We start from the raw sequence: 230,686 nt of genomic DNA, 5'->3' as shown, positions 1-230,686 counted from the left end.
GCAACGACCCGAGGCGCTCCAGCGGCGGCGCATCCTTGTAGGGCGCGGTCATCTGCGCCAACTGGTCACTCTGCCAAAAGTCGAAAATGGGCAATGCCAGCGTATTGATCACGCCTGTCAGCCCCACCACCAACACCCAGGCGAGGGTGACGATGCCGAGCACGTTATGCAGGTCCAGCCACTTCAAGCGTGAACTGCGCCCGTTGCGCACGGTGGCAAAGTCCAGCTTGCGCATGAACGGTGTGTACACCACCACGCCGGACACCAGCGCCGCGACCAACAGCAGCCCCATGAAACCGAGGAACAGATAACCGGGCAACCCCATGAATAAATCGGTATGCAGGCGCAACATCAGGTTCATGAACCCTTCGTCTGGCGGCACCGCGGGAAATAACTCGCCAGTGCGTGTATCGAACGACTGCGAATGCCCCTCGATCGGTGGCGGCATAATGCTCGTTGCCGTGTACACCGTACCGAGCGGACTTTCCGGATCGAAACCGACAAAACGCACGACCTCCCCCGGCTGCGCCACCAATGCTCTGGCAATGACGGTGTCGTAGTCGATTCGTGGTGTATCGGCGGTCAGCGGGCGCAGGGGCGGCGGCGGCTCGAAGTAGTGCTCAATCTCTTCATGAAAGATCAGTGGCAGCCCCGTCAGGCACAGCAACAACAGGAAAACGGTAGCGATCAGGCTGGTCCATTTGTGGACCAGAAACCAGATACGCAAGGTGCGTGCAGTCATGCTCGGTGGTTTTCCTTAAAGCGCCAGGCTCGCCGCGCGTCACGAGGCACGGCGAGCCCCCAGGCGGTATCAGTATTTCCAGGTAACAGACGCTACCAGGTTACGCGGGGCGCCGTAGCTGGCGGTCGTGGCACTGTTGTACAGCGATAGCAGGTATTTGCGATCGGTGACGTTGTTCAGGTTCAGCGACGTGCTCCAGTTGCTGTCGATGTCATAGCTGGCCATGAAATCGAGCAACGCGTAGGCGTTCTGGTGGATGGCACTGTTCGTGTCGTTTTCCACTGCACTCTGCCAGCTTACCCGTGTACCGATCTTGGCTTGGGGCAAACTTGGCAAGCGATAGGTGAGCATGCCGCGCACGCTATGAGTTGGCACATACTTACGTGCCTTGTCGCCATCGTCGTTGTCGATGCGCACGTAGGTATACCCGGCGAGCACGTCCAGGCCGGGTAGCGCTTCGCCAGAGGCTTGCAGCTCTACTCCGTGACTCTTGTAATCCATGGGGTCGTAAACGGACCGGCCACCCACCAGGCCGACATACTCCGCGACATTCTGCTGTTCGGTCTTGAACGCCGCGGCGGTGACGTTGAGGCGGTCATCCAGCAAGCTGCCCTTCACACCGGCTTCCATGCTTTTGCCTTCAAGCGGAGCAAGCAGTTTGCCGTCCCTGCCCAGGTTGTACTGAGCGCTGTAGATTTTCGTCCAGCTGCCATACACGCTCCACTGCTTGTCCAGGTCGTAGACCAGGCCGGTGTAAGGCGTCACCTTGCCATGTGCGCGGGTGTAGTAGTCGGAACCATAGCTGTCGCCGGAAGCGTCCAGGCTGATCATCCGCGCGCCGGCGATCCAGTGAAGATCATCGGCCAGACTGAATCGGGCACCGGCGTACACGCTTTTCTGAGTGTCCGTGAAATTCTGGGTATTGGCGTCGCTGGTAAACAGGAACGACGGATGCGCCAGATTGCCCGCCAGCACATCCGAGAATGAAACGTCGTAGTAGCCATCTGCAGCCGCATCGTATTCCCGGGCCTTCTGATGGGTGCGGCCATAGGCGGCACCGAGGGTCAACTCATGCTCTCGGCCAAACAGGCTGAACGGGCCGGAGACCTTGGCCTCGCCCAGCAACTGATGAGCCTCGCTGGTGGTATTGGCAGCAAACACTGAGGCGTCATCACCGCTGACCCCGGCGACATACATCATGTTGGTGTCTTGCTTTTCGGTGATGCCCGTGGCGGTGACCGTAGCGTTCCAGCCGTTGCCAAAATCATGCTTGAGCTCAGCGAATGTGCGCTGGGTACGCAGGTTCCAATAGGTCCATGGCTGGCCGATGCTGGAGCTGCGGCTGCCATAGTGAATGGCGTTGCCATCGTTATCCACCAACGGCAAGTTACCCCAGGTGCTGCCGTTTGAATTGCTGTCGTGCTGGGAGAAACCCACGGTTACGGTGTCGGCATCGGACACATCGAACGCCAACAACCCGGCAGCGACGTTGCGCTCATGGCTGTATCGATCCATCCACGAGTTGCCCTTGTCGTGGGAGTAAATGAAGCGGCCGCGTACGTTGCCGGTATCCGTCAACGGGCCGGAAACGTCCACGTCCACACGACGGCCATCCCATGAGCTGACGCTGGTATCGATTTGCGCCTGGAAGGTCTCGGTCGGACGTTTGCGTACGAAATTGACCGTGGCCGACGGGTTGCCAGCCCCGCTCATCAAACCATTGGCGCCATGCAGGATGTCGATCTGCTCGAACTCGGCCAAGTCCTGATCACCGACCAATACGGTTCCCACGAAGGGCATGCCCACGCCATCGTATTGAAAATTGTTGATATCGAAGCCGCGCGAGGTGAATTCCGTACGATCGGTTTCGGTTTGCTCCACGGTCACCGAGGGCGCAGCACGCAGCGCATCCTTGATGCCCGTAATCTTGAAGTCATCCAGGGCTTGCCGAGTGATGGTGGTCACGGCCTGCGGGGTTTCCTTGTCCGTCAAGCCCAGACGGGTAGTGCTGGACGACGGGTTGCTTTTGTAGCCCACGGTTGGACCGTCAATAGGTTCACTACTCGCTTCGATCTGGGTAGTCGGCAACGTCAAGTCTTCGGTGGCGTGAACGAGGGACGCAGCGCTGCAAGCGCCAGCAAGCAACAGACTGGCAGAAAAGTGATGTTTCAAAACGAGGATTCCTACGACGAGTGGGTCAAGCGCGTTAACATTTCGAGAATGCTAATAGGAATCTAACTCAATTACCAAGTTATGTCGGACATTTTTTTCACATTTCGAAACATTTACCGTCGGGTACATTTGGCTACATTTTGGCGTTTCAACATGAGGAGGTGCGGAACACTGAAGATTCGCCCTTGAGGAGGTTTCGGCCGCGGCTCAGGCCGCGAGATTGAATGAGGGCGACTGATTCTGCACCGAGTGGCTCCGACTCCACATCGAGCCATGTACTACCCAGTAGATTCGTCGGGAGCTGAAGCTGATGAAGCGCGAAGGCCTGTCAGCAACCTCACTCCAGTAAGAACCCATCCGCACACTCCTTTTTTATGGGCACAAGGGTATTCACATGCCTCAGAAAGAAGGTTCAGGAACAGCGTCTGACCGAGATTGGCTGGGGAGCCAGGGCGCTAGTACCGTAGTCGTGGAAGGAATCACCGGGGTCAATTCATGAACTCCGGCCGAAGACCGCAAAGAAGATTGATGCCTGCGTTGGAGCTATCGCTAAACGGCAAAATGGAAAAGATCTGGGGGGGCGGCTCTTTTTTTCGAGCTCAATAAAAAACCCCGTAGACGTTAATCTACGGGGTTTCTAAGAGTGGAGGCCGAGGTCGGAATCGAACCGGCGTAGGCGGATTTGCAATCCGCTGCATAACCATTTTGCTACTCGGCCTCAAACGATCAATGCCCTACAACCGACATTCACCGCATACAAACTTGAGTGGGCTATGTGAAGCTTGCCTCTACTCTATCTCATTGAAAACATTGAAGTTTTTAATGCTTCAGTGCGTTCGATGGGCGCAATTATGTACTCATTTGCCAGGGCTTGCAACCCCTTGATTTCAAAAAATATTCTCTCAAGGGGCAGGCATTCCTGGTGGGCTACCCTACCGCCCGGCTTCTTCCTTGTCACGGATAACCTGCAATTGATACTGCGGGTCCGCCTTGATCTGCTGTTCGGTAAACGGCAGCGGGCTGAGTTTTTTCTCGGAAAACGCCTGGGTCTGGTCCTTGAAGTATTTCGACGCGGGGTCGCTGGACAAGGAGAATGCCAGCACACCTTCGGCATTGGGCCCCTTCTCGTCGAACGTCACGATCTGCAAGTAGCTGCTGCCGCTGACTACCTCGCGCTTGCCATCGGCCCGAGGCACGCTTTGCATGGCGTTATAAACGCCCAGCTCTTGCGGGCCGCCGTGGATCGGTGTCTGGCCCGAGACCTGAATATCCCCCCAGCGGCTGTCCGCCGTCAGCCCGCGCTTGGCCACGTCGGCGGCTGACGCGAGCATCGCTTCATGCAGTGCCTTGGCCACGTTTGCCCGATCGACCGCCAGCCCACGTGGTGTGGTCAGGGGTTGTGCCGGATCGAAACCCACCTTCCACGCGTCCGGCGCTTGCGCCAGTTGCTCCGCCAGGTTGATGAAGTGCACCAGGCCCAGGCCGCTGTCGAGGTTGGCGCGCTGGTCCCAGTTTTTCAGGCTGTCGCACACCGATTTCACGCTGGCATCGGCACCCGCGCAGAACTTCAGCAAGTCCGGCATCACCTGGCTGGCAAGATACACCTGGTTGTCCATGACCATATTCTGCAGGTCGGCGACCTTGATCGGTTGCTTGTCGAGCTCCTGCAAGCGTTGCAAGGCAAAGCGCGCACGCGGGCCCAAGCCGATCTTGTCCTGGCTGATAACGGGCGAGAACCCGGTCAAGGGTGCCTTGGGGTTGACCAGCCAGGCCGAGTCGTTGGAGTGCTGCACGTAGTCGGTGCGCTCCAGTTGCGGCAGTTGCTCGGCGGGGAAGATCCCGGCCTGGGCGGCACGCGGGTCCACGTCCCAGGCGCAGGCGCTGCGAGAGCCGTCGAGCATGATGAATTGCAGCCCGACCCGTGGGTCACTGCACTGTGCGAGTTTTTTCGCGCTGACGTTCGGCACCACCGACAGGTTCATGTACAGGCTTTGACCCTGGTCATCCGCTGCCACCGTGTTGACCCACGGGATACCTTGCAGGGTGTGTACCGAGGTTTGCAGTTCCTTGAGGTTCGCCGCGCGGTTCATCGCATACCACTGTTGCAGCACACGGTCGTTGCCCAGGTTGGCATCCCGCAGGCTGAAGGCATATTTGGCGTCCCAGTCGAGTTTGCCCGGCCATTGCACGATGGGGCCGAACTGCGAGCTGTAGACCGTGCGGGACTGTTCCCGGGTACCGCCGTCGGCAGTTTTTACCGCTACCTTGATCGTGGTTTTATCCATGGGCACGGACTTGCCGTCCAGCAAATAGCGAGTCGGGTCCTTGGGGTCCAGAGTCAGGCGATACAGGGTGAAGTGCTTGGATGTATCAACGGTGTGCGTCCATGCAACGTGCTGGTTGAAGCCGATATTGATCACCGGCAGGCCCGGCAACGCAGCGCCCATCACATCCAGCTGGCCGGGGATGGTCAGGTGCATCTCGTAGAAACGCATGCCGCCCACCCACGGAAAATGCGGGTTGGCCAGCAGCATGCCGCGGCCGTTGAACGAACGGTCACGCCCCACCGCCACCGCGTTGCTGCCACGGTCCAGGGCGAAACGTTGCTGGTTGGCCGCCGCAACCTCAAACGCCTTGCTGTCCACCTGGGCGACGGTGTTGGGCGGCGTGGCCCCCACCAGGGCCTCGGCAAATTGCCCGACGCCACCTTCCACCAGCAGCCGGCGGGTCAGCTTGACCAGGTCTTCGGCCGTGATCGGCCGTACCCAGGCCGCCTGGCACTGCGCCGGCAAACCCTGGGCAGTGCGCTCCTTGAGGTAGTGGTTGTAACCGGCAACATACCCTTCAATGCGCTGCTGCATCGCCGGGGGCTGGGCCTTCCAGAATGCCGCAACGGCCTGGGGGGTGTTCAGCCAGGTGAAGAACACGTCGTTGGCAAGGTTGTTACGCCCTTCCAGGGTCGCCTGCTCGGGACCAAAGTACCTGGCACGCTCGCCATTGACCGTTACCACCTCATTGGCCAGCAGGCACAGGTTGTCCTGGGCATAGGCATAACCGATGCCGAACCCCAGCCCACGCTCATCGTTGGCCCGGATATGCGGGACACCAAAGCTGGTGCGACGGATCTCGGCGGTGGCCTGTTGCTCCTGCACCCGCGCCGTGGCCGAAAGACTCAGCCCCAGCAACGCCCCTGCCACACACACCCTGAACAACCCGTTGGAAATAATCACGCAGACTCCACAGCCAAATTAAACACCGCGACGAGGGACAGCTTCGCCAACACCTCAGTTAAGACGTAAATACCGGGAATAATTTTAGCAGCCGCAGGCGTTTATTCGGACAGGTCGGTATGTCTCCAGGATGTTACCGACAAAATTTCTACATCCCCCGCTTCATGATTTGTGCAGCTCGTACGTCTTATTAACTAAGAGCGCCATCATTTTCCTGATCAGGCTCTGATAAGGAGTTTCTGCATGTACAACTCGCAACTGCCCACGGAAGGACACTCACCCATGCATGACGGAGGTTTTGCCACCGGCAACCAGGCGTTCGGCAAGGCGCCGGAACATGGCAACCAGCGTATTCGTCATTTGCTCAAATGCTTTGGCCTGCGCACCAGCCTGATCCGGCTGAAGGTCATCGACGCCCTGCTGACCGCCGCCGACAACCAGCGCACCCTCGGCGTGCGCGGCGTGCACAGCCATTTGCTGGAGCTGGGCATCCCGTTGTCGTTTCTCAGCGTGCGCGAGGTGCTCAAGCGCCTGTGCACCGAAGGCGTGATCACCCTCAACGCCGACAAGAGCTACAGCCTGCACGAGCAGGCTGCCAAAGTCCTGGAAGGCCGGGCCTGACTCAAAGGTTAGGCTTGACCTTGCGACGCATCACACCGTTGATCACCACCACGGTTACCGCAACCGCAATCGCGATGTACTGGAACGTCTTTTCGCTGATGACCCCGTTGTTCTGCAAGTAGGACAGGCCAAACATCGTCCCCAGCACCAGCAGGGAGATCAGAATCGAGTATTTCAAACGTTGCTTTTGGGTCATGACAGGTTCCTGAAGCTAAAAAATTGTGTCCACTTTGTATCGACTACCACACCAAGCACATACCTGTTAGCGGGGATGGATTGGGGTCGGCGGGGTCTCATGTTACAGGCGATGAAAAACTTTGGCTTGCCCAACGCCTGATTGAACCTGAGAGCCCCCTAGAGGATTTTGAAATGCTTCGTCGAATCACACTGCTGATTCCCTTGCTGATCATGTTGAGCATGAGCGGCTGCATTATTTTCCCCCACGGCGGCGGCGGTTGGCATGACCATCGCTACAGCGAAGGCGGACCGGGGTATTACCATCGCTGATCGGTCATCCGTACATTTTCTGACATCTTGAACACTTTACAGGCGGAGCCATTCCCCCTGCTTCCGACACTCAGCAAGAGCGTCCAGGAAGCAGGGAGGTTTTCCTGAAAGGCGCATTCCTGAATGAGCGTGCCTAAAGGTGTTCACGATGATAGTCAGCAACTCGGTTCCTTCCTCCACTGCATACCCACCACCGCCCCCTCCTCCGATACCACTCCCCGATATACCGTCATACCCCGATGAAATATTGCAAAGCGCAACGGACATTCCGGACCCCGCGGCTGACACACCGCCCCCCAATGGCCCGAAAGCCTTGGAGACCGCGCTGGCTGACCGAAAAAACTGGCAGGCACTGGCGCAGCAGCTCACTCATGTCGCCACGTTGGCAGGACCGAACGCGCCGTTTCTGGTGGTGCGATCTGCGCTGGGAAGCACGCTGATGGACCTCGCGCCCAACTCTTCTTACCCCCCAAATAGTGCTAACGCCGTGAGTCTTGCAAACTTTCTCAAGGCTATGGGCCTGCCCGAGCCAACCACCCATGATGAGCTGATGACCCTGGCGCGCACATCGCTGACACGCTCCCACCCCCATCCATGGGGAAATCTGGGCGGCGCCTTGTCCTGGCCCCTGCCCTTGAGCACACCTCAGCAGAACGAACTGCTCACCGCCGCCAGAGAACATGCCGCTGGCGCTCCGGATGTTCAGCAAGCAAGCCAGCAGCGGGGGCTCCTGGAGTTTCTGAACGGTAACCTGCCGCTCTCCAGCGACGCCTCGAGCGATCCGGCCAAAGCGCTGGAAGCCCTCATCCGTTCCCCCCGAGGCCAGGCGCTGGGAGAGGCCTTGCAGACCAAACTGGAGAGCATTCCGACTGATAGCAGTGTGAATGATCACGTACTGGCAGCCATCAACCTCGATCTGGATCAGGAATCCATCACCCAACCGCATCGCAACAAAGTGGCCGGATTCGACCTGTCACATAAACAATATTGGGGCAAACCCACCTCGGCGATCGTCGCCGGCCTGCGCGAGCACTTGAGTGATACCGGCAAAACCTCACCTGCCAACGCCTCGCTGGGTACGCATCTGCTGTTGATGCGGGCGGCGCCGCAGTTGCTGATCAAGGATATTCCCGACAGCGTGGTCTACGGCAGCCTGGCCTGGGCCAACCTGTGCATCGCGGCGGCCGCCATCGAAGCCAGGTCCCCTGGCAGCGTAGCGAACATGAGTTTTGCCGAAGTGATGATCGCCGCCGACTCAAGTGGGCCCGCGCCCGAAGCTGCCCAAACTGCGGCATTGTTGGACTGGGCCGTGGTCAATGGGGTGCTTGAGGCGAAAGACGACACGCTTTACGAAAAACCAGACATTGATACCGCCATGGACGCGTTCAACTATCAATTGGGCAAGCTGAAACACGCCTCCGGCTTGCTTGACACCCCGATGCCCAGCCGCAAGCAGATGGCGCTGGACCTGCTCAAGGAAAAATTTGGCGAAGGCGTCCCCTTTGAAGAGAAGGTGTTGCTCAAGCCCAACAAAACCGCCAACAAGACGATCCCCACTCGCGGCCCTTATTCCATGCTGGACCTGACCATGCAAGGCGAGAAAATAACGGCATCAGACTGGGAGCTCAAACCTGGAACGCATGGCGTCGATCTTGATGCCTTCGCCGCCTTTACCCATGGCCCCGGCTTTAAAGTCCCCGACACCTTTGACAAAGCCATTAGCCAGACCATAAGCGACTATAAAACCGTCAAGAAATATTCCATCTTGAATGCCCTCGCCAACCTTCCACCGGAGGACAAAGAAAACTTGCGGTTAGGAAAGCTGAACTTCTACAAAGAAAAATCCTACAGAGTCAGCTGGACACCATTCGCGGGAGAAACCCTCTTCCATACAAGCAAAAAAATACTGGTCACCACAAAACACCAGAACAAGCCGTCCACCTATGAGTTCGATACCGAAAAAGGCAGCATCAGGAAAGTCAGCAACGCAATTATCACTCGCCAGGACCAGAAGATCGCCAACGAAGTAACCCGAATAGAAGAGTTCTCCACCTTCGATGCCAAGCGCGACTATATAAAGCAAGAGAACCCGCTCGAGGGATCCAATCCCAACCTGTTCAGGAATTTCCGGGCGGAGTACCTTGCGGATTCAATCGTCGAGGGGCTCGATCTGGAAACCTTCAGGCAACAAGCGGCCGGAAGTACGCCGGATGAGCATAGAAGGACGGTCGCCAGCACCATCGGCAACTTTTTTCTCGACCTTGTTCCGCTCAGGTCGGCCATCGTCAACTTCAGTAATGGCAACTATAAAGATGGGTTCTCTGACCTGGCATTTGATGTGTTCGGCTTTCTCACGGCAGGTGCAGGCGTCGCCGCGAAGGTCGGAAAAACCCTGAGCACTGCCAGCAGCGCGGCCAGCAAAGCCCTCAAGCTGAGCAAGATTTTCGGGGTTACCGCACTCTCGGAACTCAATCCGCTGAGCGGACTTGGCGACCTGGTAGTCGGCGCGGGAAAACTCGCCATCGACGGCGCAAACGCAGCCACCCAGGGCTTGAAAACGCTCAAGGGTACAGCGAGCAACAGCGAGCTTGCCGCCGCCGGCACTCGATATGACGCAGCCGCTACCGGCTCATTCCAGATGGGCGAGCAGACGGTCGAGGGCAGCGCGGTGCAGATCAAGGGCAAGTGGTACGCTTTCGACGCACAAAAGCACCAGCCGTACGGCAGCCCCCTGCAAGCGTTCAGTAGCGCTGATACGCTGGAGCCCTCCCCCAACGCCTATGCCGCTTCGAGCAAGAGCACTCACCGGTTTAACCCGACAAACACCGTCAACCGCCCACCTCGAATCAGGAAGCCGTTACCCGAGGGCCAATACGTGGAAAGTTTGAAAGGAAGGCTCGAAGTCGACCATTTCAAGCTCGACACCCGCCAGGCAACGCTGGATAAGTTTCGGGTGGAAATGGAGGACTATTATGAGGCGATCAAGGATGGAGGCCTTCCGCCGCGCCCTACAATCCCCGATATCCCCGTACCGATCCCCGCAGCCGATCTGATCACGGAGGCATTGAAAGCATCAAACGGCGTGGTGTTTGGAGAGTCTCACTCGCAGATGGCCAGCTTTAAAATGCTGTTCGACAACGTCGATACGCTAAAAAGCCAGGGTGTCAAAAAAGTCTATTTCGAAGGGTATATCGACTACATCGGTGGCCCCGCTGATGATGGAATCGGAATGCTCGGAAACAGCAACACTCGCCGCACGAATCCAACACTGGAGCAACTCAAGAAAAAATTTGAAGACAATGGAATAGAGCTTTTACCCCTCGATCACTATTACCTGACGCGACATAGACACGACAAATCCCGTGATCGCACCCGCACTGGCGTCAACTCTGAAAAGCGGCTCAAGGAGTTCAACTACTACGCTGCGGAAACCATCCAGGCAAACTCCGGCACCGAAAAGTGGGTCGCGTTAGTGGGAAGCGCACACATGAACACCTCCGAAGGTGTTCCGGGCTTGGCGGAACTGACGGAAAGCATCGGCATCGGGGTTTTTGACAACAGGAACATGACCCACAGCAGCATCGGGCTTAAAGCAAAAAACCCTGCGCCAGACCCGAACCGGCCATTACAGCCCAACGATATTCCAGGCGACCTGCGCATCTACGTGAAACCCTGAGCACATCGCAAAGGCCCGGAAAGCCTCCGAGCCTTTGCATGAGGTGTTCACCCTCCATGCACCCAGCGCTGATGCAACCAGCGCGCAAACGCATCCAGGGCAAAGCCCAACAAGCCGATCAGCAGCACCATCGCCATCAGCTCCGAGTAGGCCAGCCGGTCGCGAGTGTCGAGGATGTAATAACCCAGCCCGGCACTGACCCCGAGCATCTCGCACGGCACCAGCACGATCCACAGGATCCCGATGGCCAGGCGCACGCCGGTCAGCACGTGCCCCATGACCCCGGGAATAATCACCCGGCGCAAGGTTTCCCAACGCGTGGCGCTCAGGCTTTTGCTCAGTTGCAACCAGCGCGGATCGAGCTGACGCACACCCGCCGCCGTATTCAGCAGAATCGGCCACACCGCTGCGAACGCCAGCAGGAAGTAGATCGGCTGGTCGCCCACGCCCATCAACATCACCACGATGGGCATCCACGACAGCGGCGAGATCATCCGCAGAAACTGGAACGCCGGCGTGGTTGCCGCCTCCAGCTTGCGCGAACTGCCCACCAGCAAGCCCAGCGGTACACCAATCAACAATGCCAGGAACAGCCCGACGAAGATCCGCTTGAGGCTCACGGCTATGTTCAGGTACAGCTCGCTGCGGCCCAGCAACTCCCACAGGCTGGCGAGGGTCGCCGACAGCGAAAACCGCGCAGACAAACCGTCCGCGCTGCCAAAGACCTTCACCCCCAGCCACCAGAGCAACAACAACCCCGCCAAACCGCTCAAGCCAAGCAACCAGCCCGGCAACCCCAAGGTTTTGCCGTTGTTCAAACGCCAATCTCCTCGTTTCGCTCAAAGCCCTCAGGCAAGCCGAAGGTCTTCATGCCGCCCACCGCCGCGATCGCATTGCGCACGAAGCGGTCGTCCACCAGGTCCTTGGCGACAAACGCCGGGTCCAGGTCGGCGAGGAATTTCTTGTCGCCCTCGATCAGCGTGTCTTTCAGGCGGCGTACCAGTTCCTCGGTGTAGCTGGGGAATGGATACGGCTGGAAGTCGATGCGATGCTCGTCCCAGTTGGCGTGCTGGATCGCGCCGTCAGCCAGGTAAGCCGCACGGTCGCTGGCAGCCGGCGCCAGGACTTTGCGCAGCACTGGTTCGGCATGCGGGGTGTAGCGGTTCTCGCCGTCCTTGGACAGCAGCTTCACCGCCTCTTCACGGTTGTCGCGGGTCCAGACCTGGGCCTTGACGATCGCATTCACCACCTTCTGCGACCATTCCGGGCGGTTGGTCAGGTCATGCTCGTGCATGAACACCACGCAGCACGCATGGTTGCGCCACACGTCGCCGGTAAAGCGCTGTACGCGACCCACATTGAGGTTTTCCGCCAGGGCGTTGAACGGCTCGGCGACGATGTAGCCGTCGATGCGCTTGCTGGCCAGGGCCGGCGGCATGTCCGAGGGCGGCAACACGATCAGGTTGACCTCGTTGGCGGCAATCGCACTGCCGGCGGCACGGGCCACCGGGGTCAGGCCGTTGTCGCGGAACAACTGCTGCACCACCACGTTGTGAATCGAGTACCAGAACGGAATCGCCACCGACTTGCCGCCCAGTTGCTTCACGTCGGTAATGCCCGGCGACACGGTCAAGCCCGAGCCACCCACATGGTTCCAGGCCACGACCTTGGCCGGGACCTTGCTGCCATACCGCGCCCATACGGTCATCGGCGACAGCAGGTGAATCACGTTGACCTGCCCGGAAATGAACGCCTCGATCACCTGCGCCCAACTGCGCAGCAGCACCGGGCGCTCGGCCTTGATGCCTTCGGCCTCGAACAGGCCATTGTTGTGGGCCACCAGCAACGGCGTGGCGTCGGTGATCGGCAAATAGCCGATGCGTACCGGTGCGTCCGGCTCACTGGCCGCCCGGGCCTGCAAGCTGCTCAGCAGTGGCAAGGCTCCGGCGGCACTGAGCACGGCCGAGAGTTTGAGAAAGTCACGGCGCGAGTGAGTGAGGTCATCCAGACACATGGCAAGGCTCCAGCAGTTCAGGGGGTTGGGGGTCAGTGCGGCTCGCCCGCCGTAGGGTTTTGAGAATCTCGATGCGCAGGGTACCGATGGCTTCCACCTGTTCTTCCCGCGGTTGCGGCAAGTCGATGCGCCATTCGCCGAGGGTCCGCGCCGGGCGGTTACCCAGTAGCAGAATCCGGTCGGACAACAGCAGCGCTTCGTCGATATCGTGGGTGATCAGCACCGCCGCCGAACCTTGCTCGCGATTGACCTTGAGCAGCAGGTGCTGCATGTCGGCACGGGTCACTTCATCCAGGGCACCGAAGGGCTCGTCCAGCAGCAATACCTGCGGCTGGCGTGCCAGGCAACGGGCCAGCGCCGTGCGCTGGGCCATGCCGCCGGACAGCGCCGCCGGGAATTGCTGGCGGGCGTGTTCCAGGCCTACGGCGTGGATCGCATGGTCGACGCGGCTGCGACGTTCTTCAGGGCTGAGGTACGGCTGGCGGGCAAAGTCCAGGCCGAAGGCGACGTTCTTTTCCAGGCTCAGCCACGGCAGCAGGCTGGGGTCCTGGAACGCCACCGCCACGCGCGGGTGCGGGCCATTCAACGGCTCGCCCAACAGGCGGATGCTGCCGCCCTGGGGCGCTTGCAAACCGGCGAGCACCCGCAGCAGGCTGGACTTGCCAACGCCGCTGGGGCCGAGGATCGACACCACTTCGCCGGGCTGCAATTGCAGGTCGAAACCTTCCAGCACCGGGTTGCCCGCATAGCCCAGGCAAATTCCCTGGGCGTGCAATACCGCCTGGCTCATAGATTGGCCTGACGGTTCAACTCGGTGCGCAACTGCACCAGGCTCGGGGTCACGATCGGCACAAACGCCGACTCGCGCCAGCGCCGGGCAAAACCGCTGCCGTGGGCCGTCAGGTAGGCCTTGCCGCCGCTGGCTTGCAGCTCCAGTTGCACAGCGCTGGCAGCGATTTCCGCGAGGGCGATGCGCAGGCGGAACAACGGTACCGGCTCAGTGCCGAAGCGGCCGGCCAGCAGGCCTTTCTTCAGGTCGTTGACCGCCTGTTCCAAGGAGGTACGCAACACTTCCAGCTCTTCACGCAATACGGTGCGGCTGGAGCCCAGGTGATTGGCCACCTCCGCCAGCGAGCGCCGCGCCAGGCCGATGGACATGCCGCATTGCAAGCCCAGAAACGCCGGGCGCACGGCCGGCAGGAACTTGCGTGCATCCTCATGCAACAACCAGTCGCGGCTCAGTTCCACGGCTTCAAAGCCGAGGGCTGCGGTATTGCTCGATTGCAGACCCAACAGTTCCAGGTCACGGGAACGTTGCAGCCCGGACACCGAGTCCGGGATCGCCAGGATAAACGGCGCGCCGCCCTGGGCATGCTCGATGGCGGCGGCCACCACAAACCCATTCTTGCGCAGGTTGGTCACCCAGTGCAGGCGGCCATTGAGATTCCAGCCGTCGTCGGTCGGCTCGGCGCTGATTTGCAGCGACTCGATGCCAGACAAAAACTTCATCGCGTTGGACAGCCCGGTCGCCCCGGCCAGCTTGCCGCTCAGCAGGTCCGGCAGCAGTTGCTCGCGCAGGCGCTGGTTCGGGCTTTGCAGCAGGTATTCGATAAACGAGCGTTGGCCCCAGCATACAAATGCCGACGCCAGGGAATGGCTCGCCACATCGGCGATAGCTTCCACCGCGCCGGTGACATCGCCGCCCAGGCCACCGAGGTCCTTGGGCACACCGATACGTAATACATTGGCCTCTGCCAGCCGTGGCAGCACTTCCTGCGGATCGCAACTGCCCACATCCAGGGCCTGCGCTTGAACATCGAGCCAACGGCTCAAGATTGGGTCAAGCATTCATGTTTCTCCTTGTTGCAGCATGTTTACCATCGCGAACGCTTGCGCGCCTTCAGCTAGCCGGTTTTTCCCAACGGTATTGCGCCAGTTCCGGGTTCAACGGGGTACGGGCAAACACGTTGGCGAAGTTACACAGGGTGGCCAGGCTCACACCCAGAATAACCTCAAGGGCATGACCGTCGGTGTAGCCTGCCTCACGGAACGCGGTGTAGCCGGCGTCGCTGACATCACCGCGGGTGGCGATCACTTCACGGGTGAACGCGGCCAGTGTCTCATAACGCTCGTTGGGCAGTTCACCGCGCTGGCGCAGGGCGTCGATCACGTCTTCCGGCAGCTTGGCCTTGTTGCGCGCTACGGCAGTGTGCCCGGCGACGCAGAAATCGCAACCGTGATTGGTGGCGGCAATCAGTTGCACCACTTCGCGGTCGGCCAGGCTCAGGTCAGACTTGGCGTTCAGGCCCGACACGGTGATGTAGGTTTCCAGGGCTGCCGGGGCGTTGGCCAGCACCGCCAACAGATTGGGGATGAACCCGGAACCCTTCAGGGCATTTTCCAGAAAGGGCTTGGCCGCCTCAGGAGCGGTTTCCAGGGTTAGCATCGGTACGCGGGACATGGAGTGGTCTCCTCATGGATTCGTGTACCAAGTCTGTTGGTTATAAAAAATCCGCTCAATAGTCTAAAGTAGCGATTACTTGCTCTAGAGTCTTTCCGTTAGATGAATTCGTCCAGTTCACTCGTCGATTGGTTATTAGATAGCCTTGAACTCAACACCAGCCTGTTTCACGTCGGGCGTTACTGCGGCGACTGGCACGCCAGCACCCATGGCCTGGCAAGCGCGAGTTTTCATCTGGTGGTGCAAGGGCAGTGCTGGATGCACATCGACGGCGACTCGACCCCTTACCCATTGAACAACGGCGATGCAGTCTTCCTGCTGCGAGACCTGGCGTACCGCTTGTCCAGCGATGGCACCGCCACCGGCGCCCAGGAATGCCCGCGCAAACCGATGCTGCCACTGGACAGCCAGGCCAGTGACGGCGTGGGCCTGGTGTGCGGGTTCTTTCACTTCCAGTCCGGGCTGTCGGCGATGATTGTCGACACCCTGCCCGCCTGGATCATCCTGCGGGCCGGTGATCCATCGCTGACCGCCGCGCGCAACCTGTTCGAACTGATCCTGCAGGAATGCGAGCGCACGCCGGCGCCCTCGCCCGCCCTGCTGGAGCGCCTGTGCCACCTGCTGTTCCTGTATGTGCTGCGCCAACAGGTGCTGGACAACACCGACCTCGGCGGCCTGGCGGCGCTGGCTCGGCAACCGGCATTTGCCAACCTGCTGGAGCAGTTGATCGCGCGCCCGGCCGAGCCCTGGACCCTGGAAAGCATGGCGGCCTGCACCGGCCTGTCGCGCTCGGCGTTCTTCAAGCGCTTCAATGAACTGTGCGGGCAGTCGCCGGGGCAAGTGCTGTTGATGATGCGCGTGCGCCACGCCTGCCAGCTGTTCAAGCAGGACCAGACGGTGGCGGACGTGTCCCTCGCCGTGGGATATCAATCGGTGGCGGCGTTTACCCGGGCCTTCCATAAGGTCACCGGCTTCCAGCCCGGCGCCTACCGCAAGGCTCAAGGTTGACGCAGCAACCCATTGCCCGGCCGGGCACACAACTCCACCAGCCAATCGACAAACACCCGCACCCGTTGCGACAGCTGGCGATGCGGCGGGTACAGCGCCGTCAGCGGTAACCTGGGCGGCGGCTGATGCGCCAGCACCTCCACCAGCGTGCCCGCTTCCAACTGGCGAACGGCGTGGTAGTACGGCGTCTGTACCAGGCCGTAACCCGCCTCACAGGCCGCCAGGTAACCATCGGCACTGTTGACCGCCACTTGCTTGGGCAGGTCGACCAAGCGGATGTCGCTGCCGATCTGAAACTCCAGGCCATAGCGTTTGCCGCTGGTGCTGGAGAAATACTCCACCACTTGATGGCCGGCCAACTCATCCAGCGTCGATGGCACGCCGAACTGCTGCAAGTAGCCGGGGCTGGCGCAGGTCACCTGATCCATCATCGCCAGCGGCCGGGCCACCAGCGACTCGTCCAGCGCCAGGCCGCCGCGCAACACGCAATCCACGCCTTCGCGGATCAGGTCCACCGGGCGGTCATTGAGGCCGATTTCCAGATCGATCTGCGGGTAACGCGTGGTGAACTCGGGCATTGCCGGAATTACCAGGAAGCGCCCGATCCCCGACGGCATATCAATGCGCAACGTGCCGCGCGGGTTGCGCCGGCTGGTGGAGAACACCGCCTCGGTTTCCTCAAGGTCCGCCAACAGGCTCACGCAACGCTGGTAGTAAGCGGCGCCGTCCAGGGTCGGGCTGACCTGGCGCGTGGTGCGCTGCAACAGTTGCACCCCCAGGTGCGCCTCCAGTTGCTTGATCAGGATGGTCACCGAGGCACGCGGCAGTTGCAGGCTGTCAGCCGCCTTGGCAAACCCGCCCAGTTCGACAATCCGCACGAACACTCGCATCGCATTAAAACGGTCCACGGGCCGGTTTCCTTCAGGGATTATTTAGAATTTCATAATAGTGATAGCGGTTTTAGCCGGTTTATCCCGCTTTTGTCGAGGGCAACAATGGAGGCCTTCCCACACAGGAGCTGGACCCATGCACACACGTCAACTCGGTAAAAACGGTCCCCAGGTGTCCGCCATCGGCCTCGGCTGCATGGGCATGACCGATTTCTACACCACCGGCACCGACACCACCGAAGCCATCGCCACTCTGCACCGCGCCCTGGAACTGGGGATCAACCTGCTGGACACCGCCGACATGTACGGCCCCCATACCAACGAAGAACTGATTGGCAAGGCCATCGCCGGCAAGCGCGACCAGGTGTTCCTCGCCAGCAAGTTCGGCATCGTGCGTGACCCGGCAAACCCCGCGCTGCGTGGGGTGAATGGCCGTCCCGAGTACATTCGCGACGCCATCGACGGCACCCTGAAACGCCTCGGCGTAGAAACCCTGGACCTCTACTACCAGCACCGCATCGACCCTGAAGTGGCGATTGAAGAAACCGTCGGCGCCATGGCCGAGTTGGTCAAGCAAGGCAAGGTGCGTTACCTGGGCCTGAGTGAAGCGTCGGCGGCCACCCTCGAGCGCGCTCATAAAGTGCATCCCATCAGCGCCCTGCAAAGCGAATATTCGCTGTGGAGCCGTGATCAGGAGGACAACGGTTGCCTCGCCGCCTGCGAACGCCTGGGGATCGCATTTGTGCCTTACAGCCCACTGGGTCGTGGCTTCCTGACCGGCGCGCTGAAAAGCCCGGATGATTTTGCGGCGGATGATTACCGCCGCTTCAGCCCGCGTTTCCAGGGCCAGAACTTTGCGAAGAACCTGCTGCTGGTGGACCAGGTACAAGCCCTGGCCGCCGACAAGGGCGTGACCGCCGGGCAACTGGCGTTGGCCTGGGTGCTGGCGCAAGGGGATTACCTGATCCCGATCCCGGGGACCAAGCAACGCAAGTACCTGGAAGAGAACGTCGCGGCATTGGAGGTCAAGCTCAGCCCGACCGAGTTGGCGGCGCTGGAGGCGATCTTCCCGGCCAATGCAACGGCAGGGCTGCGTTACCCGGAAGCGGTTATGCAGATGCTGGACAAATAGCCCCACTCAATTGCGCTGGCGAAAGTCCGACAGGATGAACGGAGTGTGAGTCCTGAGCCAGGTATCAACCTCATCCAGCGAGCGCAATGGCTCGCTGTGGGACTCAACGCTGTTTCGCGTGACGCTGACGGTGTAGCCGTCGGCGTCCTGGCGCAGGGTGCCAGTGCTCGTGACCGGTTGGCCGCCTTCCTCGGTGAACGAGGTGGCGGTCAATGGCGCCGCAGTTAACGCTTGGGTGGTTCGTGCCCTCAGGGCTTTGCGCTTGGCGGCCAGTTCCTTGGCAACCACGACGCTGCCAATCGCCAACGCCAGGTAAACAAACGCCATGAAGTTGTAGGTCGTACCTCTGACCGTGTGATGCTGGATGCCCAGCCACTTGACGACCTGGTAGATGATCTCGTCCATGCTTTACGGTGGAATCCATTAGAAACTCTGGCCCGTATCAAACACCGCAGCCCCCCAAAATAGAAGCCTTGTGCAGGCTTTTTTATTCATTGCACGTTCTTGCACGATAGTGCCTCAAGCTCGCCCGTCCCAAGCCGATAGCCCTTCGAAGCTCTAACAAAGCCGCGTCGCACAATAAACGCTTCGTAAGGACGACCCCATGCCCTCATTGCGCTCTATCCAAGCCCGCTACACCCTGTTCCTGGTGCTGTTCGTCCTGTTGTTATTCGTCTTGACGGTGGTGGGCATCGGACAGTTGGTGGCCCCCAAGCTGCGCCACACCGAAGAACAGGTGGCTCTCAATCGCATTGCCGAAGTGGCCGAGCAGATCCAGGGCGAACTGAACAAGGTTCAGGCCCAGCAACGCAGCATCACCCAAACCATCCCGCTGCTGGACAGCGACGCCATCGACAAGGTGCTGCCAGGCCTGGTGGACCAGTACGGCGAATTGAAAGTGTTCGGCGGCGGCATCTGGCCCTTGCCCAACCAGCGCACGCCGGGGCGCAACAAGCACAGCACCTTCTGGCACCGCGATGCCTCGGGCAAGCTGGCGGTGAACACCTTCTGGAACAGCGACGCGGCCCCCAACTACTACGACCAGAGCTGGTACAAGGGCGGCCTCGCTTCGCCCCGCGGCCAGTGCGCCTGGGCGGCGGCCTACAAGGATGACGCCAGCCAGGAGCCACGCACCAACTGCGCGATGGCGATCCAGCGTGACGGCGCAGCCTATGGCGTCGCCACCATCGACGTGACCCTGGGCTTCTTCAACGACCTGGTGGCCAGCAAGGAAAAAGACCTCGGCGGGCAGATGCTGATCGTCGAAGGCGACGGCAAGATCATCAGCAACAGCACGCGCATCAGCGGCCCCGTGGTGTTGAAGAACATCAGCGAATTGGCCGGCACCTCGGCCTTTGCCGCCCAGGTCAGCGCCGGCCTGGCCCATCGTGATCAAACCCTGCAACGCAGCGAGTTCGACAACCAGGGCGTGGCCAGCACTTTCTTCATGCGCCCGATCGAAGGCACCCCGTGGTTCCTCGCCACTGCGCTGCCGACCTCGCTGATCACCGCCCAACGTGATGACGTACTGGGCACGTTGGCGATGCTGCAAATCCCGATGATCCTGCTGTTGGTGCTGTTGGCAGTGTACGCCATCCGCCAGCTGGTGCACCGGATGACCGCCCTGAAAACCAATATCGACGCACTGTCCAACGGCGATGCCGACCTGACCCGGCGCATCACCATCCGCGCCGAGGATGAACTGGGGGCGATTGGCCATTCGGTGAACCGCTTTATCGTCTACCTGCAAAACATGATTGGAGAAGTGACCCTGGCCACCGGCGCCATGTCGTCGAGCCTGGCGCAATTGCAGCAGACGTCGGCCCAGACCAACCAGATCCTGGTGCGCCATGCCTCGGAAACCGACCAGACCGTCACGGCCATCACCGAGATGAGTTCCACCGCCGACACCGTGGCCGAGAACGCCGCCGAAACTGCTGCGTTCACCCAGCGCGCCAATGAGCACGCCGACCGTTCGCGGGTGGTGGTCGGCGAAGCTTCCCGCAGCGTCAGCGCGTTGATCGGCGAGGTCTCCAGCGCCACCCACACCGTGGAAAACATGCGCCAGGATGCCGCCCGCATCACCGAAACCCTCGGCGTGATCGGCGCCATCGCCGGCCAGACCAACCTGCTGGCACTCAACGCGGCCATCGAAGCCGCCCGGGCCGGCGAACAAGGCCGGGGTTTTGCGGTGGTGGCCGACGAAGTCCGCGCCCTCGCCGCCCGCACCCAGGCCAGCACCTCGCAGATCAATGAGATGCTGGCGCGCCTGACTACGGGCGTGAGTTCCTCGGTGACGGCCATGGAAGCCACCCAGGCCAGCTGCCAGTCTGCGGCTGACGCCACGGCCCGGGTGAACACGGGATTGGACGAGATGGCCGGCTCCGTCAGCCATATCAACAACCTCAGCACCCAGATCGCCACCGCCGCCGAACAGCAAAGCGCGGTGACCGAGGAAATCAACCGCAGCATGGTGCACATCCGCCACATGGTCGAAGAGCTGGTGCAAAGCGGCCACGCCACGGAGCACAACACCCAGAGCCTGCTGGATGCCAATGGCCGGGTTATTGCATTGATGGGTCGCTTCAAGGTGCGTTGAAAAAATAGCCTGAAAGCTCCCGTGCAATGCGCGGGAGCCGGACTATTCTGACAGTTCGCTCCGCCACACAGGAGGTGTGTCATGCACGCAGTTGAGCACCCGATCCGTCTGGAGCGGATCAGTCAGGAACGCTATATACAAGCCTCTATCGACGATGTTTACGACTACGTTACCCAACCGGATCGCTGGCATGAATGGCATCCGACATCCCTGGGCGCCGACACCGGTATCGCCGGCTCATTGCCTGCCGGTCATCGTTTCACTGAAACCATCGACCTGCTGGGTGTGCGGGTTCCCATGAGCTATCGCGTGCAGATTGCGCAGCGACCGCGGGAGTTCAAGACCGCGTTCACCTCATTGGCGGTCGATGGCTGTATTCATTATCTGCTGCAAGTACAGGGCAACGGCACGCTGTTCAAGCGCATCCTCACCTATGAAACCGAACTGCAACTGACCACCCTGCATGAGCGCATGATCGCACTGTCCAACCAGGCCCTTGATCAGCTCAAGCAGCGCCTGGAATCCCCGCCAGCCTGACAAAACCGTCATATCCCTCTCAGTTTTCCGACAGCACCAGGCGGTTATTCTGGTGCTGTCGGTTTTTCGTAAAACTTCGTAACACACCCGGGAAACCCTTTTCCAAAAAGCAGGGAGAATGCCCCGCTGTTGCCCTTTATCCGATGAGATGACGATGAAAACCACCCTGCGACTGGCCGCACTGTCGGCCCTGCTCATGAGCACCCTGGCCCAGGCTGCCGAGCTGATCCCGATTGACGTGCACCGTGATGCCAACTGCGGTTGCTGCAAAAAGTGGATTGCCCACCTGGAAAGCAACGGGTTCAAGGTCAACGACCATGTGGAAAGCAACATGAGCGAGGTCAAGCAGCGCCTGGGCGTGGCGCCACGCCTGGCGTCTTGCCATACCGGCGTGATCGACGGCAAGTTCGTCGAAGGCCATGTGCCAGCCGACCAGGTCTTGGCCCTGCACAAGCGCGACGACTTGCTGGGCATTGCGGCACCGGGCATGCCCATGGGCTCGCCTGGCATGGAGATGGACGGCAGCAGCGATGCCTATCAGGTCATCGGCCTGACCCGCGATGGCAAAGACGTGGTAGTGGCTGACTATCCGGCACGCTGATTGATGCTTGCCGGTTACCTGGGACTGTTTTTCGCCGCCTTCGGCGCCGCCACGCTGTTGCCGATGCAATCGGAGGCGGTGCTGGTGGGGCTGATGATCAGCGGGCATTACAGCGTGTGGCTGCTGCTCGGGGTTGCAACGGCCGGCAACGTATTGGGCTCGGTGGTCAACTGGCTGCTGGGCCGCTCGGTCGAGCGCTTCAAGGATCGACGCTGGTTTCCGGTCAGCCCCAGGCACCTGGAAAAGGCCCGTACCCATTACCAGCGCTGGGGCCATTGGTCGTTGCTGCTCAGTTGGGTGCCGATCATTGGTGACCCGCTGACCCTGGTGGCCGGGGTCATGCGCGAACCGTTCTGGCGGTTCCTGGTGCTGGTGACCCTGGCCAAAGGGGCGCGCTACGGGGTACTGGCCATGCTCACCCTGCACTGGATTTAATCTCCCGTTAATCCCCTCGCCACAGCATCCGGGCACTGTTCCCGGAGCTCTAACCATGTCCAAGATCCGCTCTCTGTGCGTCGCCAGCCTGTTGCTCGGCAGCGCCCTGCCCGCCTTCGCCGCCGAAGAAGGTCCGACCTACGGCCCCGAGCTGCAAGGCTTCAAATACCCGTACCCGGTAGAGCACTTCACCTTCCAGTCCCAGGGCAAATCCCTGCAGATGGGCTACATGGACGTGCCGGCCAAAGGCAAGGCCAACGGGCGCAGCATCGTGCTGATGCACGGCAAGAACTTCTGCGGCGCCACCTGGGATGAATCGATCAAGGCCCTGAGCGACGCCGGCTACCGGGTGATCGCTCCCGACCAGATCGGTTTCTGCACCTCCAGCAAGCCGGACAATTACCAGTACAGCTTCCAGCAACTGGCGATCAACACCCATCAACTCCTGGAAAAACTTGGTATTCAGAAGGCTACCCTGCTCGGCCATTCCACCGGCGGCATGCTTGCCACACGCTACGCCCTGCTCTATCCGCAGCAAACCGAACAACTTGCACTGGTAAACCCTATTGGCCTGGAAGACTGGAAGGCCATCGGCGTGCCCTACCGCAGCGTTGACCAATGGTACGAGCGCGAGTTGAAACTGACCGCCGAAGGCATCCGCAAATACGAGCTCGACACCTACTACGTCGGCCGCTGGAAGCCTGAATACGACCGCTGGGTCGATATGCTCGCCGGCATGAACAAAGGCCCCGGCCACACCCAGGTGGCGTGGAACTCGGCGCTGATTTACGACATGATCTTCACCCAGCCGGTGTACTACGAGTTCAAGGACCTGCAGATGCCCACCCTGCTGCTGATCGGCACTTCCGACAACACCGCCATTGGCAAAGACCTGGCGCCACCGGCGGTCAAGGCGAAGCTCGGCAACTACGCGGTGCTGGGCAAGCAAGTGGCCAAGCTGATTCCCCACGCCACCCTGGTGGAGTTCCCGGGCCTGGGCCATGCGCCGCAAATGGAAGAGCCGGCACAGTTTCACAAGGCACTGTTGCGAGGGCTGAACGCCCTTTAATCCAACCTTTTTCGAGGCATGCGTGAATGTCGGTACAGATCGCAGTGATTGATGATTGGCAGAATGTGGCCAGTGGCGTGGTGGACTGGTCAGTCCTGGCGTCGGTCGGCCAGGTGCACTTCCTCCACGATTACCCGGCGGACACCGCCACGTTGATCGAGCGTTTGCAGGGGTTCGAGGTGATCTGCGTGATGCGCGAACGCACCACCTTCGACCGGGCTCTGTTGCAAGGCTTGCCCAGGCTCAAGTTGCTGGTGACCGGCGGCATGCGCAACGCCGCCATCGACATTCCTGCGGCCAAGGCCCTGGGTATCCAGGTATGCGGCACTGACAGTTACAAGCACGCGGCCCCGGAACTGACCTGGGCACTGATCATGGCGTCCACCCGCAACCTGCTGGCCGAAGCCAATTCCCTGCGCGCCGGGGGTTGGCAAGTGGGCCTGGGCGGCGATTTGTACGGCAAGACCCTGGGGATTCTCGGGCTGGGCAGCATTGGCCAGAAGGTCGCCAAATTTGGCCAGGCCTTCGGCATGCGCGTAATTGCCTGGAGCGAAAACCTTACTCCAGAGCGCGCTGCCGAAAGCGGCGTGACCTGGGTCAGCAAGCGCGAGTTGTTTGAACAGGCGGACGTGTTGTCGATTCACCTGGTGCTCAGCGACCGCAGCCGCGGGCTGGTGGACGCCGAAGCGTTGGGCTGGATGAAACCTTCGGCGCATTTGGTGAACACGGCACGCGGGCCGATTGTCGATGAGGCCGCCTTGATTGACGCCCTGGCCAATGGCCGGCTGGCGGGCGCGGCACTGGACGTGTACACCCAGGAGCCGCTGCCAGCCGGGCATCCATTCCGCCAGTTGCCCAACGTATTGGCCACCCCTCATGTGGGGTACGTCAGCGAGCAGAACTACCGCCAGTTCTACCAGCAGATGATCGAAGACATCCAAGCCTGGGCCAAAGGAGTGCCCCTTCGCGCACTAAGCTAGTGCACACATTTCACCTCCCACTCCCCCCGTAGCAGCTGTCGAGCCCCAGCGAGGCTGCGTCGGGCGCACTGCCGATCCTGAACCGGAGCGCGCTCGACAGCTGCTACGGGGCTCATGAAAAAAATTTGTCCTACAAAAATACCCCACAGACCCCACAGGCTCTGGGATCTGTCCTAGACTCATGACCGATGGGTCCGATCCAAAACAAAAACCCCGCAAAAAATCGAAACTTTCCAACTCTGCCACAGGTCAGGTTTAAGGTAAGGCGAGTGCTGACGGTTCCCACCGAACGCCCGTCCATCCACTCTATTTAAGACTCCAGCACAACTGGCATAAGGCTTGCCAGTCTGTGTAGCGCTTGTGCGCCTGGCCGCAGGACGCGGTCAACCTTCGCTGATTGCCATATGCCATCAGCCGACCAGAACTCGGGAGAGAACTATGATCAGTGCCGCTGTAGATACTCAGGGAGAGCGTTTTAGTCAGCCGGTTGGCGGGCCGACCTCATTGGCCGACCTTCCCAACACGGTGCGGCCGGTCCCACGTGTGAATCCCAATCGCAAAAAAGTGCTGTTTGTCACTTCCGAACTGGCCGACCTGGTGAAAACCGGCGGCCTGGGCGACGTTTCCGCCGCACTGCCCCGCGCCATGGCGCACCTGCACGATGTGCGCGTGCTGATCCCCGGCTACCCGCAGGTGCTGGACAGCGACAACCCGATTCATATCATCGGTGAGCTGGGGGGCCACGCCGCGCTGCCACCGTGCAAGATCGGGCGCATGGACCTCAAGGACGGCCTGGTTATCTACGTGCTGATCTGCCCCGAGCTTTACGAGCGCGAAGGTACGCCCTACGGCGCCAACAACGGCCGCGACTGGCCCGACAACCATATCCGCTTCGCCCGCCTGGGCCTGGCCGCCGCCGATATTGCCGCCAACCTGGCGCAGATCCACTGGTGCCCGGACCTGGTGCACGCCCATGACTGGCCAGCAGGCCTGGCGCCAGCCTATATGCACTGGCGTGGGTCACGCACTCCAACGCTGTTCACCATTCATAACCTCGCCTACCAGGGCGTGGTCAGCCTCGCCTCGTGCCCGGAGCTGGGGATTCCCGAACACGCCTTGCAACAGGAAGGCATGGAGTTCTACGGCAAGCTGTCATTCCTGAAAGCCGGCATGGCGTATTCCAGCCACATCACCACAGTCAGCGCGACCTATGCCCAGGAAATCACCACCCCTGAATTCGGCTGCGGTCTGGACGGCTTTCTCGCCAGCAAGACCCAGCAAGGCTTGCTCAGCGGCATTCCCAACGGCATTGATGAAAGCTGGGAGTCGTCCACCGACCCGCACCTGACCCACCCTTTCAACATTGGTGACTGGGAAGGCAAGGCCCTGAACGCCGCCCATGTGCGCAACCTGTTTGGCTTGCACGACTCCACCGGCCCGCTGTTCGCCGTGGTATCGCGCCTGGTCTACCAGAAAGGCCTGGACCTGACCGAGGCGGTCGCCAGTTTCATCGTCGAAAATGGCGGCCAGATCGCGATCATCGGTCGCGGCGAGCCTGAAGAAGAACAAGCCATGCGTGCCCTGGCCCTGCGGTTTCCCGGCCAGATCGGCGTGCGCATCGGCTTCAACGAGACCGACGCGCGCCGCATGTTCGCCGGCAGCGACTTCCTGTTGATGCCATCCCGTTACGAACCCTGCGGCCTGAGCCAGATGTACGCCCAGCGCTTCGGCTCGTTGCCGGTCGCTCGCAACACCGGCGGCCTGGCCGACACCATCGAGGATGGCGTCACCGGCTTCCTGTTCAACGAATCCACTGTCGAAAGCTACGAAGCGGCCCTGAGCCGCGCGTTCAAGGTCTTCGCCTTCCCAGGCTTGCTCAACGCCATGCGTTGCCGGGCTATGGCCGCACCGTTCAACTGGTGCCAGGCAGTGGAACCCTATGCCGAACTTTATGAGCAACTGGTAGCGAAAGCGCTGGGAAGATCGGGGAAACAGTAAAAAGAGGTCTTCATAGATGCCGTCACGGACTCTGGAAACCTGGCCCCACGGCGCGATCATGCTGGATGCGGAACACACCCGCTTCGCGTTATGGGCGCCAGACGCGTTTTATGTCAGCGTTGAATTTGAGGAAGGAAAATCGGTAGCGATGCTGCCCCAGGCCGATGGCTGGTTTGTGGTGCAGCTGCAATGCCCGCCGGGCACCCGCTACCGCTACAACATCGACGGCGAACAGGACGTTCCCGACCCGGCTTCCCGGGCACAGGCCACGGACGTTCACGGCTTCAGCGTGGTGGTCGACCCCCTGGCCTATCAGTGGCGCCAAAGCCACTGGCAAGGCCGGCCGTGGCACGAAGCGGTGATCTACGAGATACACGTGGGCGTACTGGGGGGCTACGCCGAGGTCGAGAAACAACTGCCGCGCCTCGCCGAACTGGGGGTCACCGCCATTGAGCTGATGCCCATCGCGCAGTTCCCCGGCGAACGCAACTGGGGTTACGACGGTGTCCTGCCCTACGCTCCCCAATCCTCCTATGGTTCGCCCGAGCAGCTCAAACAGCTGATCGACAGTGCGCACCACTATGGCCTCGCGGTAATCCTCGATGTGGTCTACAACCACTTCGGCCCCGACGGCAACTACCTCGGCACCTACGCCAAGGGTTTCTTTCGCGAAGACGTGCACACGCCCTGGGGCGCGGGCATCGACTTTGATCGCCGGGAGGTCCGGGATTTCTTCATCGACAACGCCCTGATGTGGCTGCTGGAATACCGCTTCGACGGCCTGCGCCTGGACGCCGTGCACGCCATCAACGATCCCGATTTCCTGCAGGAGCTGGCGCAAAAAGTACGCCAGCAAGTCGACACGGGGCGGCATGTGTGGCTGGTGCTGGAAAACGAATTCAACCAGGCCAGCCTGCTGGAAAGCGGTTTCGACGCCCAGTGGAACGATGACGGCCACAACGCCCTGCACGTGCTGCTCACCGGCGAAACCGACGCCTACTACAGCGATTTCGCCCAGGACCCCACGGGAAAACTGGCCCGCTGCCTGAGCGAAGGGTTTATCTACCAGGGCCACACCACGCGCCACGGCCACACGCGCGGCGAACCCAGCGGCCACTTGCCGCCCAGCGCCTTTGTGCTGTTCCTGCAGAACCACGACCAGATCGGCAACCGCGCCCTGGGCGAACGCCTGCATCAACTGTGTTCGCCCCAGGCCCTGAGCGCCGCGACGACCTTGCTGCTGATGTCGCCGATGATCCCGCTGATGTTCATGGGCGATGAAGTCAACGCCGAGGAGCCGTTCCTGTTCTTCACCGACCATCACGGCGAACTGGCCGAGGCGGTACGTGAAGGCCGGCGCAACGAGTTTGCCGACTTTGCCGCGTTCAGCGACCCCGAACGCCGCGAACGCATTCCCGACCCCAACTCCCTGCAAACCTTCCGCCGCTCGGCACCCGCCCTCGCCGACTGCGGCGACTCGCAGCTCTACCGGCACCTGCTGAGCCTGCGCCACCAACATATCGTGCCGCACCTGCCCGGCAGCATGGCCCTGGGTGCGCACGTGCTGGCGGAGGGCGCGGTCACGGCGCGCTGGCGCCTGGGCAATGGCAGCCTGTTGCAGATCGACCTCAACCTGAGCGCCGATTCTCTGAACTACCCGGCTGCCGAGCACCTCCTATTTGTGACGCAGGCCAGCGGGGCCGAACAATTGGCTCCCCTCAGCGCCCGCGTCAGCCTCACCCATTCCCCTGTTGGAGAGCACCCTTGAGCGACGCGCAATTGGAAATACTCGCCAGCCGAGCGGGCCTGGCCGTCGATTGGATCGACGCGAATGGCCGCCCGCAACATGTAAAGCCCGACGCCCTGCGCGCCGTGCTCAAAGGCCTGGGCCACCCGGCCGACAGCGACGCCGAGATCGAAGCCAGCCTGCTGGACCTCGAACGCGTGCAACAAGACAAGCACCTGCCGCCCCTGATGACCGTCGACAGCGGCGCCGGCCTGGACCTGGCGCGCTACTTCGCCCCCGGTACGCCGTGCCAGATTCACCTCGAAGACTCCAGCGTGCTGGACCTGAGCCTGGACGAGAACGCGGTATTGCCCGGCTCGATTCCGGTCGGCTACCAACAAGTGCATATTGCCGACCAGCATTTCACCCTGGCCGTGGCACCGACGCATTGCTACACCGTCGCAGAAGCGGTCGACACCCAGACCGCCCGCGCCTGGGGCCTGAGCGCCCAGCTGTATTCCCTGCGCCGCAGCGGCGACGGCGGCTTCGGCGATACCCAGGCCCTGGAGCAACTGGCCCGCGCCGCTGCCGAACGCGGCGCCGACGCCCTGGCCATCAGCCCCATGCACGCGATGTTCAGCGCCGACACCGAGCGCTTCAGCCCCTATTCCCCGTCCAGCCGCCTGTTCCTCAACAGTTTGTACGCGTCCCCCGGCTGCATCCTCGGCGAACGTGCGGTGCAAACTGCCATCGAAGCCAGCGGGCTGGCCGACGAATTGTATGACCTTGAGCAACAAAGCCTGATCGACTGGCCGGCCGCGGCCAAAGCCAAGCAGCGCCTGTTGCGCACCCTGTATGACGACTTCCGCCAGGGCGACCACCCGCAACATGCCGACTTCCTGAGCTTCCGCCAGGCTGGCGGTGAAGCCCTGGAAAACCACTGCCGCTTCGAAGCCGTACAAGCCGAACGCGCTGCCAACGGCGAGAGCCTCGACTGGCGCCACTGGCCAGAGGACTGGCACAGCCCGCAAAGCCCGGCCCTGGTGCAGTTTGCCGAAGCCAATCGGGACGAAATCGGCTTTTACGCCTTCAGCCAATGGCTGATTGCCCGGTGCCTGGAACGCGCGCAACAAGCGGCGCGCGGCAGCGGCATGGGTGTCGGCCTGATCGCCGACCTCGCAGTGGGCGCCGACGGCGGCGGCAGCCAGGCCTGGAGCCGCCAGGATGAACTGTTGGCGGAACTGACCGTGGGTGCGCCACCTGACATCCTCAACCGTGCCGGCCAGGGCTGGGGTATTTCCGCGTTTTCCCCCGAAGGCCTCAAGCGCAACGGCTTTCGCGCGTTTATCGAAATGCTGCGGGCCAACTTCGCCCACGCCGGCGGCTTGCGCATCGACCATGTGATGGGCCTGCAACGCCTGTGGGTGATCCCGATGGACGCCTCGCCACGGGACGGCGCCTACCTGTATTACCCGGTGGATGACCTGCTGCGGCTGTTGGCCCTGGAGTCGAGCCGCCACCAGGCGATCGTCCTCGGTGAAGACCTCGGCACCGTACCCGACGGCCTGCGGGAAAAACTCATCGCGCGCTCGATCCTCGGCATGCGCGTGCTGCTGTTCGAACAAGACCACGGCGGCCAGTTCAAGCCGATCCTCGATTGGCCGGACAACGCGCTGGCCACCACCAGCACCCACGACCTGCCGACCCTCAACGGTTGGTGGCACAGCCGCGATATCGACTGGAATATCCAGCTGGGCCTGATCGATGCACCCACCGTCGAGCAATGGAGCGAACACCGCCTGCGGGAACGCCAGGCACTGCGCCAGGCCTTGAGCCAGGACCCGCAGAACTTCATCGACGAAGTGCGCAACGAAACCGACCACGTCATCGACGCCAGCGTGCGCTACCTGGGCCACACCCGTGCACCCTTGGTATTGCTGCCGCTGGAGGACGCCCTGGGGGTCGAGGAACAATCCAACCTGCCCGGCACCACCGACACCCACCCGAACTGGCGCCGCCGCCTGCCGGGCGATGCCGCCACCCTGCTCGATGATGAAAACGCGGCCCGCCGCCTTGAGCTGCTGGCCGTGGCGCGCATCCAGGCCCAAGAGCGTGACCGATGAAAGCATTGACGCTACGGGCTACCCAGCGCCTGCAATTTCATAAGGGCTTCACCCTCGACGACGCCGTGCCGCTGGTGCCGTACTTCGCCGAACTGGGCATCAGCCACCTTTACGCCTCGCCATTGCTGAGCGCCCGCGCCGGTTCGATGCACGGCTATGACGTGGTCGATCCCACCACCGTCAATCCCGAGCTGGGCGGCGAACCGGCGCTGCGGCGATTGGTTGCGGCATTGCGCGAACATGACATGGGGCTGATCCTCGATATCGTGTCCAACCACATGGCCGTCGGCGGTGCCGATAATCTGTGGTGGCTGGACTTGCTGGAATGGGGTCGCCTGAGTCCCTACAGCGAATTCTTCGACATTCAATGGCACTCGCCAGACCCGCTGCTCAAGGGCCAACTGCTGATGCCGTTCCTGGGCAGCGACTACGGCGAAGCCCTGCAGTCGGGTGCCCTGCCGCTGCGCTTCGACCCGCAGCGCGGCAGCTTCTACGTCGAGCATTACGAACATCGCTTCCCGATCTGCCCGCGGGAATACGGCGAGCTGGTGCCTGTCAAGTCACTGGCCGATCGTTTCAGCAGCCTGGCCTACCAGCCGGACGCCTATCCCCAGGCCGCCGCGCTGAAACAGGAACTGATCGAGGCCGCCCGCGACCCCGAAACCCTGAAGGCCATCGAAGCGAACCTCGACCTCTACGACGCCCGCCAGCCTGAAGGTTTCGCCCGCCTGCACCACCTGCTGGAACAACAAAGCTATCGCCTGGCCAGCTGGCGCACGGCGGCGGACGATATCAACTGGCGGCGGTTCTTCGACGTCAACGAGCTGGGCGGCCTGCGGGTTGAACGCAGCGCGGTGTTCGAAGCGACCCACGGCAAGATCTTCCAGCTGATCAGCGAAGGCCTGATCGACGGCCTGCGCATCGACCACATCGACGGCCTCGCCGACCCGCGCGGTTACTGCCGCAAGCTGCGCCGCCGGGTGGACTCGCTGGCGAGTGGGCGGCACTTGCCGATCTTCGTCGAGAAGATCCTCGGCGAAGGCGAAACCTTGCGTGAAGACTGGCGCGTGGACGGCACCACCGGCTACGAATTCATGAACCAGCTGTCATTGCTGCAACATGACCCGAAGGGCTTCGAACCCCTGGCCGAGTTATGGACCCGCCACACCGAGCGCCCGTCTTCATTTATCGAAGAAGCCTGGCTGGCCCGGCAGCAGATCCTCAACGGTTCCCTGGCCGGGGATTTTGAAAGTGTGGCCCAGGCCCTGCTGCAAGTGGCTCGGGACGATGTGATGAGCCGCGACCTGACCCTGGGTGCAATTCGCCGCGCGTTGCAGGAACTGATCGTGCATTTCCCGGTGTACCGCACCTACATCAGTGCCCGGGGCCGCAGCGAACTGGATGACGTGTTTTTCCTGCAAGCCCTGGCCGGTGCCCGCAGCACCTTGAGCGAAGGCGACTGGCCGGTGCTCGACTACCTGGAAAAATGGCTCGGCGGCCAACCCTGGCGCGACCGCCCCCTGGGCCGCAAACGCAAGATGCTCAAGCACGCCTGCGTACGCTTCCAGCAACTGACCTCGCCGGCGGCGGCCAAGGCCGTGGAAGACACTGCGTTCTACCGCTCGGGTGTGTTGTTGTCGCGCAATGACGTGGGTTTCAGCACCGAACAATTCAGCGCCCCGCTGGAAGACTTCCACGCGGTCAATCAGCAACGCCTGCGCACCTTCCCCGACAACCTGCTGGCCACCGCCACCCACGACCACAAGCGCGGCGAAGATACCCGTGCGCGCCTGGCTGTGCTCAGCGAGGCCGCCGACTGGTATGCCGAGCAGGTGGAGCAATGGCGCCCCCTTGCCGCCCGCCTGCGCAGCGATGCCAACACGCCGTACGCGGGTGACGAACTGATCCTCTATCAGGTGCTGCTGGGCAGTTGGCCGCTGGACCTGCACCGCGACGATACCGAGGGCCTGGCGGACTATCACCAGCGCCTGTGGCAGTGGCAGCAAAAAGCCCTGCGTGAAGCCAAGCTCAACAGCAGCTGGAGCGCACCCAACGAGTTGTACGAGCAAGGTGTCGAAGCGTTCCTGTCACGGCTGCTGCTGGAGGACGCCGGCAAGACCCTGCGCGATGCCATCGGCGAGGCCGCCCAGGCCATCGCCCCGGCCGGCGCGCTCAACGGGCTGGCGCAATCCTTGCTTCGCCTCACCGTGCCGGGCGTGCCGGACCTGTACCAGGGTGATGAGTTCTGGGACTTCACATTGGTGGACCCTGACAACCGCCGCCCGGTGGACTACCCCGCACGGCGACAGGGCCTGCACACGCCGCCGGACATCGGCGAGCTGATGTTCAACTGGCATGACGGGCGTATAAAACAGGCGTTGATCAGCCAGGTCCTGGGGTTGCGCAAGGCGCATCCGCAACTGTTTCGCCAGGGCACGTACGAGCCTCTGGAAGTGGTGGGCGAACACGCCGAGCGGGTGGTCGCTTTCTACCGCGAATACCAGGGCAAACAGCTGCTGGTGGTGGTGCCACGCTGGCCTCACCGGCTGCTTGAAAACGGTGTGTACCCCCTGATCAACGCGCAGATTTGGGGCGATACCCGGGTCCGATTACCGTTCGCCGCTCCAACCCAAAATTGGAAGGGACTTTTCCGAACAGGCGCAGTCACACCAAACAAGGAGCTCATGATCAGCGCTGCCCTGGGGGATTTCCCGGTCAATGTCTTTATCAATCCTGATGATCAAGAAAGCTGAAATTTTCTGTGAGGAGCATTGCGATGAGTACTGAAGACAAACGCATCCGCGAACTGGCACATCAGATCTGGGAATCTGAAGGTAAACCCCATGGCGAGGACGCACGACACTGGGAAATGGCGCGCAAACTGGCGGAAGCCGAAGCGCTGACGCCATCCAAGGCACCGAAGGCCGCCGCCAAGGCCAAGCCAAAAGCCAAGCCCGCAGCGGCAGCGCCCAAACCGGCAGCCAAGCCAAGCGCAGTGCCGGCGGCGAAGAAGCCTGCTGCGAAGAAGCCCAAGGCCCCCTGACCCAAAGATCCTCCTGCAGGTGCGCCCGCACCGCAGGAGGCTATCCAACTACCGATATCTACCCGGCATCACGCCGGAATGGCCCCGTTCGGCCCGGAAAAACCCTTTTGCAGGAGCATCTCAATGAGCAAACCCAACAAGCCCAACTCGACGCCGGAAAACGAGCCGTCGCGGATTCGTGAAGGTTTGCCCTTCCCTCTCGGCGCGACCTGGGACGGTCTGGGGGTCAACTTTGCGCTGTTCTCGGCCAACGCCACCAAAGTCGAACTGTGCATCTTCGACGACAGCGGCGAAGTCGAGCTGGAGCGCATCGAACTGCCGGAATACACCGACGAGACCTTCCACGGCTACCTGCCCGACGCCCACCCCGGGCTGATCTACGGCTACCGCGTGTACGGTCCCTATGACCCGGCCAACGGTCATCGCTTCAACCACAACAAATTGCTGATCGACCCCTACGCCAAACAGCTGGTGGGCGAGCTCAAATGGTCCGAGGCCCTGTTTGGCTACACCATCGGCCATCCGGACGCCGACCTCAGTTTCGACGAACGCGACAGCGCGCCCTTCGTGCCCAAGTGCAAAGTCATCGACCCGGCCCACACCTGGGGCAACGACCAGCCAGTGCGCACGCCGTGGGATCGCACGATCATTTATGAAACCCACCTGCGCGGCATCACCATGCGCCATCCTTCGGTGCCTGAGGAAGTGCGCGGCACCTGCGCCGGGCTGATGGTCGACGATGTGCTCAAGCACATTCGCCAGTTGGGTGTCTCATCGGTCGAGTTGCTGCCGGTGCACGCCTTCGTCAACGACCAGCACCTGCTGCAAAAAGGCATGACCAACTACTGGGGCTACAACAGCATCGCCTTCTTCGCCCCGGACCCGCGCTACCTGGCCAGCGGCAAGATCGCCGAGTTCAAGGAAATGGTCGCGCACCTGCACGAAGCCAAGCTGGAAGTGATCCTGGACGTGGTCTACAACCACACCGCCGAAGGCAACGAGCAAGGCCCGACGCTGTCCATGCGCGGCATCGACAACGCCTCGTACTACCGCCTGATGCCCGATGACAAGCGCTTCTATATCAACGATTCCGGCACCGGCAACACCCTCGACCTGAGCCACCCGTGCGTGCTGCAAATGGTCACCGACTCGTTGCGCTACTGGGCGACCGAGATGCATGTCGACGGCTTCCGCTTCGACCTGGCAACCATCCTTGGCCGCTACCGCGACGGTTTCGACGAGCGCCACAGCTTCCTCGTGGCCTGCCGCCAGGACCCGGTGCTGCGCCAGGTGAAAATGATTGCCGAGCCTTGGGACTGTGGACCCGGCGGCTATCAGGTCGGCGGTTTCCCGCCGGGCTGGGTGGAATGGAACGACCGTTTCCGCGACACCGTGCGCTCGTTCTGGAAAGGTGACGACGGCCAACTGGCCGACTTCGCCGGACGCATGACCGCCTCGGGCGAGATGTTCAACCAGCGCGGCCGCCGGCCGTACAGCTCGGTGAACTTCATCACCGCCCACGACGGTTTCACCCTGCACGACCTGGTGTCCTACAACGACAAACACAACGAAGCCAACGACGAGAACAACCAGGACGGCAGCAACAACAACCTGTCGTGGAACCACGGTGTCGAAGGCCCTACCGACGACCCGGAAATCAACGCGCTGCGCCTGCGCCAGATGCGCAATTTCTTCGCCACCCTGCTGCTGGCCCAGGGCACGCCAATGCTGGTAGCCGGTGACGAGTTCGCCCGGACCCAGCACGGCAACAACAACGCCTACTGCCAGGACAGCGAGATCGGCTGGATCAATTGGGAACTGGATGAAGACGGCAAGGCCCTGCTCAAGTTCGTCAAGCGCCTGATCAAGTTGCGCCTGGCGTACCCGATCCTGCGTCGCGGGCGCTTCCTGGTGGGCGACTACAACGAAGATATCGGGGTCAAGGACGTCACCTGGCTCGCGCCGAGCGGCGATGAAATGACCATCGAGCAATGGCAGGACAGCCATGGCCGTTGCCTGGGCATGCTGATGGATGGCCGCGCCCAGGAAACCGGGATTCGCCGCCCGGGGGCCGATGCCACGTTGTTGCTGGTGGTCAATGCCCACCACGACATGGTCAATTTCCGCCTGCCACCGGTGCCGGATGGCGGCTTCTGGACCTGCATGCTCGACACCAACCAGCCGGCAGTGCGTGGCCAGGAACGCTTCGATTTCGATCACGAATACGCGGTCACCGGGCGTTCGCTGCTGCTGTTTGAACTGCAGCATGAGGACGAGGTGTGACATGGCCTTGCATGAGTTTCTTCGCGGCTACCGGGATTACCCGGACACCCAGGCCCTCGGCGCTGCGCTGAGGGCTTTGGTGGAGGAAGGCCTGGACCAGTTGCCCTTGCCGGGCAGCGGGCAAACGTTGGAACGCTTCAGCCGGCTGGCGCAAGTCGCCGGCCATGACCTGCGGTTGTGCAAGTTGTTTGAAGGCCACACGGACGCCCTGGCGATCATCGCTGAACTCGACAGCCCCTTGCCGCCGGTTGGCAGCACGTGGGGCATGTGGGCGGCCGAGCCGCCCACCGCCAAGGTGCGGATCCGGCGTGACGGCCAACGTGTGCGGCTGGAGGGCCGCAAGGCCTGGTGCTCGGGCGCGGCGGTGGTCAGCCACGGGTTGCTCACGGCGTGGGATGAAGAGGATCGCCAGCAACTGGTTGCAGTGGAAATGCACCAGCCCGGTGTAACCGTCACCGATGAGGGCTGGGCCGCCGTGGGCATGGCCGCTACGGGCAGCGTTGAAGTGCTTTTCCACGACGCCGTTGGCCTGGCCATCGGCAAGCCTGGGGACTATTTGGCGCGCCCAGGCTTCTGGCAAGGCGGCATCGGCATCGCCGCCTGCTGGTACGGCGCGGCACAACGCTTGGCGGAGGCCTTGCGCGAGCAGTGCGCAAAACGCCCGGAGCCCCACGCCCTGGCGCACCTTGGCAGCGTCGACAGTGCCTTGCACAGCGCGGCCTGTGTGCTGCGCGACAGCGCCACCCATATCGACCGGCAGCCCAAGGCAGATGCCCGGCTGTTGGCACAACAGGCACGAGCCTGTATCGAAGAAACCGTCGACCAGGTGATTCACCATGTCGGCCGAGCACTGGGCGCCGGGCCGTATTGCAAGGACCCGCATTTTGCCCAGTTGATGGCCGACTTGCCGGTGTACCTGCGGCAAAGTCATGCCGAGCGCGACCTGGCCGCCCTTGGTCAACAAGTCGCCGATGAGCGCCCAGGGAGATGGGAACTATGAAGATCAATCCAATCGTCGGCCAGGGCACGCCCTTGCATGTGTGGCAAGGCTCGTCGCGACTGGCCGAGCTGCCTTGCGTAGACATTGCCGAACTGGTGCCTGAAGGCAGCCGCGCCGTGATCATCGCGCCACACCCGGATGACGAAGTCCTGGGCTGCGGCGGCCTGCTGCAAGGCCTTGCCGCGCTGGATCGCCCTATCCTGCTGATCTCCGTCACCGACGGCAGCGCCAGTCACCCCGGCTCCCGCCGCTGGCCGGTGGAACGCCTGAGCGTGGTGCGGCCGCAAGAGTCGGCGCAGGCCCTGCACCGGCTGGGATTGCCGTTGCACAGTCTGAAATGGTTGCGGGCCGGGTTCAGCGACAGCCAGGTCGCCGCAGGTGAAGAAGACCTGAGCCGCTTCATCGAGCGTTACCTCAAGCCCGGCGACGTGGTCTTCACCACCTGGCGCGAAGACGGCCATTGCGACCACGAGGCCGTGGGCCGTGCCAGTGCCAAGGCGACCCGGGCGGTGGGCGCCACCTTGCTCGAGCTGCCCGTGTGGACTTGGCATTGGGCAACCCCGGAAGACAGCCAGGTGCCCTGGGATCGCGCTCGTAAAATTCTCCTGACACCTGAAGCCGTGGCCCGTAAACGGCACGCCATCCATGCCTTCGCCAGCCAGTTGGAAGGCGACCCGCAGATCGGCCTGCCACCGGTGCTCGCGCCCTATGTGCTGGAGCGCCTGCTGCAACCTTTTGAAGTGGTGTTCGTATGAGTGTCGCCACGCCCTATTTCGACGAGCTGTTTGCCGGCAACGACGACCCTTGGGCCTTTCGGCAACGCTGGTATGAACAGCGCAAGCGAGCCCTGACCCTGGCGCTGCTGACCCGGCCGCGCTATGCCTCGATCTTTGAACCCGGCTGCGCCAATGGCGAACTGAGCTTCGAGCTGGCCCCGCGCTGTGACCGCCTGCTCTGCTGTGACACGGCGCAAGCGGCGGTCAGCCTCGCACAGGCGCGGCTGCGGGGTTTCAGCCATGCCACCGTGCAGCAGAGCCGCCTGCCGCAGCAATGGCCCAGCGATACCTTCGAGCTGATCGTGCTCAGCGAGCTTTGCTACTACCTGGACCCGAAGGATTTCGATGGGCTGATCGATCGCGCGCTCGCCTCCCTGACGCCTGATGGACAAATCCTCGCCTGCCACTGGCGCCCGATCATCGAAGGCTGCCCGCAGACCGCCGAACAGGTGCATGCGCGCCTCGGCCAGCGCCTGGGCATGCCACATCTGGCGCAGCATCACGAAAGCGATTTTCTACTGGATTTGTGGAGCCGCGACGGCACCACGGTTGCGACCCTGGAGGGACTGCGATGATCGGCATCCTGATACCCGTGCATAACGAAGAAAAACTGCTGCCCGAATGCCTGAAAGCTGCGATGGTCGCCGCCAGTCATCCGGGCCTGCTGGGTGAAGAGGTGCAGATTCTGACAGTGCTCGACAGCTGCAGCGACCGCAGCGCCATGATCGCCCGCGAATACCAGGTGCACAGCCTGGAAGTGCAGGCGCGAAACGTGGGCCACGTGCGCGGCGTGGGTGCGCGGCACCTGCTTAACAACGGCGCGCGCTGGATTTCCTGCACCGACGCCGACAGCCGCGTCGCTCCCGATTGGCTGGTGGCGCAACTGGCCCTGGGCGTGGATGCGGTGTGCGGCACGGTGACGGTGGACGCCTGGAGCGAGGGCTTCGACCCGGCGGCGCAGATCCGCTATCACCAGGCCTACACCGCCCGGGACGGGCATCGGCATATCCACGGCGCCAACCTGGGCGTCAGTGCCGGCGCCTACGTGCGGGCCGGCGGTTTCGAGCCCCTGCCCTGCCATGAAGACGTGGAGCTGGTGCGCCAACTGGAGCGCTGCGGGGCCTCCATTGCCTGGAGCCACTCGCCCCAGGTGATTACCAGTGCCCGCCTGGATTGTCGCGCCCAGGGCGGCTTCGGTGATTACCTGAAGAGCCTGATGCAGGCCTCGTGAAAAAATTGCGACACCCGGCGGTGTTAAAGCGGCGATTCATAACTATCATCACTATTCCTTGCACGGCAATCCAGGGTTGGAACGCCGTCGCGCCGCGAGCGTGCAGTACCTGACGCTCGCGTACCACAAGAGCCGTCCCGTCAACGGGGTACGGCCTGCACCACCGATAAACAAGGACGTGACACCCATGAAGCCTGCACTGTTAAGTGACAACCGCCGGGGCCCCGCGCAAATCTGGAACAGCGCCCCGCAACTCGCGCAAATCCCTGCCATCAACCCCGCAACCCTGGTGCCCAAGGGCGCCCGCGTGGTGATCATCGCCCCGCATCCCGGCGATGAAGTGATCGCCTGCGGCGGTCTGCTGCAATTGCTCAGCACCCTTGAATACTCCCTGCAACTGATCTCCATCACCGACGGCAGCGCCAGCCATCCGGGGTCTACCGTGTGGCCGGCCAAACGCTTGAGCGTGGTGCGGCCCCAGGAAAGTGTCGAAGCCTTGCGCCGCCTGGGCGTGCCCCTGCACAGCCTGAAATGGATCCGCGGCGGTTTCGCCGACAACGCCCTGGCCGCGCGGGAACAGCAAATGAGCCAGTTCATTGCGCGCTACCTGCAACCCGGCGACGTGGTGTTCACCACCTGGCGCAACGACGGCAATGACGACCACGACGCCGTCGGCCGTGCCGCTGCCAAAGCCTGCGCAGTCAAGGGCGTGCGCTTGCACGAACTGCCGATCTGGGCGTGGCACTGGCCGCTTCGGGAAACCGCCGCCATCCCCTGGCAGCGCGCGCGCAAGGTGCGGCTCGACACCTGGAGCGTCGCCCGCAAGCTGCACGCCGCCCACGCCTATGCCAGCCAACTGGCAGGCGACCCGGAAATCGGCCTGGCGCCGATCCTGGCGCAGGTGCTGCTGGAGCGCATGCGCGAGCCCTATGAGATTGTATTTTTGTAGGCGCACCCACTCGTCTATACCTGTAACTTCTGACAGTAGCGAACGCTCTCTCTGTGTGGCTAGCTTGGAACACCGGCTTGCAGGGAGGGCGAATCATGAGCACGCGGTTTTCATCAGTGACGTATCTGAGCGTCTGCAGCGTGACGACGCTGTTGCTCAATTGGCCTCTCCCCGCGCAGGCAGCCTGTACGTTGATCATAACCGCAGGCAACGACACCACCCTGTGCAGCGATGGCAGTGCTGGCGCGCTGACGGATTTACAAGGAAGCAACATCCTTGAGTTCCCCGTCGGCGGCACCGGCATCATCGTCGGCAACGTGACTTATGGAGCGGGAGATGATCGGGTCACGATGGATTCCGGCGCGATCAACGGTGCGATCAATCAAGGTGACGGAAGAAATATTTTCCAGCTGTTCAATGGCAATATCTCCGGCACGGTGACGCAAGGCGCGGGCGGTGATATTGCGCAAATCAGCGGCGGCAGCTCCGGTGCAATCTCCCAGGGTGACGGGGTAGACCAGTACTTCCAGAGCGGTGGCACCGTCGCCTCACTGGCTCAGGGCGACGGCCGTGACGAGTTCACCATGAGCAGTGGCAGGATTGTCGGCGCCTTTGAAGATGGAGATGTAGCGCTGATGACCGGTGGCAGCATCGGACGGGTCGACATGAAGCTCGACAACAACCTGTTTGACCTGCGGGGTGGAGCGATCATCGGCAACCTCGTTACTGGCTTCGGAAACGACACCATCCTGGTGTCCGGAGGAACGGTTGGTGGCAACATCAGCGTCAGCGGCGGCGACGACATCATCAACGTCAGCGGAGGGGAAATAAGTGGGCAGATCCTCGCCAGCTTTGGCAACGATGAGTTCACTTGGGAAGGCGGCGGTCTGATCCATAAGGAAATCCTCATGGGTGATGGCGCTGACAGGGGTTTCCTGCTCAACCTGACCGAAACCACCCTGGCCTCCACACCACTTCTGGACGGTGGTTTGGGTAACGACACCCTGACCTTCGACAACACCCGATCCGCCACGCCAACCCGCTATGTCAACTGGGAAACCGTCAACCTGGACAACAATTCGCGCCTGACCCTGGGCGGCGACTTCAAGCTCGGTGACAGCGCTACGGCCACCGGTACCCTGAATATTTTTGGCAGCGCCGCCCTGCAGGTAACACAGGGCAGCATCAGCCCCTTCACGGCCGGGCAACCAGCCAACCTGAACAACGGCGGCCTGATCGACATGACCACCGGCAGCTCCAGCGCCACCGACAGCCTGACGGTCAACGGCAACTACACCGGCAATGGTGGCGAACTCGCGCTGCAATCGGTACTCGGCGCCGACGGCTCGGCCAGTGACAAGCTGGTAGTCAGCCAGGGCACGCTGCAAGGCGGCACTACCATCACCGTCACCAACCTTGCCGGCCCCGGCGCCATGACCCTGCAGAACGGCATCCAGGTGGTTGAAGCGCTTAACGGTGCCACGAGCAGCGACCTGGCGTTTACCCTGCGCGGTGGATCCGTTTCCGCAGGCGCCTATGAGTACTACCTGTTCAAAGGAGGCGTAACGCCGGGCACCGGGCAAAACTGGTTCCTGCGGTCCTCGGTGGTGGCGCCGCCGCTGCCCAACCCTGAGGATCCTGACGACCCAGTGGGCATTCTCCCCCCCGTCCCCGCCGATGGCACGCCGGACCTCCCGGGGATTTTCCCGGGAGAAGAACCCATACCCATCTATCGCCCGGAAGTCCCGGTGTATGCCGTGTTGTTTCCCGCCGTGCAGCAGATGGTCCAGGGCATGCTGGGCACCTACCACGAACGCATGGGCGACCAAAGCCTGCAACGTCAACCTGGCGCTTTAGCGGCCGGTTGGGGCCGGGTGTATGGCAGCAGCACGCGGCAATCATTCGCCGGCACCGTCAGCCCGTCGCTGGACAGCTCCCTGTCCGGTTTCCAGGTTGGCACTGACCTGTATGCCTGGACCAACGACGCTGGCCTGACCCAACGCCTCGGCTTCTTTGTCGGCCACAGCCGCCTGACCGGCAATGTGGCGGGTTTCAATCGCGGTTTTCAGGGCAAGGACGCCGGCAACACCACCCTGCGCGGTGACAGCCTGGGCGCGTATTGGACGCTCATCGGCGCCAACCGCGCCTATATCGATGTCGTGCTGATGGGCACGCGGTTCGATGGCCACAGTGAATCCGACCGGGGCGTCAAACTCCCAACCAAGGGCCACAACGTGCTGGGGTCTGTGGAGGTGGGAATGCCGTTTGCGGTGTCTGAACAGTGGGAGGTTGAGCCGCAGGCCCAGGTGATTGTCGATCGAAGCTATGTGGACAGCCAGAATGACGGAATCTCGGATGTCTCATTCCGCGCCGACACTAACGTCGTCACCCGTCTCGGTGTCCGCCTCAAGGGCAGCTACAGCGTGAGCGGCATGCCCCTGCAGCCTTACGTGCGTACCAACGTGTGGCACGCCAGCGCCGGGAATAACACCGTCACGTTCAATGACAGCACGGACATCAACACCGAACAGAAGTCCACCACGCTGGACGTCAGCACCGGGGCAACGCTGCAGGTATCGAGCACGGTCAGTGTGTATGGCGAGGTGGGGTACAACAGCAATCTGGACAGTAATCAGCTGAATGGGCGCAAAGGCACGATTGGCATAAGGGTCGACTTCTAAGCCACAACACATCCCCACCGTGGGAGCGGGCTTGCTCGCGAATGCAGTGTGTCAGCCAAAAAATCTGGCACTGGTACTGCGCATTCGCGAGCAAGCCCGCTCCCACATGGGGTCTTCATCGGCTGGAAGTCAGGCGTCCGGTCGCAGGATCAGCACGCCCAATGGCGGCAGGTTCAACGACAGCGACAACGGCTGCCCATGCTTGGGCTCCTCCTCCGTAAACGCCCCGCCACCGTTGCCGAAGTTGGAACCGGCATAGGTGTCGGCATCGCTGTTGATCACCTCGCTCCAGCGCCCGGCAAACGGCACGCCGACCTTGTAGGCCTCGCGCGGTACCGGTGTGAAGTTGGCCACCACCAGCACCGGCCTGCCGTCCTTGCTCCAGCGCAACCAGGCGTAGACGCTGTTGATCGCGTCATCCCCAATCAACCACTGGAAGCCCTGTGGTGCGTCGTCCTGGTCATGCAGCGCCGGCTCTTCGCGGTACAGACGGTTGAGGTCGCCCACCAGTTTCTGCACGCCCCGGTGTTCGGGGTATTGCAGCAGGTACCAGTCCAGTTGCTGATCGTGGTTCCACTCGCGCCATTGGCCGAACTCGCAGCCCATGAACAGCAGCTTCTTGCCCGGGTGCATCCACATGAAGCTCAGGTACGCCCGCAGGTTGGCAAATTTCTGCCAGCGGTCGCCGGGCATCTTGTCGATCAACGAGTGTTTGCCGTGCACCACTTCATCGTGGGAAATCGGCAGGATAAAACGCTCGGACCAGGCATACACCAGGCCGAAACTCAGCTCGTTGTGGTGATGGGCACGGTACACCGGGTCCTGCTGGATGTAGTGCAGCGAATCGTGCATCCAGCCCATGTTCCACTTGTAGTTGAAGCCCAGGCCGCCCTGTTGGGTCGGCTGGCTTACGCCCGGCCATGCGGTGGACTCCTCGGCGATCACCAGCGCGCCGGGAGCCTCAAGGGCAACGACATCGTTGAGGTGGCGCAGGAAGTCGATGGCCTCAAGGTTTTCCCGCCCGCCGTGGCGGTTGGGTACCCATTCACCGGCCTTGCGCGAATAGTCGCGGTACAGCATCGAGGCCACCGCATCCACCCGCAGGCCATCGATATGGAAATGCTTGAGCCAGTGCAACGCCGACGCCAGCATGAAGCCGTGGACTTCGGTGCGGCCGAGGTTGTAGATCAGGGTGTCCCAATCCTGGTGGAAGCCTTCCAGCGGGTTGGCGTATTCGTACAGCGCGGTGCCGTCGAATTGCGCCAGGCCGTGGGTGTCGGTGGGGAAATGCGCCGGCACCCAATCCAGGATCACGCCGATGTCGGCCTGATGGCAGGCGTTGACGAAAAACGCGAAATCCTCCGGCGAGCCGAAACGTGCCGTCGGGGCAAATTGCGACAGCGCCTGATAACCCCATGAGCCGCCGAACGGGTGCTCCATGATCGGCATCAGTTCGATATGGGTGAAGCCCAACTGCTGTACATAAGGGATCAGCCGCTCGGTCAGCTCGCGCCAACTGTACTGGCGGGACACCTCGCCGACTTCATCCAGCTCGCACTGCCAGGAACCGGCATGCAACTCGTAGATCGACAAGGGTGCGCTGGGTTTCTGCCGCTCGCTGCGCGATTGCATCCAGTCGTGGTCCTGCCAGTCGACCTGCAGCGGCGAAGCGACCTTGGACGCAGTATCCGGCGGCAGTTGCGTGGCCAGGGCCATGGGGTCGGCCTTGAGCGGCAGAATCCCGTGGGCACCGAGGATTTCATACTTGTAGGCCGCGCCGGGTTGCAGGCGCGGGATGAAAATCTCCCACACCCCGGACGGATGGCGCAGGCGCATCGGATGACGGCGCCCGTCCCAGATATTGAAGTCGCCCACCACCGAGACCCGGCGGGCATTCGGTGCCCATACCGCAAAACGCACGCCCTGGACGCCGTCGACGCTGGTCACTTGTGCCCCGAGGCAACTGCTCAGGTCGCGGTGATTGCCTTCGGCAAACAGGTACAGGTCCATCTCCCCCAGCAGCAGTTGCTGGAAGCTGTAAGGGTCTTCGGTGATCTGTTCGCCACCGGCCCACTGGATCTTCAGCAAGTACGCCTGACGGCTGCCGAAATGCCCGACAAACAAGCCCGGCACCTGGGTCGCATCGAGGCTGCCGATGTGCTCGCCGCTGTCGCGGGCCAGGACCTGGACACTCAGTGCTTCCGGCAGGAAGGCGCGAATGAACTGGCCGCCCTGCTCATCGTCATGGGGACCCAGGATAGAGAATGGATCATGGTGCTCGGCCCGCACCAGGGCTTCGATATCAGCAGGTTTGGGCATCACACTCAACTTTTCCTGCAGCGGTTCTTTGCTTGTAAAACTCATGACGTCTCCCCACCGCGTGCAGTTTTCGATATTGGTTTCAACCCGCTGAGCAGCCCGTGCAAACCTTGCAACGGCACCGGCAACCAGCTCGGGCGATTCTCTGCTTCGTAGGCCACTTCGTACGCGGCCTTCTCCAGGCTGAACAACGCCAGCGCTGCGTCCTGGCCTTTGGCATCCTGCCAGTCATGGGCCAGTGTAGTCGTGGCAGCGTGATAGGCCTGGATAAATGCCTGCCTGGCCTCATGCAAGTAGCGATCCGCCACACGTTGCCGGGACGCATTGGCCTCGGGCGACTGGTCGACGCCCTGCACATTCACCGCCATGGCCGCCGCGTAATCAAACGAGCGCAGCACCCCGCTCACATCCTTGTACGGGCTGTGTTTGCCGCGACGCTCAGGCAACGGCCGCGCCGGTTCGCCCTCGAAGTCGATGAGGTAGGCATCGCCCTTGACCACCAGTACCTGGCCCAGGTGCAGGTCGCCGTGCACGCGAATGCGCAACCCGCCCACCGTGGCTTTCGCCAGGTCCTGAACGTGACTGGCGATGGCCTTTTTCTGCTCCAGTAAAGCACTGACCAACGCCTGATCGGCAGGGTTCAACTTGGTTTGATGCTGTTTGAGCAACTGCAAGGCGTGGTCGATTTGTGCGCCTACGTGCCTGGCCCAGCCCTGGCTGTCCTTGAGGGTTGTGACCTCAGGCTTGAACGCCTTGTTAGTGGTGGGCGCCGCCAGCACCAGGTGCATCTCGCCCAGGCGCTGGCCGAGCAAGCCGGCGAAATCCGCCAGCTCGCCAAGGGCGTTGTAGTGCTGTTCCTGCTCGGACATGGCTTCGGCCAGTTCGTCGCGAATCGCTCGCTCCAGGTTATTCTGGGTCCAGCCCCACGCGTCGCCCTGGTTGCTCAGGTAACCCTGGGCGATCATCAGCAGGTTGTCCTGGCCATCGGCGTCGTGGCGGATCACCGAGCCCAGCAGCGGCGAGATATGCTCGTAGCCGGCCTCGGTCAGGTAGGCGCCCATTTCCAGCTCGGGGTGAACCCCGGCGCTGACTTTTCGGATCAGCTTGAGCACCAGGCTGCCGCCCACCACCACGGAACTGTTGGACTGCTCCGCCGCGAGGTAGCGCACTTCCGACTCGTCGTTCAATTCCAGCTTGGCCAGTTGCGCCGTGGGCTCGAAGCGAATCTCGCCATCGGTGGAGTCGAGGACGGTTTTGGCCTGCAGGCCTTGGATCACGCCGCGGATATAAGTGTCGAGGCTGAAGGCATCGGTCACCAAACCTACCTGACGCACTCGCCGTACACGGGCAAGCGCAAGTTGTTGCGGCAAGGCGCTGGTGAACTGGTCTTCGCCAAGGAAGCCGAACGGCAGCTGATAGCGGCTGACCTGGCCGGCGCTGGTGACTTCGATCTCACTGAGCAGCACCGGATGCTGCGGGTCGCCGAAGCGCACGCCATAAGCGATGTGCACGCTGTCGATTGCCGTATCCTTGCTGGCAAACCAGCGGCGCTTGGGCAGCCACGCCGGCAACGCATTCTGCTCCAGGGTGGTGCGGCACGGTGCTTCGAGCAATTCTTCCATGCGTTTCTTCAGCACCAGGGTGGTGAAGTCCGGGATGCTTTGTGCCGGTTCCACGTGCCAGCTTGGCATCTGGTTTTCCGCCGCCAGCACGAACCAGTAGAAGCCATACGGCGCCAGGGTCAGCAGGAAATTCAGCTGGCCAATCGGTGGGAAGGCATTGCCACCGAGCATCTCCACCGGAACCATGCCGGCAAACGCCGAGAGGTCCAGTTCTGCGGCCTGGGCACTGCGGGACACGTTGGCCACGCACAGGATGATTTCATTCTTGCCATCGGCGCCTACATATTCGCGGGTATACGCCAGGATGCGGCGGTTGCTGGGCGAGAGCATTTTCAGGCTGCCGCGACCGAACGCCTTGGACTGTTTACGCACCGCGAGCATGCGCCGCGTCCAGTTCAGCAAGGAGTGCGGGTCCTGGGTCTGGGTTTCGACGTTGACCGACTGGTAGCCGTATTGCGGGTCCATGATCGGCGGCAATACCAGGCTGGCCGGGTCGGCGCGGGAGAAGCCGCCGTTGCGGTCGATGGACCATTGCATCGGCGTACGCACGCCGTCGCGGTCACCGAGGTAGATGTTGTCGCCCATGCCGATCTCATCGCCGTAGTACAGGGTCGGCGTGCCCGGCATCGACAGCAGCAGGCTGTTGAGCAGCTCGATGCGCCGGCGGTCGCGTTCCATCAGCGGCGCCAGGCGGCGGCGAATCCCCAGGTTGATACGTGCACGGCGGTCGGCAGCGTAATAGTTCCAGAGGTAGTCGCGCTCTTTGTCGGTGACCATTTCCAGGGTCAGTTCATCGTGGTTGCGCAGGAAGATTGCCCATTGGCAATTGGCCGGGATCTCCGGGGTCTGGCGCAGGATGTCGGTGATCGGGAAACGGTCTTCCTGGGCCAGCGCCATGTACATGCGCGGCATCAGCGGGAAGTGGAACGCCATGTGGCACTCATCGCCGTCGTCGCCCTTTTTGTCCCCGAAGTACAACTGGGTGTCTTCCGGCCATTGGTTGGCTTCGGCCAGGAGCATGCGGTCGGGGTAGTTGGCGTCGATCTCGGCGCGGATCTGCTTGAGCACGTCGTGGGTTTCGGGGAGGTTTTCGTTGTTGGTGCCGTCGCGCTCGATCAGGTACGGAATCGCGTCCAGGCGCAGGCCGTCGATGCCCATGTCGAGCCAGTAGCGCATCACCGACAGGACGGCTTTCATGACCTGCGGGTTGTCGAAGTTGAGGTCCGGCTGGTGGGAGTAAAAGCGGTGCCAGAAGTATTGGCCGGCGACCGGGTCCCAGGTCCAGTTGGACTTTTCGGTGTCGAGGAAAATGATCCGGGTGCCGTCGTATTTCTGATCGTCATCGGACCATACGTAGAAATCCCGCGCCGCCGAGCCGGGCTTGGCCTTGCGGGCGCGCTGGAACCATGGGTGCTGGTCGGAGGTGTGGTTGATCACCAGCTCGGTGATCACCCGCAGCCCGCGTTTATGGGCTTCGGCGATAAAGCGCTTGGCATCGGCCATGGTCCCGTAGTCGCTGTGCACGCCGCGGTATTCGGCGATGTCGTAGCCATCGTCACGGCGTGGCGAGGGGTAGAACGGTAGTAGCCAGATGGTGTTCACACCAAGGTCGGCGATGTAGTCGAGCTTGGCGATCAGCCCGGGAAAATCACCGATGCCGTCGTTGTTGGAGTCGAAATACGATTTGACGTGAACCTGATAAATCACCGCGTCCTTGTACCAGAGCGGATCTTTGATAAAGGTGGCAGCCTTGGGTTTCTTCGCCATTGGAAACTCCTGGGAATTCGAAAAATTCTGCCTGAAGGAACTCGGTCAATGTGGGAGCTGGCTTGCCTGCGATAGCGGTGGATCAGCCAGTATTATCTGCACTGACACACCGCTATCGCAGGCAAGCCAGCTCCCACATTTGATCTCCTTTGGATTGGAGATCAGCTTCAGGAAACGGTAATGCGCCAGATGCCGAATGGCTGATGCCACGGTTCGATGCGCATCCACTGGGTCTTGCCGTACCAGGTCCAGCGGTGGCCGGTCATCAGGTCTTCGCCCTGGGTCTGGGCATCGTCCGGCAAGCCCAGCTCCCACAGCGGCAACTCGAAATTGGCCTCCTGGGCGTTGAACGGGTCGAGACTCACGGCCACCAGGATAAAGTTGCTGCCATCCTCGCTGCGTTTGCCGAAGTACAGGATGTTGTCGTTCCACGCGTTGTAGATTTTGAGCCCCAGGTGCGTCTGCAAGGCCGGGTTCTGCCGGCGGATGCGGTTGAGCTGGGCGATCTCGGCAATGATGTTGCCCGGCGCGGTGAAGTCTCGTGGGCGGATCTCGTACTTCTCCGAGTCCAGGTACTCTTCCTTGCCCGGCACCGGGGCCGCTTCGCACAGTTCAAAACCCGAGTACATGCCCCACAGGCCTGAGCCCATGGTGGCCAACGCGGCGCGGATCAAGAAGCCGGCGCGGCCGGATTCATGCAGGAAGCCGGGGTTGATGTCCGGGGTGTTGACGAAGAAGTTCGGCCGGAAGCACTCGCGCCACGGCGACTCGTTCAGTTCGCTCAGGTACTCGCTCAACTCGGCCTTGGTGTTGCGCCAGGTGAAGTAGGTGTAGCTCTGGGAGTAACCAACCTTGCCCAGGCGCGCCATCATCGCCGGGGTGGTGAAGGCTTCGGCGAGGAAGATCACTTCGGGGTATTTAGAACGCACATCGCTGATCAGCCATTGCCAGAACGGTAGCGGCTTGGTGTGGGGGTTGTCGACGCGAAAGGTCTTCACGCCCTCTTCCACCCAACCGACCACGATGTCGCGCAACTCGACCCACAGGCTGGGAATCGCGTCGGCCGCATAGAAGTCGACGTTGACGATGTCCTGGTATTTCTTCGGCGGGTTCTCGGCGTATTTGATCGTGCCGTCGGGCCGCCAGTTGAACCAGCCCGGATGCTGTTTGAGCCACGGGTGGTCCTGGGAGCACTGGATGGCAAAATCCAGGGCGATTTCCAGGCCATGGTCGGCGGCGGCCTTGACCAGGTTGCGGAAATCCTCACGGGTGCCCAACTGCGAATGGATCGCCTCGTGGCCGCCCTCTTCGCTGCCGATGGCATACGGGCTGCCCGGGTCGTCCGGCCCGGCGGTCAGGGAATTGTTCTTGCCCTTGCGGTGGCTGCGACCGATCGGATGGATCGGCGGGAAGTACAGCACGTCAAAGCCCATGTCGTGGATCATCGACAGCCGTGAGTGCACATCGTTGAATGTGCCATGGCGCGCGGGATCGTCGGTGATCGAGCGGGGAAACAACTCGTACCAGCTGGCAAATTGCGCAGCCTCGCGCTCTACTTCAATCGGATACACCGGGCTGATGCTCAAATAGGCACGGTGATCGGCCTGGGTCATCAGGTGTGCACTGTCTTCGTGCAGGAACAACGCGACCTGCTCGGTTTCCAGCAAACCGGAGAGTTCGTGGTGCAGCAACATCAAGCGGTCACGCAGCTCATTGTCACTGCGCTCGGCGGCTTGCAACACCTGGCTGCGGCCTTCCTGCAACTCCAGGCTGACCGGCACCCCGGCCTCGTGTTTCTTGCTCAGTTCGTAGCGAAAGCTGGCAAACGTGTCGATCCAGGCTTCGATGCAATACTCATGCGGGCCCTGGGCGGTCACGGTGAATGCGCCCTCCCAGCCGTTGTTGCCGACATCGGTCATCACCACGCTGTGCCAGCTTTCTTCACTGCGCGGGCGCCAGCGGATCATCACCGCAAGCTTGTCGTGGCCATCAGCGAACACCTTGCTGGCAACCTGCACGCGCTGGCCAACCACAGCCTTGACGGCGAACTCGCCGCCATCGATCACCGGGGTCGTGCTTTCAATCGCGATCCTTGGCAGCAACAGTGCCTGGGACAGCGGTAATGTGGAGGTTGAATCGTCTTGAGTCAGTGTTTCAGCAGTCATCGAGCATCTCCCCTTAACGCCCAGTGGACGCTCTTGTGCTTGATTCAAATTCTGAAACGACGCCACTCTCCCTGAGCAGGGCCGTCTAGGTTCCGAGCATGCCGACGAGTGAAAAGTTCAGGCGGATATCCCGCCATCGGGCGGGGAATCAAATCCACCACGCGATTGTCCACCGATAGAGCAAAGCACAAAGGAGGCCACACCGATGAATATCCCTATTCCGGCTGAAACGCCTGATCCCAATATAGATAAGCCCACATTACCGCCGACCGAACCCGACCCGGTTCCCGAGCAGGAACCGCCAGGCACACAGCCACCACCGGTGGAGGAACCACCGACGACGATGCCGCCGGTCATCGTCTAGTCCTTCTCCAGCAACCGCACAACCCTTGGCATCACACTGAACACCGCCAAGGCCAACAACGTGCTGAGTACCGCCGTGGATTCCCGCCCCATTCCCGCCGCCACCCCAATGGCGGCGGTCATCCACAAGCCGGCGGCGGTGGTCAGCCCTTTGACGTGCTGACCCTCCTCGTCTTCCTTGCCCTTTAGGATGGTGCCGGCGCCAAGAAAGCCGATACCCGCGATCACGCCCTGCAGCACACGGCTCATGGCGTCTGCCTGGGAGCCGGACATGCTCGGCACCAACACGAACAGCGCGGCGCCCAGGGCCACGAGCATGTGGGTGCGTACCCCGGCGGCCTTGCCTTTCTGTTCGCGCTCGTAACCCAGGATCCCGCCCAATATCGCCGCAATCAGCAGCCGAACGGTGATTTGCGTGAGTTGCCGGGCATCGCCGATATCGGCAAATTCCGCTTGCAGGGTTTCCCAGACTTCATGCCACCAGGCGTCCATGGACGTTTCCTTGTTGGGGGTCGATAGAACATGGACAGCATCGACCGTCAGTCAGTTGCGCAGAACCATTGCCTGCGCATCCCACCCTAATCAGTAATAGCCCACAAAAAAAAAAGGAGATCGATATGCCCGTACGTATCGAAGGTCAGCAATGTTTCTTCACCGTCGATGTGGACGGCCACGAGAAACAACTGGAAGCCACCCATGTCACGGTCGAAACCGACAGCGAGAAATCCATGTCGTTCGTGAAGCTGAACGGTGACCGCACCTATATCACCGAAGCCGAAGCCGACGCATTGACCGTAGCGGGTGCCAAAGACGGCCGTAAGCACTTGAAAGCTACCGACGGTGATTCGGTGATTTGATTGACCTGGATCAGCCCCGCCTCAAAAGCGCTGCACCCCGCGCACCACCGGGTGCAGCACATTGTCGCAGGCATGCACGGGCGGCCCATCTGATCCGCTTTTTATCGCCATACCTGAGTCTGTTATGCAAACAGAGCGCCGGTCATAGTTCATCTGCCTGATGGAGGCTGATGAGCGAAAGACCATGAGCGATAGAATCCCCGTCCGAACCGTAGAAGTGTTTGAGCCTGCACATCCAAAGAAGATGAAGGCCAAATCCAGCGACAACCTGATTCACACCCGCAGTTTTACCGGCCTGTTCCGTACCTTGCGCGTGGCAGGCGCAGGCTTTCTGTTCCTGGCATTTTTCGGCACCGTGTGGCTGAACTGGGGCGGACGGCAGGCGGTGTTATGGGACCTGGCTGAAAGCAAATTCCACATCTTCGGTGCCACGTTCTGGCCCCAGGATTTCATCCTGCTGTCGGCGCTGTTGATCATCTGCGCGTTCGGCCTGTTCGCCATCACCGTATTCGCGGGGCGTGTGTGGTGTGGCTATACCTGCCCGCAAAGCTCGTTTACCTGGTTGTTCATGTGGTGCGAAAAGGTCACTGAAGGCGAGCGAAACCAACGCATCAAGCTGCAAGCTGCGCCCTGGAGTCTGGACAAGCTGGCGCGGCGCTCGGCCAAGCACACGCTGTGGCTGGGGATCAGCGTGCTGACCGGGCTGACATTTGTCGGCTACTTCACGCCGATCCGGCCGCTGGCCGAGGAGCTGCTGACCTGGCAAATGGGCGGCGTAAGCCTGTTCTGGGTGCTGTTCTTTACCGGCGCCACCTACATCAACGCCGGCTGGCTGCGGGAAGCAGTGTGCATGCACATGTGCCCGTATGCACGGTTCCAGAGTGTGATGTTCGACAAGGACACCCTGACCATTTCCTACGACGTAGCCCGCGGCGAGAACCGTGGCCCGCGCAAACGAGACGTGCAACCGGCGGACGTCGGCCTGGGTGATTGCATCGACTGCCAGCTGTGCGTGCAGGTATGCCCCACCGGCATCGACATCCGTGACGGCCTGCAAATGGAATGCATCGGCTGCGCCGCGTGTATCGATGCCTGTGATTCGATCATGGATAAAATGGGCTATGCCCGCGGCCTGGTCAGCTACACCTCGGAGCATCAGTTGCAAGGTGGCAAGACCCATCTGCTCAGGCCACGCCTGATCGGCTACAGTGCCGTGCTGCTGGTGATGATCGGCGCGCTGGTGGTGGCGCTGGTGGAACGCCCGATGGTGTCGCTGGACGTGACCAAGGACCGGGGGATGTTCCGCGAGAACAGTGACGGCTTGATCGAGAACATCTACAGCCTCAAGGTCATCAACAAGACCCAGCAGCGCCAGGATTACCGCCTGGAGCTGATGGACGGCGACGGCTTCCAGCTGCAGGGCAAGACCGAGATCAGCCTGGCACCAGGTGAGATTACCGATGTGCCGGTGTCGGTGGCGATGACCGCAGAGAAGCCGGCCAGCAGTTCGCAGACGATCCGCTTCAAGGTCTCGGATGTGGATGAGCCGTGGATTTACAGCGCGGCGGACAGCCGGTTTGTGGCGCCATTGAATCGCTGAGCCCAAGCTTTCAGCAACACTGGAGATCAAATGTGGGAGCGGGCTTGCTCGCGAAAGCGGTGTGCCAGTCAATGGATACATCAACTGAAAGATTGCTTTCGCGAGCAAGCCCGCTCCCACCGTTTGATCTGTATTCAATCAGCAAAATCTGTTCAAAGCACTGAGCCCCAATGAAACGCTACGAAAAATTCGCCGACGACATCGCAGAACTGATCCGCTCCGGCGTGCTCGGGCCCGGCCAGCGCGTGCCTTCGGTGCGTTATGCCAGCCAGACCTACGGTGTCAGCCCGTCCACGGTGTTCCAGGCCTACTACCTGCTGGAGCGACGCGGGCTGATCCGCGCCCGGCCGCGCTCCGGGTACTTCGTCAACACCCATGCGCCCAGCCCGTTTTCCGAGCCGGTGGTGAGTGCCCATGTGCACGAGTCCACCGAGGTGGACGTCAGCGAATTGGTGTTCTCGGTGCTCGATTCCATCAAGGACCCGCAAACCGTGCCCTTCGGCTCGGCCTTCCCCAGCCCGACGCTGTTCCCGCTGCAACGCCTGGCCCGTTCCCTGGCCAGCGCCAGCCGGGAAATGGACCCGCGCATGGTGGTCACCGACATGTCGCCGGGCAACCCGCAACTGCGCCGGCAAATTGCCTTGCGCTACATGGTGGGCGGGCTGATGCTGCCCATGGAAGAACTGTTGATCACCAACGGCGCCCTTGAAGCACTGAACCTGTGCCTGCAAGCCGTGACCGAGCCGGGCGACCTGGTGGCCATCGAAGCACCGGCGTTCTACGCCAGCCTGCAAATCCTCGAGCGCCTGAAACTCAAGGCGGTGGAAATCCCCGTACACCCACGCGATGGCATCGACCTCAAGGTGCTGGCGCAAAGCCTGGAGCGTTACCCGATCAAGGCCTGCTGGTGCATGACCAGTTTCCAGAACCCGATGGGCGCAACCATGCCCGAGGCCCGGAAACAGGAACTGGTGGAGTTACTGCGCAGCCACCAGGTGCCGCTGATCGAAGACGACGTGTACGCCGAGTTGTACTACGGTCAACAGGCGCCCAAACCGGCGAAGGCGTTCGACACCGAAGGCCTGGTGATGCATTGCGGCTCGTTCGCCAAGAGCCTGGCTCCGGGCTACCGCATCGGCTGGGTCGCCGCCGGACGTTATGCGCAGAAGATCGAGCGGCTGAAATTGATGACGTCGCTGTGTGCCTCGATGCCCGCCCAGGCGGCGATTGCCGATTACCTGCAACACGGCGGGTACGACCGGCACCTGCGTAAATTGCGTTACGCGCTGGAAGAACAGCAAAGCGCCATGCTCGCCGCCATCGCGCGCTATTTCCCGGCGCAGACACGGGTCAGCCAGCCTGCCGGCGGGTACTTCCTGTGGCTGGAATTGCCGGAACAAACCGACTCGTTGAAGTTGTTCCAGATGGCGCTGGCCCAGGGCATCAGCATCGCACCGGGACCGATCTTCTCGCCGACACAGCGCTTCAGGAACTGCATTCGCTTGAACTACGGCAGCCCGTGGGACGAGTCGTGTGAGAAGGCGATGGAGACGCTGGGGAAGATTGTGCGGTCGTTTTAACCTACGGACGGGAACCGTAGCCGGGCTAAGAACCACACAGGAGTGCGCTATTTCTTACGATAGAAAGAGCGCATTCACTTGGTTCACATCAGAGATGCCTTATGACTATTTTTTCAGCTGCCGGCCTGCGACCCCTTCCCGTTCCTCCCCACTATATGCGTGCCGCAGAGCAGCAACAGGTGCGCGAAATGACAGGCGCTACCGGGCGCCCCGCGGGAGATCATCGATCGAGTGACCAGATTACCGAACAAAGCCCTGTGCTGAAGAACTTCCTGGATAACCGCGACCACTACGAAGTGAGCGATGACCTGAAGCGCCAGGTGGGTGACTGGAGCGCGGCCAACCAAGACCCGGACTCTCGCGCCGACGCCACCTACAACCTGGATAAGGTACTGCGATTTATCGACAACGTGGACGATCTCAAATTAAGCGCCAGCCATAGCCGCAACGGTGTCCTGGACGGTTTTTCGAATCACGGCTACGCCATTCATCCAGACTCGGAGGCCAGCCTGCTCAAGGCGTTTTCCCTCAGGGGCTATGAAGCGCTGCGCGGCGCCTGATACCTGGGCTGTGGCGAGCGGCGTGCCCCTCGCCACAGGCGGTACAAAACTAACGACCGCCCGCCAGGTCAAGAAAGGTTCCCGTCGCATAGGACGCCTTGTCCGAGAGCAGCCAGATAATCCCTTCCGCGACTTCCTCTGCACGCCCGCCACGGGCCATGGGGATGCCCGGTTCAAGCTTGCTGACCCGATCCGGGTCGCCGCTCAGGGCGTGGAAGTCGGTGAAAATAAACCCGGGACGCACGCCATTGACCCGGATCCCCTCGCCCGCCACTTCCTTGGAGAGCCCGAGAGTGAAGGTATCCAGCGCGCCCTTGGACGCGGCGTAATCCACATATTCCCCCGGCGAGCCCAACCGCGCGGCGGCCGATGAAACGTTGACGATGCTGCCGCCCTGCCCGCCATGCTTGGGCGACATGCGCAGCAGCGCATGCTTGGCACACAGGATCGGCCCCAACACATTGGTCCTGAGGGTCTTCAGGATGCGGAACTCGGACATCTCATCGACCCGCGACTTGTGCCCGACGGTACCTGCGTTGTTGACCAGTGCCGTCACTCGGCCCAGTTCGGTATCGACCCGGTGGAACAGGCCAATCACTTCGTCTTCGATGCTGACATCAGCCCGCACGGCAATCGCTTGGGCGCCGAGGGCACGCACTTGCTCAAGTACGCGGTGGGCGGCGTCTTCATCGGCCTGGTAATTGATACAGATGCGATAGCCCTGGGCGGCGGCCAGCAGCGCCGTGGCGGCGCCGATCCCACGACTGCCACCGGTGATGACGACGACTTTGTCCATGTGTAAGGTCTCCTGGTTCAACGTGAGCTGATGGATCCAATACTACCTGCGCCCTGCAGGTTTTGCATGGGCTCACATCACCGAATGCACACTCACCACCTGCTCGGCGCGCTGGATGTCGGCCATGAAACCCTCGGCCGGTAACGGATGCCCCAGCAGATACCCCTGAAGCGAATCGCAGCCCAGCCGGGTGAGGAAGCTCTGCTGTGAGTCGGTCTCTACACCCTCGGCCACAATACGCAGGCCCAGGGCCTGACCGAGGGCAACGATGGCCGAGACGATGGCGGCATCGTCGCTGTCGTGCTCCAGGTCACGCACGAAGCCCCGGTCGATCTTCAGCTCATTGGCCGGCAGACGCTTGAGGTACATCAGGCTCGAATAGCCGGTACCGAAGTCGTCGATGGACAGGTCGACGCCCATGTCCGAAAGCTTCTGCAACACCGTCATGCTCGCGTCGGCATCGCTCATGGCGGTGGTTTCGGTGATTTCCAGGGTCAGGCTGTTGGCTGGCAAGCGGTGGCGTTCCAGGGCAGCGGCGACACTCTTGACCAGCCCGGCGTGGCAGAACTGCAACGCCGACAGGTTCACGGCAATGCGCCAGTCGTGATAGCCCTGGGCATACCACACCTGCATCTGGCGGCAGGCTTCGTTGAGTACCCATTCGCCGATGGGGATGATCAGCCCGGTCTTTTCCGCCAGCTCGATAAACTTGTCCGGCAACAACAGGCCTTGTTGCGGGTGTTCCCAGCGCAGCAGCGCCTCGGCACCGACCGGGCGGCCGCTGATGGCGTCGAACTTGGGCTGGTAATAAAGCCGGAACTGCTCGTGCTCCACGGCATTGCGCAAGTCCTGCAGCAGTTGCAGTTGCTTGCGCGCATTGGTGTTCATCGACACGTCGAAAAAGCTGTAGCCGTTCTTGCCCATGCCCTTGGCGTGATACATCGCCGCGTCGGCGTTCATCAGCAGTTCCTGGGGCGTGGCGCCGTTGCCGGGGAACAGTGCGATGCCGATGCTGGCGGAGATTTTCAGCTCATGCTCGGCGACGTGGAAGGCCTGGTTGATCATGCCCACTTGGCGCTCGGCCAGGCGCAACGCATCGTCGGGCTGGCCCAATTGCACCAGCAATACAAACTCGTCACCGCCGATGCGGGCCAGGGTGTCCTGGCTGCGCAAGTCTTCGCGCAGGCGCAGGCCGACTTGCTGCAACAGCTGGTCGCCCATGTGGTGACCAAAAGCGTCATTCACCGGCTTGAAGCCGTCCAGGTCGATAAACATCAGCGCGAAGCAGCCGCCCTCTTCGTTCACCCGCTGTATCGCCTGCTGGATCCGGTCGGCGAGCAGGGTGCGATTGGGCAAGCCGGTGAGCATGTCGTGCAGGGCCAGGTGGGTGAGTTCCTGGTTGGCCTGGGTCAGGGAGTCGGCCAACACCGCGGTGCGGGCTTCCAGGCGGGCATCGGCCAGGGAGGTCAGCAGCGCGATGATCAACACTGCCAGGGTGGTAACCAGCACCAGGTTATCCAGGCCCTTGCCACTCAAGCCGTCCAGGGCCGCGCCGCAGAAGCTGCCATCGGCGAAACGCGCGGCGGCCATGCCGGTGTAGTGCATGCCGACAATCGCCACGCCCATCACCATCGCCGCCCCGCCTCGGGCCAACCGCACATACGGCGTGTTGCGCCGCAGGTTGAAGGCAATCCACAACGCCGCCGCCGACGCACCCACGGCAATCAGCAACGAGGCGGTGAACAGCGTGGGGTCGTAGTCGATGCCGGGGGTCATGCGCATGGCGGCCATGCCGGTGTAGTGCATGGCGCTGATGCCGGCGCCCATGATCAATGCGCCAAATGCCAGTTGCCACGCCGGCAAACGCGGCTGGCTCACCAGCCACAAGGCAAAACCGCTGGACAGGATCGCGATCAACAACGACAGCGCCGTGATGCCGACGTCATAGCCGAGGCTGATGGGCAGGCGGAAGGCGAGCATGCCGATAAAGTGCATCGACCAGATGCCCACGCCCATCGCCAGCGCGCCGCCGCCCATCCACAGGTACACCGCGCGGCCCCTGGCAGTGGCGATGCGGCCGGTCAGGTCCAACGCCGTATAGGATGCGAGGATCGCGACGAACAGGGAAATCAGGACCAGGGCGGGGGAATAACTACCGGTGAGCATGGGACTTCTCGTGACCTATGGGCCGAACGGCATCCGTGCCGGGCTGAAAAGTCAGGGATTGTAGCGAGAATAAATCTTGTACACCTGAAATATTGTCGTATAGCCACCATTCAAAATTTGACGCCAATCCGCTGGCTCAAAAACACCGTAGAACCCTTGTGGGAGCGGGCTTGCTCGCGAAAGCGGCGGGTCAGTTCATACACAGTTGACTGCCCCACCGCTTTCGCGAGCAAGCCCGCTCCCACACAAGCCGGTACACCTGCCAGAGCGGTGTTTACTTCTTGTCGCTCAGCTGCATTTGGCCATCCCAACCACCGCCCAGTGCAGCGATCAATTGCACACTGGCAACCAGCCGGGTTTGCAGCAGGGTCAGCACCGTACGCTCGTTGCTCAGGGCGGTGGCTTGCACGGTGACCACATCGAGATAGGCGATCAACCCGGCCTTGTACTGGTTCTGGGTCAGGCGCAGGGATTCCCGGGCCGCTTCGAGGGCCTCGTTACTCACGACCGCCTCGTCTTCCAGGACCTTGAGCTGGACCATGTAGTTTTCCACCTCACGGAACCCATCGAGTACGGTCTGGCGGTACTTGGCCACGGTTTCATCGTAGGACGCCTCGGCGCGGTCAACTTCGGCCGAACGCTGGCCCCCGTCGAACAGGGTCATGGCGAGTTTCGGCCCCACCGACCAGAAGCGGTTCGGCAGGCTGATCCAGTCGGCGTAGGTGCTGCTGGAATAGCCGCCGGCCAGGCTCAGGGTCAGGTCCGGGTAGTAAGCGGTCTTGGCCACGCCGATGTTGGCATTGGCCGCGATCACCGAGCGCTCCGCCTGGGCGATATCCGGGCGGCGCTCCAGCAGTTGCGACGGCAGGCTCACCGGAATCTGCGGCAGCGCCGGAATGTCCTTGCTCACCGCCAGGTTGAAGTTGGCCGGCGGCACACCGATCAGCACGGCAATTGCGTTTTCCAGCTGCGCCCGCTGCCAGATCAGGTCGATCATGCTGGCCTGGGTGCTTTTCAGCTGGGTCTGGGCCTGGGCGATGGCGTCCTTGCCCGAGACACCGGCGCGGTATTGGTTCTGGGTCATCTGCAGGGAGCGCTGGTAGGTGTCCACCGTGGCCTGCAGCAAACGGGTCTGTTCGTCCATGACCCGCAGTTGCAGGTAATCCTGCACCAGTTCCGATTGCTGGCTCAGGCGCATCGCCGCAAGATCCGCCGCGCTGGCTTCGGCGCTGGCTTCATTGGCTTCCAGGCCCCGGCGCAGTTTGCCCCAGATATCGGCTTCCCAGCTCACGCCCAACTGGGTGTTGAGGGTGTCGCGAATACCGCTGCTGGAGCTGCTGAGGCTGGCGTTACTGCTGCCGGTACCCTGGCTGGCCCGGCTTTTCGAGGCACTCAGGTCAACCGTGGGGAAGAACGCCCCACGGGCACTGCGCACCTGCGAGGCGGCCTGGCGATAACGCGCCTCGGCCTGGGCCACGGTCTGGTTGGAGCTGTTGAGTTTTTCTACCAGCTCATTCAGTTGTTTGTCGCCGTACAGCTCCCACCAGGCGCCCCGGGCCAGCGAGTCGCTGGGCGCGGCCTGGCGCCAGCCCTGCGCCTCTTTGTACTGGGCAGGCTCGGTCAATTCGGGGCGTTTGTAGTCCGGGCCGACGGCGCAGGCGCTGAGCATCACGCCGCACAGGGCCAGGCTCAGCAGCTTTGAGCCGCGAGTCATCGCCAGACGTTGCACGGTGGGAAACGTTGAATCGGTCATAGCGCAGTGTCCAGGGCAGCATCGGTACGCACTCCGCGCCAACCGTTGAAACGGTGGCGCAGGCGGTCGAGATAAAGGTAAACCACAGGCGTGGTGTAGAGGGTCAGGATCTGGCTGAACACCAGCCCGCCGATAATCGTCAGGCCCAGAGGCTGGCGCATTTCCGCGCCTTCGGCCGTGCTGAGCAGCAGCGGCACGGCGCCAAGAATCGCCGCCAGCGTGGTCATCAGGATCGGGCGCAGCCGCACCAGGCAAGCGGCGCGGATCGATTCCAGCGGGCTCATGCCGTCCTTGCGTTCCAGTTGCAGCGCAAGGTCGATCATCAGGATCGCGTTTTTCTTCACCACCCCGATCAGCAGGAACAGCCCCAGCAGCGAGATCAGGCTGAACTCGCCCCCCAGCAGGTAAATCGAAAGCAAGGCGCCCACCCCCGCCGACGGCAAGGTCGACAGAATGGTCAGCGGGTGGATATAGCTCTCATACAGAATCCCCAATACCAGGTACACCGCTACCAGTGCACCGAGGATCATGAACGGCTGGCCTTTCTGGGTGGCGGCGAAGGCGTCGGCCGTACCGGCCATCTTCGCGATCACCTCTTCCGGCAGGCCGACCTTGGCAATCGCCCGCTCAATGGCAGCCGTGCCCTGCTCCACCGTGACGCCGGGCGACATATCAAAGGCAATGTTTTCCGAGGCGAACTGGCCTTCATGGCTGACCCGGTCGTCCGCCAGGCTGTTCTCATAGTGAGCGATGGCCGACAGCGGCACGCGCGCACCGGTGGACGTGATCACCTGCATCTGATTGAGGGTGATCGGGTCCTGGGCGTACTTCGGATTGACCTCCATCACCACCTGGTACTGGTTGAGGCTGTCGTAGATGGTGGAAATCTGCCGCTGGCTGTAGGCGTTGTTGAGCACGGCAGTGACCATGTCCATGTCAATGCCCAGGCGCTTGGCCTGGTCGCGGTCGACAATCAACGTCACCTGGGCCGCCCCACGTCCTTCACGGGCATCGATGGCGGTCAGCTCCGGCAGCTCACGCAACGCGGCAACCACTTTCGGGTACCACAGGCGCAAGGCCGCCAGGTCGCCGCTTTGCAGGATGTAGGAATACTGCGAGGTGGTCTGGTCGCGGCCGCCACCGAATTGCAGGTCCTGGTCAGCCATCAGCATCAGGCGCCCGCCGGGCACCAGTGGCACATTCTTGCGCATGCGCTCGATCACCGCCTGGGCAGAAATCTTGCGTTCGCTGATGGGCTTGAGCCGCACCAGCATCACCGCGTTGTTGGTGCCGCTGTTGCCGCCAATAAAGCCTGCCACGCTCAACACCGCGGGGTCCTGCAGGACCGCCTTGCGGAAAATTTCCATCTTCGGCTGCATCACACTGAATGACAGCCCGTCGTCGCCACGCACAAAGCCGATCAGTTGCCCGGTGTCCTGCTGGGGCATGAAGGTTTTCGGCACCACCACATACAGCGCGACGTTGACTCCGATGGTCACCAACAGGCTGAGCAGCGTCAGGCGCTTGTGGCGCAGCACCCAGTCCAGGCTGCGGGCGTAGCCTGCCACCATGCGATCGTTGATCTTCTGGCTCCAGCGCTGCAAGCCTGTTTCCTGGCCTTTGACATGCGGCTTGAGCCAGCGGGCGCAGAGCATCGGGGTCAGGGTCAGCGACACCACCAGCGAGACGATGATCGCCGCCGCCAGGGTGATGGAAAACTCGCGGAACAGGCTGGTGACGATCCCGCCCATGAACAGGATCGAGAGGAACACCGCCACCAGCGAGACGTTCATCGACAGCAAGGTGAAGCCGACTTCCTGGGCTCCCAGATACGCCGCCCTCATCGGCGGCACACCCTCGTCGATGTGCCGGGAAATGTTCTCCAGCACCACGATGGCATCGTCCACCACCAAGCCGGTGGCGAGGATCAGCGCCATCAGCGACAGGTTGTTCAGGGAAAAGCCGAACAGGTACATCACTGCAAACGTGCCCACCAGCGACACCGGCACCGCCAGGGTGGGAATCAGCGAGGCGCGGAAGTTGCCGAGAAACAGGTACACCACCAGGATCACCAGGGCCACGGCAATCAGCAGGGTCATCTCGGCTTCGTGCAAGGTGGCGGTGATCACCGGCGAACGGTCCATGGCCAGGTTCAGCTTGACGCTGGACGGCAACACCGCCTGCAAGGCCGGCAGTTGTGCCTTGATCTGCTTCACCGTCTCGATGATGTTGGCGCCGGACTGGCGGTTGATCACCAGCAGCACCGCCGAGTCATTGTTGAAGAAGCCGCTGTTGTAGCGGTCCTCGACGCCGTCGCTGATCTTCGCCACATCCCCCAGGCGCAAGGCCGCGCCATTCTGGTAGCGGATCAGCAGCGGTTCATAGTCCTTGGCCTTTTCCAGCTGATCGTTGGCCTGGATCTGCCAGTTGCGCTGGCTGTCCTCCAGCGAACCCTTGGGCCGGCGCACGTTGGCATTGGCGATGGTATTACGCACATCGTCCAGGGCCACTCCGTACTGGTCGAGGGCCTTGGGTTCCAGTTCGATACGCACGGCGGGCAAGGAGCTGCCGCCGATCTGCACTTCACCCACGCCCGGCACCTGGGACAGGCTCTGGGACAGGATGGTCGAGGCCAGGTCGTACAGCTGGCCCTTGGGCAACACGTCCGAAGTCAGGGACAGCACCATGATGGGCGCCTGGGACGGGTTGATCTTCTTGTAGGTGGGCATGCTGCGCATGCCACTGGGCAGCAGGTTACGCGAGGCGTTGATCGCCGCTTGCACTTCCCGCGCCGCGCCGTTGATGTCGCGATTGGAGTCGAACGCCAGGATCACCCGGGTCGAACCCTGGCTCGACGAACTGCTCATGGTGGTAATGCCGGCAATCGCGCCGAAGGAGCGCTCCAGCGGCGTGGCCACCGTAGACGCCATCACCTCGGGGCTGGCCCCCGGCAAGCTGGCCGACACCACGATCACCGGGAAATCGATCTGCGGCAATGGCGACACCGGCAACAGGTTGAAGCTGACGCCGCCCAGCAGCATGATCGCCAGGCTCAGCAGCATGGTGGCTACCGGCCGGCGAATGAAAGGTCCGGACAGGTTCATGACTCAACCGGCTCCAGGCGCACCGGCTCTTTGCGCCAGCGACGGCCGAGGCGGTCGAAATACAGGTAGATCACCGGGGTGGTAAACAGGGTCAACACCTGGCTCACCAGCAACCCGCCCACCATCACCAGGCCAAGCGGCTGGCGCAACTCGGCGCCGGAGCCGGTGGCGAGCATCAACGGCACGGCACCGAACAGCGCCGCCAGGGTGGTCATCAGGATCGGCCGGAAGCGCAACAGCGCCGCCTGGTAGATCGCGGTTTGCGGGTCCAGGCCCTGGTTGCGCTCAGCGTCGAGGGCAAAGTCGATCATCATGATCGCGTTCTTCTTCACGATGCCGATCAGCAGGATGATGCCGATGATCGCGATCATCCCCAGGTCGTTGCCACTGAGCAGCAAGGCCAGCAAGGCGCCCACCGCTGCCGACGGCAGGGTCGAGAGGATGGTGATCGGGTGGATGTAGCTCTCGTAGAGCACCCCGAGCACGATGTACATGGTCACCACCGCCGCCAGGATCAGCAGCAAGGTACTCGACAGCGAAGCCTCGAATGCCTGGGCCGCGCCCTGGAACTGGGTCTGCACGCCCACCGGCATGCCGATGTCTTTCTGGGTCTGGTTGATCAGGTCGACGCCCTTGCCCAGCGCCACGCCGGGGGCCAGGTTGAACGACATCATCACCGCCGGGAACTGACCGATATGCGCGATTGCCAACTGGGCCTGGCGCTGTTCCACATGGGCCAGGCTCGACAGCCGCACCTGGCCACCGTCGGTGGTTTTCACATGGATCTGGTTCAGGGCGTCCGGGCCGAGGGTTTCACCGGACTGGGCCTGCAATACCACGCGGTACTGGCTGGCCTGGGTGTAGATGGTGGATATCTGCCGCTGGCCGAACGCGTCGTACAGCGCGTCGGTGATGGTCGACACCGACACGCCAAGGCGCGATGCGGCGTCACGGTCGATCACCAGGTACACCTGCAGGCCCTTGTCCTGCAGGTCGCTGGCGACGTCGGAGAGTTCCGGCAACTGGCTGAGGGCGTGTACCAGCTTTTCACTCCACAAGGCCAGCAGCTCGGCGTCCGGCGAGGACATGCTGAACTGGTACTGGGTACGGCTGACGCGGTCTTCGATGGTCAGGTCCTGCACCGGCTGCATGAACAGGCGAATCCCCACCAGCTTGTCCAGTTGCGGCTGCAGACGCGTGATGATCTGTGCCGCGCTCAGGTCCCGTTCGCCGTGGGGCTTGAGGTTGATCAGCAGGCGACCACTGTTGAGGGTGGCGTTATCACCGTCTACCCCGATATAGGACGACAGGCTCTCCACCGCCGGGTCTTCGAGGATGATCTTCGCCAGTTCCTGCTGGCGCTGGCTCATCGCCGCAAAGGAAATCGACTGTGGCGCTTCGGAAATGCCCTGGATCACACCGGTGTCCTGCACCGGGAAGAAGCCCTTGGGCACCACCATGTACAACACCACGGTCAGGCCCAGGGTGGCGATGGCCACCAGCAGGGTCAGCGGCTGATGCCTGAGCACCCACTGCAACTTGCGCCCGTAGGCCTCGATCAGCCAGTCGATCCAGGCGCCGCTGGCCTTGTAGAAACGGCCCTGCTCTTCCTCTTTCGGCTCACGCTTGAGCAACCGCGCGCACATCATCGGCGTCAGGGTCAGGGACACCACCAGGGAAATCAGGATCGCCACCGCCAGGGTGATCGCGAATTCACGGAACAGCCGCCCCACCACGTCCGCCATGAACAGCAGCGGGATCAATACCGCGATCAGCGACAGGGTCAGGGAAATCAGGGTGAAGCCGATCTGCTTGGCGCCCTTGAGCGCCGCATTGAGCGGTGTATCGCCTTCCTCGATGTAGCGGGAAATGTTCTCCAGCATCACGATGGCGTCGTCCACCACGAAACCGGTGGCGATGGTCAGCGCCATCAGCGTCAGGTTGTTGATGGAGAAACCGGCGAGGTACATCACGCCGAAGGTGCCCACCAGGGACAGCGGCACGGCGATGGACGGAATGATGGTCGCGCTGAAGCGGCGCAGGAACAGGAACGTCACCATCACCACCAGGGCAATGGCGATCAGCAATTCGTGTTGTACATCCTTGACCGAGGCCCGGATGGTCTGGGTACGGTCGGTAAGCACCGTCACGTCCAGGCCCGCCGGCAGGTTGTCGGTGATGCTTGGCAACAGCGCCTTGATCCGGTCCACCACCTCGATGACGTTGGCCCCGGGCTGGCGCTGGATGTTCAGCAGGACCGCCTGGTTTTCGTTGGCCCAGGCCGCGAGGCGTTCGTTCTCGGCGCCGTCGACGATCTGCGCCACATCCTTGAGCCGCAACGGCGCGCCGTTGTTGTAGGCGAGGATCAGTTCGGCGTATTCCTTGGGCGAGACCAACTGGTCGTTGGCGTCGAGCATCGACACCCGCGTGGGGCCGTCAAAGTTACCCTTGGGCTGGTTGACGTTGGAGGCGGCGATCAGGGTGCGCACATCCGACAGGTTCAGGCCGTTGGCCGCCAGGGCCTCGGGGTTGACCTTGATCCGCACCGCCTGGCGCTGGCCGCCGGCGATGCTGACCATGCCGACGCCGCTGATCTGCGCGATCTTCTGCGCCATGCGCGTGTCGACCAGGTCATTGAGCTTGGGCAGCAACATGGTCTTGGAGGTGATGGCCAGGGTCAGCACCGGGGTATCCGCCGGGTTGACCTTGTTGTACACCGGCGGCGCCGGCAGGTCCTTGGGCAGCAGGTTGGTGGCGGCGTTGATCGCGGCCTGCACCTGTTGCTCGGCGACATCCATGTTGATGTCGAGGTTGAAACGCAGGGTCAGCACCGAGGCGCCGCCGGAGCTGGTGGACGCCATCTGGGTCAGGCCGGGCATCTGTCCGAACTGACGCTCCAGGGGCGCCGTGACCGCGCTGGTCATTACGTCCGGACTGGCGCCGGGGTACAGGGTCATCACCCGGATGGTCGGGTAATCCACCTGGGGCAAGGCCGAGACCGGCAGCAGGCGATAAGCGATCACGCCGGCCAGGACAATGGCCAGCATGCTCAGGGTAGTGGCTACCGGGCGAAGGATGAACAGCCGCGAGAGGTTCATGCGCCGCCCTTTTGCGCCTTGGCGGCATCAGCCGGGCCTTGTTGCGTCTTGGCTGCCGGTTGACCCTGGAGGTGTTCGGTCGGCGTGGTCGGCACTTCAGTGCTGTCGTTGACCACTTCAATGTCACTGCCGTCCTTCAGGCGGTCGGTGCCTTCCAGCACCACGCGGTCGCCGGCGGCCAGGCCTTGCTTGACCACGGTGTTGTCGCCGTCGGAATCACCGATCACCAGCGGACGCACCTTGACCTTCTTGTCGCCATCGAGCACGTAGACGAAGGTGCCGGTATTGCCGAACTGAATCGCCGCCGACGGCGCCAGCACCACGTTGTGCAGGGTGTCGGCCAGCAAGTGCACGTTCACGAACTGGTTGGGGAACAGCGCCTGGTCTTTGTTATCGAACCGCGCCTTGAATTTCAGGGTGCCGGTGGTGACGTCGATCTGGTTATCGAGGCTCTGCAGCACGCCCGTGGCTTTCACCGCGACATCGCCACGGTCCCAGGCTTCCACCGGCAGCTTGTTGCCGGCGTGATAACGCGCCAGCACGGTTTCCAGGGTGTTTTCCGGCAACGTGAAGACCACGCTGATGGGTTGGGTCTGGGTGATCACCGCCAGGAAGGTGGTGTCGTTGGCGGCGACGAGGTTGCCCACGTCCACCTGGCGCAGGCCGACACGCCCGGTAATCGGTGCGCGGATCTTGGTGAATTCGAGGTTGAGCTTGGCGTCATCCACCGCGCCCTGGTTGGTCTTGACCGTGCCCTGGTACTGCAACACCAGCGCTTCGGCGGTGTCCAGGGTCTGCTTGGCGATACTGTCCTGGGCATACAGGTCGCGATAACGCTGCACGTCGACCTGGGCGTTTTTCAGCTGGGCCTGGTTCTGCAGCAACGTGCCCTGGGCCTGGAGCAAGGCATTCTGGTAACTGCGCGGGTCGATTTCCGCCAGCAGGTCACCGGCCTTGACCATCTGCCCCTCTTCAAAGGCGATCTTGACCAGCTCTCCGCCAACCCGGCTGCGCACATTGATGGTGTTGAGTGCCGTCACCGTACCCAGCGCCTTGTAGTACACCGGGAATTCGCCCAGCACCGCCGGCGCCACACGCACCGGCACCGGGCCAGTGGAACCCCCAAAGCCCGGGCGCATCATCCCCGACTTGCCGGCATGCCCGGCGGGCTTCTTCTCGGCGCTGTCCTTGTGGCTGGTGCCAGGCCAGAACTTCCAGCACAGGCCGGCAATGACCAGCAGCACGAGAAGGCCGAACAGCCAGCGGCGGGAGTGACGAGGGGTGGATTGCATGGAGTGATCAACCATTGGGTGCGAGAGCTTCTTCTTCGGGAGGCTGAAAGATAAGCACTGGGGCGCGTTAAGAAAAGCGCCTTTACCGGCTATTTACCTTGGATTACAACTTTTAACTTCTGTGCTTAGTCCATTCGCTATCTGGCTAAGCCTCTGAAGCACAAATAAAAACGGCCTGGACTAGGCCAGGCCGTAATACTGCATCACGCGTGTTACTGCAAAACGACAGTAATGCGTAGTAACAGTTACTTCAAAACAGCCAGGGCTGCCTCGTAGTTCGGCTCTTGGCCGATTTCGCTGACCAGTTCGCTGTGCAGCACGTTGTCGTTCTCGTCCAGTACCACGACGGCACGGGCGGTCAGGCCGCGGAGCGGGCCATCAGCAAGCGCTACACCGTAGTCGACAGCAAAGGCTGCCTCACGGAAGTCCGACAGGTTCTTCACGTTTTCCAGGCCTTCGGCACCGCAGAAACGCGCCTGGGCAAATGGCAGGTCGGTGGAGATGCACAACACTACGGTGTTGTTCACGTCGTTGACCTGAGCGTTGAACTTGCGAACCGAAGTGGCGCAGGTCGGGGTATCAACGCTTGGGAAAATGTTCAGCACTTTGCGCTTGCCGGCGAAAGTCGCCAGGGTCGCGTCAGACAGGTCGCCGGCAGTCAGGGTGAAGTCTGGCGCCTTGGCGCCGACTTTCGGCAAATCGCCTTCGACCTGGACAGGGTTGCCTCGGAGGGTAACTTGAGCCATGAACGGAATCCTTCTAGTGGTGGTAGTGAAACGAATTTCAGGTGCCGAAGTTAAACACAAAGTTCGATGGGCACCTATGGGCGGACGCAAATTGTCATGGTGCGAGGCTCAACGCCCCGCCGCCACGAACCCGCGCTGCAGATCCTCGATCAACGCCTCCACATCCTCCAGCCCCACATGCAGGCGCACCACCGGGTTCAATCCACGGTCGGCGGCGCTCTGGCGATCCTGTGTATCGGCCAGGGTCACCAGGCTTTCAAAGCCGCCCCAGGATGCGCCCAGGCCAAACAGCTGCAGGCCGTCGATAAACCGTTCGACGTAGCCGGCATCCGCGCGGTCGAGTTCGAAGGACAGCAAACCGTTGCTCCCGCTGAAGTCACGCTTCCACAGCGCGTGGCCAGGATGCTCCGCCAGTGCCGGATGAAACACCCGCCTGACCTGCGGCTGCGCCTGCAACCACTGGGCAATCTTCAACGCCTGGCGCTCGTGCACGTCCAGCCGGGAAGCCAGGGTGCGTGCGCCACGCAGGATCAGGTAGGCATCGTCGGCACTCACTGCATTGCCAAAGGTATCGCTCATTTTCGCCAGGGCCGGCCATGCCGCTTCGGTGGTGCAGACGCTGCCCATCATCACGTCACTGTGGCCGCCAAGGTACTTGGTCAAGGCCATGATCGAGATGTCGGCACCCAGCGCCAGCGGGCGGTACAGGTACGCCGAGCCCCAGGTGTTGTCCACCGCCAACAGAATTCCCCGCGGCTTGCACAGTGCGGCTAGCGCGGGCAGGTCACACAGCTCATACAGCAGCGAACCCGGCACTTCGGCGTAGACCATTTTGGTGTTGGCCTGCAGTTGCGCTTCCAGGCCACTGCCGTCCGGGGCGAAATAGCTGACTTCGATGCCGAATGGCTGGAGGAACTCCCGGGCCAGTTTGCGCACCGGCGAATAGACGGCGTCGGTGATCAACACATGGTCGCCGGGCCGCAGGTAGGCCAGGAACGTCTGCGCCGCGGCGGCGAGCCCGGTGCCATACAGCCGTGTGCGATAGCCACCCTCAAGTTCGGTGACCAGGTCTTCAAGGGCAAAAGCGGTGGGATTGCCGCGTGCGCCGTAACTCAGGACCCGCTCACTGTCGCGTCGGGAGCGCGCGTCACGCATCTGGGCCAGGTTGTCAAACAGCACGGTGCTCAGGCGGGTGATCGGTACGTTCACCGCCCGACCACCATTGCCGCCTTCGGTACGCGCCGCGTGAATCAGCCGGGTACGCACCCGTGACGCGGGCAACAACGGCTTGAGACTGGCGATTTCCGCTTCGCTCATCTGTGCCAACAGGCCAATTTCCCAGGCGAGATATTGGCGGGCAGCGTCCTTGTTGCCGCTGTGGCGGTCGTGGGTGAAGAACAGGAAGTCGATGCACTGGTTGTCCGGAGGCGTTTGCGCATCCTCGATCACCGGCAAACCGGCCGCAACCCACGCGGCATAGCCGCCGTCGAGCAAACGCACATCGCCGCCCAGGCCCAACGCAGCAAAAGCGGCCAGCGCCGGATCATCAGCCAACAGCACCAGTGGACGCCCACCCGCGGTCAACCGCGAACGAATCGACCAGCGCGAACCGACAATCCGGCCCTTGCGATGGATCATGCTCGGGCGCAGGTCCACCAGGTCCACGGTGTCGTCCTTCAGCGCATCGGCCAGCGCCTGCACCGAGATCAGCGGCAGCGCGTCAAAGGGCACGGCCTTCTTGACCTCCAGCGCCAATCCACTGTGGACGCCACCCTCCAGCACATACGCCTCATGCCCCAACTGCCGCAGCCAACTGGCGACAATCGGCGCACGCACACCATCACTGTCCAACAGCACCACCCGCGCCTGACGCACGCCGATGTACAGGTCGGTGGACTGGATCAACTGCCCGCCCGGCGTGTGTTGCGCCCCCGGCAAACTGCCGGCGGCAAATTCTTCAGCGGTACGCACATCGCACAGGAACAGGCTACGGGCCGGGTCCGCCGCCCATTGCCGGACCTGCTCCGCCTTGACACTGACCACCCCTGCCCGCTCCGCCAACCGCCGGGCAGCCTCGCGCTGCCGGCCCAGATCCGTCGAGACCTGGTCGGCATAACGCCGGGTGCTGCCGTGCTCCAGCTTGAAATCCGCCAGGTACCAACCCTGGGTACCGTTTTCCAGGGCATAAACCGGGTTCTTCACCCCGAGGTTGATCAACGTCTGGGCGCCGATAATGCTGCGGGTACGCCCGGCGCAGTTGACCACGATCGGCGTGGTTTCATCCGGCACCAGGTCGTGCACGCGGTAACCCAGCTCACCATTGGGGCAGCAGATCGAACCGGGAATGGTCATCTTGCGGTATTCATCGAACGGCCGACCGTCCAGCACCACCAACGGCTCGCCCGTGGCCTGCCAGTCCGCCAGTTGCTGCGCGGTGACGTGGGGTGTGTGGCTGGCCTCTTCCACCAATTCGCCAAAGGCTTTCGACGGCACATGCACCCCGGCGAACAACTGCAAACCCGCCGCCTGCCAAGCGTTCGCCCCCCCTTCCAGCACATGCACATGGCGGTAGCCCAGCGCTTGCAAACGCAGTGCCGTGCGCGCAGCCACATCGCCGCCGTCCTGGTCGTAGATCACCAGGCGCACCCGGGGATTCGGTGCCAGGCGCTGCACCTCCAGTTCCAGGCGGCTATAGGGCAGGTTCACCCCGTGAAACAGGTGGGCCTCGCCGTATTGACCGTGCTCGCGTACGTCGAACAGGGCGATTTCCTGGCCGTCAAACAGCCATTGTTGCAATTGCCCGGGTGTGATGGTCTGGCTCATGGAAGTCCCGCAAAAAATAGATGGGTTACTGCAAGGCCAGCGAACGCTCGCCGGCGGCCACTTCACGGCCCTTGGCATAGGCCCGCTGGACTGCCGGGCGCGCCTTGATGCGCAGACGCCAGGCCTGGATGTTCGGGTAGTCCGCCAGGTCCTGGCCTTGGCGCAGGGGCTGGATCCACGGGAAGATCGCCATGTCGGCCACCGAGTATTCGCCCGCCACATACGGCACCTCGGCCAGGCGCTGCTCCAGCACCCGATACAGGCGCGTGGCTTCGGCGTTCAGCAGGTCCAGGGCAAAGGGAATCGGTTCCGGGGCCTTCTCCTTGAACAGCTGCAACTGGCTCAGGTACGGGGTGATATGCCCTACCTGCCAGAACAGCCATTCCTGGACCTTCTGGCGCTCGGCGGTACCGGCGGGCGGCAGGAAGCGCCCGGCCTTGTCCGCCAGGTAGTTCAGGATCGCCCCGGACTCGAACAGGCTCAGGGGTGCTTCAAGGCGGTGGTCGACAATCGCCGGAATCCGCCCATTCGCACTGATGCGCTGGAAGCTTTCCTGCTTCTGCGCGCCTTCGCGGATGTTGACCGGAATCAGGCGGTACTCCGCCTCCAGCTCTTCCAGCAGGATGCCGACTTTCAGGCCGTTGCCCGTAGGCCAGTAATACAGATCAATCATAAAAAACCCTGGATGAACGCTGATCCAATTGTGGGAGCGGGCTTGCTCGCGAATGGGGTGTGTCAGCCAATGAATGCGTTTCTGACCCACCGCATTCGCGAGCAAGCCCGCTCCCACAGTTGATGTGTGTTGTGCTCAGGAATAGGCCCGGATTGAAGGCGCCATCTGCGAGGCGTTGTAGTTGAGGATCCGGCCGTCTGCTTCAACGCCATAGCGGCCGTTGAGGGATTCCAGCGGCAAGCCGTACAGGTGAAAATGCAAGGTCGCCTGCTCACCCTCAACGCGAATCCCGTGCAGGTCTTCACCGAGGAACGAGATAGAGGTGCCCGGCTGCACGACGACTTCTTTCTCAAGGGTCAGGGTGGTGAAGCCTTCCTCACGCCCTTCATCGTTGCGGCCATACACATAGTTGATTTCCTGGCCTTCAACGGCGCTGATGATCGCCCAGGTTTCGTGGTTGTGCGGGAGGGTGCTTTTGCCCGGCAGCAACGAGTTCAGGTACAGGGTGGGCGTGTCGCCGTCGTCGTTCAGGCGATAGCGGAACGCGGTACTGCCCTGGCCCGGCACCGGCGCGGGGAATTCGCTGAAGTTGAACAGGTCCCGGCGCTCGGCCAGGGTTTCCAGCAGCCCGACGATTTCCACCAGGGCCGCGCGGTCTACGCCACGCTGGTTGATGACGCGGATCTGCTGCAGGAAGTCTTCGATAACGGCGGCACGGTTTGCGGTACTCATGACGAGGTTCCTCTTGTTAGACGGACAGGGTGTAGCGGCTCAGGTTGGTCAACAGGTACGGATCATTGGCGATCGGCGGCCGACGGCCAGGATCGCCCAAGGCATGGCGCAGGAATTCCTGGGTCCGTTCACTGGTGGGGCGCTGGAAGATCTGCTCGGCGCTGCCGTGCTCGACGATCACGCCGTTTTCGGTGAAATAGACGATGTCGCTGATCTCTTCGGCAAAGCGCATTTCGTGGGTCACCAGCACGCAGGTCATGCCTTCTTCGGTCAGCTCGCGAATCACCGTCAGTACTTCACCGACGGTTTCCGGGTCCAGGGCCGAGGTCACTTCATCGAACAGGATCAGTTCGGGGCGCATCGCCAACGCCCGGGCAATCGCCACCCGCTGCTGCTGGCCGCCGGACAATTGGCCCGGATAGGCATCGGCCTTGTGCTCCATGCGCACCTTGGCCAACAGCGCCCGGGCATCTTTCTCGGCATCGGCACGGTTGCGACCGAGCACCTTGCGCGGGGCGATCACCAGGTTTTCCAGCACGGACAAATGCGGGAACAGGTTGTATTGCTGGAATACAAAACCCACACGCTTGCGCAACTCGATGCGCTGGGCTTCCTGGGTCAGCGTATCGACCCGGGTTTCGCCCACGCGAATGGTGCCGCGCTGGGGCTGCAACAGGCCGGTGATGCAACGCAGGATGGTCGACTTGCCCGAGCCCGACGGGCCGATGATCGACACCGCCTGGCCGCGATGCACGTCGAGGTCGATGCCCTTGAGCACCCGGTTGTCACCGAACGACAGCTGCAAATCCCGCAGGCTGACCAGGGGTTCAATAGAAGGCATAACGGCGCTCCAGGCGTTGGGTCAAACGGGAAATCGGGTAGCAGTAGGCGAAGAACAGGACCAACAGGCTGAGGTAGATCACCACGGTAAAGCCGGTCATGTTCACGGTGTTGCTGGCGATCTGTGCGGTGTCGATCACGTCGTGCACGCCCACCAGCGACGCCAGGGCGGTGCCCATGGTGACCACCGCGTAGAGGTTCATCCACGGCGGCAACATGCGCTTGAAGCACTGGGGCAGGATGATCGAGCTGAATATCTGGCCGCGGGTGAATGCCAGTGAGCGCGCCGCTTCCCATTGGGTGCTGGGGATCGAGCCGATGGCGCCGCGAAAGATCTCCGCCACGTTGGCGCTGGCCGGCAATGCCAGGCCAATCGTCACCTTGACCCAGTCCGGGAACGACACGTAGCTGCTGCCGATATGGATCTCGAACGGGAACACGTAGGTGGTGAAATAGATCAGCACCAGCCACGGTGCATTGCGGAAAACCTGCACCCAGATCCGCGCGGGCAACCGCAGCAGGCGCAGGGGTGACAGGGCCAACGCGCCCACCATCAGGCCCAGCAGCGAACCAAGACCAATCGCCACCAGGCTGATCAGGATGTTCTGGCCGAAACCAGTCACCAACGCCGGCGACCATTGCAGCAACGCCGACAGCACCGGGAATGAATCAATGGCCATAGCCGGGCATCCTCAGGCGCGCTTCCAGCCAGCGCCCCACACAATTGACGGTAAAACTCAGCAAGCCGAAAAAGCTCAGAATCAGAATCATCAGCTCCAGCACGTTGTCGCTCTGGGTCCAGATCATGATCGAGGCGTAGGTGATATCGCCCACAGCGATGGCCGAGGCCACGGCGGTCATTTTCACCAGGTCGATCAGGTTGTTGATCAGCGACGGCAGCGCGAAGCGCAGGGCCAACGGCAACTGCACATTCCACAGCAATTGCCGGCTGCTGAACGCCAGGGAGCTGGCGGCTTCCAGGGTCACGGCGGGCACCGCCTCGATGCCGGCGCGCAGGGCTTCGGCGTGGAACGCGCCCTTGTGCAGCGAAATCACGATCACCACCCAGGCAAACGGCGTCAGCGGGTTGGCGGCGCCGACGGCCTGGGTCAGCAGCATGTTCAACACCAGGAATGCGCAGTACAGCTGCACCAGGGTCGGCGTGTTGCGGGTGACTTCGATAAACACCCGCGCCGGTTTGGCCAGCCACGGATTGCCGGAAGTCAGCAGCGCCGCCAGGCTGATCCCGGCCAGCAGGCTGCCGACGATGGTGAACAGGCACAACAGCACGGTGGTCAGCGCGCCCTGCTCCAGGGTGCCGCGCTGATAGCCATCCAGCAGGAAGCTGTAGTTGAGGCCGATACCGGCGGCCCAGTGCACAAAAAGCTCCAGCCAATGACTCATTCGACGCCCCGCAGCTTGCCGCAGGCGACAGCGATACGGCGGCCGGCCTCGGCCACGCTGTCGGTCGCCGTGGCGATGGACAGGCGAAACCACGGCGACAGGCCGTAGGCACTGCCCGCTACTCCGGCGACGCCCTCCTCCAGCAAGTACGCGACGACATCGCCATCATCGTCCAGGCGCTGACCGTCCGGGCGATAGCGACCAAGCAACCCGGCGCAACGCACGAACACGAAAAAGCCGCCCTGGGGTTCGAGTACTTTCAGGCCCTCGACGGTGCCGAGGGCCATCATCAACAGGTCCCGGCGCAGTTGATAGGCCGCTACCTGCTCGGCCAAAAAGCCCAGCCCGCCGGTGAATGCAGCCAATGCAGCGGCCTGGCCCACGGAGGAAGCACCGGAGGTGGATTGCGACTGAACAACCGCCATTGCATGGGTCAAGGCCTGCGGCCCGGCGCCGAAACCGATGCGCCAGCCGGTCATGGCGTAGGTCTTGGACACGCCGCCCACCAGCAGGCAACGGTCCTGCAAATCCGGCGCGACGTTCAGCAGGCTCTGGGCCGGGCGACCGTCGAAGCGGATGTGCTCGTAGAGTTCATCCAGCAGCACCAGCACCTGGGGATGGCGACGCAGCACCTCGGCCAGCGCCTGTAATTCAGCCTCGCTGTACACGGCACCGCTCGGGTTGCCCGGGCCGTTAAGGATCAGCCAGCGGGTGCGCTGATTGATGTGCTGTTCCAGTTGGGCCGGCAGCAGCTTGCAGCCCTGCTCCAGCCCGCACTCGATAAACACCGGCTCGCCACCGTTGAAGCGCACGCTGTCGGGGAACGACGGCCAGTAAGGCGTCGGCACCAGCACTTGATCGCCGTCGTCGAGGGTTGCGGCGAAGGCGTTGAAGATGATCTGTTTCGCGCCGTTGGCGATCACGATATTCGGCAGCGAATAGTCCAGATGGTTTTCTTCGGCCAGTTTTCGCTGCACGGCCATGCGCAAGGCTTTTACCCCGGGTGTCGGCGTGTACTTGGTGGCGCCCGCAGCAATGGCTGCGCAGGCGGCTTGCTTGATGTGCTCCGGGGTATCGAAATCCGGCTCGCCGGTGGTCAGGTCCAGAATGTCGCGGCCGGCGTCACGCAGTTCCGTGGCGCGGGATTTGGCCGCCGCATTGGCCGACAGCGACACGCGCTGCACCCGCTTGGACAAGCGAACGGTCATGGCTGCACCTCAATGACTTTGCCGGGATTGAGCAGGTTTTTCGGGTCGAGGGCCCGCTTGATGCGGCGCATCAGGTCCAGTTCCACCGGGCTTTTGTAGCGGCCCAGCAGGCCGACCTTGCGCTGGCCAATCCCGTGTTCGGCGCTGATGGAGCCGCCGTGGGCATGGGCGCTGTCGTGTACCAGCAAGCTCAATTCGGCGTAGTTGCGCATGTGCTCGTCGACCGTTGAATCCAGCGGATGGGCCACGTTGTAATGCAGGTTGCCGTCCCCCAGGTGCCCGAACGTGAAGTTGCGAACACCGGGGAAATGCGTCTGCAACAGCGCATCGGTATGGGCGACGAAGGCGACGATTTGCGAAATGGGCACCGAGATATCGTGCTTCATATTGCGTCCGGCACGCTTCTGCGCTTCGCTCATGTTCTCCCGCAGCAGCCATAGCGCTTCGCTTTGCGCCAGGCTTTCGGCGATCAGTGCGTCGGCCAGCAGTGACTGTTCGAAGGCTTCACCGAGGACCGTTTCGAAGGCTTCGCGGGCGTGGCTTTCACCGTGGTTATCCGACAGCTCCAGCAAGGCAAACCAGGGTTGGCTGGCGTTGAAAAACGGTTGCGGGCCCTCTGGAAATTGCTCGCGCAGCAACGCAAGGCAATCGGCGCTGAGCAATTCGAATGCAGTGAGGTTTGCACCAAAACCGGCGCGGGCATGGGACAGGAACGCCACCGCCTGGGCCAACTCGTCAAAGGCCAGCAGCGCTGTCGCCTGGGCCTTGGGCAGCGGGAACAGCTTCAGGGTCGCGGCGGTGATAATCCCGAGGGTACCTTCGCTGCCCACGTACAAATCCCGCAGGTCGTAGCCGGTGTTGTCCTTGCGCAACCCTCGCAGGCCATTCCAGATTTCGCCTTCGGCGGTCACTACTTCCAGGCCCAGGGTCAACTCGCGGGTGTTGCCATAACGCAGCACGGCGGTGCCGCCTGCATTGGTGCCAAGGTTGCCGCCGATGGTGCAACTGCCTTCGGCGCCCAGACTCAATGGAAACAGGCGATCGGCTTCACGGGCCACGTCCTGGATGTTTTGCAGGATGCAGCCGGCTTCGACGGTCAGGGTGTCGTTGTCGGTATCGATCACGCGCACCCGGTTCATGCGGTCGAGCAGCAACAATACCGCGCGGCCGCTGGCATCCGGTGTGGCACCCGCCATCAGGCCGGTGTTGCCGCCCTGGACCACGATGGGCGCTTCCAGGGCGACACACGCACGCACCACGGCGGCCACTTCCTCGGTGTTGGCCGGGTGCACCACGGCGATCACCTGGCCGGTGTAGCGGCCCTGTTTGTCGGTCAGGTACTGGGCGGCGTCTTCGCTGCGCTGCACATGGGCGGCGCCGAGCAGTTGTTGCAGGGTGGCGAATAGCGCTTCACTCATGGCTGTACTGCTCGTGCAGATCACGCAGGGCTTGGGACGGAGCCATGCCGGTACGTTCGCCGAGGGCGATCAACCAACCGCTGCGATGCCATTCGCGCACGATGGCGTCGAGCCTGGCCTGGGTGTCGTGTTCGCCTTTGCGGATCCAGATCACGGATTTGGACGGGATCAAATCCCCCGGCAACGGGATCTCGTAGCCGGACCATTCGGCATCGCCGAGCAGCGCGTGCATGGTCGGGCTGACGTGCACCGCCGCCACGCAGCCATTGCCGCGCAACGACAGCAGGGATTCGGACTGGCTGCGGAACGCCTTGATCTGCGCGCCGTAGATTTCCTGCAACGGCTTGATGAAGTTGCTGCCCTGGGACACGCACACCGGCTTGTCCTTGAGGTCGGCCCACTGGGTGATGCCGGCGCCTTTGCGGATCAACGCCGCGCCGCCGACTTCTTCATAGGGCGTGGGCACGTAGTCGAGAATCTCGGCGCGTTCGTCGGTGTACTGCATGTTGGCGATCAGCACGTCGACCTTGCCCTGTTGCAGGAACTGCACGCGGTTGGGCGCCAGTACCGAAACGGTCCTGGTCTCCACACCCAGCGCCTGGCCCAGGCCCTTGGCCAGTTCGACGTTGTAGCCCAGGTGTTCGCCGGTCTTGGGGTCGATGGTGCCGAACGGCGGACCGCTGAGGATCACGCCGACGCTGATGGCGTGGCGTTGCTGGATCTTGTCGAGGGTGGCGTCGGCGTGGACCAGGCTGGCGCACAGTGCCAGGCCCAAGGCAGTCAGGGTTCTCAATGTCATGTGTCAGGCGCCCTTGAACTGTTTCTGCAACTCCACCAGCGCCGGGGACGCCGGGGTGATGTGGTTGCGGGTCTGGGCTTCGATCAGCCAGCCGCTGCGGTGCAGGTCCTTGACGATCGGGTCGAGTTTGGCCTGGGTGTCGCTCTCGCCACGGCGGGTCCAGATTACCGATGGCGCCGGGTTCAGCTCGGGACTGAGGGTGCGGTAATCCTTCCATTCGGCGCTGTCGTTGATCAGCGGGTTGACCAGGGTGGAGTCATGCACCGCAGCGACGCAGTTGTTGCCGCGCAGGGCCAGCAGGGATTCCGAAGAGCTCTTGAAGGCCTTGATCTGCGCGCCCAGTTCGGTCAGCGGCTTGACGTAGCTGCTGCCCTGGGAGGTGCACACCGGCTGGCCCTTGAGATCTTCCCAGCGGGTGATCTTGCTGTCCTTGAGTACGGCAGCAGTGCCGCCGATCTTGTAGAACGGCGTCGGCACGAACCCGAGGATCTCGCCACGCTCGGCGGTCCATTCCATATTGGCGATCAGCAGGTCGACCTTGCCCTGTTGCAGGAACTGCACACGGTTGGCCGGCAATACCGGCACCAGCTGCACCTCGGCGCCCAACTGACGGCCCAGCTCGTTGGCCAGGTCGACGTTCAAGCCCCTGGGCTTCTGGGTGGTGGGGTCGATGCCGCCAAACGGCCCGCCAGACAGCAGCACGCCGACCACCAGCACATGGCGCTGCTGGATCTTGTCCAGGGTCGCATCGGCCTGAGCCACTGCGCTGCCGCCCAGGGCGATCAACGCGCCCAGGACCACAGGCAACCTTCGTTTTACCGCCGCGCGCACAAACCCCATGGAACTCCCCTCATTAGCGATCGGCGTACCCCGACCTGATGTGGGGGCATGCTAGGGAGAGTGCCGGGCTAACGGAAATTCAAATATCTAATATCGTTATAACTTCCCGTATATGGACGCGCTGACTTTTGGCCATATACTCGAATTCATTAGCCCTCGTAAAAACCCGGCGCGACAAAACATAAACATCTGTAATGTTTATCTTCGCACCCTTGATATAAAAACGCCCTGGAATGGCCATGTCGACCCTCGATCTTGAACTGCTCCGCACCTTTATCGCCGTGGTCGACCACCACAGCTTTGCCGAAGCCGGCACTCACCTGGCACGCACACAATCTTCCGTCACCCAGCATATGCAGCGTCTGGAACAACAAGTGGGCGTCAGCCTGTTTGAAAAACGTGGCCGGCAAAAACAACTGACAGAACCCGGGATGCAGCTGTTGCGGCATGCGCGGCAGATGCTCTCGCTGAATGACGATGCACTCAATTCCCTGCGGGAAAGCAGCCTCAGCGGCGTACTGCGTATCGGCTCGCCCCACGACATCGCCGACACCATCCTGCCGCCGATCCTCAGCCACATCGCCCGCTCGGCACCGCGCCTGCGCCTGGAGATCGACGTCGGGCGCAGCCCGTTCCTGATGGATGACCTGCACCGGGGCAAGGTCGACATGGTGATTTCCACCCGCGCCGATGCCAACCTGGAGGGCTTTGCACTGCGCACCTCGCCGGTGTGGTGGATTTGTTCGGCGCAATACATTCACTCGCCAAGCGAGCCGCTGCCATTGATTCTGGTGGATGAGCCGAGCATTTATCGGCGCTACGCCCTTGAGGCGCTGGAACGGGCGAATATCCCGTGGCGCCAGGCGTACCTGGCATCGAACCTGATCGGCATCAAGGCCGCGACACGCGCAGGGCTGGGCGTGACCCCACGGAGCATGGAGATGCTAGGACCGGATATGCGGGTATTGGGGGAAAACGATGGATTGCCGAGGATGCCGGAGGTCACGTACTACCTGTGGATCCGTCCGAACACGGCGAACCCGATTGCGCGCAAGGCATATGACCTGATCAGGGCCAGCCAGGGGCTGGCGCTGGGGTGACGGTTATTGCTGGGTCAATTGGGTCCATAGCGCGGGTGCGCCGGCAGACTTGGCGATCGCCTCGAGGCGCGCTGCATGCTCGGCCATGTCCTGCTCGCTGGCACGAATGATCGTAGTGGGCTGGCGATCCGCTGGCAGGCGGCGGATTTCCGAAGGACGATTGCCCGAGCCCTCCGCCGAACCATTGCCGTCCGAGGCATTACCGGCCAGGGACAGGCTGGTCTGGCCACCGGTCATGGTGAGGTAGACGTCGGCGAGAATCTCGGAGTCGAGCAACGCGCCGTGGAGTTCACGGCCGGAGTTGTCGACGCCATAGCGTTTGCACAATGCGTCGAGGCTGTTGCGCTGGCCCGGGTGACGCTCACGCGCCATCATCAAGGTGTCGAGGATCGAGCAGTGCCGGGTGATATCAGCCCGGTCGGTCTGCCCCATCAGCGCGAATTCGTTGTTGATGAAGCCAACGTCGAACGCCGCGTTATGGATGATCAGTTGCGCGCCGTTGATGAACTCGAAGAACTCATCCGCCACTTCGGCAAACCGTGGCTTGCCCACCAGGAATTCGTTGGTGATGCCGTGGACGCCGATGGCGCCTTCGTCACTTTCCCGATCCGGTTGCAGGTAGACGTGGAAGTGCCGGCCGGTGAGGCGGCGGCCCATCAGTTCGACACAGCCGATTTCAATGATCCGGTGGCCGTCGGTCACCGGCATGCCGGTGGTTTCGGTATCGAGTACAACAGATCGGATGGCCATCAGGGTTCAGCTCTCAACGGTTTGGTACATTTCAAGGGGCGGGATCTTAACACGTCAGACGGCATCAGCTCTGTTTGTAGCCGCGCACTTCATCCACACCGCGGTTGGCCAGTTGGTCGGCCCGCTCGTTGCCGGGATGGCCGATGTGCCCGCGCACCCATTTCCAGGTGATGTTGTGGCGATTGCATTGCTCATCGAGCAATTGCCACAGGTCGGCGTTTTTCACCGGCTCCTTGGCCGCAGTCTTCCAGCCGCGCTTCTTCCAGTTGACCATCCACTCGTTGATGCCCTTCATCACGTACTGGGAGTCGGTCACCAGCAATACGTCGCAACGGCGCTTGAGCTCTTCCAGGCCACGGATCGCGCCCATCAGCTCCATGCGGTTGTTGGTGGTGTTGGCTTCACCGCCCCACAGCTCCTTCTCCACGCCCTTGCACACCAGCAAGGCGCCCCATCCGCCGGGGCCGGGGTTGCCCTTGCAGGCGCCATCGGTGAAGAGTTCTACGGTATCGGTCATTTCACTGTCCATTAAAGCGGGATCCATCAAAGCGGGTTGCCGATAATCGACCGACAAGTGCCCGAGGTCGAGAGGCTCGACCTGAAATCAAAAAGGTATGTTTACTGTTCGCTCTGCTTGCGATTGACCTTGGCCATCGGCATCGGCACCAGCTTGCCCATCGGCTCGCGACGCACCTGGCGCACCGGGCGCAGGCCAACGACGATCTTGCGCGCCACCAACAGGTAGAAACCCCCGCCGGACAATTGCCAGGCACCGGCCCTGCGTTCCCAGCCGGCCAGCCGGCCTTGCCACTTGGCAGACGCAAGCGGCGGACGATAGCACCCGAAGCGGCGTTTCTCCAGCGCAAAGCCCAGCAGGTTCAACCAGTCGCCGACTCGCGACGGCGAGATGCAGCGCGCCTGGCGCAGCCCGTCATGGGCGAACACATGGCGCAAGCCCCAACTGCTCCAGGGGTTGATGCCAATGATCAGCAAATGGCCACCAGGGCGCACACTGCTGGCCGCTTCGCGCAGCAAACCGTGGGGCGACAGGCAGAAATCCAGGCCATGCTGCATCACCACCACATCGGCCGCATGCTCGCTCAACGGCCAGGCCTGCTCCTCGCAGACGATTTCAACCCCCGGCAGCGGCGCCCCCAGGCGCACATTGCGTTGCACCTGGGGTGCCGACGGCGGGGTTTGTGCCGACGGCCCGTAATGCACCAGGTAACCACCAAAGAACCGACCCAGCTCGTCTTCGAGCATGCGCCGTTCTTCATCCAGTAAAAATTGCCCGACAGGCCCGGACAGCCATTCACGGGCGGCACTGATCAGTGCCAGCCACTCGGGATCGGCCTGGGCGAACGCTTTATCAGTCATTGCATTCTCCAACGCGCCAAGAAGCTCTAAGATGCACCAATGTGTTCAGCTTGGCGAATCAAAGAATGATACAGATCAGTGCCCTGCCCGCCTTCACCGATAACTACATCTGGTTGTTACAGGATCAGCCGAACAAGCGCTGCGCGGTGGTCGATCCCGGTGATGCCGCGCCCGTGCTGGCCTGGCTCCAGCAGCATCCCGAGTGGACCCTCAGCGACATCCTGGTGACGCACCATCACCATGATCATGTCGGCGGCGTCGAGCAACTTAAAAGTGTTTCAGGCGCCACGGTCTACGGCCCGGCAAATGAAAAGATCCCGGCGCGGGACGTGGCACTCCAGGATAACGACCGCATCAACGTGCTGGGTTGGGACTTCGAGGTGTTTGCCGTACCCGGCCATACCCTGGGGCACATCGCCTTTTATCACGAGGGCGTGCTGTTCTGTGGCGACACCCTCTTCGCCGCCGGTTGTGGCCGCCTGTTCGAAGGCACCCCGCAGCAAATGCACACCTCACTGGAGCGCCTGGCGGCCTTGCCGGCCAACACGCTGGTGTACTGCACCCACGAATACACACAAAGTAACCTGAAATTCGCCCAGGCCGTGGAACCGCATAACGCGGATATCGCCGAACGGGTGGAGAACGTGCGGCAACTGCGGGCGAACGGCCAGATAACATTGCCTTCGACTTTGGCCCTGGAAAAACGCACCAACCCTTTTCTGCGGACCTCTGAAACATCCGTTAAAGAAAAAGCGGACGAACGGAATGGCCTCGATAACCGGGCCGGGAGTGAGGTGTTTGCTAGCTTGAGGTCGTGGAAAGATACGTTCTAAGCGCGTGGAATTTAGTACGTAATTTCTGAATGGTTGACCGCAACCCACGCGCTTTCTAGAATCGCCCGACATTTTTGCCCGGAACTTACTTCCAGCCAATGTCGTCATCTATTCGTAAAACCAACCATTCAGACGCATTGACCCGCCTGGCTCAAGCCGTGGCGGTGGCTGTGTCCGCTACTCTGGCGGGCTGCCAATCGACCCATTTTGCCGCACAATCCACCGTGCAACCCAAGCCAAACCTTACCGCCAAGATCAAGCAAAAACCCCTATGGCTATCAGAGAAGCCAAGCCCGGAAGTGCCCCAGGATGTCTGGGAACGCATGCGCCGGGGCTTTCAATTGCAGGACGGGTTAGGCGTCAACCCGCGCATTGAACAGCAACGATTGTGGTTTGCCAGCAACCCATCCTTCCTCGAGAACGCCGGCGAACGCGGCAGCCTCTACATTCATTACATCGTCGAACGCCTTGAAGAACGCAACATGCCGCTGGAGCTGGCGCTGCTGCCAGTGATTGAAAGTGCCTACAACCCAATGGCCTATTCCCGCAGCGATGCGGTCGGCCTGTGGCAGTTCGTTCCCGCCACCGGGCGCTATTTCAACCTGCGTCAGACCCGCGCCTACGACGGCCGCCGCGACATCACCGCCTCCACCACCGCCGCCCTCGACTACCTGACTCGCCTGCATGACATGTTCAACGGCGACTGGTTGCTGGCCCTGGCGGCTTACAACGCCGGTGAGGGCACGGTCAGCCGAGCCATCGAGCGTAACGAGAAGCTCGGCTTGCCGACGGACTACTGGAACCTGCCACTGCCCCAGGAAACCAAGGACTACGTGCCCAAGTTCCTGGCGCTGTCCCAGGTGGTGCTGGCCCCCGAGGCGTATGGCGTCAACCTGAACCCGATCGCCAACACGCCGTACTTCGAAGTGGTAGAAATCAAGACCAGCATGGACCTGTCACGGGTCGCCGCGCTGGCCGAGATCGACGAAGACGAGCTGTTCCAGCTCAACCCGGCCTTGAAACAGCGCACCACCCTGGACGGCCCGCAGCATTTGCTGGTGCCGACGTCCAAGGCGCAGTTGCTGGCCAGCAGCCTTTCGGCGATGAAGCCCGAAGAATTGCTGAGCATGCGTCCGAAAAAGCCGGTGTTCGACGACGTTGAGCACAAGGCCATTGCCGGTCGCACCCGCAACTACAAGGTGCGCAGCGGCGACAACCTGACGCTGATCGCCAAGGCCAACAAGGTCGATGTTCATGACCTGCAGCGCTGGAACAAGCTCAACGGGCAGGCGCTCAAGGTCGGCCAGACCCTGGTGATGCAGGACACCCGCAAGCTGGTGGCCAAGGCCGACAGCAAGAAGCCGGTGCAATACAAGGTCAAGAAAGGCGATTCGCTGTACATCGTCGCCAAGCGCTTCAACGTCGAGATGCAACATCTCAAGCGCTGGAACCCACGCACTGGCCAGGCCCTGAAACCTGGGCAGATGCTGGTGGTTTCCGGGCCGCGCTAAGCAGCAAACACGAGGGGGAACTGGCAACAGCTCCCCCTTTGTTCTTCACCCTGCCAACCCCCATCCAAGCCTGTAGTCTCCCTCCTGCAGCGCCAGCCTTTTTCCAATCGGAACAAGCTGTTACTGTACGGTTCACAAAGCCCAAGCCGCCTGGATCGGATCCCTGACTTGAAGCGTCCCCTCCTTCTACTAATAAGTCTGGCCTTGAGCTTTTCCGCGAACGCGACCATTACCGAGAGCCACGGTTATGCGCAGTTCGGCACGCTCAAGTACCCGGCCAAATTCACCCACTTCGACTGGGTAAACCCCGCAGCGCCCAAGGGCGGCACCTTGCGGGTCATGGCGTTTGGCACTTTCGACACCCTCAACCCGTACACCTTCAAGGGTTCCAGCCCGGTTTCCACCGCCAATTTCCTGCAATATGGGGTTAACGAGCTCAATGAGCCGTTGATGGTCGGCACCGGCCAATATGCCCCTTCCGGCGATGAACCCACCTCCAGCTACGGCCTGATTGCCCAATCGGTGGAATACAGCGAGGACCGCAGCTGGGTAGTGTTCAACCTGCGCCCTGAAGCACGCTTCCACGATGGCAAGCCGATCACCGCCTACGACGTGGCGTTTTCCTATCGCACGCTGCTGACCGAAGGCCACCCGCAGTACCGCACCAACCTGCAGGAAGTGGCCCGGGTCGACATTCTTAACCGGCATCGCATTCGTTTTGTGTTTAAGCGCGCCGGCAACCCGTTGCTGATCCTGCGCCTGGGCGAGCTACCGGTATTGCCCCAGCATTACTGGAAAAACCGCGACTTCAAGGCCACCACGTTCGAGCCGCCGCTGGGCAGCGGGCCTTACCGCATCAGCAAGGTCAGCCCTGGGCGACAACTGGTGTTCGAGCGGGTCAAGGATTACTGGGGCAAGGACCTGGCGGTCAACCGGGGTTTCTATAACTACGACAAGGTCGAGGTGGAGTTTTACCGCGACAGCGACGTGGCCTTCGAAGCGTTCAAGGCCGGCGAGTTCGATATCTATATCGAGCACCAGGCGAAAAACTGGGCCAACGGCTACAACTTCCCGGCGGTCAACCGGGGTGATGTGATCAAGGCACAGATCGCCCACCAGATACCGACCCAGAGCCAGGGCCTGTTCATGAACAGCCGGCGCCCGGCCTTCAGCCAGGCCAAGGTCCGCGAAGCGTTGGGGCTGATGTTCGATTTCGAGTGGACCAACCGCACCCTGTTCAGCGGCGCCTATAAACGCAGCCTCAGCTATTACCCCAACAGCGAGTTCTCCGCCACCGGCGTGCCGACCGGCCATGAGTGGCTGATGCTGTCGCCCTATCGCGACCAACTGCCGGCCAACCTGTTTACCCAGCCCTTCAGCCTGCCCCAGACCGACGGTCGCGGCATTCCTCGCGACACGATGCGCCGCGCCCTCGCATTGTTGGCGGACGCCGGCTGGAAGCTGTCCGGGCAACGCTTGCTCAACAGTGACGGGCAGCCGCTGAGGCTGGAGATTCTGCTGGTGAACCCGAACCTGGAGCGCATCCTGCAGCCCTATGTCGAGAATCTGACAAGCATCGGCGTCGATGCCCGCTTGCGCACGGTAGACCGCGCACAGTACAAACAACGCCTCGATCAGTTCGACTTCGACATGATTCTGATGACCCTCAACCAGACCCTCAGCCCCGGCCTTGAGCAGTGGCAGTATTTCCACTCCAGCCAGGCGGGGATCAAGGGCAGCAAGAATTACGCAGGCATCGCCAACCCGGTGGTCGACCACCTGCTGGACCAACTGCTGGCGGCGCAAACCCGTGAAGAACAGTTGGCCGCAGGCCGGGCGCTGGACCGCGTCCTGCTGTGGCAGCACTACAGTATTCCCAACTGGTACCTCAACTATCATCGCCTGGCGTACCGCAACCGGTTCGCCTTCGTCACCACGCCGCCCTACAGCCTGGGCCTGAGCGCATGGTGGCTGAAAGCTTCGGAGAAAGCCCAATGATACCTTTGCGTACTGCGATCCTTGGCAGCCTGCTGTTTTGCGCCGCGGCCAATGCGGCCCCGCAACATGCCCTGACCCTCTACAACGAACCGCCCAAGTACCCCGCCGATTTCAAACACGTCGACTACGTAAATCCGGATGCCCCCAAGGGTGGCACCTTCCGCGTATCCAGCATGGGCAGCTTCGACAGCCTCAACCCATTCATCAGCAAGGGCGTGCCGGCAGATGATATCGGCCTGATCTACGACACCCTCGCCCAGCAAAGCCTGGACGAACCCATCACCGAATACGGCCTGGTAGCCGGCAAGATCGAAAAGGCCCCGGACAACAGCTGGGTGCGCTTCTACATCCGCCCCGAAGCGCGCTTCCACGACGGCCACCCGATCCGTGCCGAAGACGTGGTGTTCAGCTTCCAGACGCTGATGAAGGACGGCTCGCCGATCTTCAAGACCTACTACGCCGATGTCGACGAAGTGATCGCCGAAGACCCGCTGCGGGTGCTGTTCAAGTTCAAGCGCACCAACAACCGCGAACTGCCGCTGATCCTTGGGCAACTGACAGTGTTGCCCAAGCATTACTGGGAGGGCCGCGACTTCTCCAAGGGCAACCTGGAGATTCCGCTGGGCAGCGGCCCGTACAAGGTGGCCGAGGTCAAGGCCGGGCGCTCGGTCCGCTACGAGCGGGTCAAGGACTACTGGGCCAAGGACCTGCCGATCAACAAGGGTTTCTACAACTTCGATTACCGGGTCACCGATTACTACCGCGACAACACCGTGGCCCTCGAAGCCCTCAAGGCCGGGCAGTTCGATTACTGGCTGGAAATCAGCGCGAAAAACTGGGCCAATGCCTACAACACCCCCGCCGTCACCCAGGGCCGCCTGATCAAGGAAGAAATCCCCAACGGCAACCCCACCGGCATGCAGGGCTTCGTGTTCAACACCCGAAAACCGATGTTCCAGGACGTGCGAGTGCGCAAGGCCATCAGCCTGTTGCTGGACTTTGAATGGAGCAACAAGCAACTGTTCAACGGCGCCTACACCCGCAGCCGCAGCTATTTCGAAAACTCCGAGATGGCCGCCACCGGCCTGCCCGGCCCGGATGAGCTGGCGATTCTTGAACCGCTGCGGGACAAGATCCCGCCCCAGGTGTTTACCGAAGCCTTCGAGCCATCGAAGACCGACGCCAGCGGCATGATCCGCACCCAGCAGCGCGAGGCCTATCAACTGCTGCAAGAGGCCGGCTGGAAGATCGTCGACGACAAGATGGTCGACACCACCGGCAAGCCGGTGACCATCGAGTTCCTGCTGGCACAGACCGAGTTCGAACGCATCCTGTTGCCGTTCAAGCGCAACCTGGCAGACCTGGGGATCGACCTGGTGATTCGCCGGGTCGACATCTCGCAGTACATCAACCGCATCCGTTCGCGGGACTTCGACATGGTGGTGGGCAGCTTCCCGCAATCCTCATCGCCGGGCAACGAGCAGCGCGAGTACTGGAAGTCATCCAGCGCCGACAAGCCCGGCAGCCGCAACTACATCGGCCTGAAAGACCCGGCCATCGACCAGTTGGTGGAAGAACTCATCGACTCCGACTCGCGCAAGAGCCTGGTGGCCCACGCCAAGGCCCTGGACCGCGTGCTGCAGTTCGGCTACTACGTGATCCCCAACTGGCACATCAAGACCTTCCGCGTGGCGTATTGGGACCACCTCGGCCATCCGAAGGTCTCGCCACGGTATGACGTCGGCACCGCCACCTGGTGGAGCAAACCCGACGTGAAACCTGCGATAACCGTGGACACCAACCAGAGCGCCGATCCGGCGAGCGGGGGCGACTGAGATGCTGGCCTATATTTTTCGTCGACTGCTGCTGATCATCCCGACCCTGTTCGGCATTTTGCTGATCAATTTTGTGATCATCCAGGCCGCCCCGGGTGGCCCGGTGGAGCAGATGATCGCCAAGCTCGAAGGCTTTGAAGGCGCCACCAGCCGGATTGCCGGGGGCGGCGCCGAAGTCTCGGTGGCCGGTTCCAGCTACCGCGGCGCCCAGGGCCTGGACCCGGCGCTGGTGAAGGAAATCGAGAAGATGTACGGCTTCGACAAGTCGGCGCCGGAACGCTTGTGGATCATGGTCAAGAACTACGCCCGGCTGGATTTTGGCGACAGCTTCTTTCGCGATGCGAAGGTCATCGACCTGATCAAGGAAAAGATGCCGGTGTCCATCTCCCTCGGATTATGGAGCACCCTGATCATGTACCTGGTGTCGATCCCCCTGGGGATCGCTAAGGCTACGCGGCACGGCAGCCACTTCGACGTGTGGACCAGCTCGGCGATCATCGTCGGCTACGCGATCCCGGCGTTCCTGTTTGCGATCCTGCTGATCGTGGTGTTCGCCGGCGGCAGTTACTTCGACTGGTTTCCGTTACGCGGGCTCACGTCCAACAACTTTGACGAGTTGAGCTGGGGCGGCAAGGTCCTCGATTACTTCTGGCACCTTGCCCTGCCGGTGACCGCCCTGGTGATCGGCAACTTCGCCACCATGACCCTGCTGACCAAAAACAGTTTCCTCGACGAGATCAACAAGCAGTACGTGGTCACCGCCAAGGCCAAGGGCCTGACCAACCACCGCGTGCTGTACGGCCATGTGTTTCGCAACGCGATGCTGCTGGTGATTGCCGGCTTCCCGTCGGCCTTCATCGGCATTTTCTTCACCGGTTCGTTGCTGGTGGAAGTGATCTTCTCCCTCGACGGCCTGGGCCTGATGAGCTTTGAAGCGGCGATCAACCGCGACTACCCGGTGGTGTTCGGCACCCTGTTTATCTTCACCCTGCTGGGATTGGTGGTGAAGCTGATCGGCGACCTCACCTACACCCTGGTCGATCCGCGCATCGACTTCGCCAGCCGGGAGCATTGAGATGAATCTATCCCCCCTCAATCGTCGCCGGTTCGAGCGTTTCAAGGCCAACAAGCGTGGCTGGTGGTCGCTGTGGCTGTTTTTGATCCTGTTCGGCCTGAGCCTGGGCGCCGAGCTGATCGCCAACGACAAGCCGCTGGCGGTGCACTACGACGGCGACTGGTATTTCCCGGCGCTCAAGCGCTACCCCGAGACCACCTTCGGCGGCGAATTCCCGCTGGAAGCCAACTACAAGAGCCCGTATATCCAGGAGCTGCTCAAGGCCAAGGACGCGTGGACGTTGTGGGCGCCGATTCCGTACAGCTACCAGAGCATCAACTACGACCTGAAAGTTCCGGCCCCCGCCCCGCCGTCACGGGACAACCTGCTGGGCACCGATGACCAGGGCCGCGATGTGCTGGCGCGGGTGATCTACGGGTTCAGGATTTCCGTGCTGTTTGCCCTGACGCTGACCGTACTCAGTTCGATCATCGGCGTGATCGCCGGGGCCTTGCAGGGTTTCTACGGCGGTTGGGTCGACCTGGCCGGGCAGCGCTTCCTGGAGATCTGGTCGGGCTTGCCAGTGCTGTATTTGCTGATCATCCTCGCCAGTTTCGTGCAGCCCAATTTCTGGTGGCTGCTGGGGATCATGCTGTTGTTTTCCTGGATGAGCCTGGTGGACGTGGTGCGTGCCGAGTTCCTGCGCGGGCGTAACCTGGAATACGTGCGGGCGGCGCGGGCGCTGGGAATGCAGAACGGCGCGATCATGTTCCGCCATATCCTGCCCAACGCCATGGTCTCCACCATGACCTTCATGCCGTTCATCCTGACCGGCGCCATCGGCACCCTCACTGCGCTGGACTTCCTGGGCTTTGGCTTGCCGGCCGGCTCGCCGTCCCTGGGTGAGCTGGTGGCCCAGGGCAAATCCAACCTGCAGGCGCCGTGGCTGGGCATGAGTGCGTTTGCCGTGCTGGCGATCATGTTGAGTCTGCTGGTGTTTATCGGCGAGTCCGCTCGCGATGCCTTCGACCCGAGGAAATGAGATGAATCAGGACAATCTGATCGAAGTCCGCGACCTCTCCGTCGAGTTCGTCGTAGGCAACAGCCACCAGCGGGTGGTGAACAACGTCAGCTTCGATATCAAGCGCGGCGAAACGCTGGCATTGGTGGGCGAAAGCGGCTCGGGCAAGTCGGTCACGGCGCACTCGATCCTGCGCCTGTTGCCCTACCCGCTGGCGCGTCACCCGTCGGGGACGATCCAGTACGCCAACCACGATTTGCTGACCCTGAAAGAAAAGACCATCCGGCATATCCGCGGCAACCGGATTGCGATGATTTTCCAGGAGCCGATGACCTCGTTGAACCCGCTGCACTCCATCGAGAAGCAGATCAACGAAGTGCTCGGCCTGCACAAGGGGCTTACCGGCAAGGTGGCCACCAAACGCACCCTGGAGTTGCTGGAACTGGTGGGCATCCCCGAGCCCCACAAACGCCTCAAGGCCCTGCCCCATGAGCTGTCCGGCGGCCAACGCCAGCGGGTGATGATCGCCATGGCCCTGGCGAATGAGCCGGAGTTGCTGATTGCGGACGAACCGACCACGGCACTCGACGTCACCGTGCAGCTGAAGATCCTGGAGCTGCTCAAGGAATTGCAGGCGCGCCTGGGCATGGCGTTGCTGTTGATCAGCCACGACTTGAACCTGGTCAGGCGCATTGCCCACCGGGTATGCGTGATGCAAAAAGGCTGCATCGTCGAGCAGGCCGAATGCGAAAGCCTGTTCCAGGCGCCGCAGCACCCTTACACCCAGGAGCTGCTGGCAGCGGAACCCAGCGGCGGCCCCGCCACCAATGAAGTCGGCCCACCGTTGCTGGAAGTCGATGACCTGAAGGTCTGGTTCCCGATCAAGAAAGGCTTCCTGCGCAATACCGTCGATTACGTCAAGGCGGTGGATGGCATCAACTTCAGCCTGCCCCAGGGCCAGACGCTGGGCATCGTTGGTGAAAGCGGCTCGGGCAAATCCACCCTGGGCCTGGCAATTTTGCGGCTGATTGCGAGCAAGGGCGGCATCCGCTTCGAAGGCCATCAGATGGACAAGCTCAGCCAGCAACAGGTGCGCCCGCTGCGCCGGGAAATGCAGGTGGTGTTCCAGGACCCGTTCGGCAGCCTGAGCCCGCGCATGTGCGTGAGCGAGATCGTCGGCGAAGGCCTGCGTATTCACAAGATGGGCACTGCCGCCGAGCAGGAAGCGGCGATTATCGCCGCGCTGAAGGAAGTGGGCCTGGACCCGGAAACCCGCAATCGCTACCCCCACGAATTCTCCGGCGGCCAACGCCAGCGCATCGCTATTGCCCGCGCCCTGGTGCTCAAGCCCCGGCTGATTCTGCTGGACGAGCCGACCTCGGCCCTCGACCGTACCGTGCAGCGCCAGGTGGTGGAGCTGCTGCGCAACCTGCAGGCCAAGTACAACCTGACCTACCTGTTCATCAGCCACGACCTGGCGGTGGTCAAGGCCTTGAGTCACCAACTGATGGTGGTAAAACACGGGCAGGCGGTTGAACAGGGAGATGCACCCGCGATCTTCGCCAACCCCCAGCATGCCTACACCCGGCAACTGCTGGAGGCGGCGTTTTTGGTGCCCGGCCCCTAGCAGTAGAACCACCGTAGCAGCTGTCGAGCCCCAGCGAAGCGGCGGCTCGACAGCTGCTACGCCATTGGGTGTCAGAAATCGGTTGAGGCCGACAATTCACGCCAGGCGGCGGTCTCTTCCTTGACGTAGGCCAGCTTGTCCTCGATCGCCTGCAACGTGTCGGTGCCCAGGGCCAGGCGCATCGGCGGATGCGGCGCTTCCACCAGCTTGATCATGGCCACTGCCAGCAGCTCCGGGTTACCCGGTTGCTGTTGGTTGTAGACCTTGGCCAGCTTGCGCACCTCGCCGGACGTGGCGGCGTAATCGTCGATGATCAAGGGCGACTCCACCAGGGAGTTGCCATCCAGGAAGTCGGTACGGAAATAACCCGGCTCCACCACCGTCACCTTGACGCCCAAGGGTGCCAGCTCTGCGTGCAGCGCCTCGCTCAACCCTTCAACGGCAAACTTGGTCGAGCAGTACGTGCCGAACCCCGCACCCGAACGGAAGCCGCCCACCGACGAAATATTGATCACGTGCCCGCTGCGCGCCTGGCGCATGAACGGCAATACACCGCGGGTGACATTGAGCAGCCCGAACACGTTGGTTTCATACAAGCGGCGAACCTCATCGGCAGACGCCTCCTCCACCGCGCCCAGCAGGCCAAAACCGGCATTGTTGACCAACACATCAATGCGCCCGAAGTGCTCAATGGCGGCACGGGCAACGTCGGCAGCCTGGGATTCGTCGGTCACGTCCAGTTGCACCGCCAACAGCCCGGGTTGCTCACCGAAGCGTTCGGTGACGGTATGGGCGTTGCGGGCCGTCGCCACCACCGCGTCACCGTGGGCCAGAGCTGCCGCGACGATTTTCGCGCCGATGCCCCGGGAAGCCCCGGTTACCAGCCAAACACGCTTGAAGGAATGTGCCGTTGTCATGATCCGTACCTGATGGAGTGAATGTGAAGCCAAGGTACGCTGAGGCATTAGCCTGAAAAACCGTCTCGTGCTACAAGCACTCTGAAACAGAATTTCATAATGGCTAACCGATGAACCTTGATCCCTTCAATGGCTTGACCGAATTTCTCGCCGTGGCCGAACTGAAGAGCTTCACCCAGGCCGCTGCGCGCCTCGGCGTAACACCGACGGCGGTCAGCCATGCGGTGAAGACCCTGGAGAAGTGCACGGGTGTGGTGCTGTTCCAGCGCACCACGCGTCGGGTGGCGCTGACCGAGGCCGGCATGACGCTTTACAGCCGCCTGCGCCCCGCCGCCGGGGAGATTGACGAAGCGCTGGCGGCCCTCAGTGGCTACCGCGACCGGCCCATGGGCACCCTGCGGCTGACGGTGCCAAGGTTGTCGGGCAAGTTGCTGATCGAGCCGTTGATCCCGCGTTTTCGCGAGGCCTTCCCCGATGTGGTGCTGGATATTTCCCTCGACGATGCCACGGTGGACCTGGTGACCGAGGGCTTCGACGCCGGTATTCGCCTGGGGGAATCCATCGACAAAGACATGGTTGCCGTGCGCCTGACCCCGGACCTGAACTGGTCGGTGGTGGGCTCTCCCGCCTACTTTGCCAAGGCCGGCAAGCCGACAACGCCGGAAGCGCTCACGGCCCATCAAACCATCGGTTATCGCTTCCTGACCTCGGGCATGGCACACCGCTGGGAATTCGAGCGGGCGGGCCGGGAATTTACGGTCGGCGTTCAAGGCGGGTTGATCGTCAATGACCGCAACCTGATGATCGCCGCCGCGCGGGCCGGCCAGGGCCTGGCGTACGTGAGTGATTTCGAGGTCATGGAGGACCTGGCTTCAGGCGCACTGGAGCCCGTGCTGCAATCTTTCGTACCGCCAAGCAGCGGGCTGTACCTGTATTTCCCCGCCCGAACCCAGAGCCAACCGAAACTGCGGGCCTTTATCGACCTGGCCACCGCATGGATTGCCGAAAAGCGTGGGCGCTGACAACGCCGCAAAAGCAAACCAATATCATTTGCGCCGTGCCCGGCCCTTTGGTTTAATCGCGACCAATTCTTATTTACGCCAAGGCTTCTGCGCCACATGGATACTGTGTCGACCCCGTCCACCTCGTTCAGCGACCTCTACGGCAATCACCATTCCTGGCTGCTGGGGCTGCTGCGCCGGCGCCTGAGCAATCGCTGGGATGCGGCGGACCTGGCCCATGACACCTTCATCCGGGTACTCAAGCGCCCGCCGGCCGGCGCCGATGAGACGCGGGAGCGCTCCTACCTTGCCACCATCGCCCGGGGGTTGTGCATTGATCACTGGCGTCGGCGCCAACTGGAACAAGCGTGGCTGCAAAGCCTCGCGGACCGGCCGCAAGCCCTGCAACCGTCGCCGGAGCAGCGGGCAATCATTGTCGAAACCCTGTACGAAGTGGACGCCATGCTCGCGCGGCTGCCCCACAAAGTCCGCGAGGCATTCCTGCTGGCGCAGTTGCACGGCCTGCCCTACAAGCAGATCGGCGAACAGCTCGGGGTAGGCGAACGGATGGTGAAAAAATACCTGGCCCAGGCGCTGCTGCATTGTGCGGTGCTGGAAGCCGAACTGGACGGGATGCTCGTGGAGTGAACAGCCCCGGAAAGCTCAGCCATGCCAGCCTTGAGCAAGCGGCCCAATGGTACGTACGCCTGCAGGATCAGCCAGAGGCTGCCCAGCACTGGCAGGCATGGCTCGGGCAAAGTCCGGAACACCAGGCCGCCTGGGGCTATGTAGAACGGGTCAGCCAACGCTTTGCGCCGTTGGCCGAGCAATCCCACAGCGCCAGCCGTGCGTTGCGCAGCTCTCGGCGCCAGACGCTCAAGACCCTGCTGGTGTTGTGTGCCGGTTCAACGCTGGCCTGGGGCACCTGGCGCAACACCGCCCTGCCCCGGTTGGTGGGAGGCTGGAGTGCGGATTACGCAACCGCCGGCGGTGAAACCCGCGAAGCGCTGCTGGACGATGGCAGTCGCCTGTGGTTGAACGCCTTGAGCGCCCTGGATGTACGTTTTGACCGGGTCCAGCGCTTGCTGCACCTGCGTTTCGGCGAAGTGCTGATCGAGACCGCCAAGGACCCGAACCGCCCGTTCCTGGTGGAGACCCAACAGGGCCGCCTGCGGGCACTCGGCACCCGCTTCAGCGTGTTGCAGGACGGCGACAGCACCGTGCTCAATGTGTTTGAAGGTCGGGTCGAAGTGCGCACCGCCGCCAGCCGGCAACAACGAATCATCGAGGCCGGGCAACAAGTGGCCTTCACCCGCGATGGGTTCAATCTCCATTCACCCGCATCCGCCACCCGTGAGGCCTGGAGCCGTGGCGTACTGCTGGCCGACAACCTGCCGCTTGGCCAACTGGTCGCCGAACTCAATCGTTTTCGCCCCGGCCACCTGGGTTGTGATCCAGCCGTGGCGCAATTGCCGGTAATGGGTTCGTTCCCCCTCAAAGACAGCGACCACGCACTGCGCCTGCTACAGGCCGCGCTGCCGATTCAGGTCGACACGCTCATGCCGTGGTGGGTCACGGTCAGGCCCAAACACCCAGGCACATAAAAACTTTCAGCCGTCAGTTCCCTTTTCCAAAACTCGTTCGGTAAACCCTGCAGATGCTTTCAATTCGCCGATCGATTTGATCCAAAGGGAATGTTCATGTCGCAACCCGTTCGCTTCACTTTGCGCCCGCTGGCGCTGGCCGTTACTGCTACCCTGTTGTGCCTGGGCGCGCTCGACGCGCAAGCCGCCGAGTCGCCGTCGACTCAGGAAACGGCCCGCCACTACACCATCGCCGCGGGTTCGTTGGTCAACGTGCTGAACAGCTTCGCCGAGCAGTCCGGGATCTTTTTCGCCGGCCACAACAGCCTGGCCAGCGGCAAAACCAGCCCGGGCCTCAACGGCAGCTACACCCCGGCCAGCGGTTTGCAACGGCTGTTGCAAGGCAGCGGCTTGCAGGCCGTGCCCCAGGGCAACAACGGCTACGTGCTGGAGTTGGTCCCGGCCAACACCGGCGCCCTGGAACTGGGCGCCACCACCATCTCCGGCGAAGGCCTGGGCGCCACCACCGAAGATACGCACTCCTACACCACCGGCGCCATGGCTTCGGCCACCGGCCTGGCGCTGTCGATGCGCGAGACGCCGCAGTCGGTAACAGTGATCACCCGCCAACAAATGGACGACCAAGGCTCCACCAGCATCGCCGACACCCTGCGCCGTGCACCGGGCGTGAGCGTGCAGAATTACGACAGCGAACGCTGGGAGTTTTCCAGCCGCGGCCTGCCGATCACCAACTTCCAGTACGACGGGGTCAACTCCACCTACGACGGCGTGTATGACTACGGCACCACCAGCACCGACATGGCGGTGTATGACCGCCTGGAAATCATCAAGGGCTCAGCCGGCCTGATGTCCGGCTCCGGCGATCCTTCGGCCACGGTCAACCTGATTCGCAAAAAGCCCACCCGGGACTTCAAGGCCTCGGTCACCCAGACCTTCGGCTCGTGGGACAACTACCGCACCGAAGGCGATATTTCCGGGCCTTTGACCGACTCCGGCAACGTGCGCGGGCGCTTCGTCGGCGTGTATCAGGATCGCCAGTCGTACCTGGACCACTACCAGAACACCAAGGACATTGCCTACGGCATCCTCGAAGCCGACCTGACGCCGGACACCCTGCTGACCTTCGGCATCGACCAGCAGGACACCCGCTCCCGTGGCGCCAGCTGGACCGGCTTCCCGATGTACTTCAGCAACGGTTCACGCACCGACTTCTCGCGGTCCTTCAACCCGGCCGCCGACTGGAGCCGCCGCGACTTCCAGAACCAGACCCTGTTTGCCTCGGTGCAACAAAAGCTCGCGAACGACTGGTCGCTGAAAGTCAGCCTCGACCGCAAGCGCAGCCAACACGACACCCTGCTCGCCTCCGCCAGCGGCGGCAACCCGGACCCGGTCACGGGCAACGGGATGTACATGTTCATGGGCAAATACAAGGGTGACCAGGTGCAAAACACCCTGGACATCAACCTCAATGGCCCCTTCAGGCTGTTCGGGCGCGAGCATGAATTGATCATGGGCTTCATGGCCACCCGCTCGAAACAGGACGTGCCGGTGTACGGCTCGATCTACCCGCCCGTGGGCGGCAGCATTTACGACTGGCGCGGCGAATACCCGAAGCCTGACATTCCCCGCAGCGGCCAGAACGACATCGTGCAACGCCAGACCGGCGCGTACCTGGCCACGCGCTTGAAACCCACCGATGACCTGTCGGTGATCCTTGGCACCCGCGTCAGCAACTTCAGCGGCACCGACAACACCGACTTCTACGACCCGACCAAGGCTGACAACCGTTTCACCTACCGCCAGACCGGCGTCGTCACGCCCTATGCCGGTATCGTCTACGACCTGAATGACATCTGGTCGGTGTACACCAGCTACACCAAGATCTACAAACCGCAAAACAGCAAGGACGCCGACCGCAAGTTGCTCGATCCGATTGAAGGCGACACCTACGAAGCCGGGCTCAAGGCCGCTTTCTTCGACGGCCGCCTGAACGCCAGCTTCGCCGCATTCCGCATCGAACAGGACAACGTTGCGCAGTACGTTTCCGGGTTTGAGACCGACTCGGTGTATCGCCCGATTGCCGGCGCCACCACCAAGGGCTTTGAAGTCGAACTGGCCGGTGAAGTGCTGGACGGCTGGAACGTATCGGCGGGCTACACCTACCAGCACAGCCGTGACGCCAACGGCGATTACGTCTACGGCTCCGTGCTGCAAACCACCACGCCCCAGCAAGTGGTGCGGTTGTTCAACAGCTATCGCCTGCCCGGCGCCCTGGAGAACCTGACCGTGGGTGGCGGCGTGAATTGGCAGAGCGAGTTCTTCGGCAATGTGTTCCAGCCCGATCCCAACGACTCGGTGAATTTCGGCCACAACTCACGCATTACCCAGGACAGCTACTTCCTGGTGGACGTGATGGCGCGCTACCGCTTCAACGAGCACCTGAGCACCACGTTGAACGTGAAGAACCTGTTCGACAAAAAGTACTACACCGGCCTGGGCAACTTCGGTACCGGTTTCTACGGCGAGCCGCGCAGCCTGCAATTGGCGACCCGCTGGGATTTTTGAGCCCAAACGCCAGACTGCCGTAGCGCCCGCAACGGCAGTCGACTCGGGCTACACCCCGTCAGGAAGGTACGTCTTTTGTTCTGGCCCGGCCCATCCGACGATGCAGGCTCCGGTCGCCCATAGCACGTGGGCGACCTTGCACAGAGCCTGAACGCCATGGATGACTTACCCTTTCTGTCCCACCTGTTGAAGAATATTTCTCCCTCCGCCCTGGACCTGATCAAGCACCAGGCATTGCGCCTCAAGGACGATCAAGTGCTGATCGCCGAACTGATCGCCGGTTTGATCAGACTGGTTGCCCAAGGCACCACCCCGGCAACCGAACCCATCTTGATCAGCGTGCCGGAAAATACCATGCTCGGTCGCTGGGTGCGGCTCTTCTGTGACGCCATCGGCCGCCCGGCCTTCCGTGAGTGGGCCTCACGCCATGACCTGGAACTGGCGAGCCTGGTGTTTCGGGGCGGCGATCTGCAGGCCACGATCCTGGAAGGCACGGTCAAAACACCGTACACCTTCACCCTGGACAAAGACTCTGATTGGTGGCGCGTCGCGAATCCGATCCTGGAGGTGGTGCAGATTATCGATACGGTCAACGCCGGCTTGCCATTCATGGAAAACCTCGTCGAACCTCATTCGAGGACGCTGCCTCTGAACCTGGTATTGCCCTTCTATGGCTACCCGGTACCGACCAATCATTTGCAGGCTCAGGTGATTCTCGAAGAGATCCATACCCTCGACACGCTGCCCGGTGTCGATGAAAGCGGGCGGCTCAAATCCACCCTGCGCAAGCGCTTGACCGAGGAGCAGCGGGATTACCAACAACTGGCCGATGCGCTGCAGACGCTCCTGGAACAAAGTACAAACGGCAGCCCGCCTTTCGATTGGCTGCAGCTCTACCTGCAACGATGCACGCTGGACTCGGACTCAATGTTGTCGAGCACCTTAAAGTACGCGGCACAGCTGCTTTACGCCGTGACGCAGGGAGAAGAGTTCGCGAGCCTCAACCCTGCCAGTCAAGGCGCTGCCCCCACTTACCGCTATTCCGTCGACCAAAAAGTAGTGATCGCCGTGACCGACGGCCGCGAGGCCAATACCTCACCTCTGGATCGCTCCAACAACTCAGCGCTGAATCAGCAATGGGATGAGCTGGAGCGCCTGGCCAATCTCGCCCATACCGACATATTGCCGGACGCCAGCCTCAGCCTGGCCGCGCTGATGACGGTGTATCGGCTACCCCGTCCTGCCAGTGCAGGGGACGTTCAGGTCCTGGTGGAACAACTGCGCGCCACCAGCGCAGCGACGTTTCCCTATGTCAGCTCGGCCGCCCACTCGTTGGTGGCCGTCAGCAAACACATGCGCCATATCGCAGTCCTCAATGACCGTTACACCATGCAAGCAGCACTCAAGTCGATCACCCTCGATACGCAGCTCACTAGCACCCTGGACATGACGTTCAACCTGGCGGCTGACTCGCCCTTTGCCACTCTGGTGGACAAAGGGGCGCAACTGCTCGCAGGTTTGCGCCAGGAATCGGCCTTTCAACGCGTGAGCGCCACCCGCCAATTCAACCTTGCCCGGGTGTATGTACTGAACGCGGACGGCGAACTCAGTGGTTACGCGCTGGACGATGCGCCCAAGGTACTCACCCGTGCGGACACACCGCTTTCAAGCCTGACCTCGATGGCCGAACCCCTGTTGGAACTGGCCCGCCAATCCGGCGGGCGCATCAGCACCAATGGCCAGGTCAGCTTGCGCCAGTTACTCAACCTCTACCAGATGGCGCTACCGGCTACCCGTGACGAAGCCCATGCCACGGCACGCATCCTGCGCATCCCGACAACCAAACAGCCACGCCACGGCAACTACTGGCGGGCATTGCAGGTGATGCCACTGCTGGCGGCGCAACGCAAACAGGTGCTGCAGACCGTCGCCGCCTTCCTGCCCAACCAGGACGTAAAACTGTTCGACTACCTGAGCGAAACAATCGTCGGCGAAAAAAACCGTGACCAGGTGCGCGCCGAGGCTGATCTGCTGCTGCACCAACTATTGGCATCGCCCCCGGCCCAGGCACTGGCCGCGCGGCTATCGGAAACCGTGGGCTGGTACGGTGAACACGCCAGCGCTGCAAACACCCGTGCCAGCAGAAACGCACTGTTGTTTGCCGCACTGATTCTCAGCCTGGACGCGAATGCTGGTAAGCAGCGGGCCACTGTCGCCGGCTATGACCTGACCGATTCCTACAACTGGGGCCTGACCTTCCATGAAGTCCGTAACGCCGTAGAAGCCATGGTCCAGTTCAAGGTCCTGCGCACCAGCGCCGTACCCATGGCCGCGCACCTGTTGCTGGCGGGCATCGCCCCGGAATTCCTGGTGCGGGACATCCCTGATGAGGTGTCGTACATGAGTTCCCATACCTGGGTACATTTCAAGCAATACGTGGACCTGATCGAAGCTGAAACACCGGGTGCATCACGGGCCATGCGCTTCACCGACTTCATGGCGGTGATCTACTTCATCATGCCCTCCCGCCGGGTTCGCCGAGGCAGTCTGCCGATCGTCGACTGGGCCGTGGCCAACGGAGTACTGGCCAAAAACGTTGATGGGCACAGTACCACGCAGAAGAATCGCGCCATTGCCGCGTTGAACGAGCAGCTCAACCAGTTGCAGATCAGTTCCGAGTTGAAGAAGAACGGGCATACCAGCCTGTATGAGATAGCCTTGCAGGATCTTCAGCGGGTGTTTGCCGGTAGCACCGATCTGGAGCGAATGGTCATACAATGGCAGGCCAGGCCTGGTAACCGCTCGGAGCCGGATATCGCCGCCAATACCGCCGTTTCCCTGGTTCAGTTGCACATGGCAGGCAAGCTGACCAAAGGCACAACGCAATGGCGCTCGACCCTCAAGGACGTTGATTTCGCCAGCATGGCGTCACGGTTCGATGAGTTGGGGTCAATCCATTCCACTTTCGCGGCCGAGTTCGAGAAGCGCTACACGGCGGTGCGCGCCGCGCTGCTACAGTCGATCGTGTATTGGATGTCACAACTGCCCCTGCTTAGCCGTAAAGGCATGGAATATGGCAGCCTGGAATTCCATCGCCTGCAAACGTCACGCACCAGTGCTGGCGGGCAGACATCGGGCATCGGGAGATTCGGGGTGCTGGTGTTGTGCAGGTACGCCGGCGACAAGCGCTTCTACGAATTTCTCCCAAAGCAACTGAAGGTTGCCCCATTACCGGGCCTGACCCTGCAAATATTCGAACAGGCCCTGCGCACCGGCAATACCCAAGGCAGCCCGCTGCCGATCGATTGGTCAGCGTACGCGCGCGGCACCATTCCCAACGGGCAGCAACACGCGACGGTCATTGCCCAACGTTTTGCCGAGCTGCCTGCCGTCTATGGGCCGGGCCCTGTGGTACCCAACACCTTCACCTCGCCACGCAGCCTGGCCATTGCCAGCATCGTGATTGACCAGCACTTGCTGGTAGGCGCCGATGAGGCGCGAGCGGCGGCGAAGCAACCCCTTTCCCTGGCAGACGCCATCAACGGCGTAGATCCGCGGATCGGTTTCCTGCGCAGAATGGAACCCGAAACCATGAAATGAAACGTTGCAGGCCGGTTTCTGTGTAATCATTCACTGCATTGTTTCCCGGTGAGACTTGTAGTGATGCGATCGCCCCTCGAACCGACTGCCCCTTCCTTCTGGCGCGACGAACGCCTGCCGTTCATTGAGGCTCGCACCATCGCCGACGGGCGGAAGGTCTGCTACACCCGCCACACCCACGAGCACTTTTCCATCGGCGCGATCACGGCCGGGCAGAGCCTGTACATCCATGGGGCATCGACCTTCAAGATCAGCACCGGCACCGTGGTCTTGATGAATCCCGGGGATGTCCACGCCTGCAACCCCATTGATGATCTGCCCTGGTCCTATCACATGCTGTATATCGATACGGCCTGGCTGACCGACCTGCAGCACCAGTTGGGTTTCAGCAAGGACCAGGACTTTCGTCCGTTCACCGCCACCCACACCACGGATGTCGCGCTGTACCGCGGGCTGAACGAGCTGTATGAGGTGCTGGTGGACAACCACGCCGAACACCTGCACAAGCAGAGTGCGGTGGTGAGTTTTTTCACCGAGGTGCAACAACGCCTTAACCCGTCGGAGACCCCGGTGCGCGAGGTCAATCACAAGCTGGAGCGGGCCGCCGACTATATCCGCGAACATTGCACCGAGGCCCTGAAGCTCGAAGACATTTGCCAGGCGGCTGAACTGTCGCCGTCGTACCTGATTCGTGCGTTCAAGCAGTATTACGGCATGACGCCCCACGCATTCCTGGTCAATCGCCGTATTCAGTTTGCCCGCACCCAGTTGCGCAGCGGCCAGTTGATCGCCGACGTCGCACTGGCGGCCGGCTTTTCTGATCAGGCGCATTTCCAGCGCACGTTCAAACAGCACCTGGCGGCGACGCCCGGGCAATATCGCGGCTGAATCAGGCCAGCAGCAGATACCCCACGCTGGCCACCAACAAGGCGGCCATCGAGCGATTGAACAGGCGCATGCCCTGGGGATTGCTCAGGTAGCGGCGCAGGAACGTCCCGGCGTACGCCCAGCACGCCACCGACAAGTAGCAAATCACCAAGTAGATCGTCGCAAACAGCCAGACTTGCTGCGCATCGCCATCGGCGACAAACAGCCCCATGCCTGCCACACACGCCAGCCAGGCCTTGGGGTTGAGCCATTGCATGATCGCCCCATAGAGCATCGACGGCGCCGCGGCCGTGCCTTCAGCGTCCAGGCGCCCATCGTCCACTGCCAGCTTCCAGGCCATGTACAACAGGAACGCCACCCCGCCCCATTGAATCAGTTGGGTCAGCAGCGGCCAGCGCACCAGCACCTCATGCAGCCCCAGGCCGATCAACACCAGCAGCAAGGTGAATCCCAACGCGGCTCCAGCCACGTGCTTTTGACTGGCGGCAAACCCAAAGCGCGCCCCCGAACTGATGGCCACCACATTCACCGGTCCCGGCGTGATGGAAGTGGCCAAAGCGAAAGCGGCCATGGAAATGATCAAGCTCATTGCAATTCCTTTTTGTTGTGCGGGTATGAGCTGAACCTTAAGGAGAAGATGGATCGCGGTATTGAAGAAAATGCCCCTGCCGGGAATGACCGAAAAAACCATCAGTTGAAACCCTTAGCCCACCCGCTGCAAAAGACAAATTTATTCCATTGATATAACTGTATTTTTCTCTTTCCAAAGGGCGTTTTTGATAGGAAAAAATGCGTGTTTCCCAAGGTAGGCACGGTGCTAGAGTCGAGCGCACATCTGGCCGGATGACCTCAACCTGCTCACAAAAAAGGAATCGCCATGTCACGTCGCTTATTGGCAGCTGCCTGCCTGTTGCTGTCCTTCTCCGGGGTTCAGGCCGCGGAACGCTGGGAAACCCTTCCGCCCACCCCGGCGCCGATTGCGGGGGCCAAAACCGGCTATGCCGCCGTCAATGGCATCAAGGTCTACTACACCAAGACAGGGCATGGTTCGCCGGTGATCCTGCTGCACGGTGGCCTGTCCAATTCCGATTACTGGGGCAACCAGGTCAAGGCGCTGGCTGCCAAACACACGGTCATCAGCCTCGACAGCCGTGGCCACGGGCGCAGTTCCCGGGACGAGAACCCCTTCGGTTACGACTTGATGGCCGATGATGTGGTCGCCGTACTCGACAGCCTGAAAATCCCCCGTGCCGATATCGTCGGCTGGAGCGACGGCGCAATCATCGGTATCGATCTTGCCCTGCGCCATCCCGACCGTATCGGCAAGGTGTTTGCCTTTGCCGCCAACACCCAGACCTCCGGGGTCAAGGATGGCGTAGAGAAAAATCCGACCTTCGCCGCCTTCATCGAGCGCGCCGGCAAGGAGTACGCCAGGCACTCGCCGACGCCAAAAGAGTACGACGCCTTCGTCGAGCAGATCAGCCATATGTGGGCCAGCCAACCCAACTGGACCGACGCGCAACTGGCGTCCATCAAGACTCCGATCCTGATTGTCGACGGCGACCACGATGAGGCGATCAAGCGAGAACACACCGAATACATCGCGGCGACCATTCCGGGAGCGGGCCTGCTGATTCTGCCGAACACCAGCCACTTCGCATTCCTGCAGGACCCGACGCTGTTCAATGCCGCGCTGCTGGACTTCCTGGACAGCAAATAGCCCCGCCTACTCTCCTGTCATCCGCTCCAGGCTGTTGCTCAAGTGCAACAGCATGGCGGCCCGGGCCGCGTCCGGGTCCTGGCGGCGGATGGCTTTCAGGATCGCCTCGTGCTCAAGGTTCGCCAGGCGCCCCAGTTCCATCAGGTCCGCGTCGCCGCGTTCCTCGGCATTGATCCGGGTGCGTGGGATTACCGAGTGGCCCAGGTGATAAATCACGTCGGTGAAATAGGTATTGCCGGTGGCCTGGGCGATCAGGCGATGGAAGCGCACGTCAGGCTCAACGGCACTGTCGTTGTTGGCCAGCGAGTCCTGGTAATCATCCAGTGCCTGGCGCATCTGCTGCAGTTGTTCATCGGTACGGCGCAAGGCTGCCAGGGCGGCTGCCTGGGTTTCCAGGCCCATGCGCAGTTCAAGAATGCCGCGCACGCTGGCGGCGGTGTCGTGGGTCAGGTGCAGGCCGTGGCGCTCGTCGCGCTCCAGCACAAAGGTGCCGACACCGTGGCGGGTTTCCACCAGCCCGGCGGCCTGCAATTTGGAAAGCGCTTCGCGCACCACCGTGCGGCTGACGCCGTACTCGCCCACGATGGCCGACTCCGACGGCAGCTTTTCACCCGGCGCCATCTGCCCCAGGAGAATCTGCTGGGTCAGCGCGGTGACGATGTCGTGGGCAAGGCCCGGGGAGCGCTTGCGATGAGGTGCCGAGCTGGGGTTTTGCATCAGGAATTCCGTTCTGGGGCGCTTGGCAATACTAGCATTCTTAGACGAGCCAACTTGTATGACAACAAACTAATACCTGTAGGAGCGAACCTGCCCGCGAAAAACCCCGTCGCAGCGCAAACATTGCACAAAACCGCGCAATCTTTGACGATTTTCGCGAGCAAGCTCGCTCCTACAGAGGGTTGCCATCTTTGAAAATGCAGTTGTATGATGTCTATCAAGTTGTCTGACATCTCTGGCAACCCAAATACGTCCCCGCACAACAATAATCAGTGGGAGTTTGACCTCGTGACCCCTTCCAGCCCTGCGACAGCTGCGCCTGCCACCGACCCGGTCCTGGCCCGCGCGATCAAGAAGGTGAAGAGCCATGTGCTCCCACTGTTCGTGATCATGTTCATCGTCAACTACATCGACCGCGTCAACATCGGCTTTGTGCGTACCCATATGGAGCACGACCTGGGCATTGGTGCGGCCGCCTACGGCTTCGGCGCCGGGTTGTTTTTCATCGGCTACGCGCTGTTCGAAGTGCCGTCCAACATGCTCCTGCAAAAAGTCGGCGCGCGCATCTGGCTGACCCGCATCATGTTCACCTGGGGCATCACCGCCACATTGATGGCCTTCATCCAGAACGAAACCCACTTCTACATCCTGCGCTTTCTGCTGGGCGTGGCCGAAGCCGGCTTCTTTCCCGGGGTGATCTACTACTTCACCCGCTGGCTGCCCGGCGTCGAACGCGGCAAGGCGATTGCAATCTTCCTCAGCGGCTCGGCCCTCGCCTCGCTGATCTCCGGCCCCTTGTCCGGCGTGCTGCTGCAAATCACCGGGCTGGGCCTGCATGGCTGGCAGTGGATGTACATCATCGAAGGCATGGCGTCGGTGCTGCTGTGCTTTTTCGTGTGGTTCTGGCTGGACTCCAAGCCCCACGACGCCAAGTGGCTCAGCCTTGAAGAAAAGGATGCGCTGGTGGGCGAGATCGACCGCGAACAGCGCGAGCGTGACGCCGCCACCACGGTCAAGCCGACCCTGGGCAAGCTGCTCAAGGACCGTCAGATCATGCTGTTCTGCGCCCTGTATTTCTGCATCCAACTGACGATCTATGCCGCCACTTTCTGGTTGCCGAGCATCATCAAAAAGATGGGTGACCTGAGCGACATCCAGGTGGGTTTCTACAACTCCATACCGTGGTTGATCTCGATCATCGCGATGTACGCCTTCGCGGCACTGGCGGGCAAATTCAAGTTCCAGCAAGCATGGGTCGCTGCGGCACTGTTGATCGCCGCCGTCGGCATGTTCCTCTCCACGACCGGCGGGCCGATCTTTGCCTTTATCGCCATCTGCTTCGCGGCGATCGGCTTCAAGTCGGCGTCCTCGCTGTTCTGGCCGATTCCCCAGGGTTACCTGGATGCACGCATCGCCGCGGCGGTGATCGCATTGATCAACTCCATCGGCAACCTCGGCGGGTTTGTCGCGCCCACCACCTTTGGTTTCCTGGAACAGACCACCGGCTCGATCCAGGGCGGTTTGTATGGCCTGGCGGGCACTTCGATCCTTGCGGCCATCCTGGTGTTTTTCGCCAGGACACTGCCCGGCCCGACCACCAGCAGCGTGCTGCAACCCGCCCCCGTCTTGAGCAAATAAGGACTACACGATGAACACAGAACACCAGCACCACGCCAACAGCGCCCCGGTCGTTACCGGCCTGCAAGTCATCCCGGTGGCCGGCCACGACAGCATGCTGCTCAACCTCAGCGGCGCCCACGGGCCGTTTTTCACGCGCAATATCGTGATCCTTACCGACAGCGCCGGCCGTACCGGCGTCGGTGAGGTACCCGGCGGCGAACGCATCCGCGAGACCCTGGAAGACGCCCGCAGCCTGGTGATCGGCAAGCCCATCGGCCAGTACCAGAGCATTCTCAACGCCATGCGCCAGACCTTCGCCGCGCGGGATTCGGCGGGCCGGGGTTTGCAGACGTTTGACCTGCGCATCACCATCCATGCCGTCACGGCGATGGAAGCGGCACTCCTGGATTTGCTCGGCCAATTCCTCGAAGTCCCGGTCGCGGCCCTTCTCGGCGAAGGCCAGCAGCGCGACGCGGTGAAGATGCTCGGCTACCTGTTCTACATCGGTGATCGCCAGCAAACCGACCTGGCCTATCGCAGTGAAGACGATGCCGAAGACTGGTTCCGCCTGCGTCATGAACAGGCCATGACGCCCGAAGCCATCGTGCGTCTGGCAGAGGCGGCCAAGGCGCAATACGGCTTCAATGACTTCAAGCTCAAAGGCGGCGTACTGCGCGGCGGCGACGAAATCGAGGCGGTGACTGCACTGGCCGAACGCTTCCCCGATGCGCGCATCACCCTGGACCCCAACGGCGCCTGGTCGCTGAAAGAAGCCATCGCCCTGTGCCGCGACCAGCATCATGTGCTGGCCTATGCCGAAGACCCTTGCGGCGCGGAAAACGGTTACTCCGGGCGCGAAGTCATGGCCGAATTCCGCCGTGCCACCGGGCTGCCCACCGCCACCAACATGATCGCCACCGACTGGCGGGAAATGGGGCATGCGATCCAGTTGCAGTCCGTGGATATTCCCCTGGCCGACCCGCACTTCTGGACCATGCAGGGCTCGGTGCGCGTGGCGCAGATGTGCCACGAATGGGGCCTGACCTGGGGCTCGCACTCCAATAATCACTTCGACATTTCCCTGGCGATGTTCACCCAGGTGGCCGCCGCCGCGCCGGGGGAAATCACGGCCATCGACACCCACTGGATCTGGCAGGACGGCCAGCGGTTGACCAAGGCTCCGCTGAAGATTGTCGACGGCCACATCAAGGTGCCGGCCAAACCGGGCCTGGGCGTGGACATCGACATGGACGCCGTGGCCCACGCCCATGAACTGTACAAAGGCATGGGCCTGGGTGCGCGCAATGACAGCGTGGCGATGCAGTTCATGATTCCGGGCTGGACGTTCGATAACAAGCGGCCGTGCCTGGTGCGCTGACCTCAGCTGAAGATCATCGAAAAGTGCGCGCCCACCCCGGCGCGCACACCCTCGCCGACCGCCAGCGCCACCGAGCCGCCGGCCAGGTTGGCATCGCCGCAGGCAAACACACCGGGCACGGTGGTCTGGCGCGTCTCGTTGGTCAGCAGGTAGGGCCCGGTCGGCCCTTCGACAAACTCACAGCCCAACTGCTCGGCCAATGGGCTGGCCATGCGCGTACGGGACAGGGTGAAAATACCGTCCAGCGCGATCATCCGCCCGTCTGCCAATTCCACATCCGCCCGCTCACCGACAATCCGCCGCACCGCCGAGCTTTCGACGCTGACCCCGCGCCGATCCAGTTGCGCCTGCTGCTCGGCATCCGGCACAAATGCGCCGTTGGTAAAGAGCGTGGTGGCGCCCCAGTCCGGCAGCAGCATGGCGTGATGCATGGCCAGCGGCGACGTCGCCAGCACGCCGATGCGGCCTTGATCCAGTTCATAGCCGTGGCAATACGGGCAATGGAACACATGCTTGCCCCAGCGCTCCTTCAACCCCTCGACCTCGGGTAACTCATCCACCACGCCGGTAGCGAGAATCAAGCGTTTAGCGTTGAACTCACCCTTGCAACGGGTTTTCACCACGAAGCCATCCTGGTTTCGAGTCGCTTCAACGGCGGTGTCCTGCACCCAGGTCACCGTCGGATATTCCATCAACTGCCCTCGCCCTTCGGCAGCGATCAGCTCCGGCGGCTGGCCATCCTGGCTGAGGAAACCGTGGGAAGTGGCCGCAAACCGGTTGCGCCGCTGCCCGGCGTCAATCACCAGCACCTTGCGCCGAGCCCGCGCCAGTTGCAGCCCGGCGGACATTCCGGCGTAGCTGCCGCCGACGATAATCACGTCGTAAACCATGAAGATGACCTCTCTGGTGGCCCTTGCATCGGTTGCCGGGCACTCACGACACACCATAAGTTACATAAAAATACCTCGTCAAGCGTCTCGCAACTCCAATCGTTACGAACGATACTTTCGGGCAGGAACTCCAGAGGCTTGCAGATGAGAAACGACACCCGGCTTTCGCGCATGCTCCATGTGCTGATCCACATGAGCCGCCACGAGGAACGCGCCACCTCGGAGACCATCGCGCAGATGCTTGGTACCAACGCGGTGGTGGTACGCCGCACCCTGGGCCTGCTCAAGGAGAAAGGTTATGTGCGTTCGGAAAAAGGCCATCAGGGTGGCTGGATGCTGGGCAAGCCGCTGAGTGAAATCACCCTGCTGGACATCCACAATGCCCTTGGCACGTCGTCGATCTTTGCCGTCGGCCTGTCCACCGATCATCCGCAATGCCTGGTGGAACAGGCCGTCAATGCGGCGCTGAACCAGGCGTTTGACGATGCCCAGGCGTTGCTGCTGCAGCGTTTGGGAGAGGTGACGCTGGCACAGTTGGCGGATGATTTTGACGAGCGCTATCGGGTGGCGATAACGCCCGCACCCTGTGCGTGATGCACGCGACGCCCTAAGCGCCGCCCACCGAGCGCCACGCTGCCTCGGCCAGGGTTTCCCGGTACACCCGAGGGCTACTGGCCGAGCGCCCGGCCAGCCAGGCACGGCAGTAGCTGTCGGCCTGGCCGATGATCAGTGATGGCAAGAGTTCGGCGGGCACCTGGCTGAGCTGATCACCCCGTCCAGGCAGCATCATCCACTCCTTCAGCATCGCGTTGCGCGCCTGATTGCGGCTTTCCAGTTCAGCGGCGAACGGGCCCTTGGTCACCGCGAAATGCGCGTGGTACTGGAAGCGCGCCCACTGCGGTTCGCTGTCCACCCAATCGACATAGCTGTGGACCAGTGCGTACACCCCCTCCTTCGCCGTTTTGGCCGATTCAAGGTAGCGCCCACGCAATTCGGCCTGATCCTCCAGCGCGGTAAAAAACAGCGCGGCGACCAGGCCTTCCTTGTTGCCGAAGTGATGATAAATGGCGCCGACGCTGGTATCGCAGCGCGCGCGGATCATCTCGATGGTGGTGGCTTCAAGGCCCTGCTCGTTGAACAGGTCCAGGGCTGCCTTGAAAATATCGCGCTTCAATTCGGCCCTTCGGCCAGGGAAGCAACGCTGAAGCAGATCCGGGGTTTGCATGCTGAACAGGAACTCGGTCAGTGAAGAAGAACAAGCCCGGGCAGCTTGACAGATTTCCCATGGGCAGAATACTGTTCCGCTACAGAACATTATTCTGTAACGGAACAATATTCCGTAAAATTCATTTAATCAGCGAGGCAGCACCATGAGTCAGGCCCTGAGCATGTTCAACAGCGTTGGCCCCGAAGCGTTCAGCAAACTGGCGTGCCAGATGGCGCCCTACTTCAGCACCATCAATCCGTTGATGACCCAGTTGCGTCCGGGGTTTGCCTCGGTGGAAGTGCCGTTCAGTAAGGCCATCACCAACCACCTGGGCACGGTGCACGCCATTGCCATGTGCAACGCTGCGGAGTTGGCGGCGGGTACCATGACGGACGTTTCCGTGCCGGCGGGTGCGCGGTGGATTCCCAAGGGGATGACGGTGGAGTATCTGGCCAAGGCCAAGAGCAGCGTGACGGCGACGGCCAATGGCGAAGGTATCGACTGGCAAACGGCGGGTGACAAAGTGGTGCCGGTGGAGATGCTGGATGCGGAGGGGAAATTGGTGTTTACCGCGCGGATTATCATGAATGTGAAATTGGGGTGATGGGGTTGGGGGCATATCCGTTGCTGCGGTTATGGCCGCTATTGGGTTGCGCTCTCACAGCGGCCTACCAGCCGGCTTGAGTGGGGTGAAGCAACCGCAAAATCAAAGGCGGACATAGTCCAAATGTGGGAGCGGGCTTGCTCGCGAAGGTCGTTAACGATGACGTGGGTATCCTGATTCAACGTGGCGCTCTCAGGTTTTTCGCGAGCAAGCCCGCTCCCACATAAAGCGGCGGAGGCAGCTCCCTTTACTTACTTCGGGCTGGGCCGGCATTCCGGCTTTTCCAAAGTGACTCGCTGTAAGAGCGAAACCATAAGCCGCCGTTACCTGAATAACGGATATACCTCCCCAAAAAGCTACCCCCCACAATTCCCACCAATCACCTCCCCCGCAAACGCCTTACGCACAAACGGCGTCGAGTCCACGAGCGAACCATTGACCGTAGCGGAGTGATCCAGCTCAGGATAAAAATGCCATTCAATCCGGTCCCCGACCTTGCACGCATCCCTGACCAGCGCCTTTTGCCCAGGCACAAACACATCCTGATCCCGCCCCCCCGTACCGACAAAAACCGGAATATCCGTCTTCAACGTCGGATACGCCGACTCACGATAAACCTTGTCGAGCGCCTCTTTCGGCGACCGCTTGAAACTGTCATTGAAGCTGAGCCCATCAGCCATCACCCGCTGCTCAATGGCATGCAAACAATCCCGCCGGCTGCTCTCAAACGCAGGCACTGCACGCTCGCTCAAGTAATCCGCAGCCACAAACCCAGGATCAAACAACGTGACAGTACTCAGCCGCAGCAAGTTATAGGCAAAGGTCGGCACCACCGAACTGCGGGCCTTTTCCAACTCGGCACTGTCTCCCGTTTTATGGGTGGCCGCGTAAGGCGTACCGGTCGCCACCACCCCCACGATATCCAACTCGGGCGCATAGTCTTTCGCATAGACCGCCGTGGCAAACGCAGCACGGCCACCCTGTGACTGCCCGAACACCACCACACGTTTGGACAGTTCGAAACCACCCGCCCCTACCGCGCGAATGCTGTCGAGCACCCCATAGGCCAGCAGGCTGGTCAAACCATACGGATGCAGGCCAGGCGTCCCAAGCCCCTGGTAATCGGTAGCGACAATCGCGTAGCTCTGAGCCAGCCAATAATTGAGATAGCGCGTATCCCGAGGGCTGCGACCGGCGAACGACGGCGCGCAGATATCGGCACTCCCCACCGTGCCGTGGGCCCACGCCATCAGGGGCCAGCCACCCGGCGGCGGTGTGCCCTTGGGCAGGAACAGCGCACCGGAAACGACAATCCGTTTATGGGTATCGAGACCGTCGGTGGACGTGTACAGGATGCGAATATTCTGCCCCGCCTCGGCCAGGCTTTGCTTTTCGGTCAACGGCTCGCTGCGCAGCATCCGCCCGGGTGACGCGGGCACCTTGTCCGCCCAGGTATAGAACGCGGGAACACCACCATCACCGACGGGCGTTTGCGCAGCACTCACACCACTGCATCCCGCCAGCAACACCGCCAGCGCAAGCGATAACCGACGCGACATCACCAGCCCTCTTTCAACATCCGCAATTCAAGGTACTGCAACAACATGATGGTCTTGCCGTCGACGATCTCGGCACTGTCCACCATACCCAGGGCCTCCTCGAATCCCAACTCCAGCACTTCGATATCCTCACCTTCATCCTCCAGCCCGCCGCCATCACTGACTCGGTCGCCAGGCTGATATTCGCCGATGAAAAAGTGAATGCGCTCGGTCACCGAGCCCGGGCTCATGAAGGCCGAATAGATCTTTTCTACATGGCCCACACGGTAGCCCGTCTCTTCTTCCGCCTCCAGGCGAATGCGTTCCTCGGGGCTGGCGTTGTCCAGCAGGCCGGCGGCAGACTCGATCAGGTAACCGTGGTAGCCGTTAACGTAGGTAGGCATGCGGAACTGGCGAATCAGCAACACCGTGCGCCGCTCGCGGTTGTACAGCAGGATCGTCGCGCCATTGCCCCGGTCATAGATCTCGCGGGTCTGGGACTGCCAACTGCCGTCGCGGCGGCGCAGGTCAAAGGTGTACTTTTTCAGCACATACCAATTATCCGAGAGCAGTTCTTCGGCGTGGATGCGGACGGGACTGTTTTCCATGGCAGGACCTTTTTGTCTTGTGTTATTCAGCATGTCGTGCAAAATCGTGCACAGTCAAGAAAAAACGTGCAGGAAGCTTCCGATGCTGACCCAACAACGTAAACAACACCTGCTGGATACGCTGCACCGCGACGGCCGGCTGATTGCCAAGGAGTTGAGCCAGGCACTGGAGGTTTCCGAGGACACGATTCGGCGTGACCTGCGGGAAATGGCCAAGGAAGGTTTGCTGCTGCGGGTGCACGGCGGCGCCTTGCCGGCATCCCCCGCGATGGCTGATTTTTCGGTACGGGAACACTTGGTACCCGAGGAAAAAATCGCCATTGGCCGGACGGCTGCACAACTTGTGCAGCCCGGCCAAGTGGTGTTTATCGATGGCGGTACCACGTGCCTGCAACTGGCCCATCACTTGCCGGCGGACCTGAATGCCACCGTGGTCACCCACAGTCCGTCGATTGCCATGGCCCTGGTGGATCATCCGCAGATTGAAGTGATCATGCTCGGCGGGCGGCTGTTTCGCCACTCACTGGTGGGGGTGGGGGCGGCTACGCTGGAGGCCATCGGCCGGGTAAATGCCGACCTGTATTTCATGGGGGTGTGCAGCGTGCACCCGAATGCCGGCCTGTCTACCGGCGATTATGAAGAGGCAGTGGTCAAGCGCGCGTTGTGTCACGCGGCCGCAGAAACCATCGTGCTGGCCACCTCGGAAAAGCTCAACACCGCGTCGCCCTACCAGGTGGTGGAGCTTACACACGTCAGCGCGATCGTCGCATTGGCCAGTACGCCGCGTGCCCTGCTGCAACCCTACGAAGCTCAGGGCCTGACGCTTTACCTGGCGTGACCGTCAACAGTCCTTGATGGCTTGCCATGACGCGGCGACTTGCGCAGCGTCCGAGGCGTTGACCCGCGCCAGGTCAACCGGATACTCGACCCCCGGATTTTCAGCGAACCGCGTGGCGGTGAACTGACCGTTGCTGGCACGCAGGATATAGCCGCTGTCCTGGCACGCTGCCGAAGCCAGGAAGATCACCCCAGGCGTGACCCATTCCGGCTTGAGGTTGTTCGGCTCGCCGGTCACGCCCCACATGCGGGTCTTGGCCACGGGTGAGATGGCATTGACCAGGATCCCGGCCTCCGCCCCTTCCCCGCTCAAGGCATTCATGATCCCCAGTTGCGCCATCTTCCCCGCGCTGTAGGCCGCCAGGCCCGGCTGGACGTAGCGCGTATACATCGCACGGTCGGAGGTGGTCAGCACAATGCGGGGTGCGGCAGATCGCGTGAGGTGCTGCCACGCGTGTTTGCACAGCCAGATCGGTGCATAGACATTGACGTCCATGGCCCGCCGGATGAAAGCCTCGTCGGCGGCCTCGATGGGCTGATAGCCGACCCAGCCAGCATTGTGGATCAGGATATCGAGCTGCCCGAAATGCGTGATGGCGCACTCGATCAGCGCTCGACACCCCGCTTCGCCGGACAGGTCACCCGCGTGGCCAACCACCCGCAGGCCTTCACCCTCCAGCGCCAGCGCGGCCGCCTGTACCACCTGGGGATCAGCCCCATCGCCGAGGGTGTCGGCACCGATATCACTGATTACCACCTGCGCGCCGAGTCGCGCCAACTCGCGCGCATAGCTGAACCCCAAGCCACGGGCGGCACCGGTCACGATTGCGGTTTTACCTGTAAAGTCCATCGTCGCGTTCTCCTGATAGGCACTCCACCCTAACAACCCGTGGCCGTCCTGTTTAATACTGAAAAACAGCGATATTGATACCTGCGCCGTATCAAGCCCCACACCGCCATCTACCTGAAGGAACAGCCCAGATGATCGAAACCCGCCTGTTGCGCCAGTTCGTTGCCGTTGCCGAAGCGCTGCACTTTCACCAGGCCGCGGAGCGCCTGCATATGGCGCAGCCAGCGTTGAGCCAGGCGATCAATCGCCTGGAGGCAAAGTTGGGGTTTGCCCTGCTGCATCGTGACCGTCGTGGCGTGAAGCTGCTGCCAGCCGGGGCGGCGTTTCTTCAGACGGCCTACACCGTCCTCGGGCAATTGCAGCAAGGCATTGAGCAAGCCCGGCAGGTGTCCCAGGGAACCGCCGGCACGCTCACCATCACCTCGGTGTCGATCACCGGCTATCCGTGGTTGCTGGATACCCTCAGGCAGTTTCGCCTGGCGTTCCCCAGGGTTCAGTTGGTGATCAAGGAAATGCCCTCTGCCAACCAGGCCAAGGCCTTGTTGAGTGGTGATACCGATATCGCTTTTTTGCGCTACCTGCCAGGCCAGGCAGATAACATCGAATCCCGGCTGCTGCTGGATGAACCGATCCTGCTGGCGCTGCCCGCAGACCATCCGAATGCGGATGACGTCGCTATCGAGCTGAAGGACTTTGCCGGTGCCGATTTTGTGTTCACGCCCCAGGCATTGGGCAGTGGCTATCACCACCAGTTGATCGCTTTATGCGAGGCCGCGGGCTTCTCTCCAAGGGTGGTCCAGGAAGCCGATCAATTACCCACCCTGATTGGCCTGGTGGCGTGCGGGTTTGGTGTGGCGCTGGTGCCGCAGTCCATTGCCCGTTCGATGCCCCGTGACAAAGTGGCGTTTGTGCCCCTCACCGCCGCGTCCTCCAGCATCGGGCTCTACCTAAACTGGAACACCAGCCATTCTTCCCCCTTGGCCGGGCACTTCTTTTCTCTGCTGGACGAGGCGATGTAATACTTTGCAAGCAATGTCCGGTGACGACCGTCTGAATATTTCCTGCGCGGCCAGGGCATCTGTTAAAACCCGTGCTTCGCCTGTGTCCTGGAACCTTCATGTCTTCACGTTTTCTGTCCCGTCTCGGCCTGCGCTGGTTTCCCCTGCTGTGCATGGCCGCCCTGATCATCGGCCTGCCCGTGGGTTGCGCCGTGCTGCAACACAAGGAACGCGAGTTGCTGTTTCGCGTGGAGCCAGGCACTGCCAGCTGGTACAGCGGGTTGCCGCGTGATGTGCAGGAATTCGACCTGAAACCCGCGAGTTTCAAGGCAGGGCAGAATATTCATGGCTGGTGGTGGCCAGCGGCACAGAAGGACGCGCCGGCAATTCTCTACCTGCACGGCGTGCGCTGGAACCTCACTGGCCAACTGTTTCGCATCGAACAGCTGCGGGCCCTGGGCTTTTCCGTACTGGCCATCGACTACCGCGGCTTCGGCCAGAGTCGAGGCGACCTGCCGTCGGAAACCAGCGTGTACGAAGACGCGCGCATTGCCTGGGAACGCTTCCAGGTGCTGCAACCCGATCCTGCCAAGCGCCTCATCTACGGGCACTCCCTGGGTGGCGCGGTGGCCATCGACCTCGCGGTGGAACTGGGCAAGCAGGCAGCGAACAATCAGGTGCCGCCGCCAGTGCGCGGACTGGTCATCGAGTCCACCTTTACCTCCCTGGCAGATGTGGCCACGGCAGTAGCCAATACCTCATTGCCGGTGCGCTGGCTGCTGTCGCAGAAGTTCGATTCCATTGACAAGATCGCTGATATCCACATGCCGCTGCTGGTGGTTCACGGGCTCGCCGATGCCTTCGTGCCACCGCGCTTCAGCCAGCAACTGTTTGACGCCGCCCAACAGCCGAAACACCTGTTGCTGGTACCCGGTGCCACTCATAACGACAGCATGCGACTGGCCGGCAGCAGTTATCGCCAGGCGTTGGACAGCCTGATGCAATCGAAGCGCGCCACTCAGGTTGCCGGGCCCTCCACCGGGCGCCCAAACGACTCGTAAATATGCATTTCGGCACCGGTTTCGCCGGTGCCTGTCAAGGCGCAAAGCCTGCCCATGCTGGCCATAAACAGTGACTGATCAAATATTAACCGCAGGTTAAATCGCCATACCCGCCGGGCTCAAGCGAAGTTATCCACAGAGATACCCACGGTTTTCGTGGACAACTCTTTTTACTTTTTTACGATTTTTTTGCTCAGTAATGCCCTGTTGGAAAGCTTGGCGGCAGCAAAATCTCCTGCATCACCTCGCGAATCGAAACCATGGGGTTTGGTACCGGACCGGGTGTGGTTTTTCCATGGTGCTCAGCTCACTCGGCAGGGCATCACCGACACCCCAACCCATTGCGTTTGCGCCTAATGCTGATTAATCTCGCATAAACACGCATCAACGAGCAAAAACATGCATAACACCCATGCTGCCATCGACCTGCCCTCCCTGCGCAAACAAAAAATCCTGTTGCTGCTGGAGCGCGACGGCAAGGTCACCGCCTCGGAACTGGTCGAACATTTCGCCGTTTCCCAGGACACCATTCGCCGCGACCTTGGCGAACTCGCCTCCGCCGGTCTGCTGCAACGCGTGCATGGAGGTGCGCTGCCACGGCCCAAGGACACCGGCAAGGATTTCTTCACCCGGTTTGGCGAAACCACCGCGACCAAACGCCACCTGGCGCAACTCGCCGCCGATCGCGTGGAGGACGGCCAGATCGTGCTGTTCGACTCCGGTACCACCACCCTGCAAATCGCCCAGTCACTACCGCATTCCATCAAGCTGACCGCCGTCACGCACTCACCGATGATTGCCATCGCGTTGTCCGAACATCCCAATGTGACGGTGATCCTTGCCGGTGGCCAACTCAACCCGGTGACCATGGCCGCCAGCGGGCATGAAGCATTGCGGCTGATCCAGGGCATCAAGGCCGACCTGCTGTTCACGGGTGTGTGCGCACTGCATCCACAGGTCGGTATCAGCTCGTTGCACTTCGAGGAAGTGGCGGTGAAACAGGCTATGCTCGACAGCGCCTCCCACGTGGTGGCCGTCACCCTGGCCGATAAGCTGGGCGCCGTGGAGCCATTTGTGGTGGCACCGTGCAGCCGCATTCATACCCTGATTACCGAGTGGCACGTGCCTCCGGGCAGTGTCGAGGCTTATGAATGCCTGGGGCTGGAGGTGATGCAAGTGGATGCCTGAGGGGCGAGCATCGCTTGAAGGGCAAGCGCATCGACCAGCGCATGACCGCTGGCCGTATTATCGAAAATACACCAGGTCGGAATGCCCTCCTCCAGGGAGGCTCTCAATACCTCGGCCAGCGCGCACAAACGCTCGGCTTCGTAAGCGCTGTGATAAATACGCGGCGAACCATGCAGGCGCCAATAACGCACACCTTGCCAGCCTTTCGGTGCATCCCCATCAGCGATCACCGGCGGGTCGGCGGCGACCCGTCCTATCTGGTAATCCTGCAAAAGCCCGTCGGCCTGCACCCAGCTGGCGTGCCGCGGCTCAAGCACCACAGGCCCAGGGAAGCGTTGACGCAAGGCTGTGAAAAAGCCGCCGGCAATGATCGGGTCGTAGCTTAAAGAAGGCGGCAATTGCACCAGCAGGCAGCCCAGGCGGTCGCCCAATTGCAAGCACTGTGCAAGGAACTCATCCAATGCCGTATCGCAGTCACGCAGACGTAATTCATGGGTGATGTGCCGTGGCACCTTGACCGAAAAACCAAAGCCCGACGGCACTGACTGCGCCCATCGTGCGTAGGTCTGCGGGCGATGGGGGCGGTAGAAGGAGCTGTTGATTTCAACCGCATTCAAGCACGCGGCATAACGTTGCAGATGAGTGCCCTGCCGGGGAAATCTTGGCCATTGCTCACGAGGCAGGCTCCAACCGGCACAACCGAGAAAAATCGGCATCAAAACAACACCGACGCCGCATCCCTCATGAAAATCTCCACCGTCTTCGGCCCGACGCCCTCGAACGCATTCAAGCGTTTTTCAAACTCCCCACGGTCGGCACTGGCATCGTGGATATGGCTGATCCTGCCCGCGTACTCCGCATTCAACTTGCTGCTGAGGTCGAGCAGGCGCTGCGCGGTGCTTTCGTCGTAACGCACGTAATGCGCCTCACCGAGCATGGCCACCAGTTCGCGAGAGGTGCAGTGTTGCAGTTTGCGCGGGGTGTCCCGGCCATGCTTCACCACAATCACCTGATAGGCCTGCGCCGCGATCTGCGCCTGAATGCGCTTGCCCATCAAGAAGCTGGCGATAAACCACTTGAACAAGGCGTTGTCATCGCCGGGTGTGAGCTCAATACCCAGCTCACCGGCGCTGATGGATCGGCCCATGACTGCCTCCGTTATTCACTGGCCCAGCTTGCGCTCGGCCTTGGCGGCTTGCTCGTTGATCTGGTCGGTTTGCCGTTGTGTGTCCTTGATGGACGTCGGCGTGATCACCTTATCAACGGTTTCAGTCTTGGGGTTTGGGCGCTGCAAGGAACTGTCCTTCTCGTCAAGCTGGCGACCTTTCTGCGCCTGTTCGGAGCTGATTGCATTGGGGGTTTTGTCAGTGGTTTTTTCAGTGCCCATGGTGATTCTCCTGCTGTTAAAAGATCAGGCTCCAGCGCGGAGCCGTTATGCAGCAGAGCCCATGATTTTTTGATAGTTCAAGGAAATTGCGTGGGCTGCGGCCCGGAGAAATAAGCGCAAATTAATTTAAACCTTTTGCTCAGGCACCCGCTCAACAGTCAGGTAACGGCATCGCGCCACTCTTCAGGAGAAGCATCATGAAGCACTTGCTGATGAAACAAATGGGACTGACCTTCGCGCTGGCCGCGGGCTCGATGGGTGTGGCCATGGCCGCCACTTCCAATGACTTCGTTGACGCCGCAGCCCAGGGCGGCATCACCGAAGTAGAAGCCGGCAAACTGGCGCTGGAAAAGAGCGGTGCCGCTGATATCAAGGCGTTTGCCCAGCACATGATCACCGACCACACCAAGGCCAACCAGGAGCTGACGGCCCTGGCGACGAAGCTCGACATCAAGGTGCCTGACGATGCCAGCCTCACCGACAAGGCCAAGAAAATGATCCTGGAAATCCGTGAAGAGTCCTTTGACAAGGCTTACGCCGACAACCAGGTAAAGGCCCACGAAGACACCGTGGCCCTGTTCAAAAAAGAAGCCGCCTCCTCGGATAACGCCGAACTGAAGGCTTTTGCCGAGAAGACCCTGCCGACTCTCGAAACCCATCTGAAGATGGCCAAGGAGTTGCAGTCCCAGCACGCCAATTAATCATTGACCCACTCAGGAGACACTCGACCATGAGTTCGCAACTGCACGGCAAGAAGATTCTGATCATCACCTCCAACACCGGTATCGAGCGCGACGAGTTGCTCAAGCCGCTGGAAGCCCTGCGTGGTTTCGGCGCCACGGTGACCCACGGTTCCAGCAAAGGTGGCAGCACCCAGACCTTTCTCAAGGACACCGAGAAAGACAGGACGGTAGAGTCCGACGCCAAGCTCTCGGACCTGCACGGCAGTGACTTCGATGCACTGGTCATCCCCGGGGGCACCGTCAATGCCGACACCCTGCGCCAGGACGCCGATGCACTGCGGCTGATCAACGACTTCGTCAAGGCCGGGAAAACCGTAGCCGCCATCTGCCATGGCCCTTGGGCCCTGATTGATGCCGGCGTGATCGGCGGCAAGACCCTCACCTCCTACAAAAGCGTGCGCACTGACCTGGTCAATGCCGGCGCAGCAAACTGGGTGGATACGCAGGTGAAGGAATGCCCGGCCAATGGCTGGACCCTGATAACCTCGCGCACGCCCGACGATTTGCCGGCGTTCAATGAGGCCATTGCCAAGACACTGGCGGCCTGACGCCCGCCAATGCAAACAGGCGCCCTCGGGCGCCTGTTTTTTTTCGATTCTGTCTTAGCCTTTGCCATGCTCAGTGGCATGTGTCGCCCGGTTCACACCCTTGGGTCCAAACAGCGCCCAGAGGATCAGCCCCAACAGCGGCATGAAGATCAGTACCACCAGCCATAAACCCTTGGTCTCCCAGCCACTGCCACTGCGCAGAACGCTGTTGATCGCCCACAGTTCCAGCAGCACCAGAATCACCGCCAAGCCAATCCAGACATATTCGATTTGCATGATTCATCCTCCTGAGGTCGTATGCGTTAGGTCAAGCAACGCGCCCGAGGGTTCATTAAAATTGCAACGGATGGCTCTCGCCCAACGGTTGCGGCACACGGGCCGTAACCTTCTAGACTCAAACGGACACTACCTTTTACCCCTTGGAGGCCCGGGATGACCGAGCACATCATCCACTTTCACTGCCAGATCGATCAGGGCACCACCGAGCGCTTTCGTGATTGCTGCCTGGACGCGATCGATCAAGGCGCCAGTTCTTTGCTGTTGAACCTGTCGACCACCGGCGGCAGCACCAATTTCGGTTTTACCCTCTACACCTTCCTCAAGTCCCTGCCGGTGCCGCTGTGTGCGATCAATGCGGGCAATATCGAGTCCATGGGCATCATCATGTTCCTGGCGGCAAACCGCCGGATCACCACGCCACACTCGCGCTTCCTGATCCATCCGATGAACTGGTATTTCAACCAGAACTCGGTAGACCACCAGCGCCTGCGGGAATACCTGTCGAGCCTGGACAACGACCTGGCGCGCTACGTGAAAATCTACGAACTGGAAACCGCCAGCGCCGAAACCCACCTGGATATTTTCAAGTGCCTCTCGGCCGAGGAAAAAGTCATCGCCGCCCACGAGTCACTGGCCTACGGGATTGCCCATGAGGTCGAGCAGATCGTGTTTGCCGACGACATCAAGCACTGGAAAGTCAGCGGCGGCTAGGCATTGTTTAATGCATGCAAGCCACCACTCGACCGTGCAACCTGCACGACCAGAGCCGCTTTTTATCACACATAACCTATTGTTTTATAAGCAGATAAATATTTTGTTCAACTTGGTACAACTCATGCTGTAGAGGTCTGCACAGGCGGGCAATTCGACCCGCCCTTTCGCTACCCGTGAGGTGTCACCCATGAATGCCATTGATCTTCTCAAGGCCGACCACGAACGCGTCAAAGCCATCCTGAATCAACTCAGTGAATCAACCGAGCGCGGCGTAAAGAAGCGCACTGAGCTCCTGGCCAAGCTGGAAATGGAAATCAGCCTCCACACCCGCCTTGAGGAAGAAATCCTCTACCCGGCTTTTCGCAAGGCCGGCGGCAAGGATCAGGAAATCATGTACCACGAGGCCAAGGAAGAACATCGCACTGTCGACTCCCTCGTCCTTCCGGACCTGAAGCAGACTTCGCCCTCCACCACCGAGTTTTCCGGCCGGGTGAAAGTCGTCAAGGAACTGTTGGAGCACCATATCGAGGAAGAGGAAAGCGAGATGTTCCCACAGGCCAGGAAGCTGTTGGGCAAGGCCTTGCTGGAAGAGCTGGGCGCGGAGATGGAAGCGATGAAAGCCGCGCACAAGAAAGCACCCGGCGCGAAGCCAATGGCGGCTTGATGTCCATTCGTCGCATGCCTGGAAACTATTTCAAACTTTGAATTGGCTGGAGGATTCCCAATTAGGCAACACCATTGATTCGCTCATCATTGAGGGTTTTCAAAATGGCTAATAGTGGAAAAACTACCCCAGGTGCTGGTCACAAAGACCAGAAAGACACAAACCGTAAAAGCGGCGGCCAGGGTTCAGGCGGCAACTTCGCCAATGACCGCGAGAAGGCTTCTGAAGCGGGCAAAAAAGGCGGGGCTCATAGCCACGCCCCAAGCTCCAAGAAGTCTTGATTGAGGCGTCGCCGAAGCCTGGATGTGCTCCGGGCTTCGGTCCCCATCGCCACGAGGGATTGAGTCATGAAGACCAGCATTTCCCAAAGGATCGTACTCGCCGCCAGCTTGACGCTCGTTCTGTATGCCCCCGCCTACGCAGCCTTCGGCGACAACACCGCCCCCGAGGCGTCCGCCTTGAGCGGCAACAGCGCTCCTGGCTCGGCACTGCCGCCCGGCACCTATCCCAGCAGCCCGTCCGGGGCTGACAGCAGTGGCAACAAGGACGCTGAAACGAAAGCACCTGCGCCGTCTAAAACCGTGAAGAGCACGCGCCATAAAGGCACCTCGACCCAGCATCCCGGTACCAAGACCGGCAAAAAGGCCGTGCCAGAATCGGGCAGTTGACCGATTAGTTCTCGCTGGGGCCGCCGATAAAGTCCAGGCGCAGGTTCATCCACTGCCGAACGATTTCCCGGGCTGCTTGCCTGGCATCAGCAGCAGAGAAGCCGCGCTCGCGTTGCAGCCAGTCACTCGTCGCTTGCCGTGCGGGCTCAATGGCGGCCAGCGCTTGCTGGCGTTGCCTGGCAGGCCACTGTTTATCCGCGCCCCAGTTGCGCAGGGCTGATTCCGGGTCCTGGGACTGCGCTGCGGTGCCTGGCTGGAGAAACAGCCGAGGCGAAGCGGTGGCCTTGAGGGAAAGCGTGTTCCAGTCGGCGTAGCTGGCAAAGCGGATGGTGCCTTCGTTCTGCGATGCAGTGGACAAAGGCGCGGTAAACGAATCGTCCAGCCGCTTCCAGGCCGGCTGTGCAAACAGATCACCCTGTGGGGCACAAATCGGCGCAAAGCTGTCGCGGGTGGAGCCGTACAACGACCCGAACGACTCATATGCAACCTCGCCCTGCCGGCTAAAAACGAAACAGTGCACATACGGGCGTTGGTCGGCGTACATCTCATACTGTTGGCGTTCGATCATCATGCGCAGCAAGGTCAACATCACCCGGTCACGGCTGACAGCAGGATCATTCTGCAGGTCCTGCCAGATCGACCAGGGAAAACTGTCTTCCTTGAGTGCTATGAGAACCTGCTTGCGATTCTCCTCGGCCTCATTCTCCGTAACGCCACTGTCAGGTTCAAAACGCTGCAGGTAGACCAGCCAGGCGGCGGCCAGATCGTTCATCGGGTAGCGCCGAAGCCCTTCAGCTGCCTGGGCCGGATGGTACGGAATACTGGCAATGATTGCGTCAAGGGCTGCGGTGTCTTTGTGGGTGATGGTTCCCACCTCGACCACTCTCTGGCTCAGTTGGGATTGCAGGCAGCCGGGCAATTGTTCGGGGGTACCGGCACACGCGTTGCGAGTCTGCAACCACGTGCGCTGGCCACGGCGCAATTCGTCGCGCTGGTCGGGTGCCAGTTTGGCCATTGCCTGGCTGTAGTACAGGCCCAGCGTAGTGTCGAGTTCGCTTAATTCAGGGCTGGCGCAAATAGCCTTTTCCACCGTGGTGGAGGCCTTTTTACAATCGAAGGACGCGCCACTGGCAGGCATCGCTGCGCCTATCAGCGCGCCAGCGAGCAACAACATTGGGTAGGCAGAATGAATACGGCGGGCCATGGCTTTCCTTGGGTGAGTTCCTTTCAAGGCGCTCATTGTGCCGACGCGATTGCCAATGTCCAGCCTGCCGGCACAGTACTACGAAACACTTGCCATGGAGGGCCGATCAGTTGCCAGCTCACGCTCAATCTGTTCGATGCTCGGCAAGCTGGTTTGCAGCTCTGCAGGCAGTGATTCCACCAGTTGATACTCGGCAACACCAATGGGGCGCGAACTGTCACGCAGAGCGTATTCGGCCACTACTTCGTTCTTGCTCTTGCACAGCAGCAGGCCGATGGTGGGGCTGTCCTGTGGGTGCTTGAGCTGGGCATCTACCGCCGCAAGGTAAAAGCCCAGCTGCCCCAGATGGTCGGGTTTGAATTTACCGGCCTTGAGTTCGATCACCACGTAGCACCTCAGCTTGAGGTGATAAAACAGCAGGTCGACGAAAAACTCCTCGCCCCCTACGTCCAGCAATACTTGCCGTCCCACGAAGGCAAAACCGGCGCCCAGCTCCAGCAGAAAATCGGTGACATGTTTGACCAGGGCGTTTTCGATTTCACGCTCCTGCGCGTCAAGGGACAGGCCCAGGAAGTCGAAACGGTAAGGATCCTTAAGTGATTCGCGAGCCAGGTCGGATTGGGCTTTGGGCAGCAGTCCCTCGAAGTTGCTGACCCCATTGCCGCTGCGCTCCAGCAGGCGACCCTCGATTTGCATCACCAGGACGTTGCGCGACCAGTTGTTTTCGATGGCCTGAGTGGCGTACCAGCGACGGGTTTCTGGGCCGGGCAACTTGTCCAGCAACGCCAGTTGGTGATACCACGGCAATTGTGCAAGCACCCCTTGCACAAATTCCCCGTCCGGCCACGCCTCCGCAAATGCACGCATGTACTTCAGGTTACGCGGCGAAAAACCCTTCATCTCCGGAAATGCTGAACGCAAATCCTGCGCCAGCCGCTCAATCACCTTGGTCCCCCAGCCCTGCCGCGCTTGCCGGGTCAGAATATCCTGGCCGATTTGCCAATACAGCAACACCAGCTCGCGGTTTACCGCCAGGGTGGCGCGCTGCTGGGCGCAGTGGATTCGACTCTTGAGATCGGACAGCCAGTCGCTGTATCCCTCGGGTGGTGTGTTCAGGCTATCGGGGGTCTCACTCATTCCTTTTCCCTCGTGGGTTGGGCAGGCGGTCGATGGTAGCGAGGGGACAATCCGGAATGGGCCAGCAGAATGCTTTCGATACAAATCAACGGGAACCGTACCTTCACGCGGATCAAGGGGTGCCCCAACGTGCGTGCTGTGGTCAAATGGCCCAGTCACTTCCACGGTTATTCCCGATCTATGAACGCCACACCCACCGACGACAGCCAGGCATCCACCGGGGACCGCATCCTGTTCCTGCTCAAGACCCGTGGTCCGCTGAAAACCACGGACCTGGCTGCACTGCTGGAAATCACCTCCGAAGCCGCCCGCCAGCAAATCCAGAAGTTGCAGGTCGCGCAGTTGATCGTCGGTGTATCGGCCCCCATCTCGGGTGCCGGCCGGCCCTCGTTGAAGTGGACATTGACCGAAACCGCCCAAAGCAAATTCCCCGATTCCCACAGCGTACTGACGTTGCACCTGATCGAGTCCATTGAAGGAATTTTTGGCAGCGAAGGCGTGGAAAAAGTCATCGCCAGCATGGAAGCGACGGCCAGGCACGAATACACCCAGGCCTGCTCCGCCGCGTCGACCTTGCGGGAGAAAGTCGAGATCCTGGTACAGATTCGCGAACGCGCCGGGTACATGGCGCAGATGGAGCCGCTGGACGATGGCTGGCTGCTGGTGGAGAACCACTGCCCGATCTGCGTCGCCGCCCGTAAATGCCAGGGGTTCTGCCGCTCGGAACTGCAGATCTTCCAGGCAGCCCTGGGCGATGAGAATGTGGTGGAGCGGCGCGAGCATTTGATTTCCGGGGACCGGCGCTGCGCCTACAGCATCCAGCCCCGCCGCCTGTAAGAAAGAGGCTGCGATGGGCTGCGCAGCAACCGCAATTCCAGCGCCGCAGTGTCCCGGATACACCAACGGTTCAGGATTCACGACCGCTGCGCAGTCCATCGCAGCCTAAGCCTCACGCCGTACTCAAGCCCATTGCAGGAAGGACAGATTCCGGTGTAGTGGCGCAATGCCCACCAATCATATAACCAAGAGAGATCTTGGATAATACGTTGAGCGCTTTGAATTACACAAGCCAATACTTTTTACGGTGCCGTAAACAGCCTAAACCCTGACCCCCAGCATGCCGCTGGTAATGATGATCGTGACTATGGCGCCCATGCCGATCACCAGCCAGGTCAACAGCGAACTGCGTGACTCGCTGACATTGTGATTACGCAATACACCTCGCAAACCACAACCCAGATGCCCAATCAGCAGGAACACCGCCAGCGAGTAATGCGGCAGCAGCCGAATGCTCCATGGATCCGCCAATAACCCTACGGGCTCGGCCACGGCCCAGGCGTAATCGGTGTCGGTGCCGAAGTAACGCGCCAGGGTAAACACCGAGTTGATATGGGACGCGATAAACAGCGAGAGATAGGCGCCGGAGGCGGTTTGTAACGCGTCCAGCAGGTCGGCACGCGTGACGGTCTTCGGGCGAATCAACACCAGCCCGCTGAGAATCTGAAAGAAAAACGTGACAATGATCACCGGCTCCAGCCAGCCATTGCGATACACCCGTCGCAGCACGTCCATCACCGACTTATGCACATCGGTACCCAGTACACCCAGGAGGTGGTTGAACAGGTGCGGCGCGAGAAACACCAACAGGATCGCCACCGAGGCGATGCCGTGGGCGACACGCAGCTTGATATAGGTCTTGTCCAAGGTCACCAAGCTGATGCTCGGGCCCGTTGACGACACCATCGCAAAAAAGCCCGCCAGCGCCAGCCACAGCCCGCTCCATACCGCGATGTCGTGGCCCTCGATTTTCATCAGGTACAGCAAGACGCCCATAAGCGTATACGCAGGAGGCGCAGCCACCGCCAGGCACGACAAGCGTCGCGCCAGGACCAGGCGTGCGCTCATGACCGGTTGAACACCGGTGACATACACACAGGCAAACGCCAACAGCGGCACCGCATAGGCACTCAGGATCAGCGCCAGCACGACCGGGGTGCCGGCGCCTGCCACATGCGCCTGGTTACTCCACGCCAGCGCCCACGGATAATACAGCGCCGCGGCGAAAGGCAGCAGCCACAGCCATTCCAGCCAGGGTTTGATAGCTTTGCTTAACATATTGATTTCCCGGTGATAAATATCACCCGGATAGTGCCCAGCCATCGCCACCCGCGACAATTAGGCACCCAGGCAAAAGCCTTTTACCCAATGGTCATGCCTGGAAGGCTTGCACCATGTAGTCGACGAACAGCTTGACTCGCAGCGGTATCTTGTCGCGCTGCCGATAGCAGATGTAATGCCCCCTGCCCCGCGCCTGCGCCGCATAACCCGGCAGCAAAACGATCAAACGCTGTTGCGCGATCCAGTGCTGCGCCTGATAGCCGGCCAGCTGTGCCACACCACCGCCGGCTACGGCCGCGAGCGCCACTAGCTCCGGGTCATTGAACAACTGGCTGTAAGGCAACGGCAGCCGTATGAACTGCCCGTCGACTTCAAACTCCCACACATGCGGCTTGCCCGACTGCGCCAGGCGAAAGGCGATAGTCTTGTGCGCCGCAAGGTCTTCCAGGGTCTGCGGGTAGCCGGCTGAGTGCAGGTACTCAGGCGCGGCGCAGGTGACGAAACTCATCGGCGCCAGTTGCCTGGCGATCACATCGGCGTCCTCCAGCCGCCCGTTGCGAATCGCGACATCCACGCGACCTTCGGCGAAATCCACATGGCGATCATTCAGATCAAATTCGAGGGTGATGTCCGGGTGGGACTTACAGAACCCAGGCAACAGCGGCGCAATGCACTTGCGCCCAAAACCCACGGTAGAGCTTACGCGCACTACGCCGGACGGCGACTGGGTAGCGTGTTTCAGCGCTTCGGTCGTGCGCAACAGATGCTCGACACTGGGCAGGCACTCTTGAAAAAACCGGCGCCCTTCCTGCGTGACCGCTACGCTGTGGGTCGTGCGTTCCAGCAGCTTGATCGCCAGTTGGGTTTCCAGGCGGGTAATGCTGCGACTCACCGAAGGCACTGAAATGCCCAGGTCGCGTGCTGCCTCGCTGAAGCTTTCGCTGGCCGCGACTTTCATGAAGGCGATGACGCCGGCGAAGTTTTTTCCGATGGACATCGGTGAGGTTTCCTTGAAGGGCGCACGCCAAAAGCATCGACAGTACCCAACCGCAAACCCAAGCGCCCTAGCCAATCCGACGGTTTTTCGGTAGGCCAAACTGCGGCTTTACAGCCCTTTTGATCTGGCACAAAATCCCTCCTTATCTAGAAAATATCGGGATCGCGCCATGCTTGAACACCCATCGATTAAGTTTGGCGCGGCCCCCGTGCAAGGTTTGGTCCGGGAGTATTTGCCCGGCTTGCGTGAACCTCACGTTCACCCGGAACACGCGCAAATCATGTACGCCATCAAAGGTTCGATGACGGTACTGACGGCCGAAGGCATCTGGGTTCTGCCACCGCAGCGGGCGCTCTGGATTCCGCCAGGTGTCAGCCACACCTTCAAGCATTCGCGTCAGGTGTCGATGCGTACCGTATATGTGCGTCAGGGCGCGGCCAGCATTCCACCGTGGGCCCGCTGCGCAGTGTTAAATGTCGGGACGCTGGTGCGCGAGCTGATCCTGGCCTGCGCGCAACTGCCAGGCGAGTACCCCGAGCACAGCCGCGAAAGCCGCCTGGGCACCGTGCTGCTGGACCACCTGGCATTGCTTGAGCAAGACGCCTTTTACCTGCCTGAACCCTCGGATAAACGCGCGGTGCGCGCCGCCAACCTGATCAAGCAAAACCCCAACGACACTCGGCCGCTCAAGGAAATCGCCTTCGAGGTAGGCGCCAGTGCACGCACCCTGGAGCGGCTGTTTGCTGCCCAGACCCGCATGGGCTTCGGCGCCTGGCGCCAACGCTTGCGGATGATGGTGGCCCTGGAAAACCTCGCGGCGGGGGAAAGCGTCAGCAGCACCGCCGCCGCGATTGGCTACGAAAGCTCCAGCAGCTTTATCGCCGTGTTCCGCTCGGTGTTCGGTTGCAGCCCGGCCAGGTATTTCGCCCAGCGTTGAGCCGGCCTACAGCAAGGGAATGCTGTAGCTGACCATCAACCGGGCTTCGTCTTTGTCAGCGCTGTCATTACCCCGCAGCACCGCACCACGCCACATGAACCCAATCCCCTTGAAGGTGCCGGCAGGAATCACATAGTCAACCCGCACGTCCCGCTCCCACTCGGTATTGTCACGACCTGCCGTGCGGATGTGGCTGCCATGTATGTAGGTGACGCTGGTCTTCAGCCCCGCCACGCCCAGGTTCGCAAAATCATAGGCATAGCTGGCCACCGTGGCCTGTTCCCCGGCGTTGACGAACTTCAACGACTGGGAGTTGGTGATCAAATACACCGAGCGGCCCTGCCCCTGGTTGATATGGGGGAAGTCACTTTCGCCCGTGGTTTTCTGATACCCCAGGCTCACCGAATGGCCTTGCAGCGAATAAGTAAACAAGGCACTCCACAGGTTATTGTCGACCTTGCCATTGTTGACGCCCGGCCCGTAGTAACCCGAGCTGACGTAGCCCTCGGCACGCCCCGCCGCACTGGAGTTCTTACCGTCCGAGGTACTGTGGAAGTAGCGCAGGTCACTCTTGAACTGGCCCACCGGCAACTGCCAGTTGTGCACTAGGCCGAAGAAGTGTTGCTGGTAAAAGTTTTCAAGATTCGCGTAGTAATACTGCAACTGCATCTGCTTGCTTACGGCGTAATCCACACCACCGTAGTAAAACTGATTGCTGGACGTGCCCTTGACCGGATCGTTTGCGCCAGCGATGGACAAGCCCTGGCCGTTGCTGGAGTTACGGTCAAGCACCTGCTCGATTTTGCCGGCGACGAGGTTGAAGTCTTTCAGGTCCTTGGAGTCCACCTGGTAGCCACGAAAAGTCTGGGGCAACAACCGGCCGTCTTCATACATCAGTACCGGCACCCGGGGCATCAGCGTGCCCACTTTCAGTTGGGTCTGGGAGATGCGCACTTTGCCGGTGACCCCGGTCTTGCTGAAATCATTGGCAGCCTTGCCATCAGACAGCGGGAAGACGCTACCGGGTGTGTTGTCCTCCCCCACCTTGCCGGCACGCCCTGACGCATCCAGCCGTACGCCGTACAGCTCTTGCAGATCCAACCCCAGGCCCACCACCCCCTCGGTGAAACCGGACTGATAATTGAACATGAAGGCCTGGCCCCATTCCCGGTCCGAGGCCCCCTTGGCATTGCGCGTGTCCTGGTTGAGGTAGAAGTTGCGCAGGTCCAGGGTCGCTTTACTGTCGTCGATAAAACCCGATGCAGCCGCCTGCTGTACAACGCCGAAAGAAACGGCCAGGGCCAGGTAAGTCTTGTGGTTCATGAAGGCTCCGAACAGTGAACACGACTGTCCCGTCGACCCAGTGATGGCAGCCGTTTTTTATTGTGTGTTGCAGTGTTTTCATTCGACGGGAGGCGCGCACGATATAGGCCTGGCGGTTGTGAAAACAGCCGCCAAAACGGGCATTCACTTTTCCAGTTTTTGTAACAATGAGGACGACGCGCAGGCGTCTGGAACGGGCTTTCCACGAGGGTCTTAAGTCAACTGCGAGTACAACGACTCACGCTGCAGTGCCGTCTCGCTCCGACAGCCAGCGGAGCTTTTCCAGCATGGGATCGAACATCGCGCGTACCGCCTCGACTGCCGCGTCTTCATCGCCAAAGATAATCGCCTGGACGACTTGCGCATGGGCTTCAAGCCCCGGCTCATACAACTCGTTGTCGGCAAAAATCGCCAGATACTGGCTGTGGAACGAAGAGCTGAATGCGCGGTACATCGACTGCAAGACCACGTTGTGGGAAGCCACGGCCACCGCACCGTGCAAGGCCTGGTCGCGGTCGACGAAATCGTCGAGTTGATCCCCGAGGTTATATTCGCCACGCCGCGCCAGGGCGTGCCACAACCGGCGGATATCCTCCAGGGTGCGACGGCGCGCAGCGAGTCGGGCGGTTTCGACTTCCAGCAGGTACTGGGCCTCCAGGTGGTCGCGGATCGCGCTACGTTGTTCACGAATGCCATCGATGATCGAAGCGACCCAGGCGTGATTGCAAAGACCGGCGTACATGGGCAACTCCTGAAAGATCATGCCCCTCGAGTATAGAGATTGATGCTCATCCAGACTCCTTCCGGCCCGCCAACTAGTCGCTCGATTGCGCCACTTTTTCTCCCGGCTGGTTGTAGTGGACCAGCGGCGATTGCGGGTCGAGCAGCGAGGTGCGGATGAAGTGCAGGTAGCTTTCCACCCGTCTCAGGGCTGAAGTCTCAAAGTTCCCGGCGAATGGCTCATCGGTCTGTTGCACGCACTCAATGGCGTGCTCGACAGCCTCCAGCGCGCGCTGCAAATAACCGGGCCCAGGCTTGACGAACAACCGCACCAGTGCGCGACCCATTGCCCGGATGGCGAGGCGCCAGGGCATGCTCTCGGCGTAACAGGCCTGCGCCGGCAACCGGGCCTGCTCGCGGCGCAACTCGATGATCGCGTGCCCCACGTCCAGTACCACGAACGTCCAGCGCAGCAGGCGATGCTGCACCGATGCCCTGCCCGCCGCAAAGTTGTAGGCCTGGTTGAGCAGGTCGCGGGTGCCGCTTTCGAAACCGGAGCCCAGCGCCGGCAACGGCGCGCTGATGGCAACCACCACCTGGCGGCGCAGATCCTGTTCCAGCCGGCGCCACAGCCAAGGGCTGTTGGGTGGCAGGATAATCGCCCCCGCCGCGGCGCACACCAACATGCCAAACACCATGGCGAGATAGTCATTGATCAGCCCGTAGGGGTTGTACAGCGTCAGGTTGGCAGGCACTGAGCTGGTGCCGAAAAACACCAGCATGCCCAGGCCATAGCCGGCCAATTGCGGCCTCGCCAGCCAGAACGAACCCAGTACGATCACCGGCGCCATGACCACGCACAGCAACGGAAAACCGTCGATCATCGGGTACACGAAAAACACTTCGAAAATGCCAATCACCGCGGCCAGTAGCGTACCGCAGGCGATTTGAAACGACATGCGCCTGGGGTTGGCAGAGAACGCCGACAGGCCTACGGTCAGCGCCGACACCAGGGTCATGGCCGCGCCGCTGGGCCAACTGGTGGCAATCCACAACGTACTGAGCACCAGTAACACCACCGCGGCGCGCAACCCGGCCGCAAGGGTCGCCAGCCAGTTGGTCCGAGGTTGAAACGGTTCGTTCCATTGCTCTCGCACATGGTTGTGATCGGCGAGGGACGCATGCGTCTGGGCGTAGCTGTGCAGCTCGTCGACAAAGCGGTAGAGCAGTTCATACGCGGTGTGAAAGTCCAGCAGGTCATCGGCTACGGGAGCGGTATGTTGCAACGCCGCACGCAGGCGCCGGACCCGGTCTGGCAAGCCGGCTTTGTAGACTTTCAGTTCGGTGGACAGCACGGCCGCGTCACGGTCCGTCAATGGGTGCCCGGCGAAGGGTTTGAGCAGCTCGGCCAACGCGATCAACCCCGGATCGACGGCCTGGACCACCTCCACGCCACCGCGCAGGCGAACCCGTTCAAGCAGTTGATGCAGCGCGTTGAAACGCGTGGTGATCGCCATGAACTCGCTGTTGAGGCGGTTGATTCGCCCATTGCGCTGGCGCATGTAAGGGTCTTCGAACACGCTGACGCTGCGCATTACTTCCAGGCCAACGGCCTCGGCGATAAACCCCAGGTTGGTGCTCTCGAAGGCCGCCTGGTCACCGGTATCACGCAGGCGCTGCCGCACAAATCCGGCAAAGCGGCCAAAGCGTTGGTACAACGTGTTGCGCATCGCCACGCTGGAGGTTTTAGGCAATACGGTGGCGCTGATCAGCGTCGCGCAGACGATCCCCAAGGTGATCTCCAGCACTCGCCAGACGGCCGCCATGAATACCTGCTGCGGATGGCCCACCACGGGAAGCCCGACCATCACCGCCGTGTAGCCGGCGAGCACAAATCCATAGGCGCGGAAGTTGCGATTGCGCGCGGCACCACCGGAACACAACCCCACCCACAATGCCAGGCCCGCGAGAAACAGCTCGGTGCTCTGGGCAAACAGGGCCATCAACAGCACCATGAACGATGAGCCCACCAACGTGCCGATGAAGCGATAGATACTCTTGGCGAGGACGTGCCCGCTGTGGGGCTGCATCACGATAAACACAGTGGTGATCGCGGTGCTCGGTTGTGGCAGTTCCAGGCGCATCGCCAGCCACAGGGTCAGGTACGAGGCGATCAATACCTTGCCCAGGTAGATCCACATCACCCCATCGCTGCGGGCCCACTCCATGAAGCCCCGGCGCCAGGGCAGCGACACCAGCCAGCGGCCCGCTCTACCGGCGATATTGAAACGACGAACAGTGAGTCGAGGCACGCGACCTTCCGGCTGACGGGAAATGGGGCGGCGACTCTAGGGGCTTCCATGCGCCCCGGTAAGTCATCAGAAACGTGAATGACTGTTACGTAAAAATCCACAATAAATAGCGTTTACAGCCGTGGATGAGTTCATGCCACACTAAAAAACGTTCCACCTGGAGAGCATCGATGGACATCCTGCAGAACATGCGCATCTTCCGCTGCGTTGCCGAAGTCGGCAGTTTTACTGGCGCGGCAGTGCAGTTGAATAGCAACACCACCCATATTTCGCGCTCCATTTCCAACCTTGAAACCCACCTGCGAACCCGCCTGTTCAACCGCACCACACGCCGTACCGCACTGACCGAATCCGGCAAACGCTACCTGTTGCGTTGCGAGCAAATCCTGCGCTCCGTCGAGGAAGCGGAGCTGGAAGCCGGCGACGCCCACACACGCCCTACCGGCCAGTTGAAAGTGCACTCGATGACAGGCATCGGCCAGCACTACGTGGTGGACGCCATCGCACGCTACCGCAAGAACTACCCCGACGTGACGTTCAACCTGAGCATGAGCAACCGCACGCCGAACCTGGTCAACGAAGGGTTCGACGTGTCGATTGTGTTGGCCATTGACCTGCCCGATTCCAGCCACGTTTCACAGAAACTGGGCACGACCTACAGCATCGTCTGCGCCTCACCGTCCTACATAAAAAACCATGGTGCCGCGCAAACGCCGCAAGACCTGCTCAGCCACGCCTGCCTGCGGCTGGTCAGCCCGGTGATCCCGCTGGAAGACTGGACGTTCGACGGCCCCCGTGGCCAGGAGAGCGTCACCATCAGCAGCTCGCCGTTCCTGGTGGACTCGGTCGACGCCATGAAGACCGCCATCAGCAACGACATGGGCGTGGGCATCCTGCCGGTGCATGCGGCAATCAAGGGGCTGCGCAGCGGCACTCTGGTGCGAGTCCTGCCCGAGTACCGCCTGGAAGAACTGAGCCTGTACGCCATCTACCCTTCCCGGCACTACCTGGATGCAAAAATCAAAACCTGGGTGGAGTACCTGCGCAGTTCACTCCCGGAAGTGCTGGCCGACCATAAGGCTGTGCTGAAGATTCGCGACCGGGTCAGCTACGGCTGATCATCGCTGATAGTGCTGATTCAGCCATCCGAGTGCCCACCGGCGGGCACTGGCGTCGGCCTCCATGACGCCATACAGGTCCGTCACCGCCACCACCGGCTCCTTGTCCAGCACATGCCGGATGCACTCGGCGATCTGCATGAAGCCGATGCGTCCGTCCAGAAAGGCCTGCACCGCGACTTCATTGGCCGCATTGAGCGACGCCGGTGCCGTGCCGCCCACATCCGCCACCTCGCGCGCCAGGGCCAGGCAAGGAAAGCGCTTCTCGTCCGGTACTTCGAAATCCAGCCGGGCCACCTTGAACAAATCCAGTGGTTCAACCCCTGAATCGATCCGTTGCGGCCAGGCCAGGGCATGGCTGATGGGCGTGCGCATGTCCGGGTTCCCCAACTGCGCGAGCATTGAGCCGTCGACGTAATCCACCAGCGAATGGACGACGCTTTGCGGATGGATCACTACCTCGACCTGGGACGGCCTGGCGCCGAATAACCAACAGGCCTCGATCAGTTCGAGTCCCTTGTTCATCAGGGTTGCCGAGTCCACCGAAATCTTGCGGCCCATGGACCATTTCGGGTGAGCGCAGGCTTGGTCCGGCGTTACGTTGTGCAGTTGCGCCATCGGCGTTTGGCTAAACGGCCCGCCGGAGCCAGTCAACAGAATGCGCCGCACGCCCGCGTGGGCCAGGCCGTGTTGAGCATGGGACGGCAGGCACTGAAAGATTGCGTTGTGCTCGCTGTCCAGCGGTAACAGCACCGCCCCACTGCTGCGCACCGCCTGCATGAACAACGCACCGGACATCACCAGTGCCTCTTTGTTGGCCAGGAGGATTTTCTTGCCGGCCTCGACGGCGGCCATCGTTGCATTCAAGCCCGCCGCACCGACGATAGCGGCCACCACCGTGTCCACATCCCGGTGACCGGCGACGAATTTCAGACCGCTTTCGCCGCCCACTACCTGAGTCTGAGAGCCCTCCTCCAACAGTTGCTTCTGCAGCGTCGCCACGGCTTGCGGCGTGGGCACCACGGCGTAGTCCGGACGGTGCAACAAGCATTGTTTTTTCAACAGCTCCAGTTGGGTGAACCCGCTGAGGGCGAAGACTTTATAGCGCTCGGGGTGACGCGCGATAACGTCCAATACGTTGACGCCCACCGAACCGGTAGCGCCCAGCACGCTGATGGCTTGCAAGCGTTGACGGGTGGCGATCACCTGGCGAATGACTTTTTTGCGCGGAATAAGCGACATGACGTAATGAGCCTGACGTAGAGAAAACAACCGCCATTAACCAAGGAAAGTGCCAGTGCCGTCATCGCGATAACGCCAACAACTATCGCAAAAAAGCCAAGCCTTCGATCAGCTCGAAAACGGGCCTTGGTCATAACGACTACAGCACGTCATAAGGACTACATAACACTCGTGTCATATCGACTACAAAAAATATATCTAACTGATTTATAGGAACTTTTCATATGGCATGAATCCTGATCAGTGCTGCGCGCCCCTTTGGCAATCTATAAAGAGAACCCCATGAACAATGACTTCAACCACCGCCTTGCCGTAGTGACCGGTGCCAGTTCAGGTATCGGCCTGGCTGTCACCTGCAAGCTGCTTGAGCAAGGTGCGCAAGTGGTCGCCATGTCGCGACAGATTGGCGAATTGGGCGCATTGGCGGAGCGTTTTGGCGAGCAGCTCTACTGGCTGGCGGGGGATGTCACCCAGGCTGCCGACCAGGCACGCCTGGCGCAGTTGACGGCGTCCATCGGACCGGTGGATTACCTCGTGCCCAATGCCGGGATCGCACAACTGGCCGATGGCCTGGACCTGGCCGCCTTTGACCGGCAATGGGCCGTCAATGGAGCCGCGGCTCTCAACACCCTCGGCAGCCTACGCGAGCAAATGGCCGCCCAGGCGTCGGTGGTATTTATCGGTACATTCCTGGAGCTGGCGACCTTCCCTGGGCTCGCCGCGTATATTGCTTCGAAGGCCGCCTTGCGGGCGCAAATGCGCACCCTGGCGGTGGAGCTGGCGCCCCATGGCATTCGTCTGAACATGGTATCGCCCGGCCCCACCGCCACGCCGATCTGGAGCACCTTGGGGCTCAGTGACGAAGCGTTGGGCGGCGTTGCCACCACAGTCAATCAGCGCCTGCTCAATGGGCAATTCCTGGAGCCGGGCGCTATTGCCGATGTGATCCTGTTCCAGTTGAGCCAGGGCGCACGCAGTGTGTTTGGCCAGGACTGGGTGGTCGACGGCGGCTACACCCTGCGTTGACCATGGCCCCGCAGTCCTAATGCGCAGCGCACAGGTCTGCGGGCAATGCCTTGGCGCCTCCGAACGCCAAGGCCTTCCCCCCAATCACAAGCAATGACAGTGCGGCAAATATCAAGCCGCAGCCGATCACTCCGGTGGTGCCGAATGCATTGATAAACAGCCCGCCCACGGACGCCCCGATCACCACGCCGGCATTCGCCGAGGACACATACAGGCTGGTTGCGAACTCATGCGCCTCGGGCGCCGACGAGGTCAGCCAGACTTGCGTGACCACCAGCCCGCAGGTATGCGCAGCGCCCCACAGCAGCACGATCAAGCTCATCGACCACCACGACGGGCTGCCGAACGCGTACAAGACCACGTACGCCGCCGCCAGCACAATGGGGTACAGCACCACCGTCGCCACCATGCTTTTGCCCAATAACCGGCCCACCAACAGGTTGCCCGTGACGCCGCCCACGCCGAAGATCACCAGCATGATGCTGATGGCCTGGCCATCCATGCCGGTCTGGGTCCTGAGGTACTCGGCGGCATAGCTGTAGACCGAAAACATCGTGGTGAACACCAGCACCGTCGCGATGATCGCCAGCCACACCGACAGGCTGCGCAGCACCGCCAGTTGCTTGCCGAAACTCAGCGGCATCGGGCGTTCATGATGGGGCAGTTTCAACAGCAGTCCGACACCTGCCAACCCCGTTGCCAAAGCGCAGAAGAAGAACGATGCCTCATAGGAAATACTCGCGCCCACCCATGTGGTCAGCGGCACCCCAAGCACCAGGCCCAAGGTGGTGCCCACCACGGCCAGGGCCGTGGCATGCGCCGCGCGGTCCTTGGGGTACAAGGACACCGCGGTGGAAAACGCAGCGGCAAAAAACACCGGGTGCAGCATCGCCGGAATTACCCGCAACGCCATCAAGGTTTCGAAGTTCGGCGCAAACGCCGACAGCACGCTGCACACGGAAAAACCAAAGAGCGCGCCCACCAGGATTTTCTTGCGCGCCAGGCGCGACGCCATCAGCACCAGGAAAGGCCCGAGCACCGCCACGATCAGCGCAAACAAGCCCATCAGTAACCCGGCCTGAGACACGCTGATGCCGAAACGTTCGACGATCATCGGTAAAATGCCGACCACACCAAACTCCAGGGTGTACAGGCCGAAAAGACCCAGAATGATGTAGATCACCGGCCGACCTCGATCACGATCTTGCCAAAGGCACCGCGCCCGAGATGAGCGAAGGCTTCGGGCACTTGCTCGAAGCCGTAGGTGTGATCGATTACCGGCTCGATGCCGTGGCGGTCGATCATGGCAATCAGATCTTCCAATGCGCGGCGCGGCCCCACGGAGATGCCGATGATGGAGGCCCGCTTGCCCAGCAAGGCCATGACCGGAGCATTCAATTGGTCACTCTCCAGCAGGCCGATCACCGAGATGCGCCCACCGTTGGCTACCGCGTGCAGGGAACGCGTGAGGTTGTCACCGCCGGCCATTTCCAGGATATGTTCGGCGCCACGCCCATCGGTCAGCGCTTGCACCGCCGTGTGCCATTCCGGTACCCGGCTGCGGTTGATGCCATGGGTGGCACCCAGCTCTATGGCACGCGCGATCTTTTCATCGCTGCTACTGGTGATGATAACGCGGGCACCATTGGCCGCAGCCAGTTGCACCGCAAACAGCGAGACGCCACCGGTGCCCTGCACCACCACGGTATGGCCGGCGTGCAGGTGGCCCAGTTCGAACAGCGCCATCCACGCCGTCAAGGCGGCCACTGGCAAGGTGCTGGCCTGCCCTGCGGTGAGGCTGAGGGGCGCATGCACGCACCATTCGGCAGGTGTTGCCACGTACTCGGCGAGCATGCCGGGGAGCGGGCCACCCTGAGGCGGCGCTTCACTCCAGGACAGCGGAGCGCCATCGACCCATCCGGCAAAAAACGTCGACAGCAGCTTGTCGCCCACCTTGAAACGCGTAACGCCCTCGCCCACGGCGACCACCGTGCCCGCCATGTCGGAGGCCGGCGTGAATGGGAATGTGAGGTCGGCACCCATGCTGTTTTCGACCACTTCACCGTCGCGGTAATTGAGCGAGACGGCCTCGACGCGCACCAATACCTCCCCGGCCTTCGCGATGGGGCGTGGCACGTCGGCAAGGCGCAGTGTGTGCAGTCCCAATGCAGGTGTTTCCCAGCGTTTCATGGTGTCGGTCATCTTGGTATTCCTCGTGAATGGGCAATGCCACAAGGATATGGGCCTGTCCTCACGGGATTAAGGGGGCGCCGGCTCCACTGTCTACGGAGCTTTTGTTCCGCAATCGGGATAAGGTAGCCAGGCCTCGCCTCAGCCAAACCGGAGCCTCGATGGACAGCCTCAACACCCTGAATGTTTTTGTGCAGGTCGCCGAAACCCGCAGCTTTGTCGCCGCCGGGCGCGTGCTGGGCGTAACGGCCTCGGCAGTCGGCAAGAGCGTGGTACGCCTGGAGGAACGCCTGGGTGTGCGCCTGTTCAACCGCAGCACCCGCAGCGTCACGCTGACTGCCGAGGGCGAGCTGTTTCTGGAGCGCAGCCGGCGCATCCTGATGGAGATCGACGAAGCCGAAGCCGAGCTTTCGCAAACCGTGTCGGCGCCTCGTGGCCGGCTCAAGGTCAGCCTGCCGCTGGTGGGCCATCCGTTCTTGCAGGTGCTCGCGCAATTCAAGAAAGCCTACCCCGAGGTGCAGCTGGACCTGAGCTTTACCGACCGCCGCGTGGACGTGGTGGAAGAAGGTTACGACGCCGTGCTGCGCAGCGGTGAAGCGCCCGACTCGCGCCTCACATCGCGCCTGATCGGCGGCTACCGGATGCTGCTGGTAGCATCACCGGCTTACCTCGCCGAGCGCGGCACGCCGCAACGGCCGGAAGACCTGGCTCAGCATGCATGCATCAAGTTCCGCTACCCCAACACTGGCAAAATGCAGCGCTGGCCCCTGCGCCAGGACGGGGTGGAAGCTGATTTCCCACTGCCCGCCGCGATGGTCTGCAACAACCTGGAAGCGCGCATCTGCTTTGCCGTGCAAGGTATCGGCATCGCCTACCTGGCGGATTTCGCCATTCGTGAATGGCTCGACAGCGGACAATTGGTGCCGGTGCTGGAGGCGTGTTCGGAAGCAGAGAACTTCCGGATCATGTGGCCTTCGGGCCGCCATCCAACGCCCAAGCTGCGGGTGTTTATCGACTACCTGCATGCGCACCTGTTTCCCGAGGATGGGCCTGCGAGCAAACGTGCAGACTGCCGGCCCACGTCTTGATCACAGCGCCTGATCAGCGTCGAACTGCTCCCGGGATCGCCTGAATCCGTCGGCATTTTCCACCACCCACGTCCACAACGGAATCATGTGCACCAGCAGCTGTTTGCCCAACTCCGATAGCTGGTATTCGACCTTGGGCGGCACCTCCTGGAAGTCATGGCGCAGCACCAGGCCATCGCGCTCCAGCTGGCGCAAGGTCCGCGTGAGCATGCGCTGGGTGACGCCCTCCATGCGTCGGCCGATCTCGGCGTGGCGCAGCCGGCCGTTCACGCCCAACAGGTGCACGATGCCCAACGACCAGCGGTTTCCCGCATGGGTCAGCACCTGCCGTTTGAGCCCGTCTTCATCGGCGCTAAGGGCTTCACAGGCGGCTTGTGAGCGCCTGATGATCTCGTCGTTATCCACCTTCTACTCCCGGTATCACTGGTGTGCCTTCTTATGCGCGGTCGGCAATTCTGCAAGCATGGCATGACTTTCACCTGAACCGAGACCCCTATGACTGCTTCGATCCTTGTACTGGGCGCCGGCGAACTGGGCCTGGCGGTACTGCGCCAACTGTCCCGCCTGGCTGCACCGCAAAATGTGTCTGTGACGGTGTTGCTGCGCCCCGCCACACTGAACTCCCCCGACCCGGCCAAACAGCAGGAAATCATCGAACTGCGCGCCTTGGGCATTGAGCTACTGGCGGGTGACCTGGCCAATGGCTCCGAGGCCGAGCTGGCAACGGTGTTCGCCGACTATCACACCGTGATCAGTTGCATCGGCTTTGCCGCAGGCCCCGGCACTCAGCGCAAGCTGACCCGCGCGGTCATCGCAGGCGGCGTGAAACGTTATGTACCGTGGCAGTTCGGTGTGGACTACGACGTGATCGGCCGCGGTTCGGCCCAGGACCTCTGGGATGAACAGCTTGACGTGCGCGACTTGCTGCGCTCCCAGCAAGGCACGCAATGGGTGATTGTCTCCACCGGGATGTTCACCAGCTTCCTGTTTGAACCGTCCTTCGGCGTCGTCGACCTGGCGCAGAATACCGTGCATGCATTGGGAGATTGGGACACCGCTGTCACCGTCACCACGCCTGAGGACATCGGCCTGCTGACGGCACGCATCCTGTTCAGCACGCCGCCGAAAACCAATCAGGTGGTGTACACCGCCGGCGACACCCTGACCTACGGCGAGCTGGCCGATACCGTGGATGCGCAACTGGGGCTCACCCTCAAACGCGAACGCTGGTCGGTGCGCTACCTGGAAGCGGAACTGGCCGCTGCACCCGAGGACAACCTGATGAAATACCGGGTGGCCTTCGCCCAAGGCAACGGCGTGGCCTGGGACCCTGCCATTACCTTCAATGGGCAACAACAGATCGCCGTGACCAGCGTTGCCCAATGGATTGAGCAGAACCTCAAGGCACCGGCAACCACCCGCTGAACTGCCCCTGGCTGTCCAACGTGCACCAGGCGAAATCCCAGGGCAGCGGCGGCAGCCTTTGCAGCGCCACGCCACTGCCCGGCTTCCAGTCCACCACCTGAAGCGGCGCGCCTTGCCAGGCCACAACCACGCCCCGGACCTGGCTGGTGTCATCGCTGACCCAACGGGCCGCGGCCGCTGTCATGAACGCTTCGATGGGTTCTTCATCGATCTGCGTGCGATACACCGAACCGAGCAGCCAACGGCACACGTTTACATGGTAGGTCCAGTCCAGGGAGGGACGGTTGCGGTAAGCCCAGGTCATGAAGCTGCGAAACAGGTTCAAGCCCTCCGGCGGGTCAAGCTTGAGCAAACCGGGGCAGATGTCGAACAAGGTGTGCCAGTACGGCAGCAACCGTGCATCCAGGTGGACGAAACAGCGGGCGTTACTCGGGTATTCGACAGACGGTAGCAACACGTCGCTGCGGGACGGACGGCGCGACGCCTTGCTGACCAGACGGGCAGCGCCGGAAGGCAGGATAGAGCTCATGGAACGCACTCACACTCGTGACGATAGAACGCCTCCTGGTATCAGGAAGCCCGGGGCACACGTCAGAATGCAGGGGAAGCGCGAGGGTTGGCCGAAGGCCAGGAATACCGCGGAGGGGCCTTGTTGCGCCGCTCATGGGCCGGACGCGGCTTTTGCCCCAGGCCCAACAGCCAGGCCAGGCAAAACAGGAAGACGATGCCCAGGGTCACGGCGGAGCACACCGGGCAGGCGAAGAAGTTCGACCAACTGCTGGCCGTCGGATTGCCCAGGCCGGCATCCGAGGCCGGCGCCTTGGTGCCCAGGCTTGAGCAGAACTGACCGCCCAGGCCATTGAGCTCAAGCCCCATCATCTGCCCATGGCCCAAACCGCAGACGAACACATTGAACAGGACGCAAAAATACAGGGTCCAGGCAATGAGTGAACGGTCCGGGCGGGAGAGTTTCATGGCGGCGACTTTACCATTCCCCCTGTAGGAGCTGTCGAGCTTTAGCGAGGCTGCGATGCAGGCGCCATGGTCTTGCAGGAGTACCGAGCCGATCCCTTCGCAGCCTCGCTCAAGCTCGACAGCTCCCACATTTGGTCTTGCCCGGCAGGGCCTGTGACAGAACGTCGCAGATTACGCCCAGAGGCCCGGGTTGTTAGAATGCCACGCTCTCCTCGCCTGATTTAACGCTTCGTGGTACCCAGGCGCTTCACAGGATGCACAGTTGATGAGTACGTTATTCACCCGCCGCAAAGTCCTCTCCGGCATGGGATTGCTGGGCCTGGGCCTGCTGGCCGGCTGTGACAACAGCCCGAAACTGAACTTCAAGTACGGCAAGGATCTGAGCGACAAGATCATGGGCCGTACCTTCAAGCTCAAGAACACCGACGGCGAGACCGTCACCTTGAGTTCCTTCCGTGGCTTGATGCCGGTGGTGTTCTTCGGCTTCACCCAGTGCCCGGCCGTGTGCCCGACCACCCTGGCGCGCATGGCCCAGGCGAAAAAACTAATGGGCCGCGACGGCAAGATCATGCAGGTGGTGTTTATCACCTTGGATCCCGAACGCGACACGCCCAAGATACTCGACGCCTACGTCAAGGCCTTCGACCCCAGTTTCCAGGCGCTGTATGGCACCCCGGAAGAAATCGCCGTGGCCGCCAAGGAATTCGGGATCTTTTATGAAAGGATCCCCGCCGGCGACAGCTACACCCTCTCCCACACCGCCACCAGCTTTGTGTTCGACACCCGGGGCACCCTGCGCCTGGGCTTGTCTGCCTCGCTTAACGCCAAAGAGTGCGCAGAAGACCTGCTCACCGTCATGGAGGTCTGCTAATGACTGCCGTTCAACACCTCAAGCGCTTCGCCCTCGGTCTCTCCCTGCTGGGCCTCGCCGCCCACGCCAGTGCACAGGCAGTGGTCACCGACGCTTGGGTACGCGCTTCGGTACCGGGCCAGCCGTCCAGCGGTGCGTTCATGACCGTCACCGCCGACAGCGACAGCAAACTGCTCAGCGTGGCGTCGCCGGTCGCCAAGACCGTGCAGATCCATGAGATGACCATGAAGGACGACGTGATGCGCATGGGCCCGGTGGACTCGGTGCCATTGCCCGCCGGCAAGGCCGTCAAGCTCGACCCGGATGGCTATCACGTGATGCTGATCGACCTCACCGCCCAGATCAAAGAAGGCGACCAAGTGCCGCTGACCGTCACCGTGGAAAATGCCAAGGGTGAAAAGCAGTCGATCGAAGTGAAGGCCCAAGCCCGTGCGTTGAATGCGACGGAAACCATGGATCACAGCAAGATGCACTAAAGCGCAGATCAAAATGTGGGAGCGGGCTTGCTCGCGAATGCGGTGTGACAGTCACCGGATGTATTGACTGATCCACCGCTTTCGCGAGCAAGCCCGCTCCCACATTGGCCCTTCAGTGCCTGAAAAATCGGGCGCCCGCTTCATACTTTTTTCGTCTCGCATCAACACTTTCTATATATTTTCAATCTGCAATACAACTCGTTAGCCTGCGCAAGCCGGACGCGTCTCCCTGTCGCCGTCCGGCCAGATAATTCTAAAAATAAGCAGCAGACAACGGGAATAACAATGAACAAATCCCCCATTACCCTGGGCTTGACTTCGGCCACCCTCGGTTTGACCCTCGCCTTCCCAACCTTTGCCGAAGCTGACTTTTTCAAAGACAGCAAGGCCGACCTCGAATTTCGCAACTTCTACTTCAACAGCGATTACCGCCAGCCCAACGCGAGCCAGTCCAAACGCGATGAGTGGGCCCAAGGGCTGATCCTCAATTACCAGTCGGGTTACACCGAAGGCCTGGTGGGCTTTGGCCTCGATGCCATTGGCCTGCAGGGTTTGAAACTGGACTCAAGCCCCGACCGCCAAAACACCGGCCTGCTTCCCGTGGGCGAGGATGGCGCACCGGACAGCTACAGTCGAATGGGCGCCACCGCCAAGGCGCGGATCTCCAAAAGCGTGCTCAAATTCGGCACGCTGATCCCCAAGCTGCCGACCGTACTGCCCAACGATGGCCGGCTGCTGCCCCAGACCTTTCGCGGCACTCAATTGACCAGCCAGGACATCGCCGGCCTGACCTTCGATGCCGGGCGCCTGACCAGCAACACCCTGCGTAACGACAGCGGCCATGCAGACATCGAAGTCGACGGCAAAGGCATCAAGGGCGCCGTGCCCAGCGATAAATTCGACTTCGCCAGTGCCAGCTACAGCTGGACCAAAACCCTGGTCACCGGCTACCACTACGCCAACCTCGAGAACAACTACAAGCAACACATCTTCAACCTGGTCCATACCCTGCCACTGGGTGACGCGCAGTCGTTCAAGACCGACCTGCGTTACGCCGACTCCAGCAAGGAAGGCAACAGCAACATCGACAACCAGGCCTTCGGTGCCAAGTTCACCTACAGCCTCCACGGCCACTCGTTCGGCGCCGCCTACCAGCGCATGAAAGGCACCACCGGCTTCCCCCACCTGGACGGTACCGACTCCTACCTCGTCAACTACGTGATGATCTCGCCGGACTTCGCCAACCCCGAGGAAAAGTCCTGGCAGGCCCGCTACGACTATGACTTCGCCGCCCTCGGCATCCCCGGCCTGACCTTCATGACCCGCTACCTCAAGGGTGACAACTTCGTGCGTACCCGAACCCTGGAAGGCACCGAGTGGGAGCGCAACACCGATATCGGCTACGTGTTCCAGAGCGGTGCCCTGAAGAACCTTGAAGTGAAATGGCGCAATGGCACGTATCGCAGCAATGGCAGCGGCAGCGATATCGACCAGAACCGCTTTATCGTCAGCTACACCCTGCCCTTGCTGTGATTTTTTCCCGGAGCGTTGCACATGAATAGCAGAAAAAGCCTGATCCACCTGGCCGTCGCCTTTGCCCTGTTCAGCAGTTACGGCGCCTACGCCGCCGACACCGGCGCGTTGCCCTGCAAAACCACCGAAGAATGCGCCGCCCAGGCGGCCAAAGTCGGCGCCACGCCGGGCTCCTCGCAAAGCGTCCACAAGGCCAAGGGCGACCCGACCCAAACCCAGTTCGCCTGGTTGAACCGCATCAACAAAGCCTCGATCGTGATGCTCACCGAAGAAGGCATCGTCAAGCCGGACATGGGCCACAAGATCGCCGGCGGCGTGCGCTTTGCCATCGACCAGGCCGACCAGCCCGATGGCAAGCGCCCGGAAGACGTGCTGCAACTGGAAAAAATCATGACCGACAAGATCGGTCCGGAAGCGTCGCTGATCCACTCCGGCCGCAGCCGCCAGGACATGCTCGCCACCTACCGCCTGGCCAAACTGCGCTCCCAGGTGCTGGCCTACAGCGAGGCACTGAACGCCACCCGCCAACGTATCCTGAACATCGCCGACAAGAACATCGACACCCTGGTGCCCGCCTACACCAACGGCGTGCAGGCCATGCCCATCAGCTATGCGCACTACCTGCTGGCGTTCGAAGCCGCATTTGATCGCGACGGCCAACGCATCCGTGAACTCTACACTCGCCTCAACCTGAGCCCGATGGGCACCGCGGTACTGGCGAACTCCGCTTACCCGCTGAACCGCGAACGCCTGGCCGAGTTGCTGGGGTTTGACGGCGTGCGGGAAAACTCCCTGGATTCGAGCCAGGTGTCGACCTACGACATCCCGATCGAGGCGGCCAACCTCGCGGCGTCTTCGGCGATCCGCATCGGCGCGATGATTGGCGATATCCATACCCAGTACCATCAGATCCGCCCCTGGTTGCTGCTGGACGAAGAGTCCACCTACACCAGCAGTGCGATGCCGCAAAAACGCAACCCGGGGTTGTTGATGCGCACCCGGGAATCGGCCTCCGACGTGGTGGGCCTGGCGCAAACCGTGACCTTGCGCGCGCATAACGTCACCACCGGCATGACCGACTACAAGTTTGCGTTCGATTCATTGGGGCTGTTCCAGTCCACCGATGACATGTTCAAAAGCATGGATGCTGTGCTGGACGCGCTGCAGATCAACCCGCAGCGAGCGCTGGATGAGCTGGAGTCGGAATGGACCACGTCCATGGAGTTGGCCGACACCCTGGAGCGTCAGTTCAAGGTGCCGTTCCGCATTGGCCACAGCTTCGCCTCGTTGATCGTCACCGAGGCGCGCAGCAATGGCACCACGCCGAAGACCTTCGCGTATGCGGACGCGCAGAAGCTGTACACGCAAGCCGCGGACAAATACAAATGGACGCCGAATACCTTGCCGCTGGATGAGGCCGGTTTCCGTGCTGCACTGTCGCCGACCACGATGGTCAAGACTCGCAAGGGTACGGGTGGGCCGCAGCCGGAAGAGGTCAAGCGGATGCTGGTGGAGGCGCGCAAGAATCTCGACGCGGACCAGAGTTGGTTGAAGGAGCGTCGTGAGAAGCTGAAAGGTGCTGAAGGCAACCTGGACAAGGCCTTCGACAAGTTGCTCAACGCCAAGGGCTGAAATGCGATCTGAATGTGGGAGCGGGCTTGCTCGCGAAGGCGGTGTATCAGTTAGCAGATTTATTGGCTGACCCACCGCATTCGCGAGCAAGCCCGCTCCCACATTTGACCGCGTTTGGGTCTGGAAAGCATGTTCGGCTCAGTGACTCAGTTCCCGCTTCAACACCTCATGGTCAATCGACTTCTGCCACCCGCATATCGCCAGGCACGCCACGCAATTGCCCAGCACATTGGTCAACGACCGACACTTCATCAGCCGCTCCACTCCCAACAACAAACCCACCCCTTCCAGCGGTACCAGTTGCAGGATGTTCAAGGTAGCAATCAGGGTAAACAGCGCCGAGCCCGCGACACTGGTAGACCCCAGCGACGTGAACAGGCAGATCACCAGCACCGCCAGCAACTCGGGTACGGCAATCTCCACTCCGGCGAGGTGCGCCAAGAACATAATGGCAGTAGTCAGGTAAAGATTGGTACCGGCCAAGTTGAACGTATACCCGGTGGTCAACACCAGGCGCACTAATTGGCGATCACAGCCCAGCGCCTCAAGTTTGCTGACGCAACCTGGAAGTGCGGCCACTGAAGAGCCGGTGAACGTCACCAACAACAACTCTTCTTTCAAGTAAGCAATTAGCCGGCTCAATTTAACGCCGAGCAGGCGGGTAATCGTGGCGAACACTAGAATGACGAACACCGCGCAAACCAGGTAAATAACAACAATGAACTTCAAGAGCGGCAGCACCGAACTTAAACCGTACTTTCCCACCACAAATGCCATCGCCCCAAACGCCGCCAGCGGTGCGAACTTCAGGATAAACCGCAGCAACCAGAACAACCCGGCGACCGCCGCTTCCAGCCAACCGAGGCAGCGGTTTGCGACCTGGCCGCCACGCCCCAGCAGCAGGCCGCACAGCACCGCCACCAGCATCACCTGGAGCACCAGGCTTTGGGTGAAAACCTTGTAAAGACTGGACGAAATCGAGGTCATCGACAGCTCGTGCAACAGCGTTTCGGGCGCGGCAGGCGGTGTCAGATGATCAAAATCCAGGTTAGCCACTGCCGTATGATCCAGGCTGAACAACCACCCCGTCGACATTCCCAACACCAATGCAGCAAGGGACATCAGCTGGAAATACACCACGATCCGCCCCACTACATGCCGATGGTGGGGCTCGCGCTTGATACCTGCGACACCGGTCGACACCAGCACAAACAACAGAAATGGCATCAGTAACCCGACCACTTTTATAAAGGCGTCACTGAGCAGCTTCATCTCGACTGCCACGCCCGGATAAAAAAGCCCCAACACCATGCCAAGAGCAATGGCAATCAAAATAGGCAAGGTGGCGTTATTCGAAAATCGGGTCGACATCAATGCTCCATGGTCTTTTTATTTATTGTTATTGTCGGATCAGGCCACTTTCGGCATATTGGTCGCCAAGGCGCATTCAGGCCACAAATAATAAAGTCTTGTCACGGGATATACCACCATGGAACTTCGCCATTTACGTTATTTCATCATGGTGGCCGAAGAGCGACATTTCACCCGCGCTGCCGCTCGCCTGAACATGCAGCAGCCGCCCCTCAGCCAACAGATACGTGCCCTCGAACAAGAGCTGGGATTCGACCTGTTCAAGCGCCACCCCAAGGGCGTCGACCTGACTGCCGGCGGGCTGGTGTTTCTCGATGAAGCGCGAGTGATCCTCGCCCGCGTCGAGCAAGGTTCACTCAAGGCGGCTCGCGCTGCCCAGGGTATCGAAGGCACGTTGGTCATTGCCTTCACCAGTTCCGCCGCCGCCCACCCGCTGATCCCGCGAATCATCCGTGCCTACCGCGAGCAATACCCGGGCGTGGAGCTCTCGATCAACGAAGGCAGCGCCCGGGAAGTCACCGAAGACACCATCGAAAAACGCATCGACATCGGCATCCTCCGCGCACCGGTGGGCGACCACCAGAGCCTCACGTTCCACCGATTGCTCAACGAAGAAATGCTGCTGACCCTGCCCGTCGGGCATGCGCTGCTCAAGGGCGCCGAGCCAAAAATCACCATGGCCGACCTCAAGGACGAACGCTTCATCCTGGTCCGCCGCCCCGGCGCGCCGGGGATGTACGCCAACCTGATCAAGGCCTGTCAGAACGCCGGCTTCGAGCCGAAGATCGCCTTTGAAGTGGAGCGCATGCTGACCAACGTCAGCCTGGTGGCCGCAGGCGAAGGCATCTCGGTGGTGCCGGCGTCGATGCGCGACGTGCATCGCGAAAGCGTGGTGTACTGCCGGATCAGCGATGCACGGCCAAGGTTGCTGGCACCGATCACCCTGGTGCGGCGCGCGTTCAATCCGTCGACGCCGTTGCAGAATTTCATTGGGCTGGCGCGGGAGTTGGCGGGGGTTTATCGCAAGGGTTGAAGGCCGATGGAACGTCAATCGACCACAAATAACTTTGCGCCAATGGCAGTGGAGGAACGATGCCCCTCCATGTCATTGCCCACCTGATAACTCATCCCGGCAGTCAGCGTGAACTGCCGGCCATCCTCCAGCTCGGTGTGCAGCTCACCTTCCAGGCACAGCAGGATATGCCCGCGCCAACACCAGTGATCAGCCAGGTAACCGGCGCTGTATTCGACCATGCGCACGCGGGTTGAACCGAACTGGCAGGTGCGCCAATACGCACTGCCGGTTTCGCCGGGATGCATCACCGGCTCGAGGGTCGACCAGTCGGTGGTGCCAAAGGGGATTGCGGTCAGGTCCATGGTTTTCTCGGCATTGAATAGGTATGGATGAACCGTATCTATAAGGTGAATGCCGCGATAGAGACAGATCCGCTGCATTTGCGGGATACAGGGCGATGACTCTTGGTATCCTGCCAAGCCTCTTCGCATGGAAGCCCGTCGATGAAGATCGATCCATCCTTTATTGTGCATGAGACCGAGCACTGGCTGCTCAATCATCACCTGTTATCCGCACTGCCGGGCTACCTGATGCTGGGTGCCAAGGCGCCGGTTGACTCACTGGCCGAGATGCCCGATGCGGCGCTCGCGGAGCTGGGTGGGTTGCTGGCCAAAACCCAGCGGGTCATGGAGGCTCAGTTGAAGCCCAAGTGGCTTTACATCAGCCGGTTCGGGCATATGCCGGGCTTCCCGCTGCACTTTCATTTCATACCGGTGTATGGATGGGTTGAAGCGCTGTTCTGGCAGGACGAGCGCTATCGGGTGTTGCAGAATTTCGGGACGCAGCAGAAGGCTACCGACGGTGCGGAGCTGACGCTTTTTATCTGGCGGGAGTTTGGTGAGAGCCCTACGCCGCCGGTGGTTCAAGGAGCTTCGGTGAGCGAGGTGATCAGGTGTTTGCGTACGGAGTTCAATACCCAGGACGACACATGACCTGTGGCGAGGGAGCTTGCTCCCGCTGGGCTGCGTAGCAGCCCCAAGATGGTCAGCGAGTTCTTTCAGTCAGATTGCGCTGGCTTTATTGGGGTCGCTTCGCGACCCAGCGGGAGCAAGCTCCCTCGCCACAGCAAGCCCCCTCGCCACAAGGTTTTGGGTGGGTCAGCGAACATTGTGGGGGTGTTTGCGCATAGGAATACAGGCCAACTGCAACCCCGATGGCGAGTGGTAGATCGCCTGCTCATCGCCCACATACCCACACCGTCGATAAAAATCCGCCGCGTTCAACGTCGCGTCCAGGATCACTTCCTCGATCCCCAATTCCTGCGCCAACGCTTCCAGATACGCCAGTATCTGTTTGCCAATCCCGCGTCCGGTAAACCCGGGCAGCACAAACAGCGCACCGATTTCGTTGTTCGCCAGATCCAGCATACCGGTAGCGACCGGCTCACCGTCGACACATCCCAGGTAAAAATGCTTGTCCATCAGCGCTGCATAACCATTTTCAGCCGAGCCTCGCGTCCACAACATCATCTGCTCGGACGTATAGGCGCCGATGCATTGGCTGCGTATGGCCAACAGGCGAATGTCGAAGGCTGCCTGTGCATCTTCCAGCGTGGCGCGTCGTATCTCGAGCATCTGTCCCTCCATGGACGTCAGGCGTTCTCGTCACCCGGTCGGGTAAACGAATAGCGATCAATATCGGTCCTCAGCTGCCAGCCCTGGCCCTTCCAATAACGGGCAGCGCTGTCGTTGGTCTTGAACACATCCAGGTGGCATTTGCGGATGCCCAATTGCGCCAGGCGGGTGAGGCAGCGCTCAACCAACGCGTTCGCAATACCCTGGCGCCGATACGCGGGCAGCACCAGCAAGTGCTGCAAATACCCGCGCCGGCCATCGTGCCCGCACATCACGCACCCAACCAGCCCCCCATCGACCTCGGCGACGAAACTCATGCCTGGATTGCGCTCCAGGTAACGCTCAGTGGCCTCGCGGGAGTCGGCATCGCGCAGGGAGATGCCAGGCGTTTTCTGCATCAGTTCGAGCACGGCGTCGTAGTCGGCAGTGCTCATTACGCGAATAGTGACCATGGTGTTCAAAGCCCTCTGAGTTCGCACTGATTTTGCCTGTAGTTGTGCCGGTCGCGCACGCATAAATACACGACCGGATAACCGCTTGAGTCAACGCAGCTGAAACCAGGTGGTTTTCAGCTGCGTGTACTTGTCAAAAGCGTGCAGCGACAAATCACGCCCGAACCCGGATTGCTTGCCACCACCGAACGGCACCGCCACATCCAGAGCGTCGATGGTGTTGACCGACACCGTCCCGGCATTCAGGGCACGGGCCACACGGTGCGCACGGTTGAGGTCATCACTCCAGACCGAGGCCGCCAGGCCGTAGAGGCTATCGTTGGCCTGCTGTATCGCCTGCTCTTCCGTGTCGAAAGCGCTCACCGCAAGCACCGGGCCGAACACTTCATCACGGGACAGGGCCATGTCGCGGGTCACGTCGGCAAAAATGGTTGGCTGGATGAAGTTGGAGGAGCCATTGATGGCCAACTGTTCGCCACCGCACAACAGCCTGGCGCCCTCCCCCTGGGCCTGGCTGATGGCGTGCATGATGCGTGCGGTTTGCTGACTGTCGACGATGGCACCGGCCGCACTGCCCGGGTCCAGCGGATCACCCGGCATCCAGGCGCGCGACTTGGCGATCAGGCGCTCGACGAATTCGTCATGGATGGAGCGTTGCACGTAGAGACGGGAGTTGGCCGAACACACTTCGCCCTGGTTGAAAAAGATGCCGAAGGCGGCCTTCTGCGCCGCAAGGTCCAGGTCCTGGCAGTCCTCAAACACCAGGTTCGGGCTCTTGCCGCCACACTCCAGCCACACCTGTTTCAGGTTGGACTGGGCGGAGTACTGCATGAAGTATTTGCCCACCTGAGTGGAGCCGGTGAACACCAGGCAATCCACGTCGGGGTGCAGCCCCAGGGCCTTGCCGGCACTGTCGCCGAGGCCGGGCACTACATTCAACACACCTTCCGGGACACCGGCTTCCAGGGCAAGCTGGGCCAGGCGCAGGGCAGAAAACGGCGACTGCTCGGCAGGTTTCAAGACCACGCTGTTACCGGCCGCCAACGCCGGCGCGAGTTTCCAGGCGGCCATGTCGAGCGGGAAGTTCCACGGCACCACCGCCGCGATCACCCCCAGTGCTTCACGCGTGATGGTTGCCAACGCGTTGTGAGCGGTGGGCGCGACTTGATCGTAGAGTTTGTCGAGGGCTTCGCCGTACCAGGCAAACACATTGGCGGCGCCGGGCACGTCAACGTTGTAGGCGTCCATCACCGGCTTGCCCATGTTCAGCGAATCGAGCAGCGCCAGTTCCTCGCGGTGGGTCATCAGTAATTCGGAGAGCCTGATCAAAATTTTCTTGCGCTCCACCGACGGCATCCGTCGCCAGGGGCCGGTCTCGAAGGCCTGGCGTGCGCTGCGCACGGCCAGGTCGACTTCTGCGTCACCGCAGGCTGCAACCCGCGACAGCAACTGCTGGGTCGCAGGGTTAATGGCATCGAAGGTCGCCCCGGATGCCGCATTCACTGAGCGGCCACCGATCAGGGCGGTGTTGATGAACGTCTGGCGGGCAACACGCTGTTGCCAGTAGTTAAGGTCGAACACGTTGTACTCCCAATGAATGGCGATGGATAAACGAGGGGTTCACTCGGCGATCTGCAGCTCCGGCATCTTCACGCGCAGCCCCCGCGTGATGCCCAGCAGGCACAGGAGCCCAAGCCCCATCCAGCACAGGCCGATGGTGAACGACAGGCTGGAAAGGCTGCTCCACAGCCAGATCGTGCTGAGGAACCCCAGCGCCGGCACAACCGCGTACAGCAAGTAGTTCCTGGTACCGCGCAACTTCTGGTCGACCAGGTAGTGCTTGATCACCGCCAGGTTCACCGCCGAGAACGCAAACAGCGCACCGAAGCTGATCATGTTGGCGACGGTATCCAGCGTGATGAACAAGGCAATCAGCGAGAACAGGCTGACCAGCACGATGGCCGTGGCGGGCACGCGCTTTTTCGTCACCAGCTTGCCGAGCACACGGGGCAGCGCGCCGTCACGGCCCATGGCGAACAGCACCCGCGACACACTGGCCTGGGAGACCATCGCCGAGGCGAAGCAACCGGCGACATAGGTTGCGGTAAAGGCGGTCACCAGCAGTTCGCCGCCCACCCGGCGCATCACATCCACCGAGGCGGCATCCGGGTCGACGAAGCTGTTCCATTGCGGGAACACCATTTGCGCGAAATACGAAACCAGCAGGAACAGCAGGCCGCCGAACAGCGACACCACCATGATCGCCAACGGGATGGTGCGGCGTGGGTTGGGGGTTTCCTCGGCCATGGTCGACACCGCATCGAAGCCAAGAAACGACAGGCACAGCACCGCGGCGCCCGCCATGATCAGCGGCGCGCTGAAGCCTTCATGGTGGAATGGCGCCAGCAGCGACACGGGTGCGGACTGCTCGCTCAGGGTGTGCACCGACAACGCCACGAACACCACGATGAACACCAACTGGGCGACGATGAGTATCCAGTTGACCCGGGTGATGGACTCGATGCCCACCAGGTTCAGTGTGGTCACCAGGGCAATCGAGCCGAGCACCCACACGGCGGTCGGCACCCCGGGAAAATACTCGGACATGTAGATGCCGATCAGCAAATAGCTGAGCAACGGCAGGAAGATGTAGTCCAGCAACAGGGTCCACCCGGCGATGAAGCCGAAGTAGGCGCCAAACGCCTTGCGGGTGTAGGAGTAGACCGAGCCCGAATAGGGATGCGCCTGGACCATGCGCCCATAGCTGTAGGCCGTCAGCAGCATGGCGGCGAGAGTCAGCATGTAGGCGGTCGGCAAGTGGCCCTTGGTCATTTGGGTCACCAGCCCGTAGGTGGTAAACACCGCCAGCGGCACCATGTACGCCAGGCCGAACAACACCAGCCCGATAAGACCCAGCGGCTGACGGAAGCGGCGGGACGAGGCGGCTTTGGGTGAGGATTGATGAGCGGGTGTATCGGTCACGTTTGTTATTGTATTCATGGGTGACTCCTGGAAATGGGGGTGCAGGGCGTCGCGGCATTCGATGGCATCGATGCCGTTCAGCGTTGCCTGATGGAGGTTGCGCACCACCCCTCGCCTGGGGTGGCGCGCTGGTCACTTCAGAGTTTTCCCGCGATCCGTGCGGTGCGATCCACGGCGATGCGGGTCTTTTCAACCAGCTCGTCCAGCTCAGTGCGCGTGGCCACCAGTGCCGGTGCCATGATCATGCGGCCCAGCGTCGAGCGAATGATTACGCCCTCTTCGAAACCAAACGTGCGGCACTGCCAGGCCAGGTCGTTTTCGTTCTCGAAGCGCTTGCGGGTGCTCTTGTCTTCAGCGAACTGCAAGGCCGCGAGCAAGCCCGTGCCCTGGATCTCGCCGATCATCGGGTGATTGCCAAACACTTCATGGAGGATTTTTTGCAGGTACGGTCCGGTGTCGTTCTTCACCTGGCGCACGATGCCTTCGTCCCGCAGCGCCTTGAGGTTGGCCAGCGCCACCGCCGCCGCGACCGGGTGCCCGGAATAGGTCAGCCCGTGGGCAAACACGCCGCCGTGCTCCACCAGTGCATCGGCCATGCGTTTGCTCAGCACCAGGCCACCCATCGGCAGGTAACCGGAGGTGAGGCCTTTGGCGATGGACAGGGTGTCCGGCTCAAAACCGAAGTGTTGATGGGCGAACCACTCGCCGGTACGGCCAAAGCCACCAATCACCTCATCGGCACACAGCAGCACATCGTATTGCCGGCAAATGCGCTGGATCTCGGGCCAGTAGCTTTCCGGCGGGAAGATCATGCCGCCCGCGCCCTGGAACGGCTCGGCGATAAACCCGGCGACGTTTTCAGCGCCCAGCTCGAGGATTTTCTCTTCCAGCTGCAAGGCGCAGCGGCGGCCGAACTCGGCAGGCGTCAGCTCGCCGCCATGGGCGTACCAGTAGGGTTCGTCAATGTGTGCCACGTCGGGAATCAGGCCGCCCATCTCGTGCATGAACTTCATGCCGCCCAGGGCAGACGCCGCCAGCGTGGAGCCGTGATAACCATTCCAGCGCCCGATCATGATTTTTTTCTGCGGCTGGCCGACCACTTGCCAGTAACGGCGCACGGTACGGATCAGTACTTCGTTGGCCTCGGAGCCGGAGTTGGTGTAGATCACGTGGCTGTAGTGGCCCGGCAACAGGCTGAAGAGCAACTCCGACAGCTCGATCACCGCCGGGTGGGTGGTGTGGAAGAACATGTTGTAGTACGCCAACTGGTCCATCTGGGCGGCAGCGGCAGCGGTCAAGTCCCTGCGACCGTAACCCAGCTGGGTGCACCACAGGCCCGACATGCCGTCCAGGTAACGCTTGCCTTCGCTGTCCCAAAGGTAAAGGCCCTCACCGCGCACCATCACCCGCGGGCCTTCGGCATTCAGCGCTTTTTGATCGACAAATGCATGGATGTGGTGGGCCGCATCCGACTTCTGGTAGTCCTCGGTCAGGCGGTTCAGTTGGGCGGGTACGTTCATGGTATTTCTCTCTTATTAGTAATGACGCAAGGGCGAGCAACGCCGCTCAGCGGTGCTTGCTCATGTAGCTTTCGAGGGGATCTTTGCTCAGCACTCCCTGGGCTTCGGCCAGCGAATCGATAAACAGGGCAAACAGTTCCGATTGCGCGCCGATATCGAGCTTGGTGTAGATGTGCTTGCGGTGGGACTTGATGGTGTCTTCCGAGACGTCGAGGCGTTCGGCCAGCGAACGGGTGGAATGCCCGCGCAGGATTAGTTGGGCGATCCGGCATTCCCGCTCGGTCAATATCGACGAGCCGAAGTTGTTCAGCGCCGAGTGAATGCGCTGCTCCAGCAGGTTTTCAAAACGCGCCCCCTGGGCATCCAGGCCAACGAAATGCTTGCCCAGCACCGCCAGCACCCACGCCGCGATGCGTTTGAATTGCCCGGTGGTGGTGGCGTCGAGCTTTTGCGTAAAGGCCAGCGACACCGCCAGGCTCGAGCCGTTGCTCGACTGCAGGATGTAGTTCAGCTCATCCTCCAGATGGGAGTGGCGGTAAAACGACTGGAAGTATTCGCTGAGCTCGAAGTGATCGGGGGCGACCTCGGCCAGCTCGTAACACCCGGAGCTGACGCCCTCCACACAGGCCCCGTAAAACGGGTCGAGCAGATAAAACCCCGACAGGTACTGGCGCACATTGCCTTGTGGCAACCATGGCCCGTCCAGCTCGAACAGCGCACTGGGCATGCCGCCGCGCGGGTAGAAATACAGCGTGGTGGCCTGGATCGGCTGGAGATAACCGAGAGCCTCGAACAAGGTCGCGGCGAACCCCGGCTGCCCGATGCTGTCGGTCACCCGGGCCATCTGTTCGAACCATTGCGCAGAAGAAAGCCGGTCGTTTTCCACTTCAAACACTCGCTGAAAGAACTGCAAGGATGGTTGCACACCCGCTCCATCCTCGAAATCACCCGATAGGGTGAGCCTGCATCCGATATTTATGCTCACTTCCCAGCTTAATAATATTTTATTAAAAACCGCCCTCCCCCTAGCCTTGAAGCCATGCCCAAGCTGAATCCAACTGCATTACGCAAGGACAGACACATGACTCAAGCAATAACAAAAACAGACACGCTGGTGGTGGGAGCCGGTCAGGCTGGCGTCGCCATGAGCGAGCACCTGAGCAAGCAAGGCGTGCCGCACCTGGTGCTGGAGCGCAGCCGTATCGCCGAGCGCTGGCGCACCGGCCGCTGGGATTCGCTGGTCGCCAACGGCCCGGCCTGGCATGACCGTTTTCCGGGCCTGGCCTTCGATAACGTCGCCCCCGATGGCTTTGCGCCGAAAGAGCGTGTGGCGGACTACTTCGAAGCCTATGCACGCAAGTTCAATGCACCGATTCGCACCGGCGTCGACGTGACCTCGGTGGTGCGCAATGTCGGTCGCCCAGGCTTCACCATCCACACCAGCGAAGGCGTGATCGAAGCCAACCGCGTGGTGGCGGCCACCGGGCCGTTCCAGAAGCCGGTGATTCCGGCGATTGCCCCTCAAGACAGCGCGCTGCACCAGATCCACTCCGCCGACTACCGCAACCCCGCGCAACTGCCGGCCGGCGCGGTGCTGGTGGTGGGGGCGGGTTCCTCCGGGGTGCAGATCGCCGACGAACTGCAACGCTCCGGGCGCCAGGTGTACCTGTCGGTGGGTGCTCACGACCGCCCACCGCGTGCCTATCGCAACCGCGATTTCTGCTGGTGGCTGGGCGTGTTGGGTGAGTGGGACCAGGCCGCGATGAAACCCGGCCGCGAGCACGTGACCATTGCGGTGAGCGGCGCCCACGGCGGCAAGACCATCGACTTCCGCGAGCTGGCCCAGCAAGGCATGACCCTGGTCGGCCTGACCCAATCCTTCAACGGCAGCGTTGCGAGCTTCCAGCCCAACCTGGTGGAAAACCTGGCCCGCGGCGATGAGAACTACCTGGCCCTGCTGGATGCGGCGGATGCCTATATCGAGCGCAACGGCCTCGACCTGCCGCCAGAGCCCGAAGCGCGTCGCGTATTTCCCGATGCCGAGTGCATCAAGCACCCGATCCTGGAACTGGACCTGGCCAAGGCCGGTATCACTTCAATCATCTGGGCCACCGGCTTTGCCGTGGATTACAGCTGGCTGAAGGTCGATGCATTTGACGCCGCCGGCAAGCCGCAGCACCAGCGCGGCGTAGCCAGCGAGTCGGGCATCTACTTCCTCGGTTTGCCATGGCAGTCGCGCCGGGGCTCGTCGTTTATCTGGGGCGTGTGGCATGACGCCAAGTACGTGGCCGACCATATCGCCATCCAGCGTCAATACCTTGAGTACCGCGAACCCACACCGGTTGTTCACACCTCACCTGTCAGCGCCTGATCACTTTTTTCTGGAGTTTTTTTGATGCCTACTCACACTCGCATCCGCATGTTCAACACCAAGGAAACCTACCCTAACCAGAGCCTGGACAATGACCTGTGCCAGGCCGTACGCGCCGGCAACACGGTGTACGTACGAGGCCAGGTGGGCACCGATTTCGACGGCAACCTGATCGGCCTTGGCGACCCGCGCGCGCAAGCCGAACAGGCAATGAAAAACGTCAAGCAACTGCTGGAGGAAGCCGGCAGCGACCTGAGCCACATCGTCAAGACCACCACCTACCTGATCGACCCGCGCTACCGCGAGCCGGTGTACCAGGAAGTCGGCAAGTGGCTAAAAGGCGTGTTCCCGATCTCCACCGGGTTGGTGGTTTCGGCCCTGGGCCAGCCACAGTGGCTGATGGAAATCGACGTGATTGCAGTCATCCCCGAGTAATCCAAGGAGGCACGACATGACCTTTTCAATCGTCGCCCGCTGCGCGGAAACCGGCCAGATGGGCATTGCCATCAGCTCATCGAGCATCGCCGTAGGCGCCCGCTGCCCATGGCTGCGGCCCGGCGTGGGTGCGGTCTCGACCCAGAACATCACCCTGCCCGCCCTGGGCCCGGACGTACTCGATCTATTGGAGCAAGGCCTTGCCCCTGCCGATGCCGTAGACAAGGCCCTGACCCGCAACGGCTACAGCCAATACCGGCAACTGACGGCGATTGATCACCTCGGGCGCACGGTGCATTTCAGCGGCAACGAAACCCTTGGCACCCACAATGCGGTGTCGGGCGAACAGTGCGTGGCCGCCGGCAATATGCTCGCCGACCGCGCGGTGATCGAGGCGATGGTCAAGGCCTTCGAGCAAGGCGAAGGCCAACTGGCAGACCGCCTGCTGGCCGCGATGCATGCGGCCATTGCCGCCGGGGGCGAAGCCGGGCCGGTGCATTCCGCCGCGCTGGTGGTGGTGGGCGAGCTGACCTGGCCGATCATCAACCTGCGGGTGGATTGGGCCGACGAGCAGCCGATCGCCGAGCTGCAAAAGCTCTGGGACGCCTACCGTCCACAGGTGCAGGACTACATCGACCGCGCCCTCGCCCCGGACCGCTCCCCGGGCTACGGCGTGGCCGGAGACGACCGATGAGCACCAGCCGCGAACTGCTGCAGGCGCTGGTGGGGTTTGATACCACCAGCCGCGAATCCAACCTGAAGCTGATCGAGTTCGTACGCGATTACCTGGCAGGGTTCGGCGTGCCTTGCGAGTTGATCTACAACGATGAGCGCAGCAAGGCCAATCTGTTCGCCACCCTCGGCCCGGCGAATGTGCCCGGGATTGTGCTGTCGGGGCACACCGATGTGGTGCCGGTGGATGGCCAGCCGTGGACGTTGCCGCCGTTTGAGTTGACCGAACGCGACGGCAAGCTGTTTGGCCGGGGCACGGCGGACATGAAGGGCTACATCGCCTGTGTACTGGCGCTGGTGCCGGCCTTGGCAAGCGCAGACTTGCGCATGCCGGTGCACATCGCCCTGTCCTACGACGAGGAAGTCGGCTGCCTTGGGGTGCGTTCGTTGCTCAAGGTGCTGGAACAATGGCCGGTGAAACCGCTGCTGTGCATTATCGGCGAGCCCACCGAGTTGAAGCCGGTGCTGGGCCATAAAGGCAAGCTCGCCATGCGATGTGAAGTGCATGGCGAGGCCTGCCATTCGGCGTATGCGCCCCAGGGCGTGAATGCGATCGAGTATGCGGCGGAGTTGATTGGTGAGCTGGGGCGAATCGGCCAGCGCCTCAAGGTGCATCAGGACGAGCGCTTTGACCCGCCGTTCAGCACCGTGCAAACCGGGGTGATCTCCGGGGGCAAGGCGTTGAATATCGTGCCTGCCGATTGCCGTTTTGACTTTGAAGTGCGCGCCCTGCCCTCGATGGACCCGGGTGAAGTGGCCGAGGAGCTGCAAGCCTATGCGATGCAGCAGGTGTTGCCGCGGATGCAGGCGGTGAGCCGGCAGAGTGCGATTCGCTTCAGTGAGTTGTCGGCGTACCCGGGGCTGGCCACCGACCAGCGCAGCCAGGCGGCGGAGCTGATTGCGGCGTTTTGCGACTCGCGGGAATTTGGCACCGTGGCGTTCGGGACCGAGGGTGGGTTGTTTGATGCGGCGGGCATTCCGACGGTGGTGTGCGGGCCTGGGAGCATGGACCAGGGGCATAAGCCGGATGAGTTTGTGAGTGTTGCGCAACTGAAGGCTTGCGATGCCATGTTGTTGCGCATGCTCGACTCGATTCGCGCCTGAAACGCGGGCCAAATGTGGGAGCGGGCTTGCTCGCGAATGCGGTGTGACAGTCACCCGATGTATTGACTGATCCACCGCTTTCGCGAGCAAGCCCGCTCCCACATTTTTAGTTCTGTGTCTAACCTAACAACCGCGCCAGCTCTTCCCGGCAATACTCCACAAACAACTGCACCGGCTTGGTCAACGGCGCCCGCCGCAACCACACCGCCGACAACCCCGACCCCGTCACCGTCTCCGCCAACGGCACGCACACCAGCTTTTGCCCGTCATAGGAATACGGCGAAAACGGCTTGGTCACCAGGATCGAAAACCCGAACCCGCGCCCCACCATCCCCCGCACCATCTCGATCGACGGCGAACTGAAGACAATATTCGGCGTCAGCCCACGCTCTTCAAAGATGCTCACGAAGTACGTCCGGCTCGGCAGCACATCCAGCAAAATCATCGGTTCCAGCACCAAGTCCGCCAACGACACCTTGGCCTGCTGCGCAAACCGGTGATCCGCCGGCAGCAACGCATAGGGTTGCTGCGGCGGCATCAGCGGCGTGGTCTCGATGGCGCTGCCCAGGTCATGCTCAAACAGCATCGCCACATCGATACTGCCGGCCGTCAGCGCCTGCACCAGTTCCTGTTGTTCGCCATCGCGCAGACGGATTTCCACCCCCGGCCAACGCTCCCGGAAACCGGCAATCAAGCGCGGCAAATACAGCGGTGCCAGGGTTTCGAAGCAACCGATATCGATCTGCCCCGCCACCACGTCATTGTCTGCCAGGGCGTTCTGCTCAAACTCATGGGCCACCCGCAGCAGCTCCAGGGCCTTGCGATAGAACCGCGCACCGCTCGGCGTCAGTGACACCCCTTGGGCGTGATGGCGGATAAACAGCTGCACACCGAAGCTGTCTTCCAACTGCTTGATGGCCGTCGACACCGACGGTTGCGCGATATAGAGCTTGCGCGAGGCCTCTGCCACGCTGCCGCACTCGGCCGTGGTTACAAAATATCTGAGCTGGCGCAGGTTATAGGCAGCCATCGGGACCTCCATAAACGTGGGATTTCGCCCCAAACAAGTGCGTGAAAATCGGCTTTTTCACATTGATTCAAGTGCATGCAACATACCGGAGCAAAAAACCCCGCGAGATATTATTTTTAAGGTCTATAGCAACAAACTTACTAATTTACCTCCCTGTGACCATTGCACATGATCACTCCAACAACAAAAGCGACGCACACGCGCCGCCCAGCGAAGTACGTCAACGTACTCACCTTGCCTTGGAGCTCGTCATGGTTACCACTGCAACATCCTCCGCCCCGCTTATCGAAAAACACACGATTGGATACGTGCCCCCGGAAGATCGCCACGGAAAGGTAAGAGACCTGTTCACCCTGTGGTTCGGCGGCAACATCGCGCCGTTGCCCATCGTCACCGGCGCGCTGGCCGTGCAACTGTTCGGCCTTAACCTGGTGTGGGGCATCATCGCCATCCTCGTCGGCCACCTCGTCGGCGGCGTGCTGATGGCGCTGCACTCGGCCCAGGGCCCGCAGATGGGCATCCCGCAAATGATCCAGAGCCGCGCCCAGTTCGGCTCCCTTGGCGCACTGCTGGTGGTGGTGATCGCCGGCGTGATGTACATCGGCTTCTTCGCCTCCAACATCGTATTGGCGGGCAAATCCCTGCACGGCGTCGTCGACGTGATCCCGGTACCGGTAGGCATCGTCATCGGCGCCATCGGCTCGGGGATCATCGGCATCATCGGCTACCGCTTCATCCACGTCCTCAACCGCATCGGCACCTGGGTGCTGGGCGCGGGCATCGTGCTGGGGTTCGGCTACATCTTCACCCATGTGCAGACGGCCGACTTCCTGACACGCGGTAACTTCAACATCTCCGGCTGGCTGGCCACCGTGTCGCTGGCCGCGCTGTGGCAAATCGCGTTTGCGCCGTATGTGTCTGACTACTCCCGCTACCTGCCGGCGGATGTGCCGGTGGCGTCGACCTTCTGGACCACCTATTTGGGCACCGTGCTCGGTTCCAGCCTGTCGTTCATCTTTGGTGCGGTTGCGGTACTGGCTACGCCGGTGGGCATGGACACCATGGACGCAGTCAAACTGGCGACCGGCTCCATTGGCCCGCTGATGCTGTTGCTGTTCCTGCTCAGCGTGATCAGCCACAACGCACTTAACCTGTACGGCGCCGTGCTGTCATTGATCACCCTGGTACAGACCTTTGCCTACCGCTGGATCCCCACCGCCAAGGCGCGTGCAGTGATCTCGGTGCTGGTGCTGGCGGCGTGCTCGACTGCGGCGGTGTTTGCGTCGAAGGATTTTATCGGGCACTTCGTGGACATGGTGCTGGTGCTGCTGGTGGTACTGGTGCCGTGGACGGCGATCAACCTGATCGACTTCTATGCGATCCATAAGGGCAAGTACGACATCGGTTCGATCTTTCGCGTGGATGGCGGGATTTACGGGCGGTACAACCCCCAGGCGCTGGTGGCGTATGCGGTGGGGATTGTGGTGCAGATTCCGTTTATGAATACGCCGCTGTATGTCGGGCCGATTTCGGCGCATATCAACGGGGCGGATTTGTCCTGGTTGGTGGGGTTGGTGGTGACGTCGCCGTTGTATTTCTGGTTGGCGAGTCGGGACAGTGCGTATAAGCGGCGGTTGGAGGGGGGGAAGTTGGTGGGTGGGGTTTAATAGAGCCTGGCTCAGTTACCAGAAAACCCGCATTTGCGGGTTTTCCAGTTATCCGGCTTGGCGAATATTGATGGTGCCAGGAAGGCCGCCATCGCGGCCTCGCTAAAGCTCGACGGCTCCCACAGGGGGTCGGTGGTGTGAGTGGGTTTTGTGTTCGGCGGTGCTGTCGGGGTGTTCTTTCTTTATCATGGGGGCCGTCGTTCAACTTCTCCGGTAACCCAATGCCCGCCCTCACCTTCCGTAACGCCAACCCCGCCGACGCCAACCGTTGCTACGAAATCGAAATCACCGCCTACGAAGGCGACGAAGCCGCGACCCTGGAAAAGATCGCCACGCGCATTGCGCTGTACCCGCAAGGCTTTCTGATCCTGGAGGCGGATGGTGTTGTGGTCGGTTTCATCAACTGCGGTTGCGCCGATGAAGTGGTGATGTCGGATGAGGCCTTCAAGGAGTTGGTCGGGCATTCAGCCGATGCGCCGAATGTGGTGATCATGTCGGTGGTGGTGGATCCCGCCCAGCAAGGCAAGGGCTACTCCACGCGCTTGATGACGGAGTTCGTGCAGCGCATGCAGGCGATGGGCAAGAAGACCATTCACCTGATGTGCAAGGACCAGCATGTGGAGCTGTATAAGCGCATGGGCTATCGCTATGTGCAGCCGTCAGCGTCGGACCACGGCGGGATGGCGTGGCATGAGATGGTGATGGATATCTAGCCATCACACTTCCCCCTGTGGCGAGGGAGCTTGCTCCCGTTGGGGTGCGAAGCGCCCCTGATTCAGTGGACGCGGTTTTTCAGAGACCTGGTGACTGGTTTTGGGGCTGCTGTGCAGCCCAACGGGAGCAAGCTCCCTCGCCACAGGGAAAGCATTTGCCTTGGGTTACGGGTTTCCCCCGGCCCACACGTGCGGGCGACGTGCAGCCCAAGGCGTTGCCCGTTCCAGTTGCGTCGCCAGGCCAAGCAACATGCCCTCCTGACCAAACGCGCCCATGAACTGCATGCCGATCGGCAGCCCGCTCTGGGAATCATGACCCAGCGGCACCGACATCGCCGGCGCGCCAATGACGTTGGCCAGCGCGGTAAACGGCGAATGCGCAAACACTCGATTCATCCACCCTTGCCCGTCCAGTTGCGCCTGCCCCTGGTTGTAGTCGCCGATCATCGGCGCCAGCCCGGGCAGTGTGGGCGACAGCAGCACGTCATATCGCTGGAACAGGCCACCCATGTGGCGCGCGACGATGTTGCGTTCCCACAGGGCCCCCAGCAGGTCTGTCGCTTGCAGTGACTTGCCCAGGCGATACAGCGCCAGTGTCGCCGGTTCCAGGTATTCAGCGCTGATCGAACGACCCGTCGCGCCGGCAACTGCGTCTATCCAGGCCGCCGTATTCGACGACCAGAAACGCGCATTGAGTTCGACAAACGCCTCCCAACTGACGCCAATGTCCGGCTGGATTTCTTCAACCTGATGACCCAACGTTTCCAATTGTTTGGCGGTATTGAACAGCGCCTGTTCCACCGCCGGATGCAGCTTTTTCCCGCTTAAAGGCAGACTCTGGAGGGCAATGCGCAACGAACCGGGCGCCCGTTGGGCAAGCGCCGAAAAGCTGTTTTCTGGCGGTGCTATGTGAAACGGATCTCCAGGCGCGCCGCCATGGATCGCGTCGAGCATGCCAGCGCTGTCGCGTACCGAACGGGTCAATACCCCGTGCACTGCCAAACCACTCCAGACTTCGTCGACGTCCGGCCCCATGGGCACGCGACCACGGCTGGGCTTGAGCCCGAACAGGCCGCACATGGACGCGGGTACGCGGATTGAGCCGCCGCCATCGGTCGCATGCGCCACCGGTACCAACCCCGCCGCCACCGCCGCTGCCGAGCCGCCGCTGGAACCACCGGCGCTGCGCTGCACGTCCCACGGGTTGCGGGTGGGGCCTGAAAAGCGGCTTTCGGTGGTGGTGCTGGCGGCGAATTCGGGGGTGGTGGTGCGGCCCAACGGCATGAGGCCGGCGCGGCGCAGGCGGGTCATCAGTTCCGAGTCGGCATCGGCGGTGCAGCCCTGCGCGAGCGCGCTGCCGAGTTCATTGCGGCGGCCTGCGGCGCTGACGCCCAGGTCTTTGAGCAGCAGCGGCACGCCATGGAACGGGCCTTGGGCCGCAACCGGTTCATCGTGCCAGGCTTCCACCAGGGCGTTGATCTGCGGGTTGACGGCTAAGATGGCTTGCAGGGCCACCGCGCGCACCTCGTCGACACTGACAGCGTGGGTGTGGATCAGGCGTGCCAGGCCGGTAGCATCCTGATCGGCATATTCAGACAGGTACATGAAACCCTCCAAACGGGTATGATGAATACTCTTCGGTATCGGACGATACCGATAAGTATCATGCGATACTCAATGGTATCGCTGTCAAGTGGAGAATGTGCATGCGTGCGCAACGGACACCTCAACTGCCGCCCCGCGAGCGGATCGTCGATGCGGCGCAAACGCTGTTTGTCGAACAGGGCATCACCCGTGTCAGCGTGGATGCCATTGCGGCACTGGCCGCCTCGACCAAGATGACCGTGTACCGGCATTTCGAGAATAAGGATGCGCTGGTGCTGGAGTGGCTGGAGCGCCTGACGGAAAGCTACAGCGATGTGCTGGATGGCCTGGCGCAGCAACACCCCGACTCCCCCAGGGAACAACTGCTGGGCTTGGCGGTTTTTATCGTCGACGACCTGGAACGGGCGGGCTATCGCGGTTGCCCGTTTACCAACACCCTCGCGGAAATTCCGGAGGCCGATCACCCTGCGCGAGCGCTGATCCAGGCGCATAAAAAACGCCAGTTTGAGCGGGTGAAGCTGCTGTGCACGCAGCTCAAGGCGAGCAAGCCCGGGGAGCTGGCTGAAGAGCTGACGTTGTTGATGGAAGGTGCCCAGGTGGTTGCGCAAAACAAAGGCGTGGATCAGGTGGGTGAACGGCTGATGCGGATGGTGCGGGAACGGCTTTGACAGGGAGCAGAACCTGATGAAACAGCATTTGATTGAGATAGGTGACCAACCAGACGCCGAAGCCGAGCAGCTTCTCGGCAAGGGACTCGCCGCCTTCAACGAACACATCACCGGCTCCAATGACCGACGTCCGTTGACGGTGCTGATCAAGGATCCCGACACCGGTGAAACCCTCGGCGGCATCACCGGCAAAACCAGCCTCGGGATGGCGTTCCTCGACCTGTTCCATTTGCCCGATGCGCTGCGTGGTTCAGGCCTGGGTACATCGCTGCTGAAGGCGTTCGAAGACGAAGCCCGTCACCGAGGGTGCCGCTCGGCGGTGCTGTACACCATCAGTTTCCAGGCCCCGGAATTTTACGAGAAGAATGGCTGGGTACGTTTTGGTGAAATACCATGCGACCCGCAAGGCAGCAGCCGGGTTTTCCTCAGCAAAACGCTCTGACGGCTAGATGCCAAGCCTTTTGCCAAACAACCGATTTTCATGGGTTTCATTCTGGAACGTATACGCAGGCGCCCCCAGTAGCTCATAACCACGACGCGGGTAAAAACCCAGCGCCCGCTCGTTGCCGACCCACACCGTCGCCCACAACAAAGACGCGCCACCCTGCCCTGCGTGCTGTTCAGCCGCTTGCAGCAAACGGTAGCCCAGGCCCAGGCCGGTAAACCGTTCCTGGATGTAGAGCCGCTGCAACTCCGCCGCTTTCGGGGTTGAGATCAGCGCATGGCCGGTGTCCATCGCCACCTGGGCAAACCCCACCAGATGCCCGTTGGCTTCAGCGACGATGATGGCCGTAGCCGGCTGGACGATCAGCGCGGAAATCGTCTGGGGCGAAAACGCTTGCAGCGCCTCGGCAGCGATTGAGTCGCGAATGCCTTCGGTGGCGTAAGTATCGAGAAAAACCTGCATGCCCAGCACACCAACGCATAACGCGTCTTCAGGCCGTGCATCGCGGATAAGCATGTCGGGAAGCATTCGAGGGGTACTCTCAAAATCAGCAAAGGCAACGTTTTAACACAACTGCACATCTCTTCAATTGCCAGCCTGAATTTGCCCCAGTAGGGTTGTCGCTTCCCCCGCCAACAGGAGCCAGCAATGACCTGGTTTTCAGATCCCGACGCTGTCGCCCGCTACGCCGAAGGCCCGGTGAGGCTGGTGCCGGGTTTCGAGTCCCTGCAGCGCATGACCACCCTGTTGCTGCGCGAAAGCGTCCCGGCCACCGGCAAGGTATTGGTACTCGGTGCAGGCGGCGGCCTGGAGTTGAAGAAGTTTGCCGACAGCCAGCCCGAGTGGCAGTTTGTGGGGGTGGACCCGTCTGCCGAGATGCTGAAGCTGGCCGAGGCCACCTTGGGTCCGCTGATGGCCCGGGTGCAGTTGCATGAAGGCTATATCGATACCGCGCCCGAGGGGCCGTTCGATGCCGCCACGTCCTTGCTGACCTTGCATTTCATCCCGGCCGAAGAGCGTCTGCAAACCCTGAAAGAGCTGTGGCGGCGCTTGTCGCCGGGCGCGCCCTTGATTGCGGCGCATCACAGCTTCCCCCAATCCTCGCCAGAGGAAAAAGCGCGCTGGCTGAAGCGTTATGCAGCCTATGCCGTGGATTCCGGCGTGCCGGCTGAAGATGCGCAGCGGGCGATTACCGCCATCAGCAGCCACTTGCCGGTGCTGTCACCCAACGACGATGAAGCGCTGCTACGGGAGGCAGGCTTCGAAGGTGTGGAACTGTTCTACGCGGGCTTCAGCTTCAAGGGCTGGATTGCCTACAAGCCCGCCTAGCTTCCGGGGGAGGCTTACCAACTCCCCGACGCCCCACCCCCACCACTGGAACCACCACCACCCGATGAGCTGCTGCTGGAACTGGAACTCGAACCGGAGGAGCTGGAGCCCCCACCAGACCCCGACCCCGACCCGCCGCTGATACCGTGGGCAAAGATGAACAGCGCCGCGAACGAAGCGAATGGGAACGCCAACAGCCATCCCGTGGCGCCCTTGTCAATCAATGCCCCGACGATCCCGTACACCGCCAGCACCGCCACCAGCCGCACGATAAAGCCCACCTGGCTCTCTTGCCACATGCTCTTCATCACCAGGAACAGGCCCAGATACAGGCCCAGGACCAGCAACCCTGCGAATGGATAAGCCAGCCAGTGAATAAGGGATATCTCGCGCACGAAGTTATCGGTCAGCAGCACGCCGGCGATGTAGCCCAACAGCACCAGCACGGTGTAAAACGCCGCCCTCGCCTGCCACAACGCGCCGAAAGTAGCGCCACCGATCAGCATGCACAGGGGCAGCAACAGCAAATAGACCGGCCAGTCCTTGCCGCCCGCAACCGCGACCAGCACCACGGTGACAACGACCACCGCCATCAGGGCCCGGCGCCAAGGGAGTTTTTCGGCGCCCATCAATACCCCGACCACCCCGCCAAACATGAATGCCAGGAGTACCGCATACGCTTCAGGCGGGAAACCGGCCTTGGCCACCTCGGGCAAATTGCCGCCGTCCACCAACAGTGTCAGGTCGTCCACCGCTTGCTGCACGCCGCCTGCGTAATCGCCCTGGCGAAACGCCGGGGTGATGTGTTCCTCGATGATGCGGTGGGCCAGCAGGTCGGTGACCACGCCCTCCAGGCCGTAACCGACTTCGATCCGAACCTTGCGATCGTCTTTCGCCACCAGCAGCAGGATGCCGTCGTTGACGTCCTTGCGCCCCAGTTTCCAGGCACGGAACAGTTGGTTGGCGAAGTCCTCGATGCCAACGCCCTGGGTGCTCGGCAGCAGCATCACCGCCACCTGTGCGCCCTTGCGTTGTTCCAGACCGGCGAGTTGCGTGGTGATACGCGATTGAGTGGCAGCGTCGAGGGTTTGGGTCAGGTCGATCACGCGCTGGTCCAGCGCAACCGTGACCGGCGCCGGGGGAACGGTATCGGCCCACACCTGCGAGCCAGAAACGATCAGTAGCAAGCCCAAGACACATTGCCGTAGGAACACCATCATGTTTTGTTACCTGAAGTTTCATCCTGAATCGGCCGACTTTACCCTATCGACGCTATAAACAGGTGACCCGACGCCACCGACTATCTAGACTTACGCCACCCCCACACACGCCCTACACGAGAACGCCATGGACCTTCAGCAGCGCAACAATGTCAGGGTGTATGGCAGCGGTCCCTCGACCCTGGTTTTCTCCCATGGCTTCGGGTGTGATCAAACCATGTGGAATTATCTGTTTCCTCACTTCACCGGGCGTTTCCGTGTGGTGCTGTATGACCTGGTGGGGGCTGGCCAGTCCGACCTGGGCGCGTACGACAGCGAAAAATACAGCTCACTCGCCGGCTACGCCCATGACCTGGGCGAGATTGTTGATGAATACGCCGTGGGCCCGGTGGTGCTGGTGGGGCACTCCGTCAGCGCGATGATCGGCGCCCTGGCCGATCGCCAGGCGCCCGGACCAATCGCCGCCCATGTGATGATCGGTCCTTCGCCCTGCTATATCGATTCCGGTGACTACACGGGCGGGTTCACCCTCGACGATATCCATTCGTTGCTCGATACCCTCGACAGCAATTACCTCGGCTGGTCCAGCACCATGGCCCCGGTAATCATGGGCGCACCCGGGCAACCTGCACTCGGCGAAGAACTGACCAACAGTTTCTGCCGCACCGAGCCGGACATCGCCAAGCGCTTCGCACGGGTAACCTTCCTGTCGGACAACCGCCAGGACATCGCGGGCCTGATGACCCCCACCCTGATTCTGCAATCCACCGACGACTTGATCGCACCGGTGTGCGTCGGTGAGTACCTGCATGCCGCGTTGCCCGCCAGCACGTACTGCCTGGTCGATAACGTGGGGCATTGCCCGCACATGAGCGCACCCGGCGCCTGTTCAGCGGCCATGGACAGTTTCCTGTTGCCATGGGTGGGTGCCGATGCCAGCCGATAACCTGTCGTTGCCGGACTCTCAACGTTTGTTCGACGGTGCGCCCTGCGCCTTGGTAGTCACCCGGGAAGACGGCACCATCGTGCAGGCCAACCAGTGCTTCAGCGACTGGACCGGCTTCAGCGTCGATGAGTTGAAAGAACGACGGTTCCAGGACCTGCTGACGATGGGCGGGCGGATCTTCCATCAGACGCACTTGGCGCCGCTGATGAAAATGCAGGGCTCCATCGCCGAAGTGAAACTCGACCTGCTGCACCGTGACCGGCGCACCGTCACGGTATTGCTCAACGGCGTCAGGTACGAACATGCCGGCATTGCCTATAACGAACTGGCCCTCTTCGGCACCACCGACCGCGACAAGTACGAGCGCGAGCTGCTCAACGCGCGCAAACTGGCTGAAGCCTTGCTGCAGGAAAAGACCGCCGCTGAAGTCGCGCTGCATCAGGCCCAGGCCGAACTGAGCAGCGCCTATGAAATCGCCCAGCGCCGGGCGCTGTTTGCCGAGCAGATGGTCGCGATTGTCAGCCATGACCTGAAGAACCCGCTTACCGCGATCAAGATGGCCTCGGAGTTCCTCGCCCGTGGCGAGCGCAGCCCCAAGGAGCGCCAACTCCTGGGGCATATCGGCCTGTCCACCGAACGGGCGCAGCGGATGATCGCCGACTTGCTGGACTTCACCCAGGCCAGAGTCGGCCAGGGCATCAGCATCAATCCCGTAGCACTCGACCTGCACGCCGTCACCCGTGACAGTCTCGACGAGTTGCGGGTGGCGTTCCCCACGGCGACCCTCGAACATCACGCCACGGGCAGCGCCCGCACGTTCCTGGATGCCGACCGCATACAACAAATCATCGGCAACCTGGTGGCCAACAGCGTGGCGTACGGCGACCTGCAACAGCCGATCACCGTCACCTCGCACCAGGACGCACAAGAGAGCCGGCTCTCGGTGCATAACCACGGCCCGGCGATTCCCGAAGCGTTGATGGCTGGCTTGTTTGAGCCCATGACCCGAGGCACGGAGCAAGACAGTGAGGTGCGTAGCGTTGGCCTGGGGCTGTTTATCGTGCGGGAAATCGCCAAGGCCCATGATGGAGGTGTTTCGGTGAGCTCAAGCCCGGACCGGGGCACCATCTTCAGTGTGCACTTTCCATTGCGCCACCCATGAGCGCGGCAGCCACAGTGCCGTGAACAACGGTTTGGACAGCCCCCGTCAACACCACGCCGCCACGCCCATCCCAATGCACCGTCACGGTACCGCCATCGCATTGCACGTCGACGGTGTTATCCAGCAGCCCACGACGAATCCCGTTGACCACCGCGCCACAACAGCACGAACCCGAGCCCTGCGGGACACCGCCGCCCCGTTCCCAGATGCGCAGGCGGATATGACCCCGGTCGAGTACCTGCACGAAATGCACATTGGTCTTGTTGGGGAACAACGGGTGGGTTTCCAGCGACGGGCCAACCGCTGCAATATCGACCGTCGCCAGGTCATCGACAAAGAACGTGCAATGCGGGTTGCCCATGCCGCACGCCGCCGGGTCGCCCTCCAGCGGCAAGCGTTCGGTGTCCATCGCTTGCGCCAGCGGAATAGCTTCCCAGCCCAATGACGGCTGCCCCATGTCCACCGACACCCGCTGCGCCGATTCGCGCACGCAGGTCAGCAGCCCCCGGTTGGTTCGCAGCACGAGGGTGGCAGTGCCGGCTTCGCGCATCAGCATGTCTGCAACCCCGCGGGTGGCGCTGCCGCAGGTGTCGAGCGGGGTGCCGTTGGGGTTCCAGAATTTGATACGGGCGGCCGCGTCAGTGCAGTCGAGCACCACGGCCAATTGATTGAAGCCGATGCCGCGATGACGGTCACCCAGGCGGCGGGCGATTTCAGCGGTGATCGGGTCATCCTGGCCGCGCCGGTCGATCACGATGAAATCATCACCGTGGGCGTGCATCTTCACGAACTGCAAAGTCATGGTGCGTCCTGTTCTCGACCGGGCAAGGCCTGCAAGGATAGAGGGCTGGCGGGTATTTCATCAAATTCCCATCACGGGCATGGTAGCGTGGCTGCGCCCCGATCGGGTCAATCCATCCCTGAGGAACAGCATGCTCCAACGCCCTCTGCACACCGTGGCCCTCGCCGCGCTGCTCGCCGCGTTCGCCAACGCCGCCTTTGCCGCGCCCCAGGTCCTGAGTGCCTGCCAGCCCGCCACCTCGAATCCGACCTCCAAATCGCTGCTGGCTGCCGCCCAGCGCCACCTCGGCGACCAGCCCGACGCCCTGCCCCATCTGCACACCGAAGGTACCCTGCCGAACCACGGCATCCGCGAGCAAAGCATCGCCGCCGAGAAGGATTGGCCAGTCATGCGCCAGGCGGCCCTGGCCTGGCGCCTGAGCCGTGACACGCGCTACCTCAAGCAAGTGGATGACTACCTGAGCGCGTGGGCCAGCACCTACCAGCCGGACTTCAACCCGATCGACGAAACCAACCTCGACATGCTGATCAGCGCCTACGCCCTCACCGCCAGCGACCTTCGCCCCCAGACCCGCGACGCCACCCGCGCGCTGCTGACCCACCTGGGCAATGGCTATATCGAGCGCATCAAGCAGTTCCACGGAGAAAAGAAAGCCACCAACACCAATAACTGGCAGAGCCACCGCGTAAAACTGGTCACGGTGGCCGCCGCCGCACTGGGCGACCGCGAGATGCTCGAACAGGCCTTCCAGCTGTTCCGGCAACAGATCAACGACAACGTACTGCCCGACGGCTCGGTGAGCGACTTCCAGGACCGTGACGCCCTGCACTATGTGGTCTACGACCTGGAGCCGCTGGTGCAGGCCGCGCTGGCGGCCAAGCCCTACGGCATTGGCGGCAACTGGCTGGACGTCACCGCGCCCCACGGTGGCTCGCTGAGCGAAGCACTGGACTGGCTGGCGCCGTATGCCAAAGGCCAGCGCAGCCACGAAGAGTTCGTGCATACCCACGTGCAGTTCGACCGGGACCGGGCCCGCGTAGGTGAGCCTGGCTACAGCGGCGAATGGAACCCGAAAAGCAGCAACACGCTGTACTGGCTGGCGGCGCAGTTGGACGCCCGGTATCTGCCGGTGGCCGAACAACTCGCGCCCAAGCCTTCGGACTGGATCAGCGCCTGTTATTTGAAGTGAGTCGCCCGGTAGACTGAGCCGACTCACCCCTTCGAAGGATCGACCATGCTTATTGTGTTCAGCGGCCTGCCCGGCACCGGGAAGACCACGATTGCCAAGGCCCTTGCCGGCCAATCCGGCGCCGTGTATCTGCGCATCGACACCATCGAGCAGGCCATCCGCGATGCAGGGTTTCTGGAGCAAGGTGTGGGCAGCAGCGGTTACCAGGTGGCCAATGCGCTGGCGTTGAGCAACCTGTTGCTGGGCCGCACGGTTGTCGTCGATTGCGTTAACCCGGTGGCTGAAAGTCGTCAGGCGTGGCGCCACACTGCGCTAAGCGCCGATACGCCGCTGGTGAATATCCAGGTGGTGTGCTCCGACCCACACGAACACCAACGTCGCGTGGAATCACGCACCAGCGATATTCCGGGGCTCACGCCGCCCACCTGGCAGTCCGTCCTGGCCCATGAATATGAGCCATGGGCCGAGTCGCCATTGACCGTCGATACGGCGCGCTTGTCTTCCCATGAGGCGGTGACGATGATCAACGCTCAGCTAAGCGCCTAGAGCGCACTCTCCATCGCTTTCATCAACACCGGGTCGCGCCCGTAAATGTCCGGCGCGTAGAGCAACGCGCCCTTGCCATCGACCTGCACCGTCCAATACCCCAGCAGCACCGGTACCGGCGTCGCGAGCCGGAACTCGTGGGTGGTTTCCGTCGCCAGCAATTCTTCGGTGCGGATCTTCTCCGCCGGGCTCACCAGGAAGTCGCGCAACAGCAGCGGCTGCTCAACCCTCACACATCCCGAACTGAAGGCCCGCGGGCCCTTGGAGAACAGCGGCTGGCTCGGCGTGTCGTGCAGGTACACCGAATACGGGTTGGGAAAGCGCAGCACGATCCGGCCCAGCGGGTTGCGCGGGCCGGCGCCCTGGCGCAGCAGAATGTTGCCGGGGTGCGACCAGTCGACCTGTTCCGGTGCCAGCGGGTTGCCCTGGCTGTCGAGCACTTGCAGGTTCTGCTGGCGCAGGTATTCGGGGTTCAGGCGGATCGCCGGCAGCTTGTCCTCGCGCATGATGGTGGGCGGGATGGTCCAGGTGGGGTTCAGGGTCAGCCGGGTGATGCGCGACTTCAGCAGCGGCGTCTGGCGGTCGGCGCGGCCGACTTGCAGGCGGGTTTGCCACACGGGCACGCCGCCCTGGTAGAAGCTCAGTTGCGCCGCGGCCACGTTCACCAGCACGCCCTCGGGTTCCAGGTCCCGGGACAGCCAGCGAAACCGTTCAAGGTTGATGCGCAATTGTTCGCGGCGAATCGCCGGGCTGATGTTCAGCTCGGTGACCGTGCCGGGGCCGATCACGCCGTCGGCTTGCAGGGAATGGCTTTGCTGGAAGGTCTTGACCGCGTTGACCAACTCGCCACGGTATTGCGTCCCCGCGGAGGTGGCGCTCAGGTAGCCACCATTGACCATTCGCCGCGCCAGTTGCGGCACCCGCGAATCGTCCATGCCCGGGCGCAGCAACGGGCCGCTGGCCACGGCTTCCCAATGCTGCAACGGTTGCTGGCGCAAGGCGGCGTAGGCACTGCGCAGGCCAAGGTATAGCGGCGCGCTCGGGCGGGCCTGGTCGAAGGCTTGGGCGACGTTCTGCATGCCGGCCTCGGCCATGGCCAGCAATTGGGTGTCGGGGTCCGGGGCCGGTTGCGAATGCCAGACGGGCTCGAAGCGCGACTGCTGCAAGCGGCCGAAATGCAGGTCCTGCAGGGCTTGCAGGTACTGCTGGCTGGTACCGATATCGATGCACAGCACGTTCCCCGTGGCATCCGCCGGGGGCAGTCTATAGTGAGTCGGGTCCAGGCCATCGTCGGCCAGCAACTGCAGTTGGGCTAGCAATGCGGCGCGGCGATCCCCCTCGGACCACAGCAACACGTCGCCCTGCTGCTGATAAAACGCCTGCAAACGCGCCAGGGAAGGCGCATCGACCTGCCCGGCCGGGCCTGGGCAAACGGTCGACAATTGCGAGAGCGCCAATTGCACCGGGGCCGGCGACACCACCAACAGGTCTTCGGCTGTCGCGACCAGCGGTGCAACGAGCAGGCAAATGCTCAAGTAACATGCGTGTTTTTTGAACAATCGCTTAGCTCCCATCCACGGCGGAGATGCTTTATACATGCTGACCTTTTGCTGCCGACTCGGCCTGATCATCTCGACCTTTGCCTCGCTGAGCACCGTTGCGCTCGCAGACACGGGTAAACCTCTTACTCTGTATAGCAGCCTCGCCCACGCCGCTCCAGAACTCAACCCCGATGTACTGAAAAGAGCCTTGAGCGCCATGCAATGCGCGGTGGGCAATGGCATCGAGCAGTCCGACCGGCTGGCGGTGATCGACTATTCCCAACCTTCGACCGCTCGTCGCCTATGGATCTTCGACCTGCGCAAGAAGACATTAGTGCTGCGGGATTTGGTGGCCCACGGACAAAAATCCGGGGAAAACTTCGCCACCCAGTTCTCCAACCGTGAAGGCAGTTACCAGTCCAGCATTGGCTTGTTCCGCACCCAGGAGAGCTACGAAGGCGCCCACGGCTACTCGCTGCGCATGGACGGCCTGGAGCCGGGTTTCAATGACCGTGCGCGGGACCGCGCCATCGTGATCCATGCCGCCGACTATGTAAGCCCGTTGTGGAGCAAGCGCGAAGGCCGTATCGGCCGCAGCCAGGGCTGCCCCGCCGTACGCCCGCAGGTAGCGCGCCAGGTGGTGGACAAACTCAAGGACGGCCAGTTCATGTTTTCCTGGTACCCCGACCAGCGCTGGCTGAAGTCCTCGGCTTACCTCAACTGCAAGCCGCGCCAGATGGCGAGTGCCGGTACTGTCAAAGGCGGTTGATGCTCTCGCTGTTGCCGTGCACCATGCGGCTCACGCCACCAGGAACTCCACCGTGTTCCTGGGCTTGATGAGAGAGAGAACCTGAGATGCTTTTACATCAATCCACCTGGATCGAGATTGGCCAGTTTCTGGAACGCAGCCGCAGCATCGTGATTCCCATCGGCTCCAACGAACAACACGGCCCCACCGGCCTGTTGGGCACCGACTGGATGTGCCCGGAAATCATTGCCCATGAAGCGCAGAAGAACGCCGACATCCTGATCGGCCCGACCTTCAATATCGGCATGGCCCAGCATCACCTGGGCTTCCCGGGCACCATTTCCCTGCGCCCTTCGACCTTTATCGCGGCGATTGGCGATTGGGTACGCTCGTTGGCAGGCCATGGTTTCGAGAAGATCCTGTTTCTCAATGGCCACGGCGGCAATATTGCCTCGATCGAAGCGGCGTTCTCCGAGCTGTATGCCGAAGCCAGCTTCAGCGGGCGCCCGTCGGGTTATGCGCTGAAACTGTGCAACTGGTGGGACCTGGAAGGCGTGAACGAACTGGCGCACCAGCAGTTCCCGGTGGGCCACGGCAGCCATGCCACGCCGTCGGAGATCGCCGTGACCCAATGGGCCTACCCGGACGCGATCAAGTCGGCTGACTACTCGCCGCAAATCGCCAACACCGGGCCGATCCGCGAAGCCCGCGACTTCCGCGCGCGTTTCCCGGATGGGCGCATGGGTTCAGACCCGGCCCTGGCCACCCCGCAAAAAGGCGGTGAGTTGGTGGCGTTGGCGGCCAAGGGGTTGGTGAAAGCGGTCGATACGTTCAGCAGCGAGCCAAAGCCGAGCTGAATCATTCGCTCAAGACAATGAAGATCAACTGTGGGAGCTGTCGAGCTTAAGCGAGGCAGCTCCCACATCAGATCCTCGCTCGTCGATTACAGGCAATCCTGCGCCGCATGCTCGAACCGCGACGGCTTGAACGTCGATGCCAACGGCTTGCGCTCGTACAGGAACACCTTGCCGCCGTCCTGGGACTTGTAGACTTCGAGGATGTTGTCCGCGGCGATCTTGCTGCTCACCACGATCCGGGCATGCCGCGAATTCTGCGTGACCGTGGAGGTCATGCCGTTTTTCTCGAACTTGGGCACTACGCACTGCACGTAGGCTTCAGGGTCCTTGGCGGTTTGCAGGGTAAGGGTTGGGGCATTGGGGGCGGATGCACAGCCCGTCATCAATAAAGAAGCAGAAGCCATCGCTGGCACTAACAACACGCGCATAAAAATTCCTGAAAAATAAACGAAGTGGGCTAACCGGCAGCGACCAACGCCTTGAGCGAGGCATCGAACTGCTTTAATGCGTTCAACTGAACGTCGCGCTGCTGCCCAATCTGTGCAGCGATCTGGGGCGCCGTTTTGTCATGTACCCACACATTAGGCAAGTGCATTTGCATCGAACCCTCGGCTTTGGCGATGTATTGCAGGTCAAGGTCATAGAACTTGGCAACAAACCGCGCTTCCACCAGGTCGTTACGCTGGGTCAGCAATTGGTTGTAGGTATCGAGCATCACCACCACATCCGGGTGCGCCTGCAACAGCGCATCAAGGTTGTCGTAACGGGTGACCGAGGCAAAGGTGTGCCGCAACGAAGCCATCAGCCAGTCAATCGCCAGGTCCGGGTCGGAACTGTCGACGAAAGCCTGGCGAATCTGCTCGTCCAGCTGGCCCTTGGCACCATTGACCGCCATGGCGTGGTAGCGCGCCAGGTACTCAAGGTTGTCAAGGGTGTTGTCGCTGTAGAGCACGCCGACCGATTGCGAATGCTGCAACCAGACCGGGCTGGCGACGATTGGCGCCAGGTGGCTGGCTTGAAGCCCCCCGGCCGACGCAGAGCCAACCATTGTGCTCATCAGCAGCGCCACCAGGGCCAAACCGGTAAAAGTCCTCATCGCAGGGTCCTTGCACATCATGTTCAATGATGGCAATTGTCCTCCTTTTTCAGAAAAACAGAACTCGCAATACTTGATGGTGACTATTATCTAGAGCAATAGTGTCGTGCAGGCCGCCTCACACAAAATGATAAGGAACGCCTATGAAGCCCCACCAGAAAACCTTCGATCGCATCCGTGAAGCTGTGCTTCCGGAGTTTCGCGAGCGGGTTGCCGATTACCTGGTCGACTATGAGGAAGTGCTGCTGGACAACGCCGCCGAACCGGAAGTGATCTACGCGATTGCCCAGCAACTGCGTGGCTACTTGCGCGGCTTGAACACCACCCGGGTGCTGGGCATGGCCGACTGGGAAGACCTTGACCGCCGGGTGGTGCAAACCTGGCTGGTGCTGCTCAAAGCCGAATAGCACCGCGCCTCAAGCTCAGCGTATATCCACGCGATAACGGAAATGTTCGGCGTGGCCACGGCCGCGTCGCAACTCCAGGGGTTGGCCGGCGTAATCCCGGGCCAGCCGCTCGATCACCATCACCGGGCTGCCCACCGGCACCTGCAACCAGCGGGCCCACACGTCATCGATGGACTCGGCAGTGAGGGCTTCCTCGGCAGAAGCGACTACTTGCCCGCAGACTTCTTCGTAAGTGGGGTACAACAGCAATCCCTGCCGGGTCAGATCCACGTCCAGCAGCGCCTGGAACCGCTCGCGCGGCAGCCAGATTTCCTCGGCCAGCACTGGCCCGGTGTCCAGCACGTGTACCCGCACGATGCAGATTACCGGCGCATCCGCTGCCAGCCCCAGCACCTCGCTCACCGACAACGGCGCCTTCACCGGCTTGACGGACAGGATCCGGCTCTGCGGCAGCTGGCATTCACCGCCCGGGCCCTGGAAGCGGAAACACCGGAACAACGACGACTGAAACTTCGGGCGGCGCACAAACGTACCACGGCCCTGCTGGCGCTCCAGAATGCCCTCGCCCACCAATGCCTCGATCGCTTTACGCACGGTGCCGGTAGACAGCTGGTACTGGGTGGACAACACCGCTTCAGGGGGAATAGCCGCACCGGCACGCCAGTGATTATTGGCAATCTGCTCAATCAGATGATCCCGAAAACGCTGATACAACGGCAGGCGGGAGTCACTCGACAGTATATTCATGGATCAGGATTCACTTAGTAATTGAGGAGGTGACTACAGCGACGGTCGTGCCTGCTTGACCCATTCCTGGACCGAAGGCCGTTGCCATTGGTGCTGGGCATACGCCACCAGGTTGGCGGGCACGCTGTCACCGTTGAGGATCAGCCGGTTGAGCATCACGGCCAGGTCCACGTCGGCAATCGACCACGCGCCGAACAGGTAGTCGCGGCCGTCGGCCAACAGCGCCTGCGCCGCGTTGATCAGCGTGTGGGCCGCTGCTTCAGCAACCGGCGACAGCGGTTCGCCCTTGAGCCCGTAAAACACCACCAGGGTCGAGCGTTCCTGCCGAATCGGCATCAAGTCACTGCGCAACCACGCCTGCACCTGCCGCGCCCTCGCCCGCTGGCGGGGTTCGGCCGGGTACACCGGCACCTGCGGGAACACATCCTCCAGGTACTCGGTAATCGCCGACGACTCGGACAGCGCAAACTCACCCTGCACCAGGGTCGGTACGCGCCCGGTCAGCGACAAGTGCGTGTACGCGTCAGTCTGGTTCTCGGCCGTGTCGAGGTTCAACGTGAGCAGTTCAAATTCAAGGCCCTTTTCCCGCAGGGTCACAAACGCCGACATCGCGTAGGGACTGGTGAAATGGGCGTCAACGTACAGGCTCAGCGGGCGATGGTTCACGGCGACATCTCCTTGGTGGGAGCACCACACTACGAGATCGCGCCGCGCAAATGAAATGCGCGGTTTTTATGGGGGCATTCCTGGCTGGAATACCATCGATAATGGCAATACTATGGCCCCTTGAACCCCACCCGTAACGCCCCGAAAAGCGGATCAAGGAACGATCACTAGATGAAACAAGCGGTTGTCGTCATCCACGGAATCGGCGAGCAGCGCCCGATGGATACCCTGCGTGGCTTCGTCGAAGCGGCGATCCCGGCGGACACCCCCGAGGCGACGCCTTTCTACTGGAGCAAACCCGACCGGTTTTCGCGCAACTTCGATTTGCGCGTGTTGAAGTCGGCGGGTCGCAACACCACCGATTTCTACGAGTACTACTGGGCCCACAAGATGCAGGGCACCAAGGTCGGGCACCTGCTCAGTTGGCTATGGGACATTTTCAAGCGCCCGCGCCGGGATATCCCGACGGCCATCGTGCCGATCTGGCGCGCCACGCGCTGGGCCTTGCTGGCCCTGCTCGTGCTGCTGGTCAGCGGAACCCTGGCGACGCTGTATGGCCGATTCCCCCACAGCGACAACCCCTTCGCCCTGATCCCGGTGCTGCTGGCGGTGATCGGCCTGGCCCTGAAGTACTCGGCACTGTCATACCTTGGCGATGCCGCCCGCTACCTGAGCCCCAACCCGCAGAACGTGGTGGTGCGCGAACAGATCCGCGCCGATGGCGTCGACCTGCTGCGCGCCCTGCATGACAAGGGTGATTACGACCGCATCATCGTCGTCGGCCACAGTTTGGGCAGCGTGATTGCCTACGACATCGTCGGCTACCTGTGGCACGAGCATCACGATCAGTTACGCCCCGGCGGCCCGGAACTCGCCGCCCGCTACGCCAACCACGAGCGACTGCAACCGGTGGTCCAGGACACCCTGCCAAAGGCTGGAAACGCCCTCGACGGCCGCCTGCAAAGCCTCCTCAGGTTCCGCGAACAGCAAGCCGAAGCCTTTATCGAACAACGCAACCTCGGCAACCCGTGGCGCATCACCGACCTCGTCACCCTCGGCAGCCCGATGGCCCACGCCAGCCTGTTGCTGGGCCGCAGCGTGAGCGACTTCCAGCGCCGCATCGAACGCCGCGAAGCCCCCGCCTGCCCGCCGACGCTCGACGATAAGGGCTACGGCTACAGCGGCCGGCTGCCCGTCACCGTCGGCGGTCGCCCATTTTCCCCCCTGTACTTGCACCACGCTGCGGCCTTCGCCGTGACCCGTTGGACCAACCTCTACTTCCCCGCGCCCCTGGGCCTGTTTGGCGACATCGTCGGCGGCCCGGTCAGCCCGGTGATGGGCCCCGGCGTGCTGGACCTGCCGGTCAGCGTGGGCAAATGGAAAGGCTGGCTCGCCAGGTCCTGGCTCAGCCACACCCATTACTGGAGCGAACGCGGCGGCGCCAAGGGCTACCTGAATAAACTGACCACCGATGACGCGGCGATTACCCAAGGCGAACGTCCGTCGGCGACTGAAGCGTTGCGCTGGGCGATTGATCTCAAGGGTGTGCGGCGTTTTCGCCAGGCGGGCGTCAGAGACTTAGTGGCTGAACCCGAGGCCTAGCCCGAAAAGCCACCGTCTTCCAGGAACGCCCGCTCCTCCTCTGTCGTGACCCTGGCCAACACCTCATTACGATGAGGAAAGCGCCCGAACCGCTCGATGATGCGGGCGTGCTCCTTGGCCCAGCGGTAGGTATTGGCATCAAGGTCCTTGTTCAGGGCCACCGACAGCTGTTGATCCCCGGGATCTTCAGAATGCTCGAAGGGCAAATAACAAAACGCCCGCAACGGGGTTTCGATCGACTTGTCCATCCCCGCCTCGACCATCTGCCGCGCGTACAAACGCGCCAGCGGGTCGGTGGCGAACATATGCGCCGTGCCACGGAAGGTATTGCGCGGGAACTGGTCCAGCAGCAACAGCAACGCCAGCGCGCCCTCCGGCGTTTGCATCCAGCTCTCCAGTTCGCGCCGGGCCGCCTGCAAATGCGTGGTGTAGAAAGCCTCGCGAAAACGCCGGTCAAACCCTTCATCCTTGGCAAACCAGAGCTTGGGCCCCGCCTGTTTCCAGAACTCAATAACCGCCATTGCTGCATTTTCGATCGTCGTCACAATCCTCTCCTCACTCACTCCACAAATTTCATCATCACTCTAAACAAAATCTATAAAGTTTCGGAACGTGTCTGAATGTTTCCACCGCACACAGGTAGTGTTGATGATCCTACGCCTTGCCCAGATTTTCAGTGACTCCAGCACCCAGGTTCGCGCCAAGCTGTTTGGCATCTACGGGCTGTTGATCGGCATTAACGTGGTCGCCTGGATCTGGGCGCTGGTGGCGTTCCATGAGCACCCGGTGCTGCTCGGCACCGCGCTCCTGGCCTACGGTTTCGGGCTGCGGCATGCGGTGGATGCCGACCATATCGCCGCCATCGACAACGTGACCCGCAAGCTGATGCAGGAAAAGAAACGTCCGGTGGCGGTGGGCTTCTTTTTCTCCCTGGGACATTCTTCGGTGGTGGTCCTGGCATCCATTGGCGTCGCGTTTGCGGCCTCGGTGATGCAGGCGCGGTTTGAAGGGTTCAAGGCCATCGGCGGGGTGATCGGCACGTCGGTCTCGGCCTCGTTTCTGTTGGTCATCGCCTTGATGAACCTGGTGATCCTGCACGCGATCTACAAGGCCTGGCGCCATGTGCGCCAGGGCGGTGCGTATGTGGAGGACGACTTCGACCTGCTGCTGGCGGACCGGGGTTTCATGGCGCGGATTTTCCGCCCGGTGTTTCGCCTGATCAGCCGCAGCTGGCACATGTACCCGTTGGGTTTCCTGTTCGGCCTGGGCTTTGATACGGCCACCGAGATCGGCCTGCTGGGGATTTCTGCGACCCAGGCCTCTCAAGGGCTGTCGCCGTGGGCGATCATGGTGTTCCCGCTGCTGTTCAGCGCCGGCATGTCCCTGGTGGACACGCTGGACGGCCACCTGATGCTGGGGGCATACGGCTGGGCGTACATGAAGCCGATCCGCAAGATCTACTACAACATGACCATCACCCTGGTATCGGTGGTGGTTGCGGTGGTGATCGGCAGTATCGAGGCGTTGGGGTTGATGGGTGACCAGTTGGACCTGAAGGGATCGTTCTGGAGTTTTATCGGCTCGCTGAACGACAGTTTCGGGATGCTGGGCTACATGATCATCGGGATCTTCGTGGCCAGTTGGGCGATCTCGGTGATGCTGTATCGCCTCAAAGGCTTTGACCGGATTGAAGTGAACGCGGGTTGACCGAGGGACATTCAGGCTTGTTGTGGCGAGGGGGCTTGCTCCCTCGCCACGGGTTGTTCATTCACCTGATAGGTTTTCCCAGGTTCAGAAATCCACCGTCGCCGACAATTTCACTGTCCGCGGCTCACCCTGGGTCAGGTAGTTATTGGCCGTCGACGCCGACGACCAGTACGCCTTGTTCGCTACGTTTTCGACGTTGGCGCGCAGGGTGATGTATTTGTCATCCGCCTTGAAGCCATAACGCGCGCCCAGGTCGACGCGGGTCCAGGCCGGGATGCTCAGGCTGTTGGCGGCGTTGACGTATTCGCCCCCGGTGCGCAGCATCCGTGCGCTGACCGCCGCACCCTGGATGCCCGGCACATCCCAATCCGCACCGACGTTGTACTGGAAGCGCGGCACACCCGCGGCGCGGTTGCCGTCGGTGGCGCCGTTGGAAGTGCTCTTCTGTTCGGTGTCCATCCAGGTGGCACCGGCCAGCAGGCGCAGGCCGTCGATGGGTTCGCCGAACACGTTGAGTTCCACGCCTTTGTTGATCTGTTCACCGTCGACAGTGAAGGTGTCGAACTTCTGGCCCGGGAACCGGGTGGTCGCGTTGTTCGGCTGTTCGATGCGGTACACACCCAGCGTGGCGCCATAGTTTTCCCAGTCCAGCTTCACCCCGGCTTCCGTCTGCTTGCTGCGCTTGGGCGGGAAGACTTCGCCGGGGTTGGTCACGTTCGTGAGTGGCGCCGTCGGGCCCTGGGCCAGGCCTTCGATACGGTTGGCGTAGAACGACACGTGCTCCCATGGCTTGATCACCAGGCCATAGACCGGTGTGGTGATGGACTCGGAGTACGGTGTACCCCGTGCCCCCGTGGCCGTGTTCCAACTGTCCACCTCGATGGTCTGGCGCCGCACGCCCAGGGTCAACAGCACCCGATCATCCAAAAAGCCCAGGGTGTCGGACACCGCCGCACTCTTGATGCGGTTCTTGCCGACAACCCGCGGGTCGTGAATATCACTGCCGAAATAGGTGTTGGTAGGTCGCGGCGTTTGCGTCGGGTCGTACAGGTTGCCGGGCTGGCGGTTGGCTTGCAGGATCGCCTCGTAGGACGAGCGCTGCTCGCCCCAGATCCCCGACAGCCCGAAGTTCATCTGATGGGTCACCGGCCCCGTCGCAAAGTGCCCGTTCAAGCCGGCCATGGCGCTTTTGTTGTCTTCGTCATGGGGTGAATAGAGGAAGCCCACCTTGGCGCTGCCATCGTTGGCGACATACAGCGACGAATACTGGCCGTTCTCCCGAGTGTGCTTGGCGCCACCTGCCGCGTAGGCCGTCCAGTTATCGTTCAAGTCATATTCGGCGTTGACCATGCCGTAGGTGTCTTCCAGCTGCGACCAGCTCCAGTCCTGGGCGTAGTTGTTCTTGGCCGACGGCGGGCTGGGCACTTTGGTGCCGGTCAGGTAGACCACCGAGCGGCCGTTATTGATGCGTTCTTTCTGGTAGCCAAAGTCGGTGGAGACCCGCAAGCGCTCGCCGCGATAATCCAGGGCAACGGCGATCAACTGCGAGCTTTTGTTTTCGTCATCCACAGCGGTTTCGCCGCCGTGCCGCGCCAGGTTGACCCGGGCGCCAAAGCGGTTGTCTTCGCCAAAGCGTTGGCCAAGGTCGATGTGGCCGCCGGCCTGGCTGTCGCTGGCGTAATCGAGGGTGACGCTGCGGGTGGGCGTGTCTTCAGCGCGCTTGGGCACCAGGTTGACGCTGCCGCCGATCCCGCTGCCCGAGGGCGACACGCCGTTGACGAAGGCATTCGGGCCCTTGAACAACTCCACCCGTTCCAGGGCTTCGGTAGTGATGATCTGCCGGGGCAGCACGCCGTACAGGCCATTGAATGCGATGTCATCGGTGCTCAGCGGCAGCCCGCGAATGGTGAACACCTGGGAGAAGTTGCCAAACCCGGACGACTGGCGCACCGACGCGTCGTTGAGCAATACGTCGCCGACGGTTCGCGCTTGTTGGTCGGCGATGGTTTTCGAGGTGTAGCTGACCACGCTGAATGGCACGTCGTTGATGGACCGATTGCCTAACACGCCCAGGCGTGCAGAACGTGCCACCTGGCCACCGGCATACGTGTCTGCCTGCGCCCCGCTCGCTTCACCGCTGATGGTGGTGGCGCCCAACTCCAACGCACCGCCGCTGGCCTGGGGCACCACGGTATAACCGTTGGTGCCGGTGCCTTGCAGGGTGTAGCCGCTGCCTTGCAGCAACTGGGCAAAACCCGATTGTGCGCTGTAGCTGCCTTGCAGCCCCGGGCTTTGTTGATCGTTGAGCAACGTCGAATCGAACGACAACGGCACCCCGGACAACGCCGCAAACTGCGCCAGCACATTCCCCAGCGGCCCCGCCGCGATGTTATAGCTGCGCGCCGCACTGCTTGGCGCAGCGTCTTCTGCCTGGGCGTTCTGCAACGGTGCGACGGCGGCAAGGGCGACCGCCAGGCTCAGTGCCTTCAACGGACGGGGGCAGTACGGGAGCGGTCTGGCGGTCATGGGCATTCCTGTCGGCGCGGAGCAATGTTGAGGGTTCTCCCCTACACCGGGCGACAACGAAAAAGGTATCAGCGAAAGTTGAAAAAGATCAGCGCGGCTCGACCGTCACCCAATACCCCGTCAGGCTGCTGACCTTGACCGGCAAGGTTTCCTGCAACAGGTGCAGGCTGGCATCGGTATCGCGCAGGGGAAACGCACCCGACACCGTGAGATCGGCAACCGAGGCATGGCAACGCAATACGCCGGCGCGATAACGCCCCAGCTCATCCAGCAGGTCCGCCAGGCGCATATGCTGGGCCAGCAGCATGCCGTTCTCCCAGGTCAGGGTGCTGACGTCCAGCGGCTCGACGGCGGCTACCCGGTCAACACTGAAGGCGCCCTGCTCGCCCGCCTTGACGATCACCCCCTGGCCGGCATGCGCCGCCAGCAACTCCACCGCGCCTTCGGTCACGGCCACTCGGCTTGCCTGCTCACCCACCCGCACGCTGAATCGGGTGCCCAAGGCCCTGGCGGTACCGTGGCGGGTCTGGACGATGAACGGGCGATGGGCCGAATCCTTGGCGGTGGTGATCAGCACTTCGCCCTTGAGCAGCTCGATACGCCGCACCTGCTCGGAGAACGCGATATTCAGCGAGCTGCCGGTGTTGATCAGCAAGCGTGTGCCGTCGGGCAAGGTGAGGTTCCTTTGTTCGCCGATGGCCGTGTGCTGGTCGGCGGTCCACTGCTGCCACGGCACCTGCCGATACGCCAGCCAGGCCGCCGGGCCGGCCGCCAGCAACAACCCGAGCGCCTGGCGTCGGCCGAGGGATTTTTTGCGCCCGATGCGCTTCAAGGTATCGCCGGCAATCGCCGCCGGCACGCTGTTGAAGTCCCCCAGAATCGCCTGCGCCCGTTGCCAGGCCTGGGCATGCTGGGCGCTGCGGCCCTGCCACTGGGCGATGGCGCGGCGGTCTTCATCGGTGGCGCTGCCGGATTGCAACTGCACCATCCAGTCGGCGGCTTCACCGAGGATCAGCGGATCAATCGACTGGCTCATGCCACGCTCAGGCAGGCCAGGAAGGCATCGCGCATGTAGCGTTTGACCGAAATCAGCGACACACCCAGGGCATCGGCGATCTGCTGATAGGTCAGGCCGTCGATCTGCGACATCAGGAAGGCCTGGCGGGTTTTTTCCGGCAGATCCCGCAGCATCGCCTCAATGCGGTACAGCGCTTCGAGGATCAGCCAGCGGGTTTCCGGCGAAGGTACATGCTGTTCGGGCAGGTGGGCGATGGTTTCCAGGTAGGCGCGTTCCACTTCCTGGCGGCGCCAGCTGTCGATCATCAGGCCCTTGGCGATATGGGTCAGCAATGCCCGTGGCTCGGCGCCCAGGTTGCCGGTGGTTTGCCGGGTGAGCAGGCGCATGAACGTGTCATGGGCCAGGTCCGCGGCATCGCTGGCGTTGCCCAGCTTGCGGTCCAGCCAACGGTGCAACCATCCATGGTGTTCGCAGTACAGGTCCTGGATATGCAGATTGAGGGGAGACGACATGCCGATCACCGGGGCGCGCCGGGCGGTGGGGCCCAAGCGTAATTAAGAATTGATCGCATTCTAGTCTGCGCGGGGTAATGCTGGCAATTTCATGATTTTGATAACGCCGGTGACCCAATGTGGGAGCGGGCTTGCTCGCGAATGCGGTGGGTCAGTCGACATCTCCAGCGGCTGATACTCCGTATTCGCGAGCAAGCCCGCTCCCACATTTTTGATCTTCACCCGGCGTTTGATTCCGGGTGTTGGATCAGGCCAGTTCGGCCCGCAGTTGACGCGCCGCAGTCACCATGTGAATCAGCGCCGCTTCAGTCTCCGGCCAGCCACGGGTTTTCAGGCCGCAATCCGGGTTGACCCACAGGCGTTCGGCCGGGATGCGTTTGGCTGCCTTGCGCAGCAGGTTGGCCATTTCCGAGGCATCCGGCACCCGTGGCGAGTGGATGTCATACACACCTGGGCCAATGTCGTTCGGGTAAGCGAAGGCTTCGAATGCCTCCAGCAGTTCCATGTCCGAGCGCGAGGTTTCGATGGTGATCACGTCGGCATCCATCGCCGCGATGGACTCGATCACATCGTTGAACTCGCTGTAGCACATGTGGGTGTGAATCTGGGTTTCGTCACGCACACCGGAGGCGCACAGGCGGAAGACTTCGGTGGCCCAGTCCAGGTATTCCTTCCACTGCGCCCGGCGCAACGGCAAGCCTTCGCGGAACGCGGCTTCGTCGATCTGCACGATCTTGATCCCGGCGGCTTCCAGGTCCACCACTTCGTCACGAATCGCCAGGGCGAGTTGCCGCGCCTGTTCTTCGCGGCTCACGTCTTCACGGGGGAACGACCACATCAGCATGGTCACCGGGCCGGTCAGCATGCCCTTCATCACCTTGTTGGTAAGGCCCTGGGCGTAGCGGATCCACTCCACGGTCATGGCTTTCGGACGACTCAGGTCACCGAAAATCACCGCCGGTTTCACACAACGGGAACCGTAGCTCTGCACCCAGCCGAAGCGGGTAAATACATAACCGTCCAACTGTTCGGCGAAGTATTCGACCATGTCGTTACGCTCGGCTTCACCATGCACCAGCACGTCCAGGCCAAGGTTTTCCTGCACTTCGACAGCGTGGCGGATCTCGCTGTGCATGGCTTCGACGTATTCGGCTTCGCTCAACTTGCCGGCCTTGTAGGACTGGCGAGCCAGGCGGATCGAAGCGGTTTGCGGGAACGAACCGATGGTGGTGGTCGGGAACAGCGGCAGGTTCAGGCCGGCACGCTGTTTCTCGATACGTTGGGCAAACAGCGAGTCACGCTGGCTGTCCTTGGCGGTGATCGCCGCCACACGGGCTTGCACCGCCGGCTTGTGGATACGCGGCGAAGCGGCACGGGCCGCCTGCACGGCACGGCTGTCGGCCAGGGCAGCGATCACGTTCGGCGCTTCAGGCTGGTTCACGGCCTGGGCCAGCACCGCCACTTCTTCGCACTTCTGTACGGCAAACGCCAGCCAGCTTTTCAGCTCGGCATCCAGCTTGTCTTCACGGCCCAGGTCTACCGGGCTGTGCAGCAACGAGCAGGATGGCGCCACCCACAGGCGATCGCCCAGGCGCTCATGAGCATGCTGCAAGGTGGCCAGGGCTTTTTCCAGGTCGCAGCGCCATACGTTACGGCCGTTGACCACGCCCAGGGACAGCACCTTATAAGCCGGCAGACGATCGAGGATGGTCGGGTACTGATCCGGTGCACGCACCAGGTCGATGTGCAGGCCGTCCACCGGCAGGTTGGCTGCCAGGCCGAGGTTCTCTTCCAGGCCGCCAAAATAGGTGGCCACCAGCTTCTTCAGCGGGTCGCGCTGGATCAGGTTATAGGCACGCTCGAAGGCGTTTTTCCAATCCTGCGGCAGGTCCAGCACCAGGATCGGCTCGTCGATCTGCACCCACTCCACGCCCAGGTCCGCCAGGCGCTGGAAGATCTGGCCGTACAGCGGCAGCAGGCGGTCCAGCAGGTCGAGTTTGTCGAAATCACCACCCTTGGCCTTGCCCAGCCACAGGTAGGTCAGCGGGCCGATGACCACCGGCTTGACGGTGTGGCCGAGGTCGCGGGCTTCCTTGACCTCTTCGAACAGTTGCTCCCAACCCAGCTGGAATTGCTGGTCGGCGCTGAATTCAGGGACCAGGTAGTGATAGTTGGTGTCGAACCACTTGGTCATTTCCTGGGCGTGGGCACCGCCGCAGCAGTTGTCACTGACGCCACGGGCCATACCGAACAGGGTGTGCAGGGTGGCTTTGCCGTCGGCCGGGCGGAAACGCTCGGGGATCACATCGAACATCAGCGAGTGAGTCAGTACCTGGTCGTACCAGGCGAAGTCACCGGCGGGCAACAGTTCGATGCCGGCCTTCTTTTGCAGGTCCCAGTGCGTCTTGCGCAGTTCACGACCTACGGCGCGCAGGCCGGCTTCGTCGAGTTCGCCCTTCCAAAACGCTTCCTGCGCTTTTTTCAGTTCACGATCGCGACCAATGCGCGGGAATCCAAGGGAATGGGCAACAGCCATGACGTAAAGCTCCAATGTGTTTGTATGGGAGCCATTGTCGGGATCGAGTGATAGTGAGACAAACTCATTTTATTTGAGATGATCACAAGTTCCACTCATGATGAAATGCACCGCCCAGGCTTGAGTGATCGCGCGGCGCTCACGCTCCATGCGCGCGGGAGTGGGTGGGCCTTGGTTTTGCTTATCACTGAAATAGCTGGCGGCGTCTGTTTCGGTGCCCGGCCGCTCAGCATAATTTTGCTTCCCAAGCCCCAAGGAAGCCCCCACATGGAACAGCAGCCGCCACTGACCACCCTCCTCGTTCACTTCGTAGCCCTTGGGCTCACACTCCTCGGCATCGGCAGCCTGGCGCTGCTGATGGCTTGGGCCGGGCGCCTGATTTTCTAGTTCAATCGGCGGGAATATCGGCGCTCAACGTGCGGATCAACGCTTGCGCCTGAGAGTCCCGCTGCGCCGTATACAGCACCACTTCACGACTGGGCAGCGGCGGCAGGTCGAAACGCTGCTCCACGTCGACGCAGCCACCGGGCGCCATCCGCCCCACCATCGCACCGATGCCAATCCCCGCCACCACAGCAGCGCCGATCGCCAGGATCCCGCTGCCCACAAACGCCTCTTCCCAGGCACGGTTCTGCTCGGCCAGCGCCGCCATCACCATGCTGCGCATGCCGCAGGGTTCCGGCTGGATCGCCAGGGGCAACGCCCCGCCCTGGCGCAATTCGAAGTCGTGGGAAGCCATCCAGCCAAAGCGTTCGATGCCCACCACTTCGCCGTCCTGGCGACGGTTGTCGTGCCGCAGAATCATCGCCACATCCAGCTTGCCCTGCTCGTAGTTCATCAACATATCCCGCGAGGTGCCGAGGCTGAACGCCACGATCACGTCCGGGTCGGTGGTCGCCAAACGCCGCAGCCACAGGCTGAGATCGGCGCCGACAATGTGGTGGCTGACGCCCACGCGCAAGGTGCGTTTCTGCGGGCCAAAACAGTTCATCGCTTCCTGGTAGTTGTCCAGCAAGCGGCGGGCACTGGCCAAAAACATCTGGCCATGGGCCGACAGCGTGACCCGTCGCGGCGTGCGTTCCAGCAGCTTGCGGCCAAGGCTTTCTTCGAGGCGTTTTATCTTCAGGCTGATAGCCGCCTGGGTGCCGCCGATGGCATCGGCAGCGCGGGTAAAGCTCTTGAGTTCGGCGACCAGGACGAACGCCTGGATGGCGTCGATATCGGGCATTTTCATGGATGGGCTGGCGATAGAGAGTCAAGACGTGACGTTAGCATGCCGCGCCTGCTGACCAAACCACTGCATGATCAGCACGCAGCCTGGGTGTGACGCCGCCGGCGATTGCACGGTTGGCCACTCGGTGGTGGACCAAGTTGAAGACCAATACGTGATACCAGGGGAGCGTTATAGTCGCTGCATCGAATAGGGAATTGAGTCAATACAGTGGATAGGTCAACGGACGGTTTGTCGATACGCACCCTCTCGGCGTTGCCCGAAGAGATCCTGGTATTGGAAGCAGAAGCCGTCGCCGAAGGGTTCAGGTTTCTCACGCGACTCGTTGCAGAGTGGCACAGCGGCGCCAACCGATTCGACCAGCCAGGCGAATGTCTTTTGGGCGTATTCAGCAACGGGCAGTTGATCGCCGTTGGCGGTTTGTCCCATGACCCTTACGCCGGTCCGGAGGTTGGCAGGCTGCGCCGGGTGTACGTCGCACGGGCATCAAGGGGACGCCAGGTGGGCAAAGCGTTGGTGGGCCAGCTTTTGGCACGCGCTGCGCAATCCTTCCATGTCGTGCGCCTGTCTACCGACACCCACGAGGGCGCAAGCTTTTATCTGCGCTGCGGGTTTGAGCCGGTACAGGACGAACATGCAACCCACGCTAAATCATTAATTGATCAGAAGGCTTCATGCAGGTGATCAACGACAACCGGCCTGAATACGTTCGGGGGAGATGACGGTTTAATGTCAGTGTGGGTGCGTTTTTGTCATGTGGGAGCTGTCGAGCTTTAGCGAGGCTGCGATAGCGGTGTGTCAGGCAGCTTATTTATCGGCTGTGCCGCCGCCTTCGCAGCCTCGCTGAGGCTCGACAGCTCCCACAGGGGATAGGGGTTGTTTGGTGGGCTTGTATTTCAAAGTCAGGCCACCAACCCCGCTTTGGCGGCGTTGGCGAGTATGTCTTGGGCGGGTACATTGACCCATGTGGCGGCGTCCACGTCGCCCTGCGTTGCCAGCCAGGTTTCCACCATCTGGTAGCCCAGCGTGTACCCCAGCCATCTTGGCCGCGCGCCGGTACCAAAGAACCATTCGCTGTGGTCGTAATACGTGGCCTCGAGAAGCTGGCGGTCTACCGGGGCACTCAGCAGTTCCTGGGGGGCAAGCGCCCGCTCCCACAACTCCGGCTCACTGCCCAGCACCTGCCGCACAAACTGCCCGGCCAGGCCCTCACTGACCATCGCCTCCCCCAGCGTCCAGCCATAACCGGGGCCCGCCATGCGCAGGCAATGGTGCACCTCATGCACCACGTGTCGACGCAATGCACCGCTTCGCAGGCTGGTGAGGAAATTCGGGTTATCGGGATCAAGGGTCATGCTGAACATCGTGCTGCGATAAGCACGGCCCACCAGGCCGAGTTCCGGAAGGGTCTCCCCCGGCAACCGCTGGATCAGGATGTCCAGCCGCGGCGGCGGCAGCAGTTGCGCGATTGCCTCGTAGGCGACCTCAAACTCTCGGATCAGCTGCGGGCGAAACTGCGCCAGGCTCCCCGAAGCTTCCAGCCAATGCAGCGTCCATGCGTCCATTCTCACCTCTCGTCGCCCAAGCCGTGGTCCGTTATCAAAGCGGCTCATCATACCTACGGGCTGTCATATTCACAGGCCAGCTTATAACCGGGCCAGCAAATTCCGCTGACTAACCTTTCGATCTGTCCCAAGTGCGGGCACAATGCGTGTCCTTTTTTGGCAGGCACCGCCGCAGGCTCTGAAAATGATCAAAACGCCGTACTACCTCATCGACAAACAGAAGCTTCTGGTCAACATGCAGAAGATCGCCTACGTGCGCGAACAGTCCGGCGCCAAGGCTCTGCTGGCCCTCAAATGCTTCGCCACCTGGTCGGTGTTCGACCTGATGCAGGAATACATGGACGGCACCACCTCGTCGTCGCTGTACGAGCTCAAGCTGGGTCGCCAGAAGTTCGAAGGTGAAGCCCACGCCTACAGCGTGGCCTGGGCCGACGATGAAATCGAAGAGATGCTCGACAACTGCGACAAGATCATCTTCAACTCCATCAGCCAGCTGCAGCGCTTTGCCGAGCGCAGCGAAGGCAAGACCCGCGGCCTGCGCGTCAACCCGCAAGTGAGCAGCTCCGACTACCTGCTGGCCGACCCGGCGCGCCCGTTCAGCCGTCTGGGCGAGTGGGACCCGGTGAAGATCGAAGGTGTGATCGAGCAAATCTCCGGCTTCATGTTCCACAACAACTGCGAGAACGGTGATTTCAACCTGTTCGACCAGATGCTCAACACCATCGAAGAACGCTTCGGCGCGCTGCTGCACAAGGTCAACTGGGTCAGCCTCGGCGGCGGCATCCACTTCACCGGTGAAGGCTATGCCATCGACGCCTTCTGCCAGCGCCTCAAGGCGTTCTCGCAGAAGTACGACGTGCAGGTGTACCTGGAACCCGGCGAAGCGGCGATCACCAACAGCGCCTCCCTGGAAGTGACCGTGCTCGACACCCTCTACAACGGCAAGAACCTCGCCGTGGTAGACAGCTCCATCGAAGCCCACCTGCTGGACCTGCTGATCTATCGCCTCAACGCCAAGCTGGCGCCAAGCAATGGCGAACACACCTACATGGTGTGCGGCAAGTCGTGCCTGGCCGGGGACATCTTCGGTGAGTACCAATTTGATCAGCCGCTGGCCATCGGCGATCGACTGTCGTTCATCGACACGGCAGGCTACACCATGGTCAAGAAAAACTGGTTCAACGGCCTGAAAATGCCGTCCATCGTAGTGAAACAACTCGACGGTACAGTCGAAGTGGTTCGTGAATTTGGTTACGACGACTACCTGTCCAGCCTTTCGTAAAGCGGACAGATAAAGGAGAGATAAAGCAATTGAAAAAGAACGTTCTTATCATTGGTGCAGGAGGTGTCGCCAAGGTGGTGGCCCACAAGTGCGCGCAGCACAACGACGAACTCGGTCGTATTGCTATCGCGTCGCGCAACATCTCCAAATGCCAGGCCATCATCGACAGCGTCAAGGCCAAGGGTAGCCTCAAGGTACCCGCCGACATCCAGGCCTTCGCGCTGAACGCTTTGGACGTGGAAGCGACCAAGGCACTGATCCGCGAGACTGAATCGCAGATCGTCATCAACGTCGGTTCCGCGTTCCTCAACATGTCGGTACTGCGTGCCTGCATCGACACCGGCGTGGCGTACCTCGACACCGCCATCCACGAAGAGCCGGGCAAGGTCTGCGAGACCCCGCCGTGGTACGGCAACTACGAATGGAACCACCTGGAAGAGTGCAAACAGAAGAACATCACGGCCATCCTTGGCGTGGGCTTCGACCCGGGTGTGGTCAACGCTTATGCAGCGCTGGCGCAACAAAAGCATTTCGACCGCATTGATTCGATCGACATTCTCGACGTCAATGCCGGCTCCCATGGCAAATATTTCGCCACCAATTTCGACCCGGAAATCAACTTCCGCGAATTCACCGGACAGGTGTGGAGCTGGCAGAACAGCCAGTGGACCAGCAACACCATGTTCGAAGTCAAACGCACCGACGACCTGCCTGTGGTCGGTTCGCAGAACCTGTACCTGACCGGCCACGATGAAGTGCACTCGCTGTCGAAAAACCTCGACGTGCCCAATGTGCGTTTCTGGATGAGCTTCGGCGAACACTACATCAACGTGTTCACCGTGCTGAAAAACCTCGGCCTGCTCTCCGAAAAACCGGTCACCACCGCCGAAGGCCTGGAAGTCGTGCCGCTGAAACTGGTCAAGGCCGTGCTGCCCGACCCGTCGTCGCTGGCGCCTGGCTACACCGGCAAGACCTGCATCGGCGACCTGGTCAAGGGCACCAAGGATGGCCAGCCACGCGAGCTGTTCATCTACAACGTGGCCTGCCACGAAGAAGCCTTCGCCGAGACCGACAGCCAGGGCATTTCCTACACCGCCGGCGTACCGCCGGTAGCCGCAGCGCTGCTGGTTGCCCGTGGCGAGTGGGACGTGAAGCACATGGCCAACGTCGAGGAACTGCCGGCTGAGCCGTTCCTGAAGGCGCTGGACGTGATGGGCTTGCCGACTCGGATCAAAGACGAGAACGGTGACCGTGCCTGGGATGCGATTGCCTGACAGGCGATAGTTGACCGAACAAAAAAATGCGCCCTCAGGGGCGCATTTTTTGTTGGGGCTCACATAAATATCAAAGAACAATGAAGATCAAAATGTGGGAGCGGGCTTGCTCGCGAATGCGGTGTGCCAGTCACTGCATCTGGCGACTGATACACCGCATTCGCGAGCAAGCCCGCTCCCACATTTTGGATTTGCTGTGTTCTTGAGAGCGGGTTACTCCAGGTTACGCGCCGAATTGCTCAACGCCCTTGAGCACTGCAACAACGCCGGCGCCAACTGCTTCTCCGCATCCGCCCGGCTCCACCGACTGGTGGGCGCCACCACATGCACCGCCGCCACTGGCCGGCCATTCGCCCCCAGCACCGGCGCGCCGATGGTCATGTCGCCCAGAAACAGTTCCTGGCCATTCACCGCATAGCCCTGCTCGCGCACCTGCTGCAACGACTCCATGATCCTGTCGACCTCAGTCAACGTCTGGCTGGTATGCGCCACCCGCTGGCTGTGCTCGATCAATGCCAGCGCCTCATCCTGCGGCAACGCACTCAGATACGCGCGCCCCGACGCCGTGCAATACATCGGCACCCGCGAGCCAATCGGCATGTGTACCGGCACGAAGCCGGAGCTGACAAACCGCGCGATATACGTCATGTCGTAACCCGCAGGCTCGGTCAGGCACGAGGTTTCTCCCGTCAGGCGGGTCAATTCCGAGAGGAACGGGTTGGCCACTTCAATCAGCGAATGCGCATCCAGATAACTGAAGCCCAACTCCAGCACCCGTGGTGTGAGTTGGTAATGACGGGTGCGCGAGTGTTTCCGAAGGTAACCCAGGCTCTCGAGGGTAAACACCATGCGCTGGGCCGAGCTTTTGGTCATGCCGGCAGCCTCGGCCACCTCTGCAAGGCTCATGCTGCGGCGCTGGGCGCTGAATGCCTTGAGCACCGACAGGCCCTTTTCCAGGGATTGGTTGTGCAAGCTGTTGCGTTCTTCGGACATGGCGAACTCGCGGTCAGGTCGATCAAGCGTGGCGATATTTCTACACGAAATCGCGAAATTCGACCACTAAAAATCGCATACCGATACGAATGGTTCATTTTGTTTAATTTCAGTAGCGTAAAACGATTTTATTTAATCGAAATGGCACAGAGCTTGCGGTTTGCTCGGTAACCGCTCGCGGTACTGACGATCCGTTTTCCTTCTGGAGTAACCCGATGAACAGTCTTTCGCCCTTGTTTCGCCGCCTCGCCTTCGGTCTTTGCGCCACCTTTTGCGTGGCCACCGTGCACGCCGCCGGTGCAGCCTCGTACAAAGTCGGTGCAACGGCCAGCGGTTCGCCGTTCACCTTCCTCGACATCAAGAGCAACAGCATCCAGGGCGTGATGGTCGACGTCGCCAACGCAGTGGGCAAGGCCGGTGGTTTCACCAGCGAAATCGAGCAGACCAACTTTGCCGCGCTGATCCCGTCCCTCACCTCGGGCAAGCTCGACTTGATCGCCGCCGGCATGCTCAAGACCCCGGAGCGTGCCCAGGTGGTGGACTTCAGCGCGCCGGTGTACGCCTATGGTGAAGGCCTGATCGTGAGTGCCGACGACAACGCGACCTATACCGACCTCAGTTCCTTGAAGGACCAGGTAGTGGGTGTACAAGCCGGCACGATCTTCTACGACATGCTCAACAAGCTGGGGATCTTCAAGGAAATCCGCACCTACGACTCCATCGGCGAAATGGTCCGCGACCTGAGCCTGGGCCGCATCAAGGCCGCCGTGGGTGACCAGCCGGTGGTGGCGTACCAGATCCGCCAGAAGCTGTTCAAGGGCGTGAAGCTCGCCGCCGACTACAAGCCGGTCAACGTCGGCGAGGTGTGCCTGGTGGTGCGCAAAGGCGACAGCGAAACCCTCGCACGCCTGAACCAGGCCATCGCCAGCATCAAGGCCGACGGCACCCTGGACGCGATCCTGAAGAAGTGGGGGCTTGATGCCCAGGTGCAGCCATGAACCCGGCTGAATTCCTGCAAAACGCCCAGGACTTCCTGCCGATCCTGCTGCAAGGCGCCTGGGTGACGATCCAGATCACCGTGCTGTCGTTCCTGCTCAGCAGCGCTATCGGCCTGGTGCTGGCGCTGCTCAAACTGTCGCCGATCAAGGCGCTGTCGTGGGCGGCGAGCACCGTGATCAATGTGATTCGCGGCCTGCCGATCATCGTGCAGCTGTTCTACATCTACTTCGTGTTGCCGGACATGGGCGTGCACCTCAGTGCATTCCAGGCGGGTGTGATCGGCATGGGCATCGCCTACTCGGCGTACCAGGCGGAGAACTTCCGTACCGGCATCATCGCCGTCGAACAGGGCCAGCGTGAAGCCGCCGAAGCCCTGGGCATGCGCTCGGTGCTGATGATGCGCCGGGTGATCCTGCCCCAGGCCTTTCGCATCGCCTTGCCGCCCTACGGCAACACCCTGGTGATGATGCTCAAGGACTCGTCGCTGGTGTCCACCATCACCGTCGCCGAGATGACGCGCCAGGGCCAACTGATCGCCTCGTCCACCTTCCAGAACATGACCGTCTACACCCTGGTCGCCCTGCTCTACCTGCTGATGAGCCTGCCGCTGGTGTATGGCCTGCGCCGCATGGAACAGCACCTGGGCCGGAGGAAAAAAGCATGATCGAGATTCGCCAACTGCAAAAGCACTACGGCACCCATCGCGTGCTGCACGGCGTCGACCTGGACGTGGCCAAGGGCGAAGTGGTGTGCCTGATCGGCCCGTCCGGCTCGGGCAAATCCACCTTGCTGCGCTGCATCAACGCCCTGGAAGCCTACGACGGCGGCACCATCCGCGTATTCGGTGAAACCGTGCAGCGCAGCAGCAAGACCGTGCATGCCCTGCGCAGCCGCATGGGCATGGTGTTCCAGCGCTTCAACCTGTTCCCCCATCGCACCGTGCTGGAAAACGTGATGGAAGGCCCGGTGTACGTCAAGGGCGAACCGCTGCAACAGGCCCGCGAAGAAGCCCTGGCGCTGCTGGATAAAGTCGGCCTGTCGGCCAAGGCCGATGCCTACCCGGAACAACTCTCCGGCGGCCAGCAACAGCGGGTTGCCATCGCCCGCGCACTGGCGATGAAACCCGACGCCATGCTGTTCGACGAACCCACTTCGGCCCTCGACCCGGAACTGGTGGGCGATGTGCTGGAGGTGATGCGCACCCTCGCCGACGAAGGCATGACCATGATCGTGGTGACCCACGAAATGGGCTTTGCCCGGGAAGTGGCCGACCGCGTGTGCTTCCTCCACGGCGGCTACATCGTAGAGAGCGGGCCGGCCGAACAGGTGCTGGGCAACCCGCAACAGCCGCGCACCCAGGACTTCCTGCGCCGCGTGCTGCACCCGACGGCCAACACCCGGAGCCTGCCATGAAGTCACTCTGGGCCGCGACGGCGCCCGCTGCACCGCAAACACCCGCGTTGGCTGAGTCATTGAAGGTGGACGTGGCCATCGTCGGCGCCGGGTATACCGGCTTGTCCACGGCGCTGCACCTGGCGGAGCGCGGCGTGAGCGTGTGCGTGCTGGAGGCCAACGAGCCCGGCTGGGGCGCGTCCGGGCGCAATGGCGGGCAGGTCAACCCGACACTCAAATACGACCCGGATCAACTGGTGCAGATGTACGGTGCCGAGCGCGCCGAGCCACTGATCCATACCGTGTCCAACTCGGCAGACCTGGTGTTCAACCTGATCGAGCGCCATGGCATTGACTGTGCGCCCACTCGCAAGGGCTGGATGCAGGTTTCCTATTCCGAAAAAGGCGTGGCGGGCCTGCACGCCCGGGCCGAACAGTGGGAGCGTCGCGGGGTGCCGGTGCAGCGCCTGGATGCCGGCGCGGTGTCCGCCCGCATGGGCAGCCAGGCGTTTGCCGGTGGCTGGCTGGACGGTCGCGCGGGTGCCATCCAACCCTTGGCCTATGCTCGGGGCCTGGTGCGTGCAGCCCAGGCGGCGGGCGTGCGCATTCATGGGCAGAGCGCAGTGACCGCGATGCAACAGGCGGGCGCGGGCTGGAAGTTGCAGACCGCGAGCGGCGCGCAGGTGTCGGCCGGCCAGGTGGTACTGGCCACCAACGGCTACAGCGGCGACTTGTGGCCCGGCATGGCCCAGAGTGTGCTCGCGGCCAACAGCTTTATCGTCGCCACCCGGCCCTTGAGCGGGCCTGCGGCCGAGAGCATTTTGCCGGGGCAGGAAACCGTCTCAACCGCCCAACGGCTGCTGCTGTACTTTCGCAAGGATGCCCATGGCCGCCTGCTGATGGGCGGGCGCGGGTTGTTCGAAGATCCCACCGGGCCCGCAGATTTTGCGCACCTGGAACGTTCGCTGGCACTGTTGTTTCCCCAGCTGGGCAAGCTGGACTTCGAGTACCGCTGGGCGGGCCGGATCGCGATCACCCGGGACTTTATGCCCCACGTCCACGAGCCCGCACCCGGCCTGACCCTGGCATTGGGCTGTAACGGACGCGGGATAGCCCTGTGCACCAGCCTCGGCCAGCAATTGGCCGGGCGCTTGTGTGACAGCCGCTCCGACTTCGCTTACCCGGTAACGCCTTTGCAGCGGTTGCCACTGCATGGCTTGCAACGCTTCTACATCGGCGCGGGCGTGGCGTGGTACAGCCTGCTGGATCGCCTCTCCCTGTAGGAGCGAGCTTGCTCGCGAAAAAACCGAAGGCGCCGCGTGTCCTCAGGAGACCGGCGCCTTCGTCAAAGCTCGCAGACCTTTCCCTCATCACTGAAGAAATAGATATTTTCATGCTTGTAGCCCCAGCGACCGCCTCGCTCGCGAGCATGCGGCTCGAAGGTAAAGCACGTCACCTCCTCCAGGCGCCGATGATTGCCCGCCTCGATGTAGAGCCTTTGGTCACGCTGCTCGCAGATGCTGTGGCCGACGTTGCCGGCGAAATCGAGGTTCTCGAAACCCTCGGATGCGATCAGGTCATTGGCGAACGCGTGGAGATCGTTGAACGTGGTTTCAGGCCGGGCGAATGTGCGCATCATCGCGTGTAGCAGGTGCTCGACTTCATAACCCCTGCTGAACTCGGCCCCCACCGGCACCGCCCGGCACACGCCCTCCTCCACATATAAAGAGCGGGCACAGTCGCCCCACACATTGCCTGCTCTCGGGCTCAAATCCACCGTGATCAGATTGTGTAAACCAACGGCTTCATCACTGGGCCGATAGTCGCGTCCCGACACCGAAAGCGCACTGCGCGAACCCAGCAATACGAAGGCCGGGCAGTCGTAATACCAGGTCTGCGGATAGCCGGAATCCGCGAGCATCTGCGTCGCCATTTCGGCGATGGAGGCTTCGGTGGACTGTGGCGTGATCCGCGTAACGAGCTGCTGCAGCACCGACTTGGCGGCGGCCTGGACCACGCGATTAGGCAACATGGATTGTCTCTGACTGATGAGGGATTGCGTCGATGGTAGCAGCACTCTCCTCGACAGGGAGACGCACTCGGATTTTAAGCTCGTTCCCACGCTCCGCGTGGGAATGCCTACGGTGACGCTCCGCGTCACAAAGGCAGACGCAGAGCGTCCAGGGCTGCGCTCCCACGCAGAGCGTGGGAGCGATCAAGTCTCTTCAAAAAACCGACCATCCGATCCGCTCGCTCAACAACTCCAACGCCTTCATCCCCGCCAGCGAATTGCCTGCCGCATTCAACTCCGGCGACCACACGCACACCGTAAACTGCCCCGGCACCACCGCGAGAATCCCGCCGCCTACCCCGCTCTTGCCCGGCAAGCCAACGCGATAAGCAAAGTTCCCCGCCTCGTCATACAGCCCGCTGGTGGCCATGATCGAGTTCACTTGCTTGGTCTGGCGCGCCGTCAGAATCTGCTCGCCGCTGTGGGTGCACACCCCCTCATTCGCCAGGAAGCAAAATGCCTTGGCCAGGTCCAGGCAGCTCATCTGCAATGCGCAATAGTTGAAGTAGCTGTGCAGCACTGCATCCACGTCATTGTGGAAGTTGCCGAAGGACTTCATCAGGTACGCCATGGCCGCATTACGCGCACCGTGCTGGGCTTCGGATTCGGCCACCACGCTGTTGACCAGGATCTGTGGGTTGCCCGACAGCCGCCGCACAAAATCACGCATGGACAAAATAGGCACGGCAAAGCGCGATTGGTTGATGTCGCAGATCACCAGCGCACCGGCGTTGATAAACGGGTTACGTGGCCGCCCACGCTCGAACTCCAGTTGCACCATGGAGTTGAACGGCTGCCCCGAAGGTTCGTGGCCCAGGCGTTCCCAGATGCTTTCGCCGCCATGGTCGATGGCCTGCACCAGGCTGAATACCTTGGAGATGCTCTGTACGGAGAACAAGGTGTGAGCATCACCCGCGCAGTAGGACGAGCCGTCATTGCCATACACGGCAATGCCCAGTTGCTGGGCCGGCACGTCGGCGAGCGCGGGGATGTAGTCGGCGACCTTGCCGAGGCCGATCAGTGGACGGACTTCGTCGAGGATCGACTCCAACAGGGCCTGCATGTTGTGTTCTGGCATGGTTTGGAAAATAGTGATTGGCGGGCGCGGAGGATACCTGAAACCCAGGGGGTAAAAACGCGCAGGCGCGCACAACGAGGTCTTCGTTTATTCAGACTTTAACTGTTGGTCAATCCATGAAGAGTCGGGCATTCGGTCGCAGCGTTTCTTATGGTCTCTACTGGCAGTGGCGTCAACGTGTCCACACCACATATTCGTGTGCACGATGCGCCGTAATGCCTCGGCATTGCTCAAACGACAGCGGATGGTTACTCGCGATCAGCGTCACCTTTGGCCGGTTAGCCGGGTCAGTCAGGTTCAGCATGGCGGGGAGCCCACATGTTGCAGGCAGACCCGGGATGTCATTGGCAATCGTCACCGAAAACGGTGGTTCGCTTGATTGCTGCGGGTCATCCCAGAGTTCGTAAACCCGCTCAAAATCCAACTGCTCGATCCTGACCCAAATACCGATGTGAAAAACCTCCTCGCGACCCAGCACCGGCAATGGCAGCAACGCACGAATGAAAAATTGCTTACCGCCGATGATGGCCAGGTCATTGTTCTCCTGGACCCCACTCTCTCTGTCGTCTTGCGATAGCGCCATAACGGCATCAGGACGTCGAAACGCCAGCTCCATCTCGTCAATCCGGTGTTCTTCTTCGCACTGGTTGCACAGCAATTAGCGTCTCCTTCAAACATTCTGGCCGCACAGTCGACTCGCTGCGCCGGGCCATTCTAGCGCGATACCAACGCTGCGCAACGCCGCTTTGCGGGCGCCATGCGTCAATCAGCCGGCTCTGCCGCCACCCGCTCCCGCCCCTTGAACGCCAGCGAAAAACAAAAAAAGATCACCAGCGCAAACCCCGCCGGAAACAACCAGATGCTGCGCCAGTTATGGCTGCCACCCGCCGCCACATAGTGGTCGGTCACCTGCCCTGCCACCCAGAACCCAATCAACATGCCCACACCGTACGTAGCCAGGGTAATCAGCCCCTGCGCCGAACTCCTGAAGCGCTCCGGCGCTTTCGCGTCGGTGTAGATCTGCCCCGAGACAAAGAAGAAGTCATAGCAGATGCCATGCAGCGCAATCCCGGTAAACAGCATGAAGGCCAGCTCGCCATTATTGCCGTAGGCGAACAGCGCATAGCGCAGCGCCCACGCCAGCATGCCCACCAACAGCGCGACCTTGATGCCAAAACGCTGGATGAACAGCGGCAATAGCAGCATGAACAGCACCTCGGACACTTGCCCAATGGCCATTTTTGCCGTGGGGTTGGTCACGCCGATTTCCGCGAGAAACGGGTTGGCGTTCTGGTAGTAGAACGCCAGGGGAATGCAGATCAGGATCGAGGCGATGAAGAACACCAGGTAGCTGCGATCCTTGAGCAACCCCAGCGCATCCAGCCCGAGCAGTTGCTTGATATCACCCTTGCCCGCCTCGGCTTTCAAGGGCGCGGTACGCGGCAAGGTGAAGCTGTAGAAACCCAGCACCACTGACGCGATGGCAGACATCAGGAAGGTGTTGCGCAACGCGCCCGTGGTGATCGACTGCTGCGAATCCCAGGCGAACACAAAGCTGATCACCAGCCCCGCAACAATCCAGCCCAAGGTGCCCCACACACGGATGCGCGAAAACTCCTGGGCCGGGTCGCTCATTTGCCGGAAGGCCACCGAGTTCACCAGTGCCAGGGTCGGCATGTAGATGACCATGTATGCCAGCACGTAGGGATAAAAGCCGACGAAGTCCGGCGCGCGGTACAGCTGGTACAGCAGCACCGCGCCGATCAGGTGCAGCACCGCCAGGATGCGCTCGGCGTTGAAGTAGCGGTCGGCGATCAGGCCGATGATAAACGGGGCGATGATCGCCCCCCACGACTGGGTGGAAAACGCCATGCCGATCTGCCCGCCGCTGGCCCCCAGGTTGCTGGCGAGGAAGGTGCCGAGGGTGACGAACCAGCCGCCCCAGATGAAGAATTGCAGGAACATCATGACGCTCAGTCGCGCTTTCATTGTGGTCACCGTTTTATTGTTATTTTGAGTCAGAAGCGCTGTTCAGGCGTCGGGCAGGCCCAGCAGCCGTCGGTTGGATTGCTCGTCGGATGTCACGCCGGCGAAGTCATCGAATGCCTTGCTGGTCTTGCGGATCATGTGCTGGCGGATGAACTCCGCCCCTTCTGCCGCGCCTTGTTGCGCGTCCTTCAGGCAGCACTCCCACTCCAGCACGGCCCAACCGTTGAAGTCGTATTGGGTGAGCTTGCTGAAGATCGATTTGAAGTCGATCTGACCATCGCCCAATGAGCGAAAACGGCCAGGGCGGTCGACCCATCCTTGGTAGCCGCCATACACGCCGGAGCGCGCGTCGGGGCGAAACTCGGCGTCCTTGACGTGGAACATGCGGATGCGCGCGTGGTAGCGGTCGATGAAGCCCAGGTAATCCATTTGCTGCAGCAGCAGGTGGCTGGGGTCGTAGAGAATGTTGGCCCGGGGATGGTGGTCGACGGCTTCGAGGAAGCGCTCAAAAGAGGCGCCGTCGTGAAGGTCTTCGCCGGGGTGGATTTCGTAGCACAGGTCGACGCCGGCCGCCTCGAAGCAATCGAGAATCGGCAGCCAGCGCTTGGCCAACTCGGCAAAGCCTTGCTCCACCAGGCCGCTGGGGCGTTGTGGCCAGGGGTAGATGTACGGCCAGAGCAGCGCGCCGGAGAAGGTCGCGTGGGCCGTCAAGCCAAGGCGCTGGCTGGCGCGGGCGGCGAGTTTCAATTGGTCGATGGCCCACTCGGTCCGTGCCTGGGGCTGGCCGCGCAGATGGGCCGGGGCGAAGTCGTCGAACAGCGTGTCGAATGCCGGGTGCACGGCCACAAGTTGGCCCTGCAGGTGGGTCGATAGCTCGCTGATTTCGACGCCGGCATGGGCGCAGGTCGCCTTGAGTTCATCGCAGTAGGCCTGGCTTTCTGCAGCGCGGGCCAGGTCAATGTAGCGGGTGCCGAGTGTGGGCAACTGGATCGCCTTGTAGCCCTGGGACGCCGCCCATTGGGCGATGTTGGCCAGGGTCTCGAAAGGCGCTTCGTCCGAGATGAACTGGGCGAGAAAAATGCCTGGGCCGCGCATGTCTGTAGTCTCCTTCATGGGTGGTTCGCCAGGGTGGTCCACTTCGCGTCGCCGTGATGGTTGGCGATCACGGCTTCGATAAAGGCCATGCCGCGCACGCCGACTTCGATGCCGGGTACGCCAACGGCCTCGGTGCCTTGGCGAATGGCCTTGGCGAAGTCGCGGTAGAGGTTGGCCATGGCTTCCAGGTAACCCTCGGGATGCCCGGCGGGCAGGCGCATGCGCTGCAATGCCGCGTCGCACAGCCAGGGCTGGCCGACGCCGGAACGCAGGATGCGCAGCGGTTGGTCGAGGGAACGATGGATCAGACTGGCGGGTTCTTCCTGGCGCCATTCCAGGCCGCCCTTGTCGCCATAGAGGCGGATCTTCAGCGGGTTCTCTTCACCGGCACACACTTGGCTGGCGATCAGCACGCCGCTCGCGCCGGAGGCCATCTTGAACAGCATGGCGGCATCGTCATCCAGTTGCCGGCCGGGTACATGGATGCCCAGGTTCGCGCAAAGCTGTTCGATCGGTTGGTCGGCGATGAACTCGGCCAGGGAAAAGGCGTGGGTGCCGATGTCGCCGATGCAGCCGCCCAGTCCCGACAGCTCGGGCCGGCTGCGCCAGTCCGCCTGTTTGTTGCCCTGCCCGGCCACGTCCTGGCTGAGCCAGCCTTGTGGGTACTCGACGATCACTTTGCGCAACGCGCCGATCACGCCATTGCGCACCATGTCGCGGGCCTGCCACACCATCGGGTAGCCCAGGTAGGTGTGTGCCAGCCCATAAAGCCCGGAACTGTTTTTGACAACGTCTGCCAGCGCCTGCACTTCAACAAGATTGAGCGCGGCCGGCTTCTCGCTGAACACGTGGAAGCCCGCCTGCAGCGCCTGGGTCGCAATCGGTGCATGCAGATGATTGGGGGTGACGATCACCAGCAGCTGCATGCGCTGCTCGGCCGGGAGTGCCTGTTCGGCGGCGAGCATCTGCTGCCATTCGCTGTAACAGCGGGACGCGGGCAGGCCCAGCGCATTGCCGGTGCTCCGGTTGTTCTCGGGCTCACGGCTGAAGGCACCGCACACCAGTTCATAACACCCATCCAGCCCCGCCGCCTGGCGGTGAGCCTGGCCGATGAAGGCGCCTTCGCCGCCGCCAACAAAGCCCATTCTTATTTTTTGCACAGCAACCGTCATCGCAAGTCTTCTCTTTATGGGCAATTACCGATCATGATGTAACCGGTTACATCGTGCCGGAAATTTAGGCCTGGTTGCTCGCGGTGTCAAACCCCGACTGCGGTAAACTTGCAGGCTGCTGTTCTGATAACGAGGTGGTCTTGTCCAATATTCGTGAAGTCGCCCGCCTGGCCGGGGTCTCGGTGGCCACCGTGTCCAGGACCCTGGCCAGCCCTGAACGCGTGTTGCCCGAGACCCGCGACAAGGTCAACGCCGCCGTGGAACAGACCGGTTACCGGCCGAACCGCATGGCGGTGCAATTCCGTTCGCGGCGCACCGGCAACCTGGTGATCCTGGTGCCGGCGATTGCCAACACGTTTTTCGCCCGGGTCATCAGCGGTGCACAGCAAGCGGCGCAGGCATCGGGTTATCGGTTGCTGTTGTGCGACACTCGGGGCCAGGCAGAAATCGAAAAACAGTTCGCCGAACTGGTCCACGCTCATCAGGCCGACGGTGTGATTCAGTTGCGGGCCTCGGACCCGTTCAGCGACTGCAGCGACTCACCGCCACTGGTGAACGCCTGCGAGGTGATCCAGGACGGTCGCCACCCCACCATCAGCCTCGACAACCGTGGCGCCGCCCGGGCCATGACCCAGCACTTGATCGACCTCGGCCACCGCCGCATCGGCTTGATCAAAGGCCCGAAAAGCAGCCCACTGACCCGTGACCGCGTGGCCGGTTATGAAGATGCCTTGCTCGCGGCGGGCATCCCCCGCGACCCGGCGCTTATCTGCCACGGCGACTTCACCCTGCACGCCGGTTTCGAGGGCGCAGGCAACATGCTCGCCCTGCCCAAGCGGCCCACTGCGCTGTTCTGCGAGAACGACGAAATGGCCATCGGCGCCTTGAAGCGCATCAAGCAACAGGGCCTGCGCGTGCCCCAGGATATTTCCCTGGTGGGCTTTGATGACATCCCCTTCGCCGCCTACTGCGACCCGCCGCTGACCACCATTGCCCAGCCTGCCGAAGTCTTCGGCCGCAAGGCGGTCGAGATGCTCATCGCACTGATCGAGAAAACGCCGCTGTCGGAGCGTCAGGTTGTAGTGCCGTTCGAACTCACAGTACGCGGCAGCACGGCAGCGCCCCACACTCAATAGTGCGCCACATCCGACACCTGGGTATCCAGCACATCCCGCGCCAATGCCCAGGCCTGATCCGTGGATTCCACCACCAGCAACGGGTAGCCCCACGCCTTGCCGAACATCACGGCAAACGGCTTGAGCGCCAGGCGCTTGGCTGCGCTGGGCTCCACCTGAATCATGCCTTTGACGAAAGTACGCAGGGCCACCTTGTGCTTCTTCATCCAGATCGAGGCCTGTTTGCGCTCTTCGTGGGAGTGCTCGTGAGTGCTTTCATCCACGGCTTTCTCGTGCAGCAGGACGAAGGGTTCCTCGCGCTGCAACAAGGCCTCGAATGCGCCAAAGGTATCTTGCGGGGGGGTGTCGCTGGGGGCGTCAAACACGATTTTCACCACGGGGAATGTTGAACTGTCGAGTTGCATGGGAAGCTCCTTTAACGAGAATGTTTCTCATGATAGCCATGCCATCACTGGACGCCATTGCACAGAATGGCCAGAATGTTTCGCATTCCAGCCAAGACGCCGCGCCGCCATGTACAACCACCGCCTCGAAACCCGTGACCCGTTGCGCCCGGCCCTCGCCGATGCAATTCCCCGTGCGGTGGTTGCAGTGAGCGCTTCAAGCACCTCTGCGAGTTGGGAGCACGCACCGCACCAGCACCGCAAGGGCCAGTTGATGTACACATTGCGCGGGGTGATTCATTGCGTCATCGAAGAAGGTATCTGGATCGTGCCCCCCCAGTGCGCGTTGTGGATTCCGGGCGGCCTTTCCCATGCCGCGCGCGGGTCGGGGGCAGCGGATATCTACTGTCTGTTGGTCGACCCCGACGCCGCCGGCGCCCTGCCCCGGCAATGCTGCACCCTGGCGGTATCGCCGTTGTTACACGAATTGATCAGCAAGGCCGTCAGCTTCCCGCCGCTGTACGACACCGAGGGCGCCCAGGGCCGGTTGGTGGCCACGCTGCTGGACGAACTGGCACTGGCACCGGTGGAGGCCCTGCACCTGCCCATGCCCCGGGACACTCGGCTGCGGCGCCTGGCCGACAGTTTGCTGGCCAACCCCAGCGACAAGGCCACCCTGGGCGAATGGGCCGTACGCATCGGCATGAGCGAACGCAGCATGACGCGCTTGTTGCTGGAGGAGATCGGCCTGAGTTTCGGCCGCTGGCGCAGGCAACTGCATGTGATCCTGTCACTGCAGCGCCTGGCGAAAGGCGAAAGTGTGCAGACGGTGGCACTGGACCTCGGCTATGAAAACGCCAGCGGCTTTATCACCATGTTCCGCAAGGCCATCGGCCAACCGCCGGCGCGCTACCTGGCCGACCGCGCGAGCATCCCCCAGCACACGACGCCCGCTATCGCCTTGCTGGATTATTATAAATAGTCACGTATAAGCATTTTTAGAGCTAAGGGACTAGAAGGCTTAAATCATTCCAGCCAAAAAAAATCAACCCGCCTAAAATACTTATCGCACACTAAAAAATTTGCACTAGCATATGAGTACTCCGGTCCACAAACCCGCTCTCAACACCCGCCTGAAATCCGCCTTACCCCCCGCAAATAAAGTGCCGAATGTTAAAATTTGTCACGTTTTGGCGTATTCAATTCGATTAACATCTAAACGCCTGCAGCGATTGAATTGACGGCCTCGCATGCCGGAAAAGGGAGCAACGTGATGCATTTTTCCAACGTCCTCGCTATTGCACGGACCCCATCGAAATCCGAGGACTTCAGCGAGCTTATAGTTCGTACTGTACCGAAAAATCTAAAAGTCGATACACGCTCCTACGGCCAACTAATCGGTCCCTATGCAAGCCATGGACATTACCGTGCCATCATCATAGAGATCGACACCCCCTCTGCCAGCACCCAAACGCTGGACATCATTAAAAAAACCAGATCGGAAAATCCTGGCAGCACCATTTTCCTGGTTGTCACCTTCGCCACTACACTAAGCAAAACCAAATATTATCTCGCAGGCGCCGATTACTGCATAAAGGTCGTCGAGAGCTCGCCCGAGAAAAAACTTGCCCTGTTTGCCGCGTTCCTCAGCGAGACATACTGGCTAAGTAATACTGATTTGCTACTCGATCAGGATCGCATGTGCATCTACGGGGGTGGCAAAAAGCTCGAAGTGTCCTTTGTCGAAATGAAAGTACTGGAAGCGCTCATTCATAATCGATTGCTCAGCCATGATGAAATCGCCGTGGTAATGGGACTGAATCCCCGATTTTATGACTCAAGGGCCCTCGAAAAATCGATTAGCCGGTTACGTGGCAAAATAAAATCACATTACGGAAGCAATATAATCCAGAGCATTCGCGGTTACGGCTACAAACTAAGCAGAGGGCTGGCTTCGGTTAATCATATCCACCCCGTCAGGGAGCGGTCGAACCGTGAATAGCGGAACCTTATTACGTGAGGCGTCAGCCTGCTTCACCTTTTCGCGGCAAGCGATACTTGAACGAAGTTGCACGCTGTGGGGCAGTGAGATCCGTGTCCACGCCGAGCCTGCGCTCGACAGCCCGCGTGATGACGCCTGCCCGTTTTATTCCGAACAACTTAAAGACGCCTACAGCGAAGCCCTGCAACATGCCAGGCCGAGTTCATTTGCCCGCACAAGTAAACGTTTGCGCGCGGATAAAAGCCCGGGCCTCCACAAGTTTTTCCGAATTGAGCAATCGCTGTTGATGAATGAGGACCTGCTCAAGGAAATTATCGATACTTCACACACGCTGGAAAAAAACAGACAACAACTCATTGTCAGCGTTGAAAATACACTGGACACCCTTCCGGGCCCGCTGGAACGCCGGAGCATGATCCGTCAACTGTATAGCCTGAAAGACCAGAGCAACCTGAAGCTTGCCTATAACAATTACACATTAAATACAAAAAACACCGACCTGCTGATCGACTTGAGTCTTTATGACTATATAAAAATGCCTTTTCCAGACTCGGCCCTCAGGCTCAGTCTGAACACCCGCTCGGGCCTGTTCGACCGGCTTTACGACCAGATGCTGGGGCTGATGAGCACCACCCGGGTCTCCTTCATCGCCGACAACGTCGAGCACGCCGACAGCGCACTTCTCGCCAGACGCTTGCCTTTTGACTATTTTCAGGGCCCCTACTTCTCCCCTGCTGATAGTTTATGAACCCCCGTACTTTCCTGGAATCGGTGAATGCCATGAGTTCTCTCAAGAAACACACATTTACATCGACGTACCCGTCAATCGCACTGCACGATTTCACGCCAAATGTGGCATTTTTACATTACGACGTCGACAGCGGGCCGCTGATCGAAACCGTGGAAAAAACATCGGACGCTTCGACCAGTTCCTACGCCATTACCAAAGAGCAGAATTTCAATCTGTGGCTCAGTAACTATGTCGCCGCCAAAAGACTTTACGAAGCCAGTAATCGACTGACCCGACAACTTTACGACGCGTCAAAAAAACCTAACATTACGGCTCTAAAATCAGACGTCACACACCCGGACCTGAATAACACCACCACGGAAACAGTTAACTCATCCTCTGCATTACGCGGCCCCGATGTCTGGCTACTTACCCAGCAAGATCGTGCGCTGGTGAAAGGTGGGCTACGCATTTCCTTGACCACTATTGAGTCGGCATTGATCAAGAAAATGTTGAACCATGAAGAACGTGTGGTCAGCAAGGAAGAACTTATCCGCAACATCGGACGTGAGCCCGACCTCTATCGCGGGCTTGAAATGTGTCTTAGCCGATTGCAGGACAAGTTCAAACGCGTGAATGATGGCGAACGCCTGTTCCGCGCGGTGCGTAACCGTGGCTACTGCCTGACACAAAAAATAAAAAGCCCGCTGAGCAGTCGCGCGAACGTCACAGAACAATAATTATTTCATAAAAATTACAATTCACCCTGCCTATTAGAACACCTTTCTATCTGCCATTTTATAACAACATGACCGCGTTATAAGTCGTCAGCCATTGCTCCCTGCCATTTATTACTATCAATACGCACGCCTACGCGTGCGCCTGCCATTTGATAGTCATTAAAACCACGCCTCGCTTTAACCTGCCAGCACGTGAGTGGATACCACAGGGAGCAGAAGTATGCTTAACAACAGAAGAATGCATCGTAACCTTACACCCAAAGGCCTGACCTTTTGGGGACAGTGGGCAATTGCCCTGAGTGTGGTCGTTGTACTTTTGTTTTCACTGGTACTTTTCAAGACCGGGCAATTGGAATCCCACTACCGGATATTGGCAGCCATTACAATACTGGCCTCTATACCGGCCTACATGTTATGTGACGTCTATAGCAAAAAAGATGACTTTTTTGTTGGGCTGGGACGATTATTCACCGGCTGGTTATTGACCCTGGGCATATTGTTCGCGGTCGGCATAGCCTGTAATGCCAGTTCGCTGTTTCCCTTCGAGATCCTGCTACTGTGGGCCGCTGTCAGCTATCCAATACTAGCCCTTTGCTACATTCCCATTCACAGTCTATCCAGGTACTACCACCGGCAACTACATGAGCGCCAGAAATCGCTGATTATTGGTACGGGAAAACTTGCAACCGACTTGGCCAATACTCTCGCCAGGCAAAAACGCTCCCCTCTGGTCGGTCTCGTAGGTCCCCGCACCACCTCCCCCCAGGCCGGCACCCAGCCTCAGATCCTCGGTGACTTGCCCGATCTTCCCGCACTCATCCGCCAGCACGGTATCCGCCGCCTGTACATCACTCACTCTCTCCAGGAAGCGACCCACATCGAGGCGCTGTACCTCAACCTGCTGGAGATCAGCGTGGACGTGATCTGGGTGCCCGACCTCAACAACATGCTGCTGCTCAACCACAGCGTGGCCGAGGTGGATGGATTGCCCGCGATCTTCCTCAATGAAAGCCCGCTGACCAGCCGGCCGACCGCCGCACTGAGCAAGTCGCTGCTGGACAAGAGCCTGGCCCTGTTGGCGATCATCCTGCTCAGCCCGTTGCTGCTGCTGTTCGCCCTGCTGATCAAACTTACCTCTCCCGGCCCGGTAATTTTCAAGCAGGATCGTCACGGCTGGAACGGCGAGGTGATCAAGGTCTGGAAGTTCCGCTCGATGCGCGTGCATGACGACCACGAAGTGCGCCAGGCGAGCCGCAACGACTCACGCATTACCCCCGTAGGGCGATTTATCCGCCGCACCTCCATCGACGAGCTGCCCCAGCTGTTCAACGTGCTGCAAGGGCATATGGCACTGGTCGGCCCACGCCCGCATGCCGTCGCCCACAATGACTACTACTCGGGCAAGATTCGCGCGTACATGGCGCGGCATCGCATCAAGCCCGGCATCACCGGCCTGGCGCAGGTCAATGGCTGCCGGGGTGAAACCGAGACCCTGGAGAAGATGCAGCAACGCGTCGATATCGACCTGCGCTATATCAACAACTGGTCGCTGTGGCTGGACATCAAGATCCTGTTCAAGACGCCGTTTACCCTGCTGTCCAAAGACATCTACTGACCCCGCCCTTCCCCGTGCCGCTGCATCGGCGGCGCGGGGCACCAGGCGCGCTTTGCGCCCTCCCCGCCACCACTCCCCGCAAGGCGCAACGATAGCGCCCACAGCGACGCCCGGGCCCGGGCCATTCGCATAGTCATCAAAGAGGAAAGTCAGACAAGTGTTGCGCGCCGGCATTGCACCTGGCGCTGTAGCGTTCTGGCTTGGCGACTGCCCGGCGCATTCAACGCCGGGCAGTCGACAACCTGGTCGGCAGATGCCGCACCGTCACTCCGTGATCTTCTCGAAGTTGTTGTAGAACAACTCGCTGTCACGCCCGTCGGTCATGGTCTGCAGCGAATAGCCGCGGTTCAGGCGTGCGCCGCCGTCACGGGTCAGTGGCGCCCATACGACGTTGGCCCGACGCATCGTCGAGGTGCTCATCAATTCGTCGAAGGGGACGGAAATATAGATACCCTTGTCGAAGCTGCCTTCGCCATATTCTTCCTTCGAGGCGGTGGTCAGCGTCACCCAGCCACCAAACTTCACGCCGTTCTTGAACTGGCGCGAGATGTCGACGGTGGTGCCCCAGTCCCGCGCCAGGTAACGCCCCACACTGACGGCGGCCAGGGTGTCATAGGGCAGCTCGGTATAGCTGGTGACATGGCCGGTGATGGTCTGGTAATCCCGCAGGCCGAAGCCCTGGTTGAAATCACGCTGGCGCACGAAGTTCAGGTCTGCGCCCACTGACCAGTGCTTGCCCGCCGGCCGGAACAACACCTCGCCGCCCACCCCGGCGTACATGGACTCCAGGTAGCCGCCGTAGACCATGCCATACAGGTCGCGGTCCAGGCGCTGCGCATGGTTGACCTGGAAGTTCGGCATCGTCACATCGGACGTGGTCATGTATTGGCGCAGGTCGGTGCGTACTCGCGGCAACCCGCTGGGTGCGTCGTAGGTGAACTTGTCGTAGTTGTTCAGCAGGTTGGCGCTGAGCAAGCCGCTCCACCAGGTATTGCGGGTAAAACGGTACTCCGCGTCGGCGTCGGCAGTGAACTGATAAAGCAAGCCGTCGGGGCCACCGATGTTCTGTTTGTAACCCAGGCCAAGGCCATAGTTGAACGGCTCGGATTGTCTGCTGTAGAGCGTGGTTTCCCGATGGGCAATCGCCGGATTGACCTCGGTATTACGGTGCAGGTCCGTCAACGGTTGCTGGTTGTTCACCACGGCGCGGAAGGTGTCACGGGGCACGCTGGTTTCTTCGATGGGCATGTCATAGCGCTTGTTCACCAGGGTGAACCAGTCGATATCCTGATTGGCGCTGTTGTCGAGAATCCGGCTGGCGCGTCCCACGGCCTTGGCTGAATAGAAGTAGCGTTGCTGCTCGCCATACACCATCAATTCCGAGCCGCGCCGGGCAATGCGCTCCACCTTGTAGCCGGCATTCTGCTGCAGCCTGTCGGCGACGTTGGCCCAGTTGACCTGGTCGGCCGGGGTGGTGGGCATGCGCGCCGGCAACGGTTCGGCGGGCGGGTCATAGGTCTTGACCGGTGCCTTGCGGCTGACAAAGTTGGTGTGCAGGGTGATGCCGAACATCGCGGTATTCCCGCGTTCCCAGGCCGCACTCAGGTCGACGCTGTCAGCCAGCTTATAGACCACGCCAATGTTTACCGGCGAGTCCTGCTTGATCGGGTTGTCCAACGGCTCGTGCTTGTAGTCATTGCCCTCGTATTCGAGTTTCAGGCTCAAGGGTTCCCAGGGCGTTTGATAGGCGATCCCGCCGAACAACGAAGGGCGGCCCCTGAAATAGGCGTTGGAGTTCACATCCCCTGCCCTGGCGACGACCGCAGTGCTCTTGGGCCGGTCGTTGAATTTGCTGCCGAACACCGACAGCGGGTTGCCGAAGTCGCCTCGGTTTCCCAGGTAGCCCCAGGCGATGCCTAGGCTGAAATCCAGGTTGCCGTGGCGCTTGTTGGCGACAAAATATTCGCTGGAAAACAGCCCGGTACCGCCGATGTCCCGGGCACCGAAAGCCACCTGCGGTGCCCACCGGCTTTCCTCCCAGAGCCGCGCCTTGAAGTCGATGGCCTTGTCCTTGAAGCTCTGGCTTGCGCTCAACGCCTCGGCGCCGTACCGGCGGTTGCTGATGGCGGTATAACGAAACGAACCCTCCAGCCAATCAAACGGTTGCAGGGAAAAACTGTAGCGCGAGTAGGGATCGGTGCGGTTGGCGTTGGCGCTCAACTCTCCCGCCGGGGCCATGCGTGCGGTGGGGGTCTGTAGCAGGCCCACGCCGCCGAAATCATTTTGGGTGTAACGGGGGTCACCGTGAGCCAACCCGCAAGGCAACAGCAGTACAGCCGCAAAACGTAAATTCAAGGGTTCACCTCAGCCAACGGTTGAGTGGCGAAAAACTCGGCCAGTTGTTGGTTGAGATCAGGGGTCGGCGTCTCAAGGTCGTCGCTGCGGATCGGCACCAGGATCCTGCTGCCGGGGGCCGCCACCACGCCGTCCTCGCGATTCCACGCCGCCACGCCCACGCGCCGTACCTGGCCGTCGGGCTGGATCAGCCACAGATCATCGCGCTCGGCGTCATCGAGGACCGTGCAGTCGCCAACATAATCCCGCACCTCGCGCATGGCCCGGTACGGCACATCACAGGACTGCGCGACCGCGCCGAGCACGTGCACGGTGGACGGCCTCACGGGGTAGACCAGCCGGTCCCCGTCATCCAGCAATGCGTTGCGCGCGAACCCCGTCTCCACGGCGATCGGGTCCAGCACTTGCACCTGGCGGCCGGTGACCGGCAACTGTTCGACCTGTCGATACAAACGCGCACTCAAGTCCGCCCGGGAGCCACGGTCATCCAGCAAGGCCCCTCGTTGCAGCAGTTTCAGATCGAACAAAACCCCTGCCTTCAAGCGTTCCTGCGTGCTCACCAACGACTGGTGCAGCCATGCGGCGCCCAACCAGTAGCTTTCTGCATTGGGTTGGGCCACACGAATAACGTCCAGCAAACGCGCCCCCGGCTTGACCTCGAAGGCGCCAGGGCTGCGCACATCGCCACTGACTGTAACGGCCGCCTGGCCAGTGCCGGGGCCGATCAGCAACAGGCCCAGCCATAAAAGCTTCGAACACTTCATCGGGCTGCCTCCCGGTCGGGACGCAACTGCACGATTTTCAGGGCCAACCGGGGCGTCAAATGCTGCTCGCTGCGCCAGATGAAACCATCCTGCGGGTCGACCCAATAATGGTTGGTGGCGCGGAAATTCAAGGTGGGAACGTCCACCTGCTCGTCGATGCGCAGCAAGGCGTAATCCTTGTCCAGAATGCGGAGGGTCTCGATACCGTGGCTGCTGAAACGGCTGTTGACCGCGATACCGATTCGGTTGCCGTCGTAGAGGTCGATCCAGCGTGTGCCGGTGTAGCCGTCGGGCAGATGCTGGAGCCCGCGCTTGAACGGCGATTCGCCACTGAAACGCGTGCCATCCAGGGAAACACCCAGCCCGACAGCGCGTACCACCAGGCCGTCACGCATCATCACCACTTGCTTGCCGGAAGCGACCCAGAACTGCAGGTCGCCCCGGCGCCGGGCCATGGCCATCACGCCCTCGCTGACGGCGGTGGTCACCAGGATCTGCGGGTATGGCACCGCGTCGACCTGGGCGCGGGTCACGTTGATCGGGGCCGGGCCCGTCACAGAGGTTTCGAGGGTGTACCACGACGCCCTCATCAACGGGTTACACCCGCACAACAAGAGCGCCATCGACAGGCAGGCGCTGGTAGGCAACATTTTCACCACGGGATAACGCCTTATCTGCTGTTGACTTCACTGAGGTCATTGGCCGATCGGGCACCAATCCCAATGGCACTGGCGGTCGGCAGCAACTGGCTGATCAGGCGGTTCCAGCGCGTCACGCCGGCCGGCCCGACGTACACGATGTCCTGGGGTTGCAAGTCGAACCGGGTGGCCAGCACCAGCGCGGAAGGTGATTGGGCATCGAGCTGGAACACCTTGGCCGGTTCGGCTTCGAGGTTGTCCACGCCGCGAATCACATAGACCGCATTGCCATTGGAAGTGGTCTGGTTCAAGCCGCCTACGGTACCCAGGGCATCGGTCAGGTTGATCGACTTGCCCTTGAAGCTCAGGGCCCGGGGCTGATTGACTTCGCCCATCAGGTAGACACGTTTCTGGTCGTTATAGGGCAGGTACAACCGGTCGCCGCCCTTGAGGTAGATGCCCTGCAGTTGCGAGCCCTGGCGATTGAGGCTGTCCAGGTCAAGCGTGTACTCACGGCCGTCGCGCGTCAGGGTCAGGCTCGAGAGGTCGGCATTCGTGGGGTCGACACCGGCAGCGCCAATGGCCTCGACGGCGCTCAATGGCGTGGTGGTGATCGGCTGTTGCCCGGCCTTGATCACCGCCCCGGTCACCACCACTGTCTGGCTGGCAAACCGCAGGACGCTGACGTCGACCTGTGGGCTTTCAATAAATTGCGACAAGCGCCCGGCGATAAAGGCCCGCAGATCTTCGATGGTCTTGCCGGCCACCGGGATGTTGCCGATATACGGATAAAACAACGTGCCATCGGGGCGAACCAGGCGCCCGTTGGCGTCGATCTGCTGTTGCGGCCCGGACGGTGCCGTCAACTCGGGATGGTCCCAAACCGTGATAAACAACAGGTCATTGGCACCGACGCGATAGCCACCGGGCACATAAGACAACAGTTCTGCCGGCACCGATTCACGAACATGCGTGGCGGCATCCATGGCAATCAATTTGGGGGTGATGGGAATCAACTCTACCCGAGTACTTTCGGAAGAACCCTCACTGGACATTTGACTGGTGTCCATATGTTGACCAGGCGAAAACATGCAGCCGTGCAAGCTGAAACTTGCCAGCAAAAGAACAGGTAACCTACGAATCATAATGGCACTACGCTAGTCGAGGGCGAGTCTAAAAAAGATCACCCAGAAGTTCCGGGTGATCTTGAACAACACACATGCGGGTTATTAGTTGGTACCGGTGGTACCGCCTGTACCGGTGGTGCCGCCGGTGCCGGAAGTACCGCCATTGGAACTGCCGCCCGAGTTGGAAGCCGCCGCCGCAGCGCCGACTACCGCGGTACCGACCCCGACGGTTTCACCGAGCGTCACGCCGCCCACGAGCGGGGTGCTCAACGACAGGGGCTCGCTCGCGCCGGCCGCATCGCTCAAGGCCTCGCTCGCGACTTCACCTGCCGCCAATGCCGCAGTACTGCTAAAGGCCAGCACGCCGGCCAACAGTATTTTCCTCATATCAGACTCCTTCTCGATATTTACCCCTTATCAAATAATGCAATAAGGGCGTAGTGATGGAACGGAGATAAACAGGCTATGCAAACTGCGCAAAGATCCTGTTGGATCACGCACTTAACCTCCTCGAAATCATCTCACTTGTGGATAGCTCAAACCACCAATGTTAATAATCGTCAGGATTAAACAACGGGGCGTACCGATAACCCGCGACCAATACCGTAATACTCGAAACCATTGGCTTTCATACGCTGCGGATCAAATATATTGCGGCCGTCAAAGATCACCGGCGTGCTCAGTTTTTCTTTTATCAAGTCCAGGTCCGGGGCCTTGAACTCCCGCCATTCGGTCACGATCACCAGCGCATCGGCACCTTGCAACGCCGCTTCCTTGGTGCCCATCAGCAACAGGTCTTCGTTCATCCCGTAAATGCGCTGGGTCTCGGCCATCGCTTCGGGGTCGAATGCCTGGACCCGGGCACCCACGCTGCGCAGTTGTTCGATCAACACGCGGCTCGAGGCTTCGCGCATGTCATCCGTATTGGGCTTGAAGGCCAGGCCCCAGATGGCGAAGGTCTTGCCCTCCAGCTGGCCGCCGAAGTGGTGGTGAATGTGCCCGAACAGGTGCTGCTTCTGGCGCTTGTTGACTTCCTCGACGGCAGACAACAGCGTTGCCTGATAGCCGATCGACGACGCGGTGCGCTCCAGCGCCTGCACATCTTTCGGGAAGCACGAGCCGCCATAACCGCAGCCTGGGTAGATAAAGTCGTAGCCGATCCGTGGATCGGAGCCAATGCCTTTACGAACCGCCTCAATGTCGGCGCCCAAGCGTTCGGCGAAATTGGCCATTTCATTCATGAAGGAAATCTTGGTGGCCAGCAGGCAGTTGGCCGCGTACTTGGTCAGCTCGGCACTCCTGATGTCCATCGTGATGATCTTTTCGTGGTTGCGGTTGAAGGGTTCATACAGCTCCCGCATGCGGTCCACGGCGTAACTGCTGTCGCTGCCGATGATGATCCGGTCGGGCCGGGTGCAGTCGGCGACCGCCGAACCTTCCTTGAGGAACTCGGGGTTCGAGATCACGTGGAACTCCACCTCGAGCCCCCGCGACGTCAACACCTCGGACACCTTCGCCCGGACCTTGTCCGCCGTCCCCACCGGCACCGTGGACTTGTTAACGATAATCTTCGGCTCGGTCATGTTGAGCGCAATAGTCGCGGCAACGGAGAGCACGTACTTGATGTCGGCGCTGCCATCGTCATCAGGCGGGGTGCCCACGGCGATGAACTGCACCTCTCCATGCCGCACGCCTTGCGCGGCGTCGGTGGTGAAGTGCAAGCGTCCGGCATCATGGTTCTTCTGGACGAGCGCACTCAGCCCGGGCTCAAAGATCGGAATAATGCCGGCCTTGAGGTTCTCGACTTTAGTCGCGTCCACGTCGACACAACACACCTCATGCCCCGCGTCGGCCAGCACCGCTGCCTGCACAAGACCCACATAGCCGATTCCAAATACAGTTACATTCATTTCAATCTTCCTTTAAACAAGCTCGAGGCGGCCATAGCGGTCTTCAAAGCGGATGATGTCGTCCTCGCCCAGGTACGAGCCCGATTGGACTTCAATCAGCTCCAGCGGGATTCGCCCCGGGTTTTCGAGGGAGTGCACAACGCCAATGGGGATGTAGGTGGACTGGTTCTCGGTCAGCAGCACTTGCTTGTCGGCGATTTGCACATTCGCGGTGCCGGACACCACGATCCAGTGCTCGGCCCGGTGGTGGTGCAGTTGCACCGACAGCTTGTGCCCCGGCTTCACCGTGATCCGCTTCACCTGGTACCGATAGCCCTGGTCCACCGAGTCATATTTGCCCCACGGCCGATAGACTTCGCGGTGGCTGGTGCTCTCGATCCGGTGCTTTTCAGTCAGCTGCGCGACTATTTTCTTGACGTCTTGCGCGTGGTCCTTGGTGGTCACCAGAATCGCGTCGGCGGTCTCGACGACCACCACATCATTGATCCCTGCAACCGTGACCAGGCGGTGGCTGGCATGCACATAGCTGTTGGTGACGTCCTGCAGCAGCACGTCGCCCTGGGTGCAGTTCTGGTTCTGATCCTTGAGGCCCGCTTCCCACACTGAGTCCCAGGCACCCAGGTCGCTCCACGGCGAATCGAGGATGACCACCGACGCGATGTCGGTCTTTTCCATCACCGCGTAATCGATCGACACGTTGGGTGCGTTCACAAAATCCACCTGGCTGAGCCGGGTGAAATCCTGGTCATGGGCCGCGTTGGAGAGGGACAGTTCCGCGGCCACCATGATCTCCGGGCTCAGGCGCTCCAGCTCGGTCTTCATCACCGAGGCGCGGAACATGAACATGCCGCTGTTCCAGAAGTAGTTGCCTTGTTCCAGGTAGCCTTGCGCGGTCGCCAGGTCGGGCTTTTCCACGAAGGCATCGACATGCGCGGCGCCGTCCACCGCAGCCTCTTGAGTACGGATATAGCCGTAGCCGGTCTCCGGCTTGGTGGGCACAACCCCGAAGGTGACGATCTTGCCTTTGTTGACTTCCACCTTGGCCAGCGTCAAGGCCGCATTAAAGGCTTGGGTATCGCCGATCACATGGTCCGCCGCCAGCACCAGCAGGATCGGATCGTCCCCATCCGCCAGCGCCGACAGGGTTGCCGCCGCAATCGCCGGGGCGGTGTTGCGGGCGGTCGGCTCAAGGAGGATTTTCTGCGGGATCACGTCCAGTGATCGACTTTGCTCGGCCACGATGAAACGGTGTTCTTCGTTGCACACAATGATCGGCGGGCTGACGGTCTCGCCCTCTATCGACAGGTTCTTGATGCGATCCAAGGTGGCTTGAAACAAACTCAAGTCACCGTGCAGCGCAATAAACTGCTTTGGTTTAAGCGCTCTTGAAAGCGGCCACAGGCGCGTGCCTGAACCGCCAGACAATATAACTGGGATCATAACGATTACTCGATGATTAAAGGCAATAAGAGCGGATTGACAAACAGCCGAAACTTAAGAAGTGAATGACTTCACATAACTGATCAAGCGGTCCCTTTCGGTAAAGTCCAGTGAACTTTCGGCACTGCTGTAGTTAAGCGCCGAATCAATCGCCGAAAAGAACGCATCTTTATCATGGGCGATAAACACAGAGGGAAGGTCTGAAAAGTTTTCGGCGGTGTCGTACTGGTGATTATTGATGTGTTCACCGCGCCGACTGTCGCGCGGGACAATAACAATCGGTTTGCCCAGTTCAAGGGAGCGAATGATATTGCCCATGCCCGCATGGGAAACAATCACCTTTGACGCATTGAAGTTCTTGGAAAACAGCGGCTCGGCGATGGTCTTGTAAGCCGTAATGCGCCCCAGGTCATTTTCGTTATTGCCTACCTGGGCAACAATCGGGACCTGCGGGTTTGCATGACTCCACTCATGCAAGTAGCCGAGCATTCTTTCAAAGGGTGCTTGAGTGCCAACGCTGCAAAATATCATTTATACAATCCTCCCTTTATATTGGGCGCGGCTGTTTTGCGACAGCGTGGGCCACTGGGTCAGCAACTCATCGACAAAATACACAGCGATCCTGCCGGACAACGAGAGCTTCTTGGGATTGGCAATGCTGTCGATCCACAGGGTCTTTTTGCCCATGAGTTTTCCCGCGACCAGCCCCAGCAACCCCGGTGCCGCCCCGGTGGAGATCACGTACCTGGCCTTGCTGCGGTAAACGATCGCAAAGATCTGGCAAAAGCCCTTGATGATCTTCAACGGTTCACTGCGATTAAAGTCCGGGACTTGCGCGAAGGCATGGGTTGGATACTGCGAGCCAATGCTGATATCCACGGTGGCGATGGTAACTTTTTGACCGTCGAAGGCAGGCAGCAACTTGCTCATTTGTACCCAGTGCCCACCTCCAGAACAAATCAATAAAACATCACTTGATTGACTCATGACGGTTCCCTTCCTGTCAGGTGTAATAGACATCATTAAATAGTGGCGGCAGTTCTTAACAGTTGGGCCTGGCCTTTCCAGCGGGTTATTCGTTTGGCTTTGAGCAAGGCCGATTTCTCTTTATAGGTTTCTTGATTGGCGATGAGCTGCGCGACGCCGGCCTTGATGGACAGCGGGTCCAGGGTGTCGACAAACACCGCCGCCTCGGAAAACAACGAGCGCAGTACCGTGGTATTCGAAAGCGCCATCGGCCTGCCGGCGCTGACCGCTTCGTTGGCCACGCTCAGCTGAACGTCGTCGCGGGTGGTCAGGCCGAGCACCACATTCGCGTGGCACAGCAGCTGTTCAAAGGTCGCCTTGCTGAGGAAGCCGGTCAGCTTGATGTTCTCGGGGAGTGACGCCACGAGCTCCTCGGAGAGCTTGCCCTGATGCTTGCCGGTGATCAGGAAGTCGACACCGGGCATTTCCCGGGCGGCGTTGATCACGATCTCGATCGGTTCATCGATATCAAACGAGCACGGAAACAGTACATAGGGTGTCTCGCGCTCACTGGCGGGCGCCGCGTGAAAGTCACACGGCAAGTCTTCCAGGATAAAGATATTGGTGTCCTTGACGCCCAGGCCGGCCAACTCTTCTTTGACTTTAAAATTATGAACGACGACGGCATCGATTCTATTCAACAGCGCTACCGTGCCCGGAAAGCCTATCCATTGTTTGCGCAACAGGCTGTTGTGGGCATCGGCGATAATCTTCAGCCGCCGGTTGAATATAAACTTGTAGGCCAGTGCTATATGCAATACCGGGCTCGGCGGCAACTGCACCCACAGCACATCAGGCGAACCGGCCAACAGGGTCTTCAGGGTTTTAAACGACTTGATCAAGTAATCCAGCGGCCGCGCGGATTTCTTCTTGAACTGGTTGGGCAGATGCAGAATGTCATACGCCCAGTATTGCTTCATGGTATCGGCGCGTCGTTGATAGCCAATCCATGCAATCATTAATGATTTCACGTCAGAGTCCTGCATAAATAAAGGTGGGGCCAGTGAGATTGCTTACACTGCAAACCAGATCGGAAAGTCGGCGTTGTATCGAATGGTGTTGTTTCTGAAGCGGATATGTTTGGCCGGATTGCCTCCCACGATCGAATACGCTGCAACGTTGCGCGTGACCACACTGCCCGGATAAACAACCGCGCCTGTTCCGATGGTGACGCCTGGCATCACCATCACATTGGGAAAGATCCAGGCATTGTCTTCAATCAACACCGGCTTCCCCACCAGGCAACTCATGGGGTCATCAATATCGTGGCCCAGCGTATAAATCCGGGTGTTATGGGAAATATTGACGTTGTCGCCGATGCGGATGCCCGCCCGGTTATCCAGGTAGCAGTCGTAATTGACCGTGCAGTTTTTCCCGACCGAGAAGTTGCCGAAGGAGAAAAACACCACGTTGCGGTGGATCGTAGTCCGGGCGCCCACCCGGCATCCGGTTGCCCGGAGCAATGCGCGTCGCAGATTGAAAAACAACGCCAGGCTGAGCAGCGTATTGAACAGCGCAACAGCGGCCTTCTTGATGTTCAGTTTCAGGTTCTTCATCTACTCGCCCTGCCCTGAAGTATCCGTTACGCGCTGTGAACTCATCACAAAATTCCTGAAGCGGATATTGGTACTCACCGGCGTGGCGAAAGACGGGTTATTGCCACCGAAGAACGTCGAAAACAGCAAGCCGTCGATGGTAATCTCCGGCGTGTCTCTAAACGTCAGCCCGGTTTCCGAGTGCACCAGCTGGTTGTCGTACCAAATGGAAATCACACCGTCGGCCTGCCCCGGCGTATTCAACTTCACCAGTTGCTCCAACCTGTGCCATTGCCCCACCGTAAAGATCCAGGAACCCAACCCGACTGCCGTGCCCCAGGTTTTACTGGTGGGCAAATACGCGTAAATGGCGCCGGCGCCCTTTTCTTTCCAGATGTAGCGCGTGGAAAAGCCGTCATGGCCGTTCGGTATCTTGCCGCCCGTATTGCCGGTGCCACCGTAGAGGCCCGGGAGCTTGCCGCCTTTTACAAAGTCGAAATTCCTGTCGAACTTCAACTCATAGGTCAGTACCAGGCATTCCCTGCCCGGTTGCGGCAGTGGGGATTTGAATTCAATGCCGCCGTAGGGCAACCCGAGGCGCACCATCGAACCCGGGTCGTAGGAGCCGGCCGGAAAATGCACGGCAATGTCCTTGATCTTTTGGCTGTAGGCCTTGTTCGTCAGATTGGCCCTGCCCTTTATGCTGCTTTGCGCCTGGGGCCCGTCGGCCATCTGCGAAACGTCCGGCAGTGACGGGTAGATGTTCTTGATGCCTGGCTCGCAACGGTCGTTCAACTCAGATGCGCCGCTGGCAGCCACCTGCAGGGCGAACGCCACAATGAGTAGCGTCGAGGCTGTCTTTTTCACGTCGGTTGCCCCTCCACTTTATTTTTCATCGACCCATTTCAAAAAGTCGTCGACCGCTTTTTGCGCAAGGGAAGAACGCTGGGCGATCTCCTGCTTGAGGTGCTCGGCCATTTGCGCCTTGGATTGCCGAAATTCGCTGATGGTGGCCTTGATCACCTCAGGGTCTGGGGTGCTGACCAGCCGGGTGCCCTGCGGCAGCATTTCATGGACTTTTTTCAGCTTGTTTTCGATTTCAACCGCGATGGTGGGAAAGCCCAGGGAAGCCGGCAGCAGTACACCGTGTGCACGGGCGCTGATGATCACGTCGGACTCGACGATCAGTTTCGCCATGAAGGTTTCGGGCGTATCGCCCGCCGCGTCCCAGCACAACCATTCGAACGTGTGGTACTTGTCGATCAGGTGCTGGTCACGTTCCTTGTACAGCGAGACCAGGCGTACCTGCTCGCCACGCTTGGCGAGCTCATCCGCGGCCTGGACCATCGCCTTGATGAACTGTTGCCCGTTCGCGTCATGGGGCCAGTCGCGCAGGATGAAGGACAGGTACTTGCCCTTCTTGAGGCTGCCGACCTCCAGGTCTTTGCTGGAGATCCACAGGTCGGAAAGCAGGCTGGGGTCGGTGTACACCTCGACGTCGGACTTTCCGAAGGCCTTGCAATGCTGCTGGCTGGTACCGTCCCGCACGGAAATGTAGTCACAGCGATTGATCACGCTGACGGCGCGGGTCAGCAGCTTGCCGCCGCCATCGAAGGGGCCCAGGCCAATGCAGAACGCTGCCAGGCGCCGGTGGAAATAGATCCTGTCGACACCACCGCGCAACCCGACATACAAACGCAGAAGCGTGGACTTCAGGTCGGTCTGCGCCTTGATGCTCTTGCACAGCTTCGCCACGATGCCTTTGTTGGCAGCCGCCTCTTTGGCCGGTGGGATGAACGAGAAGAACTGGCCCCCACCGCCCAACACCACCAGGTCAGCCTTGACCGGCTCCTTGATGTGCAGCCACTTGATACGCGGGTTGAAGTTCCTGGCGATCTGCGGATGATCGACACCCACCGCTATATCCGATTCCTTAAAGCGTTTTTTCAGAATATTGATCACGCATAGCATTAATACGTCATCACCCAAATTACCAGGACCGTATGCCCCCCGGATATATACTTTGCTGACATTCATGCTGGGCTTCCATTTTCCACGGGGTCATTAAACACGGCATTCAAGGCAAACGTTGTTGCGAGAATGTAGATAAATATCAGCGCCATGATCATCAATCGATACAGCACACTTTCGACATAGGCGCTTGATATGAAACTGATGAAAGGCAATGCCCACAAGATCAGGATCCTGGGAGATACGAGCAACTCCAGAGGTAATATCTTCTTGTAGACGAAATACGGCAGTCCCAGCAGGAAGTGAATAAACTGCGAGCCGATAAATGCCTTGGCAATCCCGATTGCACCTTCTTCCCGAAGCCACAGTGCTCCGGCAATGAATAACACTCCCCATAGAATGTTACTCATCACACTGAACCAGGCCAGGTTCATCACGATCATCTTTCTTGAAATACCGGACTTGAATGCACTGAGCAGCGAACCCAGGATTACCAGGACTAATGTCACTTCAAAATCCCGCCCCAGGAAACTGCTGCCATACAGTTTGGCCAGCAACTCGGGGAACATGATCACCGGCTGTATGATCACCAACACCACCAGCCAGCCCGACAGAAAGTTCAAGGCGTCCAACTTGCGGCTTTTACCGCCCAGCGCGGCGGCCAGCATCGGCACCAGCACAGAGCCCAACACCACGGAAACATGGGAAAAGATCGCGTTCCATTGCATCGCGGCGGCGTACATGCCCAATGCGGCAAGGCCGTTAGTTGTTTCCGCCAGCAACTTGTTGGCGAACCAGTTCATCGGGGCGACCATCAACCCCGTCAGCAATACCGGCAGGCCAACCGACAGCACTGCGTGCTTTTCAGTCATTGCACCTTTGAAACTCAGCGTGGTATTTCGGGCCTTCAAAGTCTTCCAGCAGGCCAGTGCGCTGAAGAACACGATCAGCAATTGAGAACCGGCCAAGCCCAGCAGCGCACCATTGAGTCGGAACTGCAGGGTCAGGAAGTACGTCGCCGGGATCGCGACAATCGCAATGATGCCGTTGATGGTCGCGATTGTCCGGTATTGGCCCCAACCGGTCAGGCAGCCCTGGGTCCATCCCGACAGGATAATCAACGTGATGGTGCTCAATACGATCAGCGATGCAGCGCTGAGGCTGTCTGCCCCCAGGATAACGCTGGAGAAAAAGTGCGGGAAAAACAGCGCTGTCCCGATGATCATCCCGCTGAACACAACCGAGAACAGCAGCGTCAGCGCGATGCCCCTGCCGGTCTTCTCGGGACAGGTCTCCTTGAACTGCCCGATATGCTTGGCCGTTGCCGTGGTGGTGGCTTGGGCGGCGACGTTGGCAAGCATCACAATCGCGCTCTGGATCAAGCCATACTCGCCAAACGATTGCGCACCCAATACCCGGGCAACCAGGATGCCGGTGATGACCACCGACACTTTGGTGGCCACGGCAGAAACGAAACTCCATGCCGTACTGGACACGAACTTTTTCAACAGTGTGCTGTTCATCCGGCATTCACCTGCAAGGGTGTGGTTATCAGCGGCTGGCCAGGCTTGAGGATCTTTTTGCGTTGCCTGGCGGTGTGTTCGGAACAGACCCGCAGCACAATCGCGCCATACGCGATACCGATGGCGTACGGCTGATAAGGCGTGGCCGAGACAACGAACATCACCCCCAGAAAGATGGCGATCGAAACCGCCACCCGGCTGTTCATGTGCTGGGTAATCGAGGTAATGAACACGTACAGCAAGTACACGCCGATCAGCCCGTACTTAACGAAGTAGGTTAAGTAGGCACTGTCGATATTCGAGTTCTTGTCATCGAGGCCACGGTACTCGAACCAGGGAATCTCGAACGGCGTGCCCGCGCCCAGTCCCACAAAGTAATGCAGCGGGTTCATGCCGCGGATCAACTCCAGCGCCGGGCTGAAGCGCGTGGCCAATTGGGCGGCCATGCCTTCGGACGACAAACCATCATTGATTCGATCAGCCCCGATCATATTGCTGATGCCAATGAACGCCATCAGCACCACCGCCCCGGCCAGGGCAACGCCTATCATGCGGGCCGGCCGGGTGTATTGGTGGATGATGATCGCCGCAAACACCGAGACAAAGATGAAGCGAGAGTTGGCAATGAACAAACAGATGAATGAAGTGGCCAGGCAAATGCTTGCGAGCTTTTTCCTGTGTTCGAACAGCCGTGGGTCTATGAAGTAATAAATCAGGTAGGCCACGGCGGCGTACGTACCGCCGTCCAGGTAGCGGTAGGCGTTTTCTTCGTAGTAGACGTCTTGAAACTTGTACAAGCCCAAGCGTAACCAGGCAATGTCCAGCACATTGAAGGCGGTCATCGCGATCAATAGCAGGAGCACTGTCTGCAACTTCAGCGTTTTTGCGGCAAGGGTCGCGATGTTCGAGAGCACGATAAATGACAGGATCATTATAAAAGGCCGAACATCCTTCAACAGGTACTTGTTCGAGGACTCCAGCAGGCCGCAGGCGAGTAACACCACATACAGCCCGCAACCAAAAAGCAGGCCGCCCGGTACCGTCAATTGTTTCTTCTGTGTAGCCACCTGCCGGATCAGCAGTGCGCCCAGCCCGCCCACGATATAAAAGTCAAAGAAGTAGATACCCTTGAGCGAGATTATTTCGCTGTAGGAGTTACCCGTGGGAATAACAGCCAGCATTATCCCGAACACTACGATTGAGTATTTTGGATTTTTCGCCGCGAGCAAACCCGCTGACAGCGCGATAAGGGATAACAGGTAAAACATGGCTGGGTATTCTTTATGCTGATTTGAATTTGGCACGCTACCGCCCCAGGATTTTTCGTTCATTTCCTGAAAACGTGACCTCTATCCTGCAATTACAGTGGTGAATCAGCTCCGATCAGCCTGGTACTCGTACTGGTAATACCCGTAGTTGCCGTAGCCATATTTGGCCGACGCTTTCTTTTCAACGCCGTTGAAGATCGCGCCCCTGAGCACGATGCCGTTCTGGGCAAATCGGCGCATGGTGTGCTCGATCTCTTTTGCCGGGTTCAAGCCATAGCGGGTGACGATCAGGTTGGTCCCCGATTGCCGTCCCACGATGGCTGCGTCGGTCACGGCCAAGAGCGGTGGCGTATCCAGAATCACCAGGTCATACCGTTCGCTGACCTGCGCCAACAGCTCGGTCAGGTTGCGGTGCATCAGCAGCTCGGAAGGATTCGGCGGTATTTGCCCGCGGCTGATGATGTCGAGGTTTTCAACGCCGGTTTTGTGGATGGCGGATTCAAGGGTGCATTGATTGGAGAGGATGTCGGAAAGCCCATCCTTGGCCGGCACGCCCAGCACTTTGTGCAGGTAGCCCCGTCGCATATCCACGTCAATCAACAACACGCGCTGCCCGGTTTGCGCGATGACAGCCGCCAGGTTCACCGAGACAAAGGTTTTGCCCACCTCGGGGCTGGGGCCGGAAATCATGATCCGGTTATTCGGCGCCTCGAGCATCGCGAAGTGCAAACTGGTGCGCAAGCTGCGCAAGGCCTCCACTGCCAGGTCCGTGGGGTGACTGATGGCCAGCAATGAAGAGCCGGCATCGGCACGCCCACGCCCGCGGCTGATTTTGTCTTCTTCGACCTTTTGCAGCGTGCTGTACGGAATCGACGCGTACACCGGCAAGCCCAGTTGCTCGATGGCCTCGGGGCTTTCCAGGCCACGGTTCAGCGCCTTGCGCAGCAGCACCAGCGTCACCGCCAGGAAGCCGCCCAGCAGCGTCGCGATCAGCACGATGAGGATCTTTTTCGGCTTGATCGGCTTGAAGAAATTGACGTCTGCGGTGTCGATCAGGCGCACGTTGCCCACGGTGCCCGCGCGCATCACATCGAGTTCCTGGGACTTGTTGAGCAACTGGGTGTAAATGGCCGTGCCGACCTCGACATCCCGGGTGAGGCTCAGCAGTTCCTGCTGGGTGGAAGGCAGGCTCTCGACCCGGCTCGCCAGGCTCTGCTGCTTGCTGGTCAGCTCGCCGATCTGAGTCAGCAATGCGCGATACGCGGGATGCTGGCGGGTGAACTTGCGGTCCATCTCGGCCTGTTGCAGCTTCAGCTCGGAGATGCTGGTATCGAGGCCCACGATCTGGTCGAGAATCGCCTTGGTTTCCAGGGTGATGTCCACCGACTTGCTGCGGGTCTGGTATTCATTCAAGGCCTTCCCGGCTTTTTCCAGGTCCTTCTTGACCTCCGGCAGTTGCTCCTTGAGAAACGCCAGGCTTTGCGCCGCCTCAGCCGAGGTGCGCTCCACGTTCTGCCGCACGTAGATCGCCGCGATCTGATTGAGGATTTTGATCGCCTGGTCCGGCTCGGTGCTTTCCAGCGCCAGGCCGATCATGCCCGACTCCTTCCCTCGCTCGACCACATCCAGGTTTTCCTGATAGTCGAGGATGCTGGTCAGTCGCGCATTGCGGATCACCCGGAAACGCGTGCCGGGCTTGGCGCGCAGTTCTTCAATCTGGAATGCCACGCCATTTTGCTCGAACGGCTGCCCGACCTCGCCGGCCGCCAGCACCTGGTCATCTTCATCCACCAGGGTGTAGTGCGCGTTTTCACCCACGGTCAGGGTCAGCTTCTTGCCCAATTGCCCGTCGGGCAGGTCCAGCTTGAAGATCTTCAGCGACTCGCCGCCCCAGGCGAAGCCGTCCAGGCCCAGCAGCGGCTCGGCGATTGCACCGGGGTTGGCTTTCTGGAAGCGGCGCGCCAGGAACTCACCCACCACCGGGAAGTACATCGGCTGTACGACGATATCGAGTTTCAGGTTGTCGACGGTTTTGCCAATCACGTAGCGGGACTGGATCAGCTCGATCTCGGTGGCCGACGGCGACTCCTTGCCCAGCATCCCGCCGATGTCCGAGAAGCCCAGCAAGTCGTTCTTTTTCGCTTCGACCTGCAGCAGGGCATTCGCCTGGTAGACCGGGGTTGCCAGCACCGCATAGGCGGCGCCAGTGACCATAAAGGCACCGGTCACCGCAGCGATCAGCCATTTA

General features: G+C 61.3%; 207 protein-coding genes, 1 tRNA gene and 1 pseudogene (2 of these 209 cut by a window edge). 99 read left to right on the top strand and 110 right to left on the bottom strand.

Going from position 1 to position 230,686, the window contains the following annotated elements; genetic code table 11:
• From HX818_RS10565 to HX818_RS10550, 4 genes are all read right to left on the bottom strand, one after another.
• Positions 1–742 carry the 5' portion of a PepSY domain-containing protein gene (locus HX818_RS10565; RefSeq protein ID WP_177020014.1) on the bottom strand. It extends 410 nt beyond the left edge of the window, so only the first 742 of its 1,152 coding nucleotides appear in the window; it begins with the start codon at positions 740–742; its stop codon lies beyond the left edge, outside the window.
• 69 nt (positions 743–811) lie between these two features.
• Positions 812–2,914: a TonB-dependent siderophore receptor gene (locus HX818_RS10560; protein ID WP_256344366.1), complete on the bottom strand. Its 2,103-nt coding sequence runs from the start codon at positions 2,912–2,914 to the stop codon at positions 812–814.
• Between the two features lie 644 nt (positions 2,915–3,558).
• Positions 3,559–3,632, bottom strand: a tRNA-Cys gene (locus tag HX818_RS10555).
• Between the two features lie 214 nt (positions 3,633–3,846).
• Positions 3,847–6,144, bottom strand: coding sequence for an acylase (locus HX818_RS10550; RefSeq protein WP_177020013.1), 2,298 nt, complete (start codon positions 6,142–6,144; stop codon positions 3,847–3,849).
• 243 nt (positions 6,145–6,387) lie between these two features.
• On the opposite strand from HX818_RS10550, the gene HX818_RS10545 reads away from it, so the two are divergent.
• Positions 6,388–6,765, top strand: a complete 378-nt coding sequence (locus HX818_RS10545; RefSeq protein WP_032899365.1) for a hypothetical protein — start codon at positions 6,388–6,390, stop codon at positions 6,763–6,765.
• 1 nt (position 6,766) lies between these two features.
• On the opposite strand, the gene HX818_RS10540 is transcribed toward HX818_RS10545, so the two are convergent.
• Positions 6,767–6,961 (bottom strand): hypothetical protein, encoded by a 195-nt coding sequence (locus HX818_RS10540; RefSeq protein WP_003207574.1) that lies wholly within the window; start codon positions 6,959–6,961, stop codon positions 6,767–6,769.
• Positions 6,962–7,134: 173 nt separating this feature from the next.
• On the opposite strand from HX818_RS10540, the gene HX818_RS10535 reads away from it, so the two are divergent.
• Both HX818_RS10535 and HX818_RS10530 read left to right on the top strand, forming a co-directional pair.
• Positions 7,135–7,272: a hypothetical protein gene (locus HX818_RS10535; protein WP_003207572.1), complete on the top strand. Its 138-nt coding sequence runs from the start codon at positions 7,135–7,137 to the stop codon at positions 7,270–7,272.
• A 313-nt stretch (positions 7,273–7,585) separates the two neighbouring features.
• On the top strand, positions 7,586–10,948 hold the full coding sequence (locus tag HX818_RS10530; protein WP_256346302.1) for a membrane-targeted effector domain-containing toxin: 3,363 nt from the start codon (positions 7,586–7,588) through the stop codon (positions 10,946–10,948).
• Between the two features lie 47 nt (positions 10,949–10,995).
• Here HX818_RS10530 and HX818_RS10525 read toward each other — a convergent pair whose 3' ends face one another.
• The 5 genes from HX818_RS10525 to HX818_RS10505 are packed head-to-tail and all read right to left on the bottom strand — an operon-like array spanning position 10,996 to position 15,423.
• Entirely contained in the window at positions 10,996–11,748 is a 753-nt protein-coding gene (locus tag HX818_RS10525; RefSeq protein WP_172834573.1) for an ABC transporter permease, read from the bottom strand.
• A 14-nt stretch (positions 11,749–11,762) separates the two neighbouring features.
• Positions 11,763–12,962 (bottom strand): ABC transporter substrate-binding protein, encoded by a 1,200-nt coding sequence (locus tag HX818_RS10520; protein ID WP_010171568.1) that lies wholly within the window; start codon positions 12,960–12,962, stop codon positions 11,763–11,765.
• Positions 12,949–13,752, bottom strand: coding sequence for an ABC transporter ATP-binding protein (locus HX818_RS10515; RefSeq protein ID WP_177020011.1), 804 nt, complete (start codon positions 13,750–13,752; stop codon positions 12,949–12,951). The genes HX818_RS10520 and HX818_RS10515 overlap by 14 nt, the downstream gene beginning before the upstream one ends.
• The gene (locus HX818_RS10510; RefSeq protein WP_003207563.1) at positions 13,749–14,810 is read right to left on the bottom strand and encodes an acyl-CoA dehydrogenase family protein; all 1,062 of its coding nucleotides are present in this window, start codon (positions 14,808–14,810) and stop codon (positions 13,749–13,751) included. Before HX818_RS10510 ends, HX818_RS10515 begins: the two co-directional genes overlap by 4 nt.
• Before the next feature lie 52 nt (positions 14,811–14,862).
• The gene (locus HX818_RS10505; RefSeq protein ID WP_003207562.1) at positions 14,863–15,423 is read right to left on the bottom strand and encodes a carboxymuconolactone decarboxylase family protein; all 561 of its coding nucleotides are present in this window, start codon (positions 15,421–15,423) and stop codon (positions 14,863–14,865) included.
• A gap of 102 nt (positions 15,424–15,525) precedes the next feature.
• Here HX818_RS10505 and HX818_RS10500 point away from each other — a divergent pair, with 102 nt between their 5' ends.
• Positions 15,526–16,431 carry an AraC family transcriptional regulator gene (locus HX818_RS10500; RefSeq protein ID WP_087692364.1) on the top strand — a complete coding sequence of 302 codons (906 nt, stop codon included), beginning with the start codon at positions 15,526–15,528 and terminating at the stop codon, positions 16,429–16,431.
• Here HX818_RS10500 and HX818_RS10495 read toward each other — a convergent pair.
• Positions 16,422–17,339 carry a LysR family transcriptional regulator gene (locus HX818_RS10495; protein ID WP_177020010.1) on the bottom strand — a complete coding sequence of 306 codons (918 nt, stop codon included), beginning with the start codon at positions 17,337–17,339 and terminating at the stop codon, positions 16,422–16,424. The genes HX818_RS10500 and HX818_RS10495 overlap by 10 nt on opposite strands.
• A gap of 118 nt (positions 17,340–17,457) precedes the next feature.
• On the opposite strand from HX818_RS10495, the gene HX818_RS10490 reads away from it, so the two are divergent.
• Entirely contained in the window at positions 17,458–18,453 is a 996-nt protein-coding gene (locus HX818_RS10490; protein WP_177020009.1) for an aldo/keto reductase, read from the top strand.
• A 6-nt stretch (positions 18,454–18,459) separates the two neighbouring features.
• Here HX818_RS10490 and HX818_RS10485 read toward each other — a convergent pair whose 3' ends face one another.
• Entirely contained in the window at positions 18,460–18,858 is a 399-nt protein-coding gene (locus tag HX818_RS10485; RefSeq protein ID WP_177020008.1) for a hypothetical protein, read from the bottom strand.
• A 199-nt stretch (positions 18,859–19,057) separates the two neighbouring features.
• On the opposite strand from HX818_RS10485, the gene HX818_RS10480 reads away from it, so the two are divergent.
• The 18 genes from HX818_RS10480 (at position 19,058) to HX818_RS10395 (ending at position 42,484) form a co-directional block, all read left to right on the top strand.
• Positions 19,058–21,052 carry a methyl-accepting chemotaxis protein gene (locus tag HX818_RS10480; RefSeq protein WP_087692367.1) on the top strand — a complete coding sequence of 665 codons (1,995 nt, stop codon included), beginning with the start codon at positions 19,058–19,060 and terminating at the stop codon, positions 21,050–21,052.
• 81 nt (positions 21,053–21,133) lie between these two features.
• The gene (locus HX818_RS10475; protein WP_003207553.1) at positions 21,134–21,589 is read left to right on the top strand and encodes an SRPBCC family protein; all 456 of its coding nucleotides are present in this window, start codon (positions 21,134–21,136) and stop codon (positions 21,587–21,589) included.
• A 154-nt stretch (positions 21,590–21,743) separates the two neighbouring features.
• Positions 21,744–22,190, top strand: a complete 447-nt coding sequence (locus HX818_RS10470; RefSeq protein ID WP_177020007.1) for a DUF411 domain-containing protein — start codon at positions 21,744–21,746, stop codon at positions 22,188–22,190.
• Between the two features lie 3 nt (positions 22,191–22,193).
• Positions 22,194–22,625: a YqaA family protein gene (locus HX818_RS10465; RefSeq protein ID WP_177020006.1), complete on the top strand. Its 432-nt coding sequence runs from the start codon at positions 22,194–22,196 to the stop codon at positions 22,623–22,625.
• A 55-nt stretch (positions 22,626–22,680) separates the two neighbouring features.
• Positions 22,681–23,694, top strand: a complete 1,014-nt coding sequence (locus HX818_RS10460) for an alpha/beta fold hydrolase (RefSeq protein WP_177020005.1) — start codon at positions 22,681–22,683, stop codon at positions 23,692–23,694.
• Between the two features lie 26 nt (positions 23,695–23,720).
• Entirely contained in the window at positions 23,721–24,674 is a 954-nt protein-coding gene (locus tag HX818_RS10455; protein WP_177020004.1) for a D-2-hydroxyacid dehydrogenase family protein, read from the top strand.
• Positions 24,675–25,112: 438 nt separating this feature from the next.
• Positions 25,113–26,672, top strand: coding sequence for a glycogen synthase GlgA (gene glgA / locus HX818_RS10450; protein WP_177020003.1), 1,560 nt, complete (start codon positions 25,113–25,115; stop codon positions 26,670–26,672).
• 16 nt (positions 26,673–26,688) lie between these two features.
• Positions 26,689–28,440, top strand: coding sequence for a malto-oligosyltrehalose trehalohydrolase (treZ, locus tag HX818_RS10445; protein ID WP_177020002.1), 1,752 nt, complete (start codon positions 26,689–26,691; stop codon positions 28,438–28,440).
• Complete coding sequence (gene malQ, locus HX818_RS10440; protein WP_177020001.1) at positions 28,437–30,521, top strand: 4-alpha-glucanotransferase; 2,085 nt, start codon at positions 28,437–28,439, stop codon at positions 30,519–30,521. Before treZ ends, malQ begins: the two co-directional genes overlap by 4 nt.
• The gene (locus tag HX818_RS10435; protein WP_177020000.1) at positions 30,518–33,274 is read left to right on the top strand and encodes a malto-oligosyltrehalose synthase; all 2,757 of its coding nucleotides are present in this window, start codon (positions 30,518–30,520) and stop codon (positions 33,272–33,274) included. The genes malQ and HX818_RS10435 overlap by 4 nt, the downstream gene beginning before the upstream one ends.
• A 23-nt stretch (positions 33,275–33,297) precedes the next feature.
• Entirely contained in the window at positions 33,298–33,564 is a 267-nt protein-coding gene (locus HX818_RS10430) for a DUF2934 domain-containing protein (protein ID WP_003207537.1), read from the top strand.
• 123 nt (positions 33,565–33,687) lie between these two features.
• Positions 33,688–35,847 (top strand): glycogen debranching protein GlgX, encoded by a 2,160-nt coding sequence (gene glgX, locus HX818_RS10425; RefSeq protein WP_003207536.1) that lies wholly within the window; start codon positions 33,688–33,690, stop codon positions 35,845–35,847.
• Between the two features lies 1 nt (position 35,848).
• Positions 35,849–36,847, top strand: coding sequence for an acyl-CoA dehydrogenase family protein (locus HX818_RS10420; RefSeq protein ID WP_177019999.1), 999 nt, complete (start codon positions 35,849–35,851; stop codon positions 36,845–36,847).
• On the top strand, positions 36,844–37,602 hold the full coding sequence (locus HX818_RS10415) for a PIG-L deacetylase family protein (RefSeq protein ID WP_134326428.1): 759 nt from the start codon (positions 36,844–36,846) through the stop codon (positions 37,600–37,602). The genes HX818_RS10420 and HX818_RS10415 overlap by 4 nt, the downstream gene beginning before the upstream one ends.
• Positions 37,599–38,198: an SAM-dependent methyltransferase gene (locus HX818_RS10410; protein WP_008435150.1), complete on the top strand. Its 600-nt coding sequence runs from the start codon at positions 37,599–37,601 to the stop codon at positions 38,196–38,198. Before HX818_RS10415 ends, HX818_RS10410 begins: the two co-directional genes overlap by 4 nt.
• Positions 38,195–38,854 carry a glycosyltransferase family 2 protein gene (locus HX818_RS10405; protein ID WP_003207526.1) on the top strand — a complete coding sequence of 220 codons (660 nt, stop codon included), beginning with the start codon at positions 38,195–38,197 and terminating at the stop codon, positions 38,852–38,854. Before HX818_RS10410 ends, HX818_RS10405 begins: the two co-directional genes overlap by 4 nt.
• Before the next feature lie 187 nt (positions 38,855–39,041).
• Positions 39,042–39,803 carry a PIG-L deacetylase family protein gene (locus tag HX818_RS10400; protein ID WP_087692380.1) on the top strand — a complete coding sequence of 254 codons (762 nt, stop codon included), beginning with the start codon at positions 39,042–39,044 and terminating at the stop codon, positions 39,801–39,803.
• Positions 39,804–39,898: 95 nt separating this feature from the next.
• Positions 39,899–42,484: an autotransporter outer membrane beta-barrel domain-containing protein gene (locus HX818_RS10395; protein WP_177019998.1), complete on the top strand. Its 2,586-nt coding sequence runs from the start codon at positions 39,899–39,901 to the stop codon at positions 42,482–42,484.
• A gap of 129 nt (positions 42,485–42,613) precedes the next feature.
• Here the strand turns inward: HX818_RS10395 and glgB are convergent, their stop codons facing one another.
• From glgB to HX818_RS10375, 4 genes are all read right to left on the bottom strand, one after another.
• Entirely contained in the window at positions 42,614–44,848 is a 2,235-nt protein-coding gene (gene glgB / locus HX818_RS10390; protein ID WP_102605563.1) for a 1,4-alpha-glucan branching protein GlgB, read from the bottom strand.
• Positions 44,845–48,192 carry a maltose alpha-D-glucosyltransferase gene (treS, locus tag HX818_RS10385; protein WP_177019997.1) on the bottom strand — a complete coding sequence of 1,116 codons (3,348 nt, stop codon included), beginning with the start codon at positions 48,190–48,192 and terminating at the stop codon, positions 44,845–44,847. Before treS ends, glgB begins: the two co-directional genes overlap by 4 nt.
• A gap of 167 nt (positions 48,193–48,359) precedes the next feature.
• The gene (locus tag HX818_RS10380; protein WP_177019996.1) at positions 48,360–50,357 is read right to left on the bottom strand and encodes an alpha-1,4-glucan--maltose-1-phosphate maltosyltransferase; all 1,998 of its coding nucleotides are present in this window, start codon (positions 50,355–50,357) and stop codon (positions 48,360–48,362) included.
• A gap of 360 nt (positions 50,358–50,717) precedes the next feature.
• Complete coding sequence (locus HX818_RS10375; RefSeq protein WP_177019995.1) at positions 50,718–51,212, bottom strand: MgtC/SapB family protein; 495 nt, start codon at positions 51,210–51,212, stop codon at positions 50,718–50,720.
• A gap of 125 nt (positions 51,213–51,337) precedes the next feature.
• On the opposite strand from HX818_RS10375, the gene HX818_RS10370 reads away from it, so the two are divergent.
• The 4 genes from HX818_RS10370 to HX818_RS10355 all read left to right on the top strand — a co-directional run bounded on the left by HX818_RS10370 (position 51,338) and on the right by HX818_RS10355 (position 55,317).
• Positions 51,338–51,577, top strand: a complete 240-nt coding sequence (locus HX818_RS10370) for a DUF3203 family protein (RefSeq protein ID WP_003207514.1) — start codon at positions 51,338–51,340, stop codon at positions 51,575–51,577.
• Positions 51,578–51,761: 184 nt separating this feature from the next.
• Complete coding sequence (gene ccoG / locus HX818_RS10365; protein ID WP_023658783.1) at positions 51,762–53,177, top strand: cytochrome c oxidase accessory protein CcoG; 1,416 nt, start codon at positions 51,762–51,764, stop codon at positions 53,175–53,177.
• Positions 53,178–53,347: 170 nt separating this feature from the next.
• A complete protein-coding gene (gene mapR / locus HX818_RS10360) occupies positions 53,348–54,757 on the top strand; it encodes a GntR family transcriptional regulator MpaR (RefSeq protein ID WP_003207510.1) in 1,410 nt (469 codons plus the stop codon).
• Positions 54,758–54,945: 188 nt separating this feature from the next.
• Positions 54,946–55,317 (top strand): hypothetical protein, encoded by a 372-nt coding sequence (locus tag HX818_RS10355; RefSeq protein ID WP_008435173.1) that lies wholly within the window; start codon positions 54,946–54,948, stop codon positions 55,315–55,317.
• 49 nt (positions 55,318–55,366) lie between these two features.
• On the opposite strand, the gene HX818_RS10350 is transcribed toward HX818_RS10355, so the two are convergent.
• From HX818_RS10350 to HX818_RS10270, 17 genes are all read right to left on the bottom strand, one after another.
• On the bottom strand, positions 55,367–56,113 hold the full coding sequence (locus HX818_RS10350; RefSeq protein ID WP_008435175.1) for an SDR family oxidoreductase: 747 nt from the start codon (positions 56,111–56,113) through the stop codon (positions 55,367–55,369).
• 72 nt (positions 56,114–56,185) lie between these two features.
• Positions 56,186–58,279, bottom strand: coding sequence for a bifunctional diguanylate cyclase/phosphodiesterase (locus HX818_RS10345; protein ID WP_003207505.1), 2,094 nt, complete (start codon positions 58,277–58,279; stop codon positions 56,186–56,188).
• Between the two features lie 274 nt (positions 58,280–58,553).
• A complete protein-coding gene (locus HX818_RS10340; RefSeq protein WP_003207503.1) occupies positions 58,554–60,032 on the bottom strand; it encodes an efflux transporter outer membrane subunit in 1,479 nt (492 codons plus the stop codon).
• On the bottom strand, positions 60,029–63,136 hold the full coding sequence (locus HX818_RS10335) for an efflux RND transporter permease subunit (protein ID WP_102605669.1): 3,108 nt from the start codon (positions 63,134–63,136) through the stop codon (positions 60,029–60,031). The genes HX818_RS10340 and HX818_RS10335 overlap by 4 nt, the downstream gene beginning before the upstream one ends.
• The gene (locus tag HX818_RS10330; RefSeq protein ID WP_177019994.1) at positions 63,133–66,234 is read right to left on the bottom strand and encodes an MdtB/MuxB family multidrug efflux RND transporter permease subunit; all 3,102 of its coding nucleotides are present in this window, start codon (positions 66,232–66,234) and stop codon (positions 63,133–63,135) included. Before HX818_RS10330 ends, HX818_RS10335 begins: the two co-directional genes overlap by 4 nt.
• Complete coding sequence (locus HX818_RS10325) at positions 66,231–67,541, bottom strand: MdtA/MuxA family multidrug efflux RND transporter periplasmic adaptor subunit (RefSeq protein WP_003207498.1); 1,311 nt, start codon at positions 67,539–67,541, stop codon at positions 66,231–66,233. Before HX818_RS10325 ends, HX818_RS10330 begins: the two co-directional genes overlap by 4 nt.
• A gap of 230 nt (positions 67,542–67,771) precedes the next feature.
• Positions 67,772–68,272 (bottom strand): thiol peroxidase, encoded by a 501-nt coding sequence (gene tpx, locus HX818_RS10320; protein ID WP_134326424.1) that lies wholly within the window; start codon positions 68,270–68,272, stop codon positions 67,772–67,774.
• Positions 68,273–68,380: 108 nt separating this feature from the next.
• Positions 68,381–71,095: a cystathionine beta-lyase gene (gene metC / locus HX818_RS10315; RefSeq protein ID WP_177019993.1), complete on the bottom strand. Its 2,715-nt coding sequence runs from the start codon at positions 71,093–71,095 to the stop codon at positions 68,381–68,383.
• Between the two features lie 25 nt (positions 71,096–71,120).
• Entirely contained in the window at positions 71,121–71,768 is a 648-nt protein-coding gene (locus tag HX818_RS10310) for a glutathione S-transferase family protein (protein ID WP_032899376.1), read from the bottom strand.
• 135 nt (positions 71,769–71,903) lie between these two features.
• Positions 71,904–72,500: a cysteine dioxygenase gene (locus HX818_RS10305; RefSeq protein WP_008435185.1), complete on the bottom strand. Its 597-nt coding sequence runs from the start codon at positions 72,498–72,500 to the stop codon at positions 71,904–71,906.
• A 16-nt stretch (positions 72,501–72,516) separates the two neighbouring features.
• Entirely contained in the window at positions 72,517–73,341 is an 825-nt protein-coding gene (locus HX818_RS10300) for an amino acid ABC transporter ATP-binding protein (protein ID WP_003207489.1), read from the bottom strand.
• Positions 73,328–74,020, bottom strand: coding sequence for an amino acid ABC transporter permease (locus tag HX818_RS10295; protein ID WP_003207487.1), 693 nt, complete (start codon positions 74,018–74,020; stop codon positions 73,328–73,330). The genes HX818_RS10300 and HX818_RS10295 overlap by 14 nt, the downstream gene beginning before the upstream one ends.
• On the bottom strand, positions 74,010–74,744 hold the full coding sequence (locus HX818_RS10290) for an amino acid ABC transporter permease (protein WP_177019992.1): 735 nt from the start codon (positions 74,742–74,744) through the stop codon (positions 74,010–74,012). The genes HX818_RS10295 and HX818_RS10290 overlap by 11 nt, the downstream gene beginning before the upstream one ends.
• A complete protein-coding gene (locus HX818_RS10285) occupies positions 74,741–75,952 on the bottom strand; it encodes an aminotransferase class I/II-fold pyridoxal phosphate-dependent enzyme (protein WP_177019991.1) in 1,212 nt (403 codons plus the stop codon). The genes HX818_RS10290 and HX818_RS10285 overlap by 4 nt, the downstream gene beginning before the upstream one ends.
• Positions 75,949–77,370, bottom strand: a complete 1,422-nt coding sequence (locus HX818_RS10280) for an FAD-binding oxidoreductase (protein ID WP_177019990.1) — start codon at positions 77,368–77,370, stop codon at positions 75,949–75,951. Before HX818_RS10280 ends, HX818_RS10285 begins: the two co-directional genes overlap by 4 nt.
• A complete protein-coding gene (locus HX818_RS10275; RefSeq protein ID WP_177019989.1) occupies positions 77,363–78,169 on the bottom strand; it encodes a transporter substrate-binding domain-containing protein in 807 nt (268 codons plus the stop codon). Before HX818_RS10275 ends, HX818_RS10280 begins: the two co-directional genes overlap by 8 nt.
• Before the next feature lie 3 nt (positions 78,170–78,172).
• The gene (locus HX818_RS10270) at positions 78,173–79,009 is read right to left on the bottom strand and encodes a transporter substrate-binding domain-containing protein (RefSeq protein WP_177019988.1); all 837 of its coding nucleotides are present in this window, start codon (positions 79,007–79,009) and stop codon (positions 78,173–78,175) included.
• Positions 79,010–79,248: 239 nt separating this feature from the next.
• Between HX818_RS10270 and HX818_RS10265 the strand changes: the two genes are divergently transcribed.
• Positions 79,249–80,109: a LysR substrate-binding domain-containing protein gene (locus HX818_RS10265; protein WP_003207477.1), complete on the top strand. Its 861-nt coding sequence runs from the start codon at positions 79,249–79,251 to the stop codon at positions 80,107–80,109.
• A gap of 3 nt (positions 80,110–80,112) precedes the next feature.
• On the opposite strand, the gene dnaQ is transcribed toward HX818_RS10265, so the two are convergent.
• From dnaQ to HX818_RS10250, 3 genes are all read right to left on the bottom strand, one after another.
• Complete coding sequence (gene dnaQ, locus HX818_RS10260) at positions 80,113–80,853, bottom strand: DNA polymerase III subunit epsilon (protein ID WP_162835175.1); 741 nt, start codon at positions 80,851–80,853, stop codon at positions 80,113–80,115.
• 70 nt (positions 80,854–80,923) lie between these two features.
• A complete protein-coding gene (gene rnhA, locus HX818_RS10255; RefSeq protein WP_003207474.1) occupies positions 80,924–81,376 on the bottom strand; it encodes a ribonuclease HI in 453 nt (150 codons plus the stop codon).
• 101 nt (positions 81,377–81,477) lie between these two features.
• Positions 81,478–82,236 (bottom strand): class I SAM-dependent methyltransferase, encoded by a 759-nt coding sequence (locus HX818_RS10250; protein WP_003207473.1) that lies wholly within the window; start codon positions 82,234–82,236, stop codon positions 81,478–81,480.
• Between the two features lie 65 nt (positions 82,237–82,301).
• Here HX818_RS10250 and gloB point away from each other — a divergent pair, with 65 nt between their 5' ends.
• From gloB to HX818_RS10215, 7 genes are all read left to right on the top strand, one after another.
• On the top strand, positions 82,302–83,069 hold the full coding sequence (gene gloB / locus HX818_RS10245) for a hydroxyacylglutathione hydrolase (RefSeq protein ID WP_177019987.1): 768 nt from the start codon (positions 82,302–82,304) through the stop codon (positions 83,067–83,069).
• A 98-nt stretch (positions 83,070–83,167) separates the two neighbouring features.
• Complete coding sequence (locus HX818_RS10240; protein ID WP_008435202.1) at positions 83,168–84,580, top strand: lytic transglycosylase domain-containing protein; 1,413 nt, start codon at positions 83,168–83,170, stop codon at positions 84,578–84,580.
• A gap of 168 nt (positions 84,581–84,748) precedes the next feature.
• Positions 84,749–86,578: an extracellular solute-binding protein gene (locus HX818_RS10235; RefSeq protein WP_177019986.1), complete on the top strand. Its 1,830-nt coding sequence runs from the start codon at positions 84,749–84,751 to the stop codon at positions 86,576–86,578.
• Complete coding sequence (locus tag HX818_RS10230) at positions 86,575–88,413, top strand: extracellular solute-binding protein (RefSeq protein WP_102605660.1); 1,839 nt, start codon at positions 86,575–86,577, stop codon at positions 88,411–88,413. The genes HX818_RS10235 and HX818_RS10230 overlap by 4 nt, the downstream gene beginning before the upstream one ends.
• Position 88,414: 1 nt before the next feature.
• Positions 88,415–89,488 (top strand): microcin C ABC transporter permease YejB, encoded by a 1,074-nt coding sequence (locus tag HX818_RS10225; protein ID WP_008435207.1) that lies wholly within the window; start codon positions 88,415–88,417, stop codon positions 89,486–89,488.
• A gap of 1 nt (position 89,489) precedes the next feature.
• Positions 89,490–90,509, top strand: coding sequence for an ABC transporter permease (locus HX818_RS10220; protein ID WP_008435209.1), 1,020 nt, complete (start codon positions 89,490–89,492; stop codon positions 90,507–90,509).
• A 1-nt stretch (position 90,510) separates the two neighbouring features.
• The gene (locus tag HX818_RS10215) at positions 90,511–92,115 is read left to right on the top strand and encodes an ABC transporter ATP-binding protein (RefSeq protein ID WP_003207458.1); all 1,605 of its coding nucleotides are present in this window, start codon (positions 90,511–90,513) and stop codon (positions 92,113–92,115) included.
• A 71-nt stretch (positions 92,116–92,186) separates the two neighbouring features.
• On the opposite strand, the gene HX818_RS10210 is transcribed toward HX818_RS10215, so the two are convergent.
• The gene (locus tag HX818_RS10210; RefSeq protein ID WP_008435212.1) at positions 92,187–93,032 is read right to left on the bottom strand and encodes an oxidoreductase; all 846 of its coding nucleotides are present in this window, start codon (positions 93,030–93,032) and stop codon (positions 92,187–92,189) included.
• Between the two features lie 110 nt (positions 93,033–93,142).
• Between HX818_RS10210 and HX818_RS10205 the strand changes: the two genes are divergently transcribed.
• The 6 genes from HX818_RS10205 to HX818_RS10180 all read left to right on the top strand — a co-directional run bounded on the left by HX818_RS10205 (position 93,143) and on the right by HX818_RS10180 (position 102,690).
• The gene (locus HX818_RS10205) at positions 93,143–94,054 is read left to right on the top strand and encodes a LysR family transcriptional regulator (protein WP_177019985.1); all 912 of its coding nucleotides are present in this window, start codon (positions 93,143–93,145) and stop codon (positions 94,052–94,054) included.
• Between the two features lie 96 nt (positions 94,055–94,150).
• Positions 94,151–94,681, top strand: coding sequence for a sigma-70 family RNA polymerase sigma factor (locus HX818_RS10200; protein WP_177019984.1), 531 nt, complete (start codon positions 94,151–94,153; stop codon positions 94,679–94,681).
• Positions 94,678–95,637, top strand: a complete 960-nt coding sequence (locus HX818_RS10195) for a FecR domain-containing protein (protein WP_102368871.1) — start codon at positions 94,678–94,680, stop codon at positions 95,635–95,637. The genes HX818_RS10200 and HX818_RS10195 overlap by 4 nt, the downstream gene beginning before the upstream one ends.
• Positions 95,638–95,733: 96 nt before the next feature.
• Positions 95,734–98,202: a TonB-dependent siderophore receptor gene (locus HX818_RS10190; protein WP_371315708.1), complete on the top strand. Its 2,469-nt coding sequence runs from the start codon at positions 95,734–95,736 to the stop codon at positions 98,200–98,202.
• A 156-nt stretch (positions 98,203–98,358) separates the two neighbouring features.
• A complete protein-coding gene (locus HX818_RS10185) occupies positions 98,359–101,802 on the top strand; it encodes a hypothetical protein (RefSeq protein ID WP_177019982.1) in 3,444 nt (1,147 codons plus the stop codon).
• Between the two features lie 63 nt (positions 101,803–101,865).
• A complete protein-coding gene (locus HX818_RS10180) occupies positions 101,866–102,690 on the top strand; it encodes an AraC family transcriptional regulator (protein ID WP_177020123.1) in 825 nt (274 codons plus the stop codon).
• 1 nt (position 102,691) lies between these two features.
• On the opposite strand, the gene HX818_RS10175 is transcribed toward HX818_RS10180, so the two are convergent.
• Complete coding sequence (locus tag HX818_RS10175; protein ID WP_003207442.1) at positions 102,692–103,279, bottom strand: LysE family translocator; 588 nt, start codon at positions 103,277–103,279, stop codon at positions 102,692–102,694.
• Positions 103,280–103,567: 288 nt separating this feature from the next.
• On the opposite strand from HX818_RS10175, the gene HX818_RS10170 reads away from it, so the two are divergent.
• Positions 103,568–104,410 carry an alpha/beta fold hydrolase gene (locus HX818_RS10170; RefSeq protein WP_177019981.1) on the top strand — a complete coding sequence of 281 codons (843 nt, stop codon included), beginning with the start codon at positions 103,568–103,570 and terminating at the stop codon, positions 104,408–104,410.
• A 6-nt stretch (positions 104,411–104,416) separates the two neighbouring features.
• Here the strand turns inward: HX818_RS10170 and HX818_RS10165 are convergent, their stop codons facing one another.
• Positions 104,417–105,127 carry a FadR/GntR family transcriptional regulator gene (locus HX818_RS10165; protein WP_008435219.1) on the bottom strand — a complete coding sequence of 237 codons (711 nt, stop codon included), beginning with the start codon at positions 105,125–105,127 and terminating at the stop codon, positions 104,417–104,419.
• Positions 105,128–105,415: 288 nt separating this feature from the next.
• Between HX818_RS10165 and HX818_RS10160 the strand changes: the two genes are divergently transcribed.
• Both HX818_RS10160 and gudD read left to right on the top strand, forming a co-directional pair.
• On the top strand, positions 105,416–106,765 hold the full coding sequence (locus tag HX818_RS10160) for an MFS transporter (RefSeq protein WP_008435222.1): 1,350 nt from the start codon (positions 105,416–105,418) through the stop codon (positions 106,763–106,765).
• A gap of 10 nt (positions 106,766–106,775) precedes the next feature.
• Complete coding sequence (gene gudD, locus HX818_RS10155) at positions 106,776–108,125, top strand: glucarate dehydratase (RefSeq protein ID WP_003207434.1); 1,350 nt, start codon at positions 106,776–106,778, stop codon at positions 108,123–108,125.
• Between the two features lie 2 nt (positions 108,126–108,127).
• On the opposite strand, the gene HX818_RS10150 is transcribed toward gudD, so the two are convergent.
• Complete coding sequence (locus HX818_RS10150) at positions 108,128–109,015, bottom strand: NAD(P)/FAD-dependent oxidoreductase (protein WP_177019980.1); 888 nt, start codon at positions 109,013–109,015, stop codon at positions 108,128–108,130.
• Positions 109,016–109,159: 144 nt separating this feature from the next.
• On the opposite strand from HX818_RS10150, the gene HX818_RS10145 reads away from it, so the two are divergent.
• Positions 109,160–109,609 carry an Rrf2 family transcriptional regulator gene (locus HX818_RS10145; protein WP_177019979.1) on the top strand — a complete coding sequence of 150 codons (450 nt, stop codon included), beginning with the start codon at positions 109,160–109,162 and terminating at the stop codon, positions 109,607–109,609.
• A gap of 13 nt (positions 109,610–109,622) precedes the next feature.
• Here HX818_RS10145 and HX818_RS10140 read toward each other — a convergent pair whose 3' ends face one another.
• Complete coding sequence (locus HX818_RS10140) at positions 109,623–110,240, bottom strand: TetR/AcrR family transcriptional regulator (RefSeq protein ID WP_177019978.1); 618 nt, start codon at positions 110,238–110,240, stop codon at positions 109,623–109,625.
• 145 nt (positions 110,241–110,385) lie between these two features.
• Between HX818_RS10140 and HX818_RS10135 the strand changes: the two genes are divergently transcribed.
• Entirely contained in the window at positions 110,386–110,826 is a 441-nt protein-coding gene (locus HX818_RS10135) for a hotdog fold domain-containing protein (RefSeq protein WP_008435232.1), read from the top strand.
• 356 nt (positions 110,827–111,182) lie between these two features.
• Here HX818_RS10135 and HX818_RS10130 read toward each other — a convergent pair whose 3' ends face one another.
• Both HX818_RS10130 and nudK read right to left on the bottom strand, forming a co-directional pair.
• Entirely contained in the window at positions 111,183–112,385 is a 1,203-nt protein-coding gene (locus HX818_RS10130) for a lipase family protein (RefSeq protein WP_177019977.1), read from the bottom strand.
• Complete coding sequence (gene nudK / locus HX818_RS10125; RefSeq protein WP_003207421.1) at positions 112,385–112,972, bottom strand: GDP-mannose pyrophosphatase NudK; 588 nt, start codon at positions 112,970–112,972, stop codon at positions 112,385–112,387. The genes HX818_RS10130 and nudK overlap by 1 nt, the downstream gene beginning before the upstream one ends.
• An 82-nt stretch (positions 112,973–113,054) precedes the next feature.
• Between nudK and HX818_RS10120 the strand changes: the two genes are divergently transcribed.
• Positions 113,055–113,810, top strand: coding sequence for a DeoR/GlpR family DNA-binding transcription regulator (locus tag HX818_RS10120; protein ID WP_177019976.1), 756 nt, complete (start codon positions 113,055–113,057; stop codon positions 113,808–113,810).
• Positions 113,811–113,813: 3 nt separating this feature from the next.
• Here the strand turns inward: HX818_RS10120 and HX818_RS10115 are convergent, their stop codons facing one another.
• Positions 113,814–114,659 carry an SDR family NAD(P)-dependent oxidoreductase gene (locus HX818_RS10115; protein ID WP_177019975.1) on the bottom strand — a complete coding sequence of 282 codons (846 nt, stop codon included), beginning with the start codon at positions 114,657–114,659 and terminating at the stop codon, positions 113,814–113,816.
• Between the two features lie 131 nt (positions 114,660–114,790).
• Between HX818_RS10115 and HX818_RS10110 the strand changes: the two genes are divergently transcribed.
• From HX818_RS10110 to HX818_RS10100, 3 genes are all read left to right on the top strand, one after another.
• A complete protein-coding gene (locus HX818_RS10110) occupies positions 114,791–115,678 on the top strand; it encodes a LysR family transcriptional regulator (protein WP_177019974.1) in 888 nt (295 codons plus the stop codon).
• 98 nt (positions 115,679–115,776) lie between these two features.
• Positions 115,777–116,718 (top strand): alpha/beta hydrolase, encoded by a 942-nt coding sequence (locus HX818_RS10105; RefSeq protein ID WP_003207412.1) that lies wholly within the window; start codon positions 115,777–115,779, stop codon positions 116,716–116,718.
• Positions 116,719–117,117: 399 nt separating this feature from the next.
• Positions 117,118–117,906, top strand: a complete 789-nt coding sequence (locus HX818_RS10100; protein WP_003207411.1) for a DeoR/GlpR family DNA-binding transcription regulator — start codon at positions 117,118–117,120, stop codon at positions 117,904–117,906.
• Here HX818_RS10100 and HX818_RS10095 read toward each other — a convergent pair.
• From HX818_RS10095 to HX818_RS10085, 3 genes are read right to left on the bottom strand one after another with little or no spacing between them, the layout of a single operon-like run.
• On the bottom strand, positions 117,864–118,622 hold the full coding sequence (locus tag HX818_RS10095; RefSeq protein ID WP_177019973.1) for a DUF72 domain-containing protein: 759 nt from the start codon (positions 118,620–118,622) through the stop codon (positions 117,864–117,866). The two genes, HX818_RS10100 and HX818_RS10095, sit on opposite strands and share 43 nt — an antisense overlap.
• Positions 118,622–119,053, bottom strand: coding sequence for a DNA methylase (locus HX818_RS10090; protein WP_177019972.1), 432 nt, complete (start codon positions 119,051–119,053; stop codon positions 118,622–118,624). Before HX818_RS10090 ends, HX818_RS10095 begins: the two co-directional genes overlap by 1 nt.
• Before the next feature lie 15 nt (positions 119,054–119,068).
• A complete protein-coding gene (locus HX818_RS10085; protein WP_177019971.1) occupies positions 119,069–119,293 on the bottom strand; it encodes a hypothetical protein in 225 nt (74 codons plus the stop codon).
• 197 nt (positions 119,294–119,490) lie between these two features.
• Here HX818_RS10085 and HX818_RS10080 point away from each other — a divergent pair, with 197 nt between their 5' ends.
• Together HX818_RS10080 and HX818_RS10075 are read left to right on the top strand one after the other, a co-directional pair.
• The gene (locus HX818_RS10080) at positions 119,491–119,994 is read left to right on the top strand and encodes a DUF4142 domain-containing protein (protein WP_003207404.1); all 504 of its coding nucleotides are present in this window, start codon (positions 119,491–119,493) and stop codon (positions 119,992–119,994) included.
• A gap of 29 nt (positions 119,995–120,023) precedes the next feature.
• Positions 120,024–120,584, top strand: a complete 561-nt coding sequence (locus tag HX818_RS10075; RefSeq protein WP_003207402.1) for a type 1 glutamine amidotransferase domain-containing protein — start codon at positions 120,024–120,026, stop codon at positions 120,582–120,584.
• Between the two features lie 54 nt (positions 120,585–120,638).
• Here HX818_RS10075 and HX818_RS10070 read toward each other — a convergent pair whose 3' ends face one another.
• Complete coding sequence (locus tag HX818_RS10070; protein WP_003207401.1) at positions 120,639–120,860, bottom strand: PLD nuclease N-terminal domain-containing protein; 222 nt, start codon at positions 120,858–120,860, stop codon at positions 120,639–120,641.
• A gap of 156 nt (positions 120,861–121,016) precedes the next feature.
• On the opposite strand from HX818_RS10070, the gene HX818_RS10065 reads away from it, so the two are divergent.
• From HX818_RS10065 to HX818_RS10050, 4 genes and pseudogenes are all read left to right on the top strand, one after another.
• Positions 121,017–121,574 (top strand): ATP-dependent Clp protease proteolytic subunit, encoded by a 558-nt coding sequence (locus tag HX818_RS10065; protein ID WP_008435011.1) that lies wholly within the window; start codon positions 121,017–121,019, stop codon positions 121,572–121,574.
• Positions 121,575–121,764: 190 nt separating this feature from the next.
• The gene (locus HX818_RS10060; RefSeq protein ID WP_008435010.1) at positions 121,765–122,241 is read left to right on the top strand and encodes a hemerythrin domain-containing protein; all 477 of its coding nucleotides are present in this window, start codon (positions 121,765–121,767) and stop codon (positions 122,239–122,241) included.
• Between the two features lie 167 nt (positions 122,242–122,408).
• A pseudogene (locus HX818_RS31185) lies at positions 122,409–122,522 on the top strand (general stress protein); the annotation flags it as partial.
• Between the two features lie 66 nt (positions 122,523–122,588).
• Entirely contained in the window at positions 122,589–122,909 is a 321-nt protein-coding gene (locus tag HX818_RS10050; RefSeq protein ID WP_177019969.1) for a hypothetical protein, read from the top strand.
• Between the two features lie 4 nt (positions 122,910–122,913).
• On the opposite strand, the gene HX818_RS10045 is transcribed toward HX818_RS10050, so the two are convergent.
• Together HX818_RS10045 and HX818_RS10040 are read right to left on the bottom strand one after the other, a co-directional pair.
• Positions 122,914–124,113, bottom strand: coding sequence for a lysozyme inhibitor LprI family protein (locus HX818_RS10045; protein ID WP_177019968.1), 1,200 nt, complete (start codon positions 124,111–124,113; stop codon positions 122,914–122,916).
• A gap of 78 nt (positions 124,114–124,191) precedes the next feature.
• The gene (locus HX818_RS10040; protein WP_177019967.1) at positions 124,192–125,250 is read right to left on the bottom strand and encodes a YhcG family protein; all 1,059 of its coding nucleotides are present in this window, start codon (positions 125,248–125,250) and stop codon (positions 124,192–124,194) included.
• 180 nt (positions 125,251–125,430) lie between these two features.
• Here HX818_RS10040 and HX818_RS10035 point away from each other — a divergent pair, with 180 nt between their 5' ends.
• Complete coding sequence (locus HX818_RS10035) at positions 125,431–126,087, top strand: metalloregulator ArsR/SmtB family transcription factor (RefSeq protein ID WP_003207391.1); 657 nt, start codon at positions 125,431–125,433, stop codon at positions 126,085–126,087.
• A 261-nt stretch (positions 126,088–126,348) separates the two neighbouring features.
• Here HX818_RS10035 and HX818_RS10030 read toward each other — a convergent pair whose 3' ends face one another.
• Entirely contained in the window at positions 126,349–127,365 is a 1,017-nt protein-coding gene (locus HX818_RS10030) for a hypothetical protein (protein WP_177008590.1), read from the bottom strand.
• 94 nt (positions 127,366–127,459) lie between these two features.
• Positions 127,460–128,365 (bottom strand): LysR family transcriptional regulator, encoded by a 906-nt coding sequence (locus HX818_RS10025; RefSeq protein ID WP_003207388.1) that lies wholly within the window; start codon positions 128,363–128,365, stop codon positions 127,460–127,462.
• Between the two features lie 208 nt (positions 128,366–128,573).
• On the opposite strand from HX818_RS10025, the gene HX818_RS10020 reads away from it, so the two are divergent.
• Positions 128,574–129,302 (top strand): helix-turn-helix transcriptional regulator, encoded by a 729-nt coding sequence (locus HX818_RS10020; protein ID WP_158213527.1) that lies wholly within the window; start codon positions 128,574–128,576, stop codon positions 129,300–129,302.
• Positions 129,303–129,308: 6 nt separating this feature from the next.
• Here the strand turns inward: HX818_RS10020 and HX818_RS10015 are convergent, their stop codons facing one another.
• The 3 genes from HX818_RS10015 to HX818_RS10005 form a co-directional block, all read right to left on the bottom strand.
• Positions 129,309–130,625 carry an OprD family outer membrane porin gene (locus HX818_RS10015; RefSeq protein WP_003207383.1) on the bottom strand — a complete coding sequence of 439 codons (1,317 nt, stop codon included), beginning with the start codon at positions 130,623–130,625 and terminating at the stop codon, positions 129,309–129,311.
• Positions 130,626–130,863: 238 nt separating this feature from the next.
• A complete protein-coding gene (locus HX818_RS10010) occupies positions 130,864–131,367 on the bottom strand; it encodes a FadR/GntR family transcriptional regulator (RefSeq protein ID WP_003207381.1) in 504 nt (167 codons plus the stop codon).
• A gap of 73 nt (positions 131,368–131,440) precedes the next feature.
• The gene (locus HX818_RS10005; RefSeq protein WP_177020122.1) at positions 131,441–133,573 is read right to left on the bottom strand and encodes an FUSC family protein; all 2,133 of its coding nucleotides are present in this window, start codon (positions 133,571–133,573) and stop codon (positions 131,441–131,443) included.
• 254 nt (positions 133,574–133,827) lie between these two features.
• Here HX818_RS10005 and HX818_RS10000 point away from each other — a divergent pair, with 254 nt between their 5' ends.
• Positions 133,828–134,775 (top strand): LysR family transcriptional regulator, encoded by a 948-nt coding sequence (locus HX818_RS10000; RefSeq protein WP_003207376.1) that lies wholly within the window; start codon positions 133,828–133,830, stop codon positions 134,773–134,775.
• On the opposite strand, the gene ispC is transcribed toward HX818_RS10000, so the two are convergent.
• Positions 134,776–136,017 (bottom strand): 1-deoxy-D-xylulose-5-phosphate reductoisomerase, encoded by a 1,242-nt coding sequence (ispC, locus tag HX818_RS09995; protein WP_102368856.1) that lies wholly within the window; start codon positions 136,015–136,017, stop codon positions 134,776–134,778.
• Positions 136,018–136,299: 282 nt separating this feature from the next.
• Between ispC and HX818_RS09990 the strand changes: the two genes are divergently transcribed.
• Entirely contained in the window at positions 136,300–137,043 is a 744-nt protein-coding gene (locus tag HX818_RS09990) for an SDR family NAD(P)-dependent oxidoreductase (protein ID WP_003207372.1), read from the top strand.
• 16 nt (positions 137,044–137,059) lie between these two features.
• Here the strand turns inward: HX818_RS09990 and HX818_RS09985 are convergent, their stop codons facing one another.
• Together HX818_RS09985 and HX818_RS09980 are read right to left on the bottom strand one after the other, a co-directional pair.
• On the bottom strand, positions 137,060–138,226 hold the full coding sequence (locus tag HX818_RS09985; RefSeq protein ID WP_177019966.1) for an MFS transporter: 1,167 nt from the start codon (positions 138,224–138,226) through the stop codon (positions 137,060–137,062).
• On the bottom strand, positions 138,223–139,245 hold the full coding sequence (locus HX818_RS09980) for an NAD(P)-dependent alcohol dehydrogenase (protein WP_003207368.1): 1,023 nt from the start codon (positions 139,243–139,245) through the stop codon (positions 138,223–138,225). The genes HX818_RS09985 and HX818_RS09980 overlap by 4 nt, the downstream gene beginning before the upstream one ends.
• Positions 139,246–139,394: 149 nt before the next feature.
• Between HX818_RS09980 and HX818_RS09975 the strand changes: the two genes are divergently transcribed.
• Positions 139,395–140,321 (top strand): LysR family transcriptional regulator, encoded by a 927-nt coding sequence (locus tag HX818_RS09975; RefSeq protein WP_003207367.1) that lies wholly within the window; start codon positions 139,395–139,397, stop codon positions 140,319–140,321.
• On the opposite strand, the gene HX818_RS09970 is transcribed toward HX818_RS09975, so the two are convergent.
• Entirely contained in the window at positions 140,322–140,726 is a 405-nt protein-coding gene (locus HX818_RS09970) for a helix-turn-helix domain-containing protein (protein WP_003207365.1), read from the bottom strand. It abuts the gene before it with no gap.
• A 90-nt stretch (positions 140,727–140,816) separates the two neighbouring features.
• On the opposite strand from HX818_RS09970, the gene HX818_RS09965 reads away from it, so the two are divergent.
• A complete protein-coding gene (locus HX818_RS09965; protein WP_177019965.1) occupies positions 140,817–141,746 on the top strand; it encodes an aromatic alcohol reductase in 930 nt (309 codons plus the stop codon).
• Here the strand turns inward: HX818_RS09965 and HX818_RS09960 are convergent.
• Positions 141,721–142,275 carry a putative natural product biosynthesis protein gene (locus HX818_RS09960; protein ID WP_087692422.1) on the bottom strand — a complete coding sequence of 185 codons (555 nt, stop codon included), beginning with the start codon at positions 142,273–142,275 and terminating at the stop codon, positions 141,721–141,723. The two genes, HX818_RS09965 and HX818_RS09960, sit on opposite strands and share 26 nt — an antisense overlap.
• Positions 142,276–142,337: 62 nt before the next feature.
• The gene (locus tag HX818_RS09955; protein ID WP_003207359.1) at positions 142,338–142,721 is read right to left on the bottom strand and encodes a DUF2946 domain-containing protein; all 384 of its coding nucleotides are present in this window, start codon (positions 142,719–142,721) and stop codon (positions 142,338–142,340) included.
• Between the two features lie 265 nt (positions 142,722–142,986).
• Between HX818_RS09955 and HX818_RS09950 the strand changes: the two genes are divergently transcribed.
• From HX818_RS09950 to HX818_RS09935, 4 genes are all read left to right on the top strand, one after another.
• Positions 142,987–143,592, top strand: a complete 606-nt coding sequence (locus tag HX818_RS09950; RefSeq protein ID WP_177019964.1) for an SCO family protein — start codon at positions 142,987–142,989, stop codon at positions 143,590–143,592.
• Entirely contained in the window at positions 143,592–144,068 is a 477-nt protein-coding gene (locus HX818_RS09945) for a copper chaperone PCu(A)C (protein ID WP_003207356.1), read from the top strand. The genes HX818_RS09950 and HX818_RS09945 overlap by 1 nt, the downstream gene beginning before the upstream one ends.
• A 285-nt stretch (positions 144,069–144,353) precedes the next feature.
• On the top strand, positions 144,354–145,601 hold the full coding sequence (locus HX818_RS09940; RefSeq protein WP_008435327.1) for an OprD family porin: 1,248 nt from the start codon (positions 144,354–144,356) through the stop codon (positions 145,599–145,601).
• Between the two features lie 21 nt (positions 145,602–145,622).
• A complete protein-coding gene (locus tag HX818_RS09935; protein WP_177019963.1) occupies positions 145,623–147,233 on the top strand; it encodes an argininosuccinate lyase in 1,611 nt (536 codons plus the stop codon).
• 138 nt (positions 147,234–147,371) lie between these two features.
• Here the strand turns inward: HX818_RS09935 and HX818_RS09930 are convergent, their stop codons facing one another.
• Positions 147,372–148,604, bottom strand: a complete 1,233-nt coding sequence (locus HX818_RS09930) for a cation:dicarboxylate symporter family transporter (RefSeq protein WP_177019962.1) — start codon at positions 148,602–148,604, stop codon at positions 147,372–147,374.
• A gap of 118 nt (positions 148,605–148,722) precedes the next feature.
• On the opposite strand from HX818_RS09930, the gene HX818_RS09925 reads away from it, so the two are divergent.
• Positions 148,723–149,637 carry a LysR family transcriptional regulator gene (locus HX818_RS09925; RefSeq protein ID WP_003207349.1) on the top strand — a complete coding sequence of 305 codons (915 nt, stop codon included), beginning with the start codon at positions 148,723–148,725 and terminating at the stop codon, positions 149,635–149,637.
• 14 nt (positions 149,638–149,651) lie between these two features.
• On the opposite strand, the gene HX818_RS09920 is transcribed toward HX818_RS09925, so the two are convergent.
• A complete protein-coding gene (locus tag HX818_RS09920; RefSeq protein ID WP_087692424.1) occupies positions 149,652–149,981 on the bottom strand; it encodes a DHCW motif cupin fold protein in 330 nt (109 codons plus the stop codon).
• 141 nt (positions 149,982–150,122) lie between these two features.
• On the opposite strand from HX818_RS09920, the gene HX818_RS09915 reads away from it, so the two are divergent.
• Positions 150,123–150,611 carry an HIT family protein gene (locus tag HX818_RS09915; RefSeq protein WP_177019961.1) on the top strand — a complete coding sequence of 163 codons (489 nt, stop codon included), beginning with the start codon at positions 150,123–150,125 and terminating at the stop codon, positions 150,609–150,611.
• Positions 150,612–150,776: 165 nt separating this feature from the next.
• Here the strand turns inward: HX818_RS09915 and HX818_RS09910 are convergent, their stop codons facing one another.
• The 6 genes from HX818_RS09910 to HX818_RS09885 all read right to left on the bottom strand — a co-directional run bounded on the left by HX818_RS09910 (position 150,777) and on the right by HX818_RS09885 (position 157,051).
• The gene (locus HX818_RS09910) at positions 150,777–151,253 is read right to left on the bottom strand and encodes a GNAT family N-acetyltransferase (protein WP_177019960.1); all 477 of its coding nucleotides are present in this window, start codon (positions 151,251–151,253) and stop codon (positions 150,777–150,779) included.
• 17 nt (positions 151,254–151,270) lie between these two features.
• Entirely contained in the window at positions 151,271–151,768 is a 498-nt protein-coding gene (locus tag HX818_RS09905) for a GNAT family N-acetyltransferase (protein WP_256346299.1), read from the bottom strand.
• A 27-nt stretch (positions 151,769–151,795) separates the two neighbouring features.
• Positions 151,796–153,286, bottom strand: a complete 1,491-nt coding sequence (locus HX818_RS09900) for an aldehyde dehydrogenase (RefSeq protein ID WP_177019958.1) — start codon at positions 153,284–153,286, stop codon at positions 151,796–151,798.
• Positions 153,287–153,325: 39 nt separating this feature from the next.
• Positions 153,326–154,705 carry an APC family permease gene (locus HX818_RS09895; protein WP_023658770.1) on the bottom strand — a complete coding sequence of 460 codons (1,380 nt, stop codon included), beginning with the start codon at positions 154,703–154,705 and terminating at the stop codon, positions 153,326–153,328.
• 119 nt (positions 154,706–154,824) lie between these two features.
• On the bottom strand, positions 154,825–156,207 hold the full coding sequence (locus tag HX818_RS09890) for an aspartate aminotransferase family protein (protein WP_177019957.1): 1,383 nt from the start codon (positions 156,205–156,207) through the stop codon (positions 154,825–154,827).
• A gap of 46 nt (positions 156,208–156,253) precedes the next feature.
• Positions 156,254–157,051, bottom strand: coding sequence for a helix-turn-helix transcriptional regulator (locus tag HX818_RS09885; protein ID WP_050550310.1), 798 nt, complete (start codon positions 157,049–157,051; stop codon positions 156,254–156,256).
• Positions 157,052–157,246: 195 nt separating this feature from the next.
• Between HX818_RS09885 and HX818_RS09880 the strand changes: the two genes are divergently transcribed.
• From HX818_RS09880 to argE, 4 genes are read left to right on the top strand one after another with little or no spacing between them, the layout of a single operon-like run.
• Positions 157,247–158,578 (top strand): flavin-containing monooxygenase, encoded by a 1,332-nt coding sequence (locus HX818_RS09880; RefSeq protein WP_371135990.1) that lies wholly within the window; start codon positions 157,247–157,249, stop codon positions 158,576–158,578.
• Between the two features lie 24 nt (positions 158,579–158,602).
• Positions 158,603–159,013, top strand: a complete 411-nt coding sequence (locus tag HX818_RS09875) for a RidA family protein (protein WP_003207327.1) — start codon at positions 158,603–158,605, stop codon at positions 159,011–159,013.
• A gap of 16 nt (positions 159,014–159,029) precedes the next feature.
• On the top strand, positions 159,030–159,707 hold the full coding sequence (locus tag HX818_RS09870) for a DUF1028 domain-containing protein (RefSeq protein ID WP_003207324.1): 678 nt from the start codon (positions 159,030–159,032) through the stop codon (positions 159,705–159,707).
• The gene (gene argE, locus HX818_RS09865) at positions 159,704–160,849 is read left to right on the top strand and encodes an acetylornithine deacetylase (protein ID WP_177019955.1); all 1,146 of its coding nucleotides are present in this window, start codon (positions 159,704–159,706) and stop codon (positions 160,847–160,849) included. The genes HX818_RS09870 and argE overlap by 4 nt, the downstream gene beginning before the upstream one ends.
• A gap of 118 nt (positions 160,850–160,967) precedes the next feature.
• Here the strand turns inward: argE and HX818_RS09860 are convergent, their stop codons facing one another.
• Positions 160,968–161,879: a LysR substrate-binding domain-containing protein gene (locus HX818_RS09860; RefSeq protein WP_177019954.1), complete on the bottom strand. Its 912-nt coding sequence runs from the start codon at positions 161,877–161,879 to the stop codon at positions 160,968–160,970.
• A gap of 251 nt (positions 161,880–162,130) precedes the next feature.
• Between HX818_RS09860 and HX818_RS09855 the strand changes: the two genes are divergently transcribed.
• On the top strand, positions 162,131–163,546 hold the full coding sequence (locus tag HX818_RS09855; protein WP_177019953.1) for a cytosine permease: 1,416 nt from the start codon (positions 162,131–162,133) through the stop codon (positions 163,544–163,546).
• A gap of 221 nt (positions 163,547–163,767) precedes the next feature.
• The gene (locus HX818_RS09850) at positions 163,768–164,259 is read left to right on the top strand and encodes a GNAT family N-acetyltransferase (RefSeq protein ID WP_003210163.1); all 492 of its coding nucleotides are present in this window, start codon (positions 163,768–163,770) and stop codon (positions 164,257–164,259) included.
• 165 nt (positions 164,260–164,424) lie between these two features.
• On the opposite strand, the gene HX818_RS09845 is transcribed toward HX818_RS09850, so the two are convergent.
• On the bottom strand, positions 164,425–165,864 hold the full coding sequence (locus tag HX818_RS09845) for an amidase (RefSeq protein WP_177019952.1): 1,440 nt from the start codon (positions 165,862–165,864) through the stop codon (positions 164,425–164,427).
• Between the two features lie 101 nt (positions 165,865–165,965).
• Between HX818_RS09845 and HX818_RS09840 the strand changes: the two genes are divergently transcribed.
• Positions 165,966–166,532: a TetR/AcrR family transcriptional regulator gene (locus HX818_RS09840; protein WP_177019951.1), complete on the top strand. Its 567-nt coding sequence runs from the start codon at positions 165,966–165,968 to the stop codon at positions 166,530–166,532.
• 16 nt (positions 166,533–166,548) lie between these two features.
• On the top strand, positions 166,549–166,974 hold the full coding sequence (locus HX818_RS09835; protein WP_008435362.1) for an N-acetyltransferase: 426 nt from the start codon (positions 166,549–166,551) through the stop codon (positions 166,972–166,974).
• A 3-nt stretch (positions 166,975–166,977) separates the two neighbouring features.
• Here HX818_RS09835 and HX818_RS09830 read toward each other — a convergent pair whose 3' ends face one another.
• Positions 166,978–167,493 (bottom strand): GNAT family N-acetyltransferase, encoded by a 516-nt coding sequence (locus HX818_RS09830; RefSeq protein ID WP_256346298.1) that lies wholly within the window; start codon positions 167,491–167,493, stop codon positions 166,978–166,980.
• 132 nt (positions 167,494–167,625) lie between these two features.
• Between HX818_RS09830 and HX818_RS09825 the strand changes: the two genes are divergently transcribed.
• On the top strand, positions 167,626–168,306 hold the full coding sequence (locus HX818_RS09825; protein ID WP_177019949.1) for a class I SAM-dependent methyltransferase: 681 nt from the start codon (positions 167,626–167,628) through the stop codon (positions 168,304–168,306).
• Between the two features lie 14 nt (positions 168,307–168,320).
• On the opposite strand, the gene HX818_RS09820 is transcribed toward HX818_RS09825, so the two are convergent.
• Positions 168,321–169,526, bottom strand: coding sequence for a YgcG family protein (locus HX818_RS09820; protein ID WP_177019948.1), 1,206 nt, complete (start codon positions 169,524–169,526; stop codon positions 168,321–168,323).
• 127 nt (positions 169,527–169,653) lie between these two features.
• On the opposite strand from HX818_RS09820, the gene HX818_RS09815 reads away from it, so the two are divergent.
• Entirely contained in the window at positions 169,654–170,472 is an 819-nt protein-coding gene (locus HX818_RS09815) for an alpha/beta fold hydrolase (RefSeq protein ID WP_177019947.1), read from the top strand.
• Positions 170,459–171,634 (top strand): PAS domain-containing sensor histidine kinase, encoded by a 1,176-nt coding sequence (locus tag HX818_RS09810; RefSeq protein ID WP_177019946.1) that lies wholly within the window; start codon positions 170,459–170,461, stop codon positions 171,632–171,634. The genes HX818_RS09815 and HX818_RS09810 overlap by 14 nt, the downstream gene beginning before the upstream one ends.
• On the opposite strand, the gene dapF is transcribed toward HX818_RS09810, so the two are convergent.
• The gene (gene dapF, locus HX818_RS09805) at positions 171,603–172,436 is read right to left on the bottom strand and encodes a diaminopimelate epimerase (RefSeq protein ID WP_177019945.1); all 834 of its coding nucleotides are present in this window, start codon (positions 172,434–172,436) and stop codon (positions 171,603–171,605) included. The genes HX818_RS09810 and dapF overlap by 32 nt on opposite strands.
• Positions 172,437–172,566: 130 nt before the next feature.
• Here dapF and HX818_RS09800 point away from each other — a divergent pair, with 130 nt between their 5' ends.
• On the top strand, positions 172,567–173,625 hold the full coding sequence (locus tag HX818_RS09800; protein WP_177019944.1) for an alginate lyase family protein: 1,059 nt from the start codon (positions 172,567–172,569) through the stop codon (positions 173,623–173,625).
• Between the two features lie 45 nt (positions 173,626–173,670).
• Positions 173,671–174,171, top strand: a complete 501-nt coding sequence (locus tag HX818_RS09795) for an AAA family ATPase (RefSeq protein ID WP_177019943.1) — start codon at positions 173,671–173,673, stop codon at positions 174,169–174,171.
• On the opposite strand, the gene HX818_RS09790 is transcribed toward HX818_RS09795, so the two are convergent.
• Positions 174,168–175,730, bottom strand: a complete 1,563-nt coding sequence (locus tag HX818_RS09790; RefSeq protein WP_177019942.1) for a murein L,D-transpeptidase — start codon at positions 175,728–175,730, stop codon at positions 174,168–174,170. The genes HX818_RS09795 and HX818_RS09790 overlap by 4 nt on opposite strands.
• A gap of 37 nt (positions 175,731–175,767) precedes the next feature.
• On the opposite strand from HX818_RS09790, the gene HX818_RS09785 reads away from it, so the two are divergent.
• Together HX818_RS09785 and HX818_RS09780 are read left to right on the top strand one after the other, a co-directional pair.
• The gene (locus tag HX818_RS09785; protein WP_023658766.1) at positions 175,768–176,481 is read left to right on the top strand and encodes a murein L,D-transpeptidase catalytic domain family protein; all 714 of its coding nucleotides are present in this window, start codon (positions 175,768–175,770) and stop codon (positions 176,479–176,481) included.
• 86 nt (positions 176,482–176,567) lie between these two features.
• Positions 176,568–177,317, top strand: coding sequence for a creatininase family protein (locus tag HX818_RS09780; protein WP_102368837.1), 750 nt, complete (start codon positions 176,568–176,570; stop codon positions 177,315–177,317).
• An 86-nt stretch (positions 177,318–177,403) separates the two neighbouring features.
• On the opposite strand, the gene HX818_RS09775 is transcribed toward HX818_RS09780, so the two are convergent.
• Both HX818_RS09775 and HX818_RS09770 read right to left on the bottom strand, forming a co-directional pair.
• A complete protein-coding gene (locus HX818_RS09775; RefSeq protein WP_003210199.1) occupies positions 177,404–177,745 on the bottom strand; it encodes a hypothetical protein in 342 nt (113 codons plus the stop codon).
• A gap of 29 nt (positions 177,746–177,774) precedes the next feature.
• Positions 177,775–178,413, bottom strand: a complete 639-nt coding sequence (locus tag HX818_RS09770; RefSeq protein WP_177019941.1) for an ATPase — start codon at positions 178,411–178,413, stop codon at positions 177,775–177,777.
• Between the two features lie 143 nt (positions 178,414–178,556).
• Between HX818_RS09770 and HX818_RS09765 the strand changes: the two genes are divergently transcribed.
• Positions 178,557–178,820, top strand: coding sequence for a hypothetical protein (locus HX818_RS09765; RefSeq protein WP_003210203.1), 264 nt, complete (start codon positions 178,557–178,559; stop codon positions 178,818–178,820).
• A 15-nt stretch (positions 178,821–178,835) separates the two neighbouring features.
• Here HX818_RS09765 and HX818_RS09760 read toward each other — a convergent pair whose 3' ends face one another.
• Together HX818_RS09760 and yfcF are read right to left on the bottom strand one after the other, a co-directional pair.
• On the bottom strand, positions 178,836–179,567 hold the full coding sequence (locus HX818_RS09760) for a GntR family transcriptional regulator (RefSeq protein WP_003210205.1): 732 nt from the start codon (positions 179,565–179,567) through the stop codon (positions 178,836–178,838).
• 33 nt (positions 179,568–179,600) lie between these two features.
• Positions 179,601–180,233, bottom strand: coding sequence for a glutathione transferase (yfcF, locus tag HX818_RS09755; protein ID WP_102605989.1), 633 nt, complete (start codon positions 180,231–180,233; stop codon positions 179,601–179,603).
• A 171-nt stretch (positions 180,234–180,404) separates the two neighbouring features.
• Between yfcF and HX818_RS09750 the strand changes: the two genes are divergently transcribed.
• Complete coding sequence (locus tag HX818_RS09750) at positions 180,405–181,835, top strand: hypothetical protein (protein WP_177019940.1); 1,431 nt, start codon at positions 180,405–180,407, stop codon at positions 181,833–181,835.
• On the opposite strand, the gene HX818_RS09745 is transcribed toward HX818_RS09750, so the two are convergent.
• Entirely contained in the window at positions 181,832–182,356 is a 525-nt protein-coding gene (locus tag HX818_RS09745; protein WP_008435398.1) for a DUF924 family protein, read from the bottom strand. The two genes, HX818_RS09750 and HX818_RS09745, sit on opposite strands and share 4 nt — an antisense overlap.
• 127 nt (positions 182,357–182,483) lie before the next feature.
• On the opposite strand from HX818_RS09745, the gene HX818_RS09740 reads away from it, so the two are divergent.
• A complete protein-coding gene (locus HX818_RS09740) occupies positions 182,484–183,542 on the top strand; it encodes a HoxN/HupN/NixA family nickel/cobalt transporter (protein WP_087692446.1) in 1,059 nt (352 codons plus the stop codon).
• Positions 183,543–183,626: 84 nt separating this feature from the next.
• Here the strand turns inward: HX818_RS09740 and HX818_RS09735 are convergent, their stop codons facing one another.
• From HX818_RS09735 to HX818_RS09715, 5 genes are all read right to left on the bottom strand, one after another.
• The gene (locus tag HX818_RS09735; protein WP_134326365.1) at positions 183,627–186,068 is read right to left on the bottom strand and encodes a TonB-dependent receptor; all 2,442 of its coding nucleotides are present in this window, start codon (positions 186,066–186,068) and stop codon (positions 183,627–183,629) included.
• Between the two features lie 88 nt (positions 186,069–186,156).
• Complete coding sequence (locus HX818_RS09730) at positions 186,157–187,104, bottom strand: FecR domain-containing protein (RefSeq protein WP_177019939.1); 948 nt, start codon at positions 187,102–187,104, stop codon at positions 186,157–186,159.
• Positions 187,101–187,598, bottom strand: coding sequence for a sigma-70 family RNA polymerase sigma factor (locus tag HX818_RS09725; RefSeq protein WP_102606001.1), 498 nt, complete (start codon positions 187,596–187,598; stop codon positions 187,101–187,103). Before HX818_RS09725 ends, HX818_RS09730 begins: the two co-directional genes overlap by 4 nt.
• A 247-nt stretch (positions 187,599–187,845) precedes the next feature.
• A complete protein-coding gene (gene metE, locus HX818_RS09720) occupies positions 187,846–190,134 on the bottom strand; it encodes a 5-methyltetrahydropteroyltriglutamate--homocysteine S-methyltransferase (RefSeq protein WP_177019938.1) in 2,289 nt (762 codons plus the stop codon).
• 388 nt (positions 190,135–190,522) lie between these two features.
• Positions 190,523–191,368, bottom strand: a complete 846-nt coding sequence (locus tag HX818_RS09715) for a LysR family transcriptional regulator (protein WP_256344376.1) — start codon at positions 191,366–191,368, stop codon at positions 190,523–190,525.
• Between the two features lie 207 nt (positions 191,369–191,575).
• On the opposite strand from HX818_RS09715, the gene HX818_RS09710 reads away from it, so the two are divergent.
• Entirely contained in the window at positions 191,576–192,049 is a 474-nt protein-coding gene (locus HX818_RS09710) for a GNAT family N-acetyltransferase (protein ID WP_177019937.1), read from the top strand.
• A 218-nt stretch (positions 192,050–192,267) separates the two neighbouring features.
• Here HX818_RS09710 and HX818_RS09705 read toward each other — a convergent pair whose 3' ends face one another.
• Positions 192,268–192,930: a DUF2268 domain-containing putative Zn-dependent protease gene (locus tag HX818_RS09705; protein WP_177019936.1), complete on the bottom strand. Its 663-nt coding sequence runs from the start codon at positions 192,928–192,930 to the stop codon at positions 192,268–192,270.
• Between the two features lie 184 nt (positions 192,931–193,114).
• On the opposite strand from HX818_RS09705, the gene HX818_RS09700 reads away from it, so the two are divergent.
• A complete protein-coding gene (locus HX818_RS09700) occupies positions 193,115–194,212 on the top strand; it encodes a carboxynorspermidine decarboxylase (protein ID WP_003211413.1) in 1,098 nt (365 codons plus the stop codon).
• 29 nt (positions 194,213–194,241) lie between these two features.
• Positions 194,242–195,486, top strand: a complete 1,245-nt coding sequence (locus HX818_RS09695) for a saccharopine dehydrogenase family protein (protein WP_003211412.1) — start codon at positions 194,242–194,244, stop codon at positions 195,484–195,486.
• 213 nt (positions 195,487–195,699) lie between these two features.
• On the opposite strand, the gene HX818_RS09690 is transcribed toward HX818_RS09695, so the two are convergent.
• A complete protein-coding gene (locus HX818_RS09690; RefSeq protein WP_008435411.1) occupies positions 195,700–196,479 on the bottom strand; it encodes an IclR family transcriptional regulator in 780 nt (259 codons plus the stop codon).
• A 215-nt stretch (positions 196,480–196,694) separates the two neighbouring features.
• On the opposite strand from HX818_RS09690, the gene HX818_RS09685 reads away from it, so the two are divergent.
• Genes HX818_RS09685 through HX818_RS09670 form a run of 4 tightly spaced genes read left to right on the top strand, consistent with a single transcriptional unit; the run spans position 196,695 to position 200,153 of the window.
• A complete protein-coding gene (locus HX818_RS09685; RefSeq protein ID WP_177019935.1) occupies positions 196,695–197,477 on the top strand; it encodes an ABC transporter substrate-binding protein in 783 nt (260 codons plus the stop codon).
• Positions 197,474–198,142, top strand: a complete 669-nt coding sequence (gene ehuD, locus HX818_RS09680; RefSeq protein ID WP_008435412.1) for an ectoine/hydroxyectoine ABC transporter permease subunit EhuD — start codon at positions 197,474–197,476, stop codon at positions 198,140–198,142. The genes HX818_RS09685 and ehuD overlap by 4 nt, the downstream gene beginning before the upstream one ends.
• Positions 198,139–198,891, top strand: a complete 753-nt coding sequence (locus HX818_RS09675) for an amino acid ABC transporter ATP-binding protein (protein ID WP_177019934.1) — start codon at positions 198,139–198,141, stop codon at positions 198,889–198,891. Before ehuD ends, HX818_RS09675 begins: the two co-directional genes overlap by 4 nt.
• Positions 198,888–200,153: an FAD-binding oxidoreductase gene (locus HX818_RS09670; protein WP_177019933.1), complete on the top strand. Its 1,266-nt coding sequence runs from the start codon at positions 198,888–198,890 to the stop codon at positions 200,151–200,153. Before HX818_RS09675 ends, HX818_RS09670 begins: the two co-directional genes overlap by 4 nt.
• Positions 200,154–200,215: 62 nt before the next feature.
• Here HX818_RS09670 and HX818_RS09665 read toward each other — a convergent pair whose 3' ends face one another.
• The 6 genes from HX818_RS09665 to HX818_RS09640 form a co-directional block, all read right to left on the bottom strand.
• Positions 200,216–200,902 (bottom strand): M24 family metallopeptidase, encoded by a 687-nt coding sequence (locus HX818_RS09665; protein WP_177019932.1) that lies wholly within the window; start codon positions 200,900–200,902, stop codon positions 200,216–200,218.
• A 193-nt stretch (positions 200,903–201,095) separates the two neighbouring features.
• Complete coding sequence (glsB, locus tag HX818_RS09660) at positions 201,096–202,004, bottom strand: glutaminase B (protein WP_003211397.1); 909 nt, start codon at positions 202,002–202,004, stop codon at positions 201,096–201,098.
• Positions 202,005–202,191: 187 nt separating this feature from the next.
• Positions 202,192–202,677, bottom strand: a complete 486-nt coding sequence (locus tag HX818_RS09655) for a DUF2199 domain-containing protein (protein ID WP_003211394.1) — start codon at positions 202,675–202,677, stop codon at positions 202,192–202,194.
• A gap of 104 nt (positions 202,678–202,781) precedes the next feature.
• Positions 202,782–204,008: a nucleoside permease gene (locus HX818_RS09650; protein ID WP_177019931.1), complete on the bottom strand. Its 1,227-nt coding sequence runs from the start codon at positions 204,006–204,008 to the stop codon at positions 202,782–202,784.
• A gap of 42 nt (positions 204,009–204,050) precedes the next feature.
• Complete coding sequence (locus HX818_RS09645; RefSeq protein WP_177020121.1) at positions 204,051–205,103, bottom strand: sugar phosphate isomerase/epimerase; 1,053 nt, start codon at positions 205,101–205,103, stop codon at positions 204,051–204,053.
• A 14-nt stretch (positions 205,104–205,117) separates the two neighbouring features.
• On the bottom strand, positions 205,118–206,248 hold the full coding sequence (locus tag HX818_RS09640; protein WP_177020120.1) for a Gfo/Idh/MocA family protein: 1,131 nt from the start codon (positions 206,246–206,248) through the stop codon (positions 205,118–205,120).
• A gap of 167 nt (positions 206,249–206,415) precedes the next feature.
• Between HX818_RS09640 and HX818_RS09635 the strand changes: the two genes are divergently transcribed.
• Complete coding sequence (locus tag HX818_RS09635; RefSeq protein WP_177019930.1) at positions 206,416–207,411, top strand: LacI family DNA-binding transcriptional regulator; 996 nt, start codon at positions 206,416–206,418, stop codon at positions 207,409–207,411.
• Here HX818_RS09635 and HX818_RS09630 read toward each other — a convergent pair.
• On the bottom strand, positions 207,405–207,815 hold the full coding sequence (locus tag HX818_RS09630) for a hypothetical protein (protein WP_003211385.1): 411 nt from the start codon (positions 207,813–207,815) through the stop codon (positions 207,405–207,407). The genes HX818_RS09635 and HX818_RS09630 overlap by 7 nt on opposite strands.
• 109 nt (positions 207,816–207,924) lie before the next feature.
• Here HX818_RS09630 and HX818_RS09625 point away from each other — a divergent pair, with 109 nt between their 5' ends.
• The 5 genes from HX818_RS09625 (at position 207,925) to HX818_RS09605 (ending at position 212,881) form a co-directional block, all read left to right on the top strand.
• Positions 207,925–208,776: a helix-turn-helix domain-containing protein gene (locus HX818_RS09625; RefSeq protein WP_003211383.1), complete on the top strand. Its 852-nt coding sequence runs from the start codon at positions 207,925–207,927 to the stop codon at positions 208,774–208,776.
• 291 nt (positions 208,777–209,067) lie between these two features.
• Complete coding sequence (locus tag HX818_RS09620) at positions 209,068–209,796, top strand: winged helix-turn-helix domain-containing protein (protein ID WP_003211381.1); 729 nt, start codon at positions 209,068–209,070, stop codon at positions 209,794–209,796.
• Positions 209,789–210,544 carry a hypothetical protein gene (locus tag HX818_RS31035; RefSeq protein WP_177019929.1) on the top strand — a complete coding sequence of 252 codons (756 nt, stop codon included), beginning with the start codon at positions 209,789–209,791 and terminating at the stop codon, positions 210,542–210,544. Before HX818_RS09620 ends, HX818_RS31035 begins: the two co-directional genes overlap by 8 nt.
• A 32-nt stretch (positions 210,545–210,576) precedes the next feature.
• On the top strand, positions 210,577–211,266 hold the full coding sequence (locus tag HX818_RS09610) for a winged helix-turn-helix domain-containing protein (protein ID WP_177019928.1): 690 nt from the start codon (positions 210,577–210,579) through the stop codon (positions 211,264–211,266).
• A gap of 220 nt (positions 211,267–211,486) precedes the next feature.
• On the top strand, positions 211,487–212,881 hold the full coding sequence (locus HX818_RS09605) for an undecaprenyl-phosphate glucose phosphotransferase (RefSeq protein ID WP_087694227.1): 1,395 nt from the start codon (positions 211,487–211,489) through the stop codon (positions 212,879–212,881).
• A gap of 264 nt (positions 212,882–213,145) precedes the next feature.
• Here HX818_RS09605 and HX818_RS09600 read toward each other — a convergent pair whose 3' ends face one another.
• From HX818_RS09600 to HX818_RS09525, 16 genes are all read right to left on the bottom strand, one after another.
• Positions 213,146–215,236, bottom strand: a complete 2,091-nt coding sequence (locus tag HX818_RS09600; protein WP_177008623.1) for a YjbH domain-containing protein — start codon at positions 215,234–215,236, stop codon at positions 213,146–213,148.
• Positions 215,233–216,000, bottom strand: coding sequence for a capsule biosynthesis GfcC family protein (locus HX818_RS09595; RefSeq protein WP_008435436.1), 768 nt, complete (start codon positions 215,998–216,000; stop codon positions 215,233–215,235). Before HX818_RS09595 ends, HX818_RS09600 begins: the two co-directional genes overlap by 4 nt.
• Entirely contained in the window at positions 215,997–216,656 is a 660-nt protein-coding gene (locus HX818_RS09590) for a YjbF family lipoprotein (protein WP_371315707.1), read from the bottom strand. The genes HX818_RS09595 and HX818_RS09590 overlap by 4 nt, the downstream gene beginning before the upstream one ends.
• Positions 216,657–216,670: 14 nt before the next feature.
• Positions 216,671–217,783, bottom strand: a complete 1,113-nt coding sequence (locus HX818_RS09585) for a polysaccharide export protein (protein ID WP_177019927.1) — start codon at positions 217,781–217,783, stop codon at positions 216,671–216,673.
• Positions 217,784–217,867: 84 nt separating this feature from the next.
• Positions 217,868–218,152: a hypothetical protein gene (locus tag HX818_RS09580; protein WP_003211359.1), complete on the bottom strand. Its 285-nt coding sequence runs from the start codon at positions 218,150–218,152 to the stop codon at positions 217,868–217,870.
• 179 nt (positions 218,153–218,331) lie between these two features.
• Positions 218,332–219,675 (bottom strand): UDP-glucose/GDP-mannose dehydrogenase family protein, encoded by a 1,344-nt coding sequence (locus tag HX818_RS09575; protein ID WP_003211357.1) that lies wholly within the window; start codon positions 219,673–219,675, stop codon positions 218,332–218,334.
• Positions 219,676–219,687: 12 nt separating this feature from the next.
• Positions 219,688–221,115: a mannose-1-phosphate guanylyltransferase/mannose-6-phosphate isomerase gene (locus HX818_RS09570; RefSeq protein WP_177019926.1), complete on the bottom strand. Its 1,428-nt coding sequence runs from the start codon at positions 221,113–221,115 to the stop codon at positions 219,688–219,690.
• 54 nt (positions 221,116–221,169) lie between these two features.
• Positions 221,170–221,646 carry a glycosyltransferase gene (locus HX818_RS09565; protein WP_003211352.1) on the bottom strand — a complete coding sequence of 159 codons (477 nt, stop codon included), beginning with the start codon at positions 221,644–221,646 and terminating at the stop codon, positions 221,170–221,172.
• Positions 221,647–222,102 carry a hypothetical protein gene (locus HX818_RS09560; protein WP_023658755.1) on the bottom strand — a complete coding sequence of 152 codons (456 nt, stop codon included), beginning with the start codon at positions 222,100–222,102 and terminating at the stop codon, positions 221,647–221,649. It lies immediately after the preceding gene.
• Positions 222,103–222,137: 35 nt separating this feature from the next.
• On the bottom strand, positions 222,138–223,100 hold the full coding sequence (locus tag HX818_RS09555; RefSeq protein WP_177019925.1) for a glycosyltransferase family 1 protein: 963 nt from the start codon (positions 223,098–223,100) through the stop codon (positions 222,138–222,140).
• A 54-nt stretch (positions 223,101–223,154) separates the two neighbouring features.
• Positions 223,155–223,697 carry a DapH/DapD/GlmU-related protein gene (locus HX818_RS09550; protein ID WP_102368815.1) on the bottom strand — a complete coding sequence of 181 codons (543 nt, stop codon included), beginning with the start codon at positions 223,695–223,697 and terminating at the stop codon, positions 223,155–223,157.
• Positions 223,698–224,543 (bottom strand): polysaccharide lyase, encoded by an 846-nt coding sequence (locus HX818_RS09545; RefSeq protein WP_256662413.1) that lies wholly within the window; start codon positions 224,541–224,543, stop codon positions 223,698–223,700.
• 18 nt (positions 224,544–224,561) lie between these two features.
• Positions 224,562–225,713 carry a polysaccharide pyruvyl transferase family protein gene (locus HX818_RS09540; protein WP_134326349.1) on the bottom strand — a complete coding sequence of 384 codons (1,152 nt, stop codon included), beginning with the start codon at positions 225,711–225,713 and terminating at the stop codon, positions 224,562–224,564.
• A complete protein-coding gene (locus HX818_RS09535) occupies positions 225,710–227,170 on the bottom strand; it encodes an oligosaccharide flippase family protein (protein WP_177019924.1) in 1,461 nt (486 codons plus the stop codon). Before HX818_RS09535 ends, HX818_RS09540 begins: the two co-directional genes overlap by 4 nt.
• A complete protein-coding gene (locus tag HX818_RS09530) occupies positions 227,167–228,438 on the bottom strand; it encodes a DUF6369 family protein (protein WP_008435476.1) in 1,272 nt (423 codons plus the stop codon). The genes HX818_RS09535 and HX818_RS09530 overlap by 4 nt, the downstream gene beginning before the upstream one ends.
• Positions 228,439–228,543: 105 nt before the next feature.
• Positions 228,544–230,686 carry the 3' portion of a polysaccharide biosynthesis tyrosine autokinase gene (locus HX818_RS09525; protein WP_177019923.1) on the bottom strand. Its footprint extends 86 nt past the window's final position, so 2,143 of the gene's 2,229 nt are visible here — the last part of the coding sequence; the start codon falls outside the window, past its right edge — the gene reads right to left on this strand; it ends in the stop codon at positions 228,544–228,546.

It is taken from the genome of Pseudomonas sp. F9001, from assembly GCF_013385435.1.
Classification (GTDB): domain Bacteria; phylum Pseudomonadota; class Gammaproteobacteria; order Pseudomonadales; family Pseudomonadaceae; genus Aquipseudomonas.
Note: the sequence above shows the minus strand (reverse complement) of the source record. Positions and strands in the feature narration are given on the sequence as shown.

Bases quoted from the DNA above. Each gene is read 5' to 3' on its own strand.
- HX818_RS10545 (WP_032899365.1), top strand. From the start codon at position 6,388: ATGTACAACTCGCAACTGCCCACGGAAGGACACTCACCCATGCATGAC.
- HX818_RS10540 (WP_003207574.1), bottom strand. From the start codon at position 6,961: ATGACCCAAAAGCAACGTTTGAAATACTCGATTCTGATCTCCCTGCTG.
- HX818_RS10535 (WP_003207572.1), top strand. From the start codon at position 7,135: ATGCTTCGTCGAATCACACTGCTGATTCCCTTGCTGATCATGTTGAGC.
- HX818_RS10520 (WP_010171568.1), bottom strand. From the start codon at position 12,962: ATGTGTCTGGATGACCTCACTCACTCGCGCCGTGACTTTCTCAAACTC.
- HX818_RS10515 (WP_177020011.1), bottom strand. From the start codon at position 13,752: ATGAGCCAGGCGGTATTGCACGCCCAGGGAATTTGCCTGGGCTATGCG.
- HX818_RS10510 (WP_003207563.1), bottom strand. From the start codon at position 14,810: ATGCTTGACCCAATCTTGAGCCGTTGGCTCGATGTTCAAGCGCAGGCC.
- HX818_RS10505 (WP_003207562.1), bottom strand. From the start codon at position 15,423: ATGTCCCGCGTACCGATGCTAACCCTGGAAACCGCTCCTGAGGCGGCC.
- HX818_RS10500 (WP_087692364.1), top strand. From the start codon at position 15,526: ATGAATTCGTCCAGTTCACTCGTCGATTGGTTATTAGATAGCCTTGAA.
- HX818_RS10490 (WP_177020009.1), top strand. From the start codon at position 17,458: ATGCACACACGTCAACTCGGTAAAAACGGTCCCCAGGTGTCCGCCATC.
- HX818_RS10485 (WP_177020008.1), bottom strand. From the start codon at position 18,858: ATGGACGAGATCATCTACCAGGTCGTCAAGTGGCTGGGCATCCAGCAT.
- HX818_RS10480 (WP_087692367.1), top strand. From the start codon at position 19,058: ATGCCCTCATTGCGCTCTATCCAAGCCCGCTACACCCTGTTCCTGGTG.
- HX818_RS10475 (WP_003207553.1), top strand. From the start codon at position 21,134: ATGCACGCAGTTGAGCACCCGATCCGTCTGGAGCGGATCAGTCAGGAA.
- HX818_RS10470 (WP_177020007.1), top strand. From the start codon at position 21,744: ATGAAAACCACCCTGCGACTGGCCGCACTGTCGGCCCTGCTCATGAGC.
- HX818_RS10465 (WP_177020006.1), top strand. From the start codon at position 22,194: ATGCTTGCCGGTTACCTGGGACTGTTTTTCGCCGCCTTCGGCGCCGCC.
- HX818_RS10460 (WP_177020005.1), top strand. From the start codon at position 22,681: ATGTCCAAGATCCGCTCTCTGTGCGTCGCCAGCCTGTTGCTCGGCAGC.
- HX818_RS10455 (WP_177020004.1), top strand. From the start codon at position 23,721: ATGTCGGTACAGATCGCAGTGATTGATGATTGGCAGAATGTGGCCAGT.
- glgA (WP_177020003.1), top strand. From the start codon at position 25,113: ATGATCAGTGCCGCTGTAGATACTCAGGGAGAGCGTTTTAGTCAGCCG.
- treZ (WP_177020002.1), top strand. From the start codon at position 26,689: ATGCCGTCACGGACTCTGGAAACCTGGCCCCACGGCGCGATCATGCTG.
- HX818_RS10435 (WP_177020000.1), top strand. From the start codon at position 30,518: ATGAAAGCATTGACGCTACGGGCTACCCAGCGCCTGCAATTTCATAAG.
- HX818_RS10430 (WP_003207537.1), top strand. From the start codon at position 33,298: ATGAGTACTGAAGACAAACGCATCCGCGAACTGGCACATCAGATCTGG.
- glgX (WP_003207536.1), top strand. From the start codon at position 33,688: ATGAGCAAACCCAACAAGCCCAACTCGACGCCGGAAAACGAGCCGTCG.
- HX818_RS10420 (WP_177019999.1), top strand. From the start codon at position 35,849: ATGGCCTTGCATGAGTTTCTTCGCGGCTACCGGGATTACCCGGACACC.
- HX818_RS10415 (WP_134326428.1), top strand. From the start codon at position 36,844: ATGAAGATCAATCCAATCGTCGGCCAGGGCACGCCCTTGCATGTGTGG.
- HX818_RS10410 (WP_008435150.1), top strand. From the start codon at position 37,599: ATGAGTGTCGCCACGCCCTATTTCGACGAGCTGTTTGCCGGCAACGAC.
- HX818_RS10405 (WP_003207526.1), top strand. From the start codon at position 38,195: ATGATCGGCATCCTGATACCCGTGCATAACGAAGAAAAACTGCTGCCC.
- HX818_RS10400 (WP_087692380.1), top strand. From the start codon at position 39,042: ATGAAGCCTGCACTGTTAAGTGACAACCGCCGGGGCCCCGCGCAAATC.
- HX818_RS10395 (WP_177019998.1), top strand. From the start codon at position 39,899: ATGAGCACGCGGTTTTCATCAGTGACGTATCTGAGCGTCTGCAGCGTG.
- glgB (WP_102605563.1), bottom strand. From the start codon at position 44,848: ATGAGTTTTACAAGCAAAGAACCGCTGCAGGAAAAGTTGAGTGTGATG.
- treS (WP_177019997.1), bottom strand. From the start codon at position 48,192: ATGGCGAAGAAACCCAAGGCTGCCACCTTTATCAAAGATCCGCTCTGG.
- HX818_RS10380 (WP_177019996.1), bottom strand. From the start codon at position 50,357: ATGACTGCTGAAACACTGACTCAAGACGATTCAACCTCCACATTACCG.
- HX818_RS10375 (WP_177019995.1), bottom strand. From the start codon at position 51,212: ATGGACGCCTGGTGGCATGAAGTCTGGGAAACCCTGCAAGCGGAATTT.
- HX818_RS10370 (WP_003207514.1), top strand. From the start codon at position 51,338: ATGCCCGTACGTATCGAAGGTCAGCAATGTTTCTTCACCGTCGATGTG.
- ccoG (WP_023658783.1), top strand. From the start codon at position 51,762: ATGAGCGATAGAATCCCCGTCCGAACCGTAGAAGTGTTTGAGCCTGCA.
- mapR (WP_003207510.1), top strand. From the start codon at position 53,348: ATGAAACGCTACGAAAAATTCGCCGACGACATCGCAGAACTGATCCGC.
- HX818_RS10355 (WP_008435173.1), top strand. From the start codon at position 54,946: ATGACAGGCGCTACCGGGCGCCCCGCGGGAGATCATCGATCGAGTGAC.
- HX818_RS10350 (WP_008435175.1), bottom strand. From the start codon at position 56,113: ATGGACAAAGTCGTCGTCATCACCGGTGGCAGTCGTGGGATCGGCGCC.
- HX818_RS10345 (WP_003207505.1), bottom strand. From the start codon at position 58,279: ATGCTCACCGGTAGTTATTCCCCCGCCCTGGTCCTGATTTCCCTGTTC.
- HX818_RS10340 (WP_003207503.1), bottom strand. From the start codon at position 60,032: ATGACCGATTCAACGTTTCCCACCGTGCAACGTCTGGCGATGACTCGC.
- HX818_RS10335 (WP_102605669.1), bottom strand. From the start codon at position 63,136: ATGAACCTGTCCGGACCTTTCATTCGCCGGCCGGTAGCCACCATGCTG.
- HX818_RS10330 (WP_177019994.1), bottom strand. From the start codon at position 66,234: ATGAACCTCTCGCGGCTGTTCATCCTTCGCCCGGTAGCCACTACCCTG.
- HX818_RS10325 (WP_003207498.1), bottom strand. From the start codon at position 67,541: ATGGTTGATCACTCCATGCAATCCACCCCTCGTCACTCCCGCCGCTGG.
- tpx (WP_134326424.1), bottom strand. From the start codon at position 68,272: ATGGCTCAAGTTACCCTCCGAGGCAACCCTGTCCAGGTCGAAGGCGAT.
- metC (WP_177019993.1), bottom strand. From the start codon at position 71,095: ATGAGCCAGACCATCACACCCGGGCAATTGCAACAATGGCTGTTTGAC.
- HX818_RS10310 (WP_032899376.1), bottom strand. From the start codon at position 71,768: ATGATTGATCTGTATTACTGGCCTACGGGCAACGGCCTGAAAGTCGGC.
- HX818_RS10305 (WP_008435185.1), bottom strand. From the start codon at position 72,500: ATGAGTACCGCAAACCGTGCCGCCGTTATCGAAGACTTCCTGCAGCAG.
- HX818_RS10300 (WP_003207489.1), bottom strand. From the start codon at position 73,341: ATGCCTTCTATTGAACCCCTGGTCAGCCTGCGGGATTTGCAGCTGTCG.
- HX818_RS10295 (WP_003207487.1), bottom strand. From the start codon at position 74,020: ATGGCCATTGATTCATTCCCGGTGCTGTCGGCGTTGCTGCAATGGTCG.
- HX818_RS10290 (WP_177019992.1), bottom strand. From the start codon at position 74,744: ATGAGTCATTGGCTGGAGCTTTTTGTGCACTGGGCCGCCGGTATCGGC.
- HX818_RS10285 (WP_177019991.1), bottom strand. From the start codon at position 75,952: ATGACCGTTCGCTTGTCCAAGCGGGTGCAGCGCGTGTCGCTGTCGGCC.
- HX818_RS10280 (WP_177019990.1), bottom strand. From the start codon at position 77,370: ATGAGTGAAGCGCTATTCGCCACCCTGCAACAACTGCTCGGCGCCGCC.
- HX818_RS10275 (WP_177019989.1), bottom strand. From the start codon at position 78,169: ATGACATTGAGAACCCTGACTGCCTTGGGCCTGGCACTGTGCGCCAGC.
- HX818_RS10270 (WP_177019988.1), bottom strand. From the start codon at position 79,009: ATGGGGTTTGTGCGCGCGGCGGTAAAACGAAGGTTGCCTGTGGTCCTG.
- HX818_RS10265 (WP_003207477.1), top strand. From the start codon at position 79,249: ATGTCGACCCTCGATCTTGAACTGCTCCGCACCTTTATCGCCGTGGTC.
- rnhA (WP_003207474.1), bottom strand. From the start codon at position 81,376: ATGACCGATACCGTAGAACTCTTCACCGATGGCGCCTGCAAGGGCAAC.
- HX818_RS10250 (WP_003207473.1), bottom strand. From the start codon at position 82,236: ATGACTGATAAAGCGTTCGCCCAGGCCGATCCCGAGTGGCTGGCACTG.
- gloB (WP_177019987.1), top strand. From the start codon at position 82,302: ATGATACAGATCAGTGCCCTGCCCGCCTTCACCGATAACTACATCTGG.
- HX818_RS10240 (WP_008435202.1), top strand. From the start codon at position 83,168: ATGTCGTCATCTATTCGTAAAACCAACCATTCAGACGCATTGACCCGC.
- HX818_RS10230 (WP_102605660.1), top strand. From the start codon at position 86,575: ATGATACCTTTGCGTACTGCGATCCTTGGCAGCCTGCTGTTTTGCGCC.
- HX818_RS10225 (WP_008435207.1), top strand. From the start codon at position 88,415: ATGCTGGCCTATATTTTTCGTCGACTGCTGCTGATCATCCCGACCCTG.
- HX818_RS10220 (WP_008435209.1), top strand. From the start codon at position 89,490: ATGAATCTATCCCCCCTCAATCGTCGCCGGTTCGAGCGTTTCAAGGCC.
- HX818_RS10215 (WP_003207458.1), top strand. From the start codon at position 90,511: ATGAATCAGGACAATCTGATCGAAGTCCGCGACCTCTCCGTCGAGTTC.
- HX818_RS10210 (WP_008435212.1), bottom strand. From the start codon at position 93,032: ATGACAACGGCACATTCCTTCAAGCGTGTTTGGCTGGTAACCGGGGCT.
- HX818_RS10205 (WP_177019985.1), top strand. From the start codon at position 93,143: ATGAACCTTGATCCCTTCAATGGCTTGACCGAATTTCTCGCCGTGGCC.
- HX818_RS10200 (WP_177019984.1), top strand. From the start codon at position 94,151: ATGGATACTGTGTCGACCCCGTCCACCTCGTTCAGCGACCTCTACGGC.
- HX818_RS10190 (WP_371315708.1), top strand. From the start codon at position 95,734: ATGTCGCAACCCGTTCGCTTCACTTTGCGCCCGCTGGCGCTGGCCGTT.
- HX818_RS10185 (WP_177019982.1), top strand. From the start codon at position 98,359: ATGGATGACTTACCCTTTCTGTCCCACCTGTTGAAGAATATTTCTCCC.
- HX818_RS10180 (WP_177020123.1), top strand. From the start codon at position 101,866: ATGCGATCGCCCCTCGAACCGACTGCCCCTTCCTTCTGGCGCGACGAA.
- HX818_RS10175 (WP_003207442.1), bottom strand. From the start codon at position 103,279: ATGAGCTTGATCATTTCCATGGCCGCTTTCGCTTTGGCCACTTCCATC.
- HX818_RS10170 (WP_177019981.1), top strand. From the start codon at position 103,568: ATGTCACGTCGCTTATTGGCAGCTGCCTGCCTGTTGCTGTCCTTCTCC.
- HX818_RS10165 (WP_008435219.1), bottom strand. From the start codon at position 105,127: ATGCAAAACCCCAGCTCGGCACCTCATCGCAAGCGCTCCCCGGGCCTT.
- gudD (WP_003207434.1), top strand. From the start codon at position 106,776: ATGAACACAGAACACCAGCACCACGCCAACAGCGCCCCGGTCGTTACC.
- HX818_RS10150 (WP_177019980.1), bottom strand. From the start codon at position 109,015: ATGGTTTACGACGTGATTATCGTCGGCGGCAGCTACGCCGGAATGTCC.
- HX818_RS10145 (WP_177019979.1), top strand. From the start codon at position 109,160: ATGAGAAACGACACCCGGCTTTCGCGCATGCTCCATGTGCTGATCCAC.
- HX818_RS10140 (WP_177019978.1), bottom strand. From the start codon at position 110,240: ATGCAAACCCCGGATCTGCTTCAGCGTTGCTTCCCTGGCCGAAGGGCC.
- HX818_RS10135 (WP_008435232.1), top strand. From the start codon at position 110,386: ATGAGTCAGGCCCTGAGCATGTTCAACAGCGTTGGCCCCGAAGCGTTC.
- HX818_RS10130 (WP_177019977.1), bottom strand. From the start codon at position 112,385: ATGTCGCGTCGGTTATCGCTTGCGCTGGCGGTGTTGCTGGCGGGATGC.
- nudK (WP_003207421.1), bottom strand. From the start codon at position 112,972: ATGGAAAACAGTCCCGTCCGCATCCACGCCGAAGAACTGCTCTCGGAT.
- HX818_RS10120 (WP_177019976.1), top strand. From the start codon at position 113,055: ATGCTGACCCAACAACGTAAACAACACCTGCTGGATACGCTGCACCGC.
- HX818_RS10115 (WP_177019975.1), bottom strand. From the start codon at position 114,659: ATGGACTTTACAGGTAAAACCGCAATCGTGACCGGTGCCGCCCGTGGC.
- HX818_RS10110 (WP_177019974.1), top strand. From the start codon at position 114,791: ATGATCGAAACCCGCCTGTTGCGCCAGTTCGTTGCCGTTGCCGAAGCG.
- HX818_RS10105 (WP_003207412.1), top strand. From the start codon at position 115,777: ATGTCTTCACGTTTTCTGTCCCGTCTCGGCCTGCGCTGGTTTCCCCTG.
- HX818_RS10100 (WP_003207411.1), top strand. From the start codon at position 117,118: ATGCATAACACCCATGCTGCCATCGACCTGCCCTCCCTGCGCAAACAA.
- HX818_RS10095 (WP_177019973.1), bottom strand. From the start codon at position 118,622: ATGCCGATTTTTCTCGGTTGTGCCGGTTGGAGCCTGCCTCGTGAGCAA.
- HX818_RS10090 (WP_177019972.1), bottom strand. From the start codon at position 119,053: ATGGGCCGATCCATCAGCGCCGGTGAGCTGGGTATTGAGCTCACACCC.
- HX818_RS10085 (WP_177019971.1), bottom strand. From the start codon at position 119,293: ATGGGCACTGAAAAAACCACTGACAAAACCCCCAATGCAATCAGCTCC.
- HX818_RS10080 (WP_003207404.1), top strand. From the start codon at position 119,491: ATGAAGCACTTGCTGATGAAACAAATGGGACTGACCTTCGCGCTGGCC.
- HX818_RS10075 (WP_003207402.1), top strand. From the start codon at position 120,024: ATGAGTTCGCAACTGCACGGCAAGAAGATTCTGATCATCACCTCCAAC.
- HX818_RS10070 (WP_003207401.1), bottom strand. From the start codon at position 120,860: ATGCAAATCGAATATGTCTGGATTGGCTTGGCGGTGATTCTGGTGCTG.
- HX818_RS10065 (WP_008435011.1), top strand. From the start codon at position 121,017: ATGACCGAGCACATCATCCACTTTCACTGCCAGATCGATCAGGGCACC.
- HX818_RS10060 (WP_008435010.1), top strand. From the start codon at position 121,765: ATGAATGCCATTGATCTTCTCAAGGCCGACCACGAACGCGTCAAAGCC.
- HX818_RS10050 (WP_177019969.1), top strand. From the start codon at position 122,589: ATGAAGACCAGCATTTCCCAAAGGATCGTACTCGCCGCCAGCTTGACG.
- HX818_RS10045 (WP_177019968.1), bottom strand. From the start codon at position 124,113: ATGGCCCGCCGTATTCATTCTGCCTACCCAATGTTGTTGCTCGCTGGC.
- HX818_RS10040 (WP_177019967.1), bottom strand. From the start codon at position 125,250: ATGAGTGAGACCCCCGATAGCCTGAACACACCACCCGAGGGATACAGC.
- HX818_RS10035 (WP_003207391.1), top strand. From the start codon at position 125,431: ATGAACGCCACACCCACCGACGACAGCCAGGCATCCACCGGGGACCGC.
- HX818_RS10030 (WP_177008590.1), bottom strand. From the start codon at position 127,365: ATGTTAAGCAAAGCTATCAAACCCTGGCTGGAATGGCTGTGGCTGCTG.
- HX818_RS10025 (WP_003207388.1), bottom strand. From the start codon at position 128,365: ATGTCCATCGGAAAAAACTTCGCCGGCGTCATCGCCTTCATGAAAGTC.
- HX818_RS10015 (WP_003207383.1), bottom strand. From the start codon at position 130,625: ATGAACCACAAGACTTACCTGGCCCTGGCCGTTTCTTTCGGCGTTGTA.
- HX818_RS10010 (WP_003207381.1), bottom strand. From the start codon at position 131,367: ATGTACGCCGGTCTTTGCAATCACGCCTGGGTCGCTTCGATCATCGAT.
- HX818_RS10005 (WP_177020122.1), bottom strand. From the start codon at position 133,573: ATGGAGTGGGCCCGCAGCGATGGGGTGATGTGGATCTACCTGGGCAAG.
- HX818_RS10000 (WP_003207376.1), top strand. From the start codon at position 133,828: ATGGACATCCTGCAGAACATGCGCATCTTCCGCTGCGTTGCCGAAGTC.
- ispC (WP_102368856.1), bottom strand. From the start codon at position 136,017: ATGTCGCTTATTCCGCGCAAAAAAGTCATTCGCCAGGTGATCGCCACC.
- HX818_RS09990 (WP_003207372.1), top strand. From the start codon at position 136,300: ATGAACAATGACTTCAACCACCGCCTTGCCGTAGTGACCGGTGCCAGT.
- HX818_RS09980 (WP_003207368.1), bottom strand. From the start codon at position 139,245: ATGACCGACACCATGAAACGCTGGGAAACACCTGCATTGGGACTGCAC.
- HX818_RS09975 (WP_003207367.1), top strand. From the start codon at position 139,395: ATGGACAGCCTCAACACCCTGAATGTTTTTGTGCAGGTCGCCGAAACC.
- HX818_RS09965 (WP_177019965.1), top strand. From the start codon at position 140,817: ATGACTGCTTCGATCCTTGTACTGGGCGCCGGCGAACTGGGCCTGGCG.
- HX818_RS09960 (WP_087692422.1), bottom strand. From the start codon at position 142,275: ATGAGCTCTATCCTGCCTTCCGGCGCTGCCCGTCTGGTCAGCAAGGCG.
- HX818_RS09955 (WP_003207359.1), bottom strand. From the start codon at position 142,721: ATGAAACTCTCCCGCCCGGACCGTTCACTCATTGCCTGGACCCTGTAT.
- HX818_RS09950 (WP_177019964.1), top strand. From the start codon at position 142,987: ATGAGTACGTTATTCACCCGCCGCAAAGTCCTCTCCGGCATGGGATTG.
- HX818_RS09945 (WP_003207356.1), top strand. From the start codon at position 143,592: ATGACTGCCGTTCAACACCTCAAGCGCTTCGCCCTCGGTCTCTCCCTG.
- HX818_RS09940 (WP_008435327.1), top strand. From the start codon at position 144,354: ATGAACAAATCCCCCATTACCCTGGGCTTGACTTCGGCCACCCTCGGT.
- HX818_RS09935 (WP_177019963.1), top strand. From the start codon at position 145,623: ATGAATAGCAGAAAAAGCCTGATCCACCTGGCCGTCGCCTTTGCCCTG.
- HX818_RS09930 (WP_177019962.1), bottom strand. From the start codon at position 148,604: ATGTCGACCCGATTTTCGAATAACGCCACCTTGCCTATTTTGATTGCC.
- HX818_RS09925 (WP_003207349.1), top strand. From the start codon at position 148,723: ATGGAACTTCGCCATTTACGTTATTTCATCATGGTGGCCGAAGAGCGA.
- HX818_RS09920 (WP_087692424.1), bottom strand. From the start codon at position 149,981: ATGGACCTGACCGCAATCCCCTTTGGCACCACCGACTGGTCGACCCTC.
- HX818_RS09915 (WP_177019961.1), top strand. From the start codon at position 150,123: ATGAAGATCGATCCATCCTTTATTGTGCATGAGACCGAGCACTGGCTG.
- HX818_RS09910 (WP_177019960.1), bottom strand. From the start codon at position 151,253: ATGCTCGAGATACGACGCGCCACGCTGGAAGATGCACAGGCAGCCTTC.
- HX818_RS09905 (WP_256346299.1), bottom strand. From the start codon at position 151,768: ATGCGTGCGCGACCGGCACAACTACAGGCAAAATCAGTGCGAACTCAG.
- HX818_RS09895 (WP_023658770.1), bottom strand. From the start codon at position 154,705: ATGAATACAATAACAAACGTGACCGATACACCCGCTCATCAATCCTCA.
- HX818_RS09890 (WP_177019957.1), bottom strand. From the start codon at position 156,207: ATGAACGTACCCGCCCAACTGAACCGCCTGACCGAGGACTACCAGAAG.
- HX818_RS09885 (WP_050550310.1), bottom strand. From the start codon at position 157,051: ATGGCCCGGGTGACCGACAGCATCGGGCAGCCGGGGTTCGCCGCGACC.
- HX818_RS09880 (WP_371135990.1), top strand. From the start codon at position 157,247: ATGCCCAAGCTGAATCCAACTGCATTACGCAAGGACAGACACATGACT.
- HX818_RS09875 (WP_003207327.1), top strand. From the start codon at position 158,603: ATGCCTACTCACACTCGCATCCGCATGTTCAACACCAAGGAAACCTAC.
- HX818_RS09870 (WP_003207324.1), top strand. From the start codon at position 159,030: ATGACCTTTTCAATCGTCGCCCGCTGCGCGGAAACCGGCCAGATGGGC.
- argE (WP_177019955.1), top strand. From the start codon at position 159,704: ATGAGCACCAGCCGCGAACTGCTGCAGGCGCTGGTGGGGTTTGATACC.
- HX818_RS09860 (WP_177019954.1), bottom strand. From the start codon at position 161,879: ATGGCTGCCTATAACCTGCGCCAGCTCAGATATTTTGTAACCACGGCC.
- HX818_RS09855 (WP_177019953.1), top strand. From the start codon at position 162,131: ATGGTTACCACTGCAACATCCTCCGCCCCGCTTATCGAAAAACACACG.
- HX818_RS09850 (WP_003210163.1), top strand. From the start codon at position 163,768: ATGCCCGCCCTCACCTTCCGTAACGCCAACCCCGCCGACGCCAACCGT.
- HX818_RS09845 (WP_177019952.1), bottom strand. From the start codon at position 165,864: ATGTACCTGTCTGAATATGCCGATCAGGATGCTACCGGCCTGGCACGC.
- HX818_RS09840 (WP_177019951.1), top strand. From the start codon at position 165,966: ATGCGTGCGCAACGGACACCTCAACTGCCGCCCCGCGAGCGGATCGTC.
- HX818_RS09835 (WP_008435362.1), top strand. From the start codon at position 166,549: ATGAAACAGCATTTGATTGAGATAGGTGACCAACCAGACGCCGAAGCC.
- HX818_RS09830 (WP_256346298.1), bottom strand. From the start codon at position 167,493: ATGCTTATCCGCGATGCACGGCCTGAAGACGCGTTATGCGTTGGTGTG.
- HX818_RS09825 (WP_177019949.1), top strand. From the start codon at position 167,626: ATGACCTGGTTTTCAGATCCCGACGCTGTCGCCCGCTACGCCGAAGGC.
- HX818_RS09820 (WP_177019948.1), bottom strand. From the start codon at position 169,526: ATGATGGTGTTCCTACGGCAATGTGTCTTGGGCTTGCTACTGATCGTT.
- HX818_RS09815 (WP_177019947.1), top strand. From the start codon at position 169,654: ATGGACCTTCAGCAGCGCAACAATGTCAGGGTGTATGGCAGCGGTCCC.
- HX818_RS09810 (WP_177019946.1), top strand. From the start codon at position 170,459: ATGCCAGCCGATAACCTGTCGTTGCCGGACTCTCAACGTTTGTTCGAC.
- dapF (WP_177019945.1), bottom strand. From the start codon at position 172,436: ATGACTTTGCAGTTCGTGAAGATGCACGCCCACGGTGATGATTTCATC.
- HX818_RS09800 (WP_177019944.1), top strand. From the start codon at position 172,567: ATGCTCCAACGCCCTCTGCACACCGTGGCCCTCGCCGCGCTGCTCGCC.
- HX818_RS09795 (WP_177019943.1), top strand. From the start codon at position 173,671: ATGCTTATTGTGTTCAGCGGCCTGCCCGGCACCGGGAAGACCACGATT.
- HX818_RS09785 (WP_023658766.1), top strand. From the start codon at position 175,768: ATGCTGACCTTTTGCTGCCGACTCGGCCTGATCATCTCGACCTTTGCC.
- HX818_RS09780 (WP_102368837.1), top strand. From the start codon at position 176,568: ATGCTTTTACATCAATCCACCTGGATCGAGATTGGCCAGTTTCTGGAA.
- HX818_RS09775 (WP_003210199.1), bottom strand. From the start codon at position 177,745: ATGCGCGTGTTGTTAGTGCCAGCGATGGCTTCTGCTTCTTTATTGATG.
- HX818_RS09770 (WP_177019941.1), bottom strand. From the start codon at position 178,413: ATGAGGACTTTTACCGGTTTGGCCCTGGTGGCGCTGCTGATGAGCACA.
- HX818_RS09765 (WP_003210203.1), top strand. From the start codon at position 178,557: ATGAAGCCCCACCAGAAAACCTTCGATCGCATCCGTGAAGCTGTGCTT.
- HX818_RS09760 (WP_003210205.1), bottom strand. From the start codon at position 179,567: ATGAATATACTGTCGAGTGACTCCCGCCTGCCGTTGTATCAGCGTTTT.
- HX818_RS09750 (WP_177019940.1), top strand. From the start codon at position 180,405: ATGAAACAAGCGGTTGTCGTCATCCACGGAATCGGCGAGCAGCGCCCG.
- HX818_RS09745 (WP_008435398.1), bottom strand. From the start codon at position 182,356: ATGGCGGTTATTGAGTTCTGGAAACAGGCGGGGCCCAAGCTCTGGTTT.
- HX818_RS09740 (WP_087692446.1), top strand. From the start codon at position 182,484: ATGATCCTACGCCTTGCCCAGATTTTCAGTGACTCCAGCACCCAGGTT.
- HX818_RS09735 (WP_134326365.1), bottom strand. From the start codon at position 186,068: ATGACCGCCAGACCGCTCCCGTACTGCCCCCGTCCGTTGAAGGCACTG.
- HX818_RS09730 (WP_177019939.1), bottom strand. From the start codon at position 187,104: ATGAGCCAGTCGATTGATCCGCTGATCCTCGGTGAAGCCGCCGACTGG.
- HX818_RS09725 (WP_102606001.1), bottom strand. From the start codon at position 187,598: ATGTCGTCTCCCCTCAATCTGCATATCCAGGACCTGTACTGCGAACAC.
- metE (WP_177019938.1), bottom strand. From the start codon at position 190,134: ATGGCTGTTGCCCATTCCCTTGGATTCCCGCGCATTGGTCGCGATCGT.
- HX818_RS09715 (WP_256344376.1), bottom strand. From the start codon at position 191,368: ATGAAAATGCCCGATATCGACGCCATCCAGGCGTTCGTCCTGGTCGCC.
- HX818_RS09705 (WP_177019936.1), bottom strand. From the start codon at position 192,930: ATGGACGCATGGACGCTGCATTGGCTGGAAGCTTCGGGGAGCCTGGCG.
- HX818_RS09700 (WP_003211413.1), top strand. From the start codon at position 193,115: ATGATCAAAACGCCGTACTACCTCATCGACAAACAGAAGCTTCTGGTC.
- HX818_RS09690 (WP_008435411.1), bottom strand. From the start codon at position 196,479: ATGTCCGAAGAACGCAACAGCTTGCACAACCAATCCCTGGAAAAGGGC.
- HX818_RS09685 (WP_177019935.1), top strand. From the start codon at position 196,695: ATGAACAGTCTTTCGCCCTTGTTTCGCCGCCTCGCCTTCGGTCTTTGC.
- ehuD (WP_008435412.1), top strand. From the start codon at position 197,474: ATGAACCCGGCTGAATTCCTGCAAAACGCCCAGGACTTCCTGCCGATC.
- HX818_RS09675 (WP_177019934.1), top strand. From the start codon at position 198,139: ATGATCGAGATTCGCCAACTGCAAAAGCACTACGGCACCCATCGCGTG.
- HX818_RS09670 (WP_177019933.1), top strand. From the start codon at position 198,888: ATGAAGTCACTCTGGGCCGCGACGGCGCCCGCTGCACCGCAAACACCC.
- HX818_RS09665 (WP_177019932.1), bottom strand. From the start codon at position 200,902: ATGTTGCCTAATCGCGTGGTCCAGGCCGCCGCCAAGTCGGTGCTGCAG.
- glsB (WP_003211397.1), bottom strand. From the start codon at position 202,004: ATGCAGGCCCTGTTGGAGTCGATCCTCGACGAAGTCCGTCCACTGATC.
- HX818_RS09650 (WP_177019931.1), bottom strand. From the start codon at position 204,008: ATGAAAGCGCGACTGAGCGTCATGATGTTCCTGCAATTCTTCATCTGG.
- HX818_RS09645 (WP_177020121.1), bottom strand. From the start codon at position 205,103: ATGCGCGGCCCAGGCATTTTTCTCGCCCAGTTCATCTCGGACGAAGCG.
- HX818_RS09640 (WP_177020120.1), bottom strand. From the start codon at position 206,248: ATGGGCTTTGTTGGCGGCGGCGAAGGCGCCTTCATCGGCCAGGCTCAC.
- HX818_RS09630 (WP_003211385.1), bottom strand. From the start codon at position 207,815: ATGCAACTCGACAGTTCAACATTCCCCGTGGTGAAAATCGTGTTTGAC.
- HX818_RS09625 (WP_003211383.1), top strand. From the start codon at position 207,925: ATGTACAACCACCGCCTCGAAACCCGTGACCCGTTGCGCCCGGCCCTC.
- HX818_RS09620 (WP_003211381.1), top strand. From the start codon at position 209,068: ATGCATTTTTCCAACGTCCTCGCTATTGCACGGACCCCATCGAAATCC.
- HX818_RS09610 (WP_177019928.1), top strand. From the start codon at position 210,577: ATGAGTTCTCTCAAGAAACACACATTTACATCGACGTACCCGTCAATC.
- HX818_RS09605 (WP_087694227.1), top strand. From the start codon at position 211,487: ATGCTTAACAACAGAAGAATGCATCGTAACCTTACACCCAAAGGCCTG.
- HX818_RS09595 (WP_008435436.1), bottom strand. From the start codon at position 216,000: ATGAAGTGTTCGAAGCTTTTATGGCTGGGCCTGTTGCTGATCGGCCCC.
- HX818_RS09585 (WP_177019927.1), bottom strand. From the start codon at position 217,783: ATGATTCGTAGGTTACCTGTTCTTTTGCTGGCAAGTTTCAGCTTGCAC.
- HX818_RS09580 (WP_003211359.1), bottom strand. From the start codon at position 218,152: ATGAGGAAAATACTGTTGGCCGGCGTGCTGGCCTTTAGCAGTACTGCG.
- HX818_RS09575 (WP_003211357.1), bottom strand. From the start codon at position 219,675: ATGAATGTAACTGTATTTGGAATCGGCTATGTGGGTCTTGTGCAGGCA.
- HX818_RS09570 (WP_177019926.1), bottom strand. From the start codon at position 221,115: ATGATCCCAGTTATATTGTCTGGCGGTTCAGGCACGCGCCTGTGGCCG.
- HX818_RS09565 (WP_003211352.1), bottom strand. From the start codon at position 221,646: ATGATATTTTGCAGCGTTGGCACTCAAGCACCCTTTGAAAGAATGCTC.
- HX818_RS09560 (WP_023658755.1), bottom strand. From the start codon at position 222,102: ATGAGTCAATCAAGTGATGTTTTATTGATTTGTTCTGGAGGTGGGCAC.
- HX818_RS09555 (WP_177019925.1), bottom strand. From the start codon at position 223,100: ATGATTGCATGGATTGGCTATCAACGACGCGCCGATACCATGAAGCAA.
- HX818_RS09550 (WP_102368815.1), bottom strand. From the start codon at position 223,697: ATGAAGAACCTGAAACTGAACATCAAGAAGGCCGCTGTTGCGCTGTTC.
- HX818_RS09540 (WP_134326349.1), bottom strand. From the start codon at position 225,713: ATGAATGTCAGCAAAGTATATATCCGGGGGGCATACGGTCCTGGTAAT.
- HX818_RS09535 (WP_177019924.1), bottom strand. From the start codon at position 227,170: ATGAACAGCACACTGTTGAAAAAGTTCGTGTCCAGTACGGCATGGAGT.
- HX818_RS09530 (WP_008435476.1), bottom strand. From the start codon at position 228,438: ATGTTTTACCTGTTATCCCTTATCGCGCTGTCAGCGGGTTTGCTCGCG.